This window comes from Paenibacillus sp. FSL R5-0766, assembly GCF_037971845.1.
Classification (GTDB): domain Bacteria; phylum Bacillota; class Bacilli; order Paenibacillales; family Paenibacillaceae; genus Paenibacillus.
This window is the reverse complement of the sequence record NZ_CP150227.1, coordinates 6,689,532-6,920,217: the sequence shown is the minus strand read 5'-3', so window position 1 is coordinate 6,920,217 and position 230,686 is coordinate 6,689,532. Positions and strand designations below refer to the sequence as shown.

The 230,686-nt window shown below is 46.8% G+C and carries 183 protein-coding genes (2 of these 183 only partly in view); 131 read left to right on the top strand and 52 right to left on the bottom strand.

The window, feature by feature from the left end; genetic code table 11:
• The 6 genes from MKY66_RS29810 to MKY66_RS29785 form a co-directional block, all read left to right on the top strand.
• Window positions 1-363, top strand: the 3' end of a protein-coding gene (locus MKY66_RS29810; protein ID WP_339806620.1) for an IS1182 family transposase. The gene continues 1,197 nt to the left of window position 1, outside the view; 363 of the gene's 1,560 nt are visible here — the last part of the coding sequence; its start codon lies beyond the left edge, outside the window; the stop codon is at window positions 361-363.
• A 164-nt stretch (window positions 364-527) separates the two neighbouring features.
• On the top strand, window positions 528-1,646 hold the full coding sequence (locus tag MKY66_RS29805; protein ID WP_076217088.1) for a GNAT family N-acetyltransferase: 1,119 nt from the start codon (window positions 528-530) through the stop codon (window positions 1,644-1,646).
• Between the two features lie 367 nt (window positions 1,647-2,013).
• Window positions 2,014-2,559: a 50S ribosomal protein L25 gene (locus tag MKY66_RS29800; RefSeq protein WP_076217089.1), complete on the top strand. Its 546-nt coding sequence runs from the start codon at window positions 2,014-2,016 to the stop codon at window positions 2,557-2,559.
• Window positions 2,560-2,896: 337 nt separating this feature from the next.
• A complete protein-coding gene (locus MKY66_RS29795) occupies window positions 2,897-3,514 on the top strand; it encodes a hypothetical protein (protein ID WP_076217090.1) in 618 nt (205 codons plus the stop codon).
• A gap of 322 nt (window positions 3,515-3,836) precedes the next feature.
• On the top strand, window positions 3,837-4,394 hold the full coding sequence (locus MKY66_RS29790) for a DUF4303 domain-containing protein (RefSeq protein WP_256704404.1): 558 nt from the start codon (window positions 3,837-3,839) through the stop codon (window positions 4,392-4,394).
• Between the two features lie 273 nt (window positions 4,395-4,667).
• On the top strand, window positions 4,668-5,009 hold the full coding sequence (locus MKY66_RS29785) for a hypothetical protein (protein ID WP_047841001.1): 342 nt from the start codon (window positions 4,668-4,670) through the stop codon (window positions 5,007-5,009).
• A gap of 84 nt (window positions 5,010-5,093) precedes the next feature.
• On the opposite strand, the gene MKY66_RS29780 is transcribed toward MKY66_RS29785, so the two are convergent.
• A complete protein-coding gene (locus MKY66_RS29780) occupies window positions 5,094-5,837 on the bottom strand; it encodes a YheC/YheD family protein (protein WP_339806617.1) in 744 nt (247 codons plus the stop codon).
• Between the two features lie 434 nt (window positions 5,838-6,271).
• Here MKY66_RS29780 and MKY66_RS29775 point away from each other — a divergent pair, with 434 nt between their 5' ends.
• The 6 genes from MKY66_RS29775 to MKY66_RS29750 all read left to right on the top strand — a co-directional run bounded on the left by MKY66_RS29775 (window position 6,272) and on the right by MKY66_RS29750 (window position 15,951).
• Window positions 6,272-7,366, top strand: a complete 1,095-nt coding sequence (locus tag MKY66_RS29775; protein WP_076217094.1) for a bifunctional glycosyltransferase family 2/GtrA family protein — start codon at window positions 6,272-6,274, stop codon at window positions 7,364-7,366.
• Entirely contained in the window at window positions 7,366-9,657 is a 2,292-nt protein-coding gene (locus MKY66_RS29770; protein ID WP_076217095.1) for a glycosyltransferase family 2 protein, read from the top strand. The genes MKY66_RS29775 and MKY66_RS29770 overlap by 1 nt, the downstream gene beginning before the upstream one ends.
• Window positions 9,658-9,668: 11 nt before the next feature.
• The gene (locus tag MKY66_RS29765) at window positions 9,669-11,522 is read left to right on the top strand and encodes a hypothetical protein (RefSeq protein ID WP_076217096.1); all 1,854 of its coding nucleotides are present in this window, start codon (window positions 9,669-9,671) and stop codon (window positions 11,520-11,522) included.
• A gap of 192 nt (window positions 11,523-11,714) precedes the next feature.
• Window positions 11,715-12,854, top strand: coding sequence for a 5-methyltetrahydropteroyltriglutamate--homocysteine S-methyltransferase (locus MKY66_RS29760; RefSeq protein WP_076217097.1), 1,140 nt, complete (start codon window positions 11,715-11,717; stop codon window positions 12,852-12,854).
• 359 nt (window positions 12,855-13,213) lie between these two features.
• On the top strand, window positions 13,214-15,157 hold the full coding sequence (locus tag MKY66_RS29755) for a hypothetical protein (protein ID WP_076217098.1): 1,944 nt from the start codon (window positions 13,214-13,216) through the stop codon (window positions 15,155-15,157).
• A 26-nt stretch (window positions 15,158-15,183) separates the two neighbouring features.
• Window positions 15,184-15,951, top strand: a complete 768-nt coding sequence (locus MKY66_RS29750; RefSeq protein WP_076217099.1) for a leucine-rich repeat domain-containing protein — start codon at window positions 15,184-15,186, stop codon at window positions 15,949-15,951.
• 162 nt (window positions 15,952-16,113) lie between these two features.
• On the opposite strand, the gene MKY66_RS29745 is transcribed toward MKY66_RS29750, so the two are convergent.
• Window positions 16,114-17,205: a GntR family transcriptional regulator gene (locus MKY66_RS29745; RefSeq protein ID WP_076217112.1), complete on the bottom strand. Its 1,092-nt coding sequence runs from the start codon at window positions 17,203-17,205 to the stop codon at window positions 16,114-16,116.
• Between the two features lie 432 nt (window positions 17,206-17,637).
• Here MKY66_RS29745 and MKY66_RS29740 point away from each other — a divergent pair, with 432 nt between their 5' ends.
• The 6 genes from MKY66_RS29740 (at window position 17,638) to MKY66_RS29715 (ending at window position 26,718) form a co-directional block, all read left to right on the top strand.
• Window positions 17,638-19,263 (top strand): FGGY-family carbohydrate kinase, encoded by a 1,626-nt coding sequence (locus MKY66_RS29740; protein ID WP_076217100.1) that lies wholly within the window; start codon window positions 17,638-17,640, stop codon window positions 19,261-19,263.
• A gap of 175 nt (window positions 19,264-19,438) precedes the next feature.
• Window positions 19,439-20,134: an L-ribulose-5-phosphate 4-epimerase gene (locus MKY66_RS29735; RefSeq protein ID WP_047840995.1), complete on the top strand. Its 696-nt coding sequence runs from the start codon at window positions 19,439-19,441 to the stop codon at window positions 20,132-20,134.
• 272 nt (window positions 20,135-20,406) lie between these two features.
• Complete coding sequence (araA, locus tag MKY66_RS29730; RefSeq protein ID WP_017691494.1) at window positions 20,407-21,825, top strand: L-arabinose isomerase; 1,419 nt, start codon at window positions 20,407-20,409, stop codon at window positions 21,823-21,825.
• A gap of 160 nt (window positions 21,826-21,985) precedes the next feature.
• Window positions 21,986-22,756 carry an AAC(3) family N-acetyltransferase gene (locus MKY66_RS29725; protein ID WP_076217101.1) on the top strand — a complete coding sequence of 257 codons (771 nt, stop codon included), beginning with the start codon at window positions 21,986-21,988 and terminating at the stop codon, window positions 22,754-22,756.
• A gap of 334 nt (window positions 22,757-23,090) precedes the next feature.
• On the top strand, window positions 23,091-24,785 hold the full coding sequence (locus MKY66_RS29720; protein ID WP_076217102.1) for a diguanylate cyclase: 1,695 nt from the start codon (window positions 23,091-23,093) through the stop codon (window positions 24,783-24,785).
• Window positions 24,786-25,005: 220 nt separating this feature from the next.
• Window positions 25,006-26,718 (top strand): AIPR family protein, encoded by a 1,713-nt coding sequence (locus MKY66_RS29715; protein ID WP_076217103.1) that lies wholly within the window; start codon window positions 25,006-25,008, stop codon window positions 26,716-26,718.
• A 181-nt stretch (window positions 26,719-26,899) separates the two neighbouring features.
• Here the strand turns inward: MKY66_RS29715 and MKY66_RS29710 are convergent, their stop codons facing one another.
• Window positions 26,900-27,238: a helix-turn-helix transcriptional regulator gene (locus tag MKY66_RS29710; RefSeq protein ID WP_076217104.1), complete on the bottom strand. Its 339-nt coding sequence runs from the start codon at window positions 27,236-27,238 to the stop codon at window positions 26,900-26,902.
• A gap of 165 nt (window positions 27,239-27,403) precedes the next feature.
• On the opposite strand from MKY66_RS29710, the gene MKY66_RS29705 reads away from it, so the two are divergent.
• The 8 genes from MKY66_RS29705 (at window position 27,404) to MKY66_RS29670 (ending at window position 37,047) form a co-directional block, all read left to right on the top strand.
• Complete coding sequence (locus tag MKY66_RS29705) at window positions 27,404-28,207, top strand: DNA-binding protein (RefSeq protein ID WP_083657430.1); 804 nt, start codon at window positions 27,404-27,406, stop codon at window positions 28,205-28,207.
• 185 nt (window positions 28,208-28,392) lie between these two features.
• The gene (locus tag MKY66_RS29700) at window positions 28,393-29,550 is read left to right on the top strand and encodes a WXG100 family type VII secretion target (protein WP_083657431.1); all 1,158 of its coding nucleotides are present in this window, start codon (window positions 28,393-28,395) and stop codon (window positions 29,548-29,550) included.
• Window positions 29,551-30,048: 498 nt separating this feature from the next.
• Window positions 30,049-31,599, top strand: coding sequence for a nickel ABC transporter substrate-binding protein (nikA, locus tag MKY66_RS29695; protein ID WP_083657432.1), 1,551 nt, complete (start codon window positions 30,049-30,051; stop codon window positions 31,597-31,599).
• The gene (gene nikB, locus MKY66_RS29690) at window positions 31,599-32,546 is read left to right on the top strand and encodes a nickel ABC transporter permease (protein WP_062836581.1); all 948 of its coding nucleotides are present in this window, start codon (window positions 31,599-31,601) and stop codon (window positions 32,544-32,546) included. Before nikA ends, nikB begins: the two co-directional genes overlap by 1 nt.
• Window positions 32,543-33,397 (top strand): nickel transporter permease, encoded by an 855-nt coding sequence (nikC, locus tag MKY66_RS29685; protein WP_076217106.1) that lies wholly within the window; start codon window positions 32,543-32,545, stop codon window positions 33,395-33,397. The genes nikB and nikC overlap by 4 nt, the downstream gene beginning before the upstream one ends.
• Entirely contained in the window at window positions 33,394-34,194 is an 801-nt protein-coding gene (locus MKY66_RS29680) for an ABC transporter ATP-binding protein (RefSeq protein ID WP_076217107.1), read from the top strand. The genes nikC and MKY66_RS29680 overlap by 4 nt, the downstream gene beginning before the upstream one ends.
• A complete protein-coding gene (locus MKY66_RS29675; RefSeq protein WP_083657433.1) occupies window positions 34,191-35,162 on the top strand; it encodes a dipeptide/oligopeptide/nickel ABC transporter ATP-binding protein in 972 nt (323 codons plus the stop codon). The genes MKY66_RS29680 and MKY66_RS29675 overlap by 4 nt, the downstream gene beginning before the upstream one ends.
• Window positions 35,163-35,541: 379 nt before the next feature.
• Window positions 35,542-37,047 carry a malate:quinone oxidoreductase gene (locus tag MKY66_RS29670; protein WP_076217108.1) on the top strand — a complete coding sequence of 502 codons (1,506 nt, stop codon included), beginning with the start codon at window positions 35,542-35,544 and terminating at the stop codon, window positions 37,045-37,047.
• Between the two features lie 233 nt (window positions 37,048-37,280).
• On the opposite strand, the gene MKY66_RS29665 is transcribed toward MKY66_RS29670, so the two are convergent.
• Window positions 37,281-40,370 (bottom strand): ATP-binding protein, encoded by a 3,090-nt coding sequence (locus tag MKY66_RS29665; protein WP_076217109.1) that lies wholly within the window; start codon window positions 40,368-40,370, stop codon window positions 37,281-37,283.
• Window positions 40,371-40,547: 177 nt separating this feature from the next.
• Between MKY66_RS29665 and MKY66_RS29660 the strand changes: the two genes are divergently transcribed.
• From MKY66_RS29660 to MKY66_RS29625, 8 genes are all read left to right on the top strand, one after another.
• On the top strand, window positions 40,548-41,684 hold the full coding sequence (locus MKY66_RS29660) for a response regulator (RefSeq protein ID WP_076217110.1): 1,137 nt from the start codon (window positions 40,548-40,550) through the stop codon (window positions 41,682-41,684).
• Window positions 41,685-41,862: 178 nt separating this feature from the next.
• Entirely contained in the window at window positions 41,863-45,672 is a 3,810-nt protein-coding gene (locus MKY66_RS29655) for an S-layer homology domain-containing protein (protein WP_339806606.1), read from the top strand.
• 306 nt (window positions 45,673-45,978) lie between these two features.
• Window positions 45,979-50,142: an S-layer homology domain-containing protein gene (locus tag MKY66_RS29650; RefSeq protein WP_339806605.1), complete on the top strand. Its 4,164-nt coding sequence runs from the start codon at window positions 45,979-45,981 to the stop codon at window positions 50,140-50,142.
• 339 nt (window positions 50,143-50,481) lie between these two features.
• A complete protein-coding gene (locus tag MKY66_RS29645) occupies window positions 50,482-52,590 on the top strand; it encodes a cytoplasmic protein (RefSeq protein ID WP_076213633.1) in 2,109 nt (702 codons plus the stop codon).
• 167 nt (window positions 52,591-52,757) lie between these two features.
• A complete protein-coding gene (locus MKY66_RS29640) occupies window positions 52,758-53,630 on the top strand; it encodes an AraC family transcriptional regulator (RefSeq protein ID WP_076213635.1) in 873 nt (290 codons plus the stop codon).
• Window positions 53,631-53,982: 352 nt separating this feature from the next.
• Window positions 53,983-55,608 carry a rhamnogalacturonan lyase B N-terminal domain-containing protein gene (locus tag MKY66_RS29635; protein ID WP_076213638.1) on the top strand — a complete coding sequence of 542 codons (1,626 nt, stop codon included), beginning with the start codon at window positions 53,983-53,985 and terminating at the stop codon, window positions 55,606-55,608.
• A 215-nt stretch (window positions 55,609-55,823) separates the two neighbouring features.
• On the top strand, window positions 55,824-56,774 hold the full coding sequence (locus MKY66_RS29630; protein ID WP_076213640.1) for an SMI1/KNR4 family protein: 951 nt from the start codon (window positions 55,824-55,826) through the stop codon (window positions 56,772-56,774).
• A gap of 53 nt (window positions 56,775-56,827) precedes the next feature.
• A complete protein-coding gene (locus MKY66_RS29625; protein WP_047840975.1) occupies window positions 56,828-57,202 on the top strand; it encodes a helix-turn-helix domain-containing protein in 375 nt (124 codons plus the stop codon).
• Window positions 57,203-57,261: 59 nt separating this feature from the next.
• Here the strand turns inward: MKY66_RS29625 and MKY66_RS29620 are convergent, their stop codons facing one another.
• Window positions 57,262-58,332: an SDR family oxidoreductase gene (locus MKY66_RS29620; RefSeq protein ID WP_076213643.1), complete on the bottom strand. Its 1,071-nt coding sequence runs from the start codon at window positions 58,330-58,332 to the stop codon at window positions 57,262-57,264.
• A gap of 248 nt (window positions 58,333-58,580) precedes the next feature.
• A complete protein-coding gene (locus MKY66_RS29615) occupies window positions 58,581-59,078 on the bottom strand; it encodes a DinB family protein (RefSeq protein WP_076213646.1) in 498 nt (165 codons plus the stop codon).
• Window positions 59,079-59,273: 195 nt separating this feature from the next.
• Between MKY66_RS29615 and MKY66_RS29610 the strand changes: the two genes are divergently transcribed.
• The 10 genes from MKY66_RS29610 (at window position 59,274) to MKY66_RS29565 (ending at window position 71,639) form a co-directional block, all read left to right on the top strand.
• Window positions 59,274-59,975 (top strand): dihydroorotate dehydrogenase electron transfer subunit, encoded by a 702-nt coding sequence (locus MKY66_RS29610; RefSeq protein ID WP_076213648.1) that lies wholly within the window; start codon window positions 59,274-59,276, stop codon window positions 59,973-59,975.
• Window positions 59,956-60,888 carry a dihydroorotate dehydrogenase gene (locus MKY66_RS29605; protein ID WP_076213651.1) on the top strand — a complete coding sequence of 311 codons (933 nt, stop codon included), beginning with the start codon at window positions 59,956-59,958 and terminating at the stop codon, window positions 60,886-60,888. The genes MKY66_RS29610 and MKY66_RS29605 overlap by 20 nt, the downstream gene beginning before the upstream one ends.
• A 227-nt stretch (window positions 60,889-61,115) precedes the next feature.
• The gene (locus tag MKY66_RS29600) at window positions 61,116-62,273 is read left to right on the top strand and encodes a response regulator (RefSeq protein ID WP_076213654.1); all 1,158 of its coding nucleotides are present in this window, start codon (window positions 61,116-61,118) and stop codon (window positions 62,271-62,273) included.
• Window positions 62,274-62,276: 3 nt separating this feature from the next.
• Complete coding sequence (locus MKY66_RS29595) at window positions 62,277-65,414, top strand: ATP-binding protein (RefSeq protein WP_076213656.1); 3,138 nt, start codon at window positions 62,277-62,279, stop codon at window positions 65,412-65,414.
• A 141-nt stretch (window positions 65,415-65,555) separates the two neighbouring features.
• Window positions 65,556-66,902 (top strand): ATP-binding protein, encoded by a 1,347-nt coding sequence (locus tag MKY66_RS29590; RefSeq protein ID WP_339806599.1) that lies wholly within the window; start codon window positions 65,556-65,558, stop codon window positions 66,900-66,902.
• Window positions 66,874-67,767: a response regulator gene (locus tag MKY66_RS29585; RefSeq protein ID WP_076213661.1), complete on the top strand. Its 894-nt coding sequence runs from the start codon at window positions 66,874-66,876 to the stop codon at window positions 67,765-67,767. The genes MKY66_RS29590 and MKY66_RS29585 overlap by 29 nt, the downstream gene beginning before the upstream one ends.
• A gap of 335 nt (window positions 67,768-68,102) precedes the next feature.
• On the top strand, window positions 68,103-68,900 hold the full coding sequence (locus MKY66_RS29580; protein WP_076213664.1) for a transporter substrate-binding domain-containing protein: 798 nt from the start codon (window positions 68,103-68,105) through the stop codon (window positions 68,898-68,900).
• 17 nt (window positions 68,901-68,917) lie between these two features.
• The gene (locus tag MKY66_RS29575) at window positions 68,918-69,574 is read left to right on the top strand and encodes an amino acid ABC transporter permease (protein WP_074092820.1); all 657 of its coding nucleotides are present in this window, start codon (window positions 68,918-68,920) and stop codon (window positions 69,572-69,574) included.
• Window positions 69,571-70,293, top strand: coding sequence for an amino acid ABC transporter ATP-binding protein (locus tag MKY66_RS29570; protein WP_076213666.1), 723 nt, complete (start codon window positions 69,571-69,573; stop codon window positions 70,291-70,293). The genes MKY66_RS29575 and MKY66_RS29570 overlap by 4 nt, the downstream gene beginning before the upstream one ends.
• Window positions 70,294-70,508: 215 nt before the next feature.
• Entirely contained in the window at window positions 70,509-71,639 is a 1,131-nt protein-coding gene (locus tag MKY66_RS29565) for an SGNH/GDSL hydrolase family protein (protein WP_076213668.1), read from the top strand.
• 118 nt (window positions 71,640-71,757) lie between these two features.
• Here the strand turns inward: MKY66_RS29565 and MKY66_RS29560 are convergent, their stop codons facing one another.
• Entirely contained in the window at window positions 71,758-72,324 is a 567-nt protein-coding gene (locus MKY66_RS29560; RefSeq protein ID WP_076213670.1) for a dihydrofolate reductase family protein, read from the bottom strand.
• Window positions 72,325-72,393: 69 nt separating this feature from the next.
• On the opposite strand from MKY66_RS29560, the gene MKY66_RS29555 reads away from it, so the two are divergent.
• The 3 genes from MKY66_RS29555 to MKY66_RS29545 all read left to right on the top strand — a co-directional run bounded on the left by MKY66_RS29555 (window position 72,394) and on the right by MKY66_RS29545 (window position 74,565).
• Window positions 72,394-73,302, top strand: coding sequence for a YafY family protein (locus MKY66_RS29555; protein WP_076213672.1), 909 nt, complete (start codon window positions 72,394-72,396; stop codon window positions 73,300-73,302).
• A gap of 263 nt (window positions 73,303-73,565) precedes the next feature.
• Window positions 73,566-73,835: a CD3324 family protein gene (locus MKY66_RS29550; RefSeq protein WP_076213675.1), complete on the top strand. Its 270-nt coding sequence runs from the start codon at window positions 73,566-73,568 to the stop codon at window positions 73,833-73,835.
• A 184-nt stretch (window positions 73,836-74,019) separates the two neighbouring features.
• Complete coding sequence (locus MKY66_RS29545) at window positions 74,020-74,565, top strand: hypothetical protein (RefSeq protein ID WP_076213678.1); 546 nt, start codon at window positions 74,020-74,022, stop codon at window positions 74,563-74,565.
• Window positions 74,566-74,616: 51 nt separating this feature from the next.
• Here the strand turns inward: MKY66_RS29545 and MKY66_RS29540 are convergent, their stop codons facing one another.
• Entirely contained in the window at window positions 74,617-75,477 is an 861-nt protein-coding gene (locus tag MKY66_RS29540) for a GNAT family N-acetyltransferase (RefSeq protein WP_076213681.1), read from the bottom strand.
• A 229-nt stretch (window positions 75,478-75,706) separates the two neighbouring features.
• Between MKY66_RS29540 and MKY66_RS29535 the strand changes: the two genes are divergently transcribed.
• The 6 genes from MKY66_RS29535 to ltrA all read left to right on the top strand — a co-directional run bounded on the left by MKY66_RS29535 (window position 75,707) and on the right by ltrA (window position 90,045).
• Window positions 75,707-76,303 carry a hypothetical protein gene (locus tag MKY66_RS29535; protein ID WP_076213684.1) on the top strand — a complete coding sequence of 199 codons (597 nt, stop codon included), beginning with the start codon at window positions 75,707-75,709 and terminating at the stop codon, window positions 76,301-76,303.
• A 269-nt stretch (window positions 76,304-76,572) separates the two neighbouring features.
• A complete protein-coding gene (locus tag MKY66_RS29530; protein WP_076213687.1) occupies window positions 76,573-78,720 on the top strand; it encodes an ATP-binding protein in 2,148 nt (715 codons plus the stop codon).
• Between the two features lie 22 nt (window positions 78,721-78,742).
• Window positions 78,743-79,423 carry a response regulator transcription factor gene (locus tag MKY66_RS29525; RefSeq protein ID WP_339806591.1) on the top strand — a complete coding sequence of 227 codons (681 nt, stop codon included), beginning with the start codon at window positions 78,743-78,745 and terminating at the stop codon, window positions 79,421-79,423.
• Window positions 79,424-79,742: 319 nt separating this feature from the next.
• Entirely contained in the window at window positions 79,743-80,549 is an 807-nt protein-coding gene (minD, locus tag MKY66_RS29520) for a septum site-determining protein MinD (protein ID WP_076213690.1), read from the top strand.
• Between the two features lie 580 nt (window positions 80,550-81,129).
• Window positions 81,130-88,161, top strand: a complete 7,032-nt coding sequence (locus tag MKY66_RS29515; protein WP_179088556.1) for an InlB B-repeat-containing protein — start codon at window positions 81,130-81,132, stop codon at window positions 88,159-88,161.
• Between the two features lie 483 nt (window positions 88,162-88,644).
• A complete protein-coding gene (gene ltrA / locus MKY66_RS29510) occupies window positions 88,645-90,045 on the top strand; it encodes a group II intron reverse transcriptase/maturase (RefSeq protein WP_076213696.1) in 1,401 nt (466 codons plus the stop codon).
• 242 nt (window positions 90,046-90,287) lie between these two features.
• On the opposite strand, the gene MKY66_RS29505 is transcribed toward ltrA, so the two are convergent.
• Window positions 90,288-92,156, bottom strand: coding sequence for an AbfB domain-containing protein (locus tag MKY66_RS29505; protein WP_076213699.1), 1,869 nt, complete (start codon window positions 92,154-92,156; stop codon window positions 90,288-90,290).
• Between the two features lie 95 nt (window positions 92,157-92,251).
• On the opposite strand from MKY66_RS29505, the gene MKY66_RS29500 reads away from it, so the two are divergent.
• Together MKY66_RS29500 and MKY66_RS29495 are read left to right on the top strand one after the other, a co-directional pair.
• Complete coding sequence (locus MKY66_RS29500; RefSeq protein WP_179088557.1) at window positions 92,252-92,434, top strand: hypothetical protein; 183 nt, start codon at window positions 92,252-92,254, stop codon at window positions 92,432-92,434.
• A gap of 85 nt (window positions 92,435-92,519) precedes the next feature.
• Window positions 92,520-93,296, top strand: a complete 777-nt coding sequence (locus MKY66_RS29495; RefSeq protein ID WP_076213702.1) for a glucose 1-dehydrogenase — start codon at window positions 92,520-92,522, stop codon at window positions 93,294-93,296.
• A 484-nt stretch (window positions 93,297-93,780) separates the two neighbouring features.
• On the opposite strand, the gene MKY66_RS29490 is transcribed toward MKY66_RS29495, so the two are convergent.
• Window positions 93,781-95,226: a DEAD/DEAH box helicase gene (locus tag MKY66_RS29490; RefSeq protein ID WP_076213708.1), complete on the bottom strand. Its 1,446-nt coding sequence runs from the start codon at window positions 95,224-95,226 to the stop codon at window positions 93,781-93,783.
• 231 nt (window positions 95,227-95,457) lie between these two features.
• Window positions 95,458-95,814, bottom strand: coding sequence for a hypothetical protein (locus MKY66_RS29485; RefSeq protein ID WP_076213710.1), 357 nt, complete (start codon window positions 95,812-95,814; stop codon window positions 95,458-95,460).
• A 433-nt stretch (window positions 95,815-96,247) separates the two neighbouring features.
• Here MKY66_RS29485 and MKY66_RS29480 point away from each other — a divergent pair, with 433 nt between their 5' ends.
• Complete coding sequence (locus MKY66_RS29480) at window positions 96,248-97,186, top strand: macrolide 2'-phosphotransferase (RefSeq protein WP_076213713.1); 939 nt, start codon at window positions 96,248-96,250, stop codon at window positions 97,184-97,186.
• A gap of 172 nt (window positions 97,187-97,358) precedes the next feature.
• Here MKY66_RS29480 and MKY66_RS29475 read toward each other — a convergent pair whose 3' ends face one another.
• The gene (locus MKY66_RS29475; RefSeq protein WP_076213716.1) at window positions 97,359-99,653 is read right to left on the bottom strand and encodes a 5'-nucleotidase C-terminal domain-containing protein; all 2,295 of its coding nucleotides are present in this window, start codon (window positions 99,651-99,653) and stop codon (window positions 97,359-97,361) included.
• A 446-nt stretch (window positions 99,654-100,099) separates the two neighbouring features.
• On the opposite strand from MKY66_RS29475, the gene MKY66_RS29470 reads away from it, so the two are divergent.
• Entirely contained in the window at window positions 100,100-101,062 is a 963-nt protein-coding gene (locus MKY66_RS29470; protein ID WP_047840948.1) for an endo-1,4-beta-xylanase, read from the top strand.
• A gap of 137 nt (window positions 101,063-101,199) precedes the next feature.
• Here MKY66_RS29470 and MKY66_RS29465 read toward each other — a convergent pair whose 3' ends face one another.
• From MKY66_RS29465 to MKY66_RS29455, 3 genes are all read right to left on the bottom strand, one after another.
• Window positions 101,200-102,360, bottom strand: coding sequence for an MFS transporter (locus MKY66_RS29465; protein ID WP_076213719.1), 1,161 nt, complete (start codon window positions 102,358-102,360; stop codon window positions 101,200-101,202).
• Window positions 102,361-102,670: 310 nt separating this feature from the next.
• On the bottom strand, window positions 102,671-104,011 hold the full coding sequence (locus MKY66_RS29460; protein ID WP_076213722.1) for a glycoside hydrolase family 30 protein: 1,341 nt from the start codon (window positions 104,009-104,011) through the stop codon (window positions 102,671-102,673).
• 271 nt (window positions 104,012-104,282) lie between these two features.
• On the bottom strand, window positions 104,283-105,800 hold the full coding sequence (locus tag MKY66_RS29455; RefSeq protein WP_076213725.1) for a leucine-rich repeat domain-containing protein: 1,518 nt from the start codon (window positions 105,798-105,800) through the stop codon (window positions 104,283-104,285).
• 381 nt (window positions 105,801-106,181) lie between these two features.
• Between MKY66_RS29455 and MKY66_RS29450 the strand changes: the two genes are divergently transcribed.
• The 7 genes from MKY66_RS29450 to MKY66_RS29420 all read left to right on the top strand — a co-directional run bounded on the left by MKY66_RS29450 (window position 106,182) and on the right by MKY66_RS29420 (window position 112,254).
• Window positions 106,182-107,072, top strand: a complete 891-nt coding sequence (locus tag MKY66_RS29450; protein ID WP_076213728.1) for a diacylglycerol kinase family protein — start codon at window positions 106,182-106,184, stop codon at window positions 107,070-107,072.
• A 147-nt stretch (window positions 107,073-107,219) separates the two neighbouring features.
• On the top strand, window positions 107,220-108,137 hold the full coding sequence (locus MKY66_RS29445) for an aldo/keto reductase family oxidoreductase (RefSeq protein ID WP_076213731.1): 918 nt from the start codon (window positions 107,220-107,222) through the stop codon (window positions 108,135-108,137).
• 273 nt (window positions 108,138-108,410) lie between these two features.
• Window positions 108,411-109,793, top strand: a complete 1,383-nt coding sequence (locus MKY66_RS29440) for a transcriptional regulator (protein ID WP_076213734.1) — start codon at window positions 108,411-108,413, stop codon at window positions 109,791-109,793.
• A gap of 243 nt (window positions 109,794-110,036) precedes the next feature.
• Window positions 110,037-110,207 (top strand): aspartyl-phosphate phosphatase Spo0E family protein, encoded by a 171-nt coding sequence (locus tag MKY66_RS29435; RefSeq protein ID WP_017691550.1) that lies wholly within the window; start codon window positions 110,037-110,039, stop codon window positions 110,205-110,207.
• Window positions 110,208-110,306: 99 nt separating this feature from the next.
• Window positions 110,307-110,687 (top strand): GntR family transcriptional regulator, encoded by a 381-nt coding sequence (locus MKY66_RS29430; protein WP_036611682.1) that lies wholly within the window; start codon window positions 110,307-110,309, stop codon window positions 110,685-110,687.
• A complete protein-coding gene (locus MKY66_RS29425) occupies window positions 110,684-111,559 on the top strand; it encodes an ABC transporter ATP-binding protein (RefSeq protein WP_076213738.1) in 876 nt (291 codons plus the stop codon). Before MKY66_RS29430 ends, MKY66_RS29425 begins: the two co-directional genes overlap by 4 nt.
• Window positions 111,556-112,254, top strand: coding sequence for a hypothetical protein (locus MKY66_RS29420; RefSeq protein ID WP_076213741.1), 699 nt, complete (start codon window positions 111,556-111,558; stop codon window positions 112,252-112,254). The genes MKY66_RS29425 and MKY66_RS29420 overlap by 4 nt, the downstream gene beginning before the upstream one ends.
• Window positions 112,255-112,420: 166 nt before the next feature.
• Here the strand turns inward: MKY66_RS29420 and MKY66_RS29415 are convergent, their stop codons facing one another.
• The 3 genes from MKY66_RS29415 to MKY66_RS29405 form a co-directional block, all read right to left on the bottom strand.
• Window positions 112,421-112,939 carry a hypothetical protein gene (locus MKY66_RS29415; RefSeq protein ID WP_076213744.1) on the bottom strand — a complete coding sequence of 173 codons (519 nt, stop codon included), beginning with the start codon at window positions 112,937-112,939 and terminating at the stop codon, window positions 112,421-112,423.
• A gap of 50 nt (window positions 112,940-112,989) precedes the next feature.
• Window positions 112,990-113,763: an isocitrate lyase/phosphoenolpyruvate mutase family protein gene (locus MKY66_RS29410; protein ID WP_076213747.1), complete on the bottom strand. Its 774-nt coding sequence runs from the start codon at window positions 113,761-113,763 to the stop codon at window positions 112,990-112,992.
• A 73-nt stretch (window positions 113,764-113,836) separates the two neighbouring features.
• A complete protein-coding gene (locus MKY66_RS29405; RefSeq protein WP_076213750.1) occupies window positions 113,837-114,901 on the bottom strand; it encodes a trifunctional transcriptional activator/DNA repair protein Ada/methylated-DNA--[protein]-cysteine S-methyltransferase in 1,065 nt (354 codons plus the stop codon).
• Window positions 114,902-115,206: 305 nt separating this feature from the next.
• On the opposite strand from MKY66_RS29405, the gene MKY66_RS29400 reads away from it, so the two are divergent.
• Together MKY66_RS29400 and MKY66_RS29395 are read left to right on the top strand one after the other, a co-directional pair.
• Window positions 115,207-115,584 carry a LysM peptidoglycan-binding domain-containing protein gene (locus MKY66_RS29400; RefSeq protein WP_076213753.1) on the top strand — a complete coding sequence of 126 codons (378 nt, stop codon included), beginning with the start codon at window positions 115,207-115,209 and terminating at the stop codon, window positions 115,582-115,584.
• A 406-nt stretch (window positions 115,585-115,990) separates the two neighbouring features.
• Window positions 115,991-116,563: a hypothetical protein gene (locus MKY66_RS29395; RefSeq protein WP_143760356.1), complete on the top strand. Its 573-nt coding sequence runs from the start codon at window positions 115,991-115,993 to the stop codon at window positions 116,561-116,563.
• A 112-nt stretch (window positions 116,564-116,675) separates the two neighbouring features.
• Here MKY66_RS29395 and MKY66_RS29390 read toward each other — a convergent pair whose 3' ends face one another.
• Complete coding sequence (locus MKY66_RS29390) at window positions 116,676-117,593, bottom strand: phosphatidate cytidylyltransferase (protein ID WP_076213755.1); 918 nt, start codon at window positions 117,591-117,593, stop codon at window positions 116,676-116,678.
• A 96-nt stretch (window positions 117,594-117,689) separates the two neighbouring features.
• Between MKY66_RS29390 and MKY66_RS29385 the strand changes: the two genes are divergently transcribed.
• Together MKY66_RS29385 and MKY66_RS29380 are read left to right on the top strand one after the other, a co-directional pair.
• A complete protein-coding gene (locus tag MKY66_RS29385; protein WP_062836632.1) occupies window positions 117,690-118,244 on the top strand; it encodes a hypothetical protein in 555 nt (184 codons plus the stop codon).
• A 481-nt stretch (window positions 118,245-118,725) separates the two neighbouring features.
• A complete protein-coding gene (locus MKY66_RS29380) occupies window positions 118,726-123,084 on the top strand; it encodes a DUF4073 domain-containing protein (RefSeq protein ID WP_076213758.1) in 4,359 nt (1,452 codons plus the stop codon).
• A gap of 239 nt (window positions 123,085-123,323) precedes the next feature.
• Here the strand turns inward: MKY66_RS29380 and MKY66_RS29375 are convergent, their stop codons facing one another.
• Window positions 123,324-123,896: a transcriptional regulator gene (locus tag MKY66_RS29375; protein ID WP_076213761.1), complete on the bottom strand. Its 573-nt coding sequence runs from the start codon at window positions 123,894-123,896 to the stop codon at window positions 123,324-123,326.
• A 198-nt stretch (window positions 123,897-124,094) separates the two neighbouring features.
• On the opposite strand from MKY66_RS29375, the gene MKY66_RS29370 reads away from it, so the two are divergent.
• From MKY66_RS29370 to MKY66_RS29340, 7 genes are all read left to right on the top strand, one after another.
• Window positions 124,095-124,970 carry a sugar ABC transporter permease gene (locus MKY66_RS29370; protein ID WP_036671737.1) on the top strand — a complete coding sequence of 292 codons (876 nt, stop codon included), beginning with the start codon at window positions 124,095-124,097 and terminating at the stop codon, window positions 124,968-124,970.
• 59 nt (window positions 124,971-125,029) lie between these two features.
• Window positions 125,030-125,875: a carbohydrate ABC transporter permease gene (locus MKY66_RS29365; RefSeq protein ID WP_223199815.1), complete on the top strand. Its 846-nt coding sequence runs from the start codon at window positions 125,030-125,032 to the stop codon at window positions 125,873-125,875.
• 37 nt (window positions 125,876-125,912) lie between these two features.
• A complete protein-coding gene (locus MKY66_RS29360; protein WP_076213764.1) occupies window positions 125,913-127,286 on the top strand; it encodes an ABC transporter substrate-binding protein in 1,374 nt (457 codons plus the stop codon).
• Window positions 127,287-127,381: 95 nt separating this feature from the next.
• Window positions 127,382-128,152 (top strand): HAD family hydrolase, encoded by a 771-nt coding sequence (locus MKY66_RS29355; protein WP_076213767.1) that lies wholly within the window; start codon window positions 127,382-127,384, stop codon window positions 128,150-128,152.
• Window positions 128,149-128,487, top strand: a complete 339-nt coding sequence (locus MKY66_RS29350) for a multidrug efflux SMR transporter (protein WP_051447260.1) — start codon at window positions 128,149-128,151, stop codon at window positions 128,485-128,487. The genes MKY66_RS29355 and MKY66_RS29350 overlap by 4 nt, the downstream gene beginning before the upstream one ends.
• Window positions 128,487-129,581 carry a metallophosphoesterase gene (locus MKY66_RS29345; RefSeq protein ID WP_076213770.1) on the top strand — a complete coding sequence of 365 codons (1,095 nt, stop codon included), beginning with the start codon at window positions 128,487-128,489 and terminating at the stop codon, window positions 129,579-129,581. Before MKY66_RS29350 ends, MKY66_RS29345 begins: the two co-directional genes overlap by 1 nt.
• A gap of 280 nt (window positions 129,582-129,861) precedes the next feature.
• Window positions 129,862-131,319, top strand: coding sequence for a carboxylesterase/lipase family protein (locus MKY66_RS29340; protein ID WP_076213773.1), 1,458 nt, complete (start codon window positions 129,862-129,864; stop codon window positions 131,317-131,319).
• 163 nt (window positions 131,320-131,482) lie between these two features.
• Here MKY66_RS29340 and MKY66_RS29335 read toward each other — a convergent pair whose 3' ends face one another.
• A complete protein-coding gene (locus MKY66_RS29335) occupies window positions 131,483-132,634 on the bottom strand; it encodes a VanZ family protein (protein WP_076213776.1) in 1,152 nt (383 codons plus the stop codon).
• Between the two features lie 235 nt (window positions 132,635-132,869).
• Here MKY66_RS29335 and MKY66_RS29330 point away from each other — a divergent pair, with 235 nt between their 5' ends.
• From MKY66_RS29330 to MKY66_RS29310, 5 genes are all read left to right on the top strand, one after another.
• Complete coding sequence (locus MKY66_RS29330; RefSeq protein WP_076213779.1) at window positions 132,870-133,211, top strand: zinc ribbon domain-containing protein YjdM; 342 nt, start codon at window positions 132,870-132,872, stop codon at window positions 133,209-133,211.
• Between the two features lie 144 nt (window positions 133,212-133,355).
• Complete coding sequence (locus MKY66_RS29325) at window positions 133,356-134,168, top strand: class I SAM-dependent methyltransferase (RefSeq protein ID WP_076213781.1); 813 nt, start codon at window positions 133,356-133,358, stop codon at window positions 134,166-134,168.
• 109 nt (window positions 134,169-134,277) lie between these two features.
• Window positions 134,278-134,535, top strand: coding sequence for a hypothetical protein (locus tag MKY66_RS29320; protein WP_076213784.1), 258 nt, complete (start codon window positions 134,278-134,280; stop codon window positions 134,533-134,535).
• Window positions 134,532-134,918, top strand: coding sequence for a retropepsin-like aspartic protease (locus MKY66_RS29315; protein WP_076213787.1), 387 nt, complete (start codon window positions 134,532-134,534; stop codon window positions 134,916-134,918). Before MKY66_RS29320 ends, MKY66_RS29315 begins: the two co-directional genes overlap by 4 nt.
• 155 nt (window positions 134,919-135,073) lie before the next feature.
• The gene (locus MKY66_RS29310) at window positions 135,074-136,135 is read left to right on the top strand and encodes an LLM class flavin-dependent oxidoreductase (RefSeq protein ID WP_017691578.1); all 1,062 of its coding nucleotides are present in this window, start codon (window positions 135,074-135,076) and stop codon (window positions 136,133-136,135) included.
• Between the two features lie 131 nt (window positions 136,136-136,266).
• On the opposite strand, the gene MKY66_RS29305 is transcribed toward MKY66_RS29310, so the two are convergent.
• Window positions 136,267-136,926, bottom strand: coding sequence for a TetR/AcrR family transcriptional regulator (locus MKY66_RS29305; protein WP_076213790.1), 660 nt, complete (start codon window positions 136,924-136,926; stop codon window positions 136,267-136,269).
• A gap of 249 nt (window positions 136,927-137,175) precedes the next feature.
• On the opposite strand from MKY66_RS29305, the gene MKY66_RS29300 reads away from it, so the two are divergent.
• On the top strand, window positions 137,176-137,991 hold the full coding sequence (locus MKY66_RS29300; RefSeq protein WP_076213793.1) for an SDR family oxidoreductase: 816 nt from the start codon (window positions 137,176-137,178) through the stop codon (window positions 137,989-137,991).
• A 22-nt stretch (window positions 137,992-138,013) separates the two neighbouring features.
• Here the strand turns inward: MKY66_RS29300 and MKY66_RS29295 are convergent, their stop codons facing one another.
• Window positions 138,014-139,321 carry a VWA domain-containing protein gene (locus tag MKY66_RS29295; protein WP_076213796.1) on the bottom strand — a complete coding sequence of 436 codons (1,308 nt, stop codon included), beginning with the start codon at window positions 139,319-139,321 and terminating at the stop codon, window positions 138,014-138,016.
• Between the two features lie 104 nt (window positions 139,322-139,425).
• On the bottom strand, window positions 139,426-139,890 hold the full coding sequence (locus tag MKY66_RS29290) for a DUF4385 domain-containing protein (RefSeq protein ID WP_076213798.1): 465 nt from the start codon (window positions 139,888-139,890) through the stop codon (window positions 139,426-139,428).
• Between the two features lie 96 nt (window positions 139,891-139,986).
• On the opposite strand from MKY66_RS29290, the gene MKY66_RS29285 reads away from it, so the two are divergent.
• The 3 genes from MKY66_RS29285 (at window position 139,987) to MKY66_RS29275 (ending at window position 142,436) form a co-directional block, all read left to right on the top strand.
• Complete coding sequence (locus tag MKY66_RS29285) at window positions 139,987-140,454, top strand: YfbM family protein (RefSeq protein WP_076213801.1); 468 nt, start codon at window positions 139,987-139,989, stop codon at window positions 140,452-140,454.
• A gap of 136 nt (window positions 140,455-140,590) precedes the next feature.
• Window positions 140,591-140,719 carry a hypothetical protein gene (locus MKY66_RS29280; RefSeq protein WP_017691584.1) on the top strand — a complete coding sequence of 43 codons (129 nt, stop codon included), beginning with the start codon at window positions 140,591-140,593 and terminating at the stop codon, window positions 140,717-140,719.
• Between the two features lie 208 nt (window positions 140,720-140,927).
• Window positions 140,928-142,436 carry a copper amine oxidase N-terminal domain-containing protein gene (locus tag MKY66_RS29275; RefSeq protein ID WP_076213803.1) on the top strand — a complete coding sequence of 503 codons (1,509 nt, stop codon included), beginning with the start codon at window positions 140,928-140,930 and terminating at the stop codon, window positions 142,434-142,436.
• A gap of 122 nt (window positions 142,437-142,558) precedes the next feature.
• Here the strand turns inward: MKY66_RS29275 and MKY66_RS29270 are convergent, their stop codons facing one another.
• Genes MKY66_RS29270 through MKY66_RS29260 form a run of 3 tightly spaced genes read right to left on the bottom strand, consistent with a single transcriptional unit; the run spans window position 142,559 to window position 145,398 of the window.
• Complete coding sequence (locus tag MKY66_RS29270) at window positions 142,559-143,017, bottom strand: GNAT family N-acetyltransferase (protein ID WP_076213806.1); 459 nt, start codon at window positions 143,015-143,017, stop codon at window positions 142,559-142,561.
• On the bottom strand, window positions 143,014-143,934 hold the full coding sequence (locus MKY66_RS29265; protein WP_076213809.1) for a D-alanine--D-alanine ligase: 921 nt from the start codon (window positions 143,932-143,934) through the stop codon (window positions 143,014-143,016). Before MKY66_RS29265 ends, MKY66_RS29270 begins: the two co-directional genes overlap by 4 nt.
• Before the next feature lie 12 nt (window positions 143,935-143,946).
• A complete protein-coding gene (locus tag MKY66_RS29260; protein WP_076213811.1) occupies window positions 143,947-145,398 on the bottom strand; it encodes a PLP-dependent aminotransferase family protein in 1,452 nt (483 codons plus the stop codon).
• Between the two features lie 672 nt (window positions 145,399-146,070).
• Between MKY66_RS29260 and MKY66_RS29255 the strand changes: the two genes are divergently transcribed.
• The 12 genes from MKY66_RS29255 to MKY66_RS29200 all read left to right on the top strand — a co-directional run bounded on the left by MKY66_RS29255 (window position 146,071) and on the right by MKY66_RS29200 (window position 165,290).
• Window positions 146,071-146,427 carry a nucleotide excision repair endonuclease gene (locus tag MKY66_RS29255; protein WP_076213814.1) on the top strand — a complete coding sequence of 119 codons (357 nt, stop codon included), beginning with the start codon at window positions 146,071-146,073 and terminating at the stop codon, window positions 146,425-146,427.
• A 207-nt stretch (window positions 146,428-146,634) separates the two neighbouring features.
• On the top strand, window positions 146,635-147,381 hold the full coding sequence (locus tag MKY66_RS29250) for a Bax inhibitor-1/YccA family protein (protein ID WP_076213988.1): 747 nt from the start codon (window positions 146,635-146,637) through the stop codon (window positions 147,379-147,381).
• Between the two features lie 306 nt (window positions 147,382-147,687).
• Entirely contained in the window at window positions 147,688-148,902 is a 1,215-nt protein-coding gene (locus MKY66_RS29245) for an AraC family transcriptional regulator (protein ID WP_076213816.1), read from the top strand.
• A gap of 51 nt (window positions 148,903-148,953) precedes the next feature.
• A complete protein-coding gene (locus MKY66_RS29240; protein ID WP_076213819.1) occupies window positions 148,954-150,003 on the top strand; it encodes an ABC transporter substrate-binding protein in 1,050 nt (349 codons plus the stop codon).
• A gap of 459 nt (window positions 150,004-150,462) precedes the next feature.
• Window positions 150,463-151,323, top strand: coding sequence for an alpha/beta hydrolase-fold protein (locus tag MKY66_RS29235; protein ID WP_076213821.1), 861 nt, complete (start codon window positions 150,463-150,465; stop codon window positions 151,321-151,323).
• A 187-nt stretch (window positions 151,324-151,510) separates the two neighbouring features.
• Window positions 151,511-152,296 carry a 2,3-dihydro-2,3-dihydroxybenzoate dehydrogenase gene (locus tag MKY66_RS29230; protein WP_076213824.1) on the top strand — a complete coding sequence of 262 codons (786 nt, stop codon included), beginning with the start codon at window positions 151,511-151,513 and terminating at the stop codon, window positions 152,294-152,296.
• Between the two features lie 26 nt (window positions 152,297-152,322).
• Window positions 152,323-153,666 (top strand): isochorismate synthase DhbC, encoded by a 1,344-nt coding sequence (gene dhbC / locus MKY66_RS29225; protein ID WP_076213826.1) that lies wholly within the window; start codon window positions 152,323-152,325, stop codon window positions 153,664-153,666.
• 3 nt (window positions 153,667-153,669) lie between these two features.
• The gene (locus tag MKY66_RS29220) at window positions 153,670-155,286 is read left to right on the top strand and encodes a (2,3-dihydroxybenzoyl)adenylate synthase (RefSeq protein ID WP_076213828.1); all 1,617 of its coding nucleotides are present in this window, start codon (window positions 153,670-153,672) and stop codon (window positions 155,284-155,286) included.
• Between the two features lie 37 nt (window positions 155,287-155,323).
• Complete coding sequence (locus MKY66_RS29215) at window positions 155,324-156,322, top strand: isochorismatase family protein (protein WP_076213830.1); 999 nt, start codon at window positions 155,324-155,326, stop codon at window positions 156,320-156,322.
• A 14-nt stretch (window positions 156,323-156,336) separates the two neighbouring features.
• Window positions 156,337-163,563, top strand: coding sequence for a non-ribosomal peptide synthetase (locus MKY66_RS29210; protein WP_076213991.1), 7,227 nt, complete (start codon window positions 156,337-156,339; stop codon window positions 163,561-163,563).
• Window positions 163,564-163,575: 12 nt separating this feature from the next.
• Window positions 163,576-163,812 (top strand): MbtH family protein, encoded by a 237-nt coding sequence (locus MKY66_RS29205; RefSeq protein WP_062836669.1) that lies wholly within the window; start codon window positions 163,576-163,578, stop codon window positions 163,810-163,812.
• The gene (locus tag MKY66_RS29200; protein WP_076213833.1) at window positions 163,809-165,290 is read left to right on the top strand and encodes an MDR family MFS transporter; all 1,482 of its coding nucleotides are present in this window, start codon (window positions 163,809-163,811) and stop codon (window positions 165,288-165,290) included. Before MKY66_RS29205 ends, MKY66_RS29200 begins: the two co-directional genes overlap by 4 nt.
• 273 nt (window positions 165,291-165,563) lie before the next feature.
• Here MKY66_RS29200 and MKY66_RS29195 read toward each other — a convergent pair whose 3' ends face one another.
• Both MKY66_RS29195 and MKY66_RS29190 read right to left on the bottom strand, forming a co-directional pair.
• Window positions 165,564-166,250, bottom strand: coding sequence for a 4'-phosphopantetheinyl transferase superfamily protein (locus MKY66_RS29195; protein ID WP_083657242.1), 687 nt, complete (start codon window positions 166,248-166,250; stop codon window positions 165,564-165,566).
• Between the two features lie 81 nt (window positions 166,251-166,331).
• Entirely contained in the window at window positions 166,332-167,207 is an 876-nt protein-coding gene (locus tag MKY66_RS29190) for an arylamine N-acetyltransferase (protein WP_076213836.1), read from the bottom strand.
• A 288-nt stretch (window positions 167,208-167,495) separates the two neighbouring features.
• Between MKY66_RS29190 and greA the strand changes: the two genes are divergently transcribed.
• From greA to rlmN, 3 genes are all read left to right on the top strand, one after another.
• Entirely contained in the window at window positions 167,496-167,972 is a 477-nt protein-coding gene (greA, locus tag MKY66_RS29185; protein WP_047840913.1) for a transcription elongation factor GreA, read from the top strand.
• A 283-nt stretch (window positions 167,973-168,255) separates the two neighbouring features.
• Complete coding sequence (locus MKY66_RS29180; protein ID WP_076213838.1) at window positions 168,256-169,611, top strand: sodium-dependent transporter; 1,356 nt, start codon at window positions 168,256-168,258, stop codon at window positions 169,609-169,611.
• Between the two features lie 178 nt (window positions 169,612-169,789).
• Complete coding sequence (gene rlmN / locus MKY66_RS29175; RefSeq protein ID WP_076213841.1) at window positions 169,790-170,884, top strand: 23S rRNA (adenine(2503)-C(2))-methyltransferase RlmN; 1,095 nt, start codon at window positions 169,790-169,792, stop codon at window positions 170,882-170,884.
• A gap of 162 nt (window positions 170,885-171,046) precedes the next feature.
• Here the strand turns inward: rlmN and MKY66_RS29170 are convergent, their stop codons facing one another.
• Window positions 171,047-171,487 (bottom strand): GNAT family N-acetyltransferase, encoded by a 441-nt coding sequence (locus tag MKY66_RS29170; RefSeq protein WP_017691597.1) that lies wholly within the window; start codon window positions 171,485-171,487, stop codon window positions 171,047-171,049.
• 185 nt (window positions 171,488-171,672) lie between these two features.
• Between MKY66_RS29170 and MKY66_RS29165 the strand changes: the two genes are divergently transcribed.
• The 5 genes from MKY66_RS29165 (at window position 171,673) to MKY66_RS29145 (ending at window position 176,561) form a co-directional block, all read left to right on the top strand.
• Window positions 171,673-172,113, top strand: a complete 441-nt coding sequence (locus MKY66_RS29165; protein ID WP_339807184.1) for a MarR family transcriptional regulator — start codon at window positions 171,673-171,675, stop codon at window positions 172,111-172,113.
• Window positions 172,110-173,324: a glycosyl hydrolase family 8 gene (locus tag MKY66_RS29160; RefSeq protein WP_339806571.1), complete on the top strand. Its 1,215-nt coding sequence runs from the start codon at window positions 172,110-172,112 to the stop codon at window positions 173,322-173,324. The genes MKY66_RS29165 and MKY66_RS29160 overlap by 4 nt, the downstream gene beginning before the upstream one ends.
• Before the next feature lie 24 nt (window positions 173,325-173,348).
• Window positions 173,349-174,224, top strand: a complete 876-nt coding sequence (locus tag MKY66_RS29155; protein ID WP_076213999.1) for a diguanylate cyclase — start codon at window positions 173,349-173,351, stop codon at window positions 174,222-174,224.
• 159 nt (window positions 174,225-174,383) lie between these two features.
• Complete coding sequence (locus MKY66_RS29150) at window positions 174,384-175,679, top strand: glycosyltransferase (RefSeq protein WP_076213846.1); 1,296 nt, start codon at window positions 174,384-174,386, stop codon at window positions 175,677-175,679.
• A gap of 153 nt (window positions 175,680-175,832) precedes the next feature.
• A complete protein-coding gene (locus MKY66_RS29145) occupies window positions 175,833-176,561 on the top strand; it encodes a class I SAM-dependent methyltransferase (protein WP_076213863.1) in 729 nt (242 codons plus the stop codon).
• A 199-nt stretch (window positions 176,562-176,760) separates the two neighbouring features.
• Here MKY66_RS29145 and MKY66_RS29140 read toward each other — a convergent pair whose 3' ends face one another.
• Both MKY66_RS29140 and MKY66_RS29135 read right to left on the bottom strand, forming a co-directional pair.
• Window positions 176,761-177,543, bottom strand: coding sequence for an ABC transporter ATP-binding protein (locus MKY66_RS29140; RefSeq protein ID WP_076213866.1), 783 nt, complete (start codon window positions 177,541-177,543; stop codon window positions 176,761-176,763).
• A gap of 78 nt (window positions 177,544-177,621) precedes the next feature.
• Window positions 177,622-178,845: an MFS transporter gene (locus MKY66_RS29135; protein WP_076213869.1), complete on the bottom strand. Its 1,224-nt coding sequence runs from the start codon at window positions 178,843-178,845 to the stop codon at window positions 177,622-177,624.
• Window positions 178,846-178,962: 117 nt separating this feature from the next.
• Here MKY66_RS29135 and MKY66_RS29130 point away from each other — a divergent pair, with 117 nt between their 5' ends.
• From MKY66_RS29130 to MKY66_RS29090, 9 genes are all read left to right on the top strand, one after another.
• On the top strand, window positions 178,963-179,766 hold the full coding sequence (locus MKY66_RS29130; protein ID WP_076213871.1) for a helix-turn-helix domain-containing protein: 804 nt from the start codon (window positions 178,963-178,965) through the stop codon (window positions 179,764-179,766).
• A gap of 367 nt (window positions 179,767-180,133) precedes the next feature.
• Window positions 180,134-181,039 (top strand): ABC transporter permease subunit, encoded by a 906-nt coding sequence (locus MKY66_RS29125; protein WP_047841090.1) that lies wholly within the window; start codon window positions 180,134-180,136, stop codon window positions 181,037-181,039.
• Window positions 181,040-181,068: 29 nt separating this feature from the next.
• Window positions 181,069-181,950 (top strand): carbohydrate ABC transporter permease, encoded by an 882-nt coding sequence (locus MKY66_RS29120; RefSeq protein ID WP_076213874.1) that lies wholly within the window; start codon window positions 181,069-181,071, stop codon window positions 181,948-181,950.
• 68 nt (window positions 181,951-182,018) lie between these two features.
• Window positions 182,019-183,614, top strand: a complete 1,596-nt coding sequence (locus tag MKY66_RS29115; protein ID WP_076213876.1) for an extracellular solute-binding protein — start codon at window positions 182,019-182,021, stop codon at window positions 183,612-183,614.
• Between the two features lie 40 nt (window positions 183,615-183,654).
• On the top strand, window positions 183,655-184,632 hold the full coding sequence (locus MKY66_RS29110; RefSeq protein ID WP_076214002.1) for a LacI family DNA-binding transcriptional regulator: 978 nt from the start codon (window positions 183,655-183,657) through the stop codon (window positions 184,630-184,632).
• Between the two features lie 26 nt (window positions 184,633-184,658).
• Window positions 184,659-185,771 (top strand): glycoside hydrolase family 88 protein, encoded by a 1,113-nt coding sequence (locus MKY66_RS29105; RefSeq protein WP_076213879.1) that lies wholly within the window; start codon window positions 184,659-184,661, stop codon window positions 185,769-185,771.
• The gene (locus MKY66_RS29100) at window positions 185,768-186,832 is read left to right on the top strand and encodes a pectinesterase family protein (protein ID WP_143760357.1); all 1,065 of its coding nucleotides are present in this window, start codon (window positions 185,768-185,770) and stop codon (window positions 186,830-186,832) included. Before MKY66_RS29105 ends, MKY66_RS29100 begins: the two co-directional genes overlap by 4 nt.
• A 377-nt stretch (window positions 186,833-187,209) precedes the next feature.
• A complete protein-coding gene (locus tag MKY66_RS29095; RefSeq protein ID WP_076213882.1) occupies window positions 187,210-188,781 on the top strand; it encodes a glycosyl hydrolase family 18 protein in 1,572 nt (523 codons plus the stop codon).
• On the top strand, window positions 188,782-190,881 hold the full coding sequence (locus MKY66_RS29090) for a glycosyl hydrolase family 18 protein (RefSeq protein ID WP_076213885.1): 2,100 nt from the start codon (window positions 188,782-188,784) through the stop codon (window positions 190,879-190,881).
• A 153-nt stretch (window positions 190,882-191,034) separates the two neighbouring features.
• On the opposite strand, the gene MKY66_RS29085 is transcribed toward MKY66_RS29090, so the two are convergent.
• The gene (locus tag MKY66_RS29085; protein ID WP_076213888.1) at window positions 191,035-191,892 is read right to left on the bottom strand and encodes an aldo/keto reductase; all 858 of its coding nucleotides are present in this window, start codon (window positions 191,890-191,892) and stop codon (window positions 191,035-191,037) included.
• Between the two features lie 196 nt (window positions 191,893-192,088).
• Window positions 192,089-193,303 carry an MFS transporter gene (locus MKY66_RS29080; RefSeq protein ID WP_076213891.1) on the bottom strand — a complete coding sequence of 405 codons (1,215 nt, stop codon included), beginning with the start codon at window positions 193,301-193,303 and terminating at the stop codon, window positions 192,089-192,091.
• A 164-nt stretch (window positions 193,304-193,467) separates the two neighbouring features.
• Here MKY66_RS29080 and MKY66_RS29075 point away from each other — a divergent pair, with 164 nt between their 5' ends.
• The 3 genes from MKY66_RS29075 to MKY66_RS29065 all read left to right on the top strand — a co-directional run bounded on the left by MKY66_RS29075 (window position 193,468) and on the right by MKY66_RS29065 (window position 195,133).
• Window positions 193,468-193,863 carry a winged helix-turn-helix transcriptional regulator gene (locus tag MKY66_RS29075; RefSeq protein ID WP_076213894.1) on the top strand — a complete coding sequence of 132 codons (396 nt, stop codon included), beginning with the start codon at window positions 193,468-193,470 and terminating at the stop codon, window positions 193,861-193,863.
• Window positions 193,860-194,537, top strand: a complete 678-nt coding sequence (locus MKY66_RS29070) for a TIGR00266 family protein (protein WP_017691614.1) — start codon at window positions 193,860-193,862, stop codon at window positions 194,535-194,537. Before MKY66_RS29075 ends, MKY66_RS29070 begins: the two co-directional genes overlap by 4 nt.
• A 134-nt stretch (window positions 194,538-194,671) precedes the next feature.
• Window positions 194,672-195,133 (top strand): MarR family transcriptional regulator, encoded by a 462-nt coding sequence (locus MKY66_RS29065; RefSeq protein ID WP_076213897.1) that lies wholly within the window; start codon window positions 194,672-194,674, stop codon window positions 195,131-195,133.
• Window positions 195,134-195,277: 144 nt separating this feature from the next.
• Here the strand turns inward: MKY66_RS29065 and MKY66_RS29060 are convergent, their stop codons facing one another.
• Window positions 195,278-196,252: an aldo/keto reductase gene (locus MKY66_RS29060; RefSeq protein WP_076213900.1), complete on the bottom strand. Its 975-nt coding sequence runs from the start codon at window positions 196,250-196,252 to the stop codon at window positions 195,278-195,280.
• A 112-nt stretch (window positions 196,253-196,364) separates the two neighbouring features.
• Between MKY66_RS29060 and MKY66_RS29055 the strand changes: the two genes are divergently transcribed.
• Together MKY66_RS29055 and MKY66_RS29050 are read left to right on the top strand one after the other, a co-directional pair.
• Window positions 196,365-197,408 carry an LCP family protein gene (locus MKY66_RS29055; RefSeq protein WP_305956071.1) on the top strand — a complete coding sequence of 348 codons (1,044 nt, stop codon included), beginning with the start codon at window positions 196,365-196,367 and terminating at the stop codon, window positions 197,406-197,408.
• Window positions 197,409-197,596: 188 nt separating this feature from the next.
• Window positions 197,597-200,185 carry a DUF2339 domain-containing protein gene (locus MKY66_RS29050; RefSeq protein ID WP_076213905.1) on the top strand — a complete coding sequence of 863 codons (2,589 nt, stop codon included), beginning with the start codon at window positions 197,597-197,599 and terminating at the stop codon, window positions 200,183-200,185.
• 134 nt (window positions 200,186-200,319) lie between these two features.
• Here the strand turns inward: MKY66_RS29050 and MKY66_RS29045 are convergent, their stop codons facing one another.
• The 3 genes from MKY66_RS29045 to MKY66_RS29035 form a co-directional block, all read right to left on the bottom strand.
• Window positions 200,320-200,646, bottom strand: a complete 327-nt coding sequence (locus tag MKY66_RS29045) for a hypothetical protein (RefSeq protein WP_076213907.1) — start codon at window positions 200,644-200,646, stop codon at window positions 200,320-200,322.
• A gap of 56 nt (window positions 200,647-200,702) precedes the next feature.
• The gene (locus MKY66_RS29040) at window positions 200,703-201,206 is read right to left on the bottom strand and encodes an SMI1/KNR4 family protein (protein ID WP_076213909.1); all 504 of its coding nucleotides are present in this window, start codon (window positions 201,204-201,206) and stop codon (window positions 200,703-200,705) included.
• A 260-nt stretch (window positions 201,207-201,466) separates the two neighbouring features.
• Window positions 201,467-201,622, bottom strand: coding sequence for a hypothetical protein (locus MKY66_RS29035; RefSeq protein ID WP_179088558.1), 156 nt, complete (start codon window positions 201,620-201,622; stop codon window positions 201,467-201,469).
• Between the two features lie 233 nt (window positions 201,623-201,855).
• Between MKY66_RS29035 and MKY66_RS29030 the strand changes: the two genes are divergently transcribed.
• Together MKY66_RS29030 and MKY66_RS29025 are read left to right on the top strand one after the other, a co-directional pair.
• Window positions 201,856-202,527, top strand: coding sequence for an FHA domain-containing protein (locus tag MKY66_RS29030; protein WP_076213911.1), 672 nt, complete (start codon window positions 201,856-201,858; stop codon window positions 202,525-202,527).
• A 26-nt stretch (window positions 202,528-202,553) separates the two neighbouring features.
• Entirely contained in the window at window positions 202,554-203,132 is a 579-nt protein-coding gene (locus MKY66_RS29025; protein WP_076213914.1) for a class I SAM-dependent methyltransferase, read from the top strand.
• 236 nt (window positions 203,133-203,368) lie between these two features.
• Here MKY66_RS29025 and MKY66_RS29020 read toward each other — a convergent pair whose 3' ends face one another.
• The 4 genes from MKY66_RS29020 to MKY66_RS29005 all read right to left on the bottom strand — a co-directional run bounded on the left by MKY66_RS29020 (window position 203,369) and on the right by MKY66_RS29005 (window position 209,351).
• Entirely contained in the window at window positions 203,369-205,216 is a 1,848-nt protein-coding gene (locus tag MKY66_RS29020; RefSeq protein ID WP_076213917.1) for a hypothetical protein, read from the bottom strand.
• Between the two features lie 324 nt (window positions 205,217-205,540).
• Entirely contained in the window at window positions 205,541-207,820 is a 2,280-nt protein-coding gene (locus MKY66_RS29015; protein ID WP_339806563.1) for a carbohydrate-binding domain-containing protein, read from the bottom strand.
• A gap of 39 nt (window positions 207,821-207,859) precedes the next feature.
• Window positions 207,860-208,540 carry a DUF4956 domain-containing protein gene (locus tag MKY66_RS29010; RefSeq protein WP_076213922.1) on the bottom strand — a complete coding sequence of 227 codons (681 nt, stop codon included), beginning with the start codon at window positions 208,538-208,540 and terminating at the stop codon, window positions 207,860-207,862.
• A complete protein-coding gene (locus tag MKY66_RS29005) occupies window positions 208,533-209,351 on the bottom strand; it encodes a polyphosphate polymerase domain-containing protein (protein WP_036612173.1) in 819 nt (272 codons plus the stop codon). The genes MKY66_RS29010 and MKY66_RS29005 overlap by 8 nt, the downstream gene beginning before the upstream one ends.
• Window positions 209,352-209,793: 442 nt before the next feature.
• On the opposite strand from MKY66_RS29005, the gene MKY66_RS29000 reads away from it, so the two are divergent.
• The 3 genes from MKY66_RS29000 to MKY66_RS28990 all read left to right on the top strand — a co-directional run bounded on the left by MKY66_RS29000 (window position 209,794) and on the right by MKY66_RS28990 (window position 212,244).
• Window positions 209,794-210,471: a response regulator transcription factor gene (locus tag MKY66_RS29000; RefSeq protein ID WP_076214007.1), complete on the top strand. Its 678-nt coding sequence runs from the start codon at window positions 209,794-209,796 to the stop codon at window positions 210,469-210,471.
• Complete coding sequence (locus MKY66_RS28995) at window positions 210,471-211,820, top strand: HAMP domain-containing sensor histidine kinase (protein WP_076213925.1); 1,350 nt, start codon at window positions 210,471-210,473, stop codon at window positions 211,818-211,820. Before MKY66_RS29000 ends, MKY66_RS28995 begins: the two co-directional genes overlap by 1 nt.
• A gap of 169 nt (window positions 211,821-211,989) precedes the next feature.
• A complete protein-coding gene (locus MKY66_RS28990; protein WP_047841084.1) occupies window positions 211,990-212,244 on the top strand; it encodes a hypothetical protein in 255 nt (84 codons plus the stop codon).
• A 460-nt stretch (window positions 212,245-212,704) separates the two neighbouring features.
• Here MKY66_RS28990 and MKY66_RS28985 read toward each other — a convergent pair whose 3' ends face one another.
• A complete protein-coding gene (locus MKY66_RS28985) occupies window positions 212,705-213,472 on the bottom strand; it encodes an SDR family oxidoreductase (protein ID WP_017691632.1) in 768 nt (255 codons plus the stop codon).
• 195 nt (window positions 213,473-213,667) lie between these two features.
• Between MKY66_RS28985 and MKY66_RS28980 the strand changes: the two genes are divergently transcribed.
• A complete protein-coding gene (locus tag MKY66_RS28980) occupies window positions 213,668-214,306 on the top strand; it encodes a TetR family transcriptional regulator (protein ID WP_036612163.1) in 639 nt (212 codons plus the stop codon).
• A gap of 233 nt (window positions 214,307-214,539) precedes the next feature.
• Here the strand turns inward: MKY66_RS28980 and cobA are convergent, their stop codons facing one another.
• Genes cobA through nirB form a run of 4 tightly spaced genes read right to left on the bottom strand, consistent with a single transcriptional unit; the run spans window position 214,540 to window position 219,001 of the window.
• Window positions 214,540-215,310 (bottom strand): uroporphyrinogen-III C-methyltransferase, encoded by a 771-nt coding sequence (gene cobA / locus MKY66_RS28975; protein ID WP_076213931.1) that lies wholly within the window; start codon window positions 215,308-215,310, stop codon window positions 214,540-214,542.
• Window positions 215,307-216,188 (bottom strand): formate/nitrite transporter family protein, encoded by an 882-nt coding sequence (locus tag MKY66_RS28970; protein WP_076213933.1) that lies wholly within the window; start codon window positions 216,186-216,188, stop codon window positions 215,307-215,309. The genes cobA and MKY66_RS28970 overlap by 4 nt, the downstream gene beginning before the upstream one ends.
• A 37-nt stretch (window positions 216,189-216,225) precedes the next feature.
• Complete coding sequence (gene nirD / locus MKY66_RS28965) at window positions 216,226-216,543, bottom strand: nitrite reductase small subunit NirD (RefSeq protein WP_076213936.1); 318 nt, start codon at window positions 216,541-216,543, stop codon at window positions 216,226-216,228.
• Window positions 216,544-216,559: 16 nt separating this feature from the next.
• Window positions 216,560-219,001: a nitrite reductase large subunit NirB gene (gene nirB / locus MKY66_RS28960; protein ID WP_076213939.1), complete on the bottom strand. Its 2,442-nt coding sequence runs from the start codon at window positions 218,999-219,001 to the stop codon at window positions 216,560-216,562.
• A gap of 590 nt (window positions 219,002-219,591) precedes the next feature.
• On the opposite strand from nirB, the gene MKY66_RS28955 reads away from it, so the two are divergent.
• Window positions 219,592-220,185 (top strand): ANTAR domain-containing protein, encoded by a 594-nt coding sequence (locus tag MKY66_RS28955; RefSeq protein WP_076213941.1) that lies wholly within the window; start codon window positions 219,592-219,594, stop codon window positions 220,183-220,185.
• Window positions 220,186-220,203: 18 nt separating this feature from the next.
• Window positions 220,204-221,280: an anthranilate phosphoribosyltransferase gene (locus MKY66_RS28950; protein ID WP_076213944.1), complete on the top strand. Its 1,077-nt coding sequence runs from the start codon at window positions 220,204-220,206 to the stop codon at window positions 221,278-221,280.
• 41 nt (window positions 221,281-221,321) lie between these two features.
• Here the strand turns inward: MKY66_RS28950 and MKY66_RS28945 are convergent, their stop codons facing one another.
• Window positions 221,322-221,834: an acyl-CoA thioesterase gene (locus tag MKY66_RS28945; protein WP_026081401.1), complete on the bottom strand. Its 513-nt coding sequence runs from the start codon at window positions 221,832-221,834 to the stop codon at window positions 221,322-221,324.
• A gap of 135 nt (window positions 221,835-221,969) precedes the next feature.
• Entirely contained in the window at window positions 221,970-222,593 is a 624-nt protein-coding gene (locus MKY66_RS28940; protein WP_036671640.1) for a GPR1/FUN34/YaaH family transporter, read from the bottom strand.
• A 436-nt stretch (window positions 222,594-223,029) separates the two neighbouring features.
• On the opposite strand from MKY66_RS28940, the gene MKY66_RS28935 reads away from it, so the two are divergent.
• Window positions 223,030-223,206 (top strand): aspartyl-phosphate phosphatase Spo0E family protein, encoded by a 177-nt coding sequence (locus MKY66_RS28935; protein WP_017691636.1) that lies wholly within the window; start codon window positions 223,030-223,032, stop codon window positions 223,204-223,206.
• Between the two features lie 173 nt (window positions 223,207-223,379).
• Here MKY66_RS28935 and MKY66_RS28930 read toward each other — a convergent pair whose 3' ends face one another.
• Window positions 223,380-224,309 carry a response regulator gene (locus MKY66_RS28930; protein ID WP_076213946.1) on the bottom strand — a complete coding sequence of 310 codons (930 nt, stop codon included), beginning with the start codon at window positions 224,307-224,309 and terminating at the stop codon, window positions 223,380-223,382.
• Window positions 224,310-224,636: 327 nt separating this feature from the next.
• Between MKY66_RS28930 and MKY66_RS28925 the strand changes: the two genes are divergently transcribed.
• Entirely contained in the window at window positions 224,637-226,073 is a 1,437-nt protein-coding gene (locus MKY66_RS28925; protein ID WP_076213949.1) for an alanine/glycine:cation symporter family protein, read from the top strand.
• Between the two features lie 95 nt (window positions 226,074-226,168).
• On the opposite strand, the gene MKY66_RS28920 is transcribed toward MKY66_RS28925, so the two are convergent.
• Entirely contained in the window at window positions 226,169-227,008 is an 840-nt protein-coding gene (locus MKY66_RS28920) for a methyl-accepting chemotaxis protein (RefSeq protein WP_076213952.1), read from the bottom strand.
• Window positions 227,009-227,291: 283 nt separating this feature from the next.
• Between MKY66_RS28920 and MKY66_RS28915 the strand changes: the two genes are divergently transcribed.
• Window positions 227,292-227,984 carry a cyclic nucleotide-binding domain-containing protein gene (locus tag MKY66_RS28915; protein WP_076213954.1) on the top strand — a complete coding sequence of 231 codons (693 nt, stop codon included), beginning with the start codon at window positions 227,292-227,294 and terminating at the stop codon, window positions 227,982-227,984.
• A gap of 136 nt (window positions 227,985-228,120) precedes the next feature.
• Here MKY66_RS28915 and pepT read toward each other — a convergent pair whose 3' ends face one another.
• On the bottom strand, window positions 228,121-229,359 hold the full coding sequence (gene pepT, locus MKY66_RS28910; RefSeq protein ID WP_076213957.1) for a peptidase T: 1,239 nt from the start codon (window positions 229,357-229,359) through the stop codon (window positions 228,121-228,123).
• Between the two features lie 488 nt (window positions 229,360-229,847).
• Between pepT and MKY66_RS28905 the strand changes: the two genes are divergently transcribed.
• Window positions 229,848-230,039 (top strand): 2-hydroxymuconate tautomerase family protein, encoded by a 192-nt coding sequence (locus tag MKY66_RS28905; RefSeq protein ID WP_017691642.1) that lies wholly within the window; start codon window positions 229,848-229,850, stop codon window positions 230,037-230,039.
• A 48-nt stretch (window positions 230,040-230,087) separates the two neighbouring features.
• Window positions 230,088-230,686 carry the 5' portion of an NADH:flavin oxidoreductase/NADH oxidase gene (locus tag MKY66_RS28900; RefSeq protein WP_076213962.1) on the top strand. It continues 436 nt past the right edge of the window, so the window shows 599 of its 1,035 coding nt (coding positions 1-599); its start codon is at window positions 230,088-230,090; its stop codon lies off the right edge, out of view.

Genomic DNA, 230,686 nt, shown 5'->3' with positions numbered 1-230,686 from the left:
GAAAGTGGTTACACGATTCGTACCCGCCATTATCGAAGTGAAGATTGTAGTAGATGTCCTCTGAAAGCAACATGCACCAAAGCCAAAGGCAATCGGGAGATCGCGATCAGCCTGACCTATATGCGGCAAAAAAACGAGATGCGGGAACGACTGCGCAGCGAGGAAGGATACACCCTTTCTGTTCAGCGCATGACGGAGCCAGAGAGTGTGTTTGGACAAATCAAAAACAACCGGGGATTCCGAAGATTCCTGCTTCGCGGCTTGCAAAAAGTAAGCCTGGAGGTCGGGTGGCTTTGCCTTGCCCACAATCTGCTTAAAAAAGCCGCAATGACGGAAAAACGCAAAAAGGACAAAGCAGGATAAACCTCTGCTTTGTCCTTTTTTGAACCTATGAGTGTTATTTCTTTTTGCCGATACGCTTTTTAAGGGCTTTTGAGACAGCCCCTTTTTCTTGTCCCCGAAACTTTGTGGGGTTATATTCTTTTGGAAGGCTGTTTATCAATATTGATATTGAAAGGATAGGGCAAATGACTGAATACAGAATGGCAACTCCAGATGAGCGTGAAGAATGTATCGATTTAGCCAACTATGCTTTTCACTTGGATTTTGAAACTCTGATGCCCAAAGGGTATGGGAAGAACGTAGATTCTTCTTCCATGCATAAGGTTGCTGTAGATGAGGAAGGCAGGCTGCGCGCGCAGGTAGCTGTTTTTCCAGAGCCTCTGACCGTATGTGGCTATACCCTGCGAACCGGCTATTTGGGTACTGTATCAGTCCATCCACGGGCGCGTGGCGAAGGACATATGAAGGTGCTCATGGACATGTGGCTTGAGGAATTACGCAATACGTGTGATATGGTTGTATTATATGGTCAGCGGCAGAGGTATGAGTATTTTGGCTTCACGCTTGGCGGTGTAAAGCTCAAGTATATTGTTGGAGAGGCCAATGTGCGCCATGGCTTAAAACATGTGAACGACACAGGAATATCTTTCAGGCCTTTCTTCGAGATTGAAGGAGCAGAGTCCTTTGCACACAGCATCAACACCTCGCGGCTTGCTTATGTTGAACGTGCAGTGCAGCAATTGCCACTTATTTTCGGCAGCCTCCATCAAAAGGCGCTGGGCGTTCTGGATCAAGATAAACTGATTGGGTATCTAATTGTAAACGAAACAGGAGATGAAATATCTGAATTTGCGCTGGAACATGCGGCAGATATTTCGCGGACGATTAAGGCTTACATGTTACATAGCAGAACGGATCGTATATCTATATTTACGCCGGAATATGACATTCCGCTGAATACGACACTTGGCAACATTGCGGAAGACTATGTTATTGAGACATCCGATATGTATCATATTCTGGACTTTGCCAATGTATTGGAGGCATATCTGACACTTAAATTCAAAACCACAGGGATAGTAAAGGGAGAATTCTCAGCAGTTATGGATGGTCAGCCGATTACTGCGCGAGTGGATGCGAGTGGTGTGACTGTCGAGCGATCTGCTAAGACCGATGCCGTTGTCCTTGATAAGCAACAGGCTCAGGCGCTTCTACTTACACAACATGGCCGTTATATGGCAGTTGCTGCGCCCGTTGGATGGTTTCCACTCCCAATATTCTGGTACAAGATCGATAAATTCTGACGAATCCAACGAGTATCGAGGATGTATACATTTGAGATGAGGACATGAAGGCCACTCCATCGTTGGGGTGGTCTCTATGCTGATCAACGATGCGGACTGGATGGAGACACTTTTGATCATATTATGGGGTTAAATCGACAAATTGATGTTTCTATGATAGGGTTGAGGCATCCCATAGGCATTCTACTCTTCGGAGTAGAGTGCCTTCATGTATATTATGGGTGCTTACATTAAATGTATTTTAAAATCAATTGGATCGTATATGGAGGTGGTGATGCTATGTTTCTCTCTTTAGCCCCAACAGGGGATGGTTGGATGAGTATGAAAAATGTGAAAATATCATTTAATAAAGAGGAGCGAACATAGCATGACTACTAGTTTTCAAGCGGAGAACCGCATTCCATTAAATACATCCCGACTTAGGGATTTACGTAAATCCGGGCGTTTGCCAGGTATTGTTTTTGGCAAAAATACGGAGAATGAAATGATTCATATTCCAACAATACAATTTCAAAAATGGTTGAAGCAGGGTACGTCTGGTTTTATCGAACTGCAGTTTGAAGAGAAAGGCTCATTGACTGTATTGTTGGAAGATCTCCAGCGTGATCCAGTGACACGGGATTTACTTCATGTGGATTTTCAGCAGGTGCAGACCAATGAGATCCTGCGTACTAAAATTCCTGTGAAGTTCAACGGCACACCGATTGGTACAAAACAGGGCGGAGTCGTGCAAGTTCAATTATCTTCTATTGAAGTGGAGGCATTGCCGAGACACTTGCCAACGTCGATTGAATTTGACATTAGTGCTATGGAACTTGGAGAAACGCTACATGTAAGTGATGCTACGTTTGCACCAGATGTGACGGTGATCTCTGAAGGGAATGAGTCTCTACTCTCTGTAGTTAAACCTTAACAATTCCAATTTCGCAAAGCTGAATAATTCAAAATTAGCCGTACGGGTGATATTCCGTACGGCTGATTTGTGTTGATTATGAGATGTTGGCGTGCTTCCATCCTCACAAGGAGGGGTAGCCTAGAATTCACCTCACGTAGATCTTTTGCTCGCGTACAGGCGCAATGATCCTAAAATTTCGCTACCCTTTCAAAGTTCACTCGCAAAATTCAGGTGTAAAGTAGGTAGACTCAGGAAAGGTAATCACTATAATGGAAATAAGATACATATATAGTTGAACCTAACCCGCTAAGGTCAATGGCATAACATTTCTAAACAGGGCGGTGAGCGAAAAGAAATGGACAAATTAAAGAATAGCGGATTCTATAAACTGAGATTCTTCATCACTCCTGAAGAGTTTAAAAGCCTTTTGCAGCTTTTGGAGCATCGGCAAGCGCAATTCAATCGTACGAATGCTGCCCGAACAGAGCATGATTATAATCAGGTGTACGAGGAGTATCAGACGTTCTATCAGTATTTTGTGGCAGGAGAAAAGAGAGATGACATCCATCCCTTCTTTGTTTACTCTATTTCTATTGCATCAGATCAAGAAAGTTCAGGATTTTTTGTGAGAAATGAAGGGGTTTCTTTTCCATATCACGGACAATGGGCAGAGGATGAACTGCCGTGTATCTTGCTTTCATTTCCGAAAAGTTTTCAAGTTAATTTGGAAGATGAAAAAGGAAAGTACTATATTTATGAGGATATACGGGACCATAAGCCGCTGACCTATGCGTTTTTCGATGAAATAAGAGACTCTATCAAAAAAATGACCAAATCCCTTCGCTTCTCAGCCCTTGATGCAGATGCGATGAAGGAGCAAAAGCCCTCCGTGCGTATAAGCCACGATGCAATGCACGACTTGAGCCAATCGTGGATCTTCAATAAATATGGACTTGTGATTCATGGCAAATAGGAGGGGGCTGAAATGATGTTCGCCCTAAAGCTTATCTGTACCTGGGTACTGCTATTTGCCTCATGTTCAGCAGTATGGTGGAGTTTCAGAACAGAAAAGCTTATAACCATCTCCTGGCTGGCATTTTTGATACCGGCTGTCTTCCAGCTTGTTACCGCTTTCCGGATTGGTCCAGGCCAAGCAAAGTCACTCATCGTGTTCGGCTGCATCAATCTGTTGTTTGCTGCCCTTGTGGGTGCGGGTGTCTGGTATCTAGTCCAAATAGCCAATTCATATCGAAGGGGCAAATGATCAACGAATGGAAAGGGGAACTCTAATCGTGATGCCAATGCAGGAAATAGAGACACTGGCCATAGAGATTGCCGCTGCCGCCAGAACATCTTTTTGTACTCTTTTTGAAAATGGTGAACGTTACTATTATTGTACGTTATACACTACTGGCGAGGGACATGCGCCAAGCATCTCTGCCTGGTCGTGGGAAGCATTGGCGTTGGAATCGGCTAGGCAAGCAGAGGAAAGTGATACGCCGGTATCCATGATTGCGGATCTCATCAAATGGTCGTATGCGGATTCGCCCTATTGTTGTTTTCAGGATGATCACTTTGACGGTGTCAAACAACGATATAACGAGCGTCCTTTCATTGCGGAACTGGAGTATGATGATTGGAATCGGGAGTTTGATATGAGGTTGAGAGCCATGGAGCTGGCGATGAAGATGCTAGATGATGAAGGCGTATTTGCCTTAAATCAACCGCGAGAGTCCGTATGTGCCCTTGTTGAAGTCATGCCGCCAGATGAGATCAATACCGAAATTGCCTTACGTTTGAATCGGGCGGAATCGCCGGCTATGCAAGCTTGGTTGGCGGAGGCGGCAGAATAGGGCATCAGGAGCGTTACTACGATGCTCGCAAGGCATACATACGACTTAATCTCGACAATCTTACTGAATCGGAAAATAGTAGACGATCAAAATTCCCGAACTACCTTTGTACATTAAAGGGTGGTTCTTTTTCGTGTTTGAGCTACGACATCAAGCTACCAGTTCCCCCCTACCACTGTACAAACACACTTTTTCTACCTTGTCCACATTTATACCTCACCAAAACTATTTAATTGCATTTAATAGACTATCAATAAAAAGGAGGTTTTGAGAATGGGAAATAGAAGACCTGGAGCACCTAGAGGTGGTTATGACCCTGTTCAGATCTATAACTCTACTTCGTTTAATGCGAGTGGAGTAGTGGAGTATGCATCCATCTTCTGTAGCAACGATAGATATAGTGTTCAGCGTGACGAGACTTGGAGATCTTCCGACCGTGGTGTGTGCCTGGTAACTAGAATCACCGCGACGGTTAGAACACCGAGTGGAAATATTGAAGCCGAGCCTTATACCTCTTCAGGTACTTCATACAGCCAGTTCGCCATTATACAGGTAGGGGTAAATCAGTTCCGAGTGACACGTGTTACAAGTGCGATTAGAAAATGCCGGAAATAACCGAAGTGGGTTAATATCGAGATTAGGTACGAAACATGAAGAGACGACTTGCCCGGATAACAGGCAGGTCGTCTCTTTTTCGGTTTAATTTTTCTTGTACCATAATATTCTGCGGTGCATCGAGGAGTCTTTCATAAGTCGGAAAGGGCGCAAATCCGGTTGATAATTTCCTTCAATGATCCAAATACGTCGTTTCTTGTCGACAGCAATATCGAACCCGACTTGTCTAAGCATGGGGTAATGCTCTCCCAATCGTATGGCGGCTAATCGTGCAACTTGTTCCGCTCTGACAAGTAAGCGCCGATCTCCAATTCGAGCTAGTCTCAGCGCTTTAAGAACTGGAATGGGGCGGTTATTCACATTGGTGACTTGGTATCCTTGTGCTGCGACTTTAGCATAGGAACCTGTCACGTTCCAAGTGGACGAGGAACCCTTTTTGCGCTGAACCATGATCCGAATGTCGAACGGCCTGTGTTTAATTTGAGCAAGCTGCAGACGCTTTTGGACAATATATTCATCACTTTTGATTGTTTGTTCGAACCATTCGAGTAACTGCTCGTTGTCTCTCATGGTGAGTGTGTTATTTTCATTTTGAATACGATAAGCATTTGCACCGCTTCGTTTAATGAACAGGATACCCCTTCCGTAACTGCCATTACGAGGTTTCAGTACAACGCTGGGATACTGAAGAAGCATCTTCGTTAGCGTTTCCTTTTCAAGCAACTGTGTTTCTGGCAACCGTTCTGCGAGAGAGGGCTCATCGCGCAGGATGCCATACTGCAACCATTTGTCTCTTTCGAATAACATTGGAATCACAGCCTTTTTCAATCGTCTACGGTAATTCTAATTCAAATTCGTGATCCGCATAAGTGGCCATCCATCCAGATTTGTAAGTCGAAGCATGTCCAATCGGTCGATGGAGACAGAAGATGAACTATTACGAGAAACGACTGCATTCTGGGGAGGCCTTCATTCACGCTTCGAGTGGCTTCTGGATTGCAGGCGCACTTCTATCACCACCGTGGACAACTGCATGCCATGCTGGTACATGTGCTGAAACGAGAACCAAATGTGCAATGGTTTGAGTAGTGCTAGACTAACCCTCAACTAGTATTTTTCGCCTATGAATTAGCTTATAAAAGACTGCAACTTTTTTACCAATATATATACAAGTTATTCGTTTACTGTATGCCTTTTCGATGTTATACTCACAATATTCAAAAAAGAATTTGTGAAAATATGTCGAATTGAGGCTTATCAGGATGATTATAGGTAAACAAAACGGCGAAACGATCATCCTCATTCCATCACTTGAACCGGATGAGAGACTTCCAGCCTATGTACGGCAATTGCGAGAGTATGGATTTACTAATATTGTTATTGTGGACGACGGATCTGGTGAGGCCTACCAGTCGATTTTCGAGGAGCTTCGTGAGAACGGTTGTGCTCTGCTGACACATGCGGAAAATCAGGGGAAGGGTGCGGCACTCAAGACCGGATTTGAGTATATTGGGAAGCAATTCGACGCAACTTCCTTCGTCGTAACCGCTGATTCAGACGGACAACACGCAGCTGAGGATGTATACCGTATAGCCCAAGAAGCAAGGCTTCATCCGGATTCGTTGGTGCTCGGGGTAAGGAACTTCAGCGAGGGGAATATACCTCCAAAGTCTCTGTTAGGAAATCGGATGACATCCTTTATTTTTGCCATGCTCTATGGTAGAAAACTGTCAGATACCCAGACTGGGCTTCGTGCCTTCGGTCCAGGGTTACTTGCGTTTATGCAGGATGTTCGCGGCACTCGATTTGAATATGAGCTGCAGATGCTTATCTCGTGCATTCAGTCTGGCATACCGATTCATACGATGCCCATCCAAGTCATTTATGAGAATGGTAATGCAGGCACTCATTTTAAAGCGATCCAGGATAGTGCTCGGGTCATGGGGGTGTTGTTCTCCAATTTCCTGCGGTTCATTTCATCATCGGTGGCCAGTTCGGTTGTGGATTTGGGCATCGCCTGGTTTTTGATCGACGCGTTGCGGCCCGTGTTGGGTGAGCAGCACTATTTAAGAATTCTGCTGGCAACCGTGATTGCGAGAGTTATATCCATTGTGGTCAACTATGTACTGAACAGACATTTTGTATTCCGCAAGGAGGATAGCCAGGGAAGTCTATGGCGCTATCTAACGTTATGCGGAGTAGTCATCTTGCTTTCCAGTACCGGTGTATATATATTCCATACCGTTCTCTTCGTAGATGAGAAATTGGCGAAATTCGTCTGTGATGCCTTGCTGTTCCTGCTCAGTTTCCAATTGCAGCGAAGATGGGTATTTGCAGCAAGGAGGAAGCAGTTGTAGTGCAAAACGAAAAAAGGCAGAATATCTTTTTTATCATCACGATGATCCTGATGTCGATTTATTTGGTATGGCGTACGTTCTTTACATTGCCATGGGGTGAAGGCGTTCTGAACGTCATTTTTGGTATGCTGCTGATTGTGGCTGAAACGGTCACCGTACTGACAACCTTTGAATTATTCTTTCAAAAGATGCAAAAAGAACGTACACAGCTCGATTTTCCAATCGTTCCGCCGGAGTATTATCCGGATGTGGATGTATTTATTGCTACGCATAATGAGCCTGTTGATCTGTTATATAAAACCGTTAATGCCTGTACGTTCATGGATTACCCGGACAAGCAGAAGGTTCATATCTATCTCTGTGACGATGGTGCGAGACCAGAGGTGGAGGAGCTTGCCAGACAGTTTGGCGTGGGATATCTGGGGTTCCCCGGAAACAAGGATGCCAAGTCTGGTAATCTGAACAATGCACTGAGCAAAAGCTCTTCGCCGCTCATTGCAACGTTTGATGCGGATATGATTCCACAGCACACCTTTTTGATGAAAACGGTACCCTATTTCATGCTCTCCACGTTTATTAAGGAGAATGAGGTATGGCGTCCTCGCCGAGAGGACGAGATGGACCCTAAGTTCAAGCTTGGTCTGGTACAGACCCCGCAAAGCTTCTACAATCCGGATCTATTCCAGTTTAACCTGTATGCAGAGCAAGGCATTCCGAATGAACAGGATTTCTTCTCCAGAGAAGTGAACATCCTGCGTAATGCCTCCAATGCGGTAGCCTACACTGGAAGTAATACGATCATTTCCCGGCAAGGCATGGAAGACATCGGAGGTTTTCCACTCAATACAATCACCGAGGACTTTGAGACAAGCATCCGCTTGCAGCAGGAAGGTTATATTACCTATGCGACTCAAGAGGTTCAAGCTGCCGGGCAGACAACAACAACAGTGAAGAGCATGATTAAACAACGGATTCGTTGGGCACGGGGTATCATTCAGAGCCTGCAGAATACGCGTGCACCCTTGTCTGGGAAGCTTCCTTTCTGGACGAGAGTGACCTACTTAAGCAGTTTCTTATACTGGTGGTCCTTCTTTAATCGGTTGATTTTCATTTTGGCACCTATTTTGTTTGCGTTATTCGACTTCCAGATTGTGAACACAACCTTCTGGCAAATCTTAATATTCTGGCTTCCATCTTATTTCTTCTACAGTGTATCCATGCGATATCTGTCCAGCAATATTCGGAATCAGCGATGGAGTCAGGTTATCGACACCATATTCATGCCTTACTTGATCTGGCCGGTTCTCCTGGAGACGCTGGGTATTCGTGAGAAAAAATTCAAGGTTACCAACAAAAGCAGAGCAAGCGGTCGACAATGGATGTCTGCTCTGTTATATGCACTTCCGCATATCTTCTTGCTGTTGCTATCCATTGCAGCCGTGATTCGGTATGTCAATGGCAAGTACGGCATTGCGCTGTTCTTCAGCAGTATCATTATTTTCTGGCTGATTCATAACATGATTGCGCTGTGTTACGCCCTGTTCTTCATGATCGGCCGCCGTGCGTATCGGGAGACAGAACGGATTCGGGCGCAGGAAGATGTCACGATTCACGACCAAGCCAACAATCTGCGTTATCAGGCCAAGACGGTGGATGTATCTGAGCAAGGTATTGCCTTCTATGTCCCATATCCCATTTATTTGGCTGAGCAGAAGATCATCTCTCTGGTTGTCAAAACCGACCGGTATGAGGCCAATCTCGATGCAGTCATCGTTTATGTGAAACAGGATGGAGAGGGCTGGCGTTACTCCGCAACGGTTCAGCCGATTGATGAGAATGATAACCGCCAATACATGCAAATCATCTACGACCGTAAACACTCATTGCCAGAGCAGATGAATCTGTGGGATACGGCTTATGACGATATGTTACGTAATGTGAAAAAACGGATTGTTCAACCCAGATCGGATCAGCGAAAAATGCCGCGGCTTTCTCTACAGCTTCCAGTTCATTTCACCAATGATGCTAGCTGTACGCTGCGCAGCTTCAATTATCGTTTCTTTTCCGCGACGGGTTTCCATGGTGATATTACGGCAGGAGCGGTCGTTACTTTTTATACAAAGAGTAATATTGAAGTCATTTTGCAACATACGGGGAAAACGACAGCCCGTGAGCGCGAAGTGCTTCTCTCGGTGGAGAATATCGATGATATTGTGGAGAAGGGCCTGATCGACCAATTGCTGACGGATTTGATTCAGCCACATTCCGATCGTTCCACCAGAGAGGGTTAGGAGAGATAGAGATGCTCATTGTGCTTCATTTTGTGATGGGGGTTTTGTTGATAATCTCCTTTGTTGGTTATATGCAGTTTGTTCGGAAGACACTTGCACTACGATGGGAGTTCATCCCTGTATTTGTGTTTTCTGCGATAGCCTGCATCGTATATTTCGCTGGTTTGGCAGGTCAGCTCTTTATTGGAAGCATTGTCGTGTTGATACTAGGCTTGGTGCTTTTTAGAGGTACGCTGGTTCAAGCTATCCGACGAGGGACCAAGCCGAATTTAATGTTCTCGATATTTCAGTTTTCTTTTCTGGGCGGAACATTCATCTTTTTGTTGATTCTGTTCCAAAACCAATTAACTCACTACGATAACTTCTCGCACTGGGCCATTGTGTTGAAGCAGATGCTGAGTACAAATGCCTTTCCGACACCAGAATCCAGCCTAATTGATTTTAAAAACTATCCGCTGGGGACTTCGTCATTTATTTATTATGTCTGTCGCTTCATGGGACACTCCCAGTCCGTGATGCTCTTGGCACAAGGGCTGCTTATCTTTTCCTGTTTTTATGCCATGTTTGGCATTGTTTCGGAGAAGAAACGCTTTCTTCTGTACGCTTTTCTTGGACTCGGGTTATCTACACTTTCTTTTTTCAATCTTACGATTCGGATCACCAATCTACTCGTGGATTTCTTGCTTCCGATCTATGCGCTCGCAATCCTGGCGGTGATCTACCAATATCGTAATGAGATCAAAAAAGCATGTATTGTTGTTCTTCCGCTTGCGGGATTACTGACCATCATCAAAAGCACGGGTATTATTTTCGCCGCGATCGGTCTGATTTTCCTAGTGTATACATGGCTAAAACATAAGCAAAAGTTCAGTTGGAGAACAGCGCTCGCTGTAGTGGGTACGATCTGCGGTACGCTGATTCCCTACTTCGGCTGGAGCTGGCGAATGGCAACGGTATTCCAAGGGATTGATAACAAGTTCGAGGGAACAGCCTCGGTGATCCAAGCTGGCAAGACGGGAGAACAGAAATGGGAGATCCTGACGCTCTTCCTGAAATCAAGCATAGATATCACGTCCAGGCCTGTGCTCGGAATTGTACTTTTCCAGCTTATCGCGATCGGAGCTTCGGTATTTGCCGTTGTTGTACTCAAGAAGAAGTGGAACTTGTGGAAAGCATTAATTGCTTTGGACGTTGTTCTGTTACTGTACTATGCGGGGATACTGGCGTTGTATCTCTTCTCCATGCCATTGGATGAAGCCATTGTCCTGGCAGGCTTTGAGCGTTATGCGTCCAGTATCGTGGTGCTGTTCGCCGGTGGGCTGGTGTTGTGCGCTGCGATCGACCTGGAGCGATCATTCCACTATCGGATCGGTGAAGTACCTGATTATCAATCATTTAAGACGGTTGAGACGAAAGGTCATTATCAAAAAGGCATTATCGGCTGTATGGCGGTTGCGGCCACCATCCTTTTGTCCGAATACAATGGTATCGTGTCTATCGCCCAAAGCTATGATACAACGCTCCCTTACAAGATTCATGCAGTTACTGGTGATCGGTGGTACTCAGGTGGGCAAGAGGATAATAACAGATATCTCTTCTACGCCTCAGACAGGGACCAACAGGTCACGAACTATTACATGCAATATGTAGGGAAGTATTTCTTGTATGCTCCACATGTGGACGGGATTGTATTGTTCTATGAGGATAATATGGATAACCTTCTAAGCGGTTACGATTATCTGGTGGTTGTGGAGACGGATCTCAATGCCAAGTGGTTGCTGAAAAAGCATTATGGCATCGACATGCAAGAGGGGATTTATAAAATCACCCGTTCCGGGGATCAGATCGTTCTTACGTTAACTTGAGATCATAGATGTTGAGACCCTGTTCCGAACATCCGGTCAGGTAAGATGGAATTCATGATTGTATATAAAGTCTCCTTAAATATAGCCCGCTATAGCTAATACCTATAGCGGGCTATAACTCTTTCGTAGAACAGCTATTCCGATCGGATATGTTATATTTAATTCTATAATGATAAACGGGGAGATTAAACTATGAGCGTACAAACAGAACCTAAACAACGAACAGTCACTCCATTTCGATATGATATTGTGGGCAGTTTCCTGCGCCCGAGTGCGTTGAAAGATGCCCGATTAAAATACCAGAACGGCGAAATTACCACGGAACAGTTGAATGAAGTGGAGAATGTCGAGATTGTGAAACTCGTACAGAAGCAAAAAGAGGTTGGCCTTCAGGCTGTAACGGACGGCGAATTCCGCCGCTCTTGGTGGCATCTGGACTTTTTCTGGGGACTGGATGGTGTAGAGCGGACGATCATTGAGGAAGGCTACCGATTCAACGGAGCGACATCCAGACCGGAAACAGCTCGTCTGAGCGGCAAAATCAGCTATAGCAGTCATCCATTTGTAGCGCATTATGCCTTCTTGAAAGAAGCGGCTGGGGAAGACGTTGTTGCTCGTCAATCCATCCCAGCGGCTGCACAGTTCCTATTCGAATTGGACCGGGCAGATAATAAGGAAAGCACACAAGCTATCTATCCGAACCGCCAAGAGCTTCTCTCTGACATTGCTGGGGCGTACAAAGCATCCATCCTGGCTTTTTATGAAGCCGGTTGCCGCAGCATCCAGATTGATGATTGCACGTGGGGTGCATTGTGTGACCAACAGTTCATCACAGTGATGGAGCAGATTGGCGTTAATGTGGAAGAGTACGCCAACGAACTCGCAAAACTGAATGAACATGTGGTATCAGGCCTGCCGGAAGACCTCGTGGTAACCACTCATGTCTGTCGCGGTAATTATGTTTCGACATTTGCAGGAGTCGGTGGCGGTTATGAGCCGATTGCGCAAACACTTCTGAGCATCGATAACTACTCTGGCTTCTACCTGGAGTTTGATACGGAACGGGCTGGTGACTTCAAACCACTTCGTTTCCTGAAGGATAACCAGCAGGTTGTACTTGGCCTCTTCTCTTCCAAATTCGGAGAGTTGGAGAACAAGGAAGATATCCTGAAACGGATTGAGGAAGCTACACAATATGTTGATCTGGATCGAATCTGCCTGAGTCCACAATGCGGCTTCGCTTCCACGGAAGAAGGCAACCATCTGACCGAGGAACAGCAATGGCGCAAGCTTGCCTTCATTAAGGAAATTGCTGAGGAGCTTTGGAAGTAACATTTGCAGCGTCATTCATCATTCCCGCATGTGTTTATGTATAAGAAAAAATCGCTAAAAAGCCGTACGGACCATCATCCGTATGGCTTTTTGGTGTAGTCCTCACTTTTGAGTGGATGTTTGATCAGAGCCCATAACAGCCAAGAGAGTGAAGCAATGGGTGGAGATAAGAATAACGGATCAGCCCGTATTATATTAGGGTTACATTCCTTGGTGAAGTAGTCCATTATCCGTTCTTAACGAAACAGTTATAGGATGAGAGCAGGAGGGTTTTATTAAATTAGGATGAAGATAATATCCATGTATTACATTCCAGATCATGGTATATTTGTAGTATTAAATAATGTAAGGAGATAACTATGAGTCGCACACTAGTTTTTTCACTAAAAGTAATACCTCTGCTGTTAACTACGATTCTGCTGTTTTCCCTAATTTCTGTACATCCTGCCCAGGCAGAGGGTGAAGTTGCGAACATTGAGGATGCTGTAGTAAAAAGTCAGTTGAACCTTAATTGGTCTTCGTTGGATGAGTTAAATAGTGGAGTTTCCCATTCCATTGCCTATGGTGGAGGGATTTATATGATGCCAGCTGCCGGAGGTTATGTGAAAACCTCTAAGGACGGAGTTACATGGAAGACAATCTATACCGGGAATCCAGTAGATTTTAGTTTGATTATTCATGGAAAGTCAGAATTCATGGGTTTTCGTGAGGAAGCAGATATCGTAACCGTATGGACATCCACTGATGGTCTGTCATGGGAGAAGTTAAATAATTCAATACATATAAGATTTTTAAAAGACGCCGTATGGAACGGGAAACGATATATTGCAGTTGGTGGAACAACATATGAAGGAAAGATTTTCTCTTCAGAGGATGGATTAACGTGGACCGAGCGAAAAACAGGTATCTCCACCAATTTTACAGCCGTAGCATGGGGCAATAATACCTTCGTGGCTCAAGGTTATGAAGGCGGAGTCGTAGCGGTATCCAAAGACGGAATCACCTGGAAAAAGGTGAAGACCAATCAGCCTAATTATGAGCAAGTTTGGGATATGACCTATGGCGGTGGAGCTTTTGTTGCTGTAGGGGATGCAACGATCATGACCTCGAAGGATGGACTGAAATGGATATACGTATCGTCTAAAGCCTTTTGGTCCAAGGTGTACTGGGCAAAGGACAGGTTTTATATTTTTGGTTTTGAATATGTGAATAAAGCCAATCATGTCCTGAAGGAGGTCAACTGGACATCCAAGGATGGTAAGAGCTGGAGCGATGCTGGGTTTGCAACTAGCCCTAAGCAGAACCTGTTTTGTACCATTCACAACGGCAAACAGTATATAACGATTACGGATGCTGGTATTCAAACATCTGCGGATGGGCGCAAATGGAAGCTGACAAAGCGATATCCTTTTGTGCTTCCAAGTAACGTATATGAAGCAGCAGTGAGCAAGGATAGGCTGGTGCTGGTGGGTGGGTATCGTAGCCAGCTTAACTTCCTTTCCGTCAGCTCGCAGGGTTCTGCAAAGATGAACACGGCTGGCAAATGGCAATCTTCTTATGTGGATCAAGCGTATCCACTTCGGGGAGTTGTATGGTCAGGGAAGGACTTTTTTGCGGTAGGAGATAACGGGAAGATGATGTCCTCTGTTGATGGGGTAAAGTGGAAGGACATTAAATCCCCGACAACTCAATCACTTACGAGCGTGCTGTATGCCAATAATACGTATTACGTGGCAGGCGAGGCCGGCACGATTCTTTCTTCCAAGGATAGGAAGACGTGGAGGACCCTAAACACTAATGTAAAGAAAAAAATCAATGCGATGGCATCAAACGGCACAACACTGGTAGCCGTTGGAGAAAAAGGGCTTTTGCTCGTCTCCGAGGATGGTCTGAAGTGGAACGAAATCCCGGCACGGTTTCCTGGACATAATTTCGATGTGGTATGGGGTGACGGAAAATTTGTCGTGACCACTGCCAGTTACTATGGGAATGCACAGAGTGCGGTTATTTTGACTTCAGAGGACGGTAAGAAATGGGTGAGGACAGAGTTCCGTGACGAATTATATGCTCGTGGAATGAACACTGGATTCTTTGGCATCTCATACGTGGGCAATCTCTTCATTGCTGTCGGCAGTGAAGGTTCCATCTTCCTTTCCGATGACGCTGAGAAATGGACCAAGCAGGATGTCTTGACGGTAGACGATTGGTACGATGCGGTGGAGTTTAAAGGGAAAGTGTACGTCTTTGGAAATACAGGTAAAATCGTTACGGCTGACCTCAACTCCTTGAAACGGAGCCACTAATTAAGATGCTTAAAGGGAGAATCTATATGCGTAATCAATTCATCAAAAGTGTGATCGTTTTATGTTTGGTTTTTGTACTATTACCGACCACTATTATCTCGGCTGCATCGCTTATCAAAGACCCGGTCCTGGCCAAAGTTATTCGAGCAGATTTGAAGCTGTCTGCTAAGAAGGAAATAAAGGCTGGCGATTTGAAAAAATTAAAATCTCTATATGCTATGGAAACGAAAAATAAGATTTCTAACCTGCAAGGTCTTGAACATGCCATTAATATGGTGGATTTATTCTTGCCTGGTCAAAATATAAAAAATATTAAGCCACTCCACAAGTTAAAAAAATTGACGTTCTTAGCTGTTGAAGGCAATCAGATTGCAGATATCTCGCCACTTTTAGGTCTGACTAATCTGCAAAATCTGGTTATGGACGATAACAAAATCAAAAGCCTGGCTCCATTAAAAAATATGCGTAAGCTGACCAGTTTGCTCGCCAGTGGGAATCAGGTGACCGATCTAAGTCCTCTTGAGAAATTAAAGCTGGAATGGGTTATTATGAATGATAATAAAATTCAAGATCTGACACCTTTGAAAAATCATCCAACCCTGGAGTATCTATATGTAGAAGATAACCTCATTAAGGATATTGCAGTGCTCGATACCATCCCACATCTAACAGAGGTTTATTTGGCTAACAATCCGTTGAATGATCGAGCAGAACAGGTTGTGAAAAAGTTGGAGAAGAAAGGCGTCCTTGTAAGTCTGGTAAGCGAAGAAGAAGAAGCGGATCAGGCGAAGTAGTTTTGATTAGAGAAGATGTATATGTATATGTATAGTAAGAAGAAGTAATCCCTCGTTAATAGTGAACAAAAACAAAGAAGGCCGCAGATATTCTGACGGCCTTCTTTAAGTATGTTGGACAGAAACGCTCGGTAACAACTTAACGCCCGTCCCACAACAATATTATTCCACTACGATCTCCTTCACCGTCTCTCCCTCAACTAGCACCGGCTGATAGTAGGTGTTCGTCGGTAGATCCTTTTTGCCTTGCAGATTCTTAATCACCCAGTCGGCAGCATCGCGGCCCATTTGTTCTTGGGGATGGGTTAGCGTTGTTAGCCGGATGTTGGCGTTCTTGGCGATGTACGAATTGTCCTGCCCAATGATGGATAACTCATCCGGGATCGAGATGCCCAGTTGCCTGCAGGCGTTCACGACCTCCAGTCCCACCTCATCGTTGTAACAGACAATTGCGGTGAGCGAATACCTGTTTTCGTCCAGATACGTTGCTACATTAGAGGATAAATCCGGTTTCGATGCGGTATCAAAGGAAAGCACTTGCTCAGGATGGAACCGTAATTTCGCTTCACCCAGCGCCTTGATGTACCCCTTCATCCGGTACTTGCCTTGTAAATCATCCATTTTGGCGATAATGCCGATCTGGGTATGGCCTTTGGCGATCAATTCCCGTGTGGCAAGATAGCTGGATTGCACGTCATCCAGGCAGAAGAACGGAACCTCCAGCTCTTCATAAAATGCATTAATCATCGTAAACGGCACATCCTGCTCTTTGAACGATAGGTAGTATGCAATGTTGGGATTGTACAGATTACTTTTGGTCGGTTCGACAATCAGGCCATCCACGCCGTAGGAGAGCATCATTTCGAGTGCTTTTTTCTCCTGCGCTACATCATTATTAGTACTGGCCAGCAGTAACGAGTAGTTGTCCTCATTCAGACGACTCTCGATACCGCGGATGATGGACGGAAAGATGTAATCCGAGATGTATGTCGTGATCACACCGATCGTTTTCTTTGACGTATTGCCACCTGACCGTGATCGATACTGATTGCTAACGTAGGTCCCTGACCCCTTTTCGCTTCGTAAAAATCCTTCATTTGATAACTCCAAAATAGCCTTCCGCACCGTCTGGCGACTTACGGTGTAGCTTTCCTGTAATGCCAACTCGGTGGGGATCTGTTCGCCTATGCTATATGTTCCCGAAAGGATATGACTCTTTATATCATCAATGATGACCTGATATTTTGGCTTCACGTAGTCCACTTCTTTCATCGTTACTCATCTATATAAACATAGTTGTTCGAATAGTTGTACGTACATATTTTAGCATGATTCAGTTAGGATGAAAATAAAACCGAACATTTTTCGAAATAAGCCGTACATATTCAGCCTTTTTGGATGGAGGTGTACCTTACAGCATAGCCGATTTATAACTATTTAAGACCTTTGAATGTTCAAATAGAGTGCAATATGTGTCCTTTGTAAGTATAACTATTATATATTATTGACAAATGTACGTACAAAAAATATACTAAGGCTGTCAGAAAAGGAAAGCGCATTCTTTGAAAACACAACAGGAAGTTTTTATACAATTTATGATCAGCTAGCGCTATAAGTAAAAGCTTCACCTTATATATGCATCCTTTGGGATGTGAAATCGCGACCGGAGAGGGGATACACGTGATTATGAGTCAATTGGACTTGAAAGAAGCCATTACCAAGGGCGCTACTTCGCTCGGAATTGAATTTGGATCAACGCGGATTAAGGTGGTATTGATTGATGATCGTTTTGAGACCATCGCGTCAGGCAGTTATGAATGGGAGAACCTCCTGAAAGATGGATATTGGACGTACAACCAGGAGGATATCATCACAGGTCTGCAAACGGCTTATCGTGAGATGAAGCAAGATGTGGAACAGAAATACGGAATCACGCTGCGCACGGTCGGGTCTATCGGATTCTCGGCCATGATGCACGGATATATCGCTTTGGATAGCGCGGGTGAACTGTTGGTACCTTTCCGCACGTGGCGTAATGCTACTACAGGAGCAGCTGCAAGAGAGCTAACGGAACTTCTGCAATTCAATATTCCGGAACGCTGGAGCATTGCCCACTTGTATCAAGCGATTTTGAACGAAGAGGTGCATGTGCCACAGATCGATCACCTGACAACCTTGGCTGGATACATCCACTGGTTGCTGACGGGCAATAAGGCGATTGGGATCGGCGATGCTTCAGGCATTTTCCCAATTGACGAGTCTACACATAACTATCATCCATCCATGATCCAACAGTTCGACGAACAGATCGCAGGCAAAGGTTATCCGTGGAAGGTCGAGGACCTTCTGCCCAAGGTATATCTCGCTGGTGAGAATGCAGGTGAATTGACGGAAGCGGGAGCCAAGTTGCTCGACCCTTCGCAAGATCTGCAAGCAGGCATTCCGCTCTGCCCGCCAGAAGGCGATGCCGGAACAGGCATGGTGGCAACAAATAGCGTGAGAAAACGGACGGGGAACATCTCCGTCGGCACATCCGTATTTGCGATGATCGTACTGGAGAAGGAATTATCCAAAGTGTATCCCGAGATCGATATGGTGACCACGCCAGATGGTAGCCCAGTAGGGATGGTTCATGCCAACAACTGTTCCAGTGATATCAACGCATGGGTTGGACTGTTCCGCGAATTCTCTCAAGCAATGGGATATGAAGTGGATAACGCCAAGTTGTTTAGCGTGTTGTTTAACAAGGCTTTGGAGGCAGACCCTGATGGTGGTGGCTTGCTCAGCTACGGTTACTACTCAGGTGAGAACATTACGGGACTTGAGAAAGGCCGTCCATTGTTCGTCCGCTCCCCGGAAAGCAACTTCAATCTGGCAAACTTCATGCGGACACATCTGTTCAGTGCCTTCGGTGCACTCAAGTTGGGTATGGACATTTTGACGGAGGAAGAGAATGTAGCCATTGACAGCATTTTGGCTCACGGTGGCCTATTCAAGACCCCTGTTGTCGGACAACGGATTGTAGCTGCTGCGATGAACGTACCGGTGTCGGTCATGTCTACCGCTGGTGAAGGCGGCGCATGGGGCATGGCGCTTCTGGCTTCGTACATGATCAACAAGGATCAAGAGGAGAGCCTGGATGTGTTCCTGGAGCAGAAGGTCTTTAACGATGTGGAGGGTGTCGAAGTGGCACCGGATGCATCGGATGTGAAAGGGTTTGAAGCATTTATCGAACGCTACCGGAGTGGACTTGCGATTGAGCAATCAGCCGTAGATCATCTGGTAGAGGTTGTTCAAAAAGACCGCTTTTGATTACGAAGGATGCCTAGTGGCATCATCAACATCGAATATGGAATTCAGCCGAAATGTCCGTTGCTCACGTAGCTCTATCTACGCTCCGCTACTCCATTTCTAGCTTCATCCCATCTTCTCGGTACTGAAAACCGACTTTTTGAACACGCACTATTAGAGAACGGGAGGGAATAACATGTTAGAACAACTGAAAGAAGAGGTGTTTCAGGCGAATCTGGAACTGCCAAAGCACGGACTTGTGAAATTCACATGGGGTAACGTCAGCGCAATTGATCGGGAAAGTGGTCTGTTTGTGATCAAACCAAGTGGCGTTAGCTACGATGTGATGAAAGCAAGCGACATGGTTGTGGTTGATCTGGACGGTAACGTCGTAGAAGGTGAGATGAGACCTTCCTCGGACACCGCAACACATGCCGTACTATATAAGCATTACTCGGAGATTGGTGGCATCGTGCATACACACTCCACTTGGGCGACTATCTGGGCGCAAGCCGGACTGGACGTACCTGTAATGGGAACCACACATGCGGACACGTTCTACGGGGCGGTGCCTTGTGCACGTTTCCTGAATCAGGACGAGGTTGATCGTGGATACGAAGCGGAGACGGGGCGCGTCATTATTGAAACGTTTGAACAGCGTGGGATTGATGTTATGGCTGTACCGGCAGTATTGCTCCATGGTCATGCACCGTTTACGTGGGGGAAAGATGCCAAGTCTGCCGTGGTGAACAGCGTCGTGCTGGAGGAAGTGTGCAAAATGAACCTGTACGCGCGGCAATTGAATAACTTTGCAAAAGAACTGCCACAAGGTATTTTGGATAAACACTATCTGCGAAAACACGGAAAAGACGCGTATTACGGACAAAAGTAATTAGGTTATAACAGTGACTGGAAGCATGTTCTGGCTTCCAAGTGGTGTAGTGTGGGAATGATTTGTTCAACTATACTTTTTACACGATAACGGAGAAGACAGAAGAAAGCTGGAGAAGCGGAGCGTTCGCCTTTATCACAGGATTTTCCCTTTAAAAAAGGGAATCAAAAAAATCCGGGGATAACCAGCGATCGAAAGATTATTCTGGCTGCGCAGTGTGCTAGTGTAAACCCATTAGTTCAACTATAAAATAATGAAATGAGGATGATTATATGTCAGCAGCAAAAGAATTCTGGTTTGTCGTCGGTTCACAGCACTTGTACGGAGAAGAAGCATTGGGTGAAGTAAAAGCAAATGCACAGAAAATCACGGATGCCCTTAATGCAAGCGGCGTACTGCCGTACCCGCTCGTATTGCAGGATCTGGCGGTAAGCGCAGATAAAATCACGAGCACGATGAAGGAAGTTAACTACCGCGACGAAGTAGCAGGTGTGATTACGTGGATGCATACGTTCTCCCCGGCGAAAATGTGGATTCGTGGTACAAAATTGCTGCAAAAACCTTTGCTGCACTTGGCAACCCAATTCAACGAAAGCATTCCTTGGGCAACTATCGATATGGACTTCATGAACCTGAACCAAGCGGCACACGGTGACCGCGAATATGGCTTCATTAATGCCCGTCTGAGAAAACAAAATAAAATCGTTGTTGGCTACTGGGAGCGCCCAGAAGTGCAACAGCAGGTTGCAGACTGGATGGACGTAGCGGTAGCTTATAATGAAAGCTTTAACATCAAAGTAGCGCGCTTCGGTGATAACATGCGTAACGTGGGCGTAACCGAAGGTGATAAAGTTGAAGCACAGATCCAATTCGGATGGACGGTTGATTACTTCGGCATTGGTGACCTCGTGCAATACGTGAACGCTGTAACAGAGCAGGAAATCGATGATCTAATTGCTCAATATGGAGACCTCTACGAATTCGATTACGGCACGAACAGCAAGGAAGCTTGGGAAGCCAGTGTACGTGTGCAAGCGAGTTATGAAATTGCGATCAAACGCTTCCTGGATGAAGGTGGTTACAGTGCCTTCACTACGAACTTCGAAGATCTGCATGGTATGAAACAACTTCCGGGTCTGGCCGTGCAACGCCTGATGGCTCAAGGGTACGGATTTGCCGGTGAGGGTGACTGGAAAACGGCTGCGCTGGATCGTTTGCTGAAAATCATGGCCCATAACGAGAACACAGGCTTCATGGAAGATTACACATACGAGATGGCCGCTGGACAGGAAGCGATCCTGCAATCTCACATGCTTGAAGTTGATCCGACACTTGCCAGCACGAAACCGAGAATCATCGTGTCCCCACTGGGTATTGGCGATCGTGAAGATCCGGCACGTCTCGTATTCGACGGCAAAGCAGGCGAAGGTGTTGTGGTATCCATGGCAGACTTCGGTACACATTACAAACTGCTGATCAATGAAGTATCTGCATTTGAACCAACCGTTCCAGCACCTAACCTGCCGGTAGCACGTGTTCTGTGGAGCGTTAAGCCAAACTTCCAAGATGGAGTTAAAGCATGGATCGAAAATGGTGGTGGTCACCATACGGTTGTATCCTTGAACCTGACGACAGACCAGATCGTGACGTATGCGAAGCTGGTGAATCTGGAGTACGTTATTATTAAGTAAAAGTGGATTGGCAGCTACTGCCTGAACTCAACCAATTTTTTTCTCTGTGGCCGGGGGTTAACCCTCGGCCCTTTGTTTGTTATGCTGGGAAGCATGATGTGAAGCTGAGCAAGGATTTGCTTTTTCATCGAAAAGGGATAAGAAATGAAGGAGGAAGGACATGTATACAAAAGAAAGCTTGATGCAGCAACTGGAGCAGCTTGGTGTGGATAGGCAAGGCACGGTGCTCATTCACTCTTCCATGAAAAGTATAGGCGAGGTTGAAGGTGGAGCAGACACAGTTTTGGATGCCTTTAGCGACTATATGAAAGAGGGATTGTTGGTGCTTCCCACTCATACGTGGTCTACCATTAATGCGGATAACCCAGTGTTCCACGTGGAAACTTCTTCCTGTTGTGTGGGTATTCTGCCTGAACTGTTTCGTAAACGTCCGGGCGTAGTTCGTTCGTGGCACCCGACGCACTCGGTAGCGGCACTGGGACGGGACGCAGAGGCGTTTACGAAGGACGATCATCTCTTCGACACACCATGTGCGAGAGGTTCAGCATGGGGGAAACTGCTTGATCGGAAAGCGACGATCTTGTTAGTGGGCGTTGACTTGAAGCGGAATACATTTATCCATGGGGTCGAAGAGTGGGTGGACATCCCTGGCAGAATGACGGACGAGCATGAGATGCTGTATACGGTTTTACCAGATGGAAGCCAGATTTCAGTACCATCCCGCAGACATTGTGGGTTGCCATGGTCAGAGCATTTCTGGAAAGTAGATGAGGTACTGGTTCGCGAAGGTGCAATGCGTAAAGGAAAGCTCGGTGATGCGGTCGTAAGAGTGTGTGATGCGGCTAAGACGGCAGAGGTAATCACGGAAATGCTGAAGGATAACCCCGATCTATTCACGGACAATCTCCCTCTACATGCAGTAACTGAATGATACAAGGGCCGTCCGGTAGCCGGATGGCTCGATATCGACCACTTGATGATATCTGAATATCTCCCGAGCAGATGACCTTCCTCTCCTGTTTGTACTCTAAACCTCCAAGCATTCACAAATAATCAGAAATAGATCAGCATTTCGATCAGAGGTTGGTCGGACTTCCAGTGTATGGGCTACTCACCCTTATGGTGGTGTGATAAGATATGGTTAAATTAACCAATAAGTTTGGCGTAGCAATATTGTATAGGTGTTTATTGAAGTTTTATATACGTATCACTTAGAATCATGAACAACCACGTTGTCATTGTAGCATCTAAGAAGGAGAAGATTCGTGAACCCTTTAGTATGGTATGATCTCTTTTTATTTGTCCTTTTGTTCGGTGTAGGTGTATATGTGTTTGCTACGGTTAGAATTACGAACTTACATAAGGTGTACTTTTTGTTTCACGGGTTGATGATGCTCTGGCCTTTCTGTCAATTTGCGAGTACGCTCACGAATGATTCCGGTCTGCAATTGTTCTACGTTACCTTATCTTTCGTTGCGGTCTCCTTGCTTGGGAGCGGGTGGCTTCTACTGACGATCTTTATTACCGGTTATTCAGAGCGTCTGAGTGCAAAAGGAACCTTCCTGTTATTTGTCCCTGCGGTGATCGGGGCTATAGGTGTGGTCGCTAATCCATGGAATGAATTCGTCATTCCACTGGAGGGCGGGTACATCGAGCGGGCTTACGGGCCTTGGTTCTGGGTTGTGATGACTATTCTGGTGAGCTATTTCTTGACTTCTCTCGTGGTTCTATTCCGGGCGGTGTATTCTTCGCAGACGTCTGCCATGATCAAAAAACAGGTGAGAATCACACTGTGGGGCATCCTGGTGTTGGCTGTTTTTGCAATGATTGATGCGATTCTGAATGTCGTTCTAGCCCGCTGGTTGCCGATCATTCCTGGCATGACTTCGCTGGGGATCTTTCTGTCGGACCTGTTCTTTGTCTATGTGATCAAAAGATACAATGTGTTCGATCTGGTCTCCATCGCGCATGAGGATGTGATCAATACCATTCCATATGGCATCCTGGTACTGGATGAGAATGAAGTCATTGTTGAAGCGAACAAAGCCTCAAGATCCTTTATGGATCTGCATGTGGGGGATTCTTTTGATATGGAAGCCTTTCTGGAGTCTGTTCATGTCGTGGGTAGCTGCCGGGAGTTCGTGAATCACTATAAGAAAAAAGAAAATACCCTCTCTCACATTGAAGTGATCGTGGAGCGGGACAACAATATCCGGCACTATATCCTGCAATCGTCTCCGATTGTGGATTCGGCTCTTGTGCCGATCGGTCATATTCTCACGTTCCAGGATGTCTCGCAGGAGCGTTTCTACGTGAAAGAGATGAATCGCCAGAACGTAACGCTTCAGGAGCGAAATCAGGCGCTAGACTTGATCCGTCAGGAGTTATCCGAGGCCAATCGCAAACTGGAGGAACTCGCCCTGACGGACAGTTTAACCAACTGTTACAACCGTCGTTATCTGACCCAGCATCTGAATCACGAGGTCATTACCAATATTCAATACAAAACACCATTTTCGCTCCTGCTGCTCGATATCGACTACTTCAAAGCGATCAATGATCGCTATGGGCATGTCATCGGGGATGAAGTGCTCGTCCGCACGGCGGAGGCTGTCAAACAATCGATTCGCAGTACCGATATCCTGACGCGTTATGGCGGGGAAGAGTTCATGATCTACCTTCCGCATACGGAGCATGATCTGGCGAACCAAATCGCGGAGCGCGTAAGAACAGCTGTGGAGTCCAACCACATCATGGTGGATCACGAAATTATGCAGGTGTCGATTACGATTAGTATTGGGATTCTTTCCTTTGAGGATTTTGAAGTTGTGCATGTGCCGGACAATCCGGAGGGGTATTTGACTCAGCTGTTCGCTGCGGTGGATAAGGCCTTGTATCAGGCAAAGCAGAATGGACGGAACAGAGTGGAGTTTGCGGAGTTTGAGCGGGGAGTTGTTTGAGAAAGATTAAATGTAATCTGTAATTAGGGGAAATTCGTGAAGTTCCGAAATGAAAGTTTAATTTCTTCTTAAAAGAAGAATTCTTTAAGAAGCATAATTTTCTTTAAGATAATGCAGAGATATTATGAAATTTTCTAATAATGACAGACCCTTGATTTTGTGGATTTTTGAGTATATAGTGAAATTCACTTGAATAAAATGGGTAATAAGGAGGATTTACGTGGATAGAATAACTAAAAGTCTTATGGATGATTTCTCTAAAGTAATGGAAATAGAAACAAATAATCAAAGTAAATTATTTGAGATGTTTTCTACATATTCTATTTTATCAAAACACCATAGTGAGAAATTTGAGCTGGACGATGTAGTTGGTGGAGAAGGTGGAGATTGTGGAATAGATGGACTTGCAATAATTTTTAGTGGAATTTTGGTGAATACAGTAGAAGAAATTGATGACATATTAGAACGTTCAGGTTTAATATCTGAAGTTAATATCATTTTAGTACAATCAAAGACCTCCTCTTCTTTTGATGGAGGAGAAATGAGAACCTTTGGTGATGGAGTGATCGACTTTTTCTCTGAGAATCCAGGATTAGTTCGAAATGAGTTTATACAAAAAAAAGCAAAATTGGTAGAAAAAATTATCAGTATAGCAGCAAAAGTGAAAAAAATAACATGCAAAATGTTTTATGTTACAACTGGAAAGTGGTTAGATGATCAAAACTTATTGTCAAGAATTTCAAAAGTGCAAGAGGAAGTAGAAAATTTAAGTTTATTTAAAGAGATAAACTTTACTCCATTAGGAGCAAAAGAAATTCAAAAATATTATAGAGAGACACAAGAAAAAGTAAATGCAACCATCAAGTTTCAAAATAAGGTGTTGATACCTGATATTGAGGGAGTTCAAGAATCGTATATTGGTACATTGGAATTAAAAGAATACTTAAAAATAATCGTAGATGATCTGGGTAATATAAAGAGAGGAATTTTTTATGATAACGTAAGAGATTTCCAAGGCGAAAATGATGTTAATTTGAGCATTGAGAAAACATTACGTTCCAGTAAATCAGGTAGATTAGCTGTTCTTAATAATGGTATTACAATAGTGACAAAGACCTTGACTGTGGCTAGAAATGACTTTTCTTTGGAAGACTATCAAATTGTTAACGGATGCCAAACTTCTCATGTAATTTACAATAATCGTGAATTTTTAAATTTAGATGTTTCTTTGCCGATAAAAATAATTGTTCCAGAAAACGATGAAGTAGTAAATGATATAATTGTAGCAAATAATAGCCAAACGGAAGTCAAAAAAGAAGAATTAATGGCATTAAGTGATTTTCAAAAAAATCTTGAGCTATTTTATAATTCTATAGATGATCCCAAAAAACGCTTATATTATGAAAGAAGATCAAAGCAATATGATTCTGATCCGGGCATTGAGAGGGTGAGAATTATAACTATATCCTCCCAAGTCAGAAGTTTTGCATCAATGTTTTTAGATAAGCCGCATCTAGCTAGTAGATTTTATGGTAAATTGCTAGAAGAACTACAAGGTACAGCATTTTTAGAAGATCACGAACTTTTACCTTATTATACTAGTTCATTTGCTTTATATAAGCTGGAATTTTATTTTAGAAATAAAAACCTGGATTCGAAATATCGAAAATTTAAGTATCATATATTAATGTTACTTAAAATCTATTCGAACGAGGAAAAAGTTCCAAATTTCAATTCAAAGAAAATAAATAGATATTGTGAGGATATCAACAAAATTCTATACAATGGTAATTTGCTGGATGTCTTTAAAGAACTTACAACTGTTATTGATAAGGTTGTCGAAGATATTAATGATACGGAGACAACCAAGAGAATAAGTTTAAATAAAGAGTTAATTGATAAATTTCAAGAAATGAAAATAAAACTAAATTAAATTGAAGGCGTTCGTAAATCTTACGAGCGCCTTCTTTTCAAGTAAACCTTTGTAGAAACCCTTGTAGTCATTCGTTAGCTCTAAAATATGGAAGATGAGAATAATTTATAAAAAATTTAATCTCGCTATGAAACTATAACATTGTTGAGTAATTAATATATGGACATTTTCAACATTTGACTTATCGATTATTATTTTTAATAGCCTGAATTACCTCGGTATTTATCTTTGTAAGTATTTTTATTTCCGCTGTACTTCTACTGTTAATCAAGGTCATGTGTTCATCAATGGCAATATGTCGTTCTGAATTATTATTAAATTGGAAAAGTTCATTAGCAGGAATTTGCAATCCTATTATTATTTTTTCCAAAGTCTCCAATGAAATATTTCGATCTCCACGTTCAACCCCACCAATATAGCTATAATGAAGACCTGCTGCTTCCGCCAGTTGTTCCTGTGTCCAGCCTTTTGCCTTCCTTAACTCACGTATTCGATTTCCTACGTCCTCTGGTAAACTCATTTGATCACCTCCACTTAAGGTTAGAAGAGGTTATAGAATCCTTACAGACTAATATGTGCAAACTGTTTTGTTGAATAAAAGTACTTATAAGTACAATTTATATTGATCTTCTTTTGATTTATCTATACAATTATAAGAAAATGGATAATTAAGGAGGATCTCCTTTTGCGAAAATCTATCCTAAAATCACTCAAACCGGACATTATTGTTGAAATGTTGGACATGGCTGTGGCTTTTGAAAATTGGAACAAGGTGATGGAGAGGGCGGACATGTTATATCAATGTGTGCAGTCGATCCATGAAGAGCGGCAGGAGTATCGGTCAAAGGGAGTGCCTGCACCACATATACACATCGAGCGGCCCTTGGTCTACTATTATGGGTTCAGTCATTTGATGCGGGGAATGGCTCACCAGAAGATGGGACAGGTTGATCAGGCGAGGGCATGTATCGATCAATATGCAGAACTGGGATGGTTGGAGGATCTGGATGAGATAGGTATGCAGGTGGCACAGGAGTTCAGGCATAAGGCACAGGTGAATCGGTATGCTCTTGAGATTGAAGCCGGGCAGGTGCAACTGCTGGAGGAGTTTGTGAACTTTTTGCTTGAGCATCCGGAGGAATGGTTGGTGGGTCTGAAAGTGATTATGGAAGCAGCAGTGCGGCATAGATGGCAGATTGATCGGGTTTTACATGTGTTCGAGGATCAGATACAGGGTGTTGGCAGAGAAATGAATTCTTTAAACAACGATGATATGTATCATTACTGTTATCAGCGGGCTTTGTATGAACAGTGGATGGGAAGACCACAGGGGGCCGTGGAGTTCATTTTGCAGGCAATCAGGTTAGCGCATAAGCTAGGGATGGATCGGTATGTTATAAGGTGCATGGCATTGTTGGAATCATTGCGGGAAGAGGCGACAGCAGAGCAGATTGGACGATATCGGGTGATGTTGGATGAAATGAAGTAGGAAAGGTATTTACTGAAACTGGTAGGATATGCCTTGAAGTGGGTATATGCATATAGGACCATAGCACCGATGAGGAGCACAACTTGTGTTTTTAGCATGGTGAAATCAGGATGTTAGCCGGATAGTTTACATATTACACTTCTGCTAACATAGCATAATCCTATTTCGAATGAGCGGAGAAATGTATGAGTACAATCAAAGTTACCCCTGAACAACTACATCACGTATCAAATCAGGTGGATCAAGCCAGACAACAGTTGGAGAGTATACGAAGTGATCTGACGAGACAGATCATGTTCGTTCAGATGATGTGGATGGGTGCGACGCAGGAGCGATTTTACTATGAGTTCGAGCAGTCACGACCTATACTGGATAAAGCGCTGGAGAGTATGGTGAACACATCGAAGGAATTGAAGGATATCGCCACGCGTTTCCAAGATGCAGATGCTCAGAAGGTAAGTCTGGGTGGTGCAATTGGAGCTGTCGGTACCGCAGCTATGATGACCAAATCAACAGGTGGTTCAAATTCGGGCGATAAGGGCTATCGGATGGCACAAATCAATATGTTCGGTAAATTGGTATGGATGCCTGTCAACGAGAATGGTGTTGCGGATCAGGCTGCTCTTCAGGCTTATCAGAGGGATCAGGGAAATCTGGACTTTAATCGCATGCAAGCTGTGAACGTTGAACCGCCTGGGGAAGATATTTTTGCGTTACAGATCAAGGCGTTTGAGATGGGCATTCATCCTACGACGGGAGAGCCTGTATCAGATAAGTATGCTCAGATGATGGTGACCTCTCTGAAATTTAGTCAAATATTCATGGCGATTCAGATGGTTCGTGGGAGTATGCCGGGACGTTCGGGACCGTTTAAAACTTCGTCAACTGGCTTGGCATCTAAGATTCAGAATAATATAAAGAAAGCTGAACAAAAGGCAGGTATAAGCAATAACAATGGCAATGACTTATATCGTAGAACTTCCAATACGGGAGCCTTCAAGGACTTATCTGAGCCTATGCAATTAAGACATGTTGATAAGGTAGCAGGAGATGCAGGAATAGGACTCAAAGGGGTAAAGATAGAAATAGTCCGGGATGCTGAACTAGTAGGGAAGGATTTATACGGATGGGCTGATCCGAAAGGTAACAGGATAGTTCTCTATCCGGATGCATTTAGTAGTAAAGAGAATCTAGTTAAGACTCTAGGGCATGAGAGAATTCACATATATCAGACTAAGGTCTTTGGTAAGCCTCAAGATCCGGAAACATTGCTTGAGTATGAGAAAGGAGCCTATGGTTCAGAGAGCTCTTGGTGGGAGTATTATCAACGAAGGGAAAGATAACTATGACGAACTCTAAATTTAAAGATTGGATCAAGGTAAATACAGAGATCATTGAGAACTATCAAAATATATCTACTATTAAATGTCCTAACTGCCAAGAGACTAAAGTTAATTATCAGTATGTGGGAGACACACGTTCAAGAGTGGGTTTTTTAGACATATGGTGTAATTCTTGTCTTCAAGGAGTCCACATTTCTCGAACGAAAGTACCTGAACGCTTAAGTATGATTTCATTTGAAGAGGTAGATGAATATAAAAGAAGAGTGCCGAAGTATACTGCAGTAGAGCCTTTCTAACAATATTGAGCTAGAAAGCAAATCGTTAACAAGATAAGCCCTCATATGTAACAAAAAACATGAAGAATCCGCTCTCATTCGAGAGTCGGATTTTTTCTCGTTCTAACACCAATATAACTCTTGTCAAAACGTAATCATTACGATATGATAATACTCATTGTTTAGATAATAATGATTACGATTAAGAGAGAGGGGCATTACCTTGAATAAAAAGACGCCACTGCTAGCGCTGGTCTCCTTGGCCTTGAGCGCTGGACTGTTGAGCGCCTGCGGATCATCTGAGTCCAGTCCCGCTGCGCAACCATCCACCGATAATAAAAATGTTCACTTCCTATATAACTTCTCCACCAGCTCGCTAGATCCGCATGTGGATTCCAGCTATGTGCCGCTGCGCGCGGGCATTACGGAAACGCTGGTTCGTCTCGATGAAGAGAACTTGACGGTTGCTCCATGGCTCGCTGAGAGCTGGGAGAGCGAAGACGGGCAGCATTGGACGATCGACCTGCGAGATGATGTGACCTTCCAGAACGGCAAGCCAATGACGGGTGAATCCGTTAAGGCATCCCTTGAGCGGGCACTGGAAGAGAATGTAGCCATCCAGAACGCACTCAAGATCGATACGATTGAAGCCGAGGGTGACAAGCTGGAGATTACCACAACTCAGCCGTTCCCGGAGTTCGCTTCCGAGCTGGTGAACCCGAACACGGCGATTATCGACGTGAGTGAGCCGGATGTTGTGAACAAGCCCATTGGTACGGGCCCGTTCAAATTGGCCTCTTTTACCCCAGGCAGCAAGCTGGATCTGGATCGCTATGATGAATACTGGGACGGAGCATCGCCTCTGGATTCCATCACGTTCTCATTCAATGAAGATGCCAATGCCCGCACACTAGCGCTCAAATCTGGGCAGGTAGATATCGTATACCGTCCGGAAGTCGAAAGCCTCGAATCGCTCAAAGCGCTGGACGGCATGAAGGTTGAGTCCACATCGACATTCCGCGTGCATCAGCTAACGATGAACATGCAGCGGGAGAGTATGAAGGACCTTAATGTTCGTCGTGCGCTGGATGCGCTGATTGACCGTCAGGGTATCGTGGACACGATCCTGCTCGGCTACGGTGAAGCTGCTATCGGACCGTTCCTGCCATCGCTACCATTTGCGCCAACCTATACGGATACAGCAACGGAATCCGGAGCTGATGTCGCTGTAAACTATCTCAACGAAGCAGGGTACACGCAGCAAAACGGCGTGATGACTAAGGACGGCAAACCGTTGCAGTTGACGCTGCTGACATATTCGGCTCGTGCCGATCTGCCACTGATTGCTCAAGTATTCCAATCTGATGCGAAGAAGATCGGTATCGACGTGCAGATTCGCCAGATTGACACGCCAGAAGATTATATGGCATCTAACCGTGACTGGGATATTGCAACGTACAGTAATTTGACGGCTCCTCGTGGGGATGCAGGCTATTACCTTAATGCGACGTACCATCCGAAGGGTGCCCTTAATTTCAGCGGATCGGAAGATCCAGAGCTGACCAAGATCATCGACGAACTGAATCTCACAGTTGCACCGGAGAAGCGCGCAGAACTTGCCGAGAAGGCAGCCAACTACGTACATGACAACGTGCTGAACTCATTCGTGCTTCATCCAGGTACGATCGTTGCCTACAACGGTAAGAAGATCAAGAACTGGGTTACCACTCGCAGTGAATATTACATGATTACCAATAAGCTGGATGTGATGTAATGTTTCGCATTTTGCTTCGGAAGTTCCTTGAGGTATTTATCTTTCTGTTGTTCATTATGTTTGTGAGCTTCCTGTTCATTCGTCTGGCTCCGGGTGATCCCGTGCTGACGATCCTGAATGTGGACGAACTATCTGTTAGTCAGGAGCAGGTCGAAGCTGTACGCGAGGAAATGGGCTTCAATGATTCGCTTCCTGTCCAGTTTGGCAACTGGTTACTCGATTTCGTTCGACTCGACTTCGGCGTATCGTACTCGACAGGCCAGCCCGTCATGCAGACACTGATGCGTGCGTTGCCAGCTACGGCTGAACTCACGATTGGCGCACTGCTGGTCATGCTCGTGATAGCGATCCCGCTCGGCTCGCTGTCAGCACTCCATCGTGGCAGTTGGATTGACCGGGGCAGCCGGATGCTCTCCATTGTGGGTGCGGCGGTGCCAAGCTTCTGGCTGGGTCTGATCCTAATCGACATGTTCGGCGTACGCTTTGGCAATCTGCCGACCATGGGTCGGGATGGATTCACATCACTTATTCTGCCATCTCTGACGCTGGGACTTGCCATCTCCAGCGTTTATGTGCGTCTTTTGCGTTCCAGCCTATTGGATTCTCTTAGCCAGGAGTTCGTTCGGTCCGCCAGGGCAAGAGGGTTATCCGAAGGCCGGATCTTCATGCTTCACGCCTTCCGGCACAGTCTGCCGCCTGTCATTACAGTATTCGGCGTCAGTCTCGGTAGCCTGATTGGCGGAGTTGTTGTGATTGAAGTGTTGTTCGCTTATCCGGGCATCGGTAAGCTTGTCGTTGACGCCATCCGCCAGCGTGATTATCCACTGATTCAGGGTTACATTCTGATCATGGCCATCGTGGTATTCCTCGTGAATACGGCGGTTGATCTGTCGTACCGTTATTTGAATCCCGAAATGAAACTGAAGGAAAAGGAGGCCCACCGATGAAAACCATACCCCTGCCCATTCCACCTACAAAATCTAAAAAACATAACTGGCAGGCGATCGTTGGTTTGCTATTTGCCCTGCTGGTCATCGCGGCCTCCGTATATGCCTTTTTAGTTCTGAAACATGATCATACCTTAACCGATCTGCGCGGACGATTGCAGGGTGCAAGTGCTCTCCATCCGTTTGGCACCGACCATCTGGGCCGCGATGTACTGACACGTCTGTTGCTTGGCGGCGGCCAAACACTGGGTTATAGTCTGCTGGCACTCGGTGCTGCATTGCTGATTGGCATTCCGTTTGGTTTGATCGCGGGTTACAAACGTGGCTGGGTCGATAAGTTGTTTATGCGGATTGCTGATGCCTTTCTTGCTTTCCCTGATACCATCGTGGCGATTGTGCTAAGTGGCTTGCTTGGCGCGGGAATCGGTAATCTGGTATTGGCGATTGTGATCGTAAAGTGGGTCAGCTATGCCCGTCTAGTTCGAAGTACGGTTTTATCGGAGTCACAAAAGGATTACATTCGAATTGCCCGTACCAACGGATTGTCGGACGGTCGTATCATGAGAAAACATCTGCTTCCGCATATCGCAGGCCATGTGCTCGTGCTGGCCAGTCTTGATCTTGGAAAAATTATCCTGCTCATCTCATCATTGTCCTACATTGGCCTTGGCGCACAGCCGCCAACACCTGAATGGGGTGCGATGCTGAACGACTCACGGCCTTACTTCCAGTCTCGGCCGGAGCTGATGATCTATCCGGGCCTTGCCATTGTCTCGGTAGTGCTGCTTGCCAACATGCTGGGTGACTATCTAAGAGACCGGTTTGACGTGAAGAAAGAGGTGCAGCCATGATTCTCTCCATTGAGGAATTAAGCATCTCCAGTCGGGATCGTACGATTGTAGATCAAGTCTCTCTGGCTGTTCGCGAAGGTGAGTTCATGGCATTGGTTGGACAGAGTGGTAGCGGCAAAAGCTTGCTCTCGCAAGCGATTGGTCGTCTGCTACCGCCCAACCTGCATGCGTCGGGACGAGTCATGTTCGAAGGCAGCAACCTGCTCGAACGGAAGCCAAAGGAGATGCGCGCCCTGCGGGGAAGCCGCATCTCATATATTTTTCAAGACTATCAGGGAGCATTTACGCCCTTTCGCAGTATTGGTGGGCACTTTGATGAATACCAGAAGGTACATGGGGAAAAGTCTTCTGCCATCCGCAAGAAACGAGCCGAGGAAGCGCTGGAATCGGTTGGCCTTGGTGCTGAATTGCTGCGCCGCTATCCGTTCCAATTGAGCGGTGGACAGCTTCAGCGGGCCTCAATTGCCACATCGCTGATGCTGTCCCCTCGCCTGTTGATTGCTGACGAAGCAACAACGGCACTGGACAGTGTGTCTGGGCATCGCGTGTTGGAGTTGCTGGCACACAAGCAAGCGGAGACAGGCTGTGCCATTCTGTTTATCACACACGACTGGCGCCATGTACGCCGCTATGCCAACCGCTTGGCTGTGATGAAGGAAGGGCAGATCGTGGAATCTGGTGGGAAACATCGCATTCTTGACCATCCCCAGCATGAATATACCCGCCAGTTGATTGAGGCGGCTCCCGTCCTGAGTCGGTCACTGAAGTCGGGATTGAAGGAGGCAGGAACGGAATGAAGATGACCACAAATGATGAACGCCGTGGACTTGTGCAGTTCAAAGAAGAATCTGGTGTGCGAAGCCACGATTTTGCAAAAGATGTAAACCATGTAGACATAGACAATGCAGTCATAAATACTACAGAAACAGATCATGCAGTTACAGATGTGGATATAGATACCACGGGTACAGGCAATGCTTCATCGCTCAGCACCCTTGGCAATCCTGTGCTTCACGTGGAACATCTCAGCCGAACGTATGCAGGTGCAGACCGACCGGCTGTGAATGATATATCCTTCACTCTGAACCACGGCCAATGCCTTGGCCTGGTTGGGGAGAGCGGGTGCGGCAAGAGTACACTCGCCCGCTGTCTGTTGAGGATTGAAGATGCAGATACAGGCTCGATTACACTGGGCGGACAGGATATTGCGCGGCTTAGCGGCCGACGGTTGCGGCCACATCGCCGGAAGATTCAGATTGTTTTCCAGAATCCAATGGCAGCACTGAATCCAAAGCTCAAGATTGCTGATTCACTGATTGATCCGTACGAACAACTTGGACGGAACGCCGAGCTGTCCCACTTTACCTACACATCGAAGGAGGCTTATGTCCAAAAGCTACTTGAAGCAGTCGAGCTACCAAGCAATATGGCTGGACGATATCCACATGAGCTAAGTGGTGGACAGCGTCAGCGCGTCACGATTGCGCGTGCCATTGGCATTGAACCAGACGTTGTTGTTCTGGATGAACCGACGGCCAGCCTGGACGTGATCTCGCAAGGAGCAGTTTTGCAGTTGCTCACCGATTTACGGACATCGCTTGGTCTATCATACGTGTTCATCTCGCATGACTTGGCCGCGGTACATCGCATGAGCCAGCGTATCATCGTTATGCGGGAAGGTCAGATCGTTGACCGCTTTGGCGCAGATGCGTTGTTCGCTGAAGAACGCCATCCGTATACGAAAGAACTAATTTCGATCTTTTGAGTACTCCCGGAAACGCCGGGGGTGTTAATAGGTTAATTTATATATGAAGCCGCCTTCCGAAGAGATTCGAGAGCGGCTTTTGGCGCATCCATTTGATCACCCAAGTCCCACAAAAACCGAGCTCCTTTCTTTGTTTTGAACAAATATATCTTTCAGGCCTATAACCGGGCTAACGTTCCGATGTAAACTAGCGTATACTGATGGAATAGCAAATATCTTGAAATTGCATATTTAAATTGCTCTATATTATTGATACACTAGATCAAGGTTATAATCATTCAGAGAAGGTGCGATCCCGTTCAAGAATGGGCTTGCTGCAAATGCCAAATCGATAACGCTTACATCCTTTTGGCAAATATAGGATATAAGGACGGTAGACATGAGCCAGGGACAAACGAGTACAGATGTTATCTTGATTGGTGCCGGAATTATGAGTGCAACTTTGGGAACTTTGCTAAAAGAATTGGCACCAGACTGGAATATTAAGGTTTTCGAAAAGCTAGCCACTGCAGGAGAGGAAAGCTCCAACGAATGGAATAATGCCGGAACCGGGCATGCTGCATTGTGCGAACTTAACTATACCGTTGAACGACCAGACGGAACCGTAGATATTAGCAAAGCGATTAAAGTGAATGAACAATTTCAGATCTCAAAGCAATTTTGGTCCTATCTCGTCAATAGCCGTCTGATTCGTAATCCGCGGGACTTCATTATGCCGATTCCTCATTTGAGTTATGTACATGGAGAGAGCAATGTCCAGTTTTTGAAAAGACGTTATGACTCCTTGTCGAATCACCCGTTGTTCGCAGGCATGGAATTCTCGGATGACAAGAAAGAGCTGGCGAAATGGATGCCGCTGATGATGAAAGATCGTACCAGTAATGAACCTGTTGCAGCGACCAAAATTGACTCCGGTACGGACGTTAACTTTGGTGCTTTAACGCGTATGCTGATCAAACATTTGAAGGAACAACACGTGGGCATCCACTACCAACATAGCGTGAAGAATATGAAACGCACCAGCGATGGACAATGGGAATTATCCGTGAAAAACCTGAAGAGTGGTGCAGTCGAACGCCATAAGGCGAAATTTGTCTTCATCGGCGCGGGCGGCGGAAGTCTGCATTTGCTCCAGAAGACGGGCATTCCGGAAGGTAAACATATCGGCGGATTCCCGGTCAGTGGGATCTTTATGGTGTGCAAAAATCAAAAAGTCGTGGAACAGCATCATGCCAAAGTATATGGCAAGGCTTCGGTAGGAGCTCCGCCGATGTCGGTTCCGCATCTGGATACCCGTTTTATCGACAATAAGAAGTCGCTGTTATTTGGACCGTTTGCCGGGTTCTCGCCGAAGTTCCTGAAGACGGGTTCCAATGCCGACTTAATCACGTCTGTTAAGATGCATAATCTGCTTACGATGCTCGCAGCTGGTGTTAAAGAAATCTCTTTGACCAAATACCTGATCCAACAACTGATGTTATCCAAAGAACAACGGATGGCAGAATTGCGTGACTTTGTCCCGGGTGCCAAGAGCGAGGATTGGGATATGGTTCTGGCGGGGCAGCGTGTGCAGGTGATCAAGGATACCGTCCAAGGTGGCAAGGGAACGTTGCAATTTGGTACGGAAGTGGTCACGTCTGCAGATGGAACGATTGCGGCTTTGTTAGGTGCGTCACCGGGTGCATCCACTGCAGTTCAGGTCATGCTTGAGATTCTTCAGCGGTGCTTCCCGCAGCATATGGAGGCATGGGAGCCAAAGATCAAGGAAATGATTCCTTCCTATGGCATATCCCTTGTGGAGAACCTGGATCTTCTCAAAGAGGTTCATTCTTCAACAGCCAAGGCGCTGGGGTTATCGGATGAAAAACATGTGCTGCACGTATAACGTTTAGCTTATCGTGTTAGATCATAATGAAGTCAAAGAAAAGAGAGCTAAGCCGGGACGAACCCTGTGCTTAGCTCTCTTTTGGTTTATTTGGTATGTCAGAACCTGAACGTGAGCTTGAACTTGAACTTGAACATGTCCGTTATCATCGCGTTCCCCGTAGACCTTAAACAGAGCAAACGGATATGGATCGAATAATATGCCGCTGTAGAGTTATAGAACGATCTTATCTCTCAGCCTCTCATGCTGCGGTCCAAAGGGATGACAAAGGAAACTTTCGTACCTTGGCCCGGCGAGCTGACGATGGTCAAACCTTGTCCGTACATCTGGGTCAACCGGCGATGTGTATTGGTTAATCCAATGCCTCCAGTTCCGCCGGCACCTTTCTTGGGCCATGCTAGTGCCCGTTCAATCTGCTCGGGCTGCATCCCCACACCGTCATCCTCGATTTCGATCAGGGTGGACGCTGTTTGGTTGATGATTCGGATATGCACGGTTCCACCCTCAACTTTACTGAGAATACCATGTCGAACAGCATTCTCAATGAGCGGTTGAATGGTGAGTGGAGGCAGGGATAGATCAAGATCCTCTGGAATATCCCAGATAACATTTAGCCGGTCCATGAAACGTTCTTTCTCAATGTAGAGATAGGCGCGGGAGAGATCCAGCTCATGAGTGACCTCAACCATTTTCTCCGAATTGACAAAATGAAAGCTGGTCTGAAGGTACTCGATAAAAGCGTCACCCAGTTTCTGCATTCGCTCCGTATCCATCTCACTAAGAACCATGATTGAATTGAGCGTATTAAAAAGAAAATGGGGCTGAATCTGTGCTTGTAAGTAAGCAGCCTCCATGCGCAGTCGCTCATCAATGGATTGTTTCAGTACAATCAGAGACCCGATGCGATGCCTTAATTCAACGGCATCCACGGGCTTGGTGACATAGTCCGTAGCACCGGCCATGAATCCGGCGTATACATCCGCTGGTTCGTTACGGGCCGTCAGCAACAGGATGGGAAGCTCGGATACCGAATAACGCTTGCGTACGTTCTCGGTCAATTCATAACCGGACATATGGGGCATCATGACATCAGCAATCAGTAAGTCCCACGGTTCCTTATCCAGCAACTCTAGTGCTTCAAGTGCGGAAGCTGCTGGTTGAATGTGGTATGGTTCATTCGCAAGCATGGAGATCAGGACTCGCAGGTTTACAGGATCATCATCGACGGCAAGAATACGGGCGGTAGTCTTATCGTGAGATATGGCTTGCTGCTGCGGTTCTGCAATCGCAACTTCATCAAAGCTGTGAGCGTCCCATCGCTGCTCAGTCTGGTCAGAGAGCGCTTCGGTATCTTCCCGTGGAAGTGAGATCTGGAAGGTCGATCCTTGCCCAGGTACGGATTGCACAGTGAGCTGACCGCCATGGAGTTCGGTGAGCTGCCTGCTGATATTGAGACCGAGGCCGATTCCTCCGCTTAAACGAGCCTCTGGGGTCCCCTGTTCATACGCCTCGAATATTCGCTGTTGTATCTCTTCACTTATACCAACACCTGTATCTGAAACTTGAATCAAGACGTGCTCTCCATGTTCCCGAACAGATACGGTAATCGTACCCTCATCGGTGAATTTGAGTGCATTATGCAACAGGTTGTAGAGCACCTGAACAAGTCTTCTCTCATCGGCTTGAATTAAAGGCAGTGATTCAGGAATATCTACCTTCATGTGGACAGGCCTTCCCTCTGCCATGAATCGGAACATACCGATCACGCCTGGAATGACAGATGCAAGAGATAAAGGTTTCTTCTGGAGCGTAATGCGTTTTTCCTTTAAACGAATGACATCTAGGAGGTCATCGACCAGTTGGGACATGCGTCGGCCGATGGTGACTAACAGCTTCATGTCTTCTGCCTGCTGCCCACCTGATTTACGCCGTTCACGGACCGCGATGCTCTCGGCGATATTGATGATCCCGTGCAGCGGTGTACGCAATTCATGAGCCGTATTCACAAGAAACTGATCCTTCTGCCGATCCTCCTCTTTGAGCTGTTCGTACAACTGCTCAATCTCACTTGAATTGCGGAAGTATTTTCTGAACCAGTAGGCGGAGAAGCCGAATATGGCCGCGATAACATCAATCGGATAATACACGTTGGTGATCTCGCTACGCGAGTTCACAATTCCCCATAACACGCTTGATAGGCTGCTAGTTGCCGCAAAGAGCAAAAAGCTGGCGTCCCTTCGTTTCTCTGCTGCCATTCGGAAGAATAGGTACACAGACCAGCCGATGGCAAACAGATAGAGGAAATCAGAAAGCCCAATCTCAAGTACATGATAGATCAGGGTCACTGGTGCGACTAGCAGAAATAAACAGTAAGCGCCAAGCACGCTGGCATAGATACGGAACAGTGTACGCCCTTGTAGATTATGGGAGAAGCTTCTAGCCATCTGTATAAGGAAGAATGCGAACAACGGATAGGACAATGCCTTGGCCTTAACGATCCAAGTGAAGTTGAGTGGCATCCAACTCAATAACAGATTGTCATGGTCGGAGGCGACCGTTAGGGCAGCTACCAATGTTAGCATCGAGAACGTCAGCAGAGCTCGTTCCTTCCGGATAAACAGAAACATGACAAAAGCGTATAGGCTGTGCAAAATCAGTATGGCGAACGTGATCTTTTGCAGATCGATAGACAATCCTCGTTCACTTCCAATGGCTTCTGGAGAACCAAAATAGAGAGAGCGCGTGATCCCTCCGCTATAAGGATCGTCAAAATTGGCGGTCTGCACCAAAAGATTGAGTTCGGTAGAACCGTTAAGCACATAGGAAGTCGTAAATGCAGTCCTTTCTGGTCGATAGGCTTCGGCATGAGTGGCAGGTTGGCCGAATTCGGCAACAATGGTCCCGTTCATCTCGATAATCGATGAGGTCTGGATTTTCTGACCCCAGAGAGAGACTTCTTTCACAGATGGATCTAAAACTATGCGAAGATGATACGTTCCATATCCGAATGACGATGACGATTGTGGTAATGCATTCCGCCAGTCACCGGGAACTTGAATCCGTGTGGATGGGTTGTCCACTATTTTTATGTCACGATTAGAGATTAACGCCTGGGGGTAAAATTCCCATTCTCCATCCAGGGATATGGGTGAAGCGTTGGCGAGGTCCCAGCCTCGAAGGTCCAACACGCCTTTAGCGGGTTCAGGATGTGCGGGTATAGTGAAAGACTCGGACCATATCCAGCGAAAGCCAAGTAAAATAGTCAGGAATAGAATCGACAGCACTACATATCGGGGTATCTTTTTATAGGTTATTGGTTTCATGGCAGACTTTAGTTTTCGACAGTTTACTTCAAATTCCTGCATGTCCTCTGCCAAAGATGAACATTTTTTTGAATACCGGAACATAGATTCTATATTTAAATGATAGCGGTCCCACGTCAGAATTTATGGTAAAATTATAGATTAAAGGGTGATCAGTGAGCCAGAGGAGTTGTGCATATGAGAGTGATTTTGGTAGATGATGAATATCTCGCTCTGAGCAGGTTGAACAAACTGTTGCAAGAGAGAGAGGATTGCGAAGTTATCGGCTCTTTTCTGACGGCACAGGAAGCCATAGATCAGATCGAAATTCATCTGCCGGAAATCGTCTTCATGGACGTTCAGATGCCGGGGATGAACGGGATCGAGGCGACCGAACGTATCCATGAGGTTTCTCCTGGAACAGAAGTTATTTTCACAACCGCATATAACGAACATGCACTGACCGCCTATGGGCTTGAAGTGCTGGATTATATTATGAAGCCTGTAACGCGTGACCGTTTGGAAAAAACGATGAAGATGTATCAACGCCGAACGGTGTCAGCAAGTCTGAATATAGCAGAAGGGCCATCCATGTTGATCCGTTGTCTGGGGATGCTCCAAGTCCAAGTGCACCCCAATGAGCCGCCAAAACATATGAAGTTTAGAACAACCAAGATTAGAGAGTTATTCGCTTATCTGCTCCACCATCGGAACAAACCGATTAAACGGGATACGTTACTTGAGCTGTTGTGGCCAGAGTTGGAAGAGCGGAGAGGTATATCCAATCTGCACAGTGGAATCCATCGCTTACGCAGCATGATGAACGAACTCATGGGTGAGGATAAGATGTCCATTCGCTATCAACAGTTTGGTTATCTATTGGAAACGGGTGAATTCAGGATTGACGCGGAAGAATGGGAGAGCCGTCTTAACCGATTGCCTCTATTATCTTCGTCTACAATAGCTGAACATCGACAGACCTCAGATCAATATGAAGGCAAATATTATGGTGAGGACGATTACATATGGGCTGAGCTGGAGCGTCAGCGCTTGCATGCACTCTGGCGTAATCATGCCATGGAACTTGCACAATACTATATTGAAATGGGACAGAATACGGAAGCACTTACGCTATATCACCGGGTACAGCAATTCGAGCCATCATTGGAGCAAGTCGGATTGGCCTTAATGAAGACCTATGATCGATTAGGCAATAAAGATCCTGTAATCGCACAATATAATCAGTTGGTCACTACGTTAGAACAAGAGGCGGGCATACGTCCTGGCTTGGAAGTTGAGTTGTGGTACCAGCAATGGAAACAATCAAATAGTTAATTGGAAATATACAGCCTTGCAGCTTCGTTTGCAAGGCTGTTTTTTTGTCGTATTTGCTAGCGAAAGGTTTGGTAAGAGTTTGGTAAGAGGCTATGTGTAGAATAAGCAAGATGAGGGTCAACATTATGTTTTGAGTCAGTAAGCAGTCCAAAAATAACATATTAAGTAGGAGGAACCTATGTACACAGCAAAAATTCGGAAGAAACCATGGCAAAGAATGTCCATGTTAGTTCTTTCCTTTATTCTGGCGATTGGAACGTTACCCATGAGTTTGGCTCAAGCGGAGGCGACTAACGAGACTCCTGTTGGTCCGGGCGGAGTTGGATCCCCTTCACTATGGCTACGACCAGAGCGGGTAAACGGAGTTGCCAGCGGCGAAAAGGTGAGTATGTGGGAAGATCAAGGCAGTAAAATAAATAACGCAACGCAAGACGTGGTCGCGAATCAACCGACCTATTGGGATGATAAAAATCATAATATCAATTTCAATCCGGTATTGGAATATAACGGCACGAGTAGTTTTATGAATCTGGATGTAAGTAAGCTTCCTCAAGGGAAGAGCCCCAGATCGATCATAACCGTTAGCAAAACCAATAAAACGGGAGGCCTCAATTATATCATTTCATGGGGAGTCCAAACGATTGGTTATACGGGTATGGGGATGCTTCAAAATGCTACAAGAGGTGGCTTGACGACATTTAACAGTGACAGGAACCAAACATTATACACCCCTGAAGGATTCTTGGGCACGACATTCCCGAACGAGCAATTTGTTACTTGGACAGGCGGAGACACTGAATTTAACATAGCTAGATTGTACAGTAAAATGAAGCAGGTACAGCAACTAAATGACTGGGGAAAAGATAATGTGAAGCTATGGGATACTGGTAACTCTGGCGGAGCAGTAGTCGGCAAGCTGATCCCAGCAGCAACGGGCATTGAACATTGGCAGGGTACAATTGAAGAAATTATCGTATATGATCATGCTCTGACGGACGCAGAACGCCAAAAAGTCAGCACATATTTGGCTATCAAATATGGCTACACGTTGGATCAGACGACAGCAAATTCATATGTCGATTCAAACATGGCTACGATCTGGGATGCCCAGGAGAACGCAGTCTATACCCATCGCGTTACAAGCATCGGTCGAGATGACCTGAGCGGATTGATGCAAAAACAAGCCAAAGCGCAGGAACTGGGTTCCATAATGACGATTGCATTAGGCAACAGTGTCGAGGACACCAATTCTGCAAATGAAAATGAATTCTCAAATGATTCTTCTTTCTTTACGTTTGGTGACAATGGAGCAAGTACTGAATTCAAAACACCAATTACGAAAGATGGGAAAAAACTGCTTGGGATGGAGCGTGTCTACAAGGTACAGAAAGCAAACTGGACTGAATCACAGATTACACTTCAGGTAGACGAAGCGGGAGCTAACCCGGCTTTGCCTCAATATGTTGTGATCAGCAATGATGCTCAATTTGGTAATCCAAACACATTACATTTGATTGAGAACGGCCAAGTAACCCTTAATACATCAAATTTTGGTCCGAACTCGTACTTTACCATTGCAACTACTGCTACTCCTTTGACGGTACCAGACGTCACACTGACCGACGATGAGTTGACATGGGAAGCAGTTGCGCATGCGGATAAATATGAAGTAACAATCGAACTGGAAGACGGCACGAAGCGGACGGTGGAAGTAACCGGAATGGCGCTTAACCTGTCGCAATTGGTACCATCGCTAGAAGTTGGCACCTACAAAGTGACAGTAACAGCGAAGACGAACAATCCAGCCTATTCAGATTCAGAAGAGTCGAATTCGAAAAATTATGTTGTTGCTATTGATAAGGCGAAGTTGAAAGCTAAAGCCGATGAGATTAACGGTAAAATCGAATCAGGCGAACTGGACGAAGAGGAGTACACACCAGAAACATGGCAAACGCTGCAAGATGCGTTAGGAGTTGCTGAATCCGTGTTCGACGACGAGAATGCAACACCGGAACACGTGGAAAAGGCTTATCAGGATTTGGTGGATGCCCGGAAGGGGCTTACCAAAAAGCCTGGTACTGGTGTCGACACGTCAGTGCTGAAAAATGAACATGATAGAATCAAGGGTGAAAATCTAACCGAAACGGAATATACGGTAGAGAGCTGGGAAGCACTCAAAGATGCGATGAATGAAGCAGAGCGAGTGTTGAATGATCTGACAGCGAATCAAGCGCAGGTAGATAAGGCACTTCAAGATCTGACTAACGCTAGAACAGGACTTACCAAAGTGATTGGTACGGATACATCTACGTTGCAAACACTGGTCCCTTCCGTGGGAAGCTTGTCTCCGGCTTTTGATCCGGCTAAAGACACGTACACCATCTCTGTGCCGAATAGCGTATATCAATTTCAGCTCACGCCAACGGCACTTGATCCACTTGCGAAGATTGAAATAGCTGTTGGAGATGGAGAGTGGAACGAGGTTACAAGTGGTAGTGCAAGTGAGAATCTACCGCTCCAAGTTGGTGGAAATAAGATCGTTGTTAGAGTAACGGATTCACTTGGCCATGTTACGGCGTATAAAATCAACGTGACCAGAGCATCCAGTGACAATGGTAACAATGGTGGAGGCAATAACGGTGGAGGCAACAATGGGGGCGGAAATACAGGAGGTAACGGTGGAAGCACACCAGTACCTACACCTGCGCCAGTACCAACGCCAACTCCGGCACCCGTGAAGGATAATCTGGAAACAACTCGGGATGGTAGCCATCAACCATTTGCTACATCCAAACCATCTGACAACAAAGAAACGTTGGTTCAAGTTGATCCAGCCAAGCTGAATGTTGCCATGTCACAAGGCACAGGGCAACAGTTCGCGATTCATTCACCGAATGATGGGCATATGAAGGTGGACGGTTTGACCCTCGATACTCTAAAACAATTGGTGGATCAAGGTTCCAAACTGAACATTAGCAATCCGCTGGCGATCTATCCGGTACCTGGCGGTAAAATGGACGTGAATAGTGTGTCCAGACAGCTTGGTAATGCAGCGTTGAATGATATTGATGTCCATGTTGATATCGCACGTTCCTCGGATGCTTTGATTGACAGCGCCGAGACAAGAGCCGCATCCCAAGGATACGAGCTACTTGTCACACCAGTTGATCTGGATCTGACGTTTACGAAAGATGGACAGACCGTGCGATCCGGCCATCTGAACGGTTATGCACCGAAGTATATTGCACTTCCGGAAGGTATCGACCCGAACCGGATTACCACAGGCGTAATCATTAATCCGGACGGTAGCATTTTCCATGTACCAACGGTTGTCACGAAGATCGATAGTCGTTACTATGCACTCATTAATGACTTGCGTAGCAGCGGAAGCTACTCGGTTATCTGGAACCCGCAGGATTTTGAAGATGCCAGATCCCATTGGGGCAAAACGGATGTGAACAACATCGCTGCGAGATTAGATCTGCAAGGTAACGGAGATAACACATTCTCACCGAACCTTCAGGTTACTCGTTCCGAGTTTGCCGAGATTGTTGTACTTGGACTGGGCTTAATGCGTCAGGATGCACCACAGAATCTATTCCCTGACGTTAACGATTCCGCATGGTTCCGCTCCGCGGTAGCCCTTGCGAATGAATTCGGTATCGTTCGCGGTTACGATAATGGGAACTTCTACGGTAATCAGGAAATCACACGTGAGCAAGGATTTGCGATGGTTGCTCGTGCCTACCGTCTGATTGAACCGGAAGCGGCAGTTAGCCCAGATCAGATGAACTCTGAACTGGAACGTTACAGTGATGCAGCGGATGTATCGAATTGGGCAAAAGAAGATGTAGCCCAGTTGATTGCAGCCGGAATCATCCAAGGTAACGGGCCGGAGGTGCTGAGTCCAAAGAACACGATGACTCGTGCCGAGGTCACTGCATTGATTGCAAGAATGTTGAAAGTAACAAACTTAATTGATCAATAAACACAATTTAAAACGAAAAGCCTTTGCTGACATTGGGGGTCGGCGAAGGCTTTTTATTTTTTGAACTGACGTTGGAGTTACTGAACTCTATTTGTTTCGTTCTACCGATTAGTATTCACTATCGACCTTGGTAAGAGTTTGGTAAGAGGCTCCGTGTAAAATAAGCGGTGAAGCATTTCGAAATTAACACAATCTAGTAAATCAGACATCCTGAAAGGGATTATGAGAAGAGAATTTACAAAATTAGATATAATCGAAAGGTGTGACAAGTGTTTGAAGAACAATAAGAATTTGCACAACAGCAAAATGACAAGAGTATGGTCAAGGGTTCTTTCTTTGGTGATGGTTGCGAGTATATTGCCTACACCAATTTTGTTTCCAGCCATAGAAGCTCATGCAGATACTGAAAATCCTGCATCCAACAGTACCGCGATTACCGCAGGGGGATATCCGGGTGGTGTAAGCGACGGACTCATATCATGGATTGATGTTGAGCGAAGTATGAATCTGGCAGCTGACGGCAGTAAAATCACTTCTTTGACCGATCTGGTAGATCTGGACCCCAATGTAGAACATGATAATGTATGGAGTATCGTAAATCCTAATACCTTAGTTACAGGTGCCATTAACTTTAACAGCGGTATATTAATTGATGGTAACAAAGGATACTATGTCAGGGAGCCTTTCCATACAACGGATGTCGCTCGTGAGGCATTTTCCATTCAAGGAGCTGCTGCGAGTGGTTTCCCATGGCATTTTGGCGGCCAAGGAAGTACCGACACGTACAGTACAAGTGTAATCAGATCTTCATTTGGCAATGCAGGGAACGACGAATTGATTCGAGATAATGCAGGTAACCCGTATCAGTTAGGGAAAGCAGATATTTTCAATGTACTTCGCACTGAGAATTACTTTGGGATGTATTTAAATCATACGAAGTTAATCGATAAAACAACTGCAGGAACAGCGAACTTTAATAGTGCCTCGAGTGCTACGGGTTACTACTTCGGAGCAGGGCATAATCGAAGGTTTAATGGACTAATATCGGAAACGATATTATATAATCGCGAGTTACAGGACGTTGAAAGAGCTAAAGTGTACAGTTACTTGGGGTTAAAATACGGAATCACTCTGGCAGACAACTATGTTGCCAGTGATTGGAACGGAGTAGAAGGTACTGTTTTCTGGAATTCGTCGAACCAGGCAGATTACAAGAATCGCATTACCGGGATTGGCCGTGATGACTTAGGTGCCCAGAACCAGAAACAATCCAAGTCACAAGGAGTCGGCTCAAATGTAGCCATTGCTCTTGGAGATACGATTCATTCAGATAATGTCGACAATGAGAATACGATGGATAACAACTCCTTCTTTATGTTTGCAGACAAGAGCGCGAACGATACCGTATCTTATGTAAGTGCACCCATCGTGAAAGATGGCTTTCGTGTAAAGATCATGGATCGTTCATATCAGGTGGACAAAACAAACTGGAATGATCAAGATATCACACTTCAAGTGGATGATGCTGAAGGCTTAAAACCAAGCTACATCATTCTTAGCCAAGATGACTCTTTTGACAACAATGATACCTTTTATCCAGTAACGGATGGAAAGGTTACATTAAACAGTTCCAACTTTGCGGACGGTTCTTACTTCACGTTTGCAGCTGCTTATCCGGAACCTAAAGATGCTCACTTGCTAACATCGCAAGTCAATGACGATGGAACTTTGAATCTAACCTTCAATCGTGACGTGAAATCGGATGATTTGAAGGGCTTCACCGTCACAATTGGAGGTACCGTGTATGATAATCTGAGTCAATTTATAGCTAATGGATCTACGATTTCCATTCCTCTGACGGAAGCTCAGCTTGAATCGGGAGAAGAAATTACAATTAACTATGACGGTAGTGGCACGTTGAGAGACGCGTTAACCGGACTCAAGGTTGATGAATTCGATCAGGCTATTCATGCAGTCAATACAATGCCATTAGCGAAAAAAGTGAAAGAAGCCTTAGCTTTATCGAATGGTGATTACACGACTGATTCATGGAATGCATTGCAAACCAAAGTCCAAGAGGCACAGACACTTTTGAGCAATCCTTTGGTAACACAGACTCAGGTAAATGACCTGTTAAGTGTATTGGATAACGCAATCGATGGATTGGTCAAGAATCAACCCAAAGCGGACAGCGGCAGCTTCATCGAGGGCGAAAGCACGATATCCATACATTTTGATAAAAGTATCGAAGTAGTTTCTGAAGTGGATCTAAGTAGTGCATTTACAGTTACGATAGGTGGGCAAACCGTAGAAGTTGTCGGAGCTGTCATCGATGGATCTGATCCTACAAAATTGATTTTGACCTTGCCCGAATCGGTTAAATTATCAAGTGATGAGAAGGTTAACGTTGCTTACAATGGAACATCTGGCTATCTAAAAGGCGAGGGAGCAGAAGGGACATTGGTTCATGATTTCCAATTCGATTTGGAAGACCCATTCGCGAGCGCGCTGAAGATTACTGAACCAGCAGGGAGTACTTCAGATAAGAAGCCAGCGGTTTCGGGTGCGGTCCATACGGATACAGATATGCTGAGTGCAGTGTTGAAAGATGCGGATGGAAATGTAGTTGATGTTGCAGGAAGTTTGATCTGGAATGCTGGGGACCCAAACTGGTCCTATCATCTGGATGAAGATCTGGCACCCGGCACTTATACCGTTGAGGTAACAGCAGTGGACGGAGGACGTTCCGTTACAAAAACGAAAACATTTACTATTGTAAAAGAAGCACTGACACAGCTCAGTCTGACCGATTCATTTGGGAAAAATATTGCGTTGAACCAAGCATTTGATCCAAACCAATTCAACTACGCAGCAACGGTAACCAATGATGTGTACAATCTACGTATTTACCCGACTGCTCCTGATTCTGCAGACAAAATTGAGATTTTGCATGATGGAATCTGGAAGGAAGTGGAGAGTGGCAATAGTAGTGATGATCTTGCACTTAAGGTAGGTTCAAACACAATTGTCATTAGAGTTACAGATACGAATGGCTTGCAGACGGAGTACACTACGGTTATCACCAGAGCATCCAGTGACAATGGTAACAATGGTGGAGGCAATAACGGTGGCGGGAACAATGGCGGTGGAAATACGGGAGGTAACGGTGGAAGCACACCTGCCCCTGCGCCAGTACCAACACCAACTCCGGCACCCGTGAAGGATAATCTGGAAACAACTCGGGATGGTAGCCATCAACCATTTGCTACATCCAAACCATCTGACAACAAAGAAACATTGGTTCAAGTTGATCCAGCCAAGCTGAATGTTGCCATGTCACAAGGCACAGGCCAGCAGTTCGCCATTCATTCACCAAATGATGGGGATATGAAGGTGGACGGTTTAACCCTCGAAACACTGAAACAATTGGTGGATCAAGGTTCCAAACTGAACATTAGCAATCCGCTGGCGATCTATCCGGTACCTGGCGGTAAAATGGAAGTGAATGGTGTGTCCAAACAGCTTGGTAATTCAGCATTGAATGATATTGATGTCCATGTTAATATCGCACGTTCCTCGGATGCTTTGATTGACAGTGCCGAGACAAGAGCCGCATCCCAAGGATACGAGTTACTTGTCACACCGGTTGATCTGGATCTGACGTTTACGAAAGATGGACAGACCGTGCGATCCGGCCAGCTGAACGGTTATGCACCGAAGTATATTGCACTTCCGGAAGGTATCGACCTGAACCGGATTACCACAGGCGTAATCATTAATCCGGACGGTAGCATTTTCCATGTACCAACGGTTGTCACGAAGATCGATAGTCGTTACTATGCACTCATTAATGACTTGCGTAGCAGCGGAAGCTACTCGGTTATCTGGAACCCGCAGGATTTTGAAGATGCCAGATCCCATTGGGGCAAAACGGATGTGAACAACATCGCTGCGAGATTAGATCTGCAAGGTAACGGAGATAACACATTCTCACCGAACCGTCAGGTTACTCGTTCCGAGTTTGCCGAGATTGTTGTACTTGGACTGGGCTTAATGCGTCAGGATGCACCACAGAATCTATTCCCTGACGTTAACGATTCCGCATGGTTCCGCTCCGCGGTAGCCCTTGCGAATGAATTCGGTATCGTTCGCGGTTACGATAATGGGAACTTCTACGGTAATCAGGAGATCACACGCGAGCAAGGATTTGCGATGGTTGCTCGTGCCTACCGTCTAATCGAACCGGAAGCAGTGATCAATCCAGATCAGATGAACTCTGAACTGGAACGTTACAGTGATGCAGCGGATGTATCGAATTGGGCAAAAGAAGATGTAGCCCAGTTGATTGCAGCCGGAATCATCCAAGGTAACGGGCCAGAGGTTCTGAGTCCAAAGACCACGATGACTCGTGCTGAGGTCACTGCATTGATTGCAAGAATGTTGAAAGTAACCAACTTGATTGATCAATAAACACAATCTAAAATGAAAAGCCTTTGCTGACATTGGGGGTCGGCAAAGGCTTTTTTTTATTTTCATTAAATTCTTAAATTCATGTCGTAATACTTTCGCCCTGTTGGCAGATCGTGGAATATGAGATGATGGGTTCACCAGAGGTTCGGGTGACAAACTTCGAACCGCTGGCCTTCAGGCTATTGCGATCCTTCCTTCTACAATCATTGGAGATCATAGGGTCGCAGCTCTCCTGAAGATTTTATTTCAGAGAGGAGGCGTCCAGGCTATCATATTCCTTCCTTCTAACCCTAACCTTTCACGTTATATAGGGATGTGGCTTTCCTGGACTCTTTTATCATGAACAATACGATCTATTTGCGCAGAGCGAACAAACTCATTATCGAATCAAACGAAGGGGAACAACAGTTGCCGAAGACACATCTGGCGACTGCCCTCAAAAATATTGAAGCACTCGGATACACCTTCTCGGATGAGCTAATGCAGGCGATGCGGCAGCTGTCCAAGGAACAATTTGAAGCAGTATATATTCAACTTGAGGCTGATCTGAGAGTCATGGTCGGCGCACATGTGAAATACAAACCGATGTATGCAGGATTCCCGATGCAGGTGATGCATGCGGATGAAGCGGAGTTATACCTTAATGCAATTATTCATTATCTGACCAACCTGAATGTGGTCTATCCCGATCAACAATGTGTGGAGAGAATGCCTTTGCTGGAGAAGACGGACTTGAAAGTCATTGGTTTGGGAAACCAGCAAGCATTCCAGAAACTCATCCGTCAGATCATTGAAGCAAAAGGTTCCATCTCGGAAACTGACAAGGCCGATATCGACACGGTATTGGAGCATGCAGACCCGGAAGACGTGAATGCGCTATTACCCGCTGAGATTCCGTTCAAAGAAAATGTGGGCTTTGTGGTTGCCTCGCTGTTGAAGCATGAAAAAGCGAACATCGACCGGATCGGTCCGTATTTCAAAACGGCAAGTGATGTCCTCCGTCTAGCTGTTGCTTGGTCCGATGGTGATGTCAGCCTCGCAATGGCTTCTCCCTTCCGAAAATTCAAACGCCGTGAAAGACGCCTTTTGCTCGGATTGCTGGAGCAATGCGGCTCCATCACGGAGGATATGCTGCGATATAAAAATCGCTGGATTCGCCTCGGTGAAATTCTGCATCCTTCGGAATATAAGCTTCGGTATCCACGATGCGAGGAAGCCTTTGATATTTTGCGTAATAATAAACCGTATTCGACCTTCAACGGAAGTGTGGAGCTTGCCTTCCAATATCGGAATGTCTGGAGTCTGATTGATCTGTTGTCACAGCGTCCAGGTGAATTCGCGAGAAGACTGGATCACTTGCTGCGGATGACCGAAGATGAAGCGTATGTACTGCTGGCATTCGGGGAGGTATTGGAGCAAGTATCTACCCCGGTCTTGTTGCAAGTGAGACAGCATTTTACACAGCGTAATGAACCGCAGGATCTGCGTGTCTTCTTCCCAAAAGGCAATGTAGCCAAAGCTTTTGCTGTTCCGAATGAGCTGCCAGACATCGATGAAGCCACGTGTCAGGAGGTCGTGCAGTTATGCGAACGGGCGCTGGTAGAGCGCTTCGCTGTCCTTCCCACGCTTGGAAAGACCTATGTCGATCCACAGCTTCATGATTATCTGGTACCCTTTTCTCAGAGATCGGCAAGCAAGGCTCTACGTACCATCGTTCGTGGAAGCCGTGTGCCGATGGCAGAGGGTGATACCATTCGATTCTTCAACTGGTGGAAAGAGGGGGACGTGGATGGAAAGTCTACAGGGCGCGTGGACATTGACTTGTCTGCGGTGATGTACGATAAGGACTGGAACTATGTGGAGCATATTTCCTATACGAATCTGCGATCCTCTAACTATAAGGCTGTTCATAGCGGAGATATCGTGACAGCACCTAACGGAGCAAGTGAGTTCATTGATCTGCATATTCCATCCATCGTGGCCTATGGTGGACGATATGTGGTGGCAACCCTGCTTTCGTTCACCAGTCATCCGTATTGTGATCTGCCGGAATGTTTTGTAGGCTGGATGATGCGGAAGAAGCCAGGGTCTGGAGAGATTTTCGAACCGTCCACCGTAGCGAACAAAATCGATATTACTGCTGATACGCAGATTGCGATCCCTGTCATTATGGACATGGTCGAACGCACCGTCATCTGGACAGACCTGGCGCTGACAAGCCATCCCGATTACTACAATAATGTGGAAGGCAATCAAAAAGGCATGGTCCTGATGGGTAAAGCACTAACAAATTTACGCAAACCCGATCTGCATGACTTGTTCATGCTCCATGCCAAAGCTAGAGGAGAGCTGGTGGATACAATGGATCAGGCAGATACGATCTATTCGGTGGATCAAGGCGTTACTCCGTATGATATCGAGCAGATTATGGAGGAGTATCTGGTTTGACCTGTTTGACTTGACTACTGGTGATATGTGAATATCAAAGTTAGAAAAGAGTAGCTGATGCTGCTCTTTTTTCTGTTTAGATGCAAAGAGCCTACAGAATGGTGCAGGTAATGTCGGATGCAAAGAGAATGACTTTGCTAAGCTTAAATTAACGTGGGAGGGATGATATGGATACGCTGAGGCGGTTAAATGAAGCCTTGAATTATATTGAGGAGCATCTGATGGATGGCGTGGACATGAAGGAGATTTCCCGGATTGCCTGCTGCTCGGAGTATCATTTTACACGCATGTTCTCTTTTCTTAGTGGTGTAACGCTCTCGGAATATATTCGGCGTCGCCGCTTGACGCTTGCTGCCATGGAGCTAAGTCAAAGTGACAGCAAAATCATTGATATTGCGCTAAAGTACGGGTATACATCGCCGGATTCTTTCACTAGGGCATTTCAAAGCATGCATGGCACTACGCCCTCCGAAGCACGAAACCATGGCCCTTCCCTTAAAGCCTTCCCACGGATGACATTTCAACTGACCATTCAAGGAGGAAGCGAAATGAACTACCGTATTGAAGATAAAGAGGCGTTTCGAATCGTGGGTATTCGTAAAAGGGTGCCAATTGTATTTCACGGAGTTAATCCGGAGATCGCGGCGATGTATCAGAGCCTTACACCGGAATTGATCGATACCATCAAGGGGGCATCGAACGTCCAGCCTCTGGGCTTAATCAGTGCTTCAGCCCATTTCAGTGAGGGGCGGATGGCAGAACAAGGAGAACTGGATCATTACATTGGCGCAGCTACGACAAAAGATACGCCTGAAGGACTGGAACAGCTCGAGGTTCCTGCTTCAACGTGGGCTGTATTTACTGTCGTTGGCCCGTTTCCAGGCACGCTTCAGGAGGTGTGGGGCCGGATCTACGCGGAGTGGTTTCCTTCATCGGACTATGAGCTGAGTGAGGGTCCGGAAATGTTATGGAATGAGCACAAGGATGTTACTGTAGAGCAATATAGAAGTGAGATATGGATACCTATTCGGAAGAGATGATACTGTCTCTAGCTTGGTATCTGCGGGCGCAGCTTTTTGAAGCTGCGTTTTTTATTTTCAGAAATTGCTATCAGATATACGAGTCGTTTTCATTGCAAGTATATGTAATATAATGGTATTATTTTATTGGAATTGTAAGAATACTTGTAGTTTGAAGAGTGATTTAAAAAGGGGGTGGAGAGATCAGGTTTACATGAAGTGATGATTTTATTTTATACGAACGCAGACATAACATTTCAGTGATTATGGACATGCCCGCATAGCAGACATATCGATACGAGACGGAAGTGTCAGTTATTATACATTATAATGTAAGCGCTTTATTAAATGGAATCCAGGGAGGGATTTACTCATGACCAAAAGTATAGTGAGAAAGGCGCTTGGTTTGTTTTTAATTGTCGTTATGATCGCAACAGCTGTTGTATACCCTGCATCTACCGGACACGCAGCAACCATTAATGTTACGGATAACGGCTCCAGAATTGAGGTGAACACCGGTTCAGGGTTAGTCTATGTGGTGAACAAAACCAATGGGGATATTATCTCAGCCAAAATGAACGGTACGGAGCTGAACAGCAATAGAGGATCGCACATTGGTTCAGGTTTGGGTTCCTCCGCCAATGTGACTTGGAATACCTCTCCTTCTGGATCAACCGTGTTAATCACGGTATCCACGAGCACACTGACTCACTATTATGCTTCGCGTGGTGGCGAGAATATCATATACATGGCAACGCATATCACGGCTCAACCTTCGATCGGGGAGCTGCGGTACATTTTCCGTGGTAATGGTAGTGTGTTGACAGGTGTTCCGGCAAATTCAAACAACCGGGGTAACACTGGAGCGATTGAAAGCCAGGATGTGTTCGGGTTTGCAAATGGTCAGTCGGCCTCCAAATATTATGGTAATGATCAGGCCAAAGACTTATCGGTTCGTGGAGTTACGGGTAATGGCGTCGGTGTATTTATGGCCTACGGGAATCGGGAGAAAAGCTCCGGTGGACCATTCTTCCGTGACATCCAGTTCCAAAGTGGAACAGAGACAGAAGTATATAACTATATGAACTCGGGACATGCACAGACGGAGAATTGGCGCCTGGGTCTGCATGGACCGTATGCTTTGATCTTTACAACCGGAGGTACGCCAAGTGTACCCGACTTCAGCTGGATGTCTGGTCTGAATCTGCAGGGTTGGGTATCCAGTCGGGGGAACGTGGTACTCAATGGTCTCTCCGGGATGGATACAGGGTATGCTTACACAATTGGGTTCGCCAATAGCAATGCCCAGTATTGGGTGGGGACGTCTTCAAGTGGGGCGGCCGCCAAATACAGCATGATCCCGGGCACGTACACTATGACAGCTTATAAGGGAGAACTGGCCGTATATACGGAAACGGTTAATGTCACGGCAGGACAAACGACGACACTGAATACACGTACGATCAACAATGATCCAAGTAAAGCCTCTAACATCTGGCGAATCGGCAACTGGGATGGTACACCACGGGAGCTCCTGAATGGACAGACGATTCCGATTCGTCACCCATCCGATAGTCGCAACCCAAGCTGGGGACCTGTCACCTATGCTACCGGTAGCGCGACCAATCGATTCCCGGCAATCCAGTTCCGTGGTCAGAATTCTCCAACCACAATAACGTTTAATTTGAATGCATCTCAAGCGGCATCTTCTCATACGCTCAACATCGGGATTACCGCTGCCTACAATAATGGCAGACCTAGTGTAACGGTTAATGGACATGCTTTAACCAATCCTGCTGCATCTTCACAGCCCAAATCTCGCAGCTTCACCATTGGTACGTATCGTGGGAACAACACAACCTTTAGCTGGAATGTTCCAGCATCCTACTTCGTGAATGGTTCCAATACCATCACGATTACGCCGATCAGCGGTTCCAGTGACTTGGGTAACTGGTTAAGTGCAGGTTGGGTCTACGATTGTGTTGAGTTGCTGAATTGATTGAAGAATGCAATGTAGTGGAAGGAATATAAGGAGGTAGCCTGCCTGGTTTTCTTAACCGGGTTCAGGTTACCTCTTTTAGCTTTGTCATCCGAAATGAAAAGATATCGATTGATGATATCCCTAAGGATCTTGCTTTGCTGGAGATGGTGATCCGGATAGTGGTATAATTTTCAATACGTAATGATGAGAGAATGAACGGGGAGGGCAAAGGAATGAGAGACGATCTGTTGGTTCAATTGCAAGAATGGCATGAAGAAGATGAATTTCAGGAAATTGTAGATGCAATTCAAGCCATTCCTGTGGAAGAAAGAGATTATGAGCTGGTTAACCATCTGGGACGAGCGCTGAATAACTTGGAACAGTATGAAGAGGCGGTTGAACAATTCCTGACGGTTGCTAAAGAGGGCACAGGTGACCCACTCTGGCATTATCGGATTGGACTGGCTTATTATTATCTGGAGCAATATGCTCATGCGCTGCAGGCGTTCGAAAGAGCGGATGAATTGGATCCTGAAGATGAAGATACACTGGAGTTTCTGGGATGGATTCGAAGCAAAATGGAGGAGCCGTCCGAATCTGAACCTGAAGTTGAAACGGATCCAGAGGCTGTTGAAGAATTCCGAGTACCCGTTGACGTTGTAGCGACCTTTGAAGCAGTTCCCAGACCGGCTTCCGGCGAATTCTGGAACGATAGTGAGCAGGCACTGGAGCACTATGTGTCCAATCCGCCGAGTGATGGTCTCATTGAGTCTGTGGAGGAGCAATTGGTGTTCCGACTCCCTGCCTCCTACATTGAGATGATGAAGCTACATAACGGTGGCATTCCGTACAATCGTTATTTCCCTGTAGCGAATACAGATACGGGAGCTACGGATTATGTTGAAATTGAAGGTATATTGGGCATTGGCCGTGAGAAGCCTCGCACGTTAGCTGGTGCACAAGGCAGCTGGACTTTGATTGAACGTGAAGGTTATCCGGAGATTGGTGTGGTCATCGCGGTATCTCCTTCGGAGTCAGGGGTTGTCATGCTCGATTATCGTTCATTCGGTAATGACGGAGAACCTGAGGTCGTTTATGTGAAGAGGGAGCATCCCAAAGAGATCATTCCGCTGGCACCGAACTTTGAGACGTTTATCCAAGGGCTGATGACTCCAGAAGTCTAAAAACTCGACATAGATTCTATAAACTGTTGTGTGGAAGGGAGACAGAAGGTGATATGGAGGAACCGCTCAAAGTATATAACACCGCAGTGGAAGCTTTTCTTGAAGTAATCGGGGGAAAGTGGAAGCCTGTTATTCTATTCCATCTTACCTTTGGCAAGAAACGTAATGGTGAGCTGATGAAACTGATCCCTGCGATCACCCAGAAAGTGCTGACTCAGCAACTTGGTGAATTGACGGAGGCGGGGGTTATTGTCCGTATTTCCCACCACCAGGTCCCACCTAAAGTGGAATATGAGTTAACAGCGTATGGATGGAGCCTTAAAGAGATTCTTCATCTGATGTGTAGGTGGGGCGATATACACGTGGAGAATGTTTATGGTGATCGAGGAAAAATTCTGTTTAAGCCGCCAACTACTACTGACCGTTGAGGACTTGTATAAGCCGATTCTGCAATTCAGGAATCGGCTTATTACGCATTTTATCTACTTTACGGAAGGATCTTGCGATCACGCAGATTTCTGAAGATATCCATAAACATAGTCTCCGTGTCAATGAAATCATGGAATCCGAAGCGGCGAGCTTTGGAACCATCTGCGAAGAAATCGTAATCCCACGAGAAGACAAAGTCACCAAATGCCCAGGAAGAGACATCGTCATAAGGGGTGTTTACTAAACCATACTTTTCAATCATGGAATTCCAAAGATTCTCCTTATCTGCCATCACTGTTGCAAGTGAAAGGGGCAGTGGAGGTGCGGTTTCCAATTCGAAAAATGCAGCGATTTTGGGCCATAGTTCATTCCAGCGAAACAGATCACCATTAGTGATATTAAATGCCTGATTGGCACAGCGAGGTTCGGTTGCTGCCCATACGGTTGCCTGAGCCAGCAATGTTGCATCAGTCATTTCAAGAAGCGAATGATACGCTCCTGCTTTCCCGGGGAATCGTAATGGCAAGTTAAGCTCCTTGGAGATAGACGCATACACGCCAATAACCATGGCAAGGTTCATTGGATTACCCAGAGCGAATCCACATACCACGGAAGGGCGCAGGGCTGACCAGGTCCAGCTGCTTCCGGGTTGCCGATCCTCGAGAAACTGTTGCTGATCGACATTGAATTCAGGAGGCATGTGATATGCGTCCGTTTCTTTGGCAGGTGTTTTGAATGGGCCCAGATGTGCACCGTACACTTTATATCCTTGCATTAGGCTAATATGTTGGAGATTTGAAGCGATCGGTTCGATGGTATTCACGACATTGACGAGCATGGCCAGGTTGGGCTGTACCAATTCGGCCCAAGTTGGACGATCCTGATACGCGGCGTAGAAAATATGCGTAACGGTCGTTAAATGACTCAGTTTGTCTTGTGTGTCTGTTTCGTTCAGTAAATCAGCTGATATATAACGCAACCCAGGGGCATCTTCCCCTCCGCGGCGAGATACACCAATGACATTCCATTGCGGAAGTGTCATCAGATAATCGATAAGGTTTCTTCCAATAACGCCTCCAGCACCAATGACAAGTGCGGTGTAACGGGTAACGGATTGTTCGGGTTTCAATGGACATGCTCCTCTCTTCTTCTGTTCATATTGTGGGTCAGAAAAAGAAGGATGAGAAGTACGCACCTCAAAGTCATATACGTACTTTGAAGTAATATATGAGCCTGGAGCAGGATATGAGTGTTAAAATTTGCACTTCAATGGATATTACTTGCCTATAACCACAAGAAGCTGTAAAAGGAACAATTGTCCTTTCACAGCTTAGATGTGTCTGTATATTCGTCCAATAGATCTGTTGTAAATATGGCTTACGCCGGATATCCGCCACCTGGAGGCGGCCATGCGCCGTAGAAGCGGCGCAGCAGAACAATCTCACCCAGATGGTACGAGTTATGGGATGCGATATTGCGCAGAAGTCCTGCCTTGGTTTCACCCGGGAAATAGAGCAGTGGATCATCTAATTGTGCAGACTCTGCAATGGCTACGGCTTGATCAACACCATCCAAGAATGCCTGAATATCTGCCTTCCACGTGGTTTCGTCCTGTGGACCCTTCTCCTCAGGCCAGCTTTCACTCACATTAGCAGGGAGCTGTGGTTTGCGTCCTTCCAAGTGATCGAGCATGAATTGCTGCCAGTAATGCATGTGCTTCACCAACTGATAGATCGTATATGGCATGGCATCGTGCGTACGAGCAGCAAGTGTGACATCGATATCTGGTAAAGCTGATGCAATACGAATATGTCCACGTTCCCCAACCAGTGATTTTACCAAGGCTTGTCCAAATAAATGATTTGCGTCCGACATGTCGGGTCATCCTCTCTTATAAACCGGATTGAGTATTTTATCTTCTGAACATAGTATACAATTAAATTTTGCAAAACGAAAATGATCTACTGGATACCCGTGCAAGTGGTCTGGAACTTCACTGAAAATATGTGAAAATAATCACGAAAAAGTGGTTTCTTTTACGTTATAGTGAGTGGTTAGTGGAGGGGGTATATGGCTATGATCATATCGAATGAAGAATTGGTTCCGGGCATATATGTGATGAAGATTGAGGGCAATTACAAAGGTCATATGGGGCAGTTCTACATGCTCCGTAGCGGGAGGAATTACCCCCTGTTGCCCAGACCGATTAGCATCTATGATATCGGAGACGGTGGAATCACCTTTTTATATCGTGTTGTTGGAGAAGGCACACGTCAGTTATCCCTGCTACAGCCGGGTCAGGAGCTTCAACTGGAGGGGCCTTTCGGCAATGGTTTTCCGCAGATTGAGGGAAGTCTGGCGCTCATTGGCGGTGGAATGGGCACAGCTCCATTGCTTCTGGCAGCCAAGCATTACCAGAAATCACATGTGTATCTGGGATTTGCCCAGCAAGCCTTCGGGGTTGAGGCATTCGAGGCCGTGGCTCCATCTGTGCAGGTCAAGGTAGGCGGAAGTATTGTGGAGCAGGTTGATCCGGCAGGTTACACTACTATATTTGCCTGCGGTCCGACTCCAATGCTGCAAGCTCTTGCGCTGAAAACGGCGTGCACGTCTGCTCGTTTATATATTTCCACAGAGCGGCATATGGCCTGTGGCATTGGCGCCTGTCTGGGTTGCACAATACGTACCCATGCAGGCAATCGCAGAGTGTGCAAGGAAGGTCCTGTATTCCCGGTGGAGGAGTTGAAATTTGATGCTCTCCATGGCGTGTAACATTGCTGGTGTGTCTATGAAAAATCCGATCATCATGGCTTCAGGCACGTTCGGATTCGGACGTGAATATGCGGAATATTACGATCCTGCGGTATTGGGCGGCATCGCTGGCAAAGGGCTCACTCTGCATCCGAGGGCTGGAAATACAGGCTCACGGATCGATGAGACAGCATCCGGGATGCTCAATAGTGTAGGGCTGGAGAATCCGGGGATTGCCGCCTTTTTGCAGGAGGAACTGGATGAGATGATAAAGTGGGATACGGCGGTGATCGCCAATGTGGGTGGTGCCAATCTGGAGGAATACGTTCAGGCTATCGCTTTAATTACGGAAAATGCACAGAAGCGGCGTACCATGCATTGCCGGGGCGTGGATATGATCGAATTGAATATCTCCTGTCCCAATGTGAAGCAGGGCGGGATGCAATTCGGCATTCAGACGGAGACAGCTCGGGAGGTCGTGAGGCAGGTACGGAATGTGACGACACTTCCGCTGGTCGTCAAGCTGTCTCCCAATGCAGAGAATATTACGCAGATGGCATACATGTGTGAGGAGGAAGGCGCGGACGGCGTCTCGCTGGTCAATACCTTTTCGGCGATGAAAATTGATATTCGTCGCCGTCGCAGCGTTTTTGCGAATACGTATGCCGGTCTTTCCGGACCAGCCATCAAGCCGATCGCCCTGCGCATAGTGCATCAGGTGGCACAGGCGGTGTCGATTCCGGTGATTGGCATGGGAGGTATTTGTTCGGTGGAGGATATTGTGGAATTCATTATGGTTGGAGCATCGGCCGTCCAGGTAGGGACGTATAATTTTGTTCATTTGCGTGCAGGAGCTGAGTTGGTGGAAGGACTTGAACAATGGATGCAGCGGGAAAAGGTGTATTCATTGGATGAGATCCGGGGAGTAATATAAATACAGGGTACATTCATTACATGCAGGCCATAAGCTGTTTTCGGTAGGTATACCGGGGACAGCCTCTTTAACGTTGTTTTGAAATGAAGTGCTTCTCGCTTGCTTGGTGAGTTAATTCACGTTGAGGAGAGAGGTGATTCTGCCAGATCTAAACGAAAGGACTGCAACTTCCATGTTATAATCATAGAAATGTACTTTAAGACATTGGGGTTGAGGAGGAAGCTCCTGTGAAAGTGATATTGGTTGACGACGAACGTCTAGCGTTGATAGGCCTTCAAAAATCACTAGAAAAAGAAGTAAGCGGCATTGAAATTATTGCTACATATATGAATCCAACAGAGGCTGTGGCGGGTATTGTGGAGCACCGTCCCGATGTTGTATTTCTGGATATTCATATGCCGGAGATGGATGGTATGGATCTCGGAAGACAGATTCAGGCGGCAACACCGGGCACCGAAATTATATTTGTGACCAGTTACGATCAATATGCGGTGCATGCTTTCGAACTACAGGCTTTGGATTATGTGATGAAGCCCATCCAAAAGGATCGATTGAAGCAGACGGTAAGCCGCGTAAGAGAGAAACTGAGCGTAAAACGCGAGCAGCGGTCAAAGGATACAAACGTACCTTTAATTTGCTGTTTTAATCAGATTCAGTTTAAGCTTCCAGGAAAGGATATCCAGGTTGCCAAATGGCGTACAAGCAAGGCGCAGGAGCTGTTTGCATACTTGCTTCACCACCGGAACCAGGTCGTCCATCGCAGTGTTCTGCTGGAGCTTCTGTGGCCGGGAATGGAAGAGGAGAAGACGGCACACCAACTCTACACTGCGATTTATCATGTCCGCCAAACCCTGAAAACTTGCAATATGGATATGATCACGATTCAGAGTGGACACCTGGAGGCAGGTTATCGACTCGAATTGGGTGAGGCTCAGTTGGATAGTGAGCAGTGGGAACGGGAAATCAGGCAATGGAAAGTCGTAGACGCAAGTACCGTTCATGCCTATGAGCAAGCGCTTCATCTATATAAGGGTACCTATCTTGGCAATTATGAATACATGTGGGCTGAACCTGAGCGGGAAAGATTACGCTATCTTTGGTTGTATCATATGAGACAACTAAGTCTGTACTACCAGCAGCATGGGCTGGCGGAGAAAGTGATCGAGAGTACACAACGTATCCAGCATATGCTTCCGGATGAAGAAGAAAGTTATTTTATGCTAATGAAGTTATATGATGAAATACACAACGATCTCGGTGTGGAGGAGCAGTATCGTCTCTTAACCACCAGAATGGAGCAAGATTTGGAGATACCGATCAGTGAGGACATTACCGAATGGTATCAGGACTGGAAGCTCGGTTTAACCAAAGTCATGAGAAGATAATTAATGAAATTACTTCAAACGAAACGTAGGGACCGTTACAAATATTTGATCATCATGCTAATTATTTTTGGAGTGTTAATTGGCATGCGCTCGGTATGGTCAGAGTTATTCCACACAGTAGATGAGCATCGCGCCGTTAACGGGGTGCTTGATCTGAGAGATGTGGATCTGGATCAGTCCCCTGTCATGTACTTGAATGGGGAATGGGAACTTTACCCGGATGAGTTACTAACCCAACAAGATATTGCGAAGAGGAATGGCGGTGCGAAGAGTGTTCAGGTCCCAGGAGACTGGAGGATTGGACAGAGTCAGGAACAAGAGAATTCGTTCGGATACGGAACGTATCGATTGCGCATTTTGACAGATCCACTTCAGACGCCGGTAACCTTTTGGTTCAAAGGGATTCAAAGTTCATCCGAGGTTGAGATGAATGGATACAACGACGGGGGGATGGGTGAGGTCTCCGCGGATAGCAGTACATATATACCCCGAAGTACTTCGTATACAGCGACCTATGATCAGGAAGGAACAACCTCCATTGAACTATTGGTCCGTGTAGCCAATTACGACAGCCCGTATATGGGCGGAATTAGCAAACCTGTTCGCTTTGGTTCACAGGCAGCCGTTGATTTTTCGCGTTGGTATTCCATTGGTTTTCAGATGCTCACCTTTCTGGTTATGCTCCTCCACGGCTTGTATGCCTGTATTCTTTACGCATTTAATCGACAGGAACGTTCCTTGCTGGTTGGAGCCCTATTAACTTTATCTGTGGGCATCACGGTTACGATGGGTCATGACAATATATTGATGTTATGGCTTCCAATTAATTATACCTGGGGCATTAAAATTCGATTGATCTCATTGTTGCTGCAAAATGCTTGTATCCTTCTGTTATTCCAGAGATTAACGGTGGTTCATGTACGAAAGGCATGGCTAAAGTGGCATGTTGTCATGACCTTGATCTATACGGCCGTGATTGTGGTGGTGCCCATTCATATTACATATGCCATGATCCATTACAACGTTATTAACCTATTCTTTCTTGTATCTCTGATCTGGTTCCTATATATCGTCGGAACGATGATCTTCAGGAAACAGTCGGACCGGGATATTGTTTTTCTGCTGCTTACTGCAGGAGGTATTACATCCAACCTGTTGTGGAGTGTGGCCGAGACAGCCAGAGATGTGACAACAGTCTATTATCCTATTGACATTATCTTTGCCATTACCGGCTTCTCCGCCTATTGGTTCAAGAAATACTTCAGGAATGCCAAAGAGAATATGAAGCTGAATACAGAACTGCAGAAGGGTGACAAAATTAAAGATCAATTCTTGGCGAATACATCACATGAACTGCGGACCCCGCTGCACGGGATCATTAACATCGCTCACAACGTGATTACCCGAGAGAAAAGCCGGTTGGATGAACGAAGCCTGGAGGATATGGAGTTGCTGATTACGATCGGTCGACGGATGTCACATCTCCTTGGTGATCTACTGGATGTAGTCCGGCTGAAGGAGCACCGCATTGTGTTACGTCAGGGGCCTCTTTCCATACAGTCGGTTGTGCCTGGCGTTATCGCCATGCTGCAATTCATGGCAGAACGAAAACCAGTCCGCCTTAATATGGAGATTACGGAATCGTTCCCACTGGTCATGGCTGATGAAGAAAGGCTCGTTCAGATTTTGTATAATCTGCTGCATAACGCGCTTAAACATACGGAGGAAGGAACGATATCCGTAAGTGCCGAAATTCGTGAAGGACATGCTCTGATTCATGTGGCCGATACAGGCATTGGCATGGATGAGGATACACGGATGCGCATTTTCCTTCCGTATGAACAAGGGTCGTATGGAATCAGTGATGGACAAGGCATCGGGCTTGGACTGAACATCTGCAAAGAGCTCGTAGAACTGCACGGCGGGGCACTTACGGTTCGCTCGGAACTCGGAAAGGGCTCGGTATTCAGCTTCGATCTGCCACTCGCGGATGAAGCCGCCGATCAGGCTCAGTCACAACTTCCCCTGATATGGGAACAGGCCGCCGAGATGATGGAAGATGCACCTAGCGGATTTCTGTTACCCCGCCCAGGTATGGGGGACGCGGAAGCCTTGGCGACAGCAGAGATGGCTCCGTTGTTAAAAGAGGGGAGAGCTACCATTCTGGCTGTGGATGATGATCCGGTGAATCTGGATGTGTTAGTCAGCATTCTTTCGACGGAACCATATGATATAACTACAGCAGGTTCGGGTCAGGAAGCGATGGAATTGCTCGGCACACGTCAATGGGATCTGCTCATTACAGATGTGATGATGCCCAATATGTCCGGATATGAGTTAACCCAGAAGGTGAGGGCACAATTCTCGATGTCGGAGCTTCCTGTGCTGCTGTTGACGGCACGAAGTCAGCCGCCAGATATCTACACGGGGTTTGCATCGGGGGCCAATGATTATGTCACGAAGCCTGTGGATGCGGTGGAACTGAAATATCGGATACGTGCATTGACCATGCTAAATCAGTCTATCCAAGAGCGCCTGCGCATGGAGGCCGCGTATTTACAGGCTCAGATTCAGCCCCATTTTCTGTTCAATACGCTGAATTCACTTATGGTTTTAAGTGATATTGATACAGAGCATATGCGGAAGCTTGGTGAAGCTTTTTCATCCTATTTACGGATCAGCTTCAACTATCTCAATACAGGGGAACTGGTGAAATTATCACACGAGCTGGAACTCGTGGAAGCCTATCTTTTTATTGAAAAAACAAGATTCGAAGATCGCTTGTCGGTGGTATTAAACGTAGAGCCAGACCTTTCGTTACTTCTCCCGCCGCTATCGATTCAGCCCTTGATTGAAAATGCCGTCAGACACGGTCTATTAAGTCGAAATGTAGGCGGTACGTTATGCCTGTCCATCACTCGCCATGAGGGTTATACCCGTATTGAGGTGAAGGATAATGGCAAAGGCATGGAACCCGAGAAGGTTGCTGAGCTACTGCATGCTACGCTGGGCGGAAAAGGCGGGATAGGCATTGCAAATACAAACCGCAGGCTGCTGCAACGGTATGGTCAGGGATTATCAATCGTAAGTGAGCCGGGCGAGGGAACGATGGTATCATTTGATATTCCGGATGAGATATAAGGAAAAGGCCGCAGAAGTGAAGACTTCCGGCCTTTTTGTTTTGCTTGCGTGTACATTCCCTAATTTTAATTATTTCTAATGCTTCTTTCATATGTTAGTATATTTAACATTAGAAGCGCGGGTTCCGGCATTGAGCGCTAAATGTTGTTAGAGTGGGTGAAGAGATCGATGCGCAATTGGGTCAAAAATGAGAATGTACAGATGACGGCCATTGCCTTTGCCACAGCGGTAGGGGCACAATTCAAGATAAATCCGTTCCGGGAAGATTACTTCCGTATCGGGCTGGGGGTTAGCATCCTTTTATTTCTGCTGATGATCATGCCACACCTATCTTATGTGAAGACAGGAATCCTGACAGGCATCGCAAGTTTCCTGTTTCAGTCGGCAGATCTCATCAATCATGTACAGACCGTCTCCATACTGGAAAGCATGCGGGACAACCTGGGGGCAGGCGTGTATTATGTGGTCTTTGCTTATGGGCTTAGCAAGTTCAAGCATCGATTCCATGAGATGCAGCCTCTTCTGCTCGGCGGGTTAATCACATGTATCGATTTCTCCTCTAATCTTGTTGAGCTTCTTCTTCGCGGAATGTTAAGCGGGACCAATATCTTTTATATGAAGGAATGGTTGTATCTGCTTGTGGTAGGCGGTTTGCGAAGTTACTTTGTGATTGGGCTCTATAACAGCATTGCGGTGAGGCAGATGCGGCTTTTACATGCAGAACAGGAGAAGCGGATGGAGCAGATGTTGAGTGTGAACTCGGGTCTGTATGGCGAGGTCTTTTACCTGAAGAAAGCGATGAATACGATCGAAGGTATTACGGCGGACAGCTATGATCTATATCGCGATCTCCGGGAGCAGGACATGAACCAATACAGTCAGCGCACGCTGGGCATCGCTCAGCAGATTCATGAAGTGAAGAAGGATTCACAACGCATTCTCGCGGGTCTGCTGAAGCTGTATGATAACGAAAAAGCGGTCAACATGAGCTTGTCCGAAGTGCTGAACTTTGCCAGCAAAGCAAACCGGAAATATAGCGAAATGCTGCATAAGCAGGTTGAGATCGACATCGAGCAACAGTATGATTGTGAGTCTCCGTATTACATTCCTCTTCTCACGGTTATGAATAACCTGATTGCCAATGCGGTAGAAGCGATTGAGCATGAAGGGACGGTCCGAGTTCGTGTGTATGAGCAGGAAGATGACGTGCATTTCGTCGTGATGGATACTGGAAAAGGCGTACCTGAAGCCAAACGGGATGTTATCTTCGAACCGGGCTATACAACAAAGTTTAATGAAGTCGGCATTGCCGCGACGGGCATTGGCCTGTCCCATGTACGTGATATCGTTCAGTCGTTGGCGGGACAAATTAAGGTTGAGTCGGCGCCTCCAGGAGAGACAGGGACAACATTCGCTATAGCTATTCCCAAAATGAATCTAATCAAGGGGGCCGATGTCGATGACACTTTCTATCATGATCGTGGATGATGATGTGGTGAGCCGGAGTATGCTGCATGATATCATTGAATCCTGTGGAATCGGCGAGCTTGCAGGCATGGCAGAGGGCGGTATAGAAGGAGCTCGAATGATCATGGATCTGCGTCCCGATGTGGTGCTGATTGATCTGCTGATGCCGGATCAGGACGGAATTGAGACGGTAGCGAAGCTGAAGCACGGCGGTTATACCGGGAAATTCATTATGATCTCTCAGGTGGAGAATAAAGAGATGGTAGGGGCTGCCTACCAAAACGGAATTGAATTCTTCATTCATAAACCGATTAATCGGGTGGAAGTGGAGCATGTGCTCAGCAAAGTGAATGAACAGTGGAAGTATGAACGTTACGTGCTGGAGATTAAACAGTCGATGGCCCGATTGAATCTGGTGGAAGCGCCTGCCCCTGCCCAAGGTCGTACGGTGCGAGATGCGGCAAGAAGCATTCTGATGGATCTGGGGATTATCGGAGAAAGTGGCAGCAAGGATATTGTGGCCCTTATGGAGTATGCAATTGACCAGAAGCAGGTCGCGGAGTGGCCGCCGCTGAAGGAGTCGTATGAAGCGGTGGCCAAGACGTACAAGTCTACGCCCAAAGACGTGGAGAAAGAGAGCAAGGCGATGGAACAACGCATTCGCAGAACCGTAATTGCCGCACTAACCAACATGGCCTCGATTGGACTCACCGATTATAGCAACCACAAGTTCGAACATTATGCTCCCCTCTACTTCGACTTCCAGGATGTTCGAATGAAGATGAGAGCGATGGAAGAAGATCAGGCAGGAGACAAAGGCAAGGTTAATATCAAAAAGTTCCTGCATGTGTTCTATATGGAGACAATTGAAAAGATGAATAACTGAATAACTGAATAACTAAATAGTAACTGAGATATTCTTTCTCTTATCCAAAAGCCGGATTCCCGAAGGTAACACCTTCACGGATTCTCGGCTTTTTTTGTTTATCACTTTCTTAATTGTCATATAACCTTACATAAATAATTAAAATCGGATCTTTTATTAACGATTTGTGCGCGTTTATCTATTATAAAACATTACATGTTAATTTAATTTTCATGAGTTGTAATTATTTTATGTAGGATCATGTAAGTTGGCGTAGGGAGCGAACTACAATACGTACATAAATACAAACGGTCGATTCGGTCGATCCCAATCTAATTCGGAAAAGGGGTTTTTCTATGAAAAAGGTAGCATCCATTGTAATGGCGTCCGTTCTTGCTCTAACACTTAGTGCCTGCGGTGCAGCAAAGTCCGGTGAAGAGAGCAATGCACAATCGGCAAATGGTTCAGCTGTTGAGAAATACACATTTGGTACCGATGCAACGTATCCCCCTTTTGAGTTCCAGAAGGACGGCAAATATGTAGGGATCGATATTGACCTCATGAACGCGATTGCGGAAGAAGAGGGCTTTGAGGTAGAGATCAAACCGATGGACTTCAAAGGCATCATTCCGGCTATTACGGCGAATCAGTTGGACGGAGCCATTGCAGGCATTAGTATTACGGACGAACGTAAAAAAGTCGTGGACTTCTCGGACCCGTATTATCAGGCCGGTCTGTCCCTAATCGTACATGAAGATAACGCGGACATCCAAAGTCCTGAAGATTTAAAAGGAAAAATTATTGCGATTAAAAAAGGAACCTCAGGTGCCAATCTCGCAGATGAATATGCGAAAACCTATGGGGCAACCGTGAAATATTTTGATGACAGCCCATCGATGTATCAGGAAGTCGCGAACAAAAACGCAGATGCTACACTGGAGGATTTCCCTGTCATCTCCTATAAGATCGCCATCGATCCAAACGCCAAACTCAAAATCGTTGGAGACCGATTGAACGGTGACTTCTACGGCATTGCTGTTGCCAAAGGCGATGCGGAGTTGCAGAAGAAGATTAATGATGGACTGAAGAAATTGCAGGAAAACGGAAAGTACGACGAGATTGTTGGCAACTATCTGGGAACAACGGCTAAATAGAAGGGAATGTGGTACGGATGGACTCCTCCTTACAAGTCATAATAGACGCACTGCCTCTTCTGTTAGAGGGTACAGTAGTTACGTTGAAACTAGTCGTGATCTCGCTCATCATTGCGATGGTGATCGGATTGATCTCAGGTCTGATGAGCACTTCTTTGAATCGATTGCTGCGGCTGGTAGCTACACTTTACGTGGATATCATCCGTGGCACACCCCTTCTGGTGCAGGTATATTTCATCTACTTCGGTCTGCCTGTGTTCCTGGATATGCGCATTCCGGCGATGACCGCAGGGATCATTGCGATTAGTCTGAATGCCGGAGCCTACATCTCGGAGATCTTCCGGGCAGGGATTAATTCCATTAGCAACGGGCAGCATGAGGCGGCGCGATCCCTGGGTTTAACTCGTTTCCAGACGATGCGACTGGTCGTGTTGCCTCAAGCAACCCGGCGCATGATCCCTACCTTTGTGAACCAGTTCATTATTACGATTAAGGATACATCGCTGTTGTCGGCGATCGGTATCGCAGAATTAACGCAGAGCGGGGAGATTATTATTTCCTCCAACTTCCGGGCATTCGAAATCTGGGGTGTAGTGGGCATATTCTATCTGATCATTATTGTGCTATTGTCCCGGGCTTCCCGGTTCATTGAGAGGAGGTATGCGATCCGATGATTACCGTACAGAACCTGAAAAAGCAGTTTGGTGCCAATGAGGTGTTGAAGGACATCTCCACAACGATTCGGGAGAAAGAAGTTGTATGCGTCATCGGGCCTTCCGGGTCTGGTAAAAGTACGTTTTTGCGCTGTCTCAATCTGCTGGAGGGTGTGACGTCTGGCAAGGTGACGATTGGTGGTATTGAGGTCACTTCACCCAAGACGGATATCGATCAGTTACGAACCAATGTGGGCATGGTGTTTCAACAGTTCAACCTCTTCCCGCATCTGACCGTGCTGGAGAATATCATGCTCGCGCCGAAGCATATCAAGAAACTGAGCAAAGCCGAGAATGAGAAAAAATCAATGGAACTGCTCGGCAAGGTTGGGCTGTCTCAGAAGAGGGATGCTTATCCCGAGCAGTTGTCAGGTGGGCAACAACAGCGTGTAGCCATCGCGCGTGCACTCGCCATGAACCCAAGTGTGATGTTGTTCGACGAACCTACGTCTGCACTGGACCCGGAGATGGTTGGAGAAGTGCTGCAAGTCATGAAAGACCTCGCTCATGAGGGAATTACGATGATTGTTGTTACACATGAGATGGGCTTTGCCCGTGAGGTAGCGGATCGGGTGATCTTTATGGATGGCGGATATATTGTAGAAGAAGGCACGCCTGAAGAGATCTTTCAGAATACCCGACATGAGCGGACCAAGGCGTTTCTGGGTAAGGTTTTATAACGATACTTGAACAAAAAGAACTGAAAAAATCCCCTATGGGCGAACGATGGTTCCAGCACATCTGATATGATGGACTTGAACATGGCTTGCTTGCAGGGGATTTTTGGTTCTGTGCGTAATACATAATAAGATGGATGCATCACGACGAACATGTTATCGATACATAGGAAAGCGCTTAATAATTACTTTTATGAATCGTTGAGGGGGAATAAAGGATGAGTGTACAAGCGAATACCGGGTTAAAGATCTATGAGTTAACGGAACTGCCTTATCTCAAAGTGCATGGCAGAACAACTGGAGAGCTGGCGCCTTTGACGTTATTTTGGACGGGGAGTGCAGTTGAACTCAATGTACGGGGCTCCGAACTATGGGTTGAGGTAGAGTCACAGTATGACATGTATGAGTCATGGATCAGCATTCTGATCAACGGTGTTCCGGTGAGCAGACAGATGTTAACGGCGGGAAGGTACTGGGTCTGTGTATTCCGAGGCATGAACGCAGATGTGGTGAAGAATGTACGGATCGTCAAAGATGTTCAAGCGATGAGTGGTGACCCGGGTTGTGCCTTGCAGATTCATGCGGTGAAATCGGATGGAGCGTTCCTGCCTGTGCAGGAAAAACCGTACAAGATCGAGTTCATTGGTGACAGTATTACATCTGGAGAAGGTGCGATTGGAGCGAAAGCGGAGGAAGATTGGATTCCGATGTGGTTTAGCGCCATACATAATTATACGTTCATGACAGCAGAGGCATTGAATGCAGAATACCGGGTCATCTCGCAAAGTGGCTGGGGTGTGCTGACAAGTTGGGATAACAATCCAAAGGGGAACATCCCCGAGTATTACGAACAGGTCTGCGGCTTGCTTACTGGTGAGCGTAACGAAGCGCTCGGTGCAGGAGATCAGCATGATTTTGGTTCGTGGCGGCCGGATGTGGTGGTCGTGAACCTGGGCAGTAATGATGGGGGTGCATTTCAGTCACCGGAGTGGAAAGACCCCGACACGGGCAAGGTGTACAAGCAGCGTTTGAACGAAGATGGTACGTATCATGAAGAAGATCTGGCTGCTTTTGAGAAAGCGGTGGAACAGTTCCTGTTCAAACTTCGAAAAAACAATCCGGATGCACATCTCGTATGGGCTTATGGCATGCTTGGTTTTCCCATGATGCCTGCCATCTACCGCGCGGTTGATGCGTATACAAAGGGGACAGGAGATCGTAAGGTCTCAATCATCCAGCTTCCTGATACAACCGAAGAGACGGTAGGGGCGCGCACCCATCCAGGCGAGTTATCTCACCGTAGGACGGCAGAGGTGTTAGCGGAATATATACAAGGCATGTTAGGATAGCTTGAAATACGGAAATGGAAAGACCACTCTTTCATGAAATGTACCCCAATGGTTAGATGGTGTCTAACTTGATGAGGTCCCTTCATCATAAGAATGGTCTTTTTCCTTTTCTACTTATCTAGACATTCGAAGGTGTATCCACTGTGCCGCTGTTCTGTACCTCATAACGAATCGAAATGATCTGTCCCAGTGTCTGGGTCCGGACCATTTTGAATTGACTGGGCACAGTGCCTGTCGGGAATAAGGGGATGCCTTCACCAAGGATTTTGGGAATGATAGCGACTTCAATCTCATCCAGTAATTTTTTTGCTAACACAGCTTGAACCAGTATTCCGCCACCTACAATCCACACGTCTCCATCAGAAGTCTGCTTTAATCGGGGAATGAGCGTATCTACCGTCTCGGTTGTAAACTGTACATGCGGAGCGGGCGGCTGTTCCGAGCGAGAAAGCACATATGTTGGCCGATCCGCATAGGGGAATTCTTCGGACAGTGTGAGCACCTCTTCATACGTATAACGTCCCATAACAACGCTACCGATCGTTTCATAAAAGGCAGCATACCCGTTGTCTCCACCATCACCCTCCACATCAAATAACCAATCGACCGAACCGTCCAGTCTTGCGATATATCCATCCAAACTCATAGCAATGTACAAAATGGTTTTGTTATCAGACATGTTCATCGCTCCCTTCTAAAATGTATGATACACTTTAACTATGACAAAAGTTGACGTAGTTAGGGTGTTGAATACATGAATCATCGGAAACTTGCGATCATGCGCCTGATGGATTCAAGACAGAAGTTCACTGCCCGGGAACTGGCAGAACGGTTCGACGTTTCGGTTCGTACGATCCAGCGAGATCTGGATGCATTGCAGGCGCTGGGTTTTCCTTTGTACACAGAAGTTGGCGTGAACGGAGGATATCGGGTGTTGCCCAATCGGATTTTGCCACCTCTTCAACTGACACAGCAGGAGGCATTAGGGCTGTTCATGATGCTGGAATATCTACAGCAAGTACCGGATTTTCCTTATGGATCCATGCGTGAACATCTGGCTGAACAGTATTTCTCTACTTTGCCTGAGGATGTACAGGATCTGATTATGCAAATGAGAGAGCATATCACCTTTGTTCAGCATCCTGGTGGGCATTCCGAGCCTTTAACAACAGAGATATTGAGTGCAGCGGTGGAAAAGAGAGAAATTGAATTTATGTATCATGCCCGCAGTGGGCGTAAAAAAGTCCAAGTCTTTCCCTATGGCATCTACTATGAGCAGGGAAATTGGTACATGCCAGCCCGAAGTAGGGACCGCGTATTATTGTATCGGGTGGATCGCATGCAGCAGTTGGCTGTTATGGAATCGGTGGATGAATCTGTTCCGAGTCTGAAGGCATGGCTAGATGCCAAAGAAGATAGAGCAAGCGTAGAAGTGGTGCTGCAATTCACGGAATTTGGAGCAAGGATTGCTGCGTCAGATGTGTTGTTCAAGTTGGTTGAAGGCCATGAGTGGCGCGGACTGGTTCCGCCTGAGGAGTTTTCTTTTACAGCGCGAAAATTACTCTCCTATGGGCCGGAAGTGAAGGTGGTGTCTCCGCTCGAACTGCAGCAGCAGGTTAGAGGGATGCTGGAACGGAGTTTAAGCCAATATATCGACGAGTAGAAGGATATAAGGTTCTGGTATGGAAGATATAGGAGTACCATCTAAAGTAACTTGATTTTGATTCACTGAATGGGGGGCTACCATGATTCGATTCATAAGAAGTTTCACGACCCGCTCTATGCAGAGTCCATGTGATGAACAACGGCGGTTGTTTGCATAGAGCCTGAAATCCACTTCCGCCTTACCATTATATCGAATATCCAATGCGTTCATCGTATGACTCTGCTGCCTTAAAGATTTTAACTTTTAAGGAGTGGAGCAACGTGAAATATATTAATGCGGATACAATCTTCCCGGAAGAATTACTCAAAGAAATACAGCTTCATATCTCTGGTGGCTTGATCTATATTCCGAGGCCCAAGGATGCCCACAAGAAGTGGGGCGAGAATTCGGGTGGCAGAAGGATTGTCCGGGAGCGAAACGACAAGATCCGCCAGCTTTTTTCTGCGGGAACAACCATCGATCAGCTTGCGGACCAATACTGTTTATCCATCGATAGCATCAAGAAAATTGTGTATTGCAAAAAGGGATGAAACGATAGAAGCCATGTTCGAGCAATCGAATGTGGCTTTTTCCTGTAAGGATAAAAAATGGTTATTAATGGTTTTTTACATATTCGAGGTTGTTAATTACGCGTACAATTCATTTGACGGTACAAGGTTATGCGGTGAGAGTTCATGAATTAACTCCTTAAATCATCTGGTAAGGTTGGTGAATATGAATATAGAAGTGAAATTAACGAATAAAGACGAGGCGTATGTGATTAAAAATATGTACCCGCTATACCTTCATGATCTATCCGGACATTATGGTCTGGGTGGAGAGCATACCCCGAACGAACATGGCATTTTTGAGCCAAGTCCTGATTACAAAACGTTACAGGATCAGTATAATGTGCAGAATATTTGGTGGGAAAAACCGGAGTGTCTTTATCCGTTCCTCATGATTGTGGATGGCATACCGGCAGGTTTTGCGTTCATAGCTACTCCGCCATATTGTTCACAAGGCACGAATTTCTTTGTACATGATTTCTTTCTGATGCAGCCATTTCGAGGTGTAGGTGTTGCTGAACACGCGGCATCAACGATCTTCGGCATGTTTAGAGGAAACTGGGAGTTGTTCACCAATCCATCGGAGAACAATAAGATTGGCCAATCTTTCTGGCGGAAAACAGTGAATAATTATACCAAAGGTAACTATCGGGAGATGTACGGGCAAACGTTCGATGGTTATAAATTGATTTTTCAATTCTCCAATATATAAAAAGAGAGACCATCTCCCAATGAGGAAAACGATCTCTCTCTCCTTTGCCTTTTATAAACTACCGTTGAAATAGTGATACTCAGAATTCACTTCAAAACCAACACTGCGGTACAGATTCAAAGCACGTTTGTTCTCGGTAACAACGGATAAGCGGATATTTGTGTAACTTTGTTTCCTTAGGAGATCAACCAGGATGCTAAGCGCAGTGCGCCCCAGTTTCTGTCCCTGATTAGCAGGCAAGATACAGAAGTTATGAATAAATGCAGTTGTTGCATTAATGGAGTTGACTCGTACCAGCCCAACAGGCAGTTGATTCTGCCATGCAATATAGGTGACTCGGCTGGGTTCATTTGTTTGCATAAAGTACTCGCGTGTCCAGTCCTCCGAATCTCCAAAGGCTTGAGAGGAGCAAGTGACCATAAATTCCATATCCTCGGCTTCTGCCACGGACAACGTTACTTCATGCGGCTCCACAACCGAAAGGACCTCATTCGCAAGTTGCATCGAGTACTCCGCACGATCATAGATCGCTCCGAGGGATTGGGCAGTATGAACACCCGAAGATAAGCCCTGAGGAACGCGATAACTGAGTTGGTTGATCCCTTGTGGTTTCATGTCTAAGATGGCTCGGTCCAGTAGGCTGCTGAACACACCTTGGCGACGATACTGTGGATGTACGATGGCATTAATATTCCCGGTTACGCCGTCGGATGGATACCAACTGAGGAGTCCTGCCAAATCACCGTGGCGATAACAGAGGAGTGCGTGGTCTCCGTCTTTTTTGCTGATATGGTCAAGGTCTGCTTTCAGATGAATGGTATCAAGCTGTTTACATTGTTGTTCGAGTAAAATAATTGCTTCAATCTGTTCCTTGGAATCATAGATCACAGGAACGACTTGATAAGTTGACATAGCTTTCAAACCTTCATTGTTGAAGGAAACACGCAGTTATTGGACCCGCAGGCGCTATCCTTCGAGAGTTGGTCCACTTCCCGATGACTATAACACAATCTATGATGAAGATGACACCCATTGGATGTAATTCACTGGGTGTCTGTTCAGATGCGCCCAATAACTGGACATTATATCCTATTGAAGGGATAATTGAGAGTAATACTGACGAGAAAGGGAGGGATTAACCATGCGCAAGTTGGCATCTGTGATGGGGACATTATTTCTTTCCGCCGCCATGTTAATGGGATGTACAGCACCATCTGAACCAGCGGAAAGCACTGAACCCGTCACTCCACCAGTAACGGAACAGCCGAATGATGTGAGTGATCAGAAGGCAACAGCGGAGGAGCAGCAACAAGCGCTCGAAATGTCACTGGAGTATAAGACAACAGAACTCACTGTGGATGGCAAGGATTATGAGGATACGTTAGAGATGGAAGGGTTATTGGCCAAAGGAGGCACGATGAAGCCATTCCTGACCTCCAGGAATTATGAGGCTTACATGGCTAATCGATATATTGTCTTGCCTCTTCAGGTTGCACACATCGAACAAGCGAAACTGCATCCTGAAAATATACAAACCAAGATCAAAGATAACAAGAGCGACTGGATTCTGGTGGAATACACGCTTGATCTGAAATTTACAGACGAGAACGGCAAGGAGTTCAAGTCCATTCCGCTATCGGGCGATATCACCTTTTTGCAGGATCAGGGAGAATGGCGCATTCAGGATGATACGTACAATAGGGACGCATTCGCGGACATCATTAATAGTTCTTTATAGTTCATGAAGTGTCTGTGATTCTGGGACATGGAGGTTGTGCTCGAAAGATCCATTACGAATAAGCTCCTTCATAAAAAAGTACGCACTTCAAAGTGTGTACTTTTTTTGGTGACCCGCCTAGCTAGCACGTGTCGTCAAAAGGGCTTCACTGTGATGCTTTGTTCTGGACTCCTCCTAGAAATTTGCAGGGTACATTCTCCTATATTAATGATATTATTTGGAAGATCAATTACTTCAATGTGCTCTTGTAGAATGGGGTTGGGTTCATTATGAGGGGGATTCTCCGAATCGGTTCTCGTACGGTTTGGTTTTATATCGTTGCTGTCATTGTTGTTGGTTTGATTGCGGGCTATGTCGTCCTCTCTGAGCCGAACTCTCCCAAGTTTCAAAGTGAAGAAGGTATTCTAGATTTAACACGGGTTGATGTCCGTACGCATCCGCAAAAGTTAACAGGGGAGTGGGCTTTCTACTGGAAAGAGTTGCTGTCTCCCGAAGACATACGGGGGCGTTCATTAATGGAAAGTCAGGACCACTGGATCAATATCCCGAGCTCTTGGTCAGGCTACCGGTTAGAGGGAGAGAAGCTGGGTGGGACAGGTTATGCAACCTTTCGACTGGTCATTAAACTAAGCGAGCAGGATCGAAACGAGCATCTTGCTCTGCGGCTACCTAGCATTTTTAATGCGTATAAGTTATGGGTCAATGGCGAATTGTTGGAAGAAGTTGGTAATGTTGGTAAGGACAAAAGCAGCATGACCCCGCATCTGGAAACAAAGCTGGTGTCTTTTCAGCCTGAAAACGACACGGTAGAACTGGTTATGCAAGTAGCCAACTTCAATCACAAGCGCGGCGGTATCACCATGTATATAGAGTTGGGTGGAAGTGACGTATTAACGGACAGGGCAAACCAGCAAGTAGCGGCAGAAATGTTCATCACGGCAGGGCTACTCGTGATTGGCGTATATAATCTGCTCTTGTTCGTACTGCGACGCAAGGACAAGGCCCCGTTGTATTTTGGGCTATTCACCGTGCTGGTTGGTATTCGATCCTTGCTAAACGGCGAGCTCATTATTACCCTATGGTTTCCTCAATTCCCTTGGGAATTGCAGTTCAAGATCGAGTATCTGATTCTTATCGTTAGTGGTTATATTATCACCATGTATTTTGATTGTATTTTTCCGAATTATGTAAAGCAATGGTTTCGCCTTGGCAGCCGGATCGTAACCGGCGCATTCTGTATCCTTGTTGTGGTAACCCCGGCACTGGTCTATACCCAATTATTGCTAATTATAGGTGTGATGGTTGTTCTACATATGGTTTATCTGATGGTTGGGCTGGTTCATGCGGCTGCGCAACGCATGGAGGGAGCACTGAACTTCCTGCTGGTGTCGGTGGTTACTTTGGTCACGGTTGTCAACGATTTTTTATATTACAGCGGTTGGTCGCTGATCGGAAATACATCCCCGCTTGGTTTATTAATATTTACGATCGCACAGATGATTTTGCTGTCTTCGAGATTTACGAGGACTGCATCTAATGAGGAGAGAATCTCAAGTGAGTTGCAGGATGCTAACGACAAGCTTATAGAAATGAATATGAATTTGGAACGGACCGTAGAGGAGAGAACACAGGCTTTATCTGCAGCTCATAATGATCTCCGAACTTCGTATGATCGCTTGCTTCACTCCGAGCAAGGGAGGAAGAAGCTTCTTGCCTATATTACACATGATCTGCGTATGCCGCTGTCCAGCATGCTTGGGTATGTAGAAGCTATACAGGACAGGGTCAAGCCGGAACGTAATGAACAATATCTGAAGTACATCCGGGAGAACACGATAAGGATTAACCGTATGATCGAGGAGTTGTCTTTCTTGTCGCATTTGGAGACCGGACAGGTCTCGTACCGAATGGAGCCGATTCAGATCATTCCCTTCTTGCGTGATTTTTTTGAACAATATGAGCTGGTTGTGCGTGACGCAGGATTAGATTTCATACTGGATATCGGAGATGCAGAGGATCAACAATTTAACTTGCCTATTGTTGAAATGGATACTAAAAGAGTAGAGCAAGCCTTGTTTAATCTAGTGTCGAACGCTATGAAGTTCACCTCCAGGGGAGGACTGTTACGTATTGCGCTAGCTGTAGACGAATTGAATCATGCTCCCCATGCAGTTATTAGCATACAGGATTCTGGCATGGGGATTCCTCCGGATCAGCTTGAGCAAATCTTCGAACGTAATTACAGATACGATCGGCCGGGCTTGGGGAATGGAATAGAAGGCAGTGGGCTAGGGCTAGCGATTTGCAGGGAAATCGTACTCGCACAAGGAGGGACAGTTCGAGCGGAGAGCGACGGTAAGATGGGGGCGACTTTCTATGTAACGCTTCCTTGTATCGGCAATGAAGGAAGGGGATGATGGGATGGACACTCACAAAATAATGATCGTCGATGATGATCCTCATATATGCGAGATTGTTCAAGTGTATTGCGAACGGGAGGGGTTTATCTCCACTTACAGCCATAGCGGGACAGAAGCCATGAAGCTGCTTGCATCGTTCGAGCCGGATTTGATTGTACTGGATATATTGCTGGCTAATGAAAACGGCATTGATTGGTGCAGGAATGCGCGTAACTTCACCAGTGCGCCGATCATTTTTCTGAGCAGCCAGGAGGAAGATGAAGTGAAAATTAGCGCATTATCCTATGGTGGCGACGATTATGTGACCAAGCCATTCAGTCCTGGAGTGCTCATGGCCAAGATTAAGGCTCACCTTCGCAGAGTGTCGACGGGCAAAAGGGAACAACTACTGGAGTTACCGGGTCTGACACTGGATTTCTATAGTCAGTCCGTCAACACGGGGAGTAAACCTATCTATTTATCGAAGAAAGAGTTCAGTCTGCTGTCCTATATGGCACAAAACGTGAATCGTGTCGTCAGTGTCGATACGTTGTTTCAAATCATATGGGGAATGGAAAGTCTGGAGGATACGAGAACAGTGGCTGTACACATCAGTAATTTACGCAAAAAAATCGAGTATGACCCCGCTGATCCTGAGATAATCATTACGGTTCGGGGAAGCGGCTATATGTTGGTTGCTGACAGTACGTCACAAGCATGAATATAGCAGTAAGGGTGGTAACCTATTATAAGTGGGAAAATGGCGTTGGGGGTAGTACTTACGCTATTTTCCCATTTCTGTGTTCTTTCCACTAGCTTTGTAACCTACTCAAGATATTGAATTCCTCAACAACAAGTCTGCGCTTTTCCATCCTCTTCAAAATGATGTGCGTTACAAGCACGATTTTAAAGTTTTCTTTAGGTTTCTCAAATAGGCTAATCCACCATGATAAAATCACAGTGCCCGATATAACAATTACACGTGAAGAAATAGTTGTCATGATGTCCCACAGTAGTACTTTAAGAAGGAAGTGACTCCAATGGCACGAGTTATATGTATCACATCAGGTAAAGGTGGAGTTGGCAAGACAACAATTACGGCTAATCTGGGGACTGCCCTTGCCTTATCGGGGAACAGAGTTTGCCTGATCGACGCTGATTTTGGATTGAGAAATCTGGATATTCCGCTTGGTTTGAGCAATAGGGTGATCTATCATATTTCCGATTTCCTGACCGACTGTTGTGCTTTACATCAAGTGATCGTCAAAGACAAGCGAATCAGCACCTTGGCCTTTATCTCCTGTAGTAACGACGCGGTGCATCACGATGATCCGCAAATTTTTCGCGAGGTTGTGCAGCAAGTAGCCCGGGGTTATGATTATGTGCTGATTGATTCGCCAGCAGGCATTGAAAATGGATTCTGGAATGCAGCTTTAGCAGCAGATGAAGCTATTGTCGTAACTACGCCGCATCGTACGTCGCTTCAGGACGCGGATCGCGTAATCGGATTATTAGAAGATAGGATTCCGGCTCCTCCACAGCTCATCATTAATATGGCCGACGAACAGGAAAGCTCGGCAACGGTAAAGATGGAGGATATCATCGGTATTCTCAATATCGGTGTGATTGGCGTGATCCATGCCGATGTAGAAATTATACGTTCCGTACATAAGGGCATCCCGATTGCGCTTAATCCCGAGTTCGAAAGCGGGCTGCGCTTCCGGCATATCGCCCACAATGTGGCGAAGAATCAGCAGGAGCCTTTTATCTCATTAAAATCCAAGAAGCATAGAAGTATTTTTTCGCTTTCTCAAAGACTGCGCTGGGGGGAGAACAGTTCGCTATAGTCGATTTTGGAGTGTGAGATCGTTTAGATGCAAATCATCTGGAATAGATTAAAGACTAGCATACCGAGGTTGGGTAAGAAGGGTCTCCTATTGCCCAATCCTTTTTTTATATGACGGATTTTCAAGCCAAGTGCGACAGTGCTTACATGAAGGCTGGTTTCATGAACTGCTACTTACTTAAAGTTTTCTTTATAATTCACTAGCAGCCCATCTAGGATGATAGAATTGGAGGAGAAAATATCGATAGAATTTGCTAATTGGAAGCAGCTTTGGACTAGTGTGTAATGTATCAGATCCCGAATTAGCCGCAAACAACGCAACAGCCCAAGCGATCGCCCGCTTTATCCTCGCATGCCGAGCACATAGGCTCGGAGGAAACAAGTGATTCCGCGTGACTGCTTGTTTCCACTGCAGTTGATATTCAACGACTTCGCATCCATCACGTTGCGTTTGTTAGCGAGAAGAGAGCATTGAATTTTTGCTTAACGAAAGTGTCTTTAATCATTATGAATCTGCTCTTTGTAAGGTTCTAAAAAGTCGTTACTTTAGTTTGATCTATACATAGAAGGGATGAATGAACATGAAGAAAGCGACAAGACAGGGGTGGAAGTCGAGCTGGCGGATGCTGGTGTGGATGCTGGTCTTAAGCCTGGTGGTGACTGCCGTGCCCGTATTTCCGGCGCAGTCGGCAGCAGCGGCAGAACTACCGATGCAGCAGACAACAGTGAACAAACCCAGTGGGTTCCAAGATGTGAGTCCGACGGACTGGTTCTATGATGCAGTCGTTCATGTGCAGGAGAAGGGCATATTCAGCGGAACAGACACGAACACCTTCTTGCCCAAGGGCACAATGACGCGTGCTATGTATGTGACGGCACTCGGACGCATGGCAGGCGTGGATGTAGGGGAATATTCCACCTCAAGTTTTGCCGATGTGAAGGCTGGCATTTGGTATGCGCCTTATGTCGAATGGGCGGTTAAGAAGGGGATTACCGACGGTACGGGTGATCGGAAATATTCCCCGGATGCCATCGTATCCAGAGAGCAAATGGCAACGATGACGTTGCGGTATTTTGAAAGCGAACAGATTTCCTATCAAACCGCTAATCCCGTAACGACGGAGCCGGGTGATCTCGCCGATGTATCGCCTTGGGCGGTTGACGCAGTAGTCAAACTGTGGCAAGCCGGCGTGTTCACCGGAGACGGGAATGGACATTTTAATCCGAATGCCCAAGCAACTCGCGCGGAAGCGGCGGTTCTCTTCATGCGTAACAACGCAGTTGTGGAGGCGTGGAAAAATCAGAATCAAGCCCCAGTGACACCAACACCAACACCAACACCAACACCAACACCAACACCAACACCAACACCAACACCGACAACACCCGGCGGTAATAGCGGTGGCGGAACGCCTGGAGGAAACGGAGGTAGCCCCGGCACGGGTACCGATTCCGCTACGTATACGCTTACGTTCGAGAGCAACGGAGGCACAGCAGTCAAGGCGCAGACGGTGCGGCAAGGAGAAGTGCTCAATAACCTGCCTGCCCCAACAAAGGAAGGGGAAATTTTCCAAGGGTGGTTTAGAGATAGCGATTTTTCGCTCATCTTTGCGAATGGCAGTACCGTTACCACCGATACGAAGTTGTATGCGAAGTATGTGGATAACGTGAGTAATGCCGTACAGAGCATTCCCAGCTACTCGGTGCTGAATGTCGCGCCGGACTTCACCATCGTTGTAAAAGATGCGACAGGTAGCCTGACGGCATCTGATGTACAAGCAGGGATGACGTTCGAGGACATGGCGAACCCTGACTTCGAGGGTATTACCGTCACCGGTGGGAACGGTGCATTTACGGTAGCGTCCGCAGCGAAAAACGGTAAGTTCGTAGAAGGCAACACCTATCAACTTACGTTGACGGACGACAACCTGTCCTTCCAGGGTCAAGACGCAACGACGAGCATTTATGTTTTTAGTGTCGCCAAACAAGAAGTTATGAATATTCCATTGAGTTCGGACATGGTTTATCTGCGCTTCGCGGATGTCTCGAAGATGATGCTGAATGGCGCGGATGTGGATTCGCCCGCGATTCCGGTAGTCACCACAAAAGTGGGTGGCAGCGATAATGCGCTCGCTGAGGCGAATGCAGGCGGTGGAACGTTCACTTACAACGGAAGTACCGCTATTCAAGTTGGCGATACCGTCGCCATCTACGAAGGAGTCCGTCCCGACCTGCGAACGGTAGAAACGGATGGGATCGACGCTGGCGATATCGCTTATGTCCGCATCACGGCGATAGAAGGCAGCAACTACACTTATGATCACGCGGATGCGGAGCAAGTGTTATTCAAGCCGGATGTGCTGCCGGTGAGTGTAAAGGCGGACACGGATGGAGAACCTGGCAACCATTCCATCACGGTTGAGCACACCGTGATGAACTACAGCAACAGCGTATATGAGCCCTTCGGTCTGGATGAGCTGACCACGGTTGATGTGGGCGACTTTATCGGTTTCTATGAAGGGGATTTCGCCCAGGAACATTCCGAGGTAATTAGCTATGGGCGCATTACCTCGGTTACGCCTGCGGCGGAGATGGATGTCATTACCTATACGGATGCCACCTTAGAAGATATCGAGAATGTCTTCAACATCTATCAGCAGCAAGCGATTAACGGTGAGGATCTGCTGTCAGAAGAGCAGATCGCGCAGCTTGAAGAGCAAATCGAGCAGCAAGCGATCGCCAGCGGATTCGTCGATCAAGCCGCAGATTATCTATCCGATCTAGCCATGGAGACGAAGGAGATCAAGGAGATCAAGGCCCAGTCCTTCCTGGCGTCCTCAAGCAGCTTGGGCAAGGTAAGTGTGAAGAATCTGACCGTCGACGCTTCGCTCGGCACCAATCTGAAAAATATTAACGGCCGAACCTCTGGCGTAAGTGCTTCGCTGCAAGTGGGCGCCGATATTGTTGTGAAGATCAATGACGAGAGCGACCTTGTCATTCATATGACCGGTACCTTCCTTCAGGAAATGAGCCTGGATCTCGCAATCAACGGGGATCTGCAAGGGCATTGGCTGACCAAGTGGGGGATTCCTTACTGGTACAGCATTGATGATTATGTGATCACCGCAAATCTGGATGCCTACACGTATACCGGGATCAATATCACGGCGGAGATTGCTACCGTCAAACACGATAAGTTAAACGATGCGCTGAATGATTGGCTGGGGCAGAAAAAAGCTGGCAAGCTGGGTCAGGTGCGGGACATCGCGACAGAAGTTCGAGCGTTGCTCGAGGGTGTGCAAGATACCGGAGTCGACGCGGCGGCGCTAAGAGCCCAGTACAAAGAGATGATGGAGAACGAGACGGATTGGATTCCGTTAATCAAGAAGCAAATCGTCGCAAAAAGCGTGCGCGTGGCTATGGGTACCGTTGAAGTCAAATTTGTAGCAGATTTCGTTGTCAGCGCCAATGTTAATCTCTCGATAGGAGCTGATTTCAACTACAAGACAGCCAAGCGTTACTCGGTTAATCTGCGTGTGTTTGCCTTCACAGGCACCAGCAACACTGTAAGCTTGCCGGGTGACGGCGAATACCAGTTTACCTTCTATGTCATGGGGACGATCGGCTTGCGGGCCGGGGTTCATATGGAGGTGAAAGCAGGGCTTGGAAGTGTCGATCTGAACAGCATCGGACTTTCTGTGGAGCCTGGCGCTTATGTGAACTTGTGGGGATACTTCTACTACCAGTTGAAAAATGCGAACGGGTTGAAGTCCACCAGCTCTTCCGGAGCCCTGTACATCGAGCTTGGCATCTATTTGGAGGTAGAGGTAGGAGCCCAATTGGGCGACGGGGCTGTCTCGGCCAGTGCACCGGTGTATGAGGACACATGGCCGCTTTATACGGTAGGGGAACATAAGAATGTATACGACTTCGCCTATCCGCAGGATGATAAACTCGGATTTACCTTGGCAGGCGCCGCGAAATCCATCGCTGTTCCGGAGTCGTTGCTTACGATGAAGACATTCGACTTGATGACCGGCGTTACGGGTAACCAGTCGTATCATAATTCGAAAGATCCGGCGTACAATCCGTCGAAGTTCGATATTCAAGTAGACAATGCGAATTTCAAGTATAACTCGAGTACCCAGAAGATCGAAGTGGTGAACACGAGCGTTCCGGTGAGTACGGGCAACTTGGTGATCACCTGGAAAAATGCGCCGTTGACGTTCACATCTGATCCGCTCAAGCGCACGATTCCGTTGACTTGGCTTGCCAGAGAAGGCGACTATACCTTCCAACTTGACCCGGAGAACGGCGGAGTGACCCAGGTTGTTGTTGCCGCTTATAATGCGGCGCTCAACGTGACCACCCCGGTCTATCCGGGATACACCTTTGACGGCTGGTATACAGCAGCTACCGGCGGAACGAAGGTGACAATTCCGAGCCGGATGCCAGCGGAGGATCGTGTTCTGTACGCGCACTGGACTGCAAATGCAAATACGCCGTATACGGTAGAGCATTATTTGATCGACCCGAATACAAAGGCATCGCTGCTTCCTGCGTATACGGAACAATTGACTGGAACAACCGGTACGGAGATTCGGATCACCTCTGACCGCTTCAAGGACCAAGGCTATACGAACGGTACGGTAGGCGGAGTGTATATCAAGGGCGACGGCTCTACGGTCGTTCAGATTGATTATTATCCGACGAATCGAACCATGACCTTTGACTTAGGCTATGCCGGGGCTCCCGGAAGTACGGTCACGGAGCAATTCGGCAAGAACATCGCGGCTCGCATCCCTGTACCGACAAGACCGGGCTATACGTTTGCCGGTTGGTCACCGGAGGTGCCGAGCACGATGCCGACTGCAAGCACTACGTATACCGCAACGTGGAACCCAAAAGAAGACACGCCTTATAAAGTGGTGTACTTGAAGCAGAATGTGGCAAGCAACACCTATACGGTGGCCGATACAGAATCGTATCGTGGCACCACCGGCGCCGAGGCGAATCTGACGGATGTAACGCCGAAGTCTTATGCGGGCTTTACGCTTGATCAAAGTATTCCGGGAACGGTGCTGGCAGAACAAATAGCAGGTGACGGCACAACGGTGCTGAAGTTGTATTACAAGCGTGACGCTTACAGCATGACGATTGATTACAATGGCTCTGGCACGGTGACAAAGGTCGTGGACGTACCGTTCGGAGCTACGACGGGGTTACACCTGGGTGATCCGACATGGCAAGGGCATATCTTCGCTGGATGGTTGCCGGTTCCTCCGACTACGATGCCTGCGGAGAATGTCAAGTTCACTGCACAATGGACGCTGAACGAATACACGGTAAGCTTCAATAGCAACGGTGGGTCAGAAGAAGTGGCTGATCAGACGGTGGGATATGGCGACCTGGCCGTTGAGCCGATCGAGCCGGCGAAGGACGGCTATGTATTCGGCGGCTGGTACAGCGACAGTGCATTGACGGCTGCCTACGAATTCACGTCACCGGTGACGGACAATCTTACGTTGTATGCGAAGTGGATGCTAAGCTACACGGTGAGCTTCGATAGTAACGGTGGGTCGGAGGTTACCGATCAGAGGGTGAACGAAGGCGCCAAGGCGGTGGCACCTGGCACACCGGAGCTTGAAGGCTATGTATTCAGCGGCTGGTACAGTGACAGCGGCTTGACGACCGCTTATGACTTCACCACAGCTGTGGTGAACGCAAATATTACCTTGTATGCGAAGTGGACGGTTGAGCAGAAAAAAACTTATACGGTGAGCTTCCAGAGTAACGGCGGGTCGAATGTGGCAAATCAGACAGTGAACGAAAACGCTGTGGCTACGGCCCCAACTGCCCCAACACGCACAGGATATACGTTCGGCGGTTGGTACAGCGATAGCGTCCTGACGACGGCTTACGGCTTCACTGCTGGGGTGACGAGCGACCTTACGCTGTACGCGAAGTGGACGAAGAACAGCTATACGGTGAGCTTCAATAGCAACGGTGGATCAACTGTAACGAGTCTTTCGGTGGATGACGGCGACACCGCTTCTGCCCCTGCCGACCCGACGAAGGCAGGCTATGTGTTTGGTGGCTGGTACAGCGATATCGGTCTGAGTGAAGCGTACAGCTTCACAACGCCGGTGACAGCGAATCTCACGCTGTACGCGAAATGGACAACCACTTATACAGTCAGCTTCGACAGTAACGGTGGAACGGTAGTAGAGGCCCAGACGGTCGAATACGGCGGCAAAGCTGCGGCACCGGATGCTCCAACGAAGAACGGGTATACGTTCGGCGGCTGGTATAGTGACAGTGGTCTGAGTGAAGCCTACAGCTTCTCAACATCTGTGACGGCTAACCTTACGTTGTATGCGAAATGGACATCGAACGGTTACACGGTAACCTTCAACAGTAACGGCGGATCTTCCGTAGAGAGCCAGACGGTGAATTCTGGCGACAAGGCTGTGGTACCTAACGCCCCGATGTGGGATGGATATACGTTCGAAGGCTGGTACAGCGACCTTGAGGGAACGACCGCCTACGACTTCACGACAGAGGTGAAGGCAGATATCACTCTGTTCGCGAAGTGGACGATATCGCCGTGGCACAACGTAGGCGATGCGATCGAACGAATGATGGAATTAAAATTCGCAGTCGACAGTCACGGAACTCCTTATGCAATAAGCTTTACATCGGTTATAAAATACGAGGGAGGCAGCTGGAAGAGCGTTGGAGATGAGAAGTACCGTGGAAGTGAAATCGCCATAGACAGCCAGGATAATGTTTACGTTGTTTCTATTAGTGATGTATTAACAGTGAGTAAGTATAACGGTACCGCTTGGGAGTTCGTAGGCAATACAGATATCGATTATGTGAAAAGAGTATCTATTTCTTTCGACAGCAATGATAATCCTTATGTAGCGTATGTTCTTCATGACGACAATCAGGATGCACCCAAGGTGATAAAATATGAAGGGAACAATTGGGTGAGTGTAAGCGACGGTGATGGATTAAATGGAAAGAATGTTCATACACTAGATTTCCAATTGGACCAAAAAAACATCCCATATGTACTTCAAACGTATACAGTCATGGATACGAACTATACTCGTGGTACCCTATTTGAGAAATACGTAAATGGCGCTTGGGAGACTGTTGGAGATTCGAAATTCGGAAACCCGAATCTTCCGGAGGATCTGGAAGGTGCAATATCATTTGCATTCGATCCAAATAATATACCTTATGTGGTTTACAGGAGTGATTCAAAATTGACCGTGATGAGATATATTAACTCCGCTTGGGAAACTGTCGCCAATTCAGACTTCACGGTAGGTCAGACTAGTGGAGCAAGCTTCGATTTTGACAGTCAGGGAACTCTTTATGTGGCTTATCAAGATGGTACACGCGGGGATCGGATGAGCGTGATGAAATATGACAACGGTTGGGTTCCCGTCGGCAATCTCGGCTTCTCTACAGATGTGCCTAGGAATATCGATCTTGTCATAGACAGCAACGACAACATTTATGTGAGCTATTCAGATGTAAAAGACGGAGACATGGATAATAACGGTAAGGGGTTCTTAATGAAATATGTTCCGGCCCCGTAATCACATTCGATAGCACAGAAAAGCCTACTCCCGTTGGAGTAGGCTTTTCTGCTTGTGCGCCCGGCATGGGCGATAACTTGGCGGTGAAAGTCCGCTACAGGCTTGGCAGTAGGAACTGTTAGCCAAGGGCAAGGGTGTCCGTCGCGAGGCGGAATCTGAAGGAAGCCGGAGGCAAACCCTCGGTCTGACGAACAGAAATCACATACAAGGCATGGTGGAACGGACGAGCTTGCAAGCCAAAGCGAAGTCCAATACTGCCCGAATTCCGGCATGTAAATGTGGCAGATGGATGAGGGGAAGGTTATCGCTCTTACCCGGGGAGGTCTCACTGACGTCAAGTAGGAAAAAAAAAAATCCGAAAAACGGAGTAAAGCTTGTGGTGAGAAGTCAGCAGAGGTCATAGTACCGTAAGGTTTTTTTTTTTTTCGGGAAGGACCGAACAATCGTATGTCTCAAGTACAAACTGAAAGGAGAGTCGATGCAATGAAAGCAGAATACCGGAAGGGCTACCGGCAAAGAGAACGCGTGGAACGCGAAGGGTATGCAGGAGTGCGGAGTATCGATACTCGGGAAAGTAGAGAAAGAGACGGTGCAGAGGACCTGCTGGAGGTCATACTGGACAGAGAAAATCTGAACCGGGCATATCAGCGGGTCAAACGTAACCACGGAGCACCAGGAATCGATGGAATGACGGTCGAAGCGGCGCTTCCGTGGCTACGAGAAAACAGAGACGAACTTTTACAGCGTATTCGGGAGGGTACATATCGACCAAGCCCGGTAAGGCGAAAAGAAATCCCCAAACCAGATGGAAGCGGCGTTCGAAAGCTAGGCATCCCGACGGTAATCGATCGGGTCGTCCAACAAGCGATCGCTCAAACGCTGCAACCTGTGTTCGAGCCACTCTTTTCGGAAGGAAGCTATGGTTACCGTCCGGGGAGAAGTGCGCAGCAAGCGATTCGCAAAGTCAAAACTTGCGCAGAACAAGGATACGGTCATGCAGCCGAAATTGATCTGTCTCAATACTTCGACACCCTAAATCATGAACTTCTGCTGAACATACTGCGAAAACAGATTCAGGACAGGCGCGTCATCGACCTGATCAAGAAATATCTGAAAAGCGGAGTCATGGAGAGCGGCGTGCGGCGCAGAACGGAAGAAGGCTCACCACAAGGTGGTCCCTTGTCGCCTTTACTAGCGAATATCTATCTGAACGAGTTCGATCAGGAGATGGAAAAGCGAGGCGTGAAGGTGATTCGGTACGCGGACGACATCGTGATCTTGGCGAAGAGTAAGCGGGCAGCGAAAAGACTGCTGGAATCTGGCCGAACGGTGCTGGAGCAGAGGCTCAAGCTCCAAATGAACATGCGGAAAAGCAAGGTCGTGAGCGTCCTGTCGCAGAAGCACTTCAAATTTCTAGGATTCGCTCTGGGCAAGAATAAAAACGGTGTATACATACGCGTACACCGAGAGTCTCTGGCCAAAGCGAAGAAGAAGTTGAAGGAACTAACAGGCCGAAGCCAAGGCAGAAATGCAAGGCAAGTCATGGAAAGCGTGAAGGTCTACATTCGAGGATGGGTTGGTTACTTTTACGTAGCGGACATGAAGCGAATCCTGCAAAGCTGGAATGAATGGCTGAGAAGACGAATGCGGATGTACATCTGGAAGCAGTGGAAGAAACCGAGAACGAAGGTAGATAACCTACGAAAGCTAGGGATACCGGAATGGCAGGCGTACCAATGGGGAAATACAAGGCTGGGCTACTGGCGAATTGCTGGAAGCGCGGTGTTGAATCGCTCTGTAACAAACGAAAGGCTCGCACAGGCAGGGAATTATGACTTCCCTGCACAATACGAGCGCTTACGGCAACTGCACTTAAACGGTTGAACCGCCGTATACCGAACGGTACGTACGGTGGTGTGAGAGGTCGACTGTCCAACTAATGGGCAGTCTCCTACTCTATTAATAGTCCCGGTACATGGAGACGATCTGGTGTTAAAAATAGATACGCGTTAAGGTATATCAGATCGAGCAAGGAGTTATGAACGATCTGGAACATGGGTAGCCGATGGTATCACTACGGATGAAATATATAAATTGTAGCTGTATCTCAACTCGAATTTATTTTCTTAAAAATTAGTTCGACCAAATGTGGCATCATTTTTCACAGTCGAGCTGCTGGATGCGTAGATGGCATCGAGCTGTAATACGTAATCATAATGCCGGATGTAATATCCGGGCTGACTGTACGATTGTAGGGATACTTTGGTGCTGTCAGCCCAACCAGGGCTGCTCAGGAACGTAGCATCTCCCTTATAGGCGGAGGTGTCGGCGTAAGCTTCAAGTACAATTTTATTGCTGGCATTACGCTTCAGGAAGTAGCCTGGGAAGTTGATGGACTCCAGGGATATGCCTGTGGAACTTGCCAGCCCCGGTACAACGCGGAACTGGGAATCCAGAGCAGGGGAGACGTTGGCATCAATGCGTGCGATGTAGTTGGCGTGACGGATGTATTGATCCGGAACGTTGTGCGAACTGAACCGGCTATAACCTGTGGCTTCCGGTGTTGCAGGACCCCACATTTTGACCTCGTGCAGAGTCGGGGTATACCAGTTCCCCGGATTATTCCACAAGACGGCGTTCACCATATTGATCCGTACATAACGAGCTGTGAAATGCACAGCATCTGTTGTAAAACCATAGGTCAGATTGTTGGTGCGATCCAAGGTAGAGTAATTGACACCATCGTTGCTAATCTCGATTTTGTATTTGTAATACCCTTCGGAGCCTTTATACATAAACCAGGACGTGTCGATCTCGGTGATCGTCTTTGGTGCGCCGAAGTCCACCTGCCACCAGGCAGGCCAGCTATTGGAGGAAGCCACCCATGAAGTCTGGTAGTTGCCATCATTGACGTTGGATGCAGACGATCCGGAGGCTGTGGAGATGGCGGTAGCTGTTTTGCCTTGTGCATGATTGACGAGAGCAGGCGGTGTTACCGCACCCGTTACTGCATCGATATTCCATGTTGTATACCACTCCAGTGATGCTGTTCCGTTCGAATCATTCAAGGTTAGCGGCAGCCAGATATGTTTGTGCTCTCCGAGGTTCATCGGATTCCAGCGATCCCCCATGTAGATGTAAGATGTGGTGTTGCTGCCTGTAATCGCGGCAATATCGTGAATCTGCGAACCGAAGGCAGATGGATTGCCATATGGCGTAAGCGCAGTCCATGGACCCGTCATGGAAGTTGCTGTAGCATAAGCGCCCTGATTCGGATACCAGCCAGCGGCTTGAGAGGTGAAGAGATAGTAACGGTTTCCTTTTTTCACAACGGCAGGTGCTTCACGGTAGGCGTTCTCGAACAACCAGCCCTCGAAGGACTGTATTCCGGTGTAACTTGCATTCATTTTGAAAATAGCCATCGTATCATTGGCACCGCCATTTTTGCGTGAAGCCGTAACCAGATAACCTGTGCCATCTGTATCAACAAAGACGGTCATGTCACGGGACTCATAATTCAGTGGGCGGAAGCTGCCCTCATAGGTGAATTTGCCATTCGGGGTATTGCTTGTTGCGACCGCTACACGTCCGAGGTTGTAGTCTGTACCGTTCTCATAGTGTGCCCAGAGCACATACTGATTGGTGGAGGCGTTATAGATGACTTTGGGACGTTCAATTTTGCTGGAGGCTAGCTCGGTTGCGGAATCTTTCGTCAGGATGGTATTGCTGAAAGTCCAGTTCTTCAGATCGGTGGAGGTGTAGACGTTCACACTGTCGAATCTGCCGCCCACTGCATGTTCACCGTACAGATAATACGTCGAGCCTACCTGCAGAATGTTGCCGCTGTTCGCATGGATGGGATTGCCTGCAGTGTCGATCCAATCGGTACCGTTCGTTATCGTGACACTTGCTGCGCTTGTTCGTTCAGGATGAAGTCCAAACAGGGTGAACGTGAGTGCAAAGACCAGAATCCAGACCGCTTTCCTGTTACCCATTACATACACCTCCACAGAGAATAGAAATATAATAGCGCTTTCATTTTTATTGTAGTTGATTTACAATATTTGGCAAGTGAACATTTCAATGAGAGATGAAATTAGCAGCAGGTAGAGGACAAGAGCAGCAAGAGCGAGGGCACGAATGCAGAATGAAAATGAAACTGCCTGGTGTCATTAGGAGTTGTCCAGCCAACGAACCTGCTGGAGCTTCGGCCCCACTCGGAGGGTATACGGATATGATCGTTATCGCTGAACGGAGTGTCCGTGCCGAATAGGAGAGCAACATTGTGTATGTCGTCTCGTGATATAACTGTCATGTGCCCGTGACGGGTGCTACTTATTCAGTAGGGGGATGACGTTATGAACGAGATATGCAGAAGACTTGAAGGGCAGATGGCCTTGGTAACAGGAGCAAGCAGAGGCATCGGTCTCAGTATTGCAATGCGTCTGGCACAGGAGGGTGCATATGTGCTTGTACACTTCGGGACACGACAAGACGAAGCGGAGCAGGTTGTGCGGCATATTACAGATCATGGTGGACAGGCGCAATCCATTGGAGCGGATTTGCGCACGCTGGATGGAATTCATGCATTATTTGCACAGGTCGATGATGCTGTTCGGAAGCATGGACGAGATGGCAGGCTGGATATTTTGGTAAATAATGCAGGCATCGGGCAGATTCTTGGTCTGGAGGAGACGACAGAAGCTTCCTTCGACGAAGTGATGAACATAAATGTCAAAGCCCCCCTGTTTGTAAGCCAGCAGGCCGTTCCGCGTCTGCGGGATGGCGGGCGAATCATTAATATTTCTTCTTTTGTTACACGAGTGGCTTCCCCGGGCGTGTTCGCCTATAGCATGACGAAGGGGGCGGTGGATACCTTCACCAAGTTACTGGCGAAAGAGCTGGGAAGTCGCCAGATTACGGTCAACGCGATCCAGCCGGGCATTATTAATACCGAGATGAATGCAGGCACACTCACGAACCCGCAAGGACAGGCATATGCAGCAGGTTTGTCTGTTCTTAATCGATGGGGAGAGCCGGAGGATGTCGCAGATGTAGCTGCATTTCTTGCGTCAGCAGACAGCCGCTGGGTTACCGGACAATGTCTCGATGCCAGTGGGGGATCACATCTATAACATGTGAAGTGTATACAAGGATTGGGGAAGAACGGATTTATGAATCACTTTGTAATCGAGGGGAATGCTAAGATGTTCTTCTGGAGGAAGGGTGTATTCAGCATAGTCAGCTCAATGAATGTGCTTGATTATGGTATGACGGGTGCAGACGCTAAGTTAGGTGCGCTAGGTGCGAATGCCCTGTTCCAACGTTGTTCGTGGCTGTTGATCCGCCAGAGCTTGCAGTGTGATGGGCTCCATGTAACGCTGCTCCATATAATGTATCACTTGAACTGACAGGATCAGGGATAATGATTCTCAACGTAAAGAGCAAACAAGGGATAACGACCTGCTATTGGCCTGTTATCCCTTGTTTTGTAACCGGATGAGGTAGATCTGTTGCCTGATATGATTTTTCTATCTTTTTGTTGCGTTTGCGTAGTTCTCTTTGAATGGTAGCTGCACGGTCCAACTACCATTGAATCGAATTTTCGATGTGATCCTGCTATTTATGGCCTTTGCGAACCTTGAGCTGCATCTTTTTGATCGTTGTGTTTTGCATAAGCTCCAGTACGAGTGGGCCTTTGCCGTTCAGGATCTCCACATCCGTTACATTGTCCTGAATGGTAATGATCCCGATGTCGTCTGCGGTTACCCCTTCGAGCTTGGCAATGGTACCTACAAAGTCAACAGCACGAAGTTTCTTCTTCTTGCCTCCGTTGAAGTTCAGCTTCATGATCTGTTGGTTCAGCTGTTCACGCTTGTCCTTTTTACGTTCAGGAACGATCTTCAATCGTTTCTCAAAATCTTCTCTACGGCGATCTACAGCTTCCTCGGAAGGAGCCTTCACGACAGGGATTTCGAATCCAATATAGGATTCAATCTCCGCCAGACGTCTGCCATCTTTCGGTGTAATCAACGTAATGGCTTTACCCGTTTTGCCTGCGCGCCCCGTACGGCCTGTACGGTGAACATATCCCTCTTTTTCCAAAGGAATATCGTAGTTGATGACATGAGTAATATTCGTGATATCGATACCACGTGCGGCTACATCTGTCGCGATCAGATAGCGGAATTGTCCCCGTCGGAATGCGTTCATCACTTCGATCCGCTCATCCTGCTCCATACCACCATGGATACGATCTGCCGGGTAGTCAAGGTCAGCCATGACCCGGAACAGTTTATCCACATTCTCCTGCGTACGGCAGAACACGATGCAGCTATCCGGATTTTCCACAATGAACAAGTCCTGAAGTAGCGCGGTTTTGTTCACTTCGGGTACGTTAATCACGGCATGTTCGATGGTGGCTGTTGTCAGTCCACTTGCCTTGATCTCGATCTCCACCGGGTTGTTCATGTATTTGCGTGACAGCTTGGCTACATCTTCAGGGAACGTAGCGGAGAACAACATCGTTACTCGCTCCTGCGGCAGTTTCTGAATGATGGACTGTACCGTCTCAATAAAGCCCATATTCAACATCTCATCCGCCTCGTCAATAACGAGATACGCGATCCGTTCGAGTGGCAGCGTGCCACGTTCGATATGATCCAGTACCCGGCCTGGTGTACCAACAGCCACGTGGGTTCTTTGTTTTAACTCCGCTTTTTGGATATGAAAAGGGGACTGTCCGTATAGTGCGGTTGCTTTAATACGCTTAAAGCGGCCGATATTCGTAATATCTTCGTTAACCTGCAAAGCCAGTTCCCGGGTTGGGGTAAGAATCAAAGCCTGTGGCTTATTCTCATTCCAATCCACCAACTCGCAGAGCGGAATGCCGTAGGCAGCGGTTTTACCACTACCGGTCTGTGATTTGACCACAAGATCCTGATTCTCCAGTGCTACCGGAATAACTTTAGTCTGTACCTCGGTTGGTGTCTCATAGCCCAGACTATCCAGTGCCTTTACGATCTCTTCACCAAGTCCATAATCTTTAAATTGTTGCTCGCTCATCGTTTACCTCTTTTGCGTTAGTTTTGAATACTCTACATACAAGCATTGCACCGTACATTTATCGTATACCTCTTCATTATACTCTATATGCAGGCAGGCTAACGGAGTAAATGCTTCAAGTGTGTAAATTGTTTTCATCATTTCCGATTTTAGTAGCAACCACCCGTTATGTTCGTATGTGTATCATAACGTTCCACGTGAAACGAAATGTATCGGCGTATATGCTTGGTGTTAATGAATGACCATCTTCACAGCCTTGGTTTGGGGAGGGTAAGATTGAGCAATAACTCCATTGATCCACACTTCTGCACTTCGACCAACGAGTGTCTCATCCAAAGAGACGGTGACAATCTCTTCTTCGATGATGAGTTCGGCGTCCTTGCTGAGTGAGACCCAAATCGGTCCAGAATCAACACCGCCATCTTCTTTATTCTCGATGAGTACCTGACCTCTTTCTTCCTCAAAATCCGTAATAATTCCTCGCACATGTGGCTTCTCTTTCCCTTGTTCCTCGGACTTCTCTGCGCATCCGAGCGTTAGCAGAAGCAAGATGACTGGTAATAAGGATAATCTTCGTACAATGGACATTGGGTTACTCACCTCTCATCCTTTTTAATACATCTATACCTATGGACGTTACCTGAGGCGACGAAGTTCCTGTATATCAATAAAAAAACGAAAATCAGTCGATTCAGTCTGGTGCTAGAAATTGGAATATGTTAGCATATAGTTAACTTACTGAACGGAGGGATACGTGTGCAAAATTTTTCCCGATTGAGATAGTGTGGCGAAAAACGTCTGTTTACGCTTGCTGTTTTCTGCCTGTGTGCAGTTCATCGGGATCGGTTTGCCATTTTACACGTATGCCGCTAGTCGTCATGAAAGGATCACTTTTTGAAGTGGTTCTTTGATGTACTACTATTTTTTTGTGAGCATTAAGGTATGCCAACATCCGAAATGACCTGCACAGGCGAACATGTCTGTGTTTTTTATTTTATCCAGGAAAAGGGGAGTACCTGATATGACAAAACCAAACTTGAATGAAAATTTGGCAATTCAAAAGGAACTATTATCTTTAGCAAAACAGAACGGGCTTCTTATCGTTGAGGAATCCTTGGAAATCAACGAGTCGGGTATGGATTTTCGAGTAGCATTCGCCACGGATGAAGAAGGCCGCAGATGGGTTCTTCGCCAGCCGCGACGCGAAGACGTGTGGGAGCGAGCCGAGAATGAGCGCAAGGTGCTGGATGTGGTCCGAGGAAATATACCCGCACAAGTACCGGATTGGAGGATCTTCACGCCAGAGTTGATAGCTTATCCTTTACTTGATGGTGATCCGATCGCAGTTGTGGACCCCGCAGGGGGAGGGTATGTATGGCGATTTCCTCAGGAGAGCTTATCGGATACATTCCTGGATTCACTGGCTACGACTCTCGCCACGCTGCATAACATCGATCCCGACAAGGCGAAGAAAGGTGGAGTGCGGATCAAGACACCTATGGAAGCTCGCAAAGAATTTGCAGCCAATATAGAGGAGGTTAAGCAGAATTTTACGGTGCCAACCGAGTTAGTTGAACGCTGGACGGTATGGCTTTCTGTAGGTAGTTATTGGCCTCAGCACTCGGCGTTCATCCATGGTGATCTGCATCCGCCGCATATTATTGTCGATGATGCCCAGCGAGTAACTGGACTTATTGATTGGACGGAAGCGGAGATTGCAGATCCGGGTAAGGACTTTGTCATCTACTACGCACTCTTTCAGGAGGATGGGCTGCGTGAGCTTTTGAGTCGTTATGAGAAGGCAGGGGGAAGAACATGGCCCCAGATGCTGGAGCATATTCGGGAGCAGTGGGCAGCCTATCCTGCGATTGTTGCCAAGTTTGCACTGATTACAGGAAAGGAGTCCGACATGGAGATGGCGAGAGGCATGCTTGCGAACTGGGATGTGAAGAGAGGTTGAGTATCGAAGGTATATATAATTCGTTCACCCGTTATGGCATGTAATCTCGCAAAGCAGTTGCAGCAATACTCATAACGGTTCGTTAACATAACAAAGGGCGATCCCTACCATGAGTTCCATGGGAGAATCGCCCTTTTTCTTTTTCGTTAAGCGTAGTGCGTAACGATTTTACTTATTTCAAAATACTCACGTATTTTCCGTATACAAATGCTACACGTCCATCCAGCTTCACTTTTACCCAGCCATACTTGTCTGTACTGATCACCTCAAGCAGGGTGCCTTTCGGTACGGCAGCAACGACCTTCGCTTTGGATGAAGCGCCAGCGCGTACGTTCAGGTAAGCCGCAGTAACCTTGGCTTGTTTACCTTTGTTGACGGTATCCGGTTTACCAGTGCTTGGTGTTGATGGTTTACTAGGTTTCGATGTGCCTGGAGTCGGTGTTGGTTTTGGTTTCGTTGGCGTTGTTGGCTTCTCAGGTGTAGGAGTAGTTGCTCCCTCGCCATTGCCTGCCGCTTTGCGAGCTTTGTTCAGCTGTTGATAGAATGCTCCCTTGGTTTTCACGCCTGCGAATTGTGCTGTACTCACACCTGCTTTGGCAGATAGTGTATCAATCTCTTCTTGAGTCACCGCATCCAAAATGTTAATGGAGGCAATGTTGGTGTACTTGCCATCTTCCGTTGTTGGCACAGACATGATGCCATCGTTAATTAACTCCACCACATCTGCACGTTCCGGTGCAGTCAGGTCTACGCCAGTGATTTTCCAGTTGCGTTGAATCTTCGGTTCGTAGACACCTTTCATGACATCTTTCAGATAGGCGATGGACAGGTTGCGAATCGTGCCTTGAATCTCACCAAATGCCGAGGCGTCCTTGGAGGACCAGAGTTGCTTGAACTTGCGCCCTTCCATGGCGCCGCCTTTCGCAATCAGGGCTTCCATTCGATAGGCGTTCATGCCAAGTTTCAACGTATCGTCTTCTTTGACCACTGACCCATCGCTGTACTTCAGATTTGTAATCCGACTACCGTATGGTTTAGTCAGGTCAATCTCATACGTTACGCCGCCGAAGAAATCATCGGTGCTGTATTTGGAAGCACGACGTTTCGGATCAAAGCTGATGGTCACATCACCCGGGCGAGTGGAGTTGAAGTATCCCGCAGACCACTCCATATAATCCATCAGATCGCGTCCGGTTACTTCATATACGGTCACTTCACCAAAGGTGTATTGGTAGTTGAAAGCAATATCCTTTTTCTTGATCGGGCCTACATCCAGCTTGGCCTTGTCGTTATCAATCTGGTGCGCGACCACATCGGCATCACTGTAATGCAACATCACTTCGGTGAAAAAATCAGACAAAGGTGTTTCCTGTATCTGCACCGCAGGGATACCCTTAATCTCATCAGCAGGGACCAGGTTTGTTCCTTTCAGTTCAGCCACTTCAATGTTGGCATCGGCACGAGCGAACTCGTGGAACGGGTGCAAAGTCTCTTCCAGCGCAGGATCGGAGACTTCATACGTTCCGTCTGCTGCTTTTACAGCGAGAGCTTGAGCTTCCTTGCTTTTCAGCATAACTTTGTCGCCGTCTTTTTCAAATGTAAGGTCAATTCGAGAGATATGTGAGCCATATTTATTCGGTTCGGAGATCAATACACCGTTAACCGTTTGGGATTCAATCAAGGTATGCATGTGACCGGCAAAAATGGCAGCCAGCTCCGGGTTGGCGTTGGCGATATCCGTCACTCCGGTGCCCGGATTTCCGTTCTCGTTATCCAATCCCATATGCATGAGTCCAACCATGACATCGACTTTGCCTTTCAGCTCAGCAATGGCCTTTTTGGTCTCTTCCACAGGATCTTTGACGATGATGCCGTCCAGGTGATCCGTCCCTTTTTCAAACTCGGTAATCATAGGTGTGTTCATTCCGATAACACCCACTTTAATTCCGTCTTTCTCGATAATCGTATAGGCAGGCATGTAGCGGTCGCCGTTTTCTTTGAAAATATTACCCACGAGAGGCTGTCCATTGAATTGGGAAGAGATCTTCTCCAGTACGTCCAGCCCAAAGTTAAATTCATGGTTACCCATAACCCATGCGTCATATTTCATTTCGTTCATTGCAACCATCATGGGAGATTGAGGTTGATCATTGAACAACTCAGCCGAGTTATCCTGAATCATGTCGCCTGCGTCCAGCAGAATCGTATTGGGATTCTCTGCACGGACTTTTTTCACAATGGTGTATAGCTGTGTCATGCTTCCGGTTGGGTTTGGACCGTCCAGAGCATAGTCCCACGGCATGAATCGACCATGAATATCCGATGTACCGAGCAACGTGATCTTGGTTTCCTTGTCTGCCTCAGCAGCCTGAACCGGAGTGGAAGCAAAAGGGGCGAACAAAATGGAGGCACATAAGAGGAAAGATAAAGGCCATCCGGCGAAACGCTTCGTTGAAATTTTGCGCATGTTGTAATCTCCCTTGTTATCTAGTGTGTGTAAAGATATGTATCATTTCATACTAGATAAACATGCGGTGAATGTAAACTCCAATGTAAGAGGTTGTTCAAAAAGTCCGCTTTTGATTACGAATCATGCCTAGCGGCATCATCAGCATCGAAGTTGAAATTCAGCCGAAATGTCCGTTGCTCACGTAGTTTTCCCTACGCTCCGCTACTCCATTTCTAACTTCATTCCATCTTCTCGGTACTGAAAACCAAACTTTTTGAACTCCAATGTAAGAGTTATGTTGGATCTAAGAGAGGGAATCTATAAATAGCTTCAGAAAAAGCACTTAATTCTATTTTCTTCACAATAAAATACTATAATTTGACAGGTGTTAAAAACCAAAATTATCCAGTAAAATGGTTTTTGTAAGCGCTTAACAAAAAAATGAATACTAAGGAGGAAAATCATTGATTAAGTCTAAGTGGTTTAAAACAGTCGGCTCACTGGCATTGGTAGGGATTCTCGCTGCTTCTGTTGCGGTTGGTAGTGTGAGCGCTGGTCTGGCGAAAGGTAGCAAATTTCTGGGCAATATTATTGCCAACCAGGTTCCTTCGAATTTTAGTCCATATTGGAATCAGGTAACTCCGGAGAACTCAACCAAGTGGGATGCTATTGAAGGCACACGCAACGTAATGAATTGGGGCCAGGCGGACATGGCCTACAACTATGCTAACAACAACGGATTTCCGTTCAAGTTCCATACGCTCGTATGGGGAAATCAACAGCCAAATTGGATTAACAGTCTCTCAGCCGCAGATCAGAAGGCTGAAGTGACACAATGGATTAAAGCCGCAGGACAACGGTATTCGAAGTCTGCCTTCGTTGATGTGGTGAATGAACCTCTGCATGCGAAACCATCCTATCGCAATGCCATTGGTGGAGATGGGGCAACGGGTTGGGATTGGGTTATCTGGTCATTCCAACAGGCGAGACAAGCCTTCCCTAACTCCAAATTGTTAATTAATGAATATGGTATTATCGGTGATCCTGCTAAAGCGGACCAATATATCCAGATTATCAACCTTTTGAAAAACAGAGGTCTAGTTGATGGTATTGGAATCCAGGCGCATTATTTCAATATGGACAACGTTTCTGTGAACACAATGAACACGGTACTGAATAAGCTTGCGGCTACAGGGCTACCAATCTATGTATCCGAGCTGGATATGACAGGTGACGATAATACACAATTGCAACGTTATCAGCAGAAATTCCCTGTGCTGTGGAAACACTCTGCTGTTAAAGGTGTGACGTTGTGGGGTTACAACCAGAATCAAACCTGGCAGGCTGGCTCTCACTTGGTCAATAGCAACGGTACAGAACGTCCGGCTATGCAATGGCTGAGAAATTACCTGGCGAACAATCCTTAAGCGTGCGTTTTGACGAGTCGGAGCATCCTTTATAAATCCGGTAATCATATAACACCAAATAGCGCCTGTTCTACATGTTAAGCATGGGAATATGGCGCTATTTGTGTTAGTGCTTTCTCTCAACAGTGTTCGGCAATTTATGGTGCAGGGAAACATTTAATTTTAATCCAAATCAAGACAAAAGCGATCAGCGCAAATATCATTCCGCTCCAGATCAGTTGATGTATTCCCAGGTTTGCGATGAACCATCCGCCGATGGCAGTACCCAAGGTAATACCAAGGTTGGAAAAGGATACATACAAGCTGTTGCCGAATTCAGGCGCGTCCTGCGCTTCAGCGGTTAACCAGGTTTGGCTTACAATCAATCCTCCTGAATGCACGGATGCCCAGAGGATGACTACAATAATCATCCACATGAAGTGTGGACCAGCCCAATAGACGAGTGCGTAAGCGGCTACATACAGCAGCGGGAACATGAGAACGGTTCGGACCACGCTCTTACGCAGAAACTGTCCAAACCCCAAATTTCCGATGATCATGACGACACCAAAGACGGTAAGCATGACGCTGATCCATGATCCGCTCATTTGAGTGACCTGTCCAAGATACTCGGCGAAATAGCTGTACACGGAGAACATGGCGGCGAATATAAAAATGACTGCGGCAACATTCAGCCATAATCCAGGTTTGCGCAGAATACCGAGCTGCTTACCATAGGACATCTTTTCCTTCACGGGCATCGAGGGTAACCAGATCCAAATTCCGATCAAAGCGACCACACTGACCATCGCTCCAAACAGAAAGGCGATTTCCAGGGATAGCCGTTCAGCAAGATACGATGTCAGTGGCACGCCAAAAGCAAAGCCCGCGGTAACTCCGGTGAATACTTTGGCGACGGCTTGGCTGCTTTTCTCTGCCGGAACAAGTTGGGCACTGGTGACCAGGGCTACGGAAAAGAAGACGGGATGGAATAACGCGGGAATGATACGGAAGATCAGCATGGTATCAAATGTTGTGGCGTAGGCATAAACGACGTTTGAAATGGCAAACATCAGCACAGCGGTTAAAAGGATGATTTTGCGATTTATCCCGGAAGCCAGCAAGGTGAGAAAAGGGCCTGCAATGGCTACGACCAGCGCAAATATACTGACCAGCCAACCTGCCTGTGCAGCCGTAATGTTGAATTTATTCGCAACCTGAGGCAGTACCCCCACAATTCCCATTTCTGTTGTAATAATTCCGAATACACCGAGCGCCAGCATCAGGATTAGGAACGGGTTGACCTGTTGTGATTTCATGTAAAGCGTACCTCCAATTGATTTAAATATACAGAAAAGTAGATATAATATCCTAAAATGGGACTGCCTTTCCTCCAATAATGTGATGGACATGAGAGTAAGTTCTCTGGATTACATTATATCTAGATTTATAGATTTGTAAATATAAAAGGTGAAACGTCATATCTTTAAGTTGTCTTCGGCTTGTGTTTTACAGGAGTAATCATGGTGACAATAGTCATTGAATGGCCCATGAAAAATAGCGCCAGCCCGGGGGATTCCTGAGCCTGACGCTATTGATGTCCGCACTTTTAACGATGTGTTGAATTAGTTATTGCGGTTGGATAATCATGCTGTTGAATGAATCGGCTTCCAGCTCCATGTGTAGGGTCTGTCCTTCTTCAAGGGTTAGATACAGGTCACGACGGTTCTGGAATGGATTGTTGATGACAATGACGAGACTGTTATCCGGGTTGCGGAAAGCGACGGATTTACCGCTCCATGCGCCAGACAGGCCGACTCTTCGAGCACCAGGAACAATATGATGTGCGAAGTGTTTCATCACATAATACTCCGGGTTACGAGTAACCTCCTTATTGTCCGGATCTACGGTGATCATGGAATTCTGTTCCCAGCCCCATGTGCTGCGGCCTTTGGGTTCCAGAACCATGTTCCAGTAGATGTACGCGTTCACTCCGTTGCTGAAGTAATGCTGGTAGAGATTATATACATATTTGGCGTAGTTCCATGAGTTGTTGCCATCGCCGCATTCGTTCTCGGTCTGCATATAACGCAGCTCTGGATAACTGGCCGAGGTACGTTGAATGGCATTTTTGCCAGCCCATTGATACCCAACACCTTTGATATAGGAATAGGCCTTCGGGTCACTCAGGACAAGCCCGGCGTACTCATCGAAGTCATTTGTTTTTTTCTTGATCAATTCCTCCCATGGATCAGGGGCGTTGATCGTTCCCAGCCAGATTTCCGTATCCAGACCGTGTTTGTCAAAAGCCGGGCCCAGATAATCAGAGATAAACTCACGAAGCTGCTCGCCTGTCCACATGCAAGAAGGAAATTTCTGATCTGCAATCACTTCGTTCTGCACATGCACCTGATGGATCGTAATGCCTGCTTCACGGTAGGCCTGTACAAATTTTACAAAATACAGGGCGTAGGCCTCCAGAATATCTTTCTCCCAGCGCAGTGTCCCATAGTTATAGGCTTTGGGCGACTTCATCCACGTTGGTGGACTCCATGGCGAGGCGAAGAATTGCAGGTTCGGGTTATAAGTCAGAGCTTCCTTGATGTAAGGAATCAGGTATTTGAAATCACGATTGATCGAAAAATGTTCCATGGACACGTCACCGTCCACCTCGTTGTGGCTGTACCACTGCTCTGCATAATCACTTGCGCCGATGGGCAGACGACAGATATTAAACTTGTGCTCACCCTCTGGATGGAAGAGGGAGTGAAATACCTCATGGCGCTGCTCCTCATTCAAATGGGACAGAGCCATATAACCAAGCTCGTTGAAACATCCGCCAAACCCTTCCACAAGTTGGTGCTGTTCACCCGTCAGTTTTAAGTTAGCGCTTTCATTAGTCGGCACAAAAGATAGCTCTCTCCACGAGTTGTCTTGGGTTGTGGAATAACCAGTGAGCGTAAATGTCATGTGAATTTCCTCCTCGCTTGAACCTCAGTTGTCATATATATTACGATTAGTATAACAACTCCCACGGCAAAAGAAGATATGCTAAACCGTGTGAAATTTACCCTAATCAAAGATGGAGTATCACGAGTTCGTATTCGCATAGACAGATCGTATGCTGTATTTGTTTGTGATCGGCGATGTCCATATACCATTATCCAATGTCATAATACAACTGTCATGGCACAACAAAATCCCCGCTATCGTTCAGACGGGGACTTTCGCTGTGTTTTTCTTAAGGCTGTACACTCTCACCAAGCTGTTTATTTTCAAAAATCAGAATCGTTTTGCTACTTCCGATATATGCAACCGTCGTATTGAATTGCTCCGAAATGAAGCGTACCGGTACAAAAGCTTTACCATTTTTCATCAGAAGAGGAGCATCATTGATCACAAGTATGTCATTCACGACAACTTGTTTGTTACCCACGCTCCAACGGATGGTCTTATCATGCTGTGTGATCACAGCTTCCCGCGTACCGCTATTCCAGTTCACACGGGCATTTAACTGCTCGGAGACAAAACGCAGAGGCACATAGGTCCGGCCTTCATCGATAAAAGGTGCAGCATCCAGTGCATAAGCACGATCCCCAACATAGGCGGTGGTAGACCCTTCAATCAGACGCTGGAAGCTGCCCTGCGGCGTTCGTTTCTGCTCCCGCACATTCATCCGGTTCAGAAGCTGCATCGTATGACTGCCACTCACAACATCCAGATAATTGTTCTGCACCGTGAGTCCGGCAGGCTCAACCTCTGAGACAGACGTCTGAATACCCGAGGATAACGAGGTAGACGCCGAGATATCCTGTATAACATTTGTCGCGGACTGATCACGGGTAAACGTAAAACCTGCAATCGGTGTCAGATCCCACACCCGGTTGTTGGATAATTTTAATACGTCCAGGCTGGAAAGCTGCCGTAAAGGTTCCAGATCATAGATCTGATTGGATTCTGCATTCAGCTCCGTCAGCCCAGTCAGTTCCTCAAGCCCCTTGAGATGCTGTACTTGGTTACCAGAGATATCAAGTGTCCGAAGGCGTGTCATATGCTCCAGTGGTGTCAGATCCGTGATTTGATTACCTGCCACATTCAGATTCCGCAGTGTATTTGGCAATTCAGCCAGTACGTCCAGCGTCTGAACCTGGTTGTTTGCTATGTTGAGTTGTTGGAGCCGGGTTTTACCCATGAGCGGTGTCAGATCGCTAATGGTATTGTTCGAAATCTCAAGCCACTTCAGTGCATCCGCATCCGAGAGGCCGGCAAGACTGGCAATCTGGTTACCGCTGGCGTGGAACGTATGTAATCGGTTGAACCCACGTACAACCTCTATGGAAGAAATGGAATTATTGCTGATATACAGCCGTCCCAAGTCTTTCAATTCAGTAAGTGCGTCTATGGATGTAATGTAATTATTGCGAACATCGATCTCGCGAAGCTTGGTTAGGTGCTTCAGCGGTGTGAGATCCTCAATCTCATTCCCATATAATCGGAGGTGAGTCAGATTGGTTGCATATTCGAGACCGGACAGGCTGTGAATACCTGCATTGCTCAGATCCACCACTTCAAGCTGCTCCAGATCCGTTGAAGTTAAGGGCACATCCAGAGGTTTGTTGAGGATTAACTTCAGTCCGTCCTCCAAAGCAGGATCTTCAATGATTCCCTCGCCCAAGTCTGTAGTGGTGTAAGCCATGGCTTGCCCCGATGCCCCGAGACTCAGGATGAATACTAGAAATAGTAGCGTCATTCTTCTCATTGCATGCAGTCCCTCCGATTTTTAGAATTATAAAATAATCCGAACAGATTGAGTTAGTTAAGTATAGTAGTTACACGATAACAGCGACCGGAAGGTTGTTCTGCCCACGGGAGTGTTCAGTGTGAATTGAAAAGTTTAACATATACAGGTTCGGCTCAAAGCACATCTATAGTTATTAACCCGTCAACGGGAAAAAGGAACAAGGAATTTCGTAATGGGTATTTCTCTACTTCTATTCTATATGAAACAAACCCTGCTCTGCACTCTTCAGAGACATGTTTATCAAAAAAAATAGAACATCTCCCGCAGAACCTATTCAACCCACCCTTGAAACGGGTAAAGATGAAGTAAAGATGCCATTTTGGAGGGGAAGATGTGAGTATGCGCCAAGCCATGATCATTAGTAATCCATCGTCAGGTAAGGAAGAGGCCGAGCAGTATGTGTCTCAAGTCAGAGAAATTCTGGAGTCACAGCAGTATGAGGTGGTTGTTAATGAGACGGCCGGGGAAGGTGATGCCACCAACTACTGTCTGAGCGCCTGCAAAGACGGCTGTGATCTGGTCATCTCCATCGGAGGCGACGGTACACTGCATGAGACGATTAACGGCATGATGGATCAGGATCATCGTCCTCGATTAGGCGTTATACCGCTAGGTACGGTGAATGATTTTGCGCGTGCGCTGAATATCTCGCTTGACCCGGAAGAAGCCATTAGGCAGTTACGTTCGAATCAGACCCATATCGTGGATCTGGGGAAAATCAATGATCGCCTGTTTGCCAACGTTGTGGCTGCAGGTTCTTTGGCAGAAGCTTTGTTCTCCGTATCCTCGGAAGAGAAGTCGAAGTTGGGATCATTCGCATATCTCAAAGAAGGTTTGAAAGACCTGGTGAATACACCAGCCAATCATCTAACCATCGAATATGACGGACAGATCTGGGAGGGGGAATCACCACTTTTTCTGGCGGCGCTGACCAACTCGGTCGGAGGGTTCGAGAAGTTGTCTCCGGATGCAGAGGTGGACGATGGTCTGATACATTGTTTTGTTGTTCGTAATATCAGTGTGTTCAACAGTCTGACCCTGGGCACTTCCCTGTTATTTGGTAGTCTGAAAGACCATAAGGACGTGGACTATTTTACAGCCAAAGAAGTTCATGTTCGCTCAGACGAAGCCATTCGCACCAATGTAGATGGGGAAGAAGGTCCTGCCCTGCCGATTCATATCCGTGTCCTGCCAAGGCATATTGAGGTTATCATACCGGAAGAAGTATAACTTATTCTTTTGGATCTATAGGCTGGAATGAAGAACCTATCATTTCTCCATATGAATGTAGGATAAAGCTATTGAAACCGATTGCAGATATATGTCACAATCAAAGGTAAGATACACGATAACATTCGAATATGGAGGGAAAACATCTTGAGAACGATTAAATTGGGCAGCAGTGCACTAGAAGTACCTGTAGTCGCGGTGGGCTGCATGCGGATTAATTCACTAGACGGTAAGGAAGCCGAACATTTTGTTCGTTCTGCAATGGAGGTTGGTGCGAATTTCTTTGACCATGCCGACATTTATGGTACAGGAACATGTGAGGAGATCTTCGCCGAAGCGGTACAGATGAATCCCCAAGTTCGTGAAAATATGATTCTTCAATCCAAATGCGGTATCCGTAAAGGTATGTTTGATTTCTCCAAAGAGCACATCCTGAATTCAGTCGATGGCATCCTGCAACGTCTGAAAACGGAATATCTTGACGTTCTGCTGCTGCACCGTCCAGATGCATTGGTTGAGCCAGAGGAAGTGGCGGAAGCCTTTGATCAACTGGAGCGCGAAGGTAAAGTGCGTCACTTCGGGGTATCCAACCAGAATCCGAACCAGATCGAATTGTTGAAAAAATATGTGAAACAGCCACTGGTAGCCAATCAGTTGCAGATGAGTATTACCAATACCACGATGATTGACAGTGGCATCAACGTGAACATGGAGAACGACGCTGCGGTTAACCGTGACGGCAGTATCCTGGATTATTGTCGTCTGCATGATATCACCATTCAACCTTGGTCTCCGTTCCAGTACGGATTCTTCGAAGGTGTATTCCTGGGTAGCGACAAGTTCCCGGAATTGAATGCAAAGATCGACGAGATTGCTGCGAAGTATGACGTGAGCAATACAACGATTGCAATCGCATGGTTGCTTCGTCATCCTGCACAGATGCAACCCGTGACAGGCACGATGAATATTGAACGTCTGCAAGACTGTGTAAAAGCAGGAGATGTTCATCTCACTCGTCCAGAGTGGTATGAAATTTACCGTGCGGCAGGTAATATACTGCCTTAAATCCAAGTTATAGTGAGTATACTGACTGTTGAGTCAGTTGAGGACACGAGCCCGTGGATGGCTCGTGTTTTTTGTCTATTTTCAGGTTTGATGTCAGGCGCCTTTCCGATATAAAATAAGGATAGGATTGTCCGTTTTAAAAAAAGGATTAAAATGGTTTTAATACAAATTAGTTGAAATTATTATATTGACCGATACTTTCTAATTACATATAATTACTTTTGCATACCGATAATCCCGTTTATGTTTTTTATTTTGGAGGGTGGTGTTCGTTTGGAGTCGACAACCACGATACGCGATCACTTGGAAAGTTATCTGAAGCGTGAACAGATGTCCATTAGTCATTTTTCGGAAACGTCAGGGATTAATTCGGGTACGCTCAGCAATATTTTGAATAAAAATCGGCCAATTGCCATGCAGCAGTTGGATCGCATTACTTCCGCCATGAGACTGGAAGAAGGTTACTTCTATGAGTTATACATAGATGAGTGTTTTGTACACGCGACCCCGGACTGGCGAAGACTGGGACCCTTCCTTCATCGCTGTGCCGAGTTGGACAAGTTGGACTGTATTGAAGAGGTTATTCGTCTAATGATGGATAATCTATCCTATATTCCTTTGTTATTTGAGGTGGCTGAAGAATTCTACCAAGCGGGTAAATTCAAACCAGCCATCCTTCTATATGAGAACATTGCTGAAAGCGAGAAAATGCAACATTCCGAGCGGCTTGCACTCTGTCAGTATCGACTGTTCCGGTTGGGACTGACCAATGATCAGCAGCGGAATCTGATTATTGCAGCCCGGTTCGAATACTATGTGGATCGGCTGGATGAGCGCTATCAATTGGATGCGCTTAATGAACTAATTAATGCATTTGGAGCGTTGCATAGATGGAACAAGGTTCAGGAGTTATCTGAAAAATTGAAAATAAAAGCGTCCATCCATTATGAGATGAATGGCCGAAGGAAACAAGAAGAGACCAAAAGACCAATTGTCTTCTATATTCTGTACTCCGATCTAGCTGCAGGAAGTGCCTGTTATCATTTGAAAGACTACACCGCAGCACTTAACTATGTTTCTTTATATTCGGATAATCGCTGGGTGAGGAACCCGGATAAAGATGAAATCGTTGTTATGAATCAGTTTCAGGAATGGGCTGAAGCGAATCGATATATATATCATTTAATGGGTGGACAGTTTGAGGTGTTACCTGATTATCTGGCGTATATCTCGACGAAGGAAAATGAGATATTCCCAGCGCTGTGTGATATTGTAACAGCGGCTAATCGTTATGATAAGGATATTGATCATGTTCTCAAACAGTATGAATCGTACTTCACTTATCAGGAACAGAGCAACCGAATTGGCAAAGTGAGCAGACAGGTTACGGATGATCGATATTTACGACTTTTAGCAGATTTGGGTGCATATTATTTAAAGAAAGACGAGTTTCATTTAGGTATAGAATTTGTGCTGGATAGTTTAAAATTTTCTATTGAAATTAGCAGTGGACGAGGTATGCTTAGAGGTGTCGGACTGTTTGAGCAATATCGGGAATTTGCATCTGAGACGGCGAAAAAGCAATACAAAATGATAATTAGTGAGGTGCAGAAACTCAATGAAGAGAAAGTTGGCTTTGCTGATAGCTACCTGTAGTATCGTTGTATTCATCGTAGTCCCTGCTACGGAACCTGTCCCAGGCAATGAAATCCCGAACCCCGAAATTATGAGACCCGCTGATCACGGATTTGGAACGTAATAAAAATGAAAAGAACACTTCTGAATTTATTTCAGAGGTGTTCTTTTTTGTGTATCAAAGTGGAAGAATAAGTATGTCGTATCTCACATGCGCTTATGATTGGCATAATACACTAAAATATGACAAAAAGGAGGGATACTATGGATCGGCTGGATTTGATATCACGGATCGAAGATGCCAGACAGTTGTTATATCGCATGCATATGGAATACGGCAGTCTGCTTCATCCGGAAGTGATCCAGCAATCCGTAGTCCTGGACGGTCTTATTAATCAATACAACAGAGCCAAGGTAGGAAAGGCAATGAATTAAGTTCGCCTATTTACATTTGCGTCTTTGTATACTATAGTTAGTTACATGAGTAACTAACCGACTAACTGACTAATGAATACGTATGAAAGTTGGAAGCACATGAAATCGACTTTGGATGAATCTCAGCCTATTTTTCATCAGATTGCCACAATGATTATGGACGATATTGTGGAGGGTAGATTGAAGGTGGAAGAACAGGTTCCCTCAACCAATGAACTGTCACGCTTCTACAATATCAATCCGGCTACAGCTCGCAAAGGACTGCAGGAACTCGTGGACAAGGGGATTATATACAAACAGCGAGGTGTTGGAATGTTTGTTGCAAAGGGAGCAAGAGAAGCATTGCTCGTTGAACGGAAGCAAGATTTTTATGAAGAATACATCAAGCCTTTACTTGAAGAAGCCAGACGGATTCACATGAATGAAGACATGATCATTGATCTGATTCGCGGCAAGAAGGATAAGGAGAGTGAGTTATGATTCATATGGAGCAGGTCAACTACAGCTACCAGAAGACGCCCGTTCTGAACCAGGTTACGCTACATGAGAGTGAGCCAATCATTAGTGCAATCTGGGGAAGAAATGGAGCTGGTAAAACAACACTGATGAGTTTACTTGCAGGGCATAACCGCCCGGACAGTGGAACCGTTCAGATCATGGGTCAAGACCCCTATAATAATCTGGCTGCCCAAGAGCATCTGTGCTACATCCAGGAGAATCATCCCTTGGGCAAAAACTGGACGGTTAGTGACCTGGTTCAAATGGGGCAATATTTTCATCCGCAGTGGAATCAGGAGTTGGCGGAACGTTTAATCGATGTGTTCGAACTACCGGAGAAGAAAAAGATCATTAAATTTTCGAAAGGCATGAAGACTGCCACCCAGATTATATTAGGTCTTGCCAGTAATGCTAAGATAACCATTCTGGATGAACCCACCAATGGGCTCGATGCTGAAAAGCGTAAATTCTTCTATAATGCGCTACTGGAAAGTTATGAAGATAACCCGCGTCTGATTCTGATATCCAGCCATCATATTGAGGAGATTCAGCCTTTATGTGAGTCCCTTATCGTTTTGCAAGCCGGAGAGGTGTTGTTAAATCAACCGATGGAAGAGATGCGCGAAAAAGGAGTTCTTCTAACAGGGGTAATTGATGATATTAACCGAGTTACAGCAGGTGTTAAAGTTATAGAGTCTTCCCAGATGGGATCAACTGTGAAAGTGATGATTGATGAGCCCTACTCGAAAATGTGGAAGGATATCGCTCATTCGCAGGGACTTTCCATTGAGAAAGCGACATTACAAGATTATTTGGTTAACAGGACCCGTAATCAAGAGGGGGTTAAACCATGAACGCAGTAAAAGGTACGAACCGACTGATTCGTGATGATATGCGTTTGTATCTGGGCATATTTTCATCCATCGCTCTAATGCTCGCCGTTGTATATTTGGCCATTGGCTTCATATTTGATGTCTCGTATGCTACGCAACTGTTTGGTCCCATGTACGGAGGGATATGTACGTTTGCAATCGGGGGAATGATTACACTGTTTCCGGTTGCGATTGGAATGGGCAGTACACGAATTCAATTCATGAAATCCTTCTATATGAATTCGGTATGGATGGTTGCGGGCACCATGATCATTCTGCATGTGGCGTACTTCCTCTTACACCTGCTTCAGGAAAAAGGAATTGTTGACGTAACCCTTTATCAACCAGGCATGTTGTATTCAAGCAAATATCATTTCTTATCCTACCTGTGGATCGATCTGATGTGCGGCTTTCTCGTACTGGGAATCTCTGTCTTCCCAACGGTTTGTTGGATGCGCTTAGGGATGCGTAACTTCTTCATTATGTTTTTCGGGGTTGGCTTGGTCATTACGCTGATAATTACATTGGGCGATCTTGGTGAGTTTATGTTGTGGATTGCTAGGATCAATCGCATGACATTGTTCACCGTTCTGGGATTCATTGGTGGTGCGCTACTTCTCTCTACCTACCCGATGATGAAGAATGCGCCGCTTACCATGAAATCCAAAAAAGACTGACAGGAAACAGTTATATAAAGGAACCGGGGCAATAAATCTATGCGAAATTTCCTGTAAACCAAAAAACACGAGTGCGAACACGCCTCGTGTTTTTTGTATCATCCTAGATCACCGAATATACCTATTCAACAATCTGTGTGTGTAATTCCAAATGGAGGTGTATCCCTTAAGCCTGAGCCTGCGGTTTGAATCCTTCGTCTTTTAGGTACTCGCCGGCTTCGCTACGCGTTTCAAAAGCCATATCCAGATTAACACCGGAATACACATACCACATGTCATCTTCGTATTTTAAAGTCAGCGTATGTCCATCTTCATCGATCCACGTTCCGCCACCCGTAGAGGTTGCAGACAATACAGGAGCAGCAGCTTTTACTTGTTCTGGTTCTTTAAATTCAACTGCGTTGGGATTGTGAGACATCGCTTGGATCGTTTCATCTAACAATGTGCGCAGATCTGCTTCGGAGTAATCACGAATATTGACGAATCCTTTAGCATCGGTCTCATAGTTAGGCAGTAGCCCTGCATAGATATAACCGTTACCGTTAGGGTGAATATGGAGAGCAACAATCTTTTTATCATACGCGCTTTCCTCGTAGTGGAAATTAACACGACCGAGAGAAACATCTTTGCGTTGCAGTTGGGGATACGATTGTAGTACTTCTAGCTTTTGTTCCACGTTAAGCATAATTGCCTCCTGTAAATGTTCAATAGAGGTGATTATAACATGCCCTCCTGTTAATTTCCCGATAAAATGTTTCTCCCCAGTTCTTTCAGGTGTTCCATAGCTTGCAGATAAGGATAAGGTCCATAGCTTACGCGTGCTACACCCAGTGTGGCAAGTTGTTTTGGTGAAGGCTCAGGAGACGTAACCATAACGTTAATTGGCAGCGGTGAACGCTCGCACAATTCCTGGATCAGTTGGTGATCCTGCAAACCGGGTACAAACAGACCATTGGCTCCTGCATCTGCATAATGGCTCGAACGTATAAGTGCTTCCTCCAGGAGAGAGTGGTTATGGTGTTCAGGTGCATGTTGCAGAAAAATATCTGTGCGGGCGTTAATGAACAACGGGATGCCTGCCTGCTCCGCAGCTTCCCGGGCGGTGGACAATCTCGGGCATTGCTCCACCACAGTGTACAATCCCAAGCCAGCGGGAAGTTGATCTTCAATGTTGATTCCTACAGCACCATGATCGATGACTTGCAGGATATTTTGCTTCACTTCTGACACAGACCTCCCATACCCTCCCTCTATATCGATTGTTACAGGCAGGTCCACGCTCGCTGTAATCCGTGCAAGATTGGCAAGCACCAGATGGAATGGCATGGCTTCACCATCGTGTTCACCGTGGGCCGCAGCAACGGACCAGCTTCCGGTAGCAATAGCCGTTGCTCCAGTGGATTGGATGGTTTGTGCGCTTCCGGCATCCCACACATTGATCAGAACAAGTGGTTTTCCTTTCACATGGTATTGTTGGAACAACGCTGCTTTTTCTTCTAAGGTACTCATATTATGTTGACTCTCCTTTGTTATATCATGCATTCCTTTGGACATTTGATGCGTACTTCATTACTTCATTCCGTTATTCGCAGCGATCCTGTTCCTGCCCCTGTTTCTCGTGAGTCAAAAGCCAGTTTTTGCGAGTTAATCCCCCGCCATATCCGCCCAGCTCACCACTAGCATTGATTACACGGTGGCATGGAATCACAATCGCAAGCTGATTGGCCCCATTTGCCTGTGCCACAGCTCGGCAAGCAGTCGGTTTTCCCAGTGCATTTGCAATCTCCTGATATGACCTCGTTTCACCAGCCGGAATGGCCAGCAACTCGTCCCACACACGCTTTTGAAATGGTGTTCCTAAACAGAACAACGGTGTGTCGAATGCTGTCCTTTTTCCCTGAAAGTACTCTTTTAGTTCACGCTCAATGGACTGTATGGGAGCCGTAGTGCCGGGTACAATAGCTGATTTGGTTCGTTTGCGCAGACGCTCAACTTCGCGTTCCAGACCTCTGCGGTCCACAAATTCCAGTAAATATAGCGACTCCTCATCAGCAATAGCCATCATCGGGCCGAGGCGGGTGTCAATCCAGGACGCTTTTAGGATATGTCCTTCATCGACTTGTGTAGGGGCGGCACCCATGATCCGTGAAAAGGCATCGCGGAAGCCGCTGCTTGATTCATATCCGGTAGATAATTGGCTATCAATCACGGTGCGGCCGGAGCGAATATTCTTCAGGGCAAGACCCATGCGTCGGGCGCGAGCATATTCGACAAAGGTCATGCCGAACCGCTTCTTGAACTGACGGCGCGCCGTGGATTCATCGATGGAGAGGGCCTTGAAATCCTGTCCTTTCCAGCGTTTCTCCGGATTTTTCTCCACAGCTTCCACTAATATGCGAACGACATCGGATACTTGGTTGGGGTGAGAGAGCGGGCGACAGCGCTGGCAAGGGCGATAAGAGGCCAGAAGTGCCTGCTGAGCCGTCTCATAAAATTCGCAGTTTTCGAATTTTGGCTTTCGCGCCGGGCATGTGGGACGACAGAACACACCCGTGGTTCGGACCCCAACATAGAATAAACCCTCGTATTCCGAATCCTTGGCCACAAGCGCCTCGTAATATTGTTCCTTTAGATCAGCAGAAATCATGGGGGCACGTCCTTACTCATTAGAATCTTTATCTATAACCTATTATAGAAAAACGTTTCAGCAAGCATCGCCGAAAATCAGGCACGAATATTGGATAGATTAAATCGGATATAACATTGAAATTCGGTTGTTCAGAATTTGTTTAGAGTGAACTGGTAGTATAGACCTATCAGGGTAGGGATACTTAGGCAAAGATACCTATACAGTAAAAGAGTAAATTATTGATCATTCATTGTTATAGGAAAAATACATAGGTAAACATGAAATTAAAGATTAGCGGAATGAAAGTCTGGAGGTCGACTGGAATGAGATATTCTACGTACAAAAGTATTTATGAATCCGTTTATACCAAAACGTCCGAGTCTCGCACCGTGTATGTTAAAGATCAATTCATGCAGCGTGTGAAGACGCCAACCTGGCTAATGAAGATCGTCACTATAACTCTAATTATAATCATAGGGTGTAGTGCTGTATTCACTGCATTTGCAGGGGATGAGCAATTATTATCGGGTGACCAGATCGTGGTATCTCAGGGAGATACACTGTGGGGCATTTCATTGGCATATAAACCTCAGCAGATGGACACTCGTGTGTATATAGAAGCAATCAAGAAAGTGAACAAAATCGAGCATAACGCCATCCAGATTGGACAAGTGTTGGTCTTGCCTGGGTTTGATCGATAAATTAAACAGTGCATGACGTCATGAACAGAGTTCTTTTTTTACTCATCGAGGTGCAGTTACATACTGAATTTATTAATCATTTACATATAATGGAGCTTCATGTGGGACGATATGGTGTAGTGATTAATAAGTGGTGTGCTATATAAGTTGAACTAAAGAATATTTACACTGACACTACGATGACAGACTAACCTTCCAATCGCTGTTATCCCCAGATTTTTTTGATTCCCTTTTCTGAAGGGGAAAATCCGGGGATAGCGTATGCTTCCGATGCAGCTTTCTTACAGAAAGCTTGTAGGCGAACGCTTCGCTTTTTCAGGTTTTTTCTGTCCTCTCCGTTATCGTGTAAATGAATAGTTCAACTGATATAGATATATGTGCTGTAGATGGATGAAGGGAGAAGTAGATGATGAGAATAAATATAAAAAAATCTGCACTTTGCATGTCTGTGCTCTGTATTTCGCTATTTGTCAGTGCCTGCGGCACTAGTGGAGAATCGGTTCAGGAGCACGCTTATCCGCAATCGAAGCAACCCGTAGAGGAAGCTGGAGAAAACTCTGTTCCGAATGCGGATGCGAAGAATAACAATAGCCAAGGCAGTGCCAGTGGTGATGACGGCAAGCCTACGGCTCAATCGGAATCCACTGAACCGTCTGAGCAGATTGATATCGTCATTGACCAGTCGGAGAAACCGAGCGAGGGTAACAGCTTTGATTTTGGAATCAAGCAGGTTCCGAAGGGCTATACACTAACGGAGATGCGATGGACGTCTAACACGGTTACGATTGTGAATTCGCTACAGGAAGCCATTGAACATGGTGGAAATGGTGAAGAGGGGTTTTACTTTAGCGGCAATGGACAATTCTCCGGCTTTATCTATTCGGATGAGATGAAGGGCGAGCGGGGCAAAGCCACATTTGTCTTCACAAATGATGAGGGGAACGAAATCATGTCCGAAAAGGAAATTACGTTGAAGTAGCAGGCACATCATGAAGGCTCCGTCTAGAGCCTGTTGAACAGGAAAAGCAGCCACTTGGGCTGCTTTTTTTGACATACATAATTACAAGCTCGCCGATCTATCCGTTCTGTTGCTACATAAAGTCAAAGAAATAACGGACCACGTGGAACATAACCGGCGAGGTATAGGTCAAGCTGTCGACCCGGCTCAGGTAGCTTTTTTTGAGCGAATCGAACTTGTTGTCATCCCCAATTAATAGGTCGCGCTTCAGTACAGACACCGTCAGACTGCCAAAGAATCCGGCCAGACTGATCAAGACCCCGATGAACAGCGAGAATTTCCAATCAAATGGCGTCAGGTAGGGATGGATAAAATACGACGTTGCTGTCGTTACAATAAACGCACACGCGAACCCTTCCCAGGTGACAAAAGGATTGGCGGTAGGCACCACTTTTCGTTTGCCCAGATAGAGAGAGACCAGATAGTGCACCACATCATTAAGCTGTGTTAACACGACCAAGAACAATACCAGCTTGGACCCATACTCCGGTGTGGCAAAAGGAAAATAGGCCAGGTGGCTCAGTCCGAACACCATCAGCATAAGTCCCCATTGTGTGGAGCTGACACTGCGCAGGAACCCGACCGTACCTTTGTTGATCAGACGCGGCAGGGGCAGCACCAGGAACACATATAGTGGAATAAACACGATAAACATGCCATACCATCCAATGTAGATCCAGTAGAACTGAACCGGAATCGCCAGATACGCCCATAGGAACAGCCTGCGGTCGGCTTTGCGTGTACTGCGAATCATGGAGAAGTATTCTTTGAGTGAGAAGAATGCGAGCACCATGAGGGAAATCAGCGATACAATGGGGTTGAAGAGGGTTGCGAGGCAGAAGATTACGAACATGCCCCACCAGGTTTTGATTTTTTGGCCGATGCCTGAATAGTCTTTGCTTGGCTGAAGCTTTGCAATAATTTTGTATACGATATGTATCACAAGTAAAGCTGTGAAGATTAATGTTAGTGTAAAGAGTGAACTGCTCACGTACCGATCACCTGCTTATTCAAAGTAAGATTCCATTATAGGGTACCTATGTTATTATGAAGGAATAGTACCAACTTGATAAGGGGAAATTTTGCTATGACAGATGAACGCTCCATCTATATCCTGCTTACGAATACAGGAACGCTGTTTACCAAGGTTATTCAGAGCTATACCCGAGCGCCATATAATCACGCATCGATCTCATTTGACCGGGAGTTAACCGAGCTGTACAGCTTCGGCCGCAAACATCCGAGTAATCCGCTGAATGGCGGGTTTGTGAAGGAAGATATTCAGACAGGTACATACAGCAAGTATCCCAATACCACATGTGTGATTTATGAGCTTCAGGTGACGGATCGTGAAGTGGAAAAGATGAAACGTGTGCTGCACATCTTCATCCGCAGCCGCCAGAAATATATGTACAATCTGCTCGGCGTGATTGGCATTACACTCAAGGAACCTGTGGAGTTCAGCAACTCCTACTTCTGCTCCCAATTTGTAGCCGAGATTCTACAGCGTTCGGGAATCAAATTGTGGAATAAGCTGCCGGCGCTGGTGACACCGGATGATTTTCGCCAGAGTGAACGATTGCAATTGGTCTATGAAGGAAAGCTAAGCGAGTATACGCTGGGGAATGCAGAGCAAGAGTAGGCGCGTGTGCTGATGCTTGCCAAGCAAATCCAATCATGAAACAGCCTGCTGCCACGGATGACGAGGCAACAGGCTATTTGTGTACTTCATATAGATGATGGTGAGGATTATCGGTCAAAATCAACCTCTTCCAGGAATTCGATCACTTCACCATTTGGACTGTGGACAAGCGCAATTCTAACCCGAAGAGCAGGTTCGCCAAGCGATATCTAATCCGGTTCAACATAGGCCTTGTCTCCATGGACGAGCACTCGCTGATCGGGAGAGATCAGCATACATGCGCGATAGTTTGATAGTAGGTCTTAGATGACATATTTAACGAAAAAATGTTGAATTATGACGAAAAAAATGAAATAAACCCCATTTTTAATATATATAATGGAAATAAGACCTTTTATTTGCTTCAATGTTCAGAATCCGTTCAGAGTTGTGTACTACAATAGGCCTATCTTTTGAAAGCGAGATTAGGGGGATAAGAAATATGCAGTACAGAAAAATAGTGAAGATATTGCTCATTTTGCTATTGGTAGCACCATGGTTGGCACCAGTAGGAAAGGTTAGCGCAGAAGTATCGTATCCGGTACCGGGGAAAGATGGTCTAATTACAGTAAAGAACATTGGTGATGACTCGGTTGAACTAAGTTGGGAGTATGCCGAGTCCGTTACAACGTCTTCACCTGATCTGAATTATCAAGTATTCGTCTCCCAGGCACCTAATATCAAAGATATGGAGGAAATCAGCGGATTTCCACAATACGCGTATGGTAATTGGGTTGGTGGTAGCGATTCCGAAACAGGTACATTCACCAAAGTGATTACGGATTTAGTCGAAGGAGAAACGTACTATTTTAATGTAATCGTTCAGGATAGAAATAATATGGAAATTGCATACCAGATGCAATCCATAACATTTACATCTAATACGTTGCTAAGCGAATTCAACAATGTTATTGGGGGGAATTTTGATGCCTCAAGAATAAGTGAACTACTTCAAAATACGAGCTTCATCACCATGGTTCCAGCATTTGAATCCCTCCCTTCTGATGAACAGAATGCAATCATATCGTTAGTGGGACATTCCCATCTACCAGATGGTAAGTATCTGAACACGGATCAAATTCAATTTATGGTTGATCTAGCATTCCAAGGTCTATTAGTTATGCGTGAACATCAATTGCCTGTTATGCAAGCTAAGCTAACCTCTTATTTTGAGAAACTAGCTAGTGCGAACAATGTTTTCAGCCCAGAATATTTAAGTGCGATTCAGCCACAACTATATCAGTATCTATTGGGGCCCGATCTGGATAAAAACATATTATCATATTCAGTTAATCTAGATAGAATTGGAAATGATTTATCACTAGAACAGTCTGTGATGAATCTCAATATGATGCTTAGTCAAAGTTTCTATTTTACCAAAGCATCAACGACTAACGAAATGAATGAAGCTTTAACAGGGCTATATAAAATTCAACAAAAAGCGGAGCAATATAAGGGAACTCCTAAGGAGAGCCTCATAGGGATATTCCCTCTTGATTTCCATAAAATGCAGATTATTTCTTCTAATGTTGCGGAAATGGAACGGTTGTCAAAGTGGATGTTGGATAGAAAGCCAAATGGGGGTTACACCAATTACAGTGAGATACAAATAGCTTTCAATAACTTCTTCTTCCCGATGATTCCACCACTACCGACATTCCCACCATTCCCACCAATTCAGCCAATACCGGTAGCACCAGCAGTAAGTGTAGATGACAATGCAAATGTCATTGTTGATGCCGATGAGACTATGGAATACACTCAGAACAATGGCGAAAATTGGTTTGATTACAGCTCCACGAACCCACCCCAATTTGAAGGGAATACAACGGTATGGGTTCGTGTTAAGGCAAACGGAAGTAATACTGCAAGCCTCTATAAGATCTTGGTCTTTACTCAGAATATAGAAACAGACTCACTTGAGCTATTGAATCTAGCTAAGAGTAATGAAGATGTAGAAGGTGTGCTTGCCGCAATCCAAGGTTCCGCATTGGGACTCGAACTGCCTATAGATTTCAGTGATTGGAGCAACGATGAGAAAGAATCTGTAGCTGTATTTGTCACTTTAATGAATGGGGCAAAAGGATATGTGAGTAAAGAACAAGTGCAATATGTACTTGATATGGCTGTAGAACCACGAAACCTCTTTAATAAACCTGAACTGACTGATGTTGAGGAGAATATCAATGCTTATTTTTCAAAATTATTAAATTTACCTGAAGTTTTTAGCATAAACCTCGACCCAAGTATTCAATCACTATATAAAGTAGGGAGAATGTATGAAAATTTGTCTGTTGTAGATAAACAAATTTTTGCATACCGCATGAAATTTTACTCAATGCGTGATGAGATTCCTTCATATCAGAACAGAGATCAACTTTCTACGTCGTTATCTACTTATAATGCAATCAATGATGTAACTACTCAAACCAAGATGTATAATGCTTTGGTACGTCTTCGTTTAGTACAGAAGGAATCAACACAGTATAACAATCTCCCTAGTACTATCAAATATATGGTAGAGTTTCCGCTTAACATGGACAAAGTGGATAGCATAGATTATGCGACATATAGAAAACTTGCCCAATGGATGATTGATAAGCGTCCAGTTGGTGGTTATGAAAACTATAAAAACATCCAAAAAACGTTTGATCAGTTCTTTAATCCAGCAGATCCTTTGAAGGTAATCAACGAAGCGAGAGCTACGAAGAATACTGATGCTATCCTGGGAGCAATTACTCAACCGGAATGGTTGGATCTTCCGGCTGGCTTTGACACTCTCCAACCTGAGGAGAAGAAAGCCATAGCTAATGTGGTAATGACCTTTTTACCGAGTGACTATGCCTATAATCTTAAGAAACAAGTTGAATATGCTGTGGAAATTGGATATAAAGGCATCCAAACGATCAAACAAACAGACAGGATTCTTTTCCAACAGCATTTGAATGAGTTCTATTCCCTTTTTGTTGAGTCAACAGAGTACTTTGAATATCCAGGGATGGAAATGTTTAAAGAGTTAGGTCAAAAATATTTAAATGCATCCAATGTGGATAAAGAGTTGCTTGCTTATACCGCAAAACGTCTGTTTCAGGGTTCGGATCTTTCAATTGAACAGGTTTACGGTGCTTCATTAATGTTAGTCATGAATTATTCCTACATTAATGAAACTATAGACGTTAGCGAGATGAAGAAAGCCATGCTGATGCTATACAGTTTCCAGCAATCTACTGAGATGATGGAGCCTTTCGAACCATTCCTGCTTAAGTTGAATGCTATGAAGGATCTAGTAGAAGATGAGAATCGAATGGGAAAACTGGCTAAATGGATGCTGGACCGTAAGCCTGCTAACGGATACAGCAGTATTAGCGAAGTGCAGATAGCATTTGATCGTTTCTTCGATCAGGTCATTATTATTAATCCAACACCAACACCATCAACTGGCGGTGGAAGTGGAGGAGGATCTTCACCTGTAACGTCTACACCTGCACCAACAACGAAACAAGAACAGATCGTGGTTGACGTTAACGGAACTAACGGCACTAATCTGACCAAAACACCGATCACCCGTACAACCGAAACCAACGGCACGATCAAAGATCTAGTGAAAATGACCGAAGCGATTGCCAAGGAATCGGTAGAAAAAGCGAAGCAATTGAACATGAACACAGCACGCATTGTCATCCCAGATACCAAAGATGCCGTGTCCGAGACACGTATTGAACTGCCTAAAGCAGTGGTAAAAGAACTGAATGATGGTTCGCTTAAGCTTGAAATCTCCACTGAAAATGTAGTGATTTCCGTTCCGACGAATTCCATTTCTGGATTCGATCAAGACTTATACTTCCGCGTTGTACCTTTGAAAAAGGAATCGGAGCGCAAAGAAGTCGAAGAACGTGCGAAAAAAGAGCAGTTGATTCAACAAGTTGCTCCGAATACGAATGTGCGTGTACTGGCTCGTCCAGTCGAAATTGATACAAACATGCAGAGTCGCGAAGTGACGTTGACATTGCCATTGCGTTACAGTCTGCCAACCGATCCGGCTGCTCGTCAGCAAGCATTGGACAACCTGGCGATCTATATCGAACATAGTGACGGCACAAAAGAATTGATTCAAGGCAAATTGGTGAAACTGGCGGATAACAGCGAAGGCATTGAGTTTACTGTAACAAAATTCAGTACGTTCACCCTCGTTGTTGTGGATGGACTGAAAGCTTCACAAAGTACACATCAACCGTATATCCAAGGTTTTGGTGCAGATTTCCGTCCAGATGCATTCGTAACACGTGCACAGATGGCAGCTATGCTGGCTCGCAATCTTCCAACTGAACCGGCAGCAGGTTCCGCGAATAGCGAGAGCTACAAGGATGTATCTGCGACACACTGGGCAACAAGTGAGATTCAAAAAGCACAATCCGCTGGTATCATGAACGGCATGAGTAACACCCAATTTGCACCGGAAGGCTCGATTACCCGTGCACAGATGGCAACGATTGCGTATCGCTGGATGCAGCAACAAGCGAGTGCAACAACCGTGAATGGTCCAGCAGTTTCCTTCACAGACGTATCCGCAGACCTGTGGGCAGCAGATGCGATTGCATACGTGCAATCCGCTGGCCTGATGGTTGGTTACAACGATGGCACATTCAAACCGGATAGCAAGCTGACACGTGCGGAAGCCGTGAAAGTGTTGAATGTATTGTTCAACCGCACACCACTCACTGGCGCAGCTACGCCAACGTTCAGTGATGTACCAGCAACACACTGGGCATATGCAGATATCGAAGCCGCAGCGCAAAAGTAATATGTTTAAAAGAAAAAAGGGGTCATTAACGCAGTAGCATATGGAAAAGAGAACCCCTAATGACGGATAGGATATGACGATACAATAGATAGAATAAAAAAAGAGCTGTTCCAAAAGCCATACATTGGCTAGGAACAGCTCCTTTTTGCGCTTTAGTGTGACTTAACATTGGTACGTCAAATCGTCTAGGTTTGTTAGCGCTTTGGGTTACCCATTAGTTATTCTGTTACGCAGTTGTACTACTCTTTATCGGGCGTGTGTGCAGCATTCTCGTAAAACTTACCATCCCGCAACTGATCCACAAATCCTTGTAACCAGACGTAGTATTGCTCCGCATGTTGGAGTTTGTGCAGATCACGCAGTGCATCATCTCGGTCTTTGGAAGAGGTATGTTCCGAAAGGATCATTGCCGACAGGTCAGGAATGACCTCACGAATGCCTTCTAACATGACATCTACTTCCCGTTGGAGCTTGGCCCCGAAGAAATTCTGGAACGTACGATAGAAGTCGGTCTCAGCCAGATATTGATCCTGGCGCTCCTTCTTTTCCTCCAGTTTATAGATCATCTGTGATTCTGTAAGCGAACGAACCGCATAGCTCATGTTGCTTTTACTCATATTCATTGAATTCTTCATCTCTTCAAGTGTCATCGGACGATCCTCAAAATACATGATGCCGTACAATTTGCCAAACGTGTGATTAACCCCATATAGATCCATCGTATTGGCGATGGCCTCAATAACTCTCTCCCTCAGCGCATGCCGATCAGGTAACGAAGAATGATTCGGGTTCCCGGCGGTTTCTTTTCCCACAATGTCACCTCTGGTTTATGATAGCGTTCCCACTAGCTGCCTCATATTTTACATGACTTGCTCCAATTTTAACATAAGCCGGAATTAGAATTTTCAATACGAGTGTACAATCAATTTTGTACAGAATAAATATAAAGCTGATTATACTCAAAAATTCCCAATCATTAAAGAAAAATTGGACATTAAGGAGTGGGGGATTTGCGTTTAAAACTATGGAGGGAGTCTGAGGCGGTACTATTCACGCTGCCAGCTCTAATCCCATTGCTGATCTTCTGGCTGGGACCTCTGGGATATATCGTTTATCTCAGTTTCACCGATTGGGACTTTATGAGCCCGGACAAGTTGTTTGTTGGTTTGGACAATTACAGTTATCTGCTGACAAACTCTGAATTCTATCGATCACTGAAAGTAACCTTGTTATTCGGACTGGGCAGTGTAATCCCAACCATTGTGGGCGGATTGGCACTTGCGATGCTCATGAATAGCAAAATCAAATCATCCGGCATCTTCCGGACATTACTGTTCTCACCTTGGGTCACCCCGACAGTTGCGGTGTCCATTGCGTGGTCCTGGATCTTTGAGCCCGAAGTGGGACTCGCTAATCTGATGCTGGGCTGGGTAGGCGTATCTCCGATCGGCTGGTTGCGTGACGCGGACTGGGCATTGGTTGCTGTTCTGATCGTCACGCTCTGGAAGTCGATTGGGTGGGCGATGGTATTTTATCTCGTTGCGCTACGAAATCTGCCTTCCGATCTGCTCGAAGCAGCTTCAATCGATGGAGCCAACGGTTGGGACAAGTTCAGAAGTATCACATTGCCGCTGATCTCACCAACGACATTTTTTCTCTCGATTATTCTTACAATCCAGTCCTTGCAAGCCTATGACCAGATCAACGTCATGACGCAGGGTGGACCGGCGGGATCAACGAGAACGTTGCTGTACATGTATTACCAGTCTGCATTCGAATCCTTTAATGTAGGTGAAGCTTCGTCCATCGCCGTTGTGATTATTCTGATCTGCGTGTTGCTGTCGGGAGTATCTTTCCTGCTTGGCAGACGTCTGGTGCACTACTAATGACAATGACATTGCCCAACAAAAAGTCTAAACGGATGAAGCGCAAGGAGTTGCAGAACGTGTCACAGCCGAATTTTAAAATAAGTAAATTAATCCGCTACCTTCTGTTAGCCATTATCGCACTGGGTACAGCCTTTCCCTTCTATTGGATGGTCATTAGCGGATTCAAAACCAATGATGAGATCTGGCAGTTTCCGCCGACCTTCTGGCCGGAGACGTTCCTGTGGAGCAACTATGTGGATGCCTGGAATGCGGCACCATTTGCCCGTTACATTCTGAACAGTACCGGGGTGGCGTTAGCCATCTGTCTATTTCAGATCGTCAACTCCAGTATGATGGCGTACGCCCTGACACATATGAAATTCCGTCTCAAAGGTGTGCTGACATCCCTGATTCTGGTGGGTTATATGATACCGAGTACGGCCGTGTATCTGCCTAGTTACCTGGTACTTAGCGAACTTAACCTGCTGGATTCCTACACCGGCTTGATTGTATCCAACTGTGTCAGCGTGTTCTCGATCTTCCTGATCCGGCAGGCGTTCATGCAGGTATCTCATGAATTGGTGGAAGCCGGACAGCTGGACGGTGCCTCTCATTTCCGGATTCTCTGGACGATTATCACACCGCTTGTTCGCTCAAGCTTCGCCGTGATGGTGCTGATTACGTTCATTGAACAATACAACAACTATTTCTGGCCTATGCTCATCACCAAAGACCCTGATTTACAGCTGGTATCGGCGGGTCTGCGCAGCTTCTTTGTAGAAGGCGGAGCATATGGCCTGGCCTGGCCACAGATTATGGCTGCGAGTGCCTTCACCATCGCACCTCTACTTATTCTCTTCCTGTTCACCCAGAAGACGATCATGCAGAGCGTGAATATTACGGCTGGTGTGAACAAGAACTGATATGCACTACCATTCACCTAAAACGGGAGGAACAACAATGAATTGGAGTCAGGCAAGCATGACATGGAAAAAGAGATTGAGGTTGAACTGGAAGGGTGGCATGTCGCTGGTACTTGCGACCAGCTTTGCACTGCTGACCGCTTGCGGAACACAAGCACCCGCAGAATCAGGCACGACGGCTGCCGCCAGTGGAACCGAAGTTCAGGCGAAAGATCCGGTGGAGATTGAATTCTGGTATGGTCTGGGTGGTAATCTGGGCGATAACATGAAAAAGACGATTGATGCGTTCAACGCCTCCCAGAACGAAGTCGTTGTAAAAGGAATTGTACAAGCAGATTACACGGAAACGGAACAGAAGCTGCAAGCAGCAATTGCTTCCAAGAAGGTTCCAGCCGCTGTACTCAGCTCCAATATAGACTGGGCACGTAAAGGATATTATGCGCCCATGGATGAGATGATTGCCGCTGATCCGAATTTTAAGAAAGACGATTTCATTCAGACATTCCTGAACCAGGGACAGGTGGATGGAAAACAATACTTTTTGCCAATGTACGGTACAACTCAGATCATGTATTACCGCATGGATACGTTCAAGGAGAACGGAATCGACCCAGCGAGTCTGACGACATGGGAGAAGATGGCTGATGCAGCAGCGAAGATGAGCAAGCAAGAGAATGGCAAGACTACCTTCTACGGTTGGGAACCGATGTGGGGTAGAGACAATATGATTGATGCCGTGCTGGGTAAGGGCGGACAGATTCTTAGCGACGATGGCAAAACCGTCATGATCGACTCCCCGGAATGGATCGAGACATGGGACTTGTTCCGTAAATGGATCAACGAAGACAAGATTATGGGCATTCATTATGGGGGTCAGGGCTGGGAGTACTGGTACAAAACGATTGATGATGTCATGAAGAATAAAGCAGCGGGTTACACGGGATCTAGTGGTGACCAAGGTGACTTGGACTTTAGCGTAGTCGCTGCGATGCAACAACCAGGTTGGGAAGGTATTGGTGAAGGAAAACCGGTAGCAAGTGCCATTTCGGCAGGTATTCCGTCAGCTGCAACGCCTGAACAACAACAGGCAGCATACAAATGGCTTACGTATTTCTCTGAAACTTCGAACACAGCTTCATGGTCCATGAACACCGGATATATTGCAGTTCGTCAATCTGCACAACAAGATCCAGAGTTCATGAAATTCAGTGAGGAAAATCCACAGATCACCGTACCACTGCAACAGGCAGCTCACGCTTCGGCTCCATTCCAGGATCCAACGGGTGGCAAGATCAATGATGCATTGAAAGATGCAGCTGATCAGGTGCAGATCAATAATATGCCAGCGGAACAAGCGCTGAAGGAAGCGAAAGAGAAGGCGCAGAAGGAATTAGATCGTGTAACGAAATAAGAAACGTATACAGGCAATTGACTCACGCGATAAGGGCGGTACATGCTGTACCGTCCTTTCCGTTTATACAAGATCGCAGACAAGGAGTTTAACCAATGCAAGATGAAATATATGTGGACAGATTACCAAATCCGATTGAAGCCGTTTTGTTCGACAAGGACGGAACATTACTTGATTTTACGGGCATGTGGGGATTCTGGACCGATTATGTTTTGAACGACTTCAGAGATCAGTTGGCGACTAGAGGACTCCATATCGACACAGATGAATTCCCACAGATCTGGGGTACATTCCACGATGACCAAGGCCGGATGAATGGGTATGACGTGCGAGGGCCACTTGCGATGGGCACGATGGATGAAGTGTATGCCGTGTTAACATGGCATGGATATCGTGCGGGTCTCAGCTGGGCGGAAGCTAAGATCATGGTTCGGGAGTGTTTGGCGCGGGCGGAGGAAGAGATGGAGCAGCATCGTCCAGCACATCCGTTACCGGGCGTTCGTGAATTCCTTGAACAGTGCCGTAGCGAAGGCGTGGTTATGGGTGTAGTGACGGCAGATGATACACCAAGTGCAATTAAACATTTGCAGTGGATGGGATTAGATTCCTTTTTTGACGTGGTGATTGGTACGGATCTGGTGGAGCGGGGCAAGCCTTTTCCCGATATGCTTCTACTTGCCTGTGAACGGTTGGGTGTATCCGTGCAGCATACTGTGGTTATTGGAGATACGGACGGAGACATGGAGATGGCACGAACCGCTGGTGCGGGGTATAGGATTGGGATTGGAGAACCGGGGAAAATCCGCTTGGCGGATAGAACGATTCAATCCTTCCATGAATTGCTGAATGGTGGGCTGAATCGATGACGAACAGTCACGCCTACTTGGGCTGGGTACTACTGGCACTGGCCATTGGGCTGGAGCTGAGCGCTACCATTTTGCTGAAAGTATCGGATGGATTCTCGCGGTTATGGCCTTCGGTGTTGATGTTTGTCTGTTATGGCGCAAGCTTTACCTTTCTCAACTTTGCAGTGAAGTATATGCCGCTGGCTGTAGCTTATGCGATCTGGTCTGGCGTGGGCATTACCCTCATTGGCGTCGTAGGGCATTACTATTTCGGTGAACGTCTGCGGCTCACGTCGATGGTATGGATCGGTTTTATTCTGATTGGCATTATTGGACTGAAATGGAGTGATTCTTGATGGAAAATAAACATACCTCTGAGCAACCTTTTGCCAGCTTTCAGGTCATTACAGACACACATGTGCGGGATGAGGCAGACCATATTCATAACCGGCATCTGGAGCAAGCGTTAGCCGACATAGCTACATTCAGTCAGGGGAGCAGCGGGATTATGCATGTGGGCGATGTGACGGATCGGGGGCTGCCGAGCGAATATCGTGAGTTGCAACGCATATGGAAGCAGCATGCGGAGAGTTTGCCGGACATCCGGTACACGGTAGGTAACCATGATATTGGAGCCGTGGTATGGCAAGATCCGCCGATCGTTTTGCTTGAGATGAAAGAGGATGAAGTAGCAGAGTTGTTGGAGCAGGAAGCAGATATGGAGCTGGTCACTAAACAAACCGCTGCTGAATCAGCTGCACTAATTGAGAAACTATCCGGCGGAACCTATACGTTGTCTGCTGCACCTTCGGAGCAGGAGGGTCAGGATGGGGGACGGATCTCTTCAGGAGTGGACCCCATTACAGTCGCAGGGATATGGCAGCGTCGATTAAGTGATTTTGAAGGGACAACAGGTATGAAGGGCGCATACCACGATCACTGGATTGATGGGTATCATTATATATTCCTGGGCACCGAGCAACCTCATCCGAAGGATTGTGATATGTCGGCTGAACAATTGGAGTGGCTGGATGCGAAATTGTCTGAGCATGCGACGCCAGATCATCCCATCTTCCTGTTCTTGCACCAGCCACTTATGGATACGGTAGCAGGATCGCTGAAAGAACAAGGCTGGTATGGTGTGAATCAGGATAAGGAACTCAAGGCCGTTCTGACCAAATACCCGCAAGCGATCCTCTTCTCGGGTCACACCCATTGGCAACTGGAGGCACAGCATACGATGTACGATGGTGCAGGCCACATGCCAACCATGTTCAATGCGTCGTCTGTAGGTTATTTATGGACGGATCAGGATGAACATCTGGAGGGCAGCGAAGGGCTTCATGTGGAGATTTATAAGGATCGAGTGGTTGTAAAGGGGCGGAACTTTGTTACGAGCAAATGGATTGAGGGTGCCGAGTTTACGGTGCGTTATCCTGTAAAAGGGTAGTTGTTTGGGTGGTGAAAAGGAAAGGGTCATGCTAAGGATCGATGTCATTAAGATAAGTTAGACTTGATGATATTGCTCAAAGGGTGGCCTTTTTGGTGTCCATCTTAAAGGTATGTATTAGATCATCCACCCCATAAAGTTCCACGTGAAACGTAGCAGGGGAGGCTAGAGTTGGGTAAAGTTGTAAATGGGTATGACTACAAACTATACTCAAATAAGTACACATAATATGCACATACTCGTTAATTTAACCTATTTATGGAGAGGAAGTAGAAGTGGCATGAGAGAACTTCAGGTTCAAACGACATATGGTACCGTTCAAGGCGAACTTTTGCATGATGCAAGTGTATGGAAAGGCATTCCCTATGCGAAACCTCCGGTAGGTGAGCTGCGTTTTAAAGCTCCGGTACAGCCCGAGTCATGGGATGGAATCAGACAGGCCACTCAATTTGGACCTGAGAATATACAACCACGACATCATCAACCAGAAGGCCTGACAGAAATTCCGAATGAGTCAGAAGATAGTTTATATCTGAACATCTGGGCACCTAAGGAAAAAGGAGCAACACCACTGCCGGTCATGCTATGGATTCACGGAGGCTCCTTTGTAACAGGTTCGGGTAGCCAGTCGATGTATGATGGTACACAGTTAGCGGTGCGGGGGGATGTCATCGTTGTGACGATTAACTACCGATTAGGACCTTTGGGTTTCCTGCATATGGCTCCATTAGGTGATGCATATGTATCCAATGCAGGTCTGCTGGATCAGGTTGCGGCATTACAATGGGTGAAGGATAATATCTCTGCTTTTGGTGGTAACCCGGATCAAGTTACGGTGTTCGGCGAATCAGCAGGCAGCATGAGCATTGCAGCACTGATGGCGATGCCAGCGGCCAAAGGACTGTTCCAACGTGTCATTATGGAGAGCGGTGCTTCTCAGTTCATGCCGGCAGAGCAAGCTTCAGCGTTGCGGGAAGGGATGCTGAAGATTCTTGGGGTGGACCGGGACAACCTGCAGAAGTTAAATACAATTCCTGTAGAGCAGATTATTGCAGCCGGTGAAACGGTCAAACAGCAGAGCGGGGCAGGTATGGCATTATTGTTCCAACCTGTATTGGATGGGCATACACTACCACAGATGCCACTTCAGGCAGTGAGCGAAGGCTCAGCGCAGGATATTCCGGTGCTGATTGGTACGACATTACACGAGGGTGCACTGTTCATTCAGCCACATGTACCTTATTCAAAAGAGATCGATATGGTTCAGGGCGTAGACTTTATGACGCCAGATCTGGAGAACCGGGTAGCCATCGCGGATAGTTATCCAAAAACGGCAGATGGACAAGCCCAAGTCATGACGGATATGTACTTCTGGCGGTCAGCGCTGCAATATGCTGCGGCACAACAGAAATATGCCCCGGTGTGGATGTATCGATTTGATTGGGTGATGCCGGAACATCCCCTGTTAAAAAGAGCGATTCACAGCATCGAAATGTTCTTTGTGTTTAATACACTGCATGTCCTCAAATTCATGAATGCGGAGCCGGATGAAGCTGCGGCGGCACTTGCCCTCAAGGTACAGGATGCCTGGATTTCCTTTGCCAAGAATGGCCAACCTGAAGTTGCAGGTGTGAACTGGCCTGTATATGAGCAGGATCGTGCGACACTAATCTTCAACCATGAGATTGAGGTCGTACATGATCCGGATGCAGCCAAGCGAGAGCTTTTAGGGTTATAATCCAGGCCCATTAACTGAATGGATACTCTGAATAACTGCTGTGAGCCCGATCAAAAGAGGACGTTCATTATGAGATGAACGTCCTCTTTTTGTAATCCGGCTGAATAATAAGCAGAACGCAAGCACTAATTAGAGGTACATTATGCATTGATATACTCCAACATTATTTACGAGAGGCACGTGTGCGGGACACCTCATCGAAGTAGAAGGAACGTTTTCCACGGGAGAAGAGCACGATCAAGACATGAACAAAGAGTACGGCGTAGACTAACATATAGATGCCGAATGTTCCCAAGGAGATCCACATTTGATAAGACTGAAGCATAACATCCTGATGACCTGAAAAAGCATAATTGTTGACCAAGCGAATGATCGTAACGAGCAGCCATGGAACATAGATTGCGGCAAATCTTTTGAATAACGATTCACTGGTGGGTGTGCCGGTCTGACGATCCACATAGCGGAATCGCAAGATCATTGAACCAGGAGTTACCCCATTTCGTACCCAAGGGATGAAGAACAACACAATGACCATAGCAATGGATGTATTTAGTGCATCACTGATCACATCAGATGCTGTGAAGATTGATATTAGAATCGAAAGGAAGACAACAATGATTCCATCAATAATTAACGCGAGCAATTGAGGCATAGTATACACTCGGTTTTGCTCCACGATCTGTTCACTCTTCGCCTGAATGCTTTCACGTGATGGGAATAAAGCAAGCAGGATGGGCGCTGTGAAGAATCCAATGACCGCTCCCGAAGTATTCAATAACAGATCATCTACATCGAAGAGGCGATAAGGACAATTATAATACCCGTAGAATCCGGTGATTTGAGTGATCTCGAAGAATAAGGAAAGCCCGAATCCACCAAGCAGGGCGTACTTCCAGAATGATCTCTTTTGAAAAAAATAACGGATATATACACCCAGCGGCATGAGAAGCAGGACGTTAAATAGAACTTGCAGAAAGGCTCTGCCCTGAATCATGCTGAGATAGCTGGAAGGCTGGGTCCATACAATGGGTGTTTCTTTCATGATGTCTTTGACAAAAGTGAATGGAACCAGATTGTAGTAGATCGTGTCAGCGGCTTGCTGCGCACAGGTATCTCGCGTAGTCGGAAACGGAAGAATGACGAGGCAATAGGCGGCCAGAATATAAAAGATAAACGAAAAGCTGATGCCAAACCGTGACCAGCTGAAGAAACCGTCTTTACGATAACCATAGATCAACCATGGCACCAGCAAGAACATGGCTGCAACGACAAAGATAAAAAAAGCCGTTTGCACAGGGAAAACATATGAGGACATAAGCACGAACTCCTTTGGTATTAAATATAATAACATTCATAGAGACATTAAAATTCATGTATGTGTAGTGTGTATCTATTAGTTACATCATAAGTAGTTACCCTTAAAGTGAGGGATGCATGAACCTTAAATTTGGTTTAAATTCATCCATGCAGTGAGCAAGCGTATGGAATATACCTTCGAAATCCCGTATACTTGCGGGAAAGCCAATCGTAGAATGGAGAGTTTAATACATATGTCTAATTTGCCCAACTGCCCGAAATGTAATTCTGAGTACACGTACGAGGATGGTAACCTGTTGGTTTGCCCGGAATGTGCGCATGAATGGTCTTTGGAAGCAGACAATGAGAATGCAGAGGATACAAAAGTAATCCGTGATGCCAACGGAAATGTGCTAAGTGATGGCGATACTGTTACCGTCATTAAAGATCTGAAGGTAAAAGGTAGCTCACTCGTGGTCAAACAAGGCACGAAAGTGAAGAATATCCGCCTAATTGATGGGGATCATGATATTGATTGCAAGATCGACAGCTTGGGTGCGATGAAGTTGAAGTCTGAGTTTGTGAAAAAGATATAAGTTCGAGAAACGTTCAGTTCCGCATCAACGGGAATTGAACGTTTTTTGTTTGACAGGAAATATTTAGTAGATATATACTGGTTGGAATTTAATTTTGAACATGGTTAGGTGGTCTATATATAAGAAAAGGCAGGTGTCAGAGTGATGAAGAGAGATCATATTATTGAATATTATTCTGGGTTTGATGAGTGGGGCAGACTGGAGCGGGAACCAATTGAATTCATCATTAACATGCATTACATCAGGGAACATCTCCCCACTGCTGGTTGTATTCTGGATAATGGCGCAGGACCAGGAAAGTATGCCATGGAGCTTGCGAAGCTGGGGTACCAGGTCACTTTATCGGATCTGACACCTTCCTCCGTGGATACTGCGAGGCAAAAGGCTGAGGAGTTTGGTTTATCACAGCAATTCGATGGGTTCCATGTTCTCGATGCGACTTCACTCTCCGGTATGGCTGATGAGACGTACGATGCGTCCCTCATGCTGGGGCCGTTATATCATCTGCAGACAGACGAAGAGCGCACGGCTGCTGTACGGGAGTTGTACCGTGTGACCAAGCGAGGGGGCGTGGTGTTTGTAGCCATGCAGAGCCGAATGCGCATGAGTATCAATTCGCTGCAATCCCCGCAGCATTGGAAACCGAATGATAATATGGCAGCCATCCGTTCTTTTGTGGAAAAGGGTATATTCGATCATCAGGATCAAGGACGATTTACGGGAGCATACTATTTTAATATTCAGGGCGTTACACCCTTCATGGAGCAACATGGATTTGAAACCGTGGATTTGATTGGTTCATCCAGCCTTAGAGCGATGCTCACGGACGGGCAGCAGCAATACTGGAAAGAGCGTGGCGAGTATGATGAACTCATGCAATATATGATTGAAGCCGCCAAAGACCCTTCCATATTGGGAATCTCGTCGCATCTGCTGTACATTGGGAGGAAGAAATAATAGACTTACAGGCAATGCTCTAAAAATCTATGTATTTTAGAATGTCAGCCCGTGGAATACTGTTTCCACATGATATAATATCTCTATCTAATGGTCTGGAGGTGTCACTATGCAATGGAAGGAAGTTCAGGAGCGATTCCCTAATGAGTGGGTCGTTTTTGAGGCAACCAAGGCGCATTCTAGAGAAGGCCAGCGTTATATCGAAGAGATGGCAGTGATTGATTCATTTGATGATTCTACAAAGGCACTAAAACGTTATGGTGAATTGCATCAGGAAGATCCCAAACGGGAATACTGCTTTTTTCACACTTCACGTCCAGAAGTTGTGGCAAGAGAACGATATGTTGGCATGAGAGGTCCTCGATGAAAATTTCAGAGGTTTATGGTCTACCCTTCATAAGCATAAAACTTGAATTTAGAGGAGAAGTACTACAATTAGAAAAAGTCCTTTTGGATACCGGATCAGCTAGTACATTGTTGAATGCGGATGCAGTTCGGGAAGTAGGAATGGTTCCTGAAGAGGATGATCTCGTTGATATTATAAGAGGTGTAGGCGGTATAGAGTATGTTTATACCAAGTCACTCGATTCTATCACTGTAGATGGAACAACGATTAATAATTTTCAGATTGAAATAGGAAATATGGATTATGGTTTAGAGATTGACGGAATTCTGGGATTCAATTTTATGAAACAGACTGGTGTTGTAATTAATGCCAACCTGATGGAACTAAGTATAGATAAGCCATAATTTATAGAAAATAATCATAAAAGTGCCCTCTGGAAACAGAGGGTACTTGTGTTTTTCACCAAAATAGTTCAATATTAAGATACATAACAAAAGGTGATCTACTTACAATAGGTTAGATGGACAACGGATCGCTTCATACCAGGGAGGAACAGACAATGGAAATCGGAATTAGTACATTTGTGGAGACGAACCCGGATGTAAAAACAGGAGAACTTATCAGTCATGCGCAGCGCATTCGCGATGTTGTTGAAGAGATTGTTTTGGCAGATCAGGTGGGTCTGGATGTATATGGCGTGGGAGAACATCATCGTGCTGACTATGCGGCTTCATCACCAGCTGTCATTCTGGCAGCCGCAGCTTCACAGACGAAGAATATTCGCCTGACGAGTGCCGTAACGGTGCTGTCATCGCATGATCCGGTACGGGTATATCAGGATTTTGCTACACTGGACGGCATTTCGAACGGGCGTGCAGAGATTATGGCAGGGCGGGGATCATTTATCGAATCGTTCCCACTGTTCGGCTATGATCTGAACGACTACGATGAGTTATTCGACGAGAAACTGGATTTGCTTCTCAAACTGCGTGATTCGGAAAAAGTAACTTGGGAAGGCAAACACCGCCCTTCCTTTAACAATCTGGGCATTTACCCGCGCCCTGTACAGGAAAAGCTTCCGGTATGGATTGGCAGTGGTGGTAATCAGGAATCCGTAGTTCGTGCAGGATTGCTCGGTTTGCCATTGGTGCTTGCCATTATCGGTGGTCGTCCGGTACAATTCGCACCACTGGTGGAACTGTACAAGAAAGCAGCTGCACATGCGGGACATGATGCTTCCAAGCTGACGGTTGCTTCTCACTCTCACGGCTTCATTGCCGATACAACAGACGAAGCCGTGGAGAAATTCTTCCCGCCAGCACAAGCGGTCATGAACATACTGGGCCGTGAACGTGGATGGGGACACTACAGCCGTGCGACATTTGATGCGGCGCGCAGCCTGGAAGGTGCATTGTATGTAGGTGATGTGGATACCGTAGCTCAGAAAATTATTTACCTACGCAAAGAAGTTGGGATTACACGCTTCATGTTACACACTCCCCTCGGCACCATGCCGCACAACGAGGTCATGAGAGCGATCGAACTGCTTGGTAAAGAAGTCGCTCCTATCGTGCGTAAAGAAATTGCACGTTGGGAAGCTGAGAACGAAGAGGCACGTTAATCGACTGAAACCGTTACGGAACTAGATGAGTCAACCAAATAAAGGAGCATGCCCTAGGCGTATTACGCCAATGGGGCTGCTCCTTTTTCGTTTATCTTCTAAAAGTATCTAAATCACCACAGATTTAATGCTTATCCATTCGCAGATGTACTCACGAGGGAGTGTATCACCATCGACAACGTATGATCATAGAGGGTTTTGGCAGCTTCTTCGCTCTCAATATGGCCTCCCAAATACAGATGAATAACACCGTGTAAGGGAGCCCAGATCATCCGAACCGCAAGCAGGGGATCTTGCACCTGAAGCATTCCCTGTTCAATCGCTACCTCAACCAAGGCAGACACTTGTTTCAGTGCAGTTGCTGTTCCCTGTAAGGTCTCTCCATCTGGTTTGAATTCGGAAAAAGATCCTCCAAACATCAGCTGATAGAAGCTGGATTGAGAAATGCCGAAGTCCCAATAGACGTGGGCCAGATCACGGAAATATTGTTCGAACGATGTCTGCCGGGGCATAGCTTCAAAACGCTGGGCCATGAGGGAGCATCCCTCTAGATACAGATGTTTGGCTAATCCTTCTTTTTTGCCGAAGAGATTATATATGATTTTGGTGGAGCACTCCATGCGTTCAGCTACACGGCGTACCGTGACAGCTTCTGGTCCATGTTCTTGCAGTAAAGCAGCAGCAGCATGCACAATATTTTGCCGCAGATTATCCGAGTGCTGGAGTCTGGCTTCCTGAAAGGTTGTTACCGTATGTGCAGATTCTGTGGAACCCGAATTAAGATCCTTCATTGATTTCATCCTCGTAACCGTATTGTTGTTGAACAGAAACTACGTTTCCTTTTCTTATGGTCATTCTACTGTTTTACGCCGGATGACGTCAATTTAATCCGAATTTAATAAGTAAGCACCACGTTCTAGATTCAAATTTAACAAATGTATTTGACAGCGTCATGGATTTTGGTTACGATGATTCTATAAAGAAACAATGTTTCCTAGTGAAAACAAAGGTTCAAAATATGCATAGAGGATGGATGAGAGATGATAAAGGAACAGCGTCAATGGGTACTTATTACAGGTGCTTCTTCAGGTATTGGGGAAGTTTTTGCACTCGAAATGGCTTCCAAGGGTAAAAATATTGTGCTGGTGGCCAGAACAGAATCCAAACTGAATCAACTGGCAGAACGCATAGAACGTACATATCAAGTAAGGGCTGAGGTAATCGTATCGGATCTTTCCGAAGTTGAGGCACCTCAGAGGGTATATGAGGAATGTCAGAATCGGGGAATACACATCGATATGCTGATCAACAATGCGGGATTTGCTACTCATGGATTATTTGAACAGGTGGATGGTTCCCGCCAGCAGGAGGAGATTATGTTGAACGTGCTCGCTTTGACAAACATGACGCATCTTTTCTTGCCAGGCATGTTACAGAAGCGAAATGGTGCTGTCATTAATGTGTCGTCGACGGCTGCCTTTCAACCTGATCCGTATATGGCTGTGTATGGAGCAACGAAGGCATTTGTACTTTCTTTTACAGAGGCATTATACGAAGAAAACAGAAAGCGTGGCGTTCAGTTTTTGGCACTATGCCCAGGTTCAACCGAGACTTCGTTCTTTGATGTAGTGGGCGCTGAAGAAGCCTCGGTGGGTAAACGTGATACCCCTGAGCATGTCGTGGCGGTGGCCATGAGAGCGCTGGAGTCAGGCAAACCTTATGCTGTGCCGGGGGCCGGTAATTACTGGACAGCGCAGTTCACCCGACTCGTACCACGCAAATTGATGTTGCGAATTGTAGGAAGTATGCTCCGTCCACGATCCAAGGGTGGTAAACCAGAAAAAGTACAAGCCTGATTAATGGTATAGGGTAAAAGCTTTAGGCCAAAATGCCTTTGGCCCGAGCTTCCTTTATCCAGCCTGGAAATTCAGTGAGGAGACGATCGTACAATTCTTCATCGCTGATCTTGGAGATATCGTCGAGAGCAAAAAAGTCAGCATTATCGATGAAACGTCCAGTCATGTCATCGAGTTTCTCCAGAATACCGTAATTGGCTTGTCCCAGGCCAACGAATTGCCAGAACAGGTTTTTGGTTGAGCTTTCGGTAATAAGCCGCATGATTTTCCCTTTTTGACTGACTCCACCATCGCTAAAAAAGATAATATACGTTGGAATCTTCACATCGGGTTCCTCGATCGTATATTTGCGAATGACATCCTGCATCACAGGAGGTTCATTGTTGGTACCGCCTTTGCTACCCAACGTATATGTGCGTTCAATATAATTCTCGAAATCCCTGGCGGTGACGCTAGGTGCACGCAAGAAGTCTTTGGCGAAGAACCAGACGTCCAACTCTCCGTTATCATCAAAAGCGGATGCAATCGCCAGAATACGCTCGAAGGCTTCTTGCACGATGCCTTTGCGATACAGATGGTACATGGAGCCTGATGCATCAAATACAACGGCAACACGTGCCTGTATAGGTTCGATCTTTTTCTTTTGCAGAGACAGGGTTACTTTACGCTTGAGGAGATCGATCTTGGTCAGGTTAAGCGGCGCATGATTCGTGTTTGGTGCAGCATCAGGTACCAAGACTTCTGGAGAGGCGGCTGCCACTTCAGCTTGTGCCGTGAGAAGAACCTGTTCGGCTTCCGAGGTGTCGTTACTCTCAATTTCAACACCAAATGACTCTGCCAGCGGCTGCAATCCACCAAAGAAACCTCGTCCAATCGCACGAACTTTGAACCCGTCACGATACTTATAGATTTCAATAAAAATAAGAGCTGTTTCCGCAGTGACCTGCGTGATCTCATAGGTGATCTGCTGGGAACCAGCTTGTACAATCGCCTGACATGCCTGAACATCGGCGAAAGTCCCTCCCGCATCCAGGGTAGCCGTAAACACACATTTTTCCACAGGGGCCTGCCGTAATTGATTCGTATCCAGTACAAAAGAGGATTTCAGTTCCTCTGCCTGTTGCAGAAGCACACTTTGATGGGGATCGGCCTTCTGATTATAAAATACAAAATAGTCGTCAGATGGGACCTTTCCCTCTTCGTTCACCATAAAGCAGCTAACATCCAAGGGAGAAGGAGATGATGTACATTGAATGGTTACCTGAAGTTGAGCACATTCGTTGATACTGATATTCTGGCCTGTGTTTAAGTGGATGAACGAATCTGTCATAATCGGATGCGCCTCTCTTCTCCAATATAATGGTTGAAAATGTACAGTAACAAGATCGATTCTGAGACAAATGTTTCCATAAGTCAATCTTTTCACCATTGATCCTACGCTTCATCAGACTCGTACTTTTCCCGATGCTCCTTCTTCATCTTTACATAGTCTGGATCCGTCTTCGCAACCTCCCATTTCGCTTTGAATATAGCGGCGGCTTCTGCCTTCACCTTATCATTCTGATAGGGCAGGATCGAGCCATCCTCCTTCGAGTATTTGCGTCCTCCTTTGTGATTTGTATACCGTCTGGCCCGTGTATAACCCATCTGGAGAAATTTACGAGCCATATCCATACCCACGAAATCACCCTTTTTCTTATACTCCAAAAATAACTCATAGATCTTCTCCGATGACTCTTTTGCAATCTCGGGTGTTTTGAATCGCCAGTGTGGCAGAATCTCGCCTTTATATGGCTCAACCATGAGAACACCCTGCTCACCCCGGCTTACGGTGTACAGCTCAGGATGTTTGCGCAGATCCAACTCATCATAATTGAGACTATAATCAAATTTTTTCATGTATACACCCTCCTTGATAGGGATTACCCCGATTCTGAACCAACAAGCACGGTTAATGGGGAACAACAGAACCAATTACACAGGAGGGGTAGCGGTATGGGAATGTCCGGCAGATATCTTGTGGTAACAAAGGAGCTAGTTGAATCCATCAAGTCAGGTGAGATCAGTGTGCATGATTGTGCAGTGGATCTGGATATTGATAAAACGTGGCAGATGATCCAATTCACGCTGAACGGTAACTTGTTAGAAGGGGAGCCGCCCCTGGGATATGTGGTACCTCTCGCAGGTGAGCAATACTTGGGAAACTATTCGGACATGGATCTGTTTTTGCTTAGTAACGAGCAGGTGCTGGAAGCCTACATGGCATTGGAGCAGCTCACACCGGAGGAATTGAAGCAACGGTATAGTCTGGACCGGATGATCGCTGAAGGCGTCTACCCTGTTATGGAAGATTGGGATGCGGAAGAGACATTTCAGGAGATCGTTCAGACCGTGGATGATATCCAGGCCTTATTTCAGGCAACGGCTGCAAGTGGAAATGGGATCATCTTTTATGTTTTCTAAATGAGCACTGAAATTATGATGGAAAATGGTTGGCCGACGTTGAGACAGGTTTGAACTGCTCCTATTCGGGTTATTGATAGACACAAGGCTCAGGCCTTGATGACATGACAATCCGGTAGAAGAGAGGGAATGCGATATGACACAGGATCAGAACGAAGAGAACAAAGCGATTCAAGAGGACGAGCCGGATCAATTCGAGACTCCCGCAACTGCGGAAGATGAAGAAACGGATGAGAAACTCGCAGAAGATCAGGAGCAAGAATAACTCCCAGCATTGCACAATGAAGCAGGATGTTTTATCGAAACATACGATATGCTGAAATATAGATAGACCAGAGGTCGGACATGCTCCGGCCTTTTGGTTTATTTTTTTGCGTATCCGTTTACAAGAATTACCTATACCTTCATAATAGAAATGAACCATATTTTTCTAAGGAGGAGTTCATATTAAGAATCGGAAGTTAGTCCAATGGATGGCAGTGCCACTAGTACTTTTAATGGTTGTTCTTACAGGATGTCAGGCTGTGGGTGGAGTAGACGTTGGCAAAGCAATGGCCAATGGCGCGAGTATCAAGTCCGGTGAATCCAGACAATCCATGAATATAAACATAGAACCGGCTAAGGAATTTGCTACAGAGAAAGACCTTGAAATGATCGAACTTATTAACTCCATATCCCTGGATATTGATCAAGCCAAAATGAAAGATGCGAAGACAGCATCGATCAAAGGTACACTGAGCATGGAGGGAACGAAGTTACCTTTCCACCTGTCCATGAATGAGTCCCAATTGGTCATTGATCTGGACGGAGCCCAGAAACCGCTGTACATGTCTCTGGATACGTTCCAAGATGCACAGGCGCTTCCGATGGTAGATACGAAGGCTCTGGAGAAACAACTCGAGGAACTTTCCCCGAAACTGTTCTCTTTTGTCCTGAAGCATCTGTCCAATCCGAAGAACATCTCCGTAACACCGGTACAGGAATCCGTGAATGGCGAAGCACTTAGCCTCTCCAAGCTGCATCTGGAAGTTAGTGGTGAAGAGATGCTTGCTATGGTTAAACCGTTCCTGACGAGTATTTCGAAGGATGAGCAAGGACTGAAAGACCTGATTGGAGATCTGTACGATGTGTTCTACCCTGTACTGGAAGCAGTGAATGAGGTAGAAGGTGGGGGAGACGACACGCTGAATTCGATCGTTCCTGAATCGAAAGATGAAGCCGTTGCGTCACTGTACGCAATCATCAAAGTAGGACTGGACAGTATGCTGGTCAATTATGATCAGGAGCTGAACAACCTGTTGAATGAGACTCCTGAATTCAAAACGGTATTTGGCACAGAAACCAAACTGAAATTGGACTTTTATCTCGACAGCAAGCTGGATATTCGCAAGCAAAACTTTGAACTGAAAGTGGCGCTGCCTGCTTCCGAAGATCTGCCGCTGAACTCCGTAACCGTAAGTGGAGACAGTGAACAGTGGAATATCGGTGGCACAGTTGCAGTTGATGAAGTGGATGTATCCGGCGGCGTTATGGATCTGATGAAGGATGATATTACGCCTGGTCAGATGCTGCGCAATTTTGATTCCAGTTCACTGGCATATCAATTGCTGAAAGATGAAGCTGGGATCACGAGTAAAAGTGTAGTGCTCTTCCCGGATGATGAATACGCTGGAGCGATCACCGTTAAGAATACAACATTTGTTCCGCTTCGCTACGTGTCTGAGGAATTGGATGCGGAAGTGAAATGGACCAAAGGCTCAAACCAAATCGTTGTCATTGATGACATCACTGGTGATGAGATTGTCCTGACTGTAGGTTCCAAGAAGGCAACCGTTGCTGGTAAAGAAGTAACTATGGTGGAATCCGCCTATGTTGGCAAGGACGGCAAGACGTATGTGCCGCTGCGCTTTGTGGCTGAATCCCTTGGAGCTACTGTAGATAAGGAACAAGAAACAGGTTGGATTTACATTGACCGTCCTTAATTGCTTGAAGTAACAAGTAAAGTACAATGACCCGACATAGATATATCAAAGAACGCCCTTTTCTGGCCATTTTGCCGGGGGCGTTCTTTTTCATGTAATCGAGATAACGTATCATCCGCAGGTTAATTGTGCTGAAGAATCTGCGGCTTTTTGCTAAACCCGGTACTCCCGGCTGTAAAGCCCATCTGACGATAGAATTCATGTGCAGCTTCACGTTCTGGGCGATTGCCACTGTTCAGAGACAAGGAATCCACGTTATGCGTGGCTGCCCATTGTTCGGCTTCAAGAATGAGCTGACGGCCGATGCCTGAGCCCCTGAACTGGTCGTGTACAACCAATGCCATGATACGGCAGTGTCTTCCGTTCTTTTCATACAGATAAGACGTCTGTAATCCGATTAGTCCAACTACACGTCCGCGTGCTTCAGCAACCAGTGTGGTAAAGTTTGGGTCCGCAGAGATATGGGCATAACGCTCCTCCATCTCCGCGTATGTGGTTGGGTAACCGAGTTGGTCCATTAGAATGAGCATATCTTGCAGATCGGTAGTGGAGCTATGTCTAATCGTCACATCCAGGCTCATAATGTTGTATCCTCCTTGGGTCTTTCCTTCAATGAAAGTTCAATAATGGTATCCAGTAGCTCTGCAAAAGAAATGCCTGCAGCGGCTGCGCTTTTGGGCAGGAGACTGTTACGGGTAAGACCCGGCAGCGTGTTCACTTCAAGCACATACGGCATGCCTTCCCGAATCATCATATCCACGCGCGCGTAGACGCTGCATTTGAGCACCTGATAACAGGCCAAGGCCGCGGCTTCCACACGATGGTGAAGATCCGCAGGCAATTGCACAACCTGCTCATCTGCTCCGTGGTCATCATATTTAGAAGAATAATCGAAAAACTCGGCGTTCGAACGAATGGAGATCACCGGCAGCATCTTACCATCCAGAATGGCACAGGTAATCTCCTCACCTTCGATATACTGTTCAATCATAACCGTATCATCCCAGGCGAGGGCAGCCTCTACAGCAGCGGGCAAGGCGGAAGCTTCCTTCACCACTTGGGTACCGATGCTGGAACCGCCTGAATTGGGTTTGACCACCACAGGGTACGTTAGTTGTTGAACAGCAATAGAGGACAGTTCCTCGATATGACCTACTCGTAGCCATTCTCCGGTAAGCACACCTGCATGCTGCATGAGTTGTTTGGACATGTCTTTATCCATGCATACACTGCTTGCCAGGACACCACAACCTGTGTAGGGAATACCCAGAGATTCCAACGTGCCTTGGACCGTACCGTCTTCGCCGTATTTGCCATGCAGGGCAAGCAGTGCCACATCGATCCCCGCTGACTTGTCGATTAGATCGCGCTTGGTATTCAGCTCAATGGGCACAACCTCGTATTTGTCTCTATTCAGGTTTGCAATCATCTCCTGTCCGGTGAGCAGGGAAATATCCCGCTCTGAAGATGTACCGCCCATAATCACGCCAACTTTCATGTGAAATCCTCCTCATCTCATTTGAGCTGCTGTCTCGCCAATGATGCGAATGCCTTTACGTATATTCTCATCGCTGACTCTGGAGAAACCCAGACGCATCGTGTTTACACCCTGACCGGGTTCCAGATAAAAGGTATCCCCTGGTGTGAACGTCACACCTTTCACTTTACAGGCCGCCAGCAATTCACGGGTTCTGTATTCGGACGGGAACTGCACGAACAGATGCAGACCACCCGCACCGGAAATCCGACACATGGGCAGATGCTGCTTCAGGCAACGCACAACCAATTCATATTTGCGCTTATACTCCGTGCGGGCTCGCTTCAAATATTTCTCAAAATTACCGTTGCTCAGATATTGATACAATAATGATTGGTCCAGCGTGGAGGTATGGATGCTGCGTGCCCGTTTCATACTCTCCAGATAATCAATCAGCGCCGCATCCGCAATAATCCAACCTACCCGCAGACCTGGGAACAGGACTTTGGAGAAGCTGCCCAGATACACCAGTCCATTGCCTTTGCCCATGCTGGCGATCAGGGGAGAGACATGCGAACCGGAATAGCGCAATTCTTCGTTGAATCCATCCTCAATGATGGGTACTTGATACTTGTTCATCAACCGGATGATCTCTACCCGTTTCGCAGGGGACGTCACAATCCCGGTTGGATTGTGATAGGAGGGCACGAGATACGCCAGATCATATGGACTTGCCTCAAGTTCATGTTCCAGTTGCTTCAAGTCCAGGCCATCTGGCTCCATATTCACACCGCTCAGTTGAAACTGGTGCAATTTTAGATTTTTTATCGCCGTGTGGTGCGTTGGATTCTCGCAGAGCGCTTTTCTGCTTTTTTTGCGCAACGCCCCAAGCACCAGATCGAAACCTTCCGTGAATCCGTTGGTGATCAGGATGTCCTTGCCACGGAGGTCAACACCTTTGTTCTCCATATAGCGTAGTAAATAGTTCATCAGCGGTCTGTATCCTTGCGCATATCCGTAATTCAGCAGTACTTCGCCTTCAAGTGACATGCGATCCAGAAAAGCCCGTTTCACGTTGTGCAGATCAAACAGCTTTTCATCCGGCGCTATGCTGGTAAACGATATCTCGCCGCGCTCTGCTCCGGAGCCATGCTTCATCAGATCGTACTGCTCTGCCTGAATTGCATACTCGCTTACCTCTGTCGTCCAGTCCAGTTCCCAGCTTGCCGCTGCCTCAGGTGTTTCGATGGAGGCACTGACGTAATTGCCCTTGCCTTTGACTGCATAGATCAGGCCTTCATCTTCAAGCTCGGCATAAGCGAGCAGGACCGTGCTGCGACTAACCTTCATGAGTGTACTGAGTTCACGGGTCGAGGGCAGTTTTTGTTTGGCTTGCAGGCCGCCTTTGAGCATCAATCGCTTCATATAATCTTTGACTTGTATATATACAGGGCGGTCCTCCGTCAGTTGCAGATCGGAATACATCCCATCACTCCCTCTACTGGTATCTTGCCATATTATAAACCCAGCAGAAAGAACCACGATACCTCTGTTTCCCTGAGAGCGTGGTTGGTTGTTCGCACAAACGCAAAAAAGCCCTGGCAGTATGCCGGGCCTGGTGGTGAAACTTGATCCATTTTCTATAGTACTGCTGCTATAATTTCTACAGTTGCATTGCATGACTAGTCTCTCTAGGATCGATAGCTATCTGACCTTCTACGTGTGTCTATTAACTTCAGTACGACTATAATTGCAGGCTGTCTAGGTGATACTTAAAATCTACAGTGAATCATGAATCTAGGTCTTTCTAGGTTTGCTTGCTGCAAGGGTCGATTAGATGATGAATCTACAATCTATAAGCTAGGGTTCTTGCTAACTGTACTCTTGTCGTGATCACATAACAGAATTCAGCATGAAAAAGATATTCAATCATAGGGTACAATAGACGGAGGTAGATATAAAGACGTATGTCTCAGTGCCCAATTTCTTCCTCATACCCCTATAGTACCACTTTGAATCAGGGAAGTTAACCTTTTTTTTGAAATATTTGTCGTAATAGCGAAAATTGCGTGAATTGTACTTCATATAGAATGAAATGGTGTCCCTTTATAATATGTGATAAGATCTAAACCTATAGATAATGAGGAAGTGAGCCTATTGATTAATATTACTGTGCCAACACCGGATGTAACCATCACAAAGCAGGTTGATCCACAGCTTAGCCACATTTATGGATTTACTGATTTTCACCTGATTACCCGGGAACTAGGCGGGATTTTCATGTTTTACAATGCCGCTGGAGAGTTGTTATTTGTCGGTAAAGCACGAAAATTAAGACCCCGCATCAAAAAGCATTTTGAAGACACCGTATCACCAATCAAGAATCACCGCGAGGAAGTAACGAAGATTGAAGTATGCCTGGTTGAAGATCCAGTAGATCGTGAAATTTACGAGACGTATATCATCAACACGATGCGTGCGAAATACAATGTAGATAAAGTGTTGTACAAATAAGACGCTTAAAAAGCACATGAACATGCAATGTCTGGGACATATGTCCTAAGTGTGGCGCCAGGGGTAAAGATGTAATCGAAGGATTGCATCCGATTCCTTCTGGTGCCATCCCGATCTTTTCGAGGGAGTAGCTTGTAGAATTTGAAACGTAGTAAGCCAAAGCTTAGTATCACAGATATACCAAATACATATGAAGAGGTGATTGTGTTGATCGGTCGTAGCGGTAACCCTACACTTAAAGACAGCACGTTTGAAAACAGAGGATATGGAGAAGATCGGTATCAGAATTACATGACAATCAACGGCACGGTGAACAAAGCATTTATTACGCTTGTGATCCTGCTGGGCAGTGCGTTTGCAACATGGATGATGTTCTTTAACGGACAACAAGTGATGCCGCTTGCTTATGGCGGGTTAATCGTTGGTTTCATTCTGGCGCTTGTCATTTCGTTCAAACCAGTAGCGGCACCTTATCTCGTACCTGTCTATGCCGTGGCAGAAGGACTGTTCCTGGGAGCACTTTCTGCAACCTATGAGTCCCTGTATAACGGAATTACCTTGCAGGCGGCTCTGTTGACCATGGCTGTATTCATCGCTCTGCTGGTGGCATACAAAACCAGATTGATCAAAGCTACGGAGAACTTCAAGCTTGGGGTCGTGGCTGCAACTGGCGGCATCATGATCATGTATCTGCTGAGTTTTGTACTTAGTTTCTTCGGAGTTTCAATTCCTTATCTGCATGATAACAGCTTGATCGGCATTGGTATTTCAGTGGTTATCGTCATTGTGGCTGCACTCAATCTGGGCCTTGATTTCGACTTCATCGAAGGTGGCGCTGAACGTGGTGCACCCAAGTACATGGAGTGGTACGGTGCATTTGGATTGATGGTTACACTGGTATGGTTGTACATTGAGATCATCCGTCTGCTTGGAAAATTGCGGAGCCGGGATTAGTCCTGCTTTTAACGTCATAATCAGAATATGAACTTCATTAAAGCTAACGCGTGATACTCACGTCGTTGGCTTTTTTGGTATATATGGAGGTAGTTTATAAGCAACTTTGTGAACAGTAGTAGAGGGAATATCGAGGCTTGAGGTGTGTACATTTTACCATATTTGAATTGACGGTCTGGAAATGGTTATGGTATTTTATTGATAATGATTATCATTTTCGTTTAAAAATTGCATAAGTTTCCGGATAGTTCTCTTTACCTGTAGCTACATATTAAACCGATCAAGCAGATCGAAAGGAGTGGCCTCATGTTACTGGAAAATGATTCGCAGATTGCTGCGCACCAGCCCGTTACCGGCCGCAGTCCCAAGACGGATCTTGCCAACGTTAAAACATACATGGACAAACATTACGATCAGCCTCTATCGATTGCAGACCTCGCCTCGGAAGCGGGGATCAGTCCAAAATATTTCGTAGATCTGTTCAAGAAAACGTACGGACAGAGTGCAATGGAGTATCTGACGGATCTGCGCATTAACCGCGCCAAGCGATACCTGAAGGAATCCAGATACAAACTTCGCGATATTGCCCTGAGAGTGGGGTATAGTGACGAGTACTATTTTAGCCGCAAATTTAAAAAGGAAGTTGGCGTATCTCCTTCGGATTATGCGAAAAATGCCAGAAAACGGATAGCCAGCTGCTCCTCCAGTGTGATTGGACAACTTCTGGCACTCAATGTCATCCCCGTGGCTGCACCTATCGATCCCAAATGGACCGCGTATTATTATAATGCACATCGTACAGAGATTCAGTCCCATCTGAAATTAACGGACCCGTACACGAGCTGGCGGTTTGAGGCTAATGTGGAACGATTGGTTCATATTCGCCCTGATGCCATCGTAGGTACAGATCAGATTAGTGAACAGGATCAGGCCCAATTGGCCGAGATTGCACCTTGTTGTTTTGTCCCCAAACATCATTCAGATTGGCGAACACAGCTACGCATGATTGGATCATTCCTGGAGCGGGAGGAACAGGCGGAGCAATGGATACACATGTACAACCAGCGAGCAGAGAAGGCACGGGAATCGGTACAACGGGAAGTGGGCCGGGAGAAAGTGATCGTTGTGCGGATCTACGGGCAGAATCTCTACCTTTATAGCAATCCGGGTATTGAAGAAGTGCTGTATGGAGCGCTGCAACTGGACACATTCTCTGATCTTAGTGCCAATAATCCGTTAACGCTGGAGCAGCTCGCTGAAATGAACCCTGATCGCATTCTCGTTATGGTGTGTCCCGAAGCAGCTTCACGGGCGTATTGGCTGAGCTTGCAGCATTCCGTTACATGGCGTCAGCTCAAGGCCATTCGTCAGTACCAGGTCCATCTGATCACAGGTGACCCTTGGTTTGATTATTCGGCTGTAGGCGTGATGCGTATGCTGGATGAAGCTCTACTGATCTTCACGGGATATTGTCCAAATATATATCTGGATAACGTCCATGGTGATTCCCAGGCGACGTGACATATAATCCTTGTATCTAAATGAGAATGTTTATCAAGGGGGATCTCACACATGTTTCACTATATCAAAAACATCGGACAACGTTCCGTTGGTAGCAAATTCCACAGTGCACGGCTCTTAGCCCTGATCCTGCTGATGTTAATTACAGGGCTGTTGTCTGCCTGTGGTGCAGCATCCGAGAATACAGGAGCAGCCCAGGAGGAGCAACCCGCAACTGAAACTTCAACCCCGGCTTCAACCGAGACGGCTGTGCAGGAAGAGCAAGCGGAAGAAACGACGGGTGAACGTACCGTAAAAGATGACTTGGGACATGATGTAATTATTCCAGCCAAGACAGAGCGGGTGTTTGCACCATATCTGGAAGACTCCCTGTTAACCCTTGGTGTAAAGCCGGTAGCCCAATGGGCAAGTGGTACAAAAGGACATGTCTATCTCCAGGATCAGCTCAATGATGTGCCTACACTTGATTTCTCCAGTGGTTTGCCTTCGCCGGAAGCGTTGATGTCGTATAATCCTGATTTTATTATTTTGCATACGGCCCAATATGCCGAGAATGGGGTATACGAGAGTTATTCCAAGATCGCACCGACTTACGTATTTACGAACGCTTCGGGTGATGTAGAGAAGTCCTTGCAGATCATTGGTGATCTGTTGGGCAAAACGGCTGAAGCCGAAAAAGCCATTGAAACCTACCATGCTAAGGTTGAGTCAGCCAAAGCGGAATTGGCGAAAGTAGCCGAAGGCAAAAAAGCAGCCATTATCCGTTTTGCTCCACGTGGCATTAGTATGATGGGTGGTAACTATTTCAGCGGTTACGTCGTATATGAACAACTGGGACTAGGTAAGCCTAAATTGGTCGAGTCGGAGAACAGCGCCATTGTATCCACCGAGGTATTACCCGAGATTGATGCTGACTTTATTTTCACCGTGGAACAGGGTCCAGGCAGCATGAAGGAAATGACGGCAACCAACGTATGGAACAGTATGCCGGCGGTGAAAGCAGGGCATGTGTACGCTGTCGAGCCAGCTCCGTGGTTGGGTGGTGGACTGATCGCATACGGTCATGTCATTGATGATACGCTCAAAGCGTTAACACAATAATTGGAATAGTGCAGCTCCCTATGGAGTGCCGGGAACCGGATGTTAGTCCAGCGTTTCCGGACACCGTGAGGGAGCTTTTTTTACGATAGAAACGTGAACATTATATGACATAAATATGGAAATATGGAGATAATCAAAATGATTTCTGGATATCGTCCATGGGACAGCCGGATTGACTCTTTTATAATTGGTAATGAGAATCAATCTCATATACAGATCAATATATTTAATTAACCATAACCAATATAAGTTGAGTTTATGAACTACACAGAAACGGAGAAGTCAGAAAAAACCTGAAGAAGCGAAGCGTGCGCCTTTATCTCCGGATTTCTCCCTTGTAAAGGGGGATAAAGGAAATCTGGAGATAACAGCGATCGAAAGGTTATTCTGACGGCGTAGTGTATGTGTAGTTCAGTATTCAACTTATATAAGCAGAATAACGAGGAGGACCCATCCGTAATGACGTTTCAGCCCAACCCAACCGCTCCTGGCAACCTTGAGCATATCGCACGCAGTACCGTTCAAGTTCCACATGCCGAACAATGGACCATGAAATCACGTTCAGGCCATCATGATTATCAGATCATGGTATTCAAGCCTGCTGAACCTCCGCCCCCGTCCGGTTACCCGGTGATTTACCTGCTGGATGCCAATTCGGTATTCGGCACGATGGTGGAAGCTGTTCGTGTGCAGGGACGCAGACCGGAGAAGACAGGAGCAGTCCCGGCCATTGTCGTAGGCATTGGGTACCCGATCGCGGGCCCCTTTTCCCCTCATCGTTACTATGACTTTACTCCAAAGGCCACAACGGAATATACTGCAAAATCCGACGGTACACCTTTGCCAGAACAAGGAGGTGCCGATGAGTTCTTGCGATTTATTGAAGAAGAACTGAAGCCGGATATAGAGCAGCAATTTCGGATTGATCGGGCCAGACAGGGTATATTTGGTCACTCGCTCGGTGGGTTATTCGTGATCCATGCGTTGTTCACGAAGCCGGAAGCTTTTCGATATTACATTGCGGGAAGTCCCTCATTGCACTGGAACCAGAAGGTCATGCAGGCGGAGGAACAGGAATTCGTCGCAAGGCTGGAGCAGCATCCAGTGAACGTCAAGGTGTGGATGGGTATGGGAGAACAGGAGAAGACCCACCCGGCTCGTAACAATGATAAAGCATCAAGTCTGACGGAACGTTTGTCCGCATTAAAGCAGCTAGGGCTGGACATCACCTATACCGAGTTCGAAGAAGAGAACCATGTCTCGGTATTGCCTTTTCTGATTAGTCGCACGATGCGTTTTGCCTGTAGTCCGGAGTCATAGAAGGTATGAAATGAGGGACGTTTTGCAGGTGACAGTCATATGAATCAGGGATCAGTGAGCGGTAGGAGCCAAGGTACAGCTATGTTTCGGATTTACGGATGATCACACTCAACTGGATAGAACCAAGCTAACACATCGCTCCAACAGGGGAGAACACAGCTATAAGGCAGTAAGGGAGGTACACGAGGTGAGTTACACAGGAATCGATGGAAAAGTGGCCGTGGTCACCGGTGCTGCGCAAGGGATCGGTGAAGCGGTGGCGAGATTGCTTGCACACAATGGCGCTATCATTGCTCTGGTGGATCGACAGGAAGATGCGCTGAATCAGCTGGTCACCGATCTGCGCAGTCAGGGCCATCAGGCAACAGCCCACGTTGCTGATATATCCGATCGTCAAGCGGTTGAGGATACCGTTCAAAGGATCGAAGAAACCGTTGGCCCCATTGGCATTCTTGTGAATGCCGCTGGTGTACTGCACACAGGGGCAGTTAGTGAGCTGACAGATGAAGAATGGACGAGGACGTTTGACGTGAATACACACGGTGTATTTTACATGTCGCGTGCGGTAGTGAGAAATATGGCTGAACGTCAAACGGGTGCGGTGGTTACCGTTGGTTCAAATGCTGCGGGTGTTCCGCGAATGCACATGTCTGCTTACGCGGCTTCCAAAGCAGCCTCGACCATCTTCACTAAATGTCTAGCTCTGGAATACGCGGATCGGCATATTCGTTGCAACATTGTCTCTCCAGGCTCAACAGATACGCCAATGCAGCGAGCCATGTGGCAAGATGAGCAGGGCGCAGAGGCAGTCATTGCAGGCTCACAGCAAACCTTCCGCCTGGGCATACCGCTGAAGAGAATGGCATTGCCAGAGGACATCGCGGACGCGGTGGTCTACCTGGTATCGGATCAAGCCAGACATATAACAATGCATGATCTGTGTGTGGATGGAGGCACCACGCTTGGTGCCTGAATCAAGAGATAAGGAGATGATGAATCATGTCAAAAGCGGGTACGGTTACTGCAACTTCCGCCATACACCTCCTGGAACAATATCGGGAGGGGACGTCCTTTTTCTGGTCTTCACCGCAACATACCTTGCTCGCGCAAGGAGAACGGATTCGTTGGTCTCCGCTACATGCGGAGCACGCAATTCAATCAGATTCCAGCGATTCTGCTGATGTGATTGAACATAAACGTAAGGAAGAGATACATCTTTTCATACATGGTATTCAGCAGCTTATGGACAAGGCCCAACAAGCTGGGCAATCGAATCCGATGGTGGTTGGCGCCATCCCGTTTGATCCGCTGGACACTGCTGCTGAGTTATATGTACCAGAGACGGTGCAGTGGGCTGAACCGCTACCCTCGGAATCACGAGCATTAATTCAGAAGCTGCCAGCAGCCGTAGGTTGTGAGGTCGTTGAGGCACCAGCAGGGACAGTATATGAGCAAAGTGTAGACAACGTATTGGTTGATCTGAACCAGGGTGATCTCCACAAAGTCGTGTTATCCCGTACGCTTGAGGTGACTTCACAGGCCATCGTAGATACGCATCAATTGCTGCGTAATCTGTTCAGGGACAACACGCATGGATATACATTTGCTGTACCAATGAGGAACATAAATCAGCCTAAAAGTACTCTAACAACGAACAAACAACATTCAAAAATAGATAAACAATTTGAAAATAAAACGAGTCGCACCTTCATCGGGGCAAGCCCGGAACTATTAGTTACACGCAAAGGGTTAAAAGTACGCGCTAACCCACTGGCAGGCTCTGCTGCCCGGAGTGAAGATCCAGCGGAAGATCGCCGCCGTGCAGAGGCACTGCTGGCTTCAGCCAAGGATCGGCATGAACATGCCGTAGTCATTGAGGCAGTTGCGGAGGCACTGCGCCCATTATGCCGCCAACTATCCGTTCCAGCAGAACCTTCGCTGATTCAGACGCGCACAATGTGGCATTTATCCACTGAAATCCACGGGGAGCTAGTGGACGCGGCCACAACGTCACTGGAGCTGGCTTTGGCTCTTCATCCCACACCCGCCATCTGTGGAACACCTGTACAGGCTGCGCGGGCAGCGATTAAACAACAGGAGCCGTTCAACCGGGGATTATTTACGGGAATGGTGGGCTGGTGCGACAGGGAGGGCGACGGCGAGTGGGCCGTAACGATCCGATGTGCTGAAGTGGAAGGCACAGCTGTGAAACTGTTCGCGGGAGCAGGCATTGTAGCAGGTTCTACGGCAGAAGCTGAGCTGGCAGAGACTGCTGCCAAGTTCAGAACGATGCTGCTTGCGATGGGTTTGGATTCAACCGTGTCCAGTCGGAAGGAGGAATGAGTAATGTTGTCAGGATATCAGGCTTGGCCTGAGGAAGTTGCAGAGCGTTATCGGCAGGAGGGTTGCTGGGAAGGGATTACGTTTGGAGAAATGCTTCGCCAGCGTGCTGATCTATATGGCAATCGGGTAGCCGTTATTAGTGGTGAAGATCAATTCACTTATGCAGAACTGGATGACCGGGTGGATCGATTGGCTTCCGGTTTATATGCCAAAGGCATACGGCAGCATGACCGGGTTATTATTCAGCTGCCCAATATTACGGCGTTTGTTGAAGCGTGTTTTGCTCTGTTCCGCATCGGTGCGTTGCCTGTATTTGCTCTTCCTTTGCATCGAAAGAGTGAAATCACATATTTCGCTCGTTTTTCCGAGGCCGTAGCATACCTGATCCCGGATCAGGATGGAGGATTTGACTACCGCACGTTAGCAGAGGAGGTACAGGCAGAGATGCCGGGACTTCGGCATGTTTTTGTGGCGGGAGAAGCCGGGCCCTTTACAGCGTTAGAAGATGTCTATGCAGAACCTATCACGCTACCGAATGAACCGACGTCTTCAGATGTTGCTTTTCTACAGTTGTCGGGCGGAAGTACCGGGTTGTCCAAGATGATCCCACGTACTCATGATGACTACATTTACAGCTTGCGAAGAAGCGTTGAGGTATGTGGTCTCAGCCCCGAAAGTGTCTATCTGGCTGCACTACCTGTAGCACATAACTATCCAATGAGCTCACCCGGCATTCTGGGCACGTTGTACGCAGGTGGCACAATTGTGTTGTCACGGGGATCAAGCCCGGATGAAGCCTTTCCACTGATTATGCGCCATCAGGTAACGATCACGGCTTTGGTGCCGCCGCTGGCTCTTGTCTGGCTTAATGCAGCAGCTGCCCGAGGAACCAAGCTTCCGTCGCTCCAGGTGCTTCAAGTGGGAGGCGCCAAATTCAGTGCAGAGGTGGCGGCACGTGTCAAACCGGTTCTTGGCTGTACATTACAGCAGGTTTTTGGCATGGCCGAAGGGCTGGTGAACTACACACGTCTCGACGATTCGGAGCATGTCATTACCCATACACAAGGGAAACCAATGTCTCCCTATGACGAGGTGCGGATTGTGGATGACGAAGATGTTGAGGTGGAGCAGGGACAAGCCGGACACCTGCTGACACGCGGGCCTTATACCATTCGTGGTTATTACAAAGCCGAGGAGCATAACGCCAGATCGTTTACTACGGATGGTTTCTATCGCACAGGCGATATTGCGAGTCTGACGGCTGACGGATATCTCGTTGTCGAGGGGCGGGCGAAGGATCAGATTAACCGTGGCGGGGATAAGGTGGCTGCCGAGGAAGTGGAAAATCATCTGCTGGCCCATCCAGGTGTGTATGATGCAGCCTTGGTTTCCATGCCCGATGATTATCTGGGCGAGCGCTCTTGCGCCTTTATCGTGCCAAGCAGCGAAGCTCTGGTGGTGGCCGAGATTAAGTCTTTTCTACGCAATCGGGGCCTGGCCAGTTATAAAATCCCGGACCGGATTGAGTTGGTGGATGCTTTTCCGAAGACACAAGTGGGCAAGGTCAGCAAAAAAGCACTACGGGAGATGTTGACCACCGAGCAACCTGTATCTAAATAAGAATTTTCGATAAATATAGCTGAAAAGAGGGATATTCATGGCACTTCCAGTGATTCAACCATATGCAATGCCTGTAGCGTCGGAGCTTCCGGTCAACAAGGTAGCCTGGACACCGGATGCGAAGCGTGCAGTACTCTTAATCCACGATATGCAGAACTATTTTATGAATGCATTTACGGCGGGAGCATCCCCGGTGGTCGAACTGATTGATCATATTGCACAACTTCGTTCAACGTGTCATGAGCTTGGGATTCCCGTGGTCTACTCGGCACAACCGGGTGGACAGACACCGGAGCAGCGCGGGTTACAGCTGGACTTCTGGGGAGCGGGGATCGATGGCGGGCCTGTGCAAAAAGAAATTGTTGAATCGCTCGCACCCGCTCCACAGGACATCTTCATGACCAAATGGCGCTACAGCGCCTTCCAGAAGACGGAACTGCTTGAACTCATGGAGCGGCAGGGCCGGGATCAATTGATTGTCTGCGGCATATATGCGCATATCGGATGTCTGATGACGTCAAGTGAGGCATTTATGCGAGACATTCAGGCGTTTCTGGTTGCCGATGCGGTTGCTGATTTTTCGGAGGAAAAACATCGCATGGCGCTGACGTACGCGGCAGAACGGTGTGCGGTAACACTCACGACCGCACGTTCGATTGCGTTGCTGAATGCGTCAGCCACAACCAGAACTGGAGGTACAGTTACATCCGAGGTGCAGCTACAAACGGCATCCACCGCGGAGATTGGGCATGTCGTGGAAGAACGAGAAGACGTTGATCATGCAAGGATGGCAGCATTGCGGGCTCAGATTGCCGAACTGTTGCAGGAGCAGCCCGATTCAATTGGGGAGCATGATGATCTGATTCAGAACTGGGGAATGGATTCCATTCGCATGATGAGTCTGGCGGAGCGTTTTCGCGCGGAAGGCACAGAGGTTACCTTTGTTGATCTGGCGGAACAGCCTACATTGGCAGCATGGGCAGGGCTCCTGGATAATGCTCAAACGAAAGTACTGCCGAACGGAGACTACTTTTGAGCGGGGCGGTACAGATGTCGCATAGTTGGAACACAGCTTGGCCTTTATCTTCTGCACAGTCCGGCATCTGGTATGCTCAACAGTTGAATCCGGACAACCCGATGTACAACACGGCCGAGTATGTGGTTATTGACGGTCAGATCCATACGGGACGATTTGAAGAAAGTGTACGCCAGACCGTGATGGAGGCCGAATCGCTGAATATGGTATATGGCGAAAATGAGCAAGGCCCGTGGCAATCTCTGCGCACCAACATGAATGATTGGACATTCCATGTCATGGATGTGCGTGATCAGGCTGATCCTCATACGGCTGCGCTCGACTGGATGAAGCAGGAACTGGCACGGCCTGTTGATCTGGCAATTGGTCCACTATTTACAGAAGCTCTCTTCCGGGTGAGTGAGGATCGGTATTACTGGTACCAACGCATTCACCATATTGCGATTGATGGGTACGGCGTATCCCTGATCACACGCAGGATTGCCAGCTTGTACTCTGCAAGCCTTCAGGGAGAGGGCGCAGCACAGGCACAGGGTACGGCAGCCTTTGGATCACTGACTTCCGTTCTCGAAGAAGATGAAGCCTATTCATCCTCCACCTACCGAGAGCAGGATCAACAGTTCTGGGTCGACCGATTCGCGGATGCTCCGGATGTGGTCAGTCTGGGTGAACGTGCTCCGCGTACATCAACCGAGTTCCTGCGGCAGAGTATGGTGCTCACACCGTCACAGCGGGAGCAAATGCAAGCAGCAGCGGGAAGGTTCGGTGCGACTTGGCCGGATCTCTGTGTTGCAGCAACAGCTATCTATGTACACCGAATGACAGGGTCAACTGATGTTGTTCTGGCCTTGCCCGTGATGTGCCGATTGGGTTCAGCATCGCTGCGTGTTCCAGGCATGGTCATGAATGTGCTTCCGCTCCGCCTGTACCTGGACTCGCAGATGAATCTGTCTGATTTGATGGGACAGATTGTGAAGGAGATTCGGGCCGTACGCAAACACCAGCGATATCGGCATCAGGATCTAAGGCGTGATCTCAAGCTCTTGGGAGAGAATCGGCGTCTGTTTGGACCGATGATCAATGTGATGCCTTTCCATCACGAGTTGAATTTTGCTGGCTCACGTGGCATGATCCATAATCTGTCCACGGGTCCAGTGGATGATCTGTCAATTCATATTGTGGACCAGGGTCATGGTCATGGAATGAGTATAGCTTTTGATGCCAACCCTTCAATCTATGTGGACTCGGAATTGCGTGATCATCAGCTTCGCTATGTACAAATCCTGCAATCCCTGATGTCAGAAGGGACAGAAGACATATCGGTTGGACAGATGAACATCCTGCTCCCTCCCGAACGCGAACAAGTGCTGGAAGGATGGAATCAGACGCATCATGCCATCGCTGAGTGGAATTCAGCAGCACTATTTGAACAGCAGGTTCCGCGCACACCTCTTGCAACGGCAGTGACATTCGAAGGGACATCGCTGACCTACGCAGAGCTGAACGAACTTGCGAATCAACTGGCACATGAACTGATACAGACTTACGGAGCAGGACCGGAGCAGGTGGTTGGCATAGCGATGCCTCGTTCACTGGAAGTGGTTATCGCGATTGTAGCTGTTCACAAAACAGGAGCAGCCTATCTGCCACTTGACCCGGATTATCCCGAAGAGCGCCTGATCTATATGCTGGAGGATGCCAAGCCTGCTTGTGTGGTGACGGTAATGAACAACTTCTCACACATTCCGCAAATGTCCAGTGTACCGATTCTGGTTATGGATGAACCGGACATGATACAGGCAGTGAGTTGCCAGTCGGGAAGCAATCCCGAAGGTGATGATCTGCCAGGTATAGCTTCTCTGCTCAACCCTGCGTATCTGATCTATACTTCCGGTTCTACCGGTAAGCCCAAGGGTGTAGCTGTAACTCATCTGGGATTAACCAATTTGCTTGAAGATATGAAGACGAGACTACAGGTTGGTCCGCAGGATCGCTGGCTGTCGGTGACCACGATTGCTTTTGACATCTCCGTACTGGAAATCTTCCTGCCACTGACGACTGGGGCCAGACTGGATATCGCGCAAAAGGAAACGATTCTTGATCCGGTAGCACTGGCCGGGAAGATGAGAGAACAAGAGACGACGATCATGCAGGCTACGCCAACGTTATGGCAGTCTCTGGTGACGAGCTGCCCGGGAAGATTCGATGGGCTAACGGTGATTACCGGAGGAGAGGCTTTATCCGAGGAACTGAAGCTTTCGCTGGAGGCGTTGGGCTGTCAGGTCAATAATCAGTACGGGCCCACGGAGACAACCATCTATTCTACAGCTGCATCGCTGGGGAAAGAACATTCAGGCAAACCATCCATTGGTGGTCCGGTACGTAACACACAGCTCTATGTGCTGGATCAGAGTATGCAGCCTGTACCTCCAGGTGTAGCAGGGGAATTGTATATCGCAGGAGAGGGACTTGCACGGGGATATTTGGGCAGACCCGATCTGACCGCAGAACGTTTTGTCGCGAGTCCTTTCGGACAGCCGGGCAGTCGAATGTACCGGACAGGAGACCTGGCCAAATGGTTGCCGGACGGTTCCATCGATTATTTGGGACGGGCAGATCATCAGATCAAAATCAGGGGCTTCCGGATTGAACTGGGGGAGATTGAGTCGGTAATCTCCAGATATCCGGGTGTAACACAGGTTACGGTCATGGCACGTGAAGACCAACCTGGGAACCAACGGTTAGCGGCATATATCGTGGCTGATGCGGAAGATCATCAAGCTGACATCGATCTGGCTGATATCAGAGCACATTTAGCTGATGCGTTACCGGATTACATGGTGCCCTCTGCCTTCATGCTGCTTCCAGAGATGCCGCTGACACCGAACAAAAAAATCGATCGCAAACGTCTTCCTGTGCCTGCATTGACATCTAATGCAAACGGGAGGGAGGCACGTACACCCCAGGAGGAGATCCTTTGCAGCCTGTTTGCCGAGATCCTGGGTGTAGCTCGGGTAGGCATTGATGATGATTTCTTCGAACTGGGTGGACATTCCCTGCTGGCTGGGCGAATTATAGCCAGAGTACGTGATGTATTCGGGGCAGAACTGAACATCGGCAGTGTGTTTGAATCACCGACAGCGGCAGGGCTTGCCAGAAAGCTGGATCAGGCGAAGTCCGTCAGACCCGTTATTCAGCCTGTGCGGCGTGTGGGTGAGATTCCGCTTTCCTTTGCCCAGCGACGGTTATGGTTCCTCTATTGCCTGGAGGGGGCTAATCCCACCTATAATATTCCGTTGGTTGCCCGGTTGACCGGGAAGCTGGATGTGGACGCTCTCCGAAACGCCCTGCAGGATATTGTTGCCCGTCACGAGACACTTCGCACATTGTATCCGCCAGATCTGGGTTCGGCGAGCCAGCATATCCTCCATGCAGCAGATGTAACAGTGAATGTGAAACTCACCCGGGCTTCGGCTGAGAAGCTGCCCGAGCTGCTGGCAGAAGCGTCGCGTTACAGCTTCGAACTTAGTACCGAACCCGGCATACGTGCGGGATTGTTCCATACGGATGCGGACGAACATACATTGCTGGTGCTGATTCACCACATTGCAGGGGATGGTTGGTCCTTATCACGGCTTATCCGGGACTTGTCGGAGGCTTATACTGCTCGTCTGCGTGGATCTGCTCCGGCTTGGGAGCCGCTACGCATTCAGTATGCTGATTATGCGGTGTGGCAGGAGAGCCTGCTTGGGGATGAGAAGCGGCACGACAGTCTGATCGCGAGGCAGTTAGCGTTCTGGACTGACCAGCTAGCAGGCTTGCCAGAACAAGTCACGTTCCCGGCAGACTATACCCGACCAGTGGTGTCCAGTTACCGAGGAGGGACGGTGCCATTTGCGATCAGTCAACGTCTGCATGAGCAGCTTGCGACAGTCGCCCGTGAGCATAAAGTAAGTCTGTTTATGCTTCTGCATTCGGCGTTATCTGTGCTGCTTACTCGAATGGGTGCAGGCATGGATATTGCGATAGGTACACCGATTGCCGGACGGAGTGACGATGCGCTGGATGATGTCGTGGGGATGTTCATCAATACGCTGGTCCTGCGTACGGACACTTCGGGCGATCCGACCTTCCGAGAGCTGTTGGCCCGCGTGCGGGAAGCCGATCTTGCTGCTTATGAACATCAGGATTTACCGTTTGAACGGCTGGTCGAAGTGCTGAATCCGCCCCGATCTCGTTCTAAACATCCGCTCTTTCAGGTGATGCTGGTGCTGCAAAATACGCCGGATATTCGTCTTGAGCTGCCGGGTGTTGAAGCAGAGACTTGCATTCACGGTGTGGGTTCATCCAAATTCGACCTTACGCTTGAACTGACGGAGAAACGGGAGCAGAACGGACTTCCAGCCGGAATTGAAGGTGTACTGGAGTATAGTGCAGACCTCTACCGTGAATCGACCGCCGGAGAACTGGTCGTTCGGTTGATGCAGGTGCTTGAGGATGCTGTACAGCAGATGGATGAACGCATCAGCAGATTTGACCTGGTTACACCATTAGAACATGCTCAGTTTGAAAAGGAGTGGACTGCTACACAAGATGAAGGTCCACAGTTGACCATAGCCGAGCGTTTTGAAGTACAGGCAGCCGCTCACGCCAGTTCGGTAGCCCTCCATTGCGAGGATATCCGTGTGACTTACAGGGAGCTGAATGCACGGGCTAATCGACTGGCGAGACTATTGATCGCAGGAGGTGCTGGGCCGGAACAGATGGTGGCCCTAGCCTTACCTCGTTCGGTAGAGATGGTCGTAGCCATTCTTGCCGTGCTCAAAACGGGTGCCGCCTATCTGCCACTGGACCCGAACTATCCGGCAGACCGTTTAACACATATGCTGACGGACGCATCACCGAAAGTGATGATTACAAGTACAGAGGTATATGCCCTGCTGCCGCAAATGGCGAACATTGAATGTATTAACATGGACGATCTGCATACCTTGCGGCGATTGGAACTCATGAATGAGCGTAACCCGGCAGACCATGAACGGAATGGACGGGTAACTCCGCTACGTCCGGCTTATATGATCTATACCTCGGGTTCAACAGGGAAACCCAAAGGTGTCGTGATTCCGCACGCAAATGTCATCCGGTTATTGGATGCAACGCAGCATTGGTTCCATTTTGACGAGAGCGATGTGTGGACGTTGTTCCATTCCTATGCGTTTGACTTCTCCGTGTGGGAGATCTGGGGCCCCCTGCTGTATGGAGGAAGCTTGGTTATTGTTCCCCATGAGATTAGCCGATCACCTGGAGCATTCCTGCGACTTCTCGCCGAGCAAAAAGTAACCGTTTTGAACCAGACGCCATCTGCGTTCTACCAACTGATGCAGGCTGACAGGGAAAATCCGGTCTTCGGACAGCAGCTTGCACTCCGCTATGTGGTCTTTGGAGGCGAGGCACTGGAGCTGGGACGGTTGGACGACTGGTATGAACGCCATGTGGATGACGCTCCAAGGCTCATCAATATGTATGGTATTACGGAAACAACGGTCCATGTCAGCTACAAAGAACTTCACGCAGGCAGCGCTGCGGAGGGCGCAAGCAGCTGGATTGGATGCGCTATTCCAGATTTGCGCGTCTATGTGCTGGATGATCATCTGAAGCCTGTGCCAACAGGTGTAACTGGAGAGATGTATGTGGCGGGAGCGGGTCTGGCTCGTGGCTATTGGGGAAGGCCAGATCTCACGGCAGAGCGATTCGTCGCCGATCCATATGGTGCACCGGGTACACGTATGTACCGTACGGGAGACTTGGCAAAGCGCCTGCACGATGGTTCGCTTGATTATCTGGGACGAGCCGACCAGCAGGTGAAAATCCGCGGGTTCCGCATTGAGCTTGGTGAGATTGAGGCTGTACTGGCAAAACATCCGGGCGTGGCTCAGGCGGCTGTTATCGTTCGTGAAGACCAGCCGGGAGATAAACGTCTTGTCGCTTATATTGTTCCTGCACCGGACAGTGAAGCAGAACTGGAAACGGCTGCGTTACGCCGACATGCGGGAGCGAGCCTTCCCGATTATATGGTCCCATCTGCGGTGGTTGTGATGGAGATCCTGCCACTTACGCCGAATGGCAAGCTGGATCGCAAGGTGTTGCCTGCACCAGAGATGCAATTATCGGTTGATGGCCGAGCACCGCGCAATCCGCAGGAGCAGATTCTCTGTGATCTGTTTGCCGAAGTATTAGGGTTTCCGAGTGTGAGTATTGATGACAGTTTCTTCGAACTGGGAGGTCATTCGCTGCTTGCGGTGCGCCTGATGAGTCGAATTCGCGAAGCGATGGGCAAGGAGCCGGGCATCGGCATTTTGTTCGAAACGGCCACAGTAGCTGGACTGGCTGAGCGATTGGAGATGGGTGCAGATTCCGGGAAAAGCTCGCTGCAAGTGTTGCTGCCGCTCCGGACGCATGGGCAGCATCTGCCAGTATTCTGTGTCCATCCAGCCGGAGGACTTAGTTGGTGTTATGCCGGGTTGATGAAACACCTAGGCATGGAGTATCCGCTGTACGGATTGCAGGCAAGGGGGATTGCCGAGTATGAAGTGCTTCCACCGACACTGGAGGATATGACGGCGGATTATATCTGTCACATCCGGTCTGTACAGCCCGAGGGTCCGTATCGTTTGCTCGGCTGGTCACTGGGTGGCAATGTCGCTCAGGCTATGGCCGTGCAGCTTCAGTCCGAAGGAGAAGAAGTAGAGTTTCTCGCCATGCTGGATGCATATCCGAGTCATTATTTGCCTATTCGCGGGGAACCGGATGAGGAAGAAGCGTTAACGGCATTGCTTGCACTCGGCGGATATGATCCGGACAGTATTGGGGATGGGCCGCTGGATATGGGGACAGCAATGCGCATCCTTCGTAGTGAAGGAAGTGCACTGGCAAGTTTGGATGAAGAGACAATCATGAAGCTGCGGAAAACCTATGAAAATTCCGTCCGGATCTTGGGGGCATATACGCTATCCCGATTCGAAGGTGACCTGATCTTCTTCCGGTCCACCATAATTCCCGACTGGTTCGATCCGATCGAACCGGAGATGTGGAATGCATACATCGGAGGACAATTGGAACGTCATGATATTGCCTGTCGTCACAAAGACCTTTGTCAGCCAGGTCCATTGGAGGAGATCTGCCGTACCCTATCCGTCCGGCTGGAGATGCTGAACAAAAAGCGTAACATTCAACACAAATAGGAGGATAAGCTGATGAGCAACCCTTTTGAATATGAAGACAGCAATTATCTGGTGTTAATGAATGATGAAGGACAGTATTCGCTGTGGCCTGCATCCATTCCGGTACCGGCAGGTTGGACCCAGATGCTGGGGAAGGCCAAACGACGTGTATGTCTGGATTACATTGCGGAGCAATGGACTGACCTGAAGCCGCTGAGTCTCTGTGATGAAACGGGGATGCCGGGCATGATTCATGAGGTTGGAAGATGAGGTTTCGTCTGAATCCAAAGGCAATTGTGAGCATTGTGTATGTTCTGGCGATGTTTATGGTTGCCATGGATGCAACGGTCTTAAACGTGGCGCTACGAACCATTAGTGAAGAACTGGGGGTTCCTCCGGCTGCTGCGGGTACCTTGAATGTGGGGTATTTGGTGAGTTTGGCTGTATTTCTGCCTGTCGCCGGATGGCTTGGTGATCGATGGGGCACGAAACGGGTTTTCCTGTCAGCGCTGACCCTGTTTACAGTGTCCTCTGCGCTTTGTGCAACGGCTGATAATCTAGGCACATTGACATTTTTCCGTATTTTGCAGGGAGCAGGGGGTGGTCTGCTTACACCTGTAGGGATGGCGATGTTATTTCGGACCTTTCCTCCGCAGGAACGGGCCAAGGTATCTCGGATGTTGGTACTGCCCATTGCACTCGCGCCAGCACTCGGGCCGATTGTGAGCGGATTGATTGTGGATCAGCTGTCGTGGCGATGGATTTTCTATGTGAATCTGCCTGTCGGTATTCCGGCGGTGATCTTTGGCATGCTGTATCTGAAGGAGCACAGAGAACAGGGAGCTGGTCCACTGGATCTACCGGGGTGGTTTTTATCTGCGCCGGGACTCGCACTGACGATGTATGCGCTCAGTCAGGGAGCGCTGCGGGGCTGGACGTCACCGCTTATTATGGGAGCGGGCGTGGCGGGAATTCTGCTTCTGGTGTTGCTCGTCGTGGTGGAGCTACGCGCAAAGCAGCCGTTGCTTGATCTGCATTTGCTGAAGCACCGACTGTTCCGTTATACAGGCCTGGTATCCGTATGTGGGGCAGCCGGGCTGTTGGGTATGCTGTATGTATTTCCGTTAATGTATCAAAATGTACTACAGGCTTCTGCGCTGGAAACCGGGCTAACTACATTCCCGGAAGCGTTGGGACTGATGATTGCCTCTCAGCTTGTCCCGTGGACTTATCCACGGCTGGGCCCACGAAAGCTGATCTCAATGGGTTTGATCTGTACAGCTGTTATCTTCATTACACTTAGTCAGATCACAGTGGATACGAACCCATGGTTCATCCGTTCATTATTATTCGGCGTAGGAATATTCTTGGGACAGACGGTAGGTGCTGTACAGATTGCTGCCTTCGCCCAGATTCCTCCTGCATCCATGGGACGAGCTTCCACCTGGTTCACGGTTCAAAACCGTCTGGGATCAGCCATCGGCATGGCTTTGCTCTCTGCTGTGCTGGCAGGAGCGGGTACAACAACAGTGACTGCGACAGGCACGATGGAGCCGAATATGCTGGCGTACCGTTTGGCTTTGCTGGGGGCAGCAGCATTTCTGCTCATCGGGCTATGGTTTGCACTGAAAATCCGCGATGCCGATGCGGCAGCCACGATACGAAAGACGTCGGCTGGAGGATTATTTGTCAAGTTGAAACGTTCGTCCGCGGTGGGTTCAGAATCGGTGGCAAAGCAAGAAGGATAGGATTGTGTTTGTGAACGAAGCAACGAAAGCCAAGTAGACGGTGCTACCTGAAAGTAGTTTCCATAAAATTAAGAGCGAGTCATACCGGACAAGGGCAAATTTGTCGCCGGATTGACTCGCTCTTTTTCTTGATCAGTTAAGTAGTTAATCGTTTGCTGATCTGCAGGTACAGATTAGCAATTCTAACGAACCTCACACCTCTTATTGGTACAGAATTCAGCAATATCAACGTGATATAGAGCATATAAGAGGAAATAGCGTGTGGAGGATTCCTTAGAGTATGAAAGTCGTGAGATCCTCCAAGGTTACGATTTCCGGCTTGCTCGGCAGTTCTCCCCCAGCCGAACATGCTGCAAGCATATGCTGATCATCCAAACGCTGACTATAGAAGTGATGCGCCAAAGCCTGTTTGCAATGCCAATCTTCCCGCTCATCAGGTAGGATGGCGAAGGAGTCCAGTGGCATGGATAACCCCATACCCACTGCCTTGATATAACTTTCCTTCAGCGTCCATAGACGGTAGAAGGTCTCCAGCCGCCGATCGTCAGGCTCAGCGGCCAAGAACTGGCTCTCCTTAGGAGAGAAGAAACGCTCTGCAATCTGCATGTCAATTGGAGCTATTTTTTCCACATCCACGCCCAGTTCATCTGTACCGCCGGAGATCAGAGCAATCCAATCACCAGAATGGGAGACGTTGAATGGTACATCCGAATGGTGACTGAGCGAAGGTTTGCCGTAGGAATTACGGGTAAAAGAAAGATCAGCAGGTCTCAGTCCAGTTAACTTGCTCAAAGTCACACGAGTTAATATCTCGCCCAGCACGGAGCGATACGCGTCAGCCTGACGCACAAAACGCGAAGCCTGGGCACGTCGCTCGGCAGAAACTTGCGACAAAAAGTGGTTCCAGTACGCCTCGGGCAATACTTCTGGAACTTGGAGTACACGAATAGTTATCATCATTTATCACCTGAGTACGTATTCGGCGCAGTTCAGTAACTTTCCTTTATATGGAACGGACCCTCAACTCTTCCTCTCAAATCATCATGCTTCTTGCGCTTGTTTCCATTCCATATGTGCAGCCTGCACTCGCTCCCACATATCTTGGCATTCCAGTTCGCTGTAACTCACCAAGGGTTCATGGAATATTTCAGTTAATACGTTACGCCACTCGGTATAATTCCGGATCTCCGTTTTCCGGATTCCTTCGATATCATCATGTGTTCGAAGCATACATCCACGTAGTTCATTACTGCGGTTCTCATTACGCTGACGAAGCAAAAATGCGTTATGCCAAGGTGATTCGGACGCCCGACTGTAGAATTCATGTTTGGGAAAGAACTCCCCCAGATCGTGGACTACCTCGGGAGCATAGTCGACTCCTTCACTTGGCCCATTCGGCTCGTACTCAAGCCGCCATCCTCCAGCAGCAACAGATGATGGCATCAATTGGTACGTGAACGGAGCTAAACCATAGGTTCCATAACGAAGTGGCAGAGGTTCAAAGGGCATTCCGCCCAGACCTACATCTACAATCCAGCGCTCAACTGTCGGGTCAGCATCCGGCAGAAGGACAGACAGACCGAGATGGAATGAGTTCACACGGGGTTGTTCCCCATGAGGCTGTACTCCCCCGCGATGCCAATCAACCGTATAACCCAGCGAGCGGAGAAGAACACTAAATGCACCATTTAGATGAAAGCAGTATCCGCTGCGTCCCTGTAATATAAGCTGAATTGAATCTTGAAGACCGATTCCCGTAGGACGACCTGCAAAAATATCGACCGTTTGCCAGGATAAATATTGGACATGTGCTCGCTGGAGTTCAAATAAGAACTCCAGTGTAGGTTCCTTTATAACATCTATGCCGATCCGTTTCAGATAGGCCTGTATTTCAGCTGTATTCAATGGTTCAATCATTCAGATCACCTCACGTCATATAGTGGGCTGCAGCCCAAATTTTTATAAAACGTCTGCTGCCCTGAGTTCATTGTAAAAGTGAACGGATGAAAATAACATCATCAGTTGAGCAGATTGTAGCGGTACAATTGAACAAAGCCTTGAAATTCATCTCAAGAGATGGACATGGTTCTGATGTCATTGAAATACAATATATGGATGAGCTATTTCTTTTTCCGGGGTATGCTAACCCTTTGGAGTGGATATAGGTTAGAATATAGATAGATAGCAGGATTAGGAGATGGAAAAATGGCTAATGATGAAGTGATTTTGACACAGGAAGGCTTGGAAAAGCTGGAGGACGAACTGAAGGATTTGAAGACGGTGAAGCGTAAGGAACTGGCAGCTCGTCTTAAACTCGCGATCAGTTACGGTGACCTGAAGGAAAATAGTGAGTATCATTCAGCCAAAGATGATCAGGCCTTTATGGAGACACGGATTTTGATTCTGGAGAAGATGTTGACAAAAGCAAGAGTCATCTCTTCAGACAATATAGACTCCAACAAAGTGAGCATTGGATCGACGGTGTTACTTAATGACATTGAGTTCGCCGAGAAGATTGAATATAAAGTGGTTGGTCCTGCCGAGGCCGATGTTGCGAATAATAAAATTTCGTACGAGAGCCCGCTGGGCAAAGAGATAATGGGCAAAGAAGTGGGCAGCGTCATTCATGTCAATGCTCCGATGGGCGTTATCAAGTACGAGTTACTTCAAATTAAAGTGTAATTCAAAAAGAGAGGTGCTCCGCAGTCATCCAAGTGGCTGAGGGGACACCTCTTTTTTATTCTATTGAGCTTTGAACAGTTGGGAATACGGATTTGTTGAAACTTCATACGGTTGGACTAACGGACTTTATCACATACTGTGTTTAAGGAACTTATGAGATGAAGATTTCCGTGCGTTTTATATGTAAAAAAATAACATTTCGACAAATTTCGAATTTCGAATGACCTGACAAGGTGAGTAGTATATAATTACGGGAAAACTTTAAAGTGATGGAGTAGATACGATGAATTTTAGTAAGCCTAATCTTGATCAAGACAACACTGGCAAAGGTGAGCGCTTCTCTCGCGCCGGATTCATTCTGGCAGCCATTGGTAGTTCGGTTGGTCTGGGTAACATGTGGAAATTCCCGTACATTACGGGGGAGAACGGAGGAGCTGCGTTTTTCCTGCTCTTCATCGTTTGTTTGCTGCTGATTGGTCTGCCGGTGCTGCTCGCAGAACTTGCGATTGGTCGTAGCGGCAGAGGAAGTGCTGCAACTGCTTTTATCAAAGCAGGCGGACATAAAGGCTGGCTCGCAGCCGGTTTGCTGCAAGTACTAACACCTTTTATCATCCTTTCTTTTTATGTCATTATTGCAGGCTGGACCTTGCAATATGCGATTACGTCCTTCAGTGGAACATTGTTTAACAATCCGGATTATGCGGGACAATTCAATTCCTTCGTAGGCGGTTATATGCCAATCGTGTGGCAACTGGTCTCGGTACTTATTGTAGGCTGGATTGTAGCCAAAGGGGTATCCAACGGGATTGAGAAGTTTAACAAAGTGTTAATTCCCGCCATGCTGGTGTTGCTTATTGTCTTGATGATCCGGGCCGTAACGTTACCTGGTGCAGGAGCAGGGGTTTCCTTTTTCCTGAATCCTGATTTCTCACAACTTACAACGGAATCAGCATTGGTGGCGCTCGGACATGCCTTCTTCTCGCTGTCACTCGGTATGGGTATTCTAATAACCTATGGTTCGTATGTGGACAAAAATCAATCGCTCGGAGCGGCCACAATCGCTGTTGGTGTGGGTGACCTGCTCTATGCGTTCATTGCCGGCCTGATCATCTTCCCAACGACATTCTCATTTGGTATCGCACCCGATCAGGGGCCGTCACTCATTTTTATAGCGCTACCGGCAGCCTTCTCGGCCATGCCACTTGGTTTCCTGTTTGGAGGACTGTTCTTCATCCTGCTGGCTATTGCCGCATTGACGTCGGGAGTATCCTTGCTGGAAGTACCGGTGAAGTATTTCATGGAACGTCTGTCCTGGAGTCGGAATCGGGCAGTATGGGTGATATCACTGGCAGTCTTTCTCGTGGGACTTCCTTCGGTACTGTCGATCGGCTTATTGCCTGAATGGACCATTGGATCGAAGAGTGTGTTCGACTGGATGGACTTTATAGCGTCTAACATTCTGCTTCCTGTCGGTGGACTGCTTGTAACGATTTTTGCCGGATACTTCTGGAAAACGGCTGCGGAAGCTTCCGGCCTGCGTTCCGGATGGTTCCGGGTGTGGTTGTTCATGCTGCGTTACGTGGCACCGATCCTGGTTCTGCTGGTTCTCCTGCACACATCCGGTATCATTCACTTCTAAATTGAAGACCAGATAGGTATAAATGTTGTCTGTTGTGCAGATTTACCATGGATAAAACCTCTTGGAAGAATTGCAAAAGCCCTTGTTTTCCCTCGTCAATTTTGGGACAATACGGAGTAGAGGTTTTTTGGGTAGGACCGATAAGCCATATGCTTTTTTGCGAAAAGAGGATTATACAATGAACAAATCATCCATATATGGATTAACATTAGAGCAATTACGTTCCTGGCTGCCGGAGCATGGGCAGAAAAAATCCCGTGCATCCCGGATCTGGGAATGGTTATATCAAGAGCGTGTACACGATTTCCCCGCGATGTCCGATGTCCGTCAGGAATGTCTGGATGTACTCTCCGAGCATTTCACAATGAACTCGCTGAGCGAACATGTGAAGCAGGAATCGGCAGATGGTACCGTGAAATTTCTGCTTCGGATGCAGGATGGCAACCTGATTGAGACGGTATTGATGCGGCAAAAATACGGACTTACCGTCTGTGTGACCACACAAGTGGGCTGTAATATCGGCTGTAGCTTCTGTGCGAGCGGCCTGATCAAGAAGAGCCGAGACCTGACCGCTGGAGAGATTGTGGAACAGATTATGCATGTGCAGCGACATCTGGATGCAGCAGGTCAAGACGAGCGGGTAACCAACGTGGTTGTGATGGGGATAGGTGAACCATTCGACAACTTCCAGCACATGAGTGATTTCATCGAAGTCATTAAGGATCGCAAAGGACTGGCACTTGCCGCCAAACGGATTACTGTGTCCACGAGTGGCCTTCCGGACAAGATCAAGGAATTTGCAGACAGCAGTCTGCAGGTTAATCTGGCGATCTCTCTGCATGCACCTAATAATGAACTGCGCACACACATCATGAAGATCAACCGGGCTTTCCCGATTGAGCAATTGATGGATGCCGTGGATTATTATCTGGCTACAACGAACAAACGCATCATGTTTGAGTACATCCTGCTACGTGATGTTAACGATCAACGTGAGCATGCCGCGGAGCTCGCTGAACTGTTATCCAGTCGCAGAAGTATGGTCAGTGTGAATCTGATCCCATACAATCCGGTGGATGAGCACAGTCAGTATCAACGGAGTACAGAAGAGTCGATTCTGGGCTTCTATGATACGCTCAAAAAGAACAACATCAACTCCACTGTACGTATGGAACATGGTACCGATATCGATGCTGCCTGCGGACAGTTGCGGAGTAAACAAATGAAGAACAACGTTGCCGAATCTGAGCCAGACCGTCTGGCATTGGGATAAGATACAACGCGGAGCTGGCAAGTAAAGTTAGGATACTTGGTTGCTCTAATGGGTGCCTATACGTGCCATTTACCGTTGTTGGGTCGCGAATGCGTTGCCTGAATACAAAACGCCTCTGTATATCACTGAGAAGTGATAACGGAGGCGTTTTTTGGAGTGTCATTATTTCAGTTTTTTGGTCATCAGCAGATGGGGAATGCCGTCTTCCATAAATACTTCCGACGCAGGTGCATATCCGAGACGTTCGTAGAACCCGGAAGCTTGTACCTGTGCGTGCAGCTTGGCTTTCTCCAGACCATCAGCAACAGCCATCTGCTCCAGCTTGTCGATCAGCACACGGCCCAGGCCGTGTTTACGGTAATCGAGCATGACACAGATCCGTTCCAATTTGGCGACCTGTTCCACAATGCGCAGTCTGGAGGAAGCAGCAGGTACTCCGTCTACGTAGAGCAGAATGTGGCGCGCCTCCGCGTCTAATGTATCATAAGCATCGAATTCATCCGCTGCGGGTACGCCTTGTTCTTCAACAAAAATAGCGGTGCGAATGGCGAAGCAGGCATCGAGCAATTCCTGATTATTAACTTCAACAATCGTTGTATTCATGAATGTTTCTCCTTTGGGTGATCGTAATGTTATCCTGACGTGATAAACTGGTACATAACAGGAATGTGGAACGAATCTCGTTCTTTTCAACAGTAGTTATACCATCAATTATGTTGCGAATGCAACAATTATATAGGGGCGTGAGTGTGTTGACTGAGAAAAAAGAAGTGCTGCGTGAAATTGGTATGATTGCCCGCTGTCTGGATTCAATCAGTAATGTCGAGTTTCAGCATCTGAACCTGTCCCGTGGACAATATCTATATCTGTATCGAATCTGTGAGAATCCGGGCATTATTCCGAATCAGCTTGCCGAACTAATTAAAGTAGATCGCACAACGGCGGCCAGAGCGATTAGCAAACTCGAATCCGATGGATTTATTATTAAACAGCCAGCAATGGGTAATAAAAAGAATAAGGTGTTGTATCCCACCAAAGCTGGGCTTGAAGCATGGGAATTCATTCGTAAAGAGGGCGTACATTCAGATCAGGTGACTCTGGATGGTCTGACGGAGGAAGAGATCGAGACCGCTGTCATGCTTCTCCGTCGAATGCGCCATAATATCGAGGTGGACTGGAAATTTGTCAAAAAGGGTGGACGACGATCCTACATGGATATTTCGGAATGAACAGAGGAACAATCCTTGACCCCTCCATCCCAGACTCTAGCCGAACCTATCTAAAGGAGAAGAGCCATTATGCCAGAGAAGCATCAGTGCAGGAGGGAGCCATGAAACGGGTGAACCGGAAAAGGCTAACGTGGTGGATCATATTGGCAGTCGGTATCACGGCAGCGTTAATTATTTTTGTGAAGGAGCGGTTCGTGATGAATGAATCATCCCCTACGGTATCCTTTGTTCAAGATCATATGACTAATCCCAATGGTACAATTGCGACTTATCTGCAAGATGCTACCTCAGAGAGAGCGGACATCGTAGCAGGCAGAGAGGCTTTATCTGAATCACTTGGTCTTTGGATGCAATATGCTGTAGCCAAGAATGATCAGACCTTATTCGAGGAAAGCTATGAACTGCTGACCACCTATTTCCTCATGCCGCAAAAATATATTGCCTGGAAGCTGGATGCCAAAGGTGAATCCCAAGTGACTACCAACGCGCTTGGCGATGATTTTCGAATTGTCGGTGCTTTATTAAAGGCAGCAGATCAATGGAAACAAGGAAGAGAAGCCAAGCTGGAAACGGCTTCGGAAATATCCCGTACACTTTTGCAATCGGTTCGGAATAAAGGATATTATGTGGATTTTCACGATTTTGCGAGTGGTCATTCCACAGATACATTAAGCCTGGTTTATGTTGATCTCCCGTCTCTTCAGTTGATGGAAAAACACCAGATGGTGGAACCGGGAACCTATGCTAATTACGAAGCTTTGCTGAAGAAGATGCCTGACGATGGATTGTTCTATCCGAAGACCTTCGATGTGGTCCATAAAAAATATACGTATGATGATACGGTGAATCTGATCGACCAGTTGATCGTGGCGAATCATCTAACGGTAACTGACCGTAAACCGGACAAGCTCATTTCTTTTTTGAAAAAGGAGTTCAACACCCGGCATCAGCTGCCCGGACAGTATAAGCGAGAATCACGTACACCTGCCGTCTCTTATGAATCTTCCTCGGTATATGGCCTCGCCATCTTACTCGCTGTTCGTTCAGGTGATCCAAAATGGGCCAAACAGTTGTATAACCATATGACTACGTTGCGTGGTCAGGACTCTCGTTATCCAGGTGGATATGTATTTGACGGTAACACACATCTGTTTGATAATCTTTTTCCTCTGCTTGGAGAGACTGCATTACAAAATTCACTTAAGAAGTAATCTACTGGAGAGAATAAACCTATGATGAGGAATAAAGCACCCATCCGTCGTATTGCATGGGGATATGCCAGTTTGATCGGATTAGCCGTGATTCAGCAGCTCGCTGTCTATCTTAAAATTTATATGAATCAGAGCTATACCACACAGGATTTTGTGTTTAGCATCTTGTCGCTTGGAGCGCTGATTCTGGGTTTTGTGATACCTGTCGGAGTGTCTGTCGTCCTCGGATTTATATATCTGGTCGCTTATTTTGTATGGCTTGTTACTTACGCGGATGTTAATGTGCTTACGTTCTCATGGTGGTTGCTCATTCCGGCTAATGCGGTTGTGGCTGCCTTTATCAAGGCAAGTCTTGTGCGTAGAGCGCGTGTCATAGAGCGTCTGCAGGAGCTTAAGGGGCGTAATCCGGAGATTGATCTGGACACCTCCCTGGGTAATAAGGGTGCCCTTGCGGATACACTTGTTAAGCAAAGTAATCTGGCCAGACGTTATTCGGAGCAATATGGATTCAGCATGGCGATGTTCAAGATCGAGTTTTTGCCGTTGGTATTGGAATCACTCGGTTCCGTGCGCTATGCACAGTTCCTTCTTGAACTATCCACTACCATACAGAAGCAGATTCGGTTTGAGGATTATAAATTTTTTGTGGATCGGGGAAGGTTTGTCATTATCTGCCCGATGACCAACGCGGAGTATATGCCCATTCTGAAACAACGGATCAAAAAAGCCATGATGGATCTGCAGATCATCGATAAAAGGGGAAATGAATTGCAGACGGTTATTCGTACTGGTGCGCTGGTATTCCATAAGGAACAATTCAGTAAGTATAAGGATATCGATGCAGTTATTGCGGCGCTGGAACGGAACACAGAGACGGATCTCATTGGTGAATATATCTAACGAACAGGAAGGAGAGATTTGCTGTGGATTATATGTCCTGGTTCATCCCTGTCTGTATCGCTGTCAGTTGTATGTTTGCCGTATGTACCGTTTTACTAACGATTGCTACCCTTCGTTTTCGGTCAAAAGTCAATCGCAAGTACGATCGGAGGAAATTAATTGACTGATTTTATTCTGCTGTTATCGATATTCAGCATCTGGATTGCCGTATTCGAGTCCATTGTTATCATGGCTGGGGCCATTCGTTTTATTAATAAACAGGACAAAAAAGGCATTCAGATCCCTGAAGATATGGATCATTATCCAACAGTCACGGTCATGGTACCTGCACATAACGAGGGTCTGGTCATTGTTGCGACGGTAGAGCATATCCTGCGCCTGAATTATCCGGAGGATAAAGTTCAGGTCATCGTGATCGCGGATAACTGTACAGATGATACTGCAGAGAAGCTGAGATCATTCCTCAGTCAGACCAGTTATGTGCATCGCAATGTAACGGTAATGGAGCGAAAAGGAACAGGTGGCAAGTCCGGGGCATTAAATGACGGACTGGACATAGCCACGGGTGATTGGATCTGTATCTTCGATGCAGATGCGGCACCTGAACGGAATGCATTAATGTTTTTGACGCAAAAATCGCTTGAGAACCCTGAACAATATGGCGTGGTTTTTGGCAGAAACAAAGCACGCAACAGAGGACAGAATTTCCTCTCCAAATGCATCAATCTGGAGATCATTACTTCGCAACGTGTGTATCACACGGGTCTGTGGGAATTGTTCCAGCTGGGTTCCATCCCGGGCACGAATTACATTATCAAAACCGAGTTGATCCGGGACATTGGTGGCTGGGATGTGACAGCCATTACAGAAGATACGGCTTTGTCATTCGAGATTTTGAATCGCGGACAGTTTGTGGCGCTTGCGCCGCAAGCCGAAGCCTATCAGCAGGAGCCGGAACAGCTGAGTGTATATATGAAGCAGCGCGAACGCTGGGCCAAGGGGAACTACCAGGTGGTACTGGATAATATCCATAACCTGTTTAACCGTTCCAGTTGGCGTAATAAGTTGCTGGTCATCTATTATGCCGTCAGTTATTTCTGGTTTATGCTTGCGATCATTGTATCGGATATTATATTTCTCGTGAATCTGGTCTATCAGGTCATTGCCATATTTAAACCAGATGTAAGTTCACCGTTCCAGTTTGCCGGCGATGCGTATGTGTTCCTGGTCATTGGTTGGGCGCTCATGTACTTTATTTACGTGTTACAGATCAATCTGGCACTTGCCGCAGATATTGGACAGAGCAATACCCGTAATTTCATCTATGCCTGCGTGTCCTACTTCACGTATGCGCAGCTGTTCATCCTGATCTCGATTAAGGCATTCTACTCCTTGATCATGGACAAGATTCGCAAGCGCGAAAGCAAATGGTACAAAACAGAACGTTTTGGCTAAGCGGCGAAAAATAGGTTAGTGTAAGGAAGAAAGGCTATTTGCTGGTCAATATCAGTAAACAGCCTTTTTGTTATAGCCAGACCCATCCATATTCTGTATACTCTTACAGGCTGTAAATAGGGAGCATGCTTATCCGAAATGGAGGGTCACGGAATGAAGGACAGAGGATCGGACTTTTACGATGATGAGGCGAACTTTGAGAAGTATATGGAACGTCGCAAGTGGCAGGAGAACGCCAATGATACATTGGAGAAGCCTGTGATGCTGGAGTTAATCGGAGATGTTGCTGGCAAGAATATTCTGGACCTTGGTTGTGGAGATGCAAGGTTCGCCGCAGAATTGCTGAGTAGGGAGCGCGAAGGTACAACATATACGGGAATTGAAGGTTCTGTGAATATGATTCAGGCAGCTAACACATCAGTAAAAGGATTAAATGCCCGGATTGAGCAAGCGTTCATGGAAGATTGGACCTACCCGGCCGGCGTGTACGATCTGGTTATATCGAGACTGGCTGTTCACTATATTGAAGATGTGGAGAGCCTGTTCCACAACATATACAATACGTTGAAAGAGAACGGGACATTTGTATTCTCGGTAGAACATCCTGTGATCACGTCTACACTGCAACCCTCCGGCACACGAACGGATTGGGTGGTTGATCAGTATTTTGTAGAAGGATATCGGGAGCAGCAGTGGCTGGGCGGTTCTGTGAAAAAGATGCATCGGTCCATTGAATCATACTATATGGCATTGCAGCGGGCAGGATTCCATGTAGAACATTTGCGCGAGTCAGCACCACAGCGTGCCTATTTTGTAAACGAGGAAACCTATCTACGCAGGCAGCGTATTCCATTGTTTCTGTTTTTAAGTGCCCGGAAGTAGACAGTGATAAAGTGTATAGATAAATAGAAGGGCATAACTAAGTTATACTCATAAATTAGAAAGTTCTACACAGAAAACGGTGGATAACACTAGATATAGGAGTAAAAAGCCCGAAATCTATCCACATGTGGATAAGATATCGGGCTTTTACTGGTAAGTTTCTTCACCTATGTTACATTTGCTGTGTATAACCCCGCAATTATGAATCCGCCGCTGCTCTGACATAGACACGTTCCCCATGTCGATCGACTTCCACAGATGCCTCGAAAAAGTTGCTCAGCACTTCCGTATTCATCAGATCGCCAGTTAATCCACTACGGACGACTTCGCCCCGGCGCAGTAAAAGGCTGTGACTGAATACAGGCAATATTTCCTCGGTATGATGGGTGACATAGATGAGCGAAGGGGTATCCGGTCGCTGGGACAATTCACGAATACTCTCCAGCAGTCGTTCTCTTGAGAACAGATCCAGTCCATTGCAAGGCTCGTCCAGAATAAGTACGCGCGGATTGGCCATCAGTGCTCGGGCAATGAGAAGTTTCTGTTTCTCCCCTTGAGAACAGGTGCGATATTCGCGATCCCACAGGTGCTGACAGCCCAGCGTTTGCATCAATTCCTGTGCCTGATCCAGATCATCATCTGATAACTTGTCATACAAGCCAATGGTGGCATGTTTGCCGCTGATCACAACATACTGCGTGCGGTCTGTGCCATGCAATTTCTCTTGCAGAGATGAACTGACCCAGCCGATGGATTTGCGAAGCTGTCTCAGATCCACATCACCATATTCATGGCCTAACACGGATATCCTGCCTTCGGTCGGCCAGAGATACCCGGTGATCATGTTCAGGAGTGTTGTTTTGCCGGAGCCATTCAGGCCAAGTAACGCCCAGTGCTCACCGTCATTAACCTGCCAACTTACATTGTTCAGCAGGGTAAGTGGTCCCCTTTTCCAAGTGACATGCTGTATATCAATAATCATGCGTTATTCCTTCCTTCTGATATCCTCAATTGTCCTAGGTGTATTGTAGTCACAAAACGAAAGAGGTTTCAACGGTCATCACGCTGTTCTTGGTTGATCCTTGCGCAGAAATACAGCACACACACCAAGCAGTGGCAAAAACGAACATAACTTGATAACAAACGAAATGCTGGTCACGTCAATTAAGGAACCTAACACAACCGAGCCCAGTCCAGCCATTCCGAACGACAGGCCAAAAAACAATCCGGATACCGTTCCAATATGACGAGGAAGCAATTCCTGTGCATAAACAATGATGACGCTGAAGCCGGACATCAGGATGAGTCCAATCATTCCACACAACACCATGGACAGGACGGGTCCTGCATAAGGTAGCAGCAGTGAAAACGGTGCAGTACCTGCAATGGAGAACCAGATCATCGGTTTGCGTCCATAGCGATCAGCGAGTGGGCCACCGAGCAAGGTTCCGACCATGCCTGCAAATTGCAGAACAAATAGACAGATCTGTGCCTGGGAGAGCGGCAAGTCATATGCATCGGCATAATAGAAGGCGTAGTACCCGGTCATGCCTGCAATATATACGAATTTGGAGAACAGTAGCAGGATGAGAATTCCCATTGTAAAAGCGATGAATCCCCTGCTCACAGGTCGAGCTGCTGGCTCTGCGCCACTTGATTTTAGAGGGCGTTGCTGACGAATGTGAGTCTCGGCAAGCTTGTCTCTGTACCAACGACTGACCATAGACTGAATGAAGATGCCGATCAGGGCAAAGCCCATTAGCCATAGAAAACTTCGCTGTCCATGTGGCAGCAGGATGAAGGCGACCAGTAATGGAGCAATAGCCTGTCCTGTGTTGCCTCCCACCTGGAAGATCGACTGCGCCATTCCGCGTCCACGGCCGGCTGCCATATGAGCCACGCGTGAGGATTCGGGGTGGAGGATGGATGAGCCTATGCCAATCAATGCTGCCGAAACAAGCAGCATCCATAACTCGGAAGACAAGGCTAAGCCGAGAACACCAATCAGGGAGAATAACATGCCTCCGGGAAGCAGGATCGGCATGGGCTTACGGTCTGACATATAACCGACCAGTGGCTGAAGGACGGATGCGGTAATATTCAGGGTGAAGGCAATCCATCCCATCTGGGCGAAACTGAGCTGCATGGTCTGCTGGAATAGTGGGAAAGCAGACGGAACCACCGTCTGCATCGCATCATTCAGCAGATGGGCGAAGCTGACTCCGGCAAGTGCCCAATTGGCGGAGGAGTTGATTTGCATTTTGCTTAAAGTGGCCTGAGCCATGGGAGATCACCTCGAATTATTTTTTTCAATGATAAAAGATGGGGGCAGATCATGTCTTTGTGAAAAGTGCTTGGAAAGTGAGCACGATTTGCTATAATGTCAGCAGGTGAGCAAACGATGGAATTAAACATGACGCTAAATGGGTTGGAATTATGGAAAGCTACCGGAGGGTTCACAAATGAGCCGCATGTACATGACGACTGGTATCAGCTAACGCTGCCGGTCAGAGGCCAATGTCATCTGGTACAGGAACGGCATGTATACCCGCTAAAAGCAGGCATAGGGATTATTGCTCATCCCCAGACTGAGCATTATTTTGAGATAGGGTCGGATTCGGCTGTCATTGTGATTAAGTTCCGTAAACCGCCATTAGGCAGTTTCGAAGGTGTGGAGTCAAGAGGGGGGCGAGCTGAGTTTCGACCTACCCAGACTTTTGATCCTGCTGAGATCAGCAGTCTGTTTCGTGGCTGGAATTCCATTTTGTTAGATGATGTGCCCGAAATGCTGCAAGTGCAGGAAACAGAAATGGCGGTTGAGACGTATCTAAGACGTATGTTGACGGGGCAGGAAAATGGAAAAAGGACTGTAAATCCCGGTACATTCATTGACCCTCATCTCCAACGAGTGCTGGATTACATTCACAGTGCCTACACAGGTCCAATGGATATTGATTCGATGGCGATGGTCGCGCATCAGAGCCGGTATCATTTTATGCGTTCTTTCAAGGCTCATACGGGAACAACACCGTATCAATATTTGCTGAATTTGCGCGTAGAAGAAGCGTCCAGGAGGCTCCGCCTTACAACGGATTCAGTGACCACAATCAGTTATGAACTTGGATTTTCCAGCGTCAGTCAGTTTTACAGAGCCTTTCAGCGAGTGTATGTGATGACACCGATGGAATATCGGAATCATGTGTAGATTTCTATGGGCAGTCTCGCGTATGCGAGACTGTATTTAGTACGTTTTAACATGACACTGATTTTTGTTGTTGCCAAACATTGAAGACTTTGCTAAGATGGGAAAAAGTTTATGTAAGCGTATACATTTAGATTTAAATTACAACGTTGTAATTATGGTTATGGCAAGTATTTAAAAGAAAGAAATACGGTGTAGGAGGACTATTTCAAGTCATTATCTCGTTAATAAGCAGAATTATATAGGTTGTTACACAATGTGAATGAGATGAATAACAAATGCGTCAGAGAAATGACAGTTCTTTTTTTATTCAAAAATTCAAACGTTGTAATTATGTAGCGAAGGGGAGTGTCTCACGTTGAAAAAACGCATGTCCACGCTGTTCAGCCTGATCAGACGGGATAAATATTTGCTACTGATGTTTTCGCCTATCTTTCTGTATTACCTCATCTTCATGTACCTTCCGATGCCTGGCGTATTATTGGCATTTCGTAATTTCTTGCCAGGGCAGGGCATGCTCAGCGGGGAGTGGGTGGGACTGCGCTGGTTCGAACAGTTTGTGAATTCCATTTACTTCTGGCGACTGCTGCGTAACACATTTTTGCTCGCCTTCCTGCCGCTCCTGTTTGGTTTCTCCATTCCGATTTTATTCGCTGTCTGCATCGTGGAGATCAAGAACCGGACATTCAAGCGATTTGCCCAGACCGTTACGTACCTTCCTCACTTCATCTCCACTGTTGTTGTAGCTGGCATGATTATTAACTTCCTGTCACCAACAGACGGTATTGTGAACACCCTCATCGCGAGTCTTGGCATGGAAAAAGTGAACTTCATGATGGATGCGAGCTGGTTCCGTACCATCTTCACGAGTTCCGACATCTGGCAAAGTTTTGGCTTCAGCTCCATCATCTACATTGCAGCCATTATGGGGATCGACCCCGAGATGTATGATTCCGGCAAAATTGATGGCGTCAACAAATTCCAGGAGCTATGGCACCTGACCCTACCCAGTATCAAACCAACCATCGTCATTCTTCTGCTTCTGTCGCTTGGCGGCATTATGAGTGTAGGTTTCGAGAAAGTATATCTGCTCTACAACGGAGCCACCTACGAAACGGCTGATGTTTTGTCCACCTATGTATACCGGATGGGGATTGAGGGCCAGAATTACGGCTTCGCCACAGCGGTCGGCCTGTTCAACTCCATCATCACCTTTATCCTTGTTTTTGCTGCCAATTCCATGACCCGCCGCCTGACCAAGATGTCACTCTGGTAAGACTATACCCCGGACCAAAGGAGACCTGTATGCAAAAATCGAAAAGTGACCGTTTGTTCTACGGATGTGTCTACCTGCTGACCATACTGGCGGTTGTTGTCACGTTGTATCCCTTTCTGTACGTCATTAGCATTTCATTCAGCTCGGTGGATGCCATCGACAAACAAAAAGTTGTATTGTGGCCCGTTGGATTTACCCTGTCAGGTTACCAAATGGTACTGCAATACAAGGAGTTGTGGGTTTCGTTCTACAACACCCTCTGGTACACCGTGGTAGGCACACTGTTGAACATTGTGGCAACATGTCTTGCCGCGTTTCCATTATCCAGACAGCAGTTTTTCTTACGTCGCAAGCTGAATTTCTTCATCGCCTTCACCATGTATTTCTCGGGTGGACTCATTCCGGTCTACATGCTGATTACCTCGCTTGGGCTGTACAACACCCGATGGGTTATGGTGCTGCCTGTGCTGGTGATTACGTTTAACGTCATGATCTGCCGCTCGGCGTTCGAAGGCATTCCGAATGAAATTTTCGAAAGTGCCAGTATAGACGGGGCCAACGAGATGACGATGCTGTATCGTCTGGCGGTTCCGATCATTAAGCCAACACTGGCTGTGCTCACGCTGTACTATGCGGTATTCCACTGGAACAACTTTTTCACGGCCTTATTATATCTGGGCAAACAGGATATGCAGCCCTTACAGATGTTCCTGCGAAGAGTGCTGATCATGGCTTCGCCGGAAGTGATGCAGAAGATGGGCGGTACGATGACATCTGGTGCGCTGGCGGTCTCCTCCCTTCAGGTTCGTTATGTATCCATTGTGGTCAGCATTCTGCCTATTGTTACGATCTACCCGTTTATCCAACGGTACTTCGTTAAGGGGATCACCCTCGGAGCCGTGAAAGGATAGCTTTACTTACTTAAGTGTTATGTCATTCAAGGGAGTTCAAAATGGTTCATACCAAGGAGGAATGATGGATGAGATTTAAAGGGGCAGGAAGAAAAAGTGTAATCGCAGCGATACTGGCGATCAGCCTGGCGGGATGTAGCGGCGGAACAGGGGCGGGAACCGATGCGGGGAGCACCCCGTCCAGTTCGGAGCCAGCCTTCAATTATACCGGAGCAGGGCCGGTGACGGATCAGCCGGATGCCAAGTTGTCTATTCTCGGCACCAACGCTTGGACGACCAATGTGGACTTGTCCACCGCAGCCATCGTGAAGAAAATTGAGAGCAACGCCGGTGTGACGGTGGATTGGGATCTGATTCCGCCGCAGAACTATGCGGATGCCGTAAATCCGAGACTGGCTGCTGGTACCGGCTTGCCCGATATCGTGTACCTGCCGGATCAGGATCAGCTGATGAAGTACATTAACAGTGGTCTATTCATTCCGATTAATGATCTGGTGGAGAAGTACGGCGTGAATCTCAAAAAAATATATGAAAAGTCACCTTCGGTTAAAGCCAGTTTAACAACGCCAGATGGTAAAATGTATTATATCCCGCAGCAGACGTTAACCCGCAACTACATGCCGGTATTTATGGTCAATGTGCGCTGGCTTGATAAGCTGGGATTAAGCGAGCCGACCACGCTGGATGAATTCACGGCGATGCTGCGCAAATTCAAGACAGATGACCCGAACGGCAACGGAAAAGCCGATGAGATTCCGCTGTCCATGGAAGCCAAATTTGTGTCCATGGCCTTTGGCCCCGCGTTTGGACTTGATCTGTCCAACCAGTTTTATGCAGACGATCAGGGAAAAGTACATTTCAGCTATTATGAGCCTGCCTACAAGGAGTACTTGACCTATCTGAACGGACTGTACAAGGAAGGTCTGCTTGGGGTGGATTATGCAAGTACTACGAGTGATCAGGTCACGTCGCGCATCTCTCAGGATGTGACGGGAGCAACGTTTAATTTTAGCTGGTATATGTCAATGGTCTACAGTCCGTTGTTCAAGGATTACAATCCAGAAGAGCCAATCATCAAAGGCATTTTACCACTGAAAGGACCGCATGGGGATCAGTTCTATGTAGGACGTACACCAGTGAGTGGCATCTTTGGCATTACACGTGATAGTAAAAATCCGGAACTTGCTTTCCGCTTCCTGGACTATGCCGTAAGTGAGGAAGCACAGACGTATTATACGTGGGGCATTAAGGATGACACGTATACGGAAGAGAATGGCGTGAAGACATTCACGGACAAAGGCAAGGACAATGAATACATTCAGAAGCTTGGCATTGGCCCGGTGAATCTGCCGAACATCCAATCCACTGATTCTGCCGATTCCGTCGTAGCACCTTGGCATGCGAAGATGGATAAAGAACTGGAGCCGTATGTGCGCGAACCGTTCCCGTTTGTCTATGCCCTGCCGGATGAAGCGAGCGTGGAAAGCATGGCGATGCCTGACATCACCACATATGTGGAAGAGATGAACTTTAAGTTTATTAGCGGTGACGCCAGTCTGGACCAGTTTGACAGTTATATTGAGACGTTGAAGAAGATGAATATAGAGCAGGTTATTGCGGGCAGACAGGCACAATATGATCGTTATAAATCTGCACAGAAATAGGAAATTAGGGTTTTAGGCGTATGAGAGGTGTTGATTGATTTTGATAACCATTAAAGATATAGCCAAACTGGCGGGGGTGAGCTATAGCACAGTATCGAAGGCGCTGAATGATGATCCCCGAATCAAACCGACAACAAAGCAGAAGGTGCTTGCGGTCGCGGAGAAACATCAATATCGGAAAAATATGTTGGCCCGGCAGCTCTCCACCGGCAGAAGCAACATCATCGGTTTTGTACTGGATGAGCTGAGCAATCCGTTATTCTCGAACATCTCCGGCCGCCTGCACACCGAGCTAAAGAAGCGGGGATATCAGATGATCCTGGTTGTGGCGGATGATGGCGTGGATGTCTTCAGCCAGCTGCGTGTGGACGGATGTATTCTGTGGGACTATGCACTGGACAATCGGGAGATGTTCTGGAAAAAGTTCGCAACACTCAACATGCCATGTTTTGTGCTGGGTACAGATGAAGCGCCGAACTCTCCTTATATCAAGATTGATCGCAAAGAAGGGCTGTTCAAAGCAGTGGAGCATCTAAAATCGCTGGGCCACAGCCGAATCGGATTCATCGGCAACTCCCAGCACGTCAAGCTGGAGGGATACCGGGAAGCGTTGCAGCGTACGGGTCTGGCTTTTAACGAAGATCATGTGCTGCCTGCGTATTCCTCTTGGGAGGACGGGTATTTTGCCATACGTAATCATGCGTTTGGGCCGGAGTCGCCAACAGCTTTTATTGGACTGAACAATCTGGTCACCCGAGGGGCACTCCGGGCTTTGCTTGAGGCAGGTTACAGTGTTCCACGCGATATCTCGTTAATTGGGTATGATGATCTGCCGGATATGCAGTATGCCGAAGTAGCCTTGACAACGATTGGCCCGTCTCTGGATGAACTGGCCGTGCAGGCAGCAGAGTTGATTGTATCGTTAATCCGTGATGAACAGGTCGACGTTCCGGTAGTCATTCAGCCTAAGCTGAACCTTCGCAATTCAACAGCCGTTAGTCATACATGTATTAGGTGAGTACAACATTCAAGGAGGAATTGCTTATGCAGGTACAGACACAGTTATCCTGGTCTGAGCGAATTGCAGCAACGATCATCCAGCAATGTGACGGGGACGGTTATCATGCGTTCCCTTCGGGACGATGGGCATACGTGGAAGGCATGACCTTGATGGCGATGGCACGAACCGGACAGTATTATGGCAAACAAGAGTATGTTGATTTTATGAAAAAACATATGGACCTGTATATCCAGCCGGATGGCTCTATTGGCACCTATACTTTGGAAGAATATAATCTGGATCAGATTAATCAGGGGAAAAACCTGTTTGCATTACTGGATGGTGCTGAAGATCAGCGTTACGCCGAAGCGGCGCATCTCCTGGCAGCACAGCTCGCAGGGCAACCCCGCACGTCGGAGGGCGGTTTCTGGCACAAAAAAATCTATCCATTCCAGATGTGGCTGGACGGCCTGTATATGTCCGCTCCCTTTTTGTCCGAGTATGCGAAGACATTTCATCGTCCCGAGTTATGGGATGAAGTGGCACATCAGATTCTGCTGATCGAACGCCAGACCCGTGATCCGCGGACTGGGCTGCTCTATCATGGCTGGGATGAATCGAAGGAACAGGTCTGGGCAGATTCATCGACAGGGTGCTCGCCACACTTCTGGAGCCGGGCGATGGGCTGGTATGCCATGGCGATTGTAGACAGCGTGGAGCATTTCCCCGTGAATCATCCAAAGCGCGGCACCATCATCGGCATCTTCGAACGGATGTGTCATGCTTTGGTACGCGTGCAGGAGCAGGAGAGCGGGTTATGGTTCCAGGTGCTGGATCAGGGCTTCCGCAAAGGCAACTATCTGGAAGCATCCGGGTCAAGCATGTTTGTATATGCACTTGCGAAGGGTGTGCGGTTGCGTTATCTGGAGCCGCATTTCAGAGCTGCAGCGGAGAAAGGATGGCAGGGACTCTCGTCCAGATTGGTGGAGGAAACGGCTGACGGCGTTCGGTTAAACGGGATCTGTCATGGCGCAGGACTAAGCCTGGATCGGGATGGATCGTACAACTACTATGTAAGCGAAGCGGTTGTAAGCGATTCCTTTATGGGGGTGGCTCCGCTTCTGCTGGCAGCGCTGGAAATGGAGCGATTGCCATGACGCAGCAGAGATTGCCAAATACAGCATTGGAATCATCGGCTCCCTGTCTGACGGTTGCTTCAGACGGGACAGGCGATTATGTGACGATTCAGGCTGCAGTTGATGCACTGCCGGAGAATGGCATCGGAACCGTTCCAATTCGAGTGAAGGCTGGTGTGTATCATGAGAAGTTGCATATGGAGAAGCTGGGCATCCACCTGATTGGTGAGGGGGCGGAGCAGACGATCATTACGTATGATGATCATGCACTCAAGAAGTTCCCGGACGGGTCGCCATATCATACGTTTCATTCCTATACGGCTTTCATTGGTGCTGATGATTTCACGGCAGAGGGAATTTCCTTCGTAAATGCTGCCGGGCCGGGCAAGCAGGTTGGTCAGGCGCTGGCCGTCTATGTGGATGGAGACCGGGCGGTCTTTCGCCGCTGTCGTTTGATCGGTCACCAGGATACGATCTTCACCGGCCCGCTGCCGGAGCAGCCCATGGATCGCAGTTATTTTGGCGGGCCACGCGATGGTGCCGAGCGGCGCAAACTGCGGCAGTATTTCGAGGACTGTTACATCGAAGGTGATATCGATTTTATTTTTGGTTCGGCTACGGTGGTGTTTAAGGGCTGCGAGATCTTTACGAAGAATCGTCTGACTGAAGCGGAGGCTGCGGATGGACAAGTGAACGGCTGGATTACCGCAGCCTCTACGCCGGAGGATGTGCGTTACGGCTATGTGTTTCTGGACTGTGATCTGACCAGCAATGCTCCGCCGCAGTCGGTGTATCTGGGCAGACCGTGGCGTCATCATGCCAAAGTCTGTTTTCTGAACTGCTGGATCGGCGCTCATGTGAAGCGGGAGGGATGGCACAACTGGAACAAGACAGATGCAGAGCAGACCGTTCAGTATGCGGAATATAACAGTGCCGGGCCTGGTGCCGGATATGCTGCTGATCGTGTGCCTTGGGCCAAAATACTGACCGAACAGGAAGCGGCCGAGTACACTGTACCTCTGATTCTGTCCGGCGTGGATGGATGGCAGCCTTTGGAAGGGAGAGGGGAGCAGCGGCAGTAAGATACGCCCTCTTCTCTGCGCAATATCTAACACAGGTTTTCTTTCAAGTCTCCTAAGGAGTTGAAAGAAAACCTTTTTTGTGCGCTATATTACATTTTTCGCCCCCAATAGAACTATTTTATCCCTTATCTCTTTTGCATTTTACTGATTAAATACAGGGTGAGGATCTGTAAATTCCCTGTAAAATTTGGATGGTGTCTGCAAAAAAAAGAACACGAGAGGGAAGGTCCATTTTGGTAAGGGAAGGGAGTGAAGTGACACGTAACATCAGATGGCTGAATGAGGTTGGCTCTAATCGATCACAGATCAGATGCAGGTGGACTATTGAAGCTTTTGTTTGCAAGGTGAACGTATCCTTAGTACAGGAGGGATTTTGCTTGAATCAAGCTGTTCGATTCCGCCCGGTCATTACATTTGCTTTGACATTTCTTCTTCTTATTTCGTGGTTTGCACCGAGAGTCGATGCCGCCACCCAGTGGCAGGCAGGCACTGCATACAAGAAAGGAGACCTCGTAACATATCAAAATAAAGATTATGAGTGTATTCAGGCCCACACGGCGTTGACCGGATGGGAGCCCTCTGTTGTGCCCGCGTTGTGGAAATACGTCGGGGAAGGTTCGGGAGGGGAAACGCCAACGCCAGATACGGCACCACCTTCTGTTCCTGTGGGTCTGACTTCATCCTCCATCACGGACAACTCCGTGAGTCTTTCCTGGAATGCATCCACGGATAATGTGGGCGTAGCGGGATATGAGGTGTACCGGAACGGCGTTCTTGTGACAAGTACTTTAACTACAACAGCTGTAGTCACTGGACTGACAGCCAGCACGACTTATGCTTTTACGGTAAAAGCCAAAGACGCCGCAGGCAATATATCTGCTGCGAGCACCTCCCTCAGTGTGACAACTTCCAATGGATCTTCCAATCCGGGGCCAACCGGCAGCAAATGGCTGATCGGCTACTGGCATAACTTCGACAATGGTTCAACGAATATCAGACTTCGTAACGTATCAACAGCCTATGACGTCATTAATGTCTCCTTTGCCGAACCGATTTCACATGGCAGCGGAACGCTTGCTTTTACTCCATACAATGCGACGGTAGCCGAATTCAAATCCGATATTGCCTATCTGCAAAGCCAGGGAAAAAAAGTACTGCTTTCCATGGGGGGAGCCAACGGTACCATTGAGCTCACCGACGCGACCAAGAGACAGCAGTTCGAAGATTCGTTAAAATCAATCATTTCCACGTATGGTTTCAATGGTCTAGATATCGATCTGGAAGGAAGCTCCCTGTCTCTGAATGCAGGGGATACCGATTTCCGTAGTCCAACTATACCGAAAATTGTTAACCTCATCCAAGGCGTGAAAGCGGTTAAGTCACACTTCGGCGCCAATTTCATCCTGACGGCTGCGCCGGAGACGGCCTATGTACAGGGTGGATATCTGAGTTACGGCGGTCCTTGGGGAGCATACTTGCCAGTCATCCATGCCTTGCGTAATGAGCTGACCCTGCTTCATGTGCAGCACTATAACACGGGCTCCATGGTGGGGCTGGATGGACGCTCTTACGACCAAGGGACAGCTGATTTCCATGTGGCCATGGCGGAGATGCTGCTTCAAGGCTTTCATGTAGGCGGCAGCACAGGGCCTTTCTTTAGTCCCTTGCGACCGGATCAGATTGCAATCGGTGTACCGGCTTCCCAACAGGCTGCCGGAGGTGGTTATACAACGTCAGCCGATCTGCAAAAGGCATTGAATTATTTGATCAAAGGTGTGTCATACGGTGGTTCCTATACTTTGCTCCAGCCTGCGGGCTATGCGGGGATAAAAGGGATTATGACCTGGTCAATCAACTGGGATGCATATACGAATAACCATTTTTCGAGCGCACATCGTTCATTCCTGAATGGTTTTAGCACGCAAACGACAAAGGAGGTTGTGTATTAGATGATACATTTAAATAAACACACTGCTTTCAAGAAATCCGCAAAGTTTCTCCTGGGTCTATCCCTGCTCTTATCCGTCATTATTCCTTCTTTTGTGCTCCAACCCGCTACGGCAGCAGCTGCAGATTCTTATAAAATTGTTGGTTACTACCCGTCATGGGCTGCGTATGGGAGAAACTATAATGTAACGGATATCGACCCAACCAAAGTCACGCATATCAACTATGCGTTTGCCGATATTTGCTGGAACGGCATTCATGGAAATCCGGACCCTTCGGGCCCTAATCCGGTGACCTGGACGTGTCAGAATGAGAAGAGCCAGACAATCAATGTACCGAATGGCACGATCGTGCTTGGCGATCCATGGATTGATACAGGCAAGACATTTGCAGGGGATACGTGGGATCAGCCCATTGCAGGCAATATCAATCAGCTTAACAAGCTGAAACAGATCAATCCTAGTCTGAAGACAATCATCTCCGTGGGAGGATGGACATGGTCCAACCGCTTCTCCGATGTAGCTGCGACTGCTGCAACGCGAGAGGTATTTGCAAACTCTGCCGTCGATTTCCTGCGGAAATACAATTTTGACGGGGTAGATCTGGACTGGGAGTACCCGGTATCAGGGGGGCTTGATGGTAACAGCAAACGTCCTGAGGATAAGCAAAATTACACACTGCTTCTGAGCAAAATCCGTGAGAAGCTGGATGCTGCCGGAGCTGTGGACGGCAAGAAGTATCTGCTTACAATTGCAAGCGGTGCATCGACGACCTATGCTGCGAATACTGAGCTTGCCAATATAGCTGCCATCGTCGACTGGATTAATATTATGACATACGATTTTAACGGGGCTTGGCAAAAAGTCAGCGCGCATAACGCGCCGTTGAACTATGACCCTGCGGCTTCGGCTGCTGGGGTGCCAGATGCCAATACATTTAATGTGGCTGCCGGAGCACAAGGACATTTGAATGCAGGCGTACCAGCCGCTAAACTTGTGCTTGGTGTTCCGTTCTATGGCCGTGGCTGGGATGGATGCGCACAGGCGAGTAATGGCCAGTATCAGACCTGCGCGGGAGGTTCTTCCGTTGGAACATGGGAAGCAGGCTCCTTTGATTTTTATGATCTGGAGACCAACTACATTAACAAAAACGGGTACACGCGTTACTGGAATGACACGGCAAAGGTGCCATATCTCTATAATGCAACCAACAAGCGTTTTATCAGCTATGACGATGCGGAGTCTATTGGATATAAAACCGCTTATATCAAGAGCAAGGGACTCGGCGGAGCAATGTTCTGGGAGCTTAGCGGTGACCGGAACAAAACACTCCAAAATAAACTGAAAGCCGATCTGCCTACCGGAGGTACAGTGCCTCCAGCAGATACGACGGCGCCAAGTGTACCCGGTAATGCCCGCTCGACAGGTGTGACGGCCAACTCAGTGACACTGGCTTGGAATGCTTCAACGGATAATGTAGGGGTTACCGGTTATAACGTCTATCATGGCAATAATCTTGCAACATCCGTCACCGGAACAACAGCAACGATCAGTGGACTTACTGCAGGCACTTCCTATACTTTCACGATCAAAGCAAAGGATGCGGCGGGCAATCTGTCTGCAGCCAGTAATGTTGTAACCGTGAGCACTACGACTCAGCCGGGAGGTGATACGCAAGCGCCAACTGCACCAACCAACCTGGTATCAACGGTACAAACAACATCCAGCATAACGCTGAGCTGGGCGGCATCCACGGATAACGTGGGTGTAACGGGTTATGATGTGTACAATGGAGCGGCTCTGGCGACATCCGTGACCGGAACGACAGCAACCATCAGCGGGCTTGCTGCGGATACCTCATATACATTTACGGTAAAAGCGAAGGATGCGGCGGGTAATGGTTCTGCTGCAAGCAATGCGGTGACCGTGAAAACAACAGCAGGAACGACAAATCCGGGTGTTTCCGCCTGGCAGGCGAATACAGCCTACACTGTAGGACAGCTGGTCACCTATAGCGGCAAGACGTATAAATGTTTGCAGTCCCACACTTCCTTGTCTGGGTGGGAACCATCCAATGTCCCTGCATTGTGGCAGGTTCAATAGTTAAAAAATGGGTTACAACATTTTGAATTGAAACGTGCAGTGTTAGCGAGGCTTGGCTATAGGGAAGAGAATATAACGAAAAACACCGGATACTGGCCCGGTGTTTTTTCGTTATGTTATGTCAAACAAAGCAGGCTCCAAAAAGGCTGTTCATTAGAAATCGAAGTTGTCCGGATCAGGTCCAACGCGTACATCTTCGTTCAGAGCACTGATCTGATCCATCTCTTCATTTGAAAGTTCAAAGTCGAAGATGGAGGAATTCTCAATAATCCGGTGTTCCTTGGTGGACTTCGGAATGGTAATGACCCCATTTTGCAGATCCCAACGCAGGATGACTTGTGCAACCGATTTGCCTTTGGCTGAAGCGATCGCCGTGAGCACTGGATTGTCCAACAGCTGACCTTGCATCAGAGGGGACCAAGCTTCAAGCTGGATACCATGCTTTTCACAGAAAGCCTTAAGCTCAACCTGAGTCAGTCGAGGGTGGTATTCCACCTGATTAATCATCGGTTTTACTTTGGCATCCTGCATCAAGTCTTCGAGATGATGAATCTGGAAGTTGCTTACACCGATGGCCTTAATGCGGCCAGCTGCGTACAGTTCCTCGATTGCTTTCCAGGCTGCTTTGTATTTGCCTGCCTTAGGCCAGTGAATCAGATACAGGTCCAGGTATTCCAGTCCCAGTTTGTTCAATGTGGTATCAAAAGCCGCAAGAGTCTCTTCATATCCAAGGTCTGCATTCCATACTTTAGATGTAACAAACAGTTCTTCGCGTTTCAGGTTGTTTTCTTGCAAAGCTTCTGCAATCGCTTGACCAACACCGGCTTCATTGCCGTATATTGCAGCAGTATCAATGCTTCGGTAGCCATGTTTAATCGCATTTTTCACAGCTTCAATCAGTTCAGATCCTTCTTCTACCTTAAATACACCAAGTCCGAACCAAGGCATAGAAACACCGTTATGCAGAGTTACTGTGGATTGTAAATGTTGTGCGGTTTGAGCTGTTGTCATGAGATTTCCTCCTTAAAGTGTGTAAAAATCAGTCATATTAAGCTGAATTTTTGTTGTTTTATCATACAAAATTAAATCATAGTAGATCAAATTGGGTTCAACGTATTATAGTATAATAAAATACCATATGAAACCGGTTCCCCTCGAAGGCTGGAACTGATATATATAAGAGTGAGACCTATGGTCGGAATGGAAATTAGAACGAAGCTTTCTCCATTTCGACTGATGCATGTTGATCCTTGCTTTCCAGCATTTTAGCCCAAGCGGTCAGGATTACAGCTACGAGAACCATCAAGGCACCGACCCATGTCGTGTGAATCAAACCGATGGAATCATTGATCACTCCACCCAAATAGGCACCTATAGCGATCCCTGCATTAAATGCGGCGATGTTAAAGGCTGAGGCTACATCCTTGGCCTGTGGTGCATATCGTTCAGCCAAGGTTACAACGTACATCTGAAGACCAGGCACATTCATGAAGGCGAGCAGACCCATACCCATAATGGTGAGCAGTGCTGCCAACTTGAATGGGACGGTGAAGTACATCACGCCGAGAATGATGGTCTGAATGATGAACATGTAGAAGAGCGCCTTGAGCGGGTTGCGATTGGCTGCTCTGCCGCCGATGATGTTGCCAACAGCAATGGCGATTCCGTACAACAACAGAATGAACGCTACTGTTTTCTCGGAATATCCGCTAATATCATGCAACAACGGGGACAGATACGTAAACACAACAAATGTTCCTCCGTACCCAACAGCAGTGATGGCAAAAGCAAGCAGCAAGCGTCCACCTGTAACGAGCTTCAGCTGATCCCGAAATGCCGTCCGTGTTCCTCGCTTCAACGTGGATGGCACGAGTATCAGGTTCCCGATCATCGCAACGATGCCAACCACAACAATCAGGATAAAGGCAGCGCGCCAGCCCCAATGTTGGCCGATGAGTGTACCGAGAGGTACACCGGTTACTGTGGCAATGGTAAGACCGGAGAACATGATGGCAATAGCACTCGCCCTACGGGTGGCAGGCACCAAATCGGCTGCAATCGTGGAGCCGATGGACATGAACACCCCGTGTGCCAGAGCGGACACTACTCGTGCAATGAGTAACATGGTAATGCCCGTCGATAGTGCAGCCATTGTGTTACCCGCAATGAAGACAATCATGATGGCAAGCAATAGCGTTTTGCGTGATATGGTAGACGTCAGTGAGGTCAGAACAGGAGCCCCAAAGGTAACGCCTAATGCATATAAAGTAACGGTCAGTCCCGCTGTAGTTACGGAAATGCCCAGGTCATCTGCAATAAGGGGCAGTAGCCCAACGCTGATAAACTCTGTGGTACCGATTGCGAATGCACTAATGGCCAGTGCTAGCAGTGCCCACGTGCTGCGTTTTGAATCTTGTAACATTTCTTGCTCAACTCCCCAGAATGTAGATTTACGTACCGGCAAATGCTATTATGAGTTATTCGGTATAGATTGAATAGTACGTACTTTTTAGTACCCTACGTACTTTTTGGTGCCTATACAGCATGTGACGGAGGTAATTCAATTCATCAGGGAGGAAGCAAGTAATGGTTAGAAAAAAATATAACATCTCGGTTGAAGCTACCCTAGAGGTGATCGGTGGCAAGTGGAAATGCGTCATTCTCTGTCATCTGACACATGGGAAAAGACGAACCAGTGATCTCAAACGTATTATGCCCGCAATCACACAGAAAATGTTAACACAGCAACTCAGAGAGCTTGAAAACGACGGAATCGTAAACCGTATCGTATATAATCAGGTCCCTCCCAAAGTAGAATACGAATTGAGTGATTACGGGAGAAGTCTTGAACCGATTCTCAATGCGCTCTGTAATTGGGGAGATCAACATATTATGAAGGAATACGGAGACAAATCAGCAGTTCTGGAAGATAATGGACTCAATGATTTTAACTCTGACAATAGGGAGCTGGTGCAACCATGAACTATGAGATTTTATATGATGGTGCTTTTGCGATGCTCAAGGTACATTTGCAGCGGGGAGAGCGGTTCAAGGCTGAGAGTGGTGCGATGGTATCCATGACGCCTACGGTTGAACTGAAGGGTTCAGCAGAAGGCGGGATGTTTGCCGGGTTCGGTCGGATGTTGAGCGGGGAGAAGTTTTTCTTTCAGGAACTGACGGCTGCGGGTGGGTCGGCAGAGATTCTGCTCTCACCTTCAAGCATGGGCGATGTAGAAGCTGTTGAATTGGACGGTTCCTATTCACTCTATGTGCAGAAAGACGGATTTCTGGCAGGAACCGAGGGCATTCAGGTGAATACCAAAATGCAAAACCTGAAGAAAGGTCTCTTTTCGGGAGAAGGTTTCTTCATTATTGAGATCAGCGGACGTGGAACTGTATTTCTGTCTTCCTATGGTGCCATCCATGCGATTAATCTGGCAGCAGGTGAAGAAATGATCGTGGATAACGCCCATTTGGTGGCATGGCCTCATTATGTAGATTACCGTATTGAGAAAGCTTCACAGGGCTGGTTATCCAGTGTTACAAGTGGAGAAGGACTGGTATGTCGGTTCCGCGGAGAAGGAACCATTCTTATACAGAGCCGCAATCCGCAAGGATTCGGACAATGGGTGAAGCAGTTTATTCCTGCCCGCTAATTATTTTTTTGAGAAAGAACACACAGAATTGCAACGGATATGTTTCCATCATCGTTATATGAATAATGGATTTACTTCATTAACTGACGGGTACATATTCTGTTGCATAAGGTCGCACATCATGGAGGTATGAGATGACAAGCTCAAGGTATAAAAACGCACAAGAAAGCCCGGGATATCTGTTATGGCAGGTTACATCCATGTGGCAAAAGGAAGTACGCAGGGTGCTGGAGCCCCTCGAACTGACACAACCTCAATTTGTATTATTGCACGCCTGTTTGTGGCTCAATGAACACGATGAGGAAGGCAAAGGAGTTACTCAGGTTCAAATTGCTCATTTTGCCAAGGTGGATGTTAACGTAACTTCTCAGGTTCTACGTGCGCTTGAAAAAAGGGGATTAATTACCCGCGCCCGTCATCAGACAGATACGCGTGCCAACATTATCACAACAACGGAAGAAGGAACCCGATTGGCTGTGGAGGGAATTCATCTGGTCGAGGAGTCGGACAAGGCATTCTTCGAAACTTTGGATCATCGTAAGGAAGAGTATATGGAGATCATGCAGGAGTTTCTTCGCCAAAAAACAGAGAGTTGATCCGTAATATATCTTTTTTTAATTTATTAAACTACAGAATGTAGTGGAACTGGGAAATTTTCTAATTATTAATAATTATAGCACCGCTGCAAAATACAAATAGACCTCCTGACTTCATCTTGTCGGGAGGTCTGTTTCGGTTGCTCAATCGATTCGATAGGACGCAAACGGCTCGCGGCGACGGAAAGAGTCACTGATCTGGTCCAGATCGGCCAACAGCTCATCAGGCATTGACATGTCCAGACTAGCCAGATTATGTTCCAACTGATCGGTGTGTGTAGCGCCAACAATCACTGTGGATACAGCCGGACGTGTCAGCAACCATGCGAGTGACAGCACACTAGGGGAGCAACCATATGAGGCCGCTTTAGCACTCACTTGATCACTCAGTTGGATATTATGCTCCAGCAGGAAACGGTTGAAGGACGGATCGGTGTCTGCTCTGGAACCAGAAGGCACACGGGTCTGTCCGTTATATTTACCCGTGAGAATACCACCTGCCAACGGGAAGTACGGAATAATGCCTACACCCTGATCGAGACACAACGGTACCAGTTCAAGCTCGGGTGTACGGTCAGCCAGAGAGTAGCTGGTTTGGGTGGAGATGTAGCGCACATAATCTTTCTGTTCACTGATGCCTAAAGCTTTCATCAGCTCCCAGGCTGCATAGTTGGAGGCTCCGATGTAACGGACTTTGCCGGAAGTGACCATATCGTCCAGTGTGCGCAGTGTCTCATCCAGCGGTGTATGCGGATCAAAGGTATGGATCTGGTACAGATCCACATAATCCGTTTGCAGGCGCCGCAGGCTATGTTCCAGCTCTTGTTGCAGATGGTAGCGGGAGGAACCCCGCCCATGAGGACCATCATGCCGGGGTAATCCGGCCTTGGTAGCAAGCACCGCGTTTTCCCGTCGACCTGTGAGAGCCTGTCCGATGATGCGTTCCGATTCCGTGCCTGCGTAGATATTGGCGGTATCGATAAAGTTGATGCCCTGATCCATCGCTGCATGAATAATGCGGGTAGAAGCTACTTCATCCGCGCGTTTGCCAAACGCATTGGTGCCAAGCCCCAGTGCCGACACACGCAAACCACTATTGCCTAAACGTCGATATTCCATCATTCATCGCTCCCTTTATGCTTGTTTATGTATAGCAGATTATAACGTAATCTATTGAAAACGTGTTATTAATATAGTTAAATGATTCTAAGAACCCGTTATTAAAGGAGATATGATGGAAAACAGTGCCGCACATTTAACAAGACGGAAGCCGAAGAAACCAAAGAAGAAATGGAAGAAGCCATTAATCATCACCCTAAGTGTGCTGCTTGTGTTGGGAGGACTCGGATTTATCTATCAAAAGCAACTCGTCGTGTTTGCCTTTAATATGTTCGCTTCAGCTACGGTGAAGGAAGCCTTGGATGACTCCTTTGTACCAGCGGGCGATAAGGATGCCCCTGTCGTGGAACATACGGACCCATTCTCGCTGTTGCTGCTAGGGATTGACCAACGGGATAACGAACCAAGCCGTTCGGATACCATCATCTATTCCGTCGTGCGTCCCGAAGATAATAAAGTGCTGCTGCTGTCCATTCCACGTGATTCCTATACCGAGATTGTCGGCCGGGATGTGAAGTCGAAGATCAACTCAGCGTATGCCCACGGTGAAGCCAAGATGGCGATGGACACGGTGGAGAATTTGCTGGGGAACAAAGTGGATTTCTATGCCGCGATTAATTTTAACGGGCTCAAGGATATTGTTGATGCGGTGGGTGGTGTGGAACTGCCGATCAAGAAAAATATTGAGAACAAATCAAAAGCGCATGAAAAGCTGTTTGTCGAAGCGAATAAACCGATCTATAGCGGCGAAGAAGCGCTTGGATATGTGCGTTACCGGGAAGATTCCGATTTCAATCGGACGATGCGTCACCGGATTTTTTTAAGTGCCTTCATGAATCGTGCGCTGGAAGTCAAAAATCTGACCAAGATCCCGGATGTAATCCAGATTGCCGGATCGAATTTTACAACTAACATGACCTCGGACTTTATCGTGAAATTTGCCGAGTCCTTATATATGAAAGATAGCATACCAACGATCAGCAATTACATGCTGAAGGGTGAGGGTGCAACGCACAGTGGCACATGGTACTACGATCTGTCGGAGGACGATCTGCAGTATGTGCGTGGCATGATCGCCAGTTGGCTGGACCCTGATGCGACCGAGATAATTGAGCCCGAGTCAGCGGACCAATCAGAGACGAGTGATGCGGCATAAGCATCCATTCTTGTGCAAAGCTCATATGAATGTAAGTCGGGAGAAGCGGCTGCTTCCCGGCTTTTTTGCGTTTGAGATCCTACGGATGAAATATTGCACAGATATATCTAATGTTTAAACCTCTTTTTATGGCATACATATAGTAAAATATAGGGAAAAGATTAAACATCGACCAACGGAGGAAGCTCATGAAGGAGTTTAAGGAACGGCTTGGGCAGGTTCAGGAGCAGCAGAAACAACTGGCGAAGGAGTATCACGCCTTGCTCCAGGAGTACCAGTCCGATGACCTGATTGTTAAGAATGAACAGTTACAGGAACAGTATGAAGCACACAAGCTCAAGCTGCGACAGCTTGAACATCGCTCGCGCAAGATGGAAGAAGAGAATGCACGTCTTCGCATGGCGTTATCTGAACAGATGCTGGATGAGAAGCTGAATCTGATCCGGGTATCCCGGGAGAAGATGGAGACCTATTTTCAAGGGAAAACAGCGGTACATCATGATCGAATTGCATTCCATGAACATCGAACCAAATCCAATCTGAACGCGCTATACAACCAGGCAACACAGGAGTTGCAAGAGGATTCCCACGAGGTGAAGGAAAGGATTTCTTACCTTGCCGCAGAGGTGAATGAGCGCATTGAATCGCACAAGCGGGCCGTACGGGAGAGAGAAGAGGCTCTACGTGGGCACATGGAGCGTGGATATGAGCAGATGGCGGAGGAGGGATTGAGCGAAGAGACCATTCAGCGCCGGATCAAGCAGAATCGCATGGAGATGAAGATTGGACTTAGCTGGATCAACAAAGTAGCCATCCTGCTCCTCATTCTGGGGGTTGGAGCAGCGTTCCAATACTCGTACTCAACCTGGTTTAATGACGAGATGAAGAGCGGAGCCTTTTTCCTGCTTGGTGCTCTGATGCTGGCTGGAGGAGAGTTGCTGTTCCGACGCAAAAAGCAGACGTTTGCGATGGGGCTGCTCGGCGGCGGGATCTCCGTGTTGTTCGGCTCCGTCTTCTATAGTTACTTTTTACTGCATATTATCGGGTTATATACGGGACTTGCCCTGTCTGTATTGGTATCGGCAATCTCCGTATTGTTGTCCCTGAGGTATCAGTCGAAGACCATCTGTTCATTGGGTCTGGTAGGCGGATATCTTCCGTTATTCTCGTATATGTTCTCGTTCGGGCTTGAGGGCCCTGCTGTCTATGTAGCCATGATCTATCTGCTGCTCTTAAACGGTATTATTGTGTTCATTTCGTTTGGCAAACGGTGGCCGGTTGTGCACTATATCAGTTTTCTGTTCAACACACCGTCCATGCTCATCCTCTTGTGGCTGTCGCCAAGTGAGAAGATTGGCATGTTGTATTCCATTGTGACGTTTGCATTATATCTGGGCATTACACTGGCATATCCGTTCAAACACCGGATGAAGTTAACCTGGTGGGATTTCGCTCTGCTCGCCATGAATACGAGCATCAGCTGTCTGATGTTATACGTGTTATTTGATGTGGCGAATTGGAATGATGCTCAGGGCTTGTTGGCTTTGATCTTCTGTCTGGTATATCTGGGCCTCGCACGATTCGTTCAGCGTAATATGGCTCAGGAGAAACAGACCATTCTGCTCTTCTATGTCACTTCCCTGACCTTTGCCATTCTGATTATTCCGTTCCAGTTCGGGGCCAAGTGGTTATCGATGGGTTGGTTAATCGAAGGAGTTCTGTTGGTTACGCTTGGACATCTGAAACGACTCAAGTCGGTGGAACGTGCCGGATGGGGCATCGTGCTGCTATGTTTAACCACTTTTGTTTACTATGATCTGCTGACGCTACTCTTCATCGGGGAACGTTCTTACTTTATGTTAAAATACTCCAGCATCACGCTGGGAACCTTGCTGATTACACTGTATTATGCCTGGGCAGTTCACAGCAGCTCATCTTCCAGAGAGAGATTCAAATACAGCCAACTGGAGCAGGGCTTCCTAAACGGATTCAAGTATGTGACACTTGCCAATCTGTGGTTATACGTGCTGTATGAATCGAATGAATTGTATACCAGAGCTGTGGATGGGACGTTCCTGTTATACATGTTCTACAAGTTACTCATGTTCGCAGCTCTCACGATTGCATTGGCCTATGGTTTGAGCAAAGTGAAGTTGTTGCGTGATCAATACGTGCAGGTGTATACCACCTTCTTGCATGCTATTGGCTGCTGTATTGCACTGGCCGTAACCTTAACCATGCCAGCGCTTCAGCCGGAAGTTCAACAGCATACGGCGGCGGAGATTGTTGGTTTGCTGGTGTTAATTATCTTTAACGTAGGGGTATTCTTTGCAGGAAGGGATCTGCTAATTGCAGGCATCCGCGGGCAGTTCAAGAGCATTGAATGGTACCCGGTTATCGCAGGGGTGTATCTGCTCGGTGTCATCACCGTATTCCTGACGATTCAGTTCCAGTGGGGTGATGTGGGGCTGATGTTCAGCCTGATCTATCTGCTGCTCGCGATTCTCTATATTGCCTATGGATTCCGTAGAAAATATGTCATGATTCGGCGTCTCGGCCTGGGACTCACGTTGTTCGCCACGGGTAAGATGGTGTTCTATGATGTGGGGATGCTCACCTCGGGCAGCAAAATCTTTGCCTATTTCAGCTTTGGCGTACTATTGCTTGGGATCTCTTACCTGTATCAGAAGGTGTCCAGCCGGATGGAGGAAGTACAGTCCAGAGTGACAGCGAAGCCTGACGACGAGCCGACTGTGCCGGAGGAAGAAGTAGATTGATGTAATGATTCTAATTCCAGTCCATGATGTGTGTGGGCGGTTTGAACGGACGTTCTTGCTGGTGTATGTTCTTGTTTGAACTAACATGGAAGGACTCCGGATGTGTTTCATATCCAGAGTTCCTTCACAATTCTTTATTCCTTGTTCTTTATCTCTTCGACGACTTGAAAGCCGTTTGCTTTTCCATTAAGATATCCTTGCTCATAGAAGTCTATCCCGTCAGGGGTTATAGTTACTGCAACTGTCTCCGGATCATTCTCTACGGGTTGTGCAACAATATATCCTCTGTCTAGCAGATATGAAATTGCCCTGTACTTTTCTATGTTTTCCTTTTGATAGAATCTATTACTCGGTAAAAGCACCGCAGAATTTTCAGTAAACCAAGCTGAATATATTTGCTCCGTAATATCGTATCTTTCTTGTATTCTCTCTTTAATTTGAAGCTCTCTTTCATCGAGCATACTCACACCTCCGCAAATTAAGCTATAATTACGGGTCAGACTGCTGATCATATCTTTTATTCTTCAAAACTACGCTTTGTTTTCCAATACCAGAACTTCGATCCTTGAGAGATTATAAAACGTTCTAACCATGTCTCAAAGTTACTGTAAAAAGATCCCGTATGTTCAACAGAATATAAACTCTCACAAAGCAACAGATATTGCTCATTACCTGAACTCCAAAGCTCTAAATCTATTAGGATTCGATCATCAAGAATATTGGCGACCACAATCTTATTATCTGATGCTTCATTGTAATGTATAACATCTTGGGCTGAGTATAAGAAGCTCTCCCCGCCATATTCGGGGTCTTCGAACAAGGAGGCTCCATTACATAATCGTAAAAAGCTTATGTAATCTGGAGGTAATGGAGTAGAAAAATACTCGGAAAGCTCTTTAATTTTATCTTCGGATGCACTTGGTTTGAATTTATTCATAACAGTCGTTTTCCCAGTAGGAGCAAGTATTTCAATCTGACCTTCATTTTGGTCCGACCATTCCTTAAATGCTTTAATTAACATCTATATAGCTCCTCCTCAAAAAAACTGACTTTACAGATTTCTGTAAAATCAGTTTATCATATTACCCGTTTTACGTACGGGCAGTTTATGATTGAAATCATGCAATCATCTATACTTTCGGCTTTATTTTTCAATCCAAAATGAGGCTCCGGGCTGCTGTGACCAGCAATCTGGGGCCTTATTGATGTGAGTCTATGGCTTAGCCTAATATGACATTCGTGAAACGTTTTGCGCGGAGATCACGTTATAATAGAGTAGACTTAGGGTTGGATCTTCATTTGTAACCATGAGGTTTCGGCAGCTGATGTGCCTTTCAGTGATTCTCCGCGATCATCATTCATACGGGAGAGCACGGTTAATGTCATGGACAGGGCAAAGGCGAGCAATACGTATATGAAAACATTTTTTTTGTTCATAGGAAGGTACCTCTCTTGTTGAATGAGCTAAAGTAGACATCCGGCCGTCATGAGAAAAAAAGCACAACGTCTGGTATAGTAGAGTGAGTAGAACCGAACAAAAATCGTTCCTGTATACCACTATATTGAACTATAGCGGTGCAAACAATGGAACAAATCTGATGAATTTATCATTATTGTTATGAAATGTTTATAGAGATCGAGTGAGTGATCATTGAAGGTGGGAGAATAACATGCGGGAGACGGCAAAAATCGTCATTCGTACGCCAGGACAGGAAAGTGACGGCTCATTCGCTTATGTAAGCCAGGGGCGCTCCATTACGGTGGGACGTTACACAGGCGGAAGTGAATTGGACTTGTCTGTTTATAATCAGATGATATCGAAGCGGCATTGCCGCATTCATTATGATGTACAGCAACAGTTATGGATCGAGGATCTGGATAGCAAAAATGGAACCGAACTGAACGGGCAGCGCCTCGTTCCCTATGAGAAATATCCGTTTGGTGAAGGAGACAGCCTGACGTTGGTGAACGGCTTGATCCAGCTTCGCACGGAAGGCGATCTTGGAGAGACGAGGGAATATCGTGTGTCGGATCTGCTGGGTGAGGGCGTACGTTTACTGGATCACCTGCAAACCGTACAGATCGGCGAAGTGGAGATTCCGCTGTCCAAGAAGGAGTATCAGCTGTTCAAGCTGCTGTATAGTCAACTGGACCACTTTGTGACAAGGGAACAGATTGTGGCACAGGTGTGGCCGGAGCGTAGTATGCTGGAGAGCGAAGCGGTAGGGATCGACGAGATTAACTCGCTAATCTATCGGACGAATCGTAAGCTGGGTGTACACTTTACCATCAAGTCCGTTTATAAAAAAGGTGTATATATGAAGCCTCATGTGCCGGAATGAATGAGTGATAACAAAGGGATGAGTTCATGTTCATCATTTACCTGATTCCATGGCTGATTGCCGTGGTGACATTGATCGGTGTCATATCCATCGTACTCGTGAGTTGGAAAAACGGGATTTCCCCGATGCCCACATCCAGTCGTGTCAGACAGGTGGTCATTCAGGAGGTAAACCGGATTCCAGGGTACGGGGATGTGCTCGAAGCGGGCTCTGGATGGGGCGCATTGGGATTGGATGTTGTAAGACACTGCCCTGGTAAAAGGCTGACCGGGATTGAGAATTCGATCATCCCCTTATGGTCTTCCCAAATAATTGCCTATCTCAGTGTTCGCTTACGTCGAGCCAAGGGAAACAAGCACTCTCTCAAGGGCAGGTTGCGCTTCATGCGCGGAGACATCTACACCAGTTCCTATGAACATGCAGATTGTGTGATTTGTTATCTGTTCCCGGGAGCCATGACCCGGCTTCTGGACAAGTTCAATCGAGAGCTTCCACCGGGTGCCAAGGTGATTAGCATCTGTTTTGCGCTGCCAGGAAAAGAACCGCTACGCACCATTACATGCCGGGATGCCCTGCGCACCAAGGTGTATGTCTACACGTTTTGAGTAGGGTAGTAGAAACAAAAGATGAGTCCTGTTGAATCGGAGGCCACTGGAAAAGTCTCTTATAAAAAAACGTCAAAAAAACGAGCCTCTAGAATTGCTTCTAAGGCTCGTTTCGCGTTCAGGAGTCATAATTTGGCCGGCGCCCTAAAGTTTAGGTGTTTTCGAAATAGAGGTAGTTTTTCAGTGCCCTCGTTGAAATCGTTGGATAAGTCTCATCTTTTTTGATAGTAGCCTCACTATATGAGTAAAGATTTTGTTCTAAGCAGGTCTTTATAGGATGTAACTTTATCTATACCGGTAATTAATTTTTTATAATCTTTATAGCTTTCTTTTTTAATCTTAACCAATTGGTGCAATGAATTATCTGGTTGTAATGACATGGAGTATAATATGTCATCCAAAATTAGCTTTAAATAAAAAGAAATTCTTTCATAGATCTCTTCGAAAAAAAAATTATCCACATATGCTTGGTGTGTTAAAATATTCCTCAATCTATATGCACGAGATAAATCACATTCAATCTGCTTTTCCAATTCATTTAAATATTCATGAAACCAAATTTTTCTTCCTCTTAACTGCATATACTTGTTTAGAAGTCCGATATATCGTTGGCTCAAAGAATCTTCAGGAAACGCGGAAATAGCTTCGCTTTTATATTCTGCAATAAACTGGAGTAGGTAATGAAGCTTGATCTCTTTACTTTTTTTATCAATTGAATCAGCTCCGAGTTTTTCTTGAACGAATTGTTTTAAAATTGTATTTCCTGCCTGGTTTTGCTTAACGAGTTCTCTGGACCTGAATACGAGGCTTTTTAAATAAAACTGTGATAAATATGGAGTAGCATACTCAATAATGCCTTTCCTTTTATTCGTAGGTTCAGTTATGAAGAGATATTCCATTAAACTCCACATAGCTACTAATCCGGTTTCTTTGGGTGAATCCTGAATCACACGGCACCACTGTAATAGTTGATCCAGTCCTTTATATTTTCCAGTTGATTTTGAACTCATGTTAATTTTGATATATGTATCGTTTCGAGTTACCTGAAGTCCGTGCTGGGCAACTTCTATAATAGGATCAGTGTTAAGTTTTTTACTGCTAACATCAAATACTAATGCCTGGGTAAAATTCCCAGGATTATAAAGTTTGTGACGGTTTTCAAGCGTAAATAACCTTGTTATAGAACTAAGTTCTTCTCTGGCTGTATTTATTGCGGCAACTTCATCTGTTGCACTTAACTTTATGCGTGCAATATGAGTATCCTTTTTAAAAAATTCAATGATAGGGGCTTCATGAACTTGGTGCACATCGTAAACCTCGTCCATCATCAGTCTGGCGCGATCAGGATCATCAAAAAAAGTTAATGGTCCATCCGTTCCGATTAGACTATTGTAACCGTCTGGCAGTCGAAGGGGGATAAAACATTCGAAATTCCTTCTATTCTTGATACCTAATTCAGAAATCCGTTCTAATTTTTTCAGGAAGCTTATTTCTCCATCACTGACAAGTACGCCTTGTCCCCACCTATATAAGTACTGCTTATGGTGGCCTTCAAATATAAGTTCACTCATTAACAACTCTAAATAATTATCGATTTGCTCAAAAGATAACGAGGGCTTGGACAGATCTTGGGACAGTAACTCTACATACAATTTAGGAATGTTTGTATTTTCAAGTTTATTTAATAGACCTTTAATCAGAGTAAGTGGAAGTTCTAACATGCGATGTTTATCTAGCCGATTTACATGTTGTAGGAAAGATTCTTTTTCAGTCAAGAACAGCTCTAACCTGCCTATAACAAGGCTCCAGTCTTCTTTGTATCGACTTTCAAATATTTTATTCCTTCTCAAAGTAGAAGTAACTTCAGAAAAAATTTCAAATACATTGTGCTCATATAAAACCTCTGTTTTATAATTCTCAACGATTTGAACAGCTTCTTTTAAAACTGCCCGTACACAAGGATACGATAATTTTCTGTAATGAAGAGGACTTTTCTCAAATAGTTCTCCCCACCTATGTATGAAATAAGCTTGATGAGGCAAGAGTGTCGGACTATAACCTTGTATAGAGTTAATTTTATACATTAAACACACTCCTATTTATTTTAAATTGGATGTTGCATATTTGAGAAAATGGCATATAATAAGATATATATAGCTAAACTAGACACGGGACTTGAAATATTCTGCGATTTTCTTTGAGAGAAAGCAGAATGGATCTGGTCCCTTAATTTTTTTCTTATGTTTTCAATTATACCATTTTTTTCAGTTTGGATTATAAATTTATAATGTTTTTTCTTGAAACAAATGAAATCCACAAGTGATGTGTATGAGACATCTACTTGTGGATTTTTTAGTACCTATTTTCATAATGGATGTAGAGTAAAATCCTTTATGATTTTATGAAGATTATTGACTTGTATCTGTATCTGTACCGGATTGGGATCTGTTTCTGCCGCCTCCAAATCCGCCTTGACCACGGCCTCCTCCTGGACCACCCATACCTGAATTGGCAGTGGTTACACCAGATTCATTGACCCAAGTTACATTGCTTGTCGATTGGAAGGCAACCACTTGAGTTCCACCGCTATACGTACCGTCTGTGTAGAGTCCATCTACCGCTTTACCTGTAGACGTACCACCGGAGTAGATCACGTATGAACCATCTTTCGCAAGATCCGGGGAGCTGACAACCACGGTTTGATAATCTTTTGCCGGAGCGAATGTCAGAATGTTGTTGCCTTCGCTATCTTGTACATGTACAAGTGTTCCAGCTTTTTGCGTTGCAGGGAATGTCATCACAATGGTATTTTGCGTAGACGTATCGGATGTTCCTTGTGCCATACCAGAGCTTCCGGCAGCCACGAGGTATCCACCGCTGATTTCAAATGTACCGTCATAATCCAATGCTCCGTTGCCGTTATCCGTTGGTCCGTTCACAATAACCGTACCACCAGTCATGTTAATGGAACCATTGGAATCCAGTCCGTCACCACCTGCGTTCACAGTGAGGGAGCCGCCGTTAATGTGGAACTCGTTATTGCTCGCTGCCGCACCGCCCATACCGCCCGGTCCACGTCCTTGCTGAGTAGTAGCTGTACCTTGGGATGCCTGATCGGTAGTCGAGGTTGTACCTGTCGTTTCGGTTACAGAGATGTTCGATGTCGTTGTTGCATCGGTTGCTGTATTCGCAGCTGTTTCCGTCTCGCCACCTGCAGCATTGACACCATCATCGGATGCCGTTACATCTACATCCCCATCGTTCAGGGTGATGATTGCCCCTTCAAGCCCTTCGTAGCTCTTCACAATCGTAATGGTTCCGCCGTTAATCGTCAGGGCCTGATCGGCATGAATGCCGTCATCACCGGATTCGATGTTGAATGTTCCGTCGTTAACTGTCACGTTATTGTTGCTGTGCAGGGAATCATCCATGGAATCAATGGTATACGTACCGCCATTAACCGTGAGGTCTGTACCTGCTTTGAGTGCTTTGGCGCTTGTGGACTCGGTTGCTGTAGTTGCAGTGTCCGCATCGGCATTGTTATCCGTTGTTGTTGTTGTTGTTGTGTTGGCAGAGTTGGATGGTGCTGGATTCGTTGAATTGGACGGTGCAGCGCCGTTCGTAGAAGTACCTGCATTCGTACCGCTGTTATTAGGCATCTCTGGCATATCCGCAGGAGGTTCGCCATCTGGTGGTGTGCCCATATCTGTTGGAGGTGTGCCGCCACCCCATCCACCGCCACCGCCGCCAAACGGACCTTCTTCTACTTTGGCTGGTGCATTGGCGCTACCGCCGCCCGTTACAATGTTGTATGTGCCGCCATCCGCAACAAGTGCGGTTTCGGCTTGAATACCATCGTTGCCACTTTGGATATCGAAGGTACCTCCTGCGATAGCAACGTAACCTTTGGTGGTATCTGTGTCATTGGTTGATTTAATGCCGTCGCCTTCGGCTTCGATGGTAATTGTACCCGCTTGAATGGCGACCATATCTTTACCTTTGATCCCGTCATCGGCTGCTTTGACGCTGATGCTACCACTAATGATCTTCAGATCATCCTTGCTCGTAATACCTTCATTATAGTTACCTGTGACGGTCAATTGACCTGCACCATTGAATGTAAGATCCGCTTTACTGAAGATCGCAGCATCCGGCTCGTCTGTCGTAGCGTCGGCGTACACATACGTTTTACCATCGGAAACGGTATTCTTGGTTCCTTTTTCGAGTGTAATCACCGCTTTACCAGCCTTCTGAATGTAGATCGCGGCGCTGTCGTTATCATGAATGGTTGCTCCGTTTAATACGAGATGCACAGTATCCTTATCGGCAACGTTAACCACGATCTGGCCATCCGTTAGCTCACCGCTAAGTACATAAGTGCCTGCTTCCGAGATGGTTACTGAGCCATTCGCTGCTTTAGCGCCCGAACCGGTCACGGTTGCAGTTGTTCCGTTCAGTTTAATCGCTGTGGAATCTGCCTCACTCCAGCTAATATTGGTATCGTCCGCATCCAGAGAGACCAGATCCGCGTATTTTACAGAAGTTTGCTCGCTGACAGATACCGTTTTGGTTGTTCCTGTCGTTGACGTTGCGGCATTGGCCGTTGTGCTTGTGGTTGCTGGTGAACTACATGCGGCGAGTAGGCTGGTAATCATGGCGATGGACCAAAGTTTGCTACCTGTTATCATGTTTTTCTTCATATTAGATCGTTCCCTTCGAATTAAATATTAATATTCCGTTGTTGGACTCATGGTTAATGAGATATCCAGGTTGCCGTTCCGTGTGCGGATCGCATCGAGGAATTCCTTTTGGCTAACACTTTCGTGAATGGTTACACTGTAGACCAGCTCATACAGACTGCCGAGTTCAGTGGTTCTGATTTTTTTCAGATCAAAAGGTACGTTGAATTTATGGAACACTTCATTAAGAGCTTCTTCATAACTCAAGTTTTCAGGGATGGTAACTTTCAGCGTTTTCAGCTGACTTTTCTTGCCACCAAAGTTGAAGCGACTCAGGACAAACATCAGTACACACAGGATAATGGTGAACAGCACCGCGTATCCAAAAGCGCCTACACCGCAGGCAAGACCGGAAGCCATCGTGAACAATACATAAGCAATGTCCTTTGGATCACCAGGGGCACTTCGGAATCGGATGATCGAGAAGGCACCTGCCAAGCTGAATGCTCGTGCGATGTTGCTGCCGATGAGCAGGATGATGATGGCGACAATGACGGGCAGAACAACCATCGTTAAGGTGAAGCTCTGAGAGTATGTGTTTTGGTTAGTTTTCATGTAGGTAAGGCTGATGACCAATCCCAGAATGATGGCAAGACCAATGGTGATGACTGCGTTGTTAAACGTCAGGTTGGTATCGGTTAGGGCTGAACTGAATAGTGAATCAAGCATATAGGACACGCTCTCTTTCTATAATCGTTTTATCTTGTTCTATGGATGGGTTGAAATCGGTACCTGGTACAAGAATCCGCTCTGTCTGGTAATTCAGGTTGGTTGTTCTCGCGAGATGTCTGAACTCGTTGCCGTATTTAGAGAATCCGGTACGGTACAGTCCATGTTCGGACAGCAGTTGTGACAGCCACATCGGAACGGTTTTCTCGGCTTTCACTTCCATCAGCCATCGACCGTCCTTCACCAGCGGCTCACCGTAATCTCCCTGTTCCAGCTTCAGATCGTATCTGCGGCTGCGGATGTTGGTGTCAAAGGTAATGCGGAGATCGCGGCTGTTCTTGTCGAAGAGCGCTTTGCGCTCATACGCCAGATATACTTTCGGTTCCAGATCGTATACCCGAAGGAAATATTTGATCTCTTCGACAACCTGTTTATTCATGTAATCCGCCAGCTCCGGCGCCTGTCCCGAACGGACGAATTCGTAAGCTTCATCCAGCTTCAAGGCTGTTCTGCGTTTGTTCACCAGGCCAAAGACTTTCTTTTTGATCTCCAGATACACTTTGGCATTCTCTTCAGGTATTCCATAAGCCCGCAGTCTCAGCTTCTCCTTGTATTTTGGTTTGGAGAGACTGGCGCGGATCAGCGAATCTTGTGGAGTGTCGAAGTACAAGTTGCTGATGGAGTAATACTCATGTTTCTTGTTGTAGGCATCCAGCTCCATGTATTTCAGCAGGTCATTGTAGAAATGTGCGTACTGCTCATCCGTCAGAAGGTACTTGCTCTCATATCGGTTGAATACTTCGATAGCCATGTGGGACTCAGTCCTTTCGTCTGTGGGTTGTATGTTTTGTTCCATCGTGTATTGCTTCCATGTCTGTATCTTAGAGCCCCAACCTTGAATGAATCTTAAATGGTTTTACATTGCGTTAACATTTTTTTACCTTCCTATAATATAAAAATTGAACTAAACATTTACACGAGAACGGAGAGGACAGAAATAACCTGAAAAAGCGGAGCGTTCGCCTTTATCCCTGGATTTTCACCTCTCAAAAGGGAATCAAAAAATCTGGGGATAACAGCGATTGGAAGGTTATTCTGTCATCGTAGTGGCAAGTGTAAATATTCTTTTGTTCAGTTTATATAGTTGCTGCCCAAAAAAATATTAAGATTGATTCAAGGTTTAATTGATAGAATAGGTGATACCATAAAGGGTTCATGAAGACGAATAATTCAAGCAGAGGAATGAATAGATGATGAGAATATTAATTGCGGAAGATGAGGTTCATTTGGCAGAGGCTGTATCGCAGATTTTGAAAAAAAACAACTACTCCGTGGACATGGTCCACGACGGCAGATCAGGACTCGATTATGCGCAGAGCGGTATATACGACCTGTTACTACTCGACATCATGATGCCGGAGATGGACGGGATCACCGTCATGAAGAAACTCCGCAGTGAAGGGAATCATACGCCTGTCATTCTGCTCACTGCCAAGGGTGAACTATCAGATAAAGTCACAGGGCTCGATTATGGTGCCGATGATTATATCGCCAAGCCTTTTGCCACAGAGGAATTGCTGGCCCGGATTCGAGCAGCCTTACGGCGGAAAGGCGAAGTGGTTCCCGAGGATGGGCTGAAGTTTGGCGACATTGAGCTGAATACAACCCAATTGAAGCTGAGTGTTCAGGGTAAGGAGATTAAGCTGAATCTGAAGGAGAATGAACTGCTGGAGCTGTTAATTGCCCGTAAACAGGCGATTACCTCCAAAGAGCAGATTATTGAGAAGTTATGGGGATTCGATTCGGAAGTGGAGTATAACAATGTGGAGGTATATATATCTTTTTTACGCAAAAAATTAACCTTCCTGAACTCTGCTGTTCGCATTAACACAATTCGGGGTGTGGGGTATGTACTTGAGGTGACGTCCTGATGTTCAAGAAACTCCGAAATCGATTCCTGATCGTGAATCTGGTGTCCATATCTATTATGATGCTGGTGGCATTTGCGACGATCTATACAATTACGTATCAGAATGTGCAACGTGAGACAAATATGGAGTTGTACAAGGTGTCTGATTTCTATCATAGTCCTTATAATTCATCCAAAATGCCGCGCGGGGAAGGGCAGGGTTCCGGTACAGGTGGTAATACAGGCTCAGGTTCAAGTTCCGGTTCAGATTCGTTTCCCTCCAATGGCATGGGTGGTGATAATGGAGGTCCGGGAGGTGATCCCAACTCACCTCCGGCACGTTCCGTTTCGTTCATGATTAAGACGGATGATCAGTGGAAGATTACGGATACACATTCCCGATTTGATATGGATGATACGTTCTACACCGAGGCGTTGCAAAAGGTTGACCAGAATAAAGTTGGTGATTCGGAACGGCAGACTGGACAATTTGCACTGGATGGAACGAACTGGGCCTATGTAGTTGATCCGAGCGGTGATGGTCATATGATCGTATTCATTGATGTGACGGCACAACAGGGCATTCTGACCAATCTGATCTATACATTTGCTGTTGTTGGATTAATCATGTTGATTGGGATTTACTTCCTGAGCCGTTATTTTGCGAATCGCTCCATTGCACCGGTTAGAGAAGCATTTGAGAAACAAAAACAATTCATCGGTGATGCTTCACATGAGTTGAAGACCCCTCTGGCGATCATCAATACCAATGCCGACGTGCTGCTTGCAAATCAGGAGGATACCATAGCGAATCAGGCGAAGTGGCTTCACTATATCAAATCGGAAACCGAACGCATGACCGGACTTACGAATGATCTGCTTTATCTGACACAGATGGACGACTCACGCTCGACGATGATTCATGCGAAGTTTAATATGAGCGATGCGGTAGAGAGTATTATTTTGCCAATGGAAGCCGTTATATTTGAGAAAAACATCTCCCTTGACTACAACATTGAGCCGAATCTTACGGTTCATGGGAACAGTGAGCAGATCAAACAGGTCATTCTGATCCTGCTCGATAATGCGGTGAAGTATTCCGGTCCAAAAGGCGCCGTAAACGTCACCCTTCAGAAACAGAATAATGATGTCATGCTGGCCGTGTCCAATACAGGTGAAGGCATTGCACCCGAACATCTGGATCGGATCTTTGATCGATTCTATCGTACGGATTCGTCAAGAGCACGCAAACATGGTGGGCATGGTCTGGGGCTGGCGATTGCTCGTTCCATTGTGGATCAGCACAAAGGAGAGTTGTACGCTCGAAGTGTGGTCGGAGAAGGCGCTACATTTTACGTGCGGTTGTCGTAGGGTCGGAGAGATGCGCTCCTTTGCTCCCGCTCTATAATCGTTGGTCAGCATAAAGTCAGGCATAAGTTCTGCCTGTATTGGGTTAACCTATGCTACAATGGCAACAGTATGTATGAATCAAGGAGATGAACTGAACGTGGCAGAAGCAAACGCAATTAATGAACAAGAAATGATGCAGTATATTGCAGATAAAACGAAGGCAAGCCAGGCGAATATTGCTCTTGTGCTGAAGCATGAGCAAGCGTACATCAACAAGGCGCATGAGAATTCCAAAGGCAATGATGTGGATATTGACGGTGATGATCTGGCTGACTACATCCTTAGTCGCAAAGATGTGAAGCTGGATGAGTTGACCGTGGAAAGCATACTGGATGCGGAGATGGACTACTTGATGGACAAGGGTCACGCGGGGTACGTCGATTAAGTTAAGTGTAGGCAAAATCTAACGAATCTCACACGCGCTATTCGGGTATTTCTCGCTCGTTTGAGAATGTAACGAATCTGAGACGCGTTATTCTCTGGATTTCAGGACTTTTCGGTGCAATGGCAGCGTTTCTGCGGAATTAGCGTGTCTGAGATTCTTTAGTTTGGGAAATAAGCGATTTTAGCCGAAATAAGGTGTCCTAGGTTCATTAGAGTATGACAGAGTGCAACGAGGGATTAAATGGCTGTTCCAAAAGTGAAATCTCACAGATGCAGCCTTCTGCATGGCAAGTGTTGTACTGTCAAAAAGACCTCAACTCCACAATACTGTGGTGTTGAGGCCTTTTTTAGATTGTAGCGACCAGGCATCCCTCCGGGAATACCTGTCGGTATAACTTTGCTAAGGATGGACTTGAAGTTCTATCGACCCAATCTTTATCAATCCTACCGTTTGCAGCTTCTTATTGACCCATCATGCCGCCATCTACAGTGTAGAGGGAAGCTGTTACATAGGATGCTTCTTCGGACAACAGGAAGTTCATCACAGCAGCAACTTCTTCCGGTTCACCGTAACGGCCCATTGGAATGCTGGACACGGTTGCTGATTGATAATCTTCCACGTTACCGGAATTTGCTTCGATCTGGCGCATCATACGTGTGTTGATTGTGCCTGGCAATACAGCGTTAACCCGAATATTATAAGGTGCCAGTTCATTTGCAGCGGTACGCGTGAGACCAACTACGGCATGTTTGGACATAATATATGGAGATACAGCAGGTGCACCCATCAGACCCGCGAGGGAAGAGGTATTGAGAATCGCACCGGATTTTTGTTTTTTCATCACTGGAATGACATTTTGCAGACCCAGGAATACCCCACGAATGTTGACGTTATATACCGTATCCAGTGCTTCAACACTCAGGTCTTCAATCAGCCCTGTAGGACCTTCAATTCCGGCATTGTTGGCAAAATAATCGATTCGGCCAAAAGCATCCAATGCTTTTTGCACATAGTTTTTCACGTCTGCTTCCTGGGATACGTTCGCTTTTACGGCGATGACGTGCTCTTTGTCGAGGTTCAGATCAGTAATTGTCTGTTGAATAGCTTCTTCATTCAGGTCGACCAGAACCAAGTTGATTTTGCGCTCAGCAAGGCGACGTGCCAATTCTTTACCAATGCCTCCGGCTGCTCCTGTAATAACGGCTGTATGTGTATAAGATGTACTCATGAACTATTCGCTCCTTATTCATTATTGGCAGGTATTTCTCAAAAAAATTTTCAACCTGTCGTCTATCTTTCCTGTCTCAATGTTAAGATATACATAGCAATGTGACAATAATCATTGACATCGCATATGTCAGCTATCGGACAGAGGTGTAAGCGGTGTTCATTTATATTACAATAATGAACAAAGGAGGCGAAAATGTTGATCATTGAACATCCTCAGGACCGGAGAGCACGAAGAACACAGGATGCGATCATCGCTGCGGCGGTTTCTTTGATATTGGAGAAGGGAGCAGATGCTTTAACCATTCGGGACATTACGGAGCGGGCGGATTACAACCGTGGAACCTTCTATTTACATTTTCCCGGCAAACCGGAGTTGTTGCAGTTCATTCTGGATGATTTCATGCAGGGAGTGGGTCGAGCTTATGCAGAACCATACGCACAGCTCAAAGAAGTGGACATGACTGCATTGCTGCCATCCACGATGCCTGTATTCGAATATATTGAAGCCCATCAGGATATCTTTCGTGCATTAATAACAATGCATTCAGATATGAGCTCCCGGCTGTGCAATATGTTTAGAACGTATCTAACCGAAGATTTTGTATTGGTGACCGAGGATAGTGAGTGGACGATTAATTACGACATCATGTTAAGTTATCTGGTATCTGCTACGGTAGGCGTGATCATGCATTGGGCAGAGATTGGATTCAAGTATTCAGCGCATTATATGGGAGAGCAGCTTACGGCGCTGATTAACATCAAACCGACCCGTCTGCTGATTGAACCAGGGCAGAAGGGCCGGACTATTCATGAGCGTATGCTATTGGATTAAAGGTCGAATGGGAGTTTTGTTCTATATCAATTGAACTAAAGAATATTTACACTGCACACTTCGATGACAGAACAACCTTCCGATCGCTGTTATCCCCAGATTTTTTTGATTCCTTTTATAAAGGGTAAATCCGGGGATAAAGGCGAACGCTCCGCTTCTTCAGGTCCTTTCTGTCCTCTCCGTTTTGTGTAAATGTTTAGTTCAATTGATATAGATGAAGGAATCCAATTCGATTATCCGGTCATGGAGGCGTTCGCGGCCTGTTGCATCTGAAGCAGTTGTTCGCGGATCAGGACGGACTCGCCGATCATGATTAATGCCGGATTATTCACTTGATGCGACTTGGCGAGGGAATGGAGTTCGGCAAGTGTGCCGGTAATAATCCGTTCCTCCGAGGTGGTTCCCCGTTCGATTAAAGCCGCAGGGGTGTGTCCACTTTTGCCATGGTGAAGCAATTCATGTTGAATCTGGGGCAGTTGGCTAATGCCCATGTAGATGACCAGTGTATCCACACTATGGGCGAGCAGATCCCAGCGGACCGAAGATACACTTCCATCACTGCCGGTTCCGGTGACACATGCGAAGGATGAAGCAATCCCGCGATGAGTTAACGGAATAAGGGATGAAGCGGATGTACCTACAGCCGAAGTGATGCCAGGAATGATCTCAAATGCAATCCCTGCTTCCGCCAGCACAAGCGCTTCTTCACCACCACGGCCAAAGATGAACGGATCGCCACCCTTGAGTCTTACGACTTGTTTGCCTTCCGCCGCATGTGCAGCAAGCATCCGTCCAATCATCTCCTGACTCATGGAATGAAGGCCTGGGGCCTTGCCGCAGTAGATGCGGAGTGCTCCTTCACGAGCTTCGGCGAGCAATTGATCATTCACAAGCCGATCATACATAATGACATCTGCAGACTGAATACGTTTCAGGGCTTTTACTGTAATCAGATCCGGATCTCCAGGACCAGCGCCAACAATACTAACCAGGCCCCGGCTCATGATCGTGTCCCCAATTTCGGTGCAGCATCGGAACTTGCCAATCCTGAACGACCACCCTGAATGGTTGCCAGTTTGGTCGATAGCTTCACCGGATTTCCCCAGTGGTGTGCAGCATATAGACCGAGTCCAGTAAATACGGCTCCGCCTATGAGATTGCCAACCAATACCGGAATCTGATTCCACAGCCACCAGTCAGCGATACTGACCTGTGCCCCGAGCATCATGCCTGCTGGAATGACGAACATATTTACCACAGCGTGCTCAAATCCCTGAGCGAAAAATATGGTAATGGGCAGCCACATCGCTACGATTTTACCCAGAGTAGAAGTGGATGTCATCGCCATCACTGCCCCGAGTGTGACCATCCAGTTACATAGAATGGCCTTGATGATCACCAGTACAATGCCTGCTCCACCCAAGTGCTGATACCCCAGTGTCTTGGCTTCACTGGTCTGGATCAGCGTTTGAATTAGAGGGTTGCTCATATCCGTACCCATCTTGGTAATGGTCAGGCCGTATAAGAGAGCATAGAATGCACATCCGATTAGATGTCCTGTGATCACCCCAAAATAATTTCGGAGCATCTCCATCCATGTAATTTTACGTTTCATCACTGCGAGTGGAAGCACCGCAAAGTTTCCTGTCACCAATTCAAGACCCAGCAGAATAATAATGGCGAATCCAGCCGGGAATATCAGTGCACCTGCCAAACCAACGGAAGTTTGAGATACAGCGGTATATGCCAATGTGGTTGCAAAGGCAAGGATAGCCCCCGCCAGAAAGCCGCGGATCAGCATCTGTACCCGGTTCATTCTGGCCTTGCTTTCACCAGCTTCGACCATCGATTGCAGCACTTCTGCAGGTTTAACAAAATCCATAGCGCACGCCTCCTTGATGTCAGGGTATCTCTAGCATTTAGCCCGCAATCGTGATGTAAATTTCTCCGCTGTTGCCGTCTACTTCTGTTTTGTAGGTATTCAAGCAGCCTTCATCCGGCTCGTGTACCTTACCGTTACGCAGATCAATCTTCCAGTCATGTAAAGGACAATGAACGGTTGTCCCGCATACCATGCCTTCCGACAGCTTGCCGCCCTTGTGAGGGCAGCGATTCTCGACGGCGTGCAGACTTCCGTCGCTCAGTTTGAAGACGGCAATTTCGGTGTCCTGTATCAGGAATGTCCGTGCTCCCTTTTCATCAATATCCGCAAGGTGTCCAATCCGGAATTTGTTCATCGCTGTTCCTCCTCTTCTAGTGGGTTACCGGCTCGGCACCGGACAGTGGGGTGAAGTTTTTACGCAATTTCTCATCTTCAATGATTTCTTTCCAAGGATCAACCGTGTGACCCAGTGTAACTTCCAGACGTTCAACCAGAGCGAGACGTACATCCCGATCCGCCAATGCTTCCTTCACATGATCCAGACCAACCCGTTCAATCCATGCCGCTGTTCTCTCATTCCATTTTGCGTTCTCTCTATAATATTGCAGGTAAGAGTAAGTCCACTCTTCCACTTCCGCATCGGTCTTTACCGTACAGAGCAACTCGGCTGCACGAACTTTAACTCCGGCGTTACCACCAACGTGAATCTCCCAAGCGCCATCAATGGCGACAACACCCAGATCCTTGATGGTCGCTTCAGCACAGTTCCGCGGACATCCAGAGACAGCGAGTTTTACTTTGGCTGGAGCCACCATCTTGTCGAGTTTTTTCTCCAGACGAATACCCATCTCAATGGAATCCTGTGTGCCGAATCGGCAGAACGTATTACCTACACAAGTCTTCACCGTACGCAGCGCCTTGCCATAACCGAAACCGGAAGGCATATCAAGCTCTTCCCAGATCTTCGGCAGGTTCTCCTTCTGAACACCGAGCAGATCGAGTCGTTGTCCACCCGTGAATTTCACCAAAGGCACATCGTATTTCTCTGCAACAGTCGCAATTTTGATCAATTCCGCTGGAGAAGTAACACCACCATAGATCCGTGGAATAACGGAGTAGGTACCGTCCTTCTGGATGTTGGCATGATAGCGTTCATTGGTGAATTTGGATACACGCTCGTCTGTGTATTCAGCCGGCCAGATCATACCGAGATAATAGTTTAGGGAAGGACGGCACTTGGAGCAACCTTCCGGTTCATTCCAACCGAGAACATTCATGACTTCCTTGACGCTTTTGAGTCCCATCTCCTTGATCTGTGCAACAATCTCATCCCGATCATAGGATGTACAGCCACAGATGCCTTCTTTGGTCTGTTCACCTACATTATCACCGGCATAATATGTGAGCAGGTTTTCGATAATAGGTTTGCACCCACCGCAAGAAGCGGAAGCTTTGGTACAGGATTTGATTGCACCGAGTGTATTACAGCCTTTATTCAGAACGGCGTCTCCAATGGAAGCTTTGGTCACACCGTTACAACCACAGACGATCTCGTCATCCGGCATACTCGCCATTCGTTCTGCGACAGATGGACCCGAGCCTGAACCACCGGAAGGTACACCGAGCAAAATTTCTTTCTCCCGACCACTGATGTTCTCACCACTCTTAATGAGGGAAAACAGCGATGCGCCATCCGTGGTATCCCCGAACAATACAGCTCCGATCAGCTGTCCGTCTTTGATCACCATCTTTTTGTACACACCATCGACGTCATCCTGAATACGAATGCTGCGAGTGTCCGCAGCGTCTTTGAATTGTCCGGCAGAGAATACGTCCACACCGGATACTTTCAGCTTGGTAGAAGTGACTGAACCTTCATATCCCTCGGTTGCAGCGCCAGCCAGGCGTTTTGCGAGCACCATACCTTGTTCATATAATGGAGCAACCAGTCCGTAGGCAATACCGCGATGTTCTGCACATTCGCCAACGGCAGAGATGCCAGGGATGCTGGTATGCATATAATCATCTACAATGACTCCACGATTTACATCGAGGCCGGTATTGCGAGCCAGTTCAATCTGCGGACGAATCCCGACAGCCATGACAACCAGATCCGCTTCAAGTACCGTTTGATCAGTAAAACGAATGGCTTTTACTCGTTGTTTGCCTGTGATTTCTTCGGTATGTTTGTTCAAAAGGAACTTCATGCCCTGTTCTTCAAGCTCCCGCTGGAGCATCAGACCTGCAGGGAGATCCAGATTCCGGTCCATCAAATGACCGTTAATATGGATGACTGTGACGTCCATGCCCAGATTGAGCAGCCCCCGCGCTGCTTCCAGTCCTAGCAATCCACCTCCAATGACGGCAGCTTTGCGATACTTTTGTGATGCTGCCATCATGGTCTCGCAGTCTTTAATATCGCGGAAACCGATCACGCCTTCCTTGTTAGCTCCGGGAAGAGGGAGGATGAACGCTTGTGAACCGGTTGCCATAATCAGCTCATCATAGGCTGCGCGTACACCATTTTGAGATACAACTTCCTTGTGCTTGGTATCGATCTGAACGACCGGGTCACCCGGGTACACCCGAATGCCGTTATCTTCGTACCAGCTCCACTCATTGATTACGATATCTTCGATGGATGTTCCGCCAGCCAGTACGGAAGATAACATGATCCGGTTGTAGTTGGGATGCGGCTCTGCGCCGAAGACTGTAATTTCATAAGCGTGTGGAGCAAGCTTAAGGATATGTTCGATTGTGCGGATTCCCGCCATGCCATTGCCGACCAGCACCAGTTTTTTCGTTGTACTCATTATGATTAGCCCCCTTAGGTCCATTCTGCAAACTGCCTCAAAACCTTGTCTCTAAAATCGAAAAAGCCTGTTATGCCTCGGAGGACTGCGCATATACATACGCATCCCTTGCTCCGAGATTGCAAAACAGGCTTCATTGCCGTTTCAACCAGCTACGCCGTTGTAACTGTGATCGATTCAAATATGGAGTTGTTATGGCTTAACTATAAAAGATCGATCTATTCATGTCAATATAGTTAACATAAAAAAGTATTTGAAATTTAAAGTTAATTATGTTTACATGAGTTTATTGGAATATCGAATGGACGACGAAGTTTTACGAGTATATCTTCTTAGTTTGAAGGATTTTAGATAACGTTAGCACGCTGGATACGATAAATACTGTAGAAAAGGTGCCATGTATAGTGTTTCACCCTTTTTTATTGCAACATGATGAGGCATGAAAAGATCATTCTAATGTTAAAAATAAGACGCATAATCGTCACTACTTAATTTTTGTTAGGTAATGTAACATGTTTATTGCTTTCATGTATTAACGTCTTAAATGATGTGGACTCTGATTATAGCAATAGGGGAGGGATTGATCCATCATGCGATCTTTATTGGTCATCCGTGTTCAACCAACGATAGCTACCTCATCCGATGCAATCCCTCTGACACCGGAGAGGCTGCTGGGAGCAAACGGGTACCATGTACAGGTGGCGGGTAGTGAAGCGGAAGCGGTGAAGCTAGCTCGTGCGGCCGAAGCGTCCATTTTGCATCTGTCGCTGGATGATGTGGAGTACTGGGTGAACTGCCTGGGAAAGGGGAAGTCGGATTCACCGCTGCTTTGGTGGTGCGCGCCAGATACAGCCTCTTCCTCCGCAGAGTCCTGCGAGGTCGAAATCTCATTTGATGGAATACTTACGCCATCCATGACTGGGCCCGAGATTCACTGGACTCTTCACTTTGCAGCCCGACGTTACATGGAACGCAAACAGTGGGAGCAGGAACGGAAGCAATTGCAATCCAGGCTGGAGGATCGGAAGTGGATTGATATGGCGAAGGCTATCCTTAGTGATCTGAAGCAGATTTCAGAGGCCGAAGCCTATGACCTGTTACGCAAGAAAGCGATGGATGAACGCAAACGGATGGTCGATGTAGCTACAGCAATTGTGAAGGCCCATCAACTGCTCCAGTCTTAATTGGAAGGAGGATTCTCCATGGATATGTCTCAGATACTCCGAGAGGTCGGACGTGGGAAACGAGGCTCGCGTGATCTGAATTATACAGAAGCACTGACCGTTGCAGAGAAAATCCTGAAACAGGAGGTTTCCCCTGCCCAGACGGCTGCGTTTCTAATGGCTGAACGTATGAAAATGGAAAACGTCGAGGAACTGGAAGCTTTTGTTCATGCTTGTCGTAACAGTGCGGAACGTTTCTCCATATTTCAGGATGGATTGGACTGTGCGGGTCCTTATGATGGACGGACAAAGTCGTTCATGGCCACGTTTCCGGTTGCGTTTGTACTCGCGGCGGCCGGGTTGCCGGTGACTTTGCACGGGAGTGATCCTTTACCACCCAAGTGGGGCGTCACGTTGTCCGTGCTTTTGAAGGAAGTGGGAATTGATACACACAAGATGGATCGGGAAGATGCCCGGAGCGCTGCATTGCGTTCGGGTGTCATGTACGTGTCCTCCGAGGATTGGTGCGCACCTCTTCGCAAGCTTCGTCCGTTACGGGAAGAGTTGGGTTTTCGAACTGTGTTTAACACAGCAGAGAAACTGATTGATTATAACCATTCACCGTATTTGGTGTTTGGTGTGTTTCATAATACCTTTCTGGATCGGATTGCGAAGTTGCTCACCCGGTTTAACTATCGTCGTGCTTATGTTGTACAGGGGATGGAAGGTTCAGAGGATCTGTATATTGATCGCCCAACCCGCGTATACGCCGTGGAAGACAGCGATATGAAGTTGGAATTGGTTGATCCAGCAGCCTATGAACTGGATATGCCCGTGCCGGAACTGGTCTGGACGGCTGCGAAGCAGCTTGAAGTGGCGGAAAGTGTGTTAAGCGGTGATGGTCATATTGCTTTTGTGAATCAGGTCTTGTTAAATGGAGGTTTCCGCTTGTACGCGGCGGGGCGTGTCAATTCCATCGAAGAGGGCATATACACTTGTCAGGGATTGCTGGAGAGTGGTGCAGCGTATCGCATCTATCAGCAGTGGTGTGTCTCCATGGGTGGTGAACTGCCGGATAACAGAGCGGTGTCCATCTATCCGGCATCGACCAGATAATGTAATGCTGGTGTTCAATCTTGTTATTGTTTAGCGTGTTTTTATTCCCAAGGATAAGTAACGGTCAGGAAGTCAGCGAATTTCTTGCTCTCTTCCCGCCGTTGTTTCCGCATGGCCGCCCGATCCGGAGCGGTCTCGTATAGTTTCTTCTCTTCTTCCGTCTCCGGGATAATGCGGGGTACGATCAGTTTGCGATTATTTTCGTCCAGGGCCACAAAGGTCAGAAATGCAGTCGCCGCAATTTTCTTCTCTCCGGTCTTCAGATCCTCTCGAATCACTTTCACAAAAATCTCCATGGAACTTCGTCCTGTCCAGGACGCGAACGATTCAAGTGTAACCGAATCCGTTGGATTAATCGGGTACAGGAAATCGACAGAGTCGGTTGAAGCCGTTACAGTATTGACCCGGCATAGCTTGGAAGCGGCAATGGATGCAATATCATCGATGTAGGACATCAGCTTGCCGCCGAATAACGTATTATGATTGTTGACATCGGTTGGGAATACCCGTGCCGTCTTGAAACAACGTGTTTCGCGTACATATTTTTTCTCCACCTGATCCATCTCCGTGGGTTTCGGTATCTCTCTCATGCTTTTTCCTCCTTACAGTATGGCTGCTGTGACTTGAAATTGGACTGCATAAAAAACCGCCAGGCGCGGACCGGCGCGCTGGCGGTTTACTGCTGTATATTAAGCCTTGGGCTTGAAAATGCCGGACGGTTTGCCGATCGGCAAGAACGCATAACCGAAGTGAGCGTTCAGTACCGAAGCACCTGTACCATACAGGGACACAATTCCGATCGCCAGTTCAGCGTATGCTGCAATGGTGTGGAAAATGTGAGGAGCTACGCCGAAAGCGTCAAAGGTCAAGCCAAGGAACAGGAAGTCAATGAGAATGAAGATGATAAGCAATACTTTATTCGCTTCGATAGCACCAATCGTCATGAACAGGGTGAATACGAGGTATCCGGCAAAAGCAAATCCGAGCTGCTTGCCATCGGCCTGTTCAGCAAGCGTTGAGCCAAATACGCCCATTTTGATCATCCAGTTGGCAGCCATAGCAAACCAGAAGAATGCGTACGCGCCAAAAGCCGTTGTGCCAAAGGTATTGTTGCGTTTGGAATCTTGAATACATGCGAATAGCTGGGCAAAGGCACCCAGGAAGATCGCCCAAGGAATAGCGTAGCTAAGTCCTTCTGTAATGCCAAGCTTTTGGGAAGAAGCGACCAGGGTTACGATAGCCAACCCAAATAATCCCATTGCGCTGGGATCGGCGTTAACAATTTTGACTTTAGTCTGTGAATCGGTCTGCATGGTGATGATTAAGCCTCCAATAATATCAAATCAGGATCAATGGCCGTCGTTGGCCGTCCTCTAAATTACATCATTTGTATCCGCCGGGTCCGGACACACACATCGCCCTATTGTACCTGAATGACCCCGTTATGGAAAGGGATTTTATTACCTTTTGAACCAATGTACTTTTTGTTTTTTCAATATACACATTTACGACACAATCCATTCTGGCGGTGAATGGTGAGGCCAGACGCTAGAATCCAACCCACGATAATACCACTAAAATTGCGTCATATCAGCCATTTTCGGATAAGCTCTTGTGTGATAAAATAATCTTTATCAAAATTTGGAGAAGAATACAAAACATCCTTGTCTCCTATGCCATATGTTAATCCAACTATAGATTGACAGGAAAAACTAAAATGGTTCACAGAATAAGGAGGTATCAGGGGTCATGGTTATGAGTTTGGATTTGAAAAATAAAATAGAGAAGGCCAGACATAACCTTCATATGCTGGTAGAGCATAACAAGGGTGGTCTTGGGCATCCCGATGTGATTCGGCAGTCTATGGCATTGGACGAATTGATTAATGAGTATAACCGAATTAGCCGAAACCATTCACGGGCCTGAACCCAAAGCGATTTTAATTTTATACACGGAACAAATCACATAGATTGTAACGCTTGATCGTACAGACGGGCATGAATATAGCCGAAATGGATATCCTCATTTGAAGAGGCGGTATCCTACCGGCGTAATATTCATGCCCGTTTGTTTTAGCATCGTATCCATCATGCATCTGTTTAATGCAGTAATCGTTTGGCTTCCAAATATAGGACCTGTACGAACTTTTTTGTATTAATGCGTGTTTGGGACAAGGAAGGCTCCACATTGTTTTGCAGCTCCAGCATTTTCTTGCGAATTTCAGTGAAATCGAAAAATTTGGATGCATAGTTCTCGAACTTGGGATGTGTATAGTCTGTTAATCCCAGAGAAACCACATGGCTCAGAGTCTGGAAGATGGCCCTGCGAACACGTTGTTCCGATGCCTTGATCTCCTTGTTCACCTCTGCGAGAGAGGCGTCTTCTCCCAGTTTACGTATCGCTACATTCTGGAAGATGTCTTTGAGGGATGGGAACGTATAGGGGGACAGCTTATGCTCATCTGTCTCTACCTGCTCCAGATATTCCAGCATGTCCAGCAGATCTCTGCTGCCTGCTTCGCCGATCATGCCCATCTCGGACAGCAGGAAATGTCCTGCAGTCGTAATTGTTTTGTCCGGAACAGGAGCCGCAGCACGTTCGATAGAATTCAAACCGGACAATCCCTGCAATGTCCGCTGAATATCTGCGATGGATTGCTGCATCCGAAGCCTTTCGTTCACCAGCCGCAGAACAGATAGAATCTCTAACCGGTTAATCGGCTTCGTAATATAATATTCAATGCCTAGTGAATAGGCTTCTCCGATCATATTTTTCGACTCGATCTGGGAGATCATGACGATCTTGCCCTCGAACCTTCCTTCAAGCGCCCGCACAGTCTGGATCCCGTCTCGTTGTGGCATCAGCAGATCAATCAGCAGGATATCCACCTTATGCATTTCCAACACTTCCGCGTGAATATGTGCTCCGTCCTCAGCTTCCCCGGCAATATCGCCAAGGCCTTCATCCTCAATAATATCCATCAACATGGAACGAACGCCAGGATCATCATCCACGATAAAATAACGCATGTCAGTCATTCCCTTTCTCTGCGAATGGTGTGATTGATAAATCTATGGTAAAGGTGGTTAACTCCGCCATGAACTCTCGTTCCAGTGTAATCGTTCCTTTCCTTCTTGCATAGAACCTGATATGTCAGGTTAAATGACAATGATTGGGCGACAAAGCCCATTTTTAAAATAAATGTAGGAATTGCATGTAGGTATTTGTCGATTTCCGTAGATGCCCTTGTAGTATAAGTAACATCCTGAAGTCTGGGGCTAGTGTTGTGCAGAATGGTACAAACTTTTCACGTGACCATCTCTGTGTTTGAAATACACCATAAAAGGGGCATACCGATGGAGCAAACAATACAAGATATTGTCGTCATTTTCAATGATTTTCTATGGTCCAAAGTGTTAATTATACTATTGGTAGTATGTGGTATATATTTCACCACCAAGACCCGATTCATGCAATTCCGCATGATTGGAGACATGGTGAAGGTGCTTCTAGAGCGGAAAAGCAAGGAACCAGGCAAAATTTCACCTTTTCAGGCATTCTGTATTAGTATGGCGGCCCGTGTGGGTACGGGGAATATTACCGGTATTGCACTGGCTATCGCACTGGGTGGACCTGGGGCTATATTCTGGATGTGGATCATTGCAATTATCGGGTCAGCCTCCAGTTTTGTGGAGAGTACGTTGGCTCAGATCTATAAAGTGAAGGATAAGGGCGGATTCCGCGGGGGTCCGGCATATTATATGGAACGTGGGTTGGGCAAACGCTGGATGGGGATTTTATTTGCCATTCTCATCACGCTTTCATTCGGTTTGGTTTTCAATGCGGTGCAGTCTAACACGATTACCGTTGCATTTGAGAACTCATTTGGCACGGATCGGTTAACGGTGGGTATCATTATGGCTGTGATATTTGCAGGAATTATCATGGGCGGTGTCAAGCGGATTGCAAAAGCATCGGAATACATCGTTGTTGTACTGGCCGTATTGTACATTGGGGTGGCGGCTTTTGTGGTGCTGGCGAACATAACCCAGCTTCCGGCCATGATTGCGTTGATTGTCAAAAATGCCTTCGGCATCGAACAGGTTGCTGGCGGAACGTTGGGCGCTGCACTGATGAACGGTGTGAAACGCGGATTGTTCTCGAATGAGGCGGGAATGGGTAGTGCCCCAAATGCTGCTGCAACGGCGGATACAACACATCCGGTGAAACAGGGACTTATTCAGGCGTTTGGCGTGCTGACAGATACGTTAGTGATATGTACAAGTACAGCCATGATTATTTTGCTATCCGGGGTATACAAAGGTTCCGATCTGGGTGGCATTGAATTAACTCAGGCTGCTTTAAGTGTACATATTGGTTCATGGGCATCGGGATTCCTGGCGGTAATGGTGTTCCTGTTTGCCTTCAGTACACTAATCGGAAATTATTACTATGGAGAAACCAACATTGAGTTTATCAAATCCAACAAAGTTTGGCTGTGGGTATACCGCATTTGCGTTATCGCGATGGTGGTGTTTGGTGCGGTAGCCAAAGTGCAGCTGGTATGGGATTTGGCTGATCTGTTCATGGGGCTCATGGTGGTGGTGAACCTGATTGCAATTCTGATGCTGTCCAAGGTGACTTTCGAAGCGTTGAAGGACTACAAGAAACAAAAGGCTGAAGGACGTGATCCCGTCTTTACGCGGGACCGGATTCATATTCCGGGTGAAGTGGAATGCTGGCAGTCGGAAGAAGAAGTTATTGGAGATAAATCAAAACATGTAGCCAATTAAGATTTTATCTGAAGTAGTTGGTTATATAAAATGGGCACAACAAACAACAGGACTTGGATTATCCATCATGGGCAACCCGAGTCCTGTTTGTTGCATTACTTTTTAACCGAATAGCTGATCAGTTGTTCGGACAGAACTTTCATTCGCTCCCCTGTTTCATTAAGCTGCTCAATCACATCCGTAAAGGAGGATACAAGCGTTGCTTGTTCCTGTGAAGAGGCTGCAATCTGGGAGACTTCAACTTCCATCTGTTTGATGACCTGTTGTACATCTCTCAGACTGGTATCGATATCACTTGTAGCTTGTTTGGCATCCACAGAGAGTTTGCGTACTTCGGAAGCAACCACACCGAAACCAGCACCAGCTTCACCAACACGAGCGGCTTCAATAGCTGCATTCAGGCCAAGCAAGTTGGTTTGCTCAGAGATTTCACGAATGAACCCGGCTACTTTGTTGATTTGGGAAGAGTTCTGAACAGCAAGTCTTGTGTTCTGCAAGATCTGCTCACTGGTTGCTTGCAATTCTTCGGCATGAGCAGCGACATGCTGCACCATATCAACGAGGTTACCATTGATGGTTTGATTTTCTTGTATAATATCCTCAAGTTGGTTCTGGTTAGATTGGTCGTAAGATACACAGAAAACAGCAACAACTTTCTGGTGATCATCAAAGATCGGAATGTTCAAAATATCCAGTTCGATACCATAAACGTCCTTGGAGAGAGTAGCGAGGGTAGCTTCTCTTCCGTTTTTTAAGATGGAAAAGTTTTGATACGACTCCAAGAGTGGCATTCCTTTTTCAAAACCAAGGTCAAACTTGTCAGTGGTAATAACCTCTAACACCTTTTCGTGATCATATACAGTTAAACTAGCTGGTTCTCTAAGGATCAGGCTGATATAAGGCATTACTTTAAGCAGGGCATCTACAACGTTCATGGAAGAGGACCATCCTTTCAATATTTGAATGTATTATTTTTAACGATCTATGGAATGCTCTATCTTTCATCGGACGGAAATGGCTATTCGTGAACGGCATTTTGCATGAAAGAATGAACATTTTATGATTAAATTTTAAAATATTTCCCATTTGAAATGATTTACTGGATATAAGTGTTAGCTGTAACTATTTTTATATCAAGATATTTGTACGAATGTACATCAATTATGGGACATATGTCCTTTTGCATGCGTTATATTCGACAACGGAGGGGAAGTCGGAATGAAAGAAATTATGGACTTTGGACTTGTGCGGCAACTCGCCCGTGAGAATGGGTTGGATCAGGTGCTGGACGAGCCTGCGCTCGCTGAGTTGCGACTACTTGAGGCTGCAAAGGGCGAGATGATATGTGCCAAAGGTGAACGACCTGAGCGGTTATATTTTCTCGTGCAGGGCAAGCTCAAGATCTATACCACCCTGCCTAACGGCAAGTCTCTGTTACTTCGTTTCAGTACACCCCTTGCGCTTGTGGGAGATTTGGAACTGGTAAATGGCAAGGAGGCTATGAATACGGTAGAGTCTGTGAGCAAAAGCCTGCTGCTGGGTATCAGCTATCGCGCTCTCCAGAATACGTATGCAGAGAACCCTAAGTTTCTCCACTTTATGCTGAGTCAAGTTACGCACAAATTGTATACCTTTTCCAACCTGTCGAGTCTGAATATGTTATATCCGGTCGAGAGCCGATTTGCCAGCTATCTGTTGTCCACCATGGGCCAGGACGAGTCTTCTTCGGAAGAGATCCAGACCTCCAAGCTCACCGAACTGGCCGATATGCTGGGCACCAGCTATAGACATCTTAATAGAGTTGTTCAAGATCTGTGTAATCGAGATATTATTCGCAAAGTGCAGCGGAAGCTAGTGATCTGTGATCTGGAACAGTTGCGTGTCATCGCAGGAGGCAATATATATGAGTGATGGGATTTTAAAATAAAGACCAAGCCTGCATATCTAAGCGACATAACGCGACACAATAAAATACAATACGGCACAACAAAGAGCACCCTCCCGAATATACCAAGGGGTGCTCTTTTTGCTCTGCACTTCAAGTGGATTAGATATCTCCGTGTTGTTCGAACAATTGAGCGATCTCTACAATGACACGGGTTGCTTTCACCATATTGTCTACCGATACATACTCGAATTTGCCGTGGTAGTTCTCACCACCAGTGAAGATATTTGGTGTTGGCATGCCCATATAGGATAGCTGGGAACCGTCTGTTCCTCCCCGGATGGGGCGAATAACAGGTTCGATGTCCAGTCGGGTCATGGCTTCATGGGCAATGTCGACGATCTGGCGTACGGGTTCAATTTTCTCACGCATGTTATAGTACTGGTCATTCAATTCAACTGTGATGCTTTTCTCTCCATACTTGGTCTTCAGTTCGTTTGCGATATGGAGCAGATTTGTTTTGCGCTCTTCAAACTTCTCCCGGTCGAAATCACGGATGATGTAGCTCATTTTCGTCAGCTCAACGTCACCCTCCAGAGACAACAGATGATAGAAACCATCATAACCGTCTGTGAATTCAGGAGCTTCCTCCACAGGCAGGCGTCGATTCAATTCCATTGCAATTTTCAGAGAGTTCACCATCTTATCCTTCGCTGTTCCGGGATGCACATTGGTGCCTCGTACGGTAATTTTGGCGGCAGCTGCGTTAAAGCTCTCGTATTCCAGCTCACCAAGCGGTCCGCCATCAACTGTGTACGCATATTTGGCTCCAAAAGCAGCTACATCGAACTTGTGCGGTCCACGGCCAATCTCTTCATCCGGGGTAAAAGCAACCCGAATCTTACCGTGTTTCACTTCCGGGTGTTCAATCAGATAGGCCATCGCCGTCATGATCTCGGCAATGCCTGCCTTATTATCTGCACCAAGCAACGTTGTACCATCGGTTGTGATCAGGGTGTGGCCTTTATACTCGTGTAGTTCCGGGAAATCCTTGTTGGACAGTACGACATCCAGTTCCGAGTTCAGCACAATGTCAGCACCATCATAGTTATCGATAACCTGTGGTTTGACATTTTTGCCAGTAAAGTCGGTCGCTGTATCGAGGTGAGCCAGGAAACCAATTACAGGAACATCCTTGTCGGTATTGGATGGCAATGTAGCCATGACATAACCGTTCTCATCCATCGTCACATCTTGCAGACCAATGGAAGTACACTCTTCAACGAGCAGTTTGCCCAAGGCCAGTTGGCCGGGTGTGGAAGGGCATGTCTCGCTATTTTCATCGGATTGGGTATCCATCTGAACATAAGTACTCAGTCTTTGAATTAAAATATCTTTCATCTATTATCGCTCCCTAGCTTGAGTAGTATATAAGTTGAGCTACTTGTTTTACACTGATCCACTCCGATGACAGAATAACCTTCTGATCGCTGTTATCCCCAGATTTTTTGATCCACTTTTACAAAGGTGAAAATCTGAGGATAGCATATGCTTTCGATGCAGCTTTCTTTCAGAAAACTTTTAGGCGAAGTGTATGCTTTCGAAGTAGCTTTCTTTCAGAAAGCTTTTAGCTCCGCTTCTACAGGTTATTTCTGCCCTCTCCGTTATCGTGTAACCGTTAGTCACAACTTATGTAAAATGGGTATAGTAATTATTGTGGTCCTCTACGGTTATCATATCATGTTTTGCAGTCATTTCCAGAATGGGGCAGATCCGAAATATGAGGATTTCTAGGTATCAAAAAGGGTACTAGGTCACAAAAATGTACGTACTTGTATTTCTATAACTGAGGTTCATAATAAATGATGAAGAAAGGATGAGTTCTAGACATGCCATTTATCACGGTTAAGGTACTGGAAGGCAAGTCGGTTGAGCAGAAACGTCAGTTGATTGAACGTATGACTCAGGTGGCTTGTGAGACACTGGATGTTGATCCGAGTAAAGTCTTTATCTTCATTGAGGATTTGGAGAAGGACAATTACGGCAAGAACGGAAAACTGTTTTCGGACTTAGACAAATAAGTAAGGCTTCATATATATCATGATCATGGAACAGGAGATGTAACATCAATGACTGAACAATTATTTTCCCCTTATCAATTCAAGAGTCTGCAATTAAATAACCGTGTCGTCATGGCACCGATGTGCCAATATTCCGTGACGGCGAAGGACGGCATTCCGAACGATTGGCATCAGGTTCACTATGTGAGCCGTGCGGTTGGAGGAACAGGACTGATTGTAATTGAGATGACCGATGTAGATCCGGATGGACGTATTACCGATAATGACTTGGGTATATGGTCAGATGAGCATGTGCCTGCCTTCACCAAACTTGTAGACGGAATCCATGCCTACGGCTCCAAAGTAGCTATTCAGATCGCACATGCGGGACGAAAAGCAGAGGATGCTCCGCAGCCGGTTGCCCCATCGGTAGTTACATTCCCGGGAGAAAAGTACAAGGAGCCTCGTGCGTTAAGTACGGAAGAGGTAGAAGCCATGGTGCAGAAGTTCGCAGACGGTGTTCGCCGCGCAGTACAGGCTGGAGTAGATACCATTGAGCTGCACGGTGCACATGGATACCTGATCCACCAGTTCCATTCCCCGCTGATGAACCATCGTGAGGATGTATATGGGCAGGATCTGTCCCGTTTTGGCGTAGAAGTCATTCG

Bases quoted from the DNA above. Each gene is read 5' to 3' on its own strand.
- MKY66_RS28950 (WP_076213944.1), top strand. From the start codon at position 220,204: ATGGATATGTCTCAGATACTCCGAGAGGTCGGACGTGGGAAACGAGGC.
- MKY66_RS29205 (WP_062836669.1), top strand. From the start codon at position 163,576: ATGAGCAACCCTTTTGAATATGAAGACAGCAATTATCTGGTGTTAATG.
- MKY66_RS29120 (WP_076213874.1), top strand. From the start codon at position 181,069: ATGCAAAAATCGAAAAGTGACCGTTTGTTCTACGGATGTGTCTACCTG.
- MKY66_RS29735 (WP_047840995.1), top strand. From the start codon at position 19,439: ATGTTAGAACAACTGAAAGAAGAGGTGTTTCAGGCGAATCTGGAACTG.
- MKY66_RS29765 (WP_076217096.1), top strand. From the start codon at position 9,669: ATGCTCATTGTGCTTCATTTTGTGATGGGGGTTTTGTTGATAATCTCC.
- greA (WP_047840913.1), top strand. From the start codon at position 167,496: ATGGCTAATGATGAAGTGATTTTGACACAGGAAGGCTTGGAAAAGCTG.
- nikC (WP_076217106.1), top strand. From the start codon at position 32,543: ATGAAAACCATACCCCTGCCCATTCCACCTACAAAATCTAAAAAACAT.
- MKY66_RS29450 (WP_076213728.1), top strand. From the start codon at position 106,182: ATGCGCCAAGCCATGATCATTAGTAATCCATCGTCAGGTAAGGAAGAG.
- MKY66_RS29570 (WP_076213666.1), top strand. From the start codon at position 69,571: ATGATTACCGTACAGAACCTGAAAAAGCAGTTTGGTGCCAATGAGGTG.
- MKY66_RS29200 (WP_076213833.1), top strand. From the start codon at position 163,809: ATGAGGTTTCGTCTGAATCCAAAGGCAATTGTGAGCATTGTGTATGTT.
- MKY66_RS29480 (WP_076213713.1), top strand. From the start codon at position 96,248: ATGACAAAACCAAACTTGAATGAAAATTTGGCAATTCAAAAGGAACTA.
- cobA (WP_076213931.1), bottom strand. From the start codon at position 215,310: ATGAGCCGGGGCCTGGTTAGTATTGTTGGCGCTGGTCCTGGAGATCCG.
- MKY66_RS29165 (WP_339807184.1), top strand. From the start codon at position 171,673: ATGATTGCCCGCTGTCTGGATTCAATCAGTAATGTCGAGTTTCAGCAT.
- MKY66_RS29795 (WP_076217090.1), top strand. From the start codon at position 2,897: ATGGACAAATTAAAGAATAGCGGATTCTATAAACTGAGATTCTTCATC.
- MKY66_RS29355 (WP_076213767.1), top strand. From the start codon at position 127,382: ATGCAAGATGAAATATATGTGGACAGATTACCAAATCCGATTGAAGCC.
- nirD (WP_076213936.1), bottom strand. From the start codon at position 216,543: ATGAACAAATTCCGGATTGGACACCTTGCGGATATTGATGAAAAGGGA.
- MKY66_RS29180 (WP_076213838.1), top strand. From the start codon at position 168,256: ATGAATTTTAGTAAGCCTAATCTTGATCAAGACAACACTGGCAAAGGT.
- MKY66_RS29565 (WP_076213668.1), top strand. From the start codon at position 70,509: ATGAGTGTACAAGCGAATACCGGGTTAAAGATCTATGAGTTAACGGAA.
- MKY66_RS29555 (WP_076213672.1), top strand. From the start codon at position 72,394: ATGAATCATCGGAAACTTGCGATCATGCGCCTGATGGATTCAAGACAG.
- MKY66_RS29245 (WP_076213816.1), top strand. From the start codon at position 147,688: ATGTTACTGGAAAATGATTCGCAGATTGCTGCGCACCAGCCCGTTACC.
- MKY66_RS29010 (WP_076213922.1), bottom strand. From the start codon at position 208,540: ATGCTTGATTCACTATTCAGTTCAGCCCTAACCGATACCAACCTGACG.
- MKY66_RS29400 (WP_076213753.1), top strand. From the start codon at position 115,207: ATGAGATATTCTACGTACAAAAGTATTTATGAATCCGTTTATACCAAA.
- MKY66_RS28940 (WP_036671640.1), bottom strand. From the start codon at position 222,593: ATGCAGACCGATTCACAGACTAAAGTCAAAATTGTTAACGCCGATCCC.
- MKY66_RS29465 (WP_076213719.1), bottom strand. From the start codon at position 102,360: ATGAAATCACAACAGGTCAACCCGTTCCTAATCCTGATGCTGGCGCTC.
- MKY66_RS29725 (WP_076217101.1), top strand. From the start codon at position 21,986: ATGTATACAAAAGAAAGCTTGATGCAGCAACTGGAGCAGCTTGGTGTG.
- MKY66_RS29410 (WP_076213747.1), bottom strand. From the start codon at position 113,763: ATGAGTACCTTAGAAGAAAAAGCAGCGTTGTTCCAACAATACCATGTG.
- MKY66_RS29320 (WP_076213784.1), top strand. From the start codon at position 134,278: ATGCAATGGAAGGAAGTTCAGGAGCGATTCCCTAATGAGTGGGTCGTT.
- MKY66_RS29505 (WP_076213699.1), bottom strand. From the start codon at position 92,156: ATGGGTAACAGGAAAGCGGTCTGGATTCTGGTCTTTGCACTCACGTTC.
- MKY66_RS29670 (WP_076217108.1), top strand. From the start codon at position 35,542: ATGAGCCAGGGACAAACGAGTACAGATGTTATCTTGATTGGTGCCGGA.
- MKY66_RS29420 (WP_076213741.1), top strand. From the start codon at position 111,556: ATGAACGCAGTAAAAGGTACGAACCGACTGATTCGTGATGATATGCGT.
- MKY66_RS29270 (WP_076213806.1), bottom strand. From the start codon at position 143,017: ATGAGCCTGGATGTGACGATTAGACATAGCTCCACTACCGATCTGCAA.
- MKY66_RS29435 (WP_017691550.1), top strand. From the start codon at position 110,037: ATGGATCGGCTGGATTTGATATCACGGATCGAAGATGCCAGACAGTTG.
- MKY66_RS28905 (WP_017691642.1), top strand. From the start codon at position 229,848: ATGCCATTTATCACGGTTAAGGTACTGGAAGGCAAGTCGGTTGAGCAG.
- MKY66_RS29535 (WP_076213684.1), top strand. From the start codon at position 75,707: ATGCGCAAGTTGGCATCTGTGATGGGGACATTATTTCTTTCCGCCGCC.
- MKY66_RS29395 (WP_143760356.1), top strand. From the start codon at position 115,991: ATGATGAGAATAAATATAAAAAAATCTGCACTTTGCATGTCTGTGCTC.
- MKY66_RS29610 (WP_076213648.1), top strand. From the start codon at position 59,274: ATGGCTATGATCATATCGAATGAAGAATTGGTTCCGGGCATATATGTG.
- MKY66_RS29430 (WP_036611682.1), top strand. From the start codon at position 110,307: ATGAAATCGACTTTGGATGAATCTCAGCCTATTTTTCATCAGATTGCC.
- MKY66_RS28915 (WP_076213954.1), top strand. From the start codon at position 227,292: ATGAAAGAAATTATGGACTTTGGACTTGTGCGGCAACTCGCCCGTGAG.
- MKY66_RS29130 (WP_076213871.1), top strand. From the start codon at position 178,963: ATGGAATTAAACATGACGCTAAATGGGTTGGAATTATGGAAAGCTACC.
- MKY66_RS29500 (WP_179088557.1), top strand. From the start codon at position 92,252: ATGAAATTAGCAGCAGGTAGAGGACAAGAGCAGCAAGAGCGAGGGCAC.
- MKY66_RS29650 (WP_339806605.1), top strand. From the start codon at position 45,979: ATGACAAGAGTATGGTCAAGGGTTCTTTCTTTGGTGATGGTTGCGAGT.
- MKY66_RS29240 (WP_076213819.1), top strand. From the start codon at position 148,954: ATGTTTCACTATATCAAAAACATCGGACAACGTTCCGTTGGTAGCAAA.
- MKY66_RS29490 (WP_076213708.1), bottom strand. From the start codon at position 95,226: ATGAGCGAGCAACAATTTAAAGATTATGGACTTGGTGAAGAGATCGTA.
- MKY66_RS29380 (WP_076213758.1), top strand. From the start codon at position 118,726: ATGCAGTACAGAAAAATAGTGAAGATATTGCTCATTTTGCTATTGGTA.
- MKY66_RS29530 (WP_076213687.1), top strand. From the start codon at position 76,573: ATGAGGGGGATTCTCCGAATCGGTTCTCGTACGGTTTGGTTTTATATC.
- MKY66_RS29680 (WP_076217107.1), top strand. From the start codon at position 33,394: ATGATTCTCTCCATTGAGGAATTAAGCATCTCCAGTCGGGATCGTACG.
- MKY66_RS29755 (WP_076217098.1), top strand. From the start codon at position 13,214: ATGAGTCGCACACTAGTTTTTTCACTAAAAGTAATACCTCTGCTGTTA.
- MKY66_RS29015 (WP_339806563.1), bottom strand. From the start codon at position 207,820: ATGATAACAGGTAGCAAACTTTGGTCCATCGCCATGATTACCAGCCTA.
- MKY66_RS29460 (WP_076213722.1), bottom strand. From the start codon at position 104,011: ATGACATTTACGCTCACTGGTTATTCCACAACCCAAGACAACTCGTGG.
- MKY66_RS28955 (WP_076213941.1), top strand. From the start codon at position 219,592: ATGCGATCTTTATTGGTCATCCGTGTTCAACCAACGATAGCTACCTCA.
- MKY66_RS29540 (WP_076213681.1), bottom strand. From the start codon at position 75,477: ATGTCAACTTATCAAGTCGTTCCTGTGATCTATGATTCCAAGGAACAG.
- MKY66_RS29760 (WP_076217097.1), top strand. From the start codon at position 11,715: ATGAGCGTACAAACAGAACCTAAACAACGAACAGTCACTCCATTTCGA.
- MKY66_RS29700 (WP_083657431.1), top strand. From the start codon at position 28,393: ATGAGTACAATCAAAGTTACCCCTGAACAACTACATCACGTATCAAAT.
- MKY66_RS29335 (WP_076213776.1), bottom strand. From the start codon at position 132,634: ATGTCCTCATATGTTTTCCCTGTGCAAACGGCTTTTTTTATCTTTGTC.
- MKY66_RS29160 (WP_339806571.1), top strand. From the start codon at position 172,110: ATGAACAGAGGAACAATCCTTGACCCCTCCATCCCAGACTCTAGCCGA.
- MKY66_RS29220 (WP_076213828.1), top strand. From the start codon at position 153,670: ATGTTGTCAGGATATCAGGCTTGGCCTGAGGAAGTTGCAGAGCGTTAT.
- MKY66_RS29105 (WP_076213879.1), top strand. From the start codon at position 184,659: ATGCAGGTACAGACACAGTTATCCTGGTCTGAGCGAATTGCAGCAACG.
- MKY66_RS29210 (WP_076213991.1), top strand. From the start codon at position 156,337: ATGTCGCATAGTTGGAACACAGCTTGGCCTTTATCTTCTGCACAGTCC.
- MKY66_RS28930 (WP_076213946.1), bottom strand. From the start codon at position 224,309: ATGCGTTATTTTATCGTGGATGATGATCCTGGCGTTCGTTCCATGTTG.
- MKY66_RS29645 (WP_076213633.1), top strand. From the start codon at position 50,482: ATGAACAATACGATCTATTTGCGCAGAGCGAACAAACTCATTATCGAA.
- MKY66_RS28990 (WP_047841084.1), top strand. From the start codon at position 211,990: ATGATGCAGTATATTGCAGATAAAACGAAGGCAAGCCAGGCGAATATT.
- MKY66_RS29260 (WP_076213811.1), bottom strand. From the start codon at position 145,398: ATGTATTCCGATCTGCAACTGACGGAGGACCGCCCTGTATATATACAA.
- MKY66_RS29615 (WP_076213646.1), bottom strand. From the start codon at position 59,078: ATGTCGGACGCAAATCATTTATTTGGACAAGCCTTGGTAAAATCACTG.
- MKY66_RS29310 (WP_017691578.1), top strand. From the start codon at position 135,074: ATGGAAATCGGAATTAGTACATTTGTGGAGACGAACCCGGATGTAAAA.
- MKY66_RS28995 (WP_076213925.1), top strand. From the start codon at position 210,471: ATGTTCAAGAAACTCCGAAATCGATTCCTGATCGTGAATCTGGTGTCC.
- MKY66_RS29585 (WP_076213661.1), top strand. From the start codon at position 66,874: ATGACACTTTCTATCATGATCGTGGATGATGATGTGGTGAGCCGGAGT.
- MKY66_RS29330 (WP_076213779.1), top strand. From the start codon at position 132,870: ATGTCTAATTTGCCCAACTGCCCGAAATGTAATTCTGAGTACACGTAC.
- MKY66_RS29030 (WP_076213911.1), top strand. From the start codon at position 201,856: ATGCGGGAGACGGCAAAAATCGTCATTCGTACGCCAGGACAGGAAAGT.
- MKY66_RS29790 (WP_256704404.1), top strand. From the start codon at position 3,837: ATGCCAATGCAGGAAATAGAGACACTGGCCATAGAGATTGCCGCTGCC.
- araA (WP_017691494.1), top strand. From the start codon at position 20,407: ATGTCAGCAGCAAAAGAATTCTGGTTTGTCGTCGGTTCACAGCACTTG.
- dhbC (WP_076213826.1), top strand. From the start codon at position 152,323: ATGTCAAAAGCGGGTACGGTTACTGCAACTTCCGCCATACACCTCCTG.
- MKY66_RS29285 (WP_076213801.1), top strand. From the start codon at position 139,987: ATGGGAATGTCCGGCAGATATCTTGTGGTAACAAAGGAGCTAGTTGAA.
- MKY66_RS29635 (WP_076213638.1), top strand. From the start codon at position 53,983: ATGACCAAAAGTATAGTGAGAAAGGCGCTTGGTTTGTTTTTAATTGTC.
- MKY66_RS29750 (WP_076217099.1), top strand. From the start codon at position 15,184: ATGCGTAATCAATTCATCAAAAGTGTGATCGTTTTATGTTTGGTTTTT.
- MKY66_RS29350 (WP_051447260.1), top strand. From the start codon at position 128,149: ATGACGAACAGTCACGCCTACTTGGGCTGGGTACTACTGGCACTGGCC.
- MKY66_RS29125 (WP_047841090.1), top strand. From the start codon at position 180,134: ATGTCCACGCTGTTCAGCCTGATCAGACGGGATAAATATTTGCTACTG.
- MKY66_RS28925 (WP_076213949.1), top strand. From the start codon at position 224,637: ATGGAGCAAACAATACAAGATATTGTCGTCATTTTCAATGATTTTCTA.
- MKY66_RS29640 (WP_076213635.1), top strand. From the start codon at position 52,758: ATGGATACGCTGAGGCGGTTAAATGAAGCCTTGAATTATATTGAGGAG.
- MKY66_RS29575 (WP_074092820.1), top strand. From the start codon at position 68,918: ATGGACTCCTCCTTACAAGTCATAATAGACGCACTGCCTCTTCTGTTA.
- MKY66_RS29660 (WP_076217110.1), top strand. From the start codon at position 40,548: ATGAGAGTGATTTTGGTAGATGATGAATATCTCGCTCTGAGCAGGTTG.
- MKY66_RS29090 (WP_076213885.1), top strand. From the start codon at position 188,782: ATGATACATTTAAATAAACACACTGCTTTCAAGAAATCCGCAAAGTTT.
- MKY66_RS29300 (WP_076213793.1), top strand. From the start codon at position 137,176: ATGATAAAGGAACAGCGTCAATGGGTACTTATTACAGGTGCTTCTTCA.
- MKY66_RS29495 (WP_076213702.1), top strand. From the start codon at position 92,520: ATGAACGAGATATGCAGAAGACTTGAAGGGCAGATGGCCTTGGTAACA.
- MKY66_RS29415 (WP_076213744.1), bottom strand. From the start codon at position 112,939: ATGCTTAACGTGGAACAAAAGCTAGAAGTACTACAATCGTATCCCCAA.
- MKY66_RS29265 (WP_076213809.1), bottom strand. From the start codon at position 143,934: ATGAAAGTTGGCGTGATTATGGGCGGTACATCTTCAGAGCGGGATATT.
- MKY66_RS29525 (WP_339806591.1), top strand. From the start codon at position 78,743: ATGATCGTCGATGATGATCCTCATATATGCGAGATTGTTCAAGTGTAT.
- MKY66_RS29580 (WP_076213664.1), top strand. From the start codon at position 68,103: ATGAAAAAGGTAGCATCCATTGTAATGGCGTCCGTTCTTGCTCTAACA.
- MKY66_RS29020 (WP_076213917.1), bottom strand. From the start codon at position 205,216: ATGTATAAAATTAACTCTATACAAGGTTATAGTCCGACACTCTTGCCT.
- MKY66_RS29405 (WP_076213750.1), bottom strand. From the start codon at position 114,901: ATGATTTCTGCTGATCTAAAGGAACAATATTACGAGGCGCTTGTGGCC.
- MKY66_RS29305 (WP_076213790.1), bottom strand. From the start codon at position 136,926: ATGAAGGATCTTAATTCGGGTTCCACAGAATCTGCACATACGGTAACA.
- MKY66_RS29630 (WP_076213640.1), top strand. From the start codon at position 55,824: ATGAGAGACGATCTGTTGGTTCAATTGCAAGAATGGCATGAAGAAGAT.
- MKY66_RS29625 (WP_047840975.1), top strand. From the start codon at position 56,828: ATGGAGGAACCGCTCAAAGTATATAACACCGCAGTGGAAGCTTTTCTT.
- MKY66_RS29235 (WP_076213821.1), top strand. From the start codon at position 150,463: ATGACGTTTCAGCCCAACCCAACCGCTCCTGGCAACCTTGAGCATATC.
- MKY66_RS29360 (WP_076213764.1), top strand. From the start codon at position 125,913: ATGAATTGGAGTCAGGCAAGCATGACATGGAAAAAGAGATTGAGGTTG.
- MKY66_RS29800 (WP_076217089.1), top strand. From the start codon at position 2,014: ATGACTACTAGTTTTCAAGCGGAGAACCGCATTCCATTAAATACATCC.
- rlmN (WP_076213841.1), top strand. From the start codon at position 169,790: ATGAACAAATCATCCATATATGGATTAACATTAGAGCAATTACGTTCC.
- MKY66_RS29145 (WP_076213863.1), top strand. From the start codon at position 175,833: ATGAAGGACAGAGGATCGGACTTTTACGATGATGAGGCGAACTTTGAG.
- pepT (WP_076213957.1), bottom strand. From the start codon at position 229,359: ATGAAAGATATTTTAATTCAAAGACTGAGTACTTATGTTCAGATGGAT.
- MKY66_RS29280 (WP_017691584.1), top strand. From the start codon at position 140,591: ATGACACAGGATCAGAACGAAGAGAACAAAGCGATTCAAGAGGACGAG.
- ltrA (WP_076213696.1), top strand. From the start codon at position 88,645: ATGAAAGCAGAATACCGGAAGGGCTACCGGCAAAGAGAACGCGTGGAA.
- MKY66_RS29215 (WP_076213830.1), top strand. From the start codon at position 155,324: ATGGCACTTCCAGTGATTCAACCATATGCAATGCCTGTAGCGTCGGAG.
- MKY66_RS29340 (WP_076213773.1), top strand. From the start codon at position 129,862: ATGAGAGAACTTCAGGTTCAAACGACATATGGTACCGTTCAAGGCGAA.
- MKY66_RS29590 (WP_339806599.1), top strand. From the start codon at position 65,556: ATGTTGTTAGAGTGGGTGAAGAGATCGATGCGCAATTGGGTCAAAAAT.
- MKY66_RS28970 (WP_076213933.1), bottom strand. From the start codon at position 216,188: ATGGATTTTGTTAAACCTGCAGAAGTGCTGCAATCGATGGTCGAAGCT.
- MKY66_RS28980 (WP_036612163.1), top strand. From the start codon at position 213,668: ATGTTGATCATTGAACATCCTCAGGACCGGAGAGCACGAAGAACACAG.
- MKY66_RS29070 (WP_017691614.1), top strand. From the start codon at position 193,860: ATGAACTATGAGATTTTATATGATGGTGCTTTTGCGATGCTCAAGGTA.
- MKY66_RS29545 (WP_076213678.1), top strand. From the start codon at position 74,020: ATGAATATAGAAGTGAAATTAACGAATAAAGACGAGGCGTATGTGATT.
- MKY66_RS29740 (WP_076217100.1), top strand. From the start codon at position 17,638: ATGAGTCAATTGGACTTGAAAGAAGCCATTACCAAGGGCGCTACTTCG.
- MKY66_RS28985 (WP_017691632.1), bottom strand. From the start codon at position 213,472: ATGAGTACATCTTATACACATACAGCCGTTATTACAGGAGCAGCCGGA.
- MKY66_RS29055 (WP_305956071.1), top strand. From the start codon at position 196,365: ATGATGGAAAACAGTGCCGCACATTTAACAAGACGGAAGCCGAAGAAA.
- nikB (WP_062836581.1), top strand. From the start codon at position 31,599: ATGTTTCGCATTTTGCTTCGGAAGTTCCTTGAGGTATTTATCTTTCTG.
- MKY66_RS29665 (WP_076217109.1), bottom strand. From the start codon at position 40,370: ATGAAACCAATAACCTATAAAAAGATACCCCGATATGTAGTGCTGTCG.
- MKY66_RS29135 (WP_076213869.1), bottom strand. From the start codon at position 178,845: ATGGCTCAGGCCACTTTAAGCAAAATGCAAATCAACTCCTCCGCCAAT.
- MKY66_RS29595 (WP_076213656.1), top strand. From the start codon at position 62,277: ATGAAATTACTTCAAACGAAACGTAGGGACCGTTACAAATATTTGATC.
- MKY66_RS29195 (WP_083657242.1), bottom strand. From the start codon at position 166,250: ATGATGATAACTATTCGTGTACTCCAAGTTCCAGAAGTATTGCCCGAG.
- MKY66_RS29605 (WP_076213651.1), top strand. From the start codon at position 59,956: ATGCTCTCCATGGCGTGTAACATTGCTGGTGTGTCTATGAAAAATCCG.
- MKY66_RS29170 (WP_017691597.1), bottom strand. From the start codon at position 171,487: ATGAATACAACGATTGTTGAAGTTAATAATCAGGAATTGCTCGATGCC.
- MKY66_RS29290 (WP_076213798.1), bottom strand. From the start codon at position 139,890: ATGAAAAAATTTGATTATAGTCTCAATTATGATGAGTTGGATCTGCGC.
- MKY66_RS29295 (WP_076213796.1), bottom strand. From the start codon at position 139,321: ATGACAGATTCGTTCATCCACTTAAACACAGGCCAGAATATCAGTATC.
- MKY66_RS29115 (WP_076213876.1), top strand. From the start codon at position 182,019: ATGAGATTTAAAGGGGCAGGAAGAAAAAGTGTAATCGCAGCGATACTG.
- MKY66_RS29315 (WP_076213787.1), top strand. From the start codon at position 134,532: ATGAAAATTTCAGAGGTTTATGGTCTACCCTTCATAAGCATAAAACTT.
- MKY66_RS29560 (WP_076213670.1), bottom strand. From the start codon at position 72,324: ATGAACATGTCTGATAACAAAACCATTTTGTACATTGCTATGAGTTTG.
- MKY66_RS29045 (WP_076213907.1), bottom strand. From the start codon at position 200,646: ATGCTCGATGAAAGAGAGCTTCAAATTAAAGAGAGAATACAAGAAAGA.
- MKY66_RS29040 (WP_076213909.1), bottom strand. From the start codon at position 201,206: ATGTTAATTAAAGCATTTAAGGAATGGTCGGACCAAAATGAAGGTCAG.
- MKY66_RS29455 (WP_076213725.1), bottom strand. From the start codon at position 105,800: ATGAGAAGAATGACGCTACTATTTCTAGTATTCATCCTGAGTCTCGGG.
- MKY66_RS29385 (WP_062836632.1), top strand. From the start codon at position 117,690: ATGACAGATGAACGCTCCATCTATATCCTGCTTACGAATACAGGAACG.
- MKY66_RS29485 (WP_076213710.1), bottom strand. From the start codon at position 95,814: ATGTCCATTGTACGAAGATTATCCTTATTACCAGTCATCTTGCTTCTG.
- MKY66_RS29025 (WP_076213914.1), top strand. From the start codon at position 202,554: ATGTTCATCATTTACCTGATTCCATGGCTGATTGCCGTGGTGACATTG.
- MKY66_RS29075 (WP_076213894.1), top strand. From the start codon at position 193,468: ATGGTTAGAAAAAAATATAACATCTCGGTTGAAGCTACCCTAGAGGTG.
- MKY66_RS29655 (WP_339806606.1), top strand. From the start codon at position 41,863: ATGTACACAGCAAAAATTCGGAAGAAACCATGGCAAAGAATGTCCATG.
- MKY66_RS29000 (WP_076214007.1), top strand. From the start codon at position 209,794: ATGAGAATATTAATTGCGGAAGATGAGGTTCATTTGGCAGAGGCTGTA.
- MKY66_RS29710 (WP_076217104.1), bottom strand. From the start codon at position 27,238: ATGAGTTTACCAGAGGACGTAGGAAATCGAATACGTGAGTTAAGGAAG.
- MKY66_RS29675 (WP_083657433.1), top strand. From the start codon at position 34,191: ATGAAGATGACCACAAATGATGAACGCCGTGGACTTGTGCAGTTCAAA.
- MKY66_RS29515 (WP_179088556.1), top strand. From the start codon at position 81,130: ATGAAGAAAGCGACAAGACAGGGGTGGAAGTCGAGCTGGCGGATGCTG.
- MKY66_RS29190 (WP_076213836.1), bottom strand. From the start codon at position 167,207: ATGATTGAACCATTGAATACAGCTGAAATACAGGCCTATCTGAAACGG.
- MKY66_RS29155 (WP_076213999.1), top strand. From the start codon at position 173,349: ATGAGGAATAAAGCACCCATCCGTCGTATTGCATGGGGATATGCCAGT.
- MKY66_RS29005 (WP_036612173.1), bottom strand. From the start codon at position 209,351: ATGGCTATCGAAGTATTCAACCGATATGAGAGCAAGTACCTTCTGACG.
- MKY66_RS29035 (WP_179088558.1), bottom strand. From the start codon at position 201,622: ATGAACAAAAAAAATGTTTTCATATACGTATTGCTCGCCTTTGCCCTG.
- MKY66_RS28920 (WP_076213952.1), bottom strand. From the start codon at position 227,008: ATGAACGTTGTAGATGCCCTGCTTAAAGTAATGCCTTATATCAGCCTG.
- MKY66_RS29425 (WP_076213738.1), top strand. From the start codon at position 110,684: ATGATTCATATGGAGCAGGTCAACTACAGCTACCAGAAGACGCCCGTT.
- MKY66_RS29085 (WP_076213888.1), bottom strand. From the start codon at position 191,892: ATGACAACAGCTCAAACCGCACAACATTTACAATCCACAGTAACTCTG.
- MKY66_RS29775 (WP_076217094.1), top strand. From the start codon at position 6,272: ATGATTATAGGTAAACAAAACGGCGAAACGATCATCCTCATTCCATCA.
- MKY66_RS29060 (WP_076213900.1), bottom strand. From the start codon at position 196,252: ATGGAATATCGACGTTTAGGCAATAGTGGTTTGCGTGTGTCGGCACTG.
- MKY66_RS28935 (WP_017691636.1), top strand. From the start codon at position 223,030: ATGGTTATGAGTTTGGATTTGAAAAATAAAATAGAGAAGGCCAGACAT.
- minD (WP_076213690.1), top strand. From the start codon at position 79,743: ATGGCACGAGTTATATGTATCACATCAGGTAAAGGTGGAGTTGGCAAG.
- nirB (WP_076213939.1), bottom strand. From the start codon at position 219,001: ATGAGTACAACGAAAAAACTGGTGCTGGTCGGCAATGGCATGGCGGGA.
- MKY66_RS29345 (WP_076213770.1), top strand. From the start codon at position 128,487: ATGGAAAATAAACATACCTCTGAGCAACCTTTTGCCAGCTTTCAGGTC.
- MKY66_RS29080 (WP_076213891.1), bottom strand. From the start codon at position 193,303: ATGTTACAAGATTCAAAACGCAGCACGTGGGCACTGCTAGCACTGGCC.
- MKY66_RS29805 (WP_076217088.1), top strand. From the start codon at position 528: ATGACTGAATACAGAATGGCAACTCCAGATGAGCGTGAAGAATGTATC.
- MKY66_RS29140 (WP_076213866.1), bottom strand. From the start codon at position 177,543: ATGATTATTGATATACAGCATGTCACTTGGAAAAGGGGACCACTTACC.
- MKY66_RS29065 (WP_076213897.1), top strand. From the start codon at position 194,672: ATGACAAGCTCAAGGTATAAAAACGCACAAGAAAGCCCGGGATATCTG.
- MKY66_RS29050 (WP_076213905.1), top strand. From the start codon at position 197,597: ATGAAGGAGTTTAAGGAACGGCTTGGGCAGGTTCAGGAGCAGCAGAAA.
- MKY66_RS29325 (WP_076213781.1), top strand. From the start codon at position 133,356: ATGAAGAGAGATCATATTATTGAATATTATTCTGGGTTTGATGAGTGG.
- MKY66_RS29475 (WP_076213716.1), bottom strand. From the start codon at position 99,653: ATGCGCAAAATTTCAACGAAGCGTTTCGCCGGATGGCCTTTATCTTTC.
- MKY66_RS29275 (WP_076213803.1), top strand. From the start codon at position 140,928: ATGGCAGTGCCACTAGTACTTTTAATGGTTGTTCTTACAGGATGTCAG.
- MKY66_RS29785 (WP_047841001.1), top strand. From the start codon at position 4,668: ATGGGAAATAGAAGACCTGGAGCACCTAGAGGTGGTTATGACCCTGTT.
- MKY66_RS29100 (WP_143760357.1), top strand. From the start codon at position 185,768: ATGACGCAGCAGAGATTGCCAAATACAGCATTGGAATCATCGGCTCCC.